Annotated in this window: 214 protein-coding genes, 4 tRNA genes, 20 pseudogenes and 1 riboswitch; of the genes and pseudogenes, 158 read left to right on the top strand and 80 right to left on the bottom strand. The window is 64.7% G+C overall.

Annotated features, from left to right (window positions below; all coding sequences use genetic code 11):
- Positions 1-72: 72 nt before the first annotated feature.
- The 16 genes and pseudogenes from LRS09_RS21645 to LRS09_RS21715 all read left to right on the top strand — a co-directional run bounded on the left by LRS09_RS21645 (position 73) and on the right by LRS09_RS21715 (position 17632).
- Positions 73-1116, top strand: coding sequence for an enoyl-CoA hydratase/isomerase family protein (locus LRS09_RS21645; RefSeq protein ID WP_257808966.1), 1044 nt, complete (start codon positions 73-75; stop codon positions 1114-1116).
- A 99-nt stretch (positions 1117-1215) separates the two neighbouring features.
- Positions 1216-1635 (top strand): DUF6163 family protein, encoded by a 420-nt coding sequence (locus tag LRS09_RS21650; RefSeq protein ID WP_257808967.1) that lies wholly within the window; start codon positions 1216-1218, stop codon positions 1633-1635.
- 201 nt (positions 1636-1836) lie between these two features.
- On the top strand, positions 1837-2352 hold the full coding sequence (gene ldtR, locus LRS09_RS21655; protein ID WP_257808968.1) for a transcriptional regulator LdtR: 516 nt from the start codon (positions 1837-1839) through the stop codon (positions 2350-2352).
- A gap of 562 nt (positions 2353-2914) precedes the next feature.
- Positions 2915-4519, top strand: coding sequence for an NAD(P)/FAD-dependent oxidoreductase (locus tag LRS09_RS21660; RefSeq protein WP_257808970.1), 1605 nt, complete (start codon positions 2915-2917; stop codon positions 4517-4519).
- 282 nt (positions 4520-4801) lie between these two features.
- Positions 4802-6052, top strand: a complete 1251-nt coding sequence (locus tag LRS09_RS21665) for a murein L,D-transpeptidase (RefSeq protein WP_257810284.1) — start codon at positions 4802-4804, stop codon at positions 6050-6052.
- 369 nt (positions 6053-6421) lie between these two features.
- Positions 6422-7207: pseudogene (locus tag LRS09_RS30415) on the top strand (tetratricopeptide repeat protein); the annotation flags it as partial.
- A 106-nt stretch (positions 7208-7313) separates the two neighbouring features.
- Complete coding sequence (locus tag LRS09_RS21670; protein ID WP_257808972.1) at positions 7314-7895, top strand: hypothetical protein; 582 nt, start codon at positions 7314-7316, stop codon at positions 7893-7895.
- A complete protein-coding gene (locus tag LRS09_RS21675; protein ID WP_257808973.1) occupies positions 7837-9177 on the top strand; it encodes a CHAT domain-containing protein in 1341 nt (446 codons plus the stop codon). The genes LRS09_RS21670 and LRS09_RS21675 overlap by 59 nt, the downstream gene beginning before the upstream one ends.
- A gap of 105 nt (positions 9178-9282) precedes the next feature.
- Positions 9283-10578, top strand: coding sequence for a serine hydroxymethyltransferase (gene glyA / locus LRS09_RS21680; protein WP_257808974.1), 1296 nt, complete (start codon positions 9283-9285; stop codon positions 10576-10578).
- Between the two features lie 53 nt (positions 10579-10631).
- Positions 10632-11093: a transcriptional regulator NrdR gene (gene nrdR / locus LRS09_RS21685; RefSeq protein WP_085464951.1), complete on the top strand. Its 462-nt coding sequence runs from the start codon at positions 10632-10634 to the stop codon at positions 11091-11093.
- Positions 11090-12391 (top strand): bifunctional diaminohydroxyphosphoribosylaminopyrimidine deaminase/5-amino-6-(5-phosphoribosylamino)uracil reductase RibD, encoded by a 1302-nt coding sequence (gene ribD / locus LRS09_RS21690; protein WP_257808975.1) that lies wholly within the window; start codon positions 11090-11092, stop codon positions 12389-12391. Before nrdR ends, ribD begins: the two co-directional genes overlap by 4 nt.
- Positions 12391-13008: a riboflavin synthase gene (locus LRS09_RS21695; protein WP_257808976.1), complete on the top strand. Its 618-nt coding sequence runs from the start codon at positions 12391-12393 to the stop codon at positions 13006-13008. The genes ribD and LRS09_RS21695 overlap by 1 nt, the downstream gene beginning before the upstream one ends.
- A gap of 105 nt (positions 13009-13113) precedes the next feature.
- Entirely contained in the window at positions 13114-13599 is a 486-nt protein-coding gene (gene ribH, locus LRS09_RS21700; protein WP_257808977.1) for a 6,7-dimethyl-8-ribityllumazine synthase, read from the top strand.
- A gap of 2 nt (positions 13600-13601) precedes the next feature.
- Complete coding sequence (gene nusB, locus LRS09_RS21705; protein ID WP_257808978.1) at positions 13602-14099, top strand: transcription antitermination factor NusB; 498 nt, start codon at positions 13602-13604, stop codon at positions 14097-14099.
- A gap of 1 nt (position 14100) precedes the next feature.
- Positions 14101-15303 carry an MFS transporter gene (locus LRS09_RS21710; protein WP_257808980.1) on the top strand — a complete coding sequence of 401 codons (1203 nt, stop codon included), beginning with the start codon at positions 14101-14103 and terminating at the stop codon, positions 15301-15303.
- 190 nt (positions 15304-15493) lie between these two features.
- Positions 15494-17632: a sodium-translocating pyrophosphatase gene (locus tag LRS09_RS21715; RefSeq protein ID WP_257808981.1), complete on the top strand. Its 2139-nt coding sequence runs from the start codon at positions 15494-15496 to the stop codon at positions 17630-17632.
- A 99-nt stretch (positions 17633-17731) separates the two neighbouring features.
- Here the strand turns inward: LRS09_RS21715 and LRS09_RS21720 are convergent, their stop codons facing one another.
- On the bottom strand, positions 17732-18256 hold the full coding sequence (locus LRS09_RS21720) for an outer membrane protein assembly factor BamE (protein WP_374684929.1): 525 nt from the start codon (positions 18254-18256) through the stop codon (positions 17732-17734).
- A gap of 102 nt (positions 18257-18358) precedes the next feature.
- On the opposite strand from LRS09_RS21720, the gene LRS09_RS21725 reads away from it, so the two are divergent.
- From LRS09_RS21725 to LRS09_RS21750, 6 genes are all read left to right on the top strand, one after another.
- Positions 18359-18910, top strand: a complete 552-nt coding sequence (locus tag LRS09_RS21725; RefSeq protein WP_257808982.1) for a ubiquinol-cytochrome C chaperone family protein — start codon at positions 18359-18361, stop codon at positions 18908-18910.
- A complete protein-coding gene (locus LRS09_RS21730) occupies positions 18907-19452 on the top strand; it encodes a DUF177 domain-containing protein (protein WP_374684870.1) in 546 nt (181 codons plus the stop codon). The genes LRS09_RS21725 and LRS09_RS21730 overlap by 4 nt, the downstream gene beginning before the upstream one ends.
- A 109-nt stretch (positions 19453-19561) precedes the next feature.
- The gene (gene plsX / locus LRS09_RS21735; RefSeq protein ID WP_257808984.1) at positions 19562-20632 is read left to right on the top strand and encodes a phosphate acyltransferase PlsX; all 1071 of its coding nucleotides are present in this window, start codon (positions 19562-19564) and stop codon (positions 20630-20632) included.
- Complete coding sequence (locus tag LRS09_RS21740) at positions 20632-21603, top strand: beta-ketoacyl-ACP synthase III (RefSeq protein WP_257808985.1); 972 nt, start codon at positions 20632-20634, stop codon at positions 21601-21603. Before plsX ends, LRS09_RS21740 begins: the two co-directional genes overlap by 1 nt.
- 127 nt (positions 21604-21730) lie before the next feature.
- Complete coding sequence (locus LRS09_RS21745; RefSeq protein WP_085464962.1) at positions 21731-22054, top strand: integration host factor subunit alpha; 324 nt, start codon at positions 21731-21733, stop codon at positions 22052-22054.
- Positions 22055-22152: 98 nt separating this feature from the next.
- A complete protein-coding gene (locus LRS09_RS21750; protein ID WP_257808986.1) occupies positions 22153-22698 on the top strand; it encodes a MerR family transcriptional regulator in 546 nt (181 codons plus the stop codon).
- Positions 22699-22741: 43 nt separating this feature from the next.
- Here the strand turns inward: LRS09_RS21750 and LRS09_RS21755 are convergent, their stop codons facing one another.
- Both LRS09_RS21755 and LRS09_RS21760 read right to left on the bottom strand, forming a co-directional pair.
- Positions 22742-23416, bottom strand: a complete 675-nt coding sequence (locus tag LRS09_RS21755) for a TerC family protein (RefSeq protein ID WP_257808987.1) — start codon at positions 23414-23416, stop codon at positions 22742-22744.
- Positions 23417-23500: 84 nt separating this feature from the next.
- Positions 23501-23577: transfer RNA gene (locus LRS09_RS21760), tRNA-Pro, on the bottom strand.
- 190 nt (positions 23578-23767) lie between these two features.
- Between LRS09_RS21760 and LRS09_RS21765 the strand changes: the two genes are divergently transcribed.
- Positions 23768-25486 carry a caspase family protein gene (locus LRS09_RS21765; RefSeq protein WP_257808988.1) on the top strand — a complete coding sequence of 573 codons (1719 nt, stop codon included), beginning with the start codon at positions 23768-23770 and terminating at the stop codon, positions 25484-25486.
- A 5-nt stretch (positions 25487-25491) separates the two neighbouring features.
- Here the strand turns inward: LRS09_RS21765 and LRS09_RS21770 are convergent, their stop codons facing one another.
- The 4 genes and pseudogenes from LRS09_RS21770 to LRS09_RS21785 all read right to left on the bottom strand — a co-directional run bounded on the left by LRS09_RS21770 (position 25492) and on the right by LRS09_RS21785 (position 30086).
- On the bottom strand, positions 25492-26721 hold the full coding sequence (locus LRS09_RS21770) for an O-antigen ligase (protein ID WP_257808990.1): 1230 nt from the start codon (positions 26719-26721) through the stop codon (positions 25492-25494).
- The gene (locus LRS09_RS21775) at positions 26721-28256 is read right to left on the bottom strand and encodes an undecaprenyl-phosphate glucose phosphotransferase (protein WP_257808992.1); all 1536 of its coding nucleotides are present in this window, start codon (positions 28254-28256) and stop codon (positions 26721-26723) included. The genes LRS09_RS21770 and LRS09_RS21775 overlap by 1 nt, the downstream gene beginning before the upstream one ends.
- Positions 28257-28376: 120 nt before the next feature.
- On the bottom strand, positions 28377-29507 hold the full coding sequence (locus tag LRS09_RS21780) for a glycosyltransferase family 4 protein (protein WP_257808994.1): 1131 nt from the start codon (positions 29505-29507) through the stop codon (positions 28377-28379).
- Positions 29508-29524: 17 nt separating this feature from the next.
- Positions 29525-30086 (bottom strand): annotated as a pseudogene (locus LRS09_RS21785) (polysaccharide biosynthesis/export family protein).
- Positions 30087-30282: 196 nt separating this feature from the next.
- Here LRS09_RS21785 and LRS09_RS21790 point away from each other — a divergent pair.
- Positions 30283-32472 carry a GumC family protein gene (locus tag LRS09_RS21790; RefSeq protein WP_257808995.1) on the top strand — a complete coding sequence of 730 codons (2190 nt, stop codon included), beginning with the start codon at positions 30283-30285 and terminating at the stop codon, positions 32470-32472.
- Positions 32473-32478: 6 nt separating this feature from the next.
- On the opposite strand, the gene LRS09_RS21795 is transcribed toward LRS09_RS21790, so the two are convergent.
- Both LRS09_RS21795 and LRS09_RS30100 read right to left on the bottom strand, forming a co-directional pair.
- Complete coding sequence (locus LRS09_RS21795) at positions 32479-33309, bottom strand: GNAT family N-acetyltransferase (RefSeq protein WP_308240327.1); 831 nt, start codon at positions 33307-33309, stop codon at positions 32479-32481.
- A 5-nt stretch (positions 33310-33314) separates the two neighbouring features.
- Positions 33315-33596: a hypothetical protein gene (locus LRS09_RS30100; RefSeq protein ID WP_308240328.1), complete on the bottom strand. Its 282-nt coding sequence runs from the start codon at positions 33594-33596 to the stop codon at positions 33315-33317.
- Between the two features lie 143 nt (positions 33597-33739).
- Between LRS09_RS30100 and LRS09_RS21800 the strand changes: the two genes are divergently transcribed.
- Entirely contained in the window at positions 33740-34798 is a 1059-nt protein-coding gene (locus LRS09_RS21800) for a polysaccharide deacetylase family protein (RefSeq protein ID WP_257808996.1), read from the top strand.
- Between the two features lie 3 nt (positions 34799-34801).
- Here LRS09_RS21800 and LRS09_RS21805 read toward each other — a convergent pair whose 3' ends face one another.
- Positions 34802-35011, bottom strand: coding sequence for a DUF2842 domain-containing protein (locus LRS09_RS21805; RefSeq protein WP_085464972.1), 210 nt, complete (start codon positions 35009-35011; stop codon positions 34802-34804).
- Between the two features lie 134 nt (positions 35012-35145).
- On the opposite strand from LRS09_RS21805, the gene LRS09_RS21810 reads away from it, so the two are divergent.
- Positions 35146-36231: a COX15/CtaA family protein gene (locus tag LRS09_RS21810; RefSeq protein WP_257808997.1), complete on the top strand. Its 1086-nt coding sequence runs from the start codon at positions 35146-35148 to the stop codon at positions 36229-36231.
- Here LRS09_RS21810 and argC read toward each other — a convergent pair.
- Positions 36228-37160 carry an N-acetyl-gamma-glutamyl-phosphate reductase gene (gene argC / locus LRS09_RS21815; protein WP_257808998.1) on the bottom strand — a complete coding sequence of 311 codons (933 nt, stop codon included), beginning with the start codon at positions 37158-37160 and terminating at the stop codon, positions 36228-36230. The genes LRS09_RS21810 and argC overlap by 4 nt on opposite strands.
- 80 nt (positions 37161-37240) lie before the next feature.
- Positions 37241-38191, bottom strand: coding sequence for an agmatinase (gene speB, locus LRS09_RS21820; protein ID WP_257808999.1), 951 nt, complete (start codon positions 38189-38191; stop codon positions 37241-37243).
- 143 nt (positions 38192-38334) lie between these two features.
- Here speB and LRS09_RS21825 point away from each other — a divergent pair, with 143 nt between their 5' ends.
- The 3 genes from LRS09_RS21825 (at position 38335) to LRS09_RS21835 (ending at position 40728) form a co-directional block, all read left to right on the top strand.
- Entirely contained in the window at positions 38335-39369 is a 1035-nt protein-coding gene (locus LRS09_RS21825) for a glycerophosphodiester phosphodiesterase family protein (RefSeq protein WP_257809000.1), read from the top strand.
- A gap of 118 nt (positions 39370-39487) precedes the next feature.
- Positions 39488-40243: an acyltransferase gene (locus LRS09_RS21830; RefSeq protein ID WP_257809001.1), complete on the top strand. Its 756-nt coding sequence runs from the start codon at positions 39488-39490 to the stop codon at positions 40241-40243.
- Positions 40240-40728, top strand: coding sequence for an acyltransferase (locus LRS09_RS21835; RefSeq protein ID WP_257809002.1), 489 nt, complete (start codon positions 40240-40242; stop codon positions 40726-40728). Before LRS09_RS21830 ends, LRS09_RS21835 begins: the two co-directional genes overlap by 4 nt.
- A gap of 69 nt (positions 40729-40797) precedes the next feature.
- On the opposite strand, the gene rpsI is transcribed toward LRS09_RS21835, so the two are convergent.
- The 3 genes from rpsI to LRS09_RS21850 form a co-directional block, all read right to left on the bottom strand.
- Positions 40798-41274, bottom strand: coding sequence for a 30S ribosomal protein S9 (gene rpsI, locus LRS09_RS21840; protein ID WP_257809003.1), 477 nt, complete (start codon positions 41272-41274; stop codon positions 40798-40800).
- A gap of 2 nt (positions 41275-41276) precedes the next feature.
- Positions 41277-41738: a 50S ribosomal protein L13 gene (rplM, locus tag LRS09_RS21845; RefSeq protein ID WP_257809004.1), complete on the bottom strand. Its 462-nt coding sequence runs from the start codon at positions 41736-41738 to the stop codon at positions 41277-41279.
- 245 nt (positions 41739-41983) lie between these two features.
- On the bottom strand, positions 41984-42442 hold the full coding sequence (locus LRS09_RS21850; protein ID WP_257809006.1) for a carboxymuconolactone decarboxylase family protein: 459 nt from the start codon (positions 42440-42442) through the stop codon (positions 41984-41986).
- A 139-nt stretch (positions 42443-42581) separates the two neighbouring features.
- On the opposite strand from LRS09_RS21850, the gene LRS09_RS21855 reads away from it, so the two are divergent.
- Positions 42582-43469: a sigma-70 family RNA polymerase sigma factor gene (locus tag LRS09_RS21855; protein WP_257809007.1), complete on the top strand. Its 888-nt coding sequence runs from the start codon at positions 42582-42584 to the stop codon at positions 43467-43469.
- A 4-nt stretch (positions 43470-43473) separates the two neighbouring features.
- On the opposite strand, the gene LRS09_RS21860 is transcribed toward LRS09_RS21855, so the two are convergent.
- Together LRS09_RS21860 and LRS09_RS21865 are read right to left on the bottom strand one after the other, a co-directional pair.
- Positions 43474-43917 carry a PaaI family thioesterase gene (locus tag LRS09_RS21860; protein WP_257809008.1) on the bottom strand — a complete coding sequence of 148 codons (444 nt, stop codon included), beginning with the start codon at positions 43915-43917 and terminating at the stop codon, positions 43474-43476.
- An 11-nt stretch (positions 43918-43928) separates the two neighbouring features.
- Positions 43929-44837: a crotonase/enoyl-CoA hydratase family protein gene (locus LRS09_RS21865; protein ID WP_257810286.1), complete on the bottom strand. Its 909-nt coding sequence runs from the start codon at positions 44835-44837 to the stop codon at positions 43929-43931.
- 62 nt (positions 44838-44899) lie between these two features.
- Between LRS09_RS21865 and LRS09_RS21870 the strand changes: the two are divergent.
- The 6 genes and pseudogenes from LRS09_RS21870 to LRS09_RS21895 all read left to right on the top strand — a co-directional run bounded on the left by LRS09_RS21870 (position 44900) and on the right by LRS09_RS21895 (position 48716).
- A pseudogene (locus tag LRS09_RS21870) lies at positions 44900-45723 on the top strand (enoyl-CoA hydratase).
- Between the two features lies 1 nt (position 45724).
- Positions 45725-45958: a methionyl-tRNA formyltransferase gene (locus tag LRS09_RS21875; RefSeq protein ID WP_257809009.1), complete on the top strand. Its 234-nt coding sequence runs from the start codon at positions 45725-45727 to the stop codon at positions 45956-45958.
- Positions 45958-46386 (top strand): VOC family protein, encoded by a 429-nt coding sequence (locus LRS09_RS21880; protein ID WP_257809010.1) that lies wholly within the window; start codon positions 45958-45960, stop codon positions 46384-46386. The genes LRS09_RS21875 and LRS09_RS21880 overlap by 1 nt, the downstream gene beginning before the upstream one ends.
- Before the next feature lie 44 nt (positions 46387-46430).
- On the top strand, positions 46431-46952 hold the full coding sequence (locus LRS09_RS21885) for a CoA-binding protein (RefSeq protein ID WP_257809011.1): 522 nt from the start codon (positions 46431-46433) through the stop codon (positions 46950-46952).
- 141 nt (positions 46953-47093) lie between these two features.
- Positions 47094-48369: pseudogene (locus LRS09_RS21890) on the top strand (O-acetylhomoserine aminocarboxypropyltransferase).
- A gap of 2 nt (positions 48370-48371) precedes the next feature.
- Positions 48372-48716, top strand: a complete 345-nt coding sequence (locus tag LRS09_RS21895) for a cupin domain-containing protein (RefSeq protein WP_257809012.1) — start codon at positions 48372-48374, stop codon at positions 48714-48716.
- Here the strand turns inward: LRS09_RS21895 and LRS09_RS21900 are convergent.
- Complete coding sequence (locus LRS09_RS21900; RefSeq protein ID WP_257809013.1) at positions 48706-50025, bottom strand: cytochrome P450; 1320 nt, start codon at positions 50023-50025, stop codon at positions 48706-48708. The genes LRS09_RS21895 and LRS09_RS21900 overlap by 11 nt on opposite strands.
- Positions 50026-50152: 127 nt before the next feature.
- On the opposite strand from LRS09_RS21900, the gene LRS09_RS21905 reads away from it, so the two are divergent.
- The 6 genes from LRS09_RS21905 to LRS09_RS21930 all read left to right on the top strand — a co-directional run bounded on the left by LRS09_RS21905 (position 50153) and on the right by LRS09_RS21930 (position 58105).
- Positions 50153-51256, top strand: coding sequence for an FAD-binding oxidoreductase (locus LRS09_RS21905; protein ID WP_257809014.1), 1104 nt, complete (start codon positions 50153-50155; stop codon positions 51254-51256).
- A gap of 135 nt (positions 51257-51391) precedes the next feature.
- The gene (locus LRS09_RS21910; RefSeq protein ID WP_085467680.1) at positions 51392-52024 is read left to right on the top strand and encodes an ATP-dependent Clp protease proteolytic subunit; all 633 of its coding nucleotides are present in this window, start codon (positions 51392-51394) and stop codon (positions 52022-52024) included.
- Positions 52025-52318: 294 nt separating this feature from the next.
- Positions 52319-53584 (top strand): ATP-dependent Clp protease ATP-binding subunit ClpX, encoded by a 1266-nt coding sequence (clpX, locus tag LRS09_RS21915; RefSeq protein ID WP_257809015.1) that lies wholly within the window; start codon positions 52319-52321, stop codon positions 53582-53584.
- Positions 53585-53858: 274 nt separating this feature from the next.
- Complete coding sequence (gene lon / locus LRS09_RS21920; RefSeq protein WP_257809016.1) at positions 53859-56273, top strand: endopeptidase La; 2415 nt, start codon at positions 53859-53861, stop codon at positions 56271-56273.
- Positions 56274-56483: 210 nt separating this feature from the next.
- Complete coding sequence (locus tag LRS09_RS21925; RefSeq protein ID WP_085464992.1) at positions 56484-56756, top strand: HU family DNA-binding protein; 273 nt, start codon at positions 56484-56486, stop codon at positions 56754-56756.
- Positions 56757-56974: 218 nt separating this feature from the next.
- Complete coding sequence (locus tag LRS09_RS21930) at positions 56975-58105, top strand: acyltransferase (protein ID WP_257809017.1); 1131 nt, start codon at positions 56975-56977, stop codon at positions 58103-58105.
- A 79-nt stretch (positions 58106-58184) separates the two neighbouring features.
- Here the strand turns inward: LRS09_RS21930 and LRS09_RS21935 are convergent.
- Both LRS09_RS21935 and LRS09_RS21940 read right to left on the bottom strand, forming a co-directional pair.
- Positions 58185-58259: transfer RNA gene (locus tag LRS09_RS21935), tRNA-Val, on the bottom strand.
- Positions 58260-58346: 87 nt separating this feature from the next.
- A pseudogene (locus LRS09_RS21940) lies at positions 58347-59031 on the bottom strand (phosphoglycolate phosphatase).
- A 102-nt stretch (positions 59032-59133) separates the two neighbouring features.
- Between LRS09_RS21940 and rpiA the strand changes: the two are divergent.
- From rpiA to gor, 3 genes and pseudogenes are all read left to right on the top strand, one after another.
- The gene (gene rpiA / locus LRS09_RS21945; protein ID WP_257809018.1) at positions 59134-59832 is read left to right on the top strand and encodes a ribose-5-phosphate isomerase RpiA; all 699 of its coding nucleotides are present in this window, start codon (positions 59134-59136) and stop codon (positions 59830-59832) included.
- 20 nt (positions 59833-59852) lie between these two features.
- Positions 59853-60440 (top strand): DUF2059 domain-containing protein, encoded by a 588-nt coding sequence (locus LRS09_RS21950; RefSeq protein WP_257809019.1) that lies wholly within the window; start codon positions 59853-59855, stop codon positions 60438-60440.
- Between the two features lie 104 nt (positions 60441-60544).
- Positions 60545-61935, top strand: a pseudogene (gene gor, locus LRS09_RS21955) (glutathione-disulfide reductase).
- Between the two features lie 6 nt (positions 61936-61941).
- Here the strand turns inward: gor and LRS09_RS21960 are convergent.
- Entirely contained in the window at positions 61942-62847 is a 906-nt protein-coding gene (locus tag LRS09_RS21960; RefSeq protein WP_257809021.1) for an esterase, read from the bottom strand.
- Between the two features lie 82 nt (positions 62848-62929).
- Positions 62930-64804, bottom strand: a complete 1875-nt coding sequence (locus tag LRS09_RS21965) for an ABC transporter ATP-binding protein/permease (RefSeq protein ID WP_257809022.1) — start codon at positions 64802-64804, stop codon at positions 62930-62932.
- 359 nt (positions 64805-65163) lie between these two features.
- On the opposite strand from LRS09_RS21965, the gene LRS09_RS21970 reads away from it, so the two are divergent.
- On the top strand, positions 65164-66537 hold the full coding sequence (locus LRS09_RS21970; RefSeq protein WP_257809025.1) for a class II 3-deoxy-7-phosphoheptulonate synthase: 1374 nt from the start codon (positions 65164-65166) through the stop codon (positions 66535-66537).
- A 51-nt stretch (positions 66538-66588) separates the two neighbouring features.
- On the opposite strand, the gene LRS09_RS21975 is transcribed toward LRS09_RS21970, so the two are convergent.
- A complete protein-coding gene (locus LRS09_RS21975; RefSeq protein WP_257809026.1) occupies positions 66589-67479 on the bottom strand; it encodes a lipid kinase in 891 nt (296 codons plus the stop codon).
- 100 nt (positions 67480-67579) lie between these two features.
- Complete coding sequence (locus tag LRS09_RS21980; RefSeq protein WP_257809027.1) at positions 67580-68926, bottom strand: glutamine synthetase family protein; 1347 nt, start codon at positions 68924-68926, stop codon at positions 67580-67582.
- A 209-nt stretch (positions 68927-69135) separates the two neighbouring features.
- Here LRS09_RS21980 and LRS09_RS21985 point away from each other — a divergent pair, with 209 nt between their 5' ends.
- Entirely contained in the window at positions 69136-69933 is a 798-nt protein-coding gene (locus LRS09_RS21985; protein WP_257809028.1) for a class III extradiol ring-cleavage dioxygenase, read from the top strand.
- Between the two features lie 52 nt (positions 69934-69985).
- A complete protein-coding gene (locus LRS09_RS21990) occupies positions 69986-70345 on the top strand; it encodes a diacylglycerol kinase (RefSeq protein WP_257809029.1) in 360 nt (119 codons plus the stop codon).
- Between the two features lie 4 nt (positions 70346-70349).
- Here the strand turns inward: LRS09_RS21990 and LRS09_RS21995 are convergent, their stop codons facing one another.
- Positions 70350-70925, bottom strand: a complete 576-nt coding sequence (locus LRS09_RS21995) for a DedA family protein (protein WP_257809030.1) — start codon at positions 70923-70925, stop codon at positions 70350-70352.
- Positions 70922-71479, bottom strand: coding sequence for a DUF1003 domain-containing protein (locus LRS09_RS22000; protein ID WP_257809031.1), 558 nt, complete (start codon positions 71477-71479; stop codon positions 70922-70924). The genes LRS09_RS21995 and LRS09_RS22000 overlap by 4 nt, the downstream gene beginning before the upstream one ends.
- A gap of 94 nt (positions 71480-71573) precedes the next feature.
- Here LRS09_RS22000 and LRS09_RS22005 point away from each other — a divergent pair, with 94 nt between their 5' ends.
- Genes LRS09_RS22005 through LRS09_RS22025 form a run of 6 tightly spaced genes read left to right on the top strand, consistent with a single transcriptional unit; the run spans position 71574 to position 77037 of the window.
- Positions 71574-72287 (top strand): DNA-3-methyladenine glycosylase I, encoded by a 714-nt coding sequence (locus LRS09_RS22005; protein WP_257809032.1) that lies wholly within the window; start codon positions 71574-71576, stop codon positions 72285-72287.
- 46 nt (positions 72288-72333) lie between these two features.
- Positions 72334-74013 carry an NAD+ synthase gene (locus LRS09_RS22010; protein WP_257809033.1) on the top strand — a complete coding sequence of 560 codons (1680 nt, stop codon included), beginning with the start codon at positions 72334-72336 and terminating at the stop codon, positions 74011-74013.
- Between the two features lie 6 nt (positions 74014-74019).
- The gene (locus LRS09_RS22015) at positions 74020-74424 is read left to right on the top strand and encodes a GNAT family N-acetyltransferase (RefSeq protein WP_257809035.1); all 405 of its coding nucleotides are present in this window, start codon (positions 74020-74022) and stop codon (positions 74422-74424) included.
- Positions 74421-74669 carry a hypothetical protein gene (locus LRS09_RS30105; RefSeq protein ID WP_308240329.1) on the top strand — a complete coding sequence of 83 codons (249 nt, stop codon included), beginning with the start codon at positions 74421-74423 and terminating at the stop codon, positions 74667-74669. The genes LRS09_RS22015 and LRS09_RS30105 overlap by 4 nt, the downstream gene beginning before the upstream one ends.
- 11 nt (positions 74670-74680) lie before the next feature.
- Positions 74681-75667, top strand: coding sequence for an MFS transporter (locus tag LRS09_RS22020; RefSeq protein ID WP_308240330.1), 987 nt, complete (start codon positions 74681-74683; stop codon positions 75665-75667).
- Positions 75664-77037 (top strand): glutamate--tRNA ligase, encoded by a 1374-nt coding sequence (locus LRS09_RS22025; RefSeq protein WP_257809037.1) that lies wholly within the window; start codon positions 75664-75666, stop codon positions 77035-77037. Before LRS09_RS22020 ends, LRS09_RS22025 begins: the two co-directional genes overlap by 4 nt.
- Here the strand turns inward: LRS09_RS22025 and LRS09_RS22030 are convergent.
- The 4 genes from LRS09_RS22030 to LRS09_RS22045 all read right to left on the bottom strand — a co-directional run bounded on the left by LRS09_RS22030 (position 76955) and on the right by LRS09_RS22045 (position 82369).
- Entirely contained in the window at positions 76955-78157 is a 1203-nt protein-coding gene (locus LRS09_RS22030) for a DUF2865 domain-containing protein (protein WP_257809038.1), read from the bottom strand. The genes LRS09_RS22025 and LRS09_RS22030 overlap by 83 nt on opposite strands.
- A 123-nt stretch (positions 78158-78280) precedes the next feature.
- Entirely contained in the window at positions 78281-80605 is a 2325-nt protein-coding gene (locus tag LRS09_RS22035) for an NADP-dependent malic enzyme (RefSeq protein ID WP_257809039.1), read from the bottom strand.
- A gap of 89 nt (positions 80606-80694) precedes the next feature.
- On the bottom strand, positions 80695-81537 hold the full coding sequence (locus tag LRS09_RS22040; protein ID WP_257809040.1) for a fumarylacetoacetate hydrolase family protein: 843 nt from the start codon (positions 81535-81537) through the stop codon (positions 80695-80697).
- A gap of 52 nt (positions 81538-81589) precedes the next feature.
- On the bottom strand, positions 81590-82369 hold the full coding sequence (locus LRS09_RS22045) for an SDR family oxidoreductase (protein WP_257809041.1): 780 nt from the start codon (positions 82367-82369) through the stop codon (positions 81590-81592).
- A gap of 120 nt (positions 82370-82489) precedes the next feature.
- On the opposite strand from LRS09_RS22045, the gene LRS09_RS22050 reads away from it, so the two are divergent.
- From LRS09_RS22050 to LRS09_RS22060, 3 genes and pseudogenes are all read left to right on the top strand, one after another.
- The gene (locus tag LRS09_RS22050; RefSeq protein WP_257809042.1) at positions 82490-83299 is read left to right on the top strand and encodes a UDP-2,3-diacylglucosamine diphosphatase; all 810 of its coding nucleotides are present in this window, start codon (positions 82490-82492) and stop codon (positions 83297-83299) included.
- Positions 83300-83463: 164 nt separating this feature from the next.
- A pseudogene (locus tag LRS09_RS22055) lies at positions 83464-83700 on the top strand (MFS transporter); the annotation flags it as partial.
- 76 nt (positions 83701-83776) lie between these two features.
- The gene (locus LRS09_RS22060) at positions 83777-84619 is read left to right on the top strand and encodes an MFS transporter (RefSeq protein ID WP_257809043.1); all 843 of its coding nucleotides are present in this window, start codon (positions 83777-83779) and stop codon (positions 84617-84619) included.
- Here LRS09_RS22060 and dgcA read toward each other — a convergent pair.
- Positions 84589-85572, bottom strand: coding sequence for an N-acetyl-D-Glu racemase DgcA (dgcA, locus tag LRS09_RS22065; protein WP_257809044.1), 984 nt, complete (start codon positions 85570-85572; stop codon positions 84589-84591). The two genes, LRS09_RS22060 and dgcA, sit on opposite strands and share 31 nt — an antisense overlap.
- Positions 85573-85639: 67 nt before the next feature.
- On the opposite strand from dgcA, the gene LRS09_RS22070 reads away from it, so the two are divergent.
- The 5 genes from LRS09_RS22070 (at position 85640) to LRS09_RS22090 (ending at position 89956) form a co-directional block, all read left to right on the top strand.
- Positions 85640-86815, top strand: a complete 1176-nt coding sequence (locus tag LRS09_RS22070; RefSeq protein WP_257809045.1) for an MlaE family lipid ABC transporter permease subunit — start codon at positions 85640-85642, stop codon at positions 86813-86815.
- Complete coding sequence (locus tag LRS09_RS22075) at positions 86815-87645, top strand: ABC transporter ATP-binding protein (RefSeq protein WP_257809046.1); 831 nt, start codon at positions 86815-86817, stop codon at positions 87643-87645. Before LRS09_RS22070 ends, LRS09_RS22075 begins: the two co-directional genes overlap by 1 nt.
- A 4-nt stretch (positions 87646-87649) precedes the next feature.
- The gene (locus LRS09_RS22080; protein WP_257809047.1) at positions 87650-89020 is read left to right on the top strand and encodes an MlaD family protein; all 1371 of its coding nucleotides are present in this window, start codon (positions 87650-87652) and stop codon (positions 89018-89020) included.
- A gap of 86 nt (positions 89021-89106) precedes the next feature.
- Positions 89107-89706, top strand: coding sequence for an ABC-type transport auxiliary lipoprotein family protein (locus LRS09_RS22085; RefSeq protein WP_257809048.1), 600 nt, complete (start codon positions 89107-89109; stop codon positions 89704-89706).
- A 1-nt stretch (position 89707) separates the two neighbouring features.
- Positions 89708-89956, top strand: coding sequence for a ParB N-terminal domain-containing protein (locus tag LRS09_RS22090; protein ID WP_257809049.1), 249 nt, complete (start codon positions 89708-89710; stop codon positions 89954-89956).
- Positions 89957-89977: 21 nt separating this feature from the next.
- Here the strand turns inward: LRS09_RS22090 and LRS09_RS22095 are convergent, their stop codons facing one another.
- Positions 89978-91096 carry a YcbK family protein gene (locus tag LRS09_RS22095; RefSeq protein ID WP_257809050.1) on the bottom strand — a complete coding sequence of 373 codons (1119 nt, stop codon included), beginning with the start codon at positions 91094-91096 and terminating at the stop codon, positions 89978-89980.
- A 224-nt stretch (positions 91097-91320) separates the two neighbouring features.
- Complete coding sequence (gene phaC / locus LRS09_RS22100; RefSeq protein WP_257809052.1) at positions 91321-93150, bottom strand: class I poly(R)-hydroxyalkanoic acid synthase; 1830 nt, start codon at positions 93148-93150, stop codon at positions 91321-91323.
- Positions 93151-93268: 118 nt separating this feature from the next.
- Between phaC and LRS09_RS22105 the strand changes: the two genes are divergently transcribed.
- The 6 genes from LRS09_RS22105 to recJ all read left to right on the top strand — a co-directional run bounded on the left by LRS09_RS22105 (position 93269) and on the right by recJ (position 99695).
- Entirely contained in the window at positions 93269-93604 is a 336-nt protein-coding gene (locus LRS09_RS22105) for a hypothetical protein (protein WP_257809053.1), read from the top strand.
- Positions 93605-93683: 79 nt separating this feature from the next.
- Positions 93684-94901 carry an LL-diaminopimelate aminotransferase gene (locus LRS09_RS22110; protein WP_257809054.1) on the top strand — a complete coding sequence of 406 codons (1218 nt, stop codon included), beginning with the start codon at positions 93684-93686 and terminating at the stop codon, positions 94899-94901.
- A 39-nt stretch (positions 94902-94940) separates the two neighbouring features.
- Complete coding sequence (locus LRS09_RS22115) at positions 94941-96254, top strand: homoserine dehydrogenase (protein ID WP_257809055.1); 1314 nt, start codon at positions 94941-94943, stop codon at positions 96252-96254.
- A 155-nt stretch (positions 96255-96409) separates the two neighbouring features.
- Positions 96410-97384, top strand: coding sequence for a class II fructose-bisphosphatase (gene glpX, locus LRS09_RS22120; RefSeq protein ID WP_257809056.1), 975 nt, complete (start codon positions 96410-96412; stop codon positions 97382-97384).
- Between the two features lie 26 nt (positions 97385-97410).
- A complete protein-coding gene (locus tag LRS09_RS22125; RefSeq protein ID WP_257809057.1) occupies positions 97411-97794 on the top strand; it encodes a VOC family protein in 384 nt (127 codons plus the stop codon).
- Between the two features lie 113 nt (positions 97795-97907).
- Positions 97908-99695, top strand: a complete 1788-nt coding sequence (gene recJ / locus LRS09_RS22130; RefSeq protein WP_257809058.1) for a single-stranded-DNA-specific exonuclease RecJ — start codon at positions 97908-97910, stop codon at positions 99693-99695.
- 3 nt (positions 99696-99698) lie between these two features.
- Here the strand turns inward: recJ and LRS09_RS22135 are convergent.
- The 3 genes and pseudogenes from LRS09_RS22135 to folE all read right to left on the bottom strand — a co-directional run bounded on the left by LRS09_RS22135 (position 99699) and on the right by folE (position 101900).
- Positions 99699-100639 (bottom strand): annotated as a pseudogene (locus LRS09_RS22135) (patatin family protein).
- A gap of 110 nt (positions 100640-100749) precedes the next feature.
- Positions 100750-101214, bottom strand: a complete 465-nt coding sequence (gene hisI, locus LRS09_RS22140; RefSeq protein WP_257809059.1) for a phosphoribosyl-AMP cyclohydrolase — start codon at positions 101212-101214, stop codon at positions 100750-100752.
- Positions 101215-101261: 47 nt separating this feature from the next.
- A complete protein-coding gene (folE, locus tag LRS09_RS22145) occupies positions 101262-101900 on the bottom strand; it encodes a GTP cyclohydrolase I FolE (protein WP_257809060.1) in 639 nt (212 codons plus the stop codon).
- A 242-nt stretch (positions 101901-102142) separates the two neighbouring features.
- On the opposite strand from folE, the gene LRS09_RS22150 reads away from it, so the two are divergent.
- Positions 102143-102589, top strand: coding sequence for an iron-sulfur cluster assembly scaffold protein (locus tag LRS09_RS22150; RefSeq protein ID WP_257809061.1), 447 nt, complete (start codon positions 102143-102145; stop codon positions 102587-102589).
- On the opposite strand, the gene LRS09_RS22155 is transcribed toward LRS09_RS22150, so the two are convergent.
- Both LRS09_RS22155 and LRS09_RS22160 read right to left on the bottom strand, forming a co-directional pair.
- Complete coding sequence (locus tag LRS09_RS22155) at positions 102590-103483, bottom strand: LysR substrate-binding domain-containing protein (protein WP_257809062.1); 894 nt, start codon at positions 103481-103483, stop codon at positions 102590-102592.
- A 301-nt stretch (positions 103484-103784) separates the two neighbouring features.
- A pseudogene (locus LRS09_RS22160) lies at positions 103785-104780 on the bottom strand (LLM class flavin-dependent oxidoreductase).
- 119 nt (positions 104781-104899) lie between these two features.
- On the opposite strand from LRS09_RS22160, the pseudogene yidD reads away from it, so the two are divergent.
- The 4 genes and pseudogenes from yidD (at position 104900) to LRS09_RS22180 (ending at position 109355) form a co-directional block, all read left to right on the top strand.
- Positions 104900-105251, top strand: a pseudogene (gene yidD / locus LRS09_RS22165) (membrane protein insertion efficiency factor YidD).
- Positions 105252-105435: 184 nt separating this feature from the next.
- Positions 105436-106227 carry a class D beta-lactamase gene (blaOXA, locus tag LRS09_RS22170; RefSeq protein ID WP_257809063.1) on the top strand — a complete coding sequence of 264 codons (792 nt, stop codon included), beginning with the start codon at positions 105436-105438 and terminating at the stop codon, positions 106225-106227.
- Between the two features lie 121 nt (positions 106228-106348).
- Positions 106349-108340 carry a threonine--tRNA ligase gene (thrS, locus tag LRS09_RS22175; protein WP_257809064.1) on the top strand — a complete coding sequence of 664 codons (1992 nt, stop codon included), beginning with the start codon at positions 106349-106351 and terminating at the stop codon, positions 108338-108340.
- A gap of 84 nt (positions 108341-108424) precedes the next feature.
- Positions 108425-109355 (top strand): annotated as a pseudogene (locus LRS09_RS22180) (lysophospholipid acyltransferase family protein).
- Between the two features lie 7 nt (positions 109356-109362).
- Here LRS09_RS22180 and LRS09_RS22185 read toward each other — a convergent pair.
- Complete coding sequence (locus LRS09_RS22185) at positions 109363-110406, bottom strand: hypothetical protein (RefSeq protein ID WP_257809065.1); 1044 nt, start codon at positions 110404-110406, stop codon at positions 109363-109365.
- A gap of 150 nt (positions 110407-110556) precedes the next feature.
- Here LRS09_RS22185 and LRS09_RS22190 point away from each other — a divergent pair, with 150 nt between their 5' ends.
- The 3 genes from LRS09_RS22190 (at position 110557) to LRS09_RS22200 (ending at position 112937) form a co-directional block, all read left to right on the top strand.
- Positions 110557-111084, top strand: coding sequence for a nitroreductase (locus LRS09_RS22190; RefSeq protein WP_374684930.1), 528 nt, complete (start codon positions 110557-110559; stop codon positions 111082-111084).
- A gap of 2 nt (positions 111085-111086) precedes the next feature.
- Positions 111087-111695 carry a flavin reductase family protein gene (locus LRS09_RS22195; protein WP_257809067.1) on the top strand — a complete coding sequence of 203 codons (609 nt, stop codon included), beginning with the start codon at positions 111087-111089 and terminating at the stop codon, positions 111693-111695.
- A gap of 114 nt (positions 111696-111809) precedes the next feature.
- The gene (locus LRS09_RS22200; protein WP_257809069.1) at positions 111810-112937 is read left to right on the top strand and encodes a DUF2336 domain-containing protein; all 1128 of its coding nucleotides are present in this window, start codon (positions 111810-111812) and stop codon (positions 112935-112937) included.
- A gap of 77 nt (positions 112938-113014) precedes the next feature.
- Here the strand turns inward: LRS09_RS22200 and parE are convergent, their stop codons facing one another.
- On the bottom strand, positions 113015-115042 hold the full coding sequence (parE, locus tag LRS09_RS22205; protein ID WP_374684931.1) for a DNA topoisomerase IV subunit B: 2028 nt from the start codon (positions 115040-115042) through the stop codon (positions 113015-113017).
- A 400-nt stretch (positions 115043-115442) separates the two neighbouring features.
- Here parE and LRS09_RS22210 point away from each other — a divergent pair, with 400 nt between their 5' ends.
- Positions 115443-116594 carry a diguanylate cyclase gene (locus LRS09_RS22210; protein WP_257809072.1) on the top strand — a complete coding sequence of 384 codons (1152 nt, stop codon included), beginning with the start codon at positions 115443-115445 and terminating at the stop codon, positions 116592-116594.
- Here the strand turns inward: LRS09_RS22210 and gcvP are convergent, their stop codons facing one another.
- From gcvP to LRS09_RS22265, 11 genes and pseudogenes are all read right to left on the bottom strand, one after another.
- On the bottom strand, positions 116595-119393 hold the full coding sequence (gene gcvP, locus LRS09_RS22215; protein ID WP_257809073.1) for an aminomethyl-transferring glycine dehydrogenase: 2799 nt from the start codon (positions 119391-119393) through the stop codon (positions 116595-116597).
- 10 nt (positions 119394-119403) lie between these two features.
- A complete protein-coding gene (gcvH, locus tag LRS09_RS22220) occupies positions 119404-119769 on the bottom strand; it encodes a glycine cleavage system protein GcvH (protein WP_257809074.1) in 366 nt (121 codons plus the stop codon).
- Positions 119770-119775: 6 nt separating this feature from the next.
- Positions 119776-120879, bottom strand: coding sequence for a glycine cleavage system aminomethyltransferase GcvT (gcvT, locus tag LRS09_RS22225; RefSeq protein ID WP_257809075.1), 1104 nt, complete (start codon positions 120877-120879; stop codon positions 119776-119778).
- A 149-nt stretch (positions 120880-121028) separates the two neighbouring features.
- Positions 121029-121115, bottom strand: a riboswitch (glycine riboswitch).
- Between the two features lie 90 nt (positions 121116-121205).
- On the bottom strand, positions 121206-121592 hold the full coding sequence (locus LRS09_RS22230) for a helix-turn-helix transcriptional regulator (protein ID WP_085465045.1): 387 nt from the start codon (positions 121590-121592) through the stop codon (positions 121206-121208).
- A gap of 74 nt (positions 121593-121666) precedes the next feature.
- A pseudogene (gene fghA, locus LRS09_RS22235) lies at positions 121667-122501 on the bottom strand (S-formylglutathione hydrolase).
- 11 nt (positions 122502-122512) lie between these two features.
- The gene (locus LRS09_RS22240; RefSeq protein WP_257809076.1) at positions 122513-123142 is read right to left on the bottom strand and encodes a DUF1345 domain-containing protein; all 630 of its coding nucleotides are present in this window, start codon (positions 123140-123142) and stop codon (positions 122513-122515) included.
- 37 nt (positions 123143-123179) lie between these two features.
- Complete coding sequence (locus LRS09_RS22245; protein WP_257809078.1) at positions 123180-123581, bottom strand: type II toxin-antitoxin system VapC family toxin; 402 nt, start codon at positions 123579-123581, stop codon at positions 123180-123182.
- Positions 123571-123843, bottom strand: a complete 273-nt coding sequence (locus tag LRS09_RS22250) for a hypothetical protein (RefSeq protein WP_257809079.1) — start codon at positions 123841-123843, stop codon at positions 123571-123573. The genes LRS09_RS22245 and LRS09_RS22250 overlap by 11 nt, the downstream gene beginning before the upstream one ends.
- A 46-nt stretch (positions 123844-123889) precedes the next feature.
- Positions 123890-124360 (bottom strand): YaiI/YqxD family protein, encoded by a 471-nt coding sequence (locus LRS09_RS22255; protein ID WP_257809080.1) that lies wholly within the window; start codon positions 124358-124360, stop codon positions 123890-123892.
- Positions 124357-125166 carry a hypothetical protein gene (locus tag LRS09_RS22260; RefSeq protein ID WP_257809082.1) on the bottom strand — a complete coding sequence of 270 codons (810 nt, stop codon included), beginning with the start codon at positions 125164-125166 and terminating at the stop codon, positions 124357-124359. Before LRS09_RS22260 ends, LRS09_RS22255 begins: the two co-directional genes overlap by 4 nt.
- Before the next feature lie 54 nt (positions 125167-125220).
- The gene (locus LRS09_RS22265) at positions 125221-126348 is read right to left on the bottom strand and encodes an S-(hydroxymethyl)glutathione dehydrogenase/class III alcohol dehydrogenase (RefSeq protein ID WP_257809083.1); all 1128 of its coding nucleotides are present in this window, start codon (positions 126346-126348) and stop codon (positions 125221-125223) included.
- A gap of 194 nt (positions 126349-126542) precedes the next feature.
- Between LRS09_RS22265 and LRS09_RS22270 the strand changes: the two genes are divergently transcribed.
- The 3 genes from LRS09_RS22270 to LRS09_RS22280 are packed head-to-tail and all read left to right on the top strand — an operon-like array spanning position 126543 to position 129847.
- Positions 126543-128555 (top strand): acetyl/propionyl/methylcrotonyl-CoA carboxylase subunit alpha, encoded by a 2013-nt coding sequence (locus LRS09_RS22270; protein WP_257809084.1) that lies wholly within the window; start codon positions 126543-126545, stop codon positions 128553-128555.
- Positions 128552-129073: a hypothetical protein gene (locus tag LRS09_RS22275; RefSeq protein ID WP_257809085.1), complete on the top strand. Its 522-nt coding sequence runs from the start codon at positions 128552-128554 to the stop codon at positions 129071-129073. The genes LRS09_RS22270 and LRS09_RS22275 overlap by 4 nt, the downstream gene beginning before the upstream one ends.
- An 18-nt stretch (positions 129074-129091) precedes the next feature.
- Positions 129092-129847: a Stf0 sulfotransferase family protein gene (locus LRS09_RS22280; RefSeq protein ID WP_257809086.1), complete on the top strand. Its 756-nt coding sequence runs from the start codon at positions 129092-129094 to the stop codon at positions 129845-129847.
- 110 nt (positions 129848-129957) lie between these two features.
- Here the strand turns inward: LRS09_RS22280 and LRS09_RS22285 are convergent, their stop codons facing one another.
- On the bottom strand, positions 129958-130770 hold the full coding sequence (locus LRS09_RS22285) for a hypothetical protein (RefSeq protein WP_257809088.1): 813 nt from the start codon (positions 130768-130770) through the stop codon (positions 129958-129960).
- Positions 130771-131315: 545 nt separating this feature from the next.
- Here LRS09_RS22285 and LRS09_RS22290 point away from each other — a divergent pair.
- The 3 genes and pseudogenes from LRS09_RS22290 to LRS09_RS22300 all read left to right on the top strand — a co-directional run bounded on the left by LRS09_RS22290 (position 131316) and on the right by LRS09_RS22300 (position 133890).
- On the top strand, positions 131316-132236 hold the full coding sequence (locus tag LRS09_RS22290; protein ID WP_257809089.1) for a hypothetical protein: 921 nt from the start codon (positions 131316-131318) through the stop codon (positions 132234-132236).
- Positions 132237-132263: 27 nt separating this feature from the next.
- Positions 132264-133372 (top strand): annotated as a pseudogene (locus tag LRS09_RS22295) (IS3 family transposase).
- 83 nt (positions 133373-133455) lie between these two features.
- Positions 133456-133890 (top strand): hypothetical protein, encoded by a 435-nt coding sequence (locus tag LRS09_RS22300; protein WP_257809090.1) that lies wholly within the window; start codon positions 133456-133458, stop codon positions 133888-133890.
- Between the two features lie 363 nt (positions 133891-134253).
- Here the strand turns inward: LRS09_RS22300 and dnaE are convergent, their stop codons facing one another.
- Positions 134254-137799 (bottom strand): DNA polymerase III subunit alpha, encoded by a 3546-nt coding sequence (gene dnaE / locus LRS09_RS22305; RefSeq protein WP_257809091.1) that lies wholly within the window; start codon positions 137797-137799, stop codon positions 134254-134256.
- Between the two features lie 180 nt (positions 137800-137979).
- Here dnaE and LRS09_RS22310 point away from each other — a divergent pair, with 180 nt between their 5' ends.
- On the top strand, positions 137980-138492 hold the full coding sequence (locus LRS09_RS22310) for a hypothetical protein (protein ID WP_257809092.1): 513 nt from the start codon (positions 137980-137982) through the stop codon (positions 138490-138492).
- A 7-nt stretch (positions 138493-138499) separates the two neighbouring features.
- Here the strand turns inward: LRS09_RS22310 and LRS09_RS22315 are convergent, their stop codons facing one another.
- Positions 138500-139813 (bottom strand): DNA polymerase IV, encoded by a 1314-nt coding sequence (locus LRS09_RS22315; RefSeq protein ID WP_374684871.1) that lies wholly within the window; start codon positions 139811-139813, stop codon positions 138500-138502.
- Positions 139814-139893: 80 nt separating this feature from the next.
- On the opposite strand from LRS09_RS22315, the gene LRS09_RS22320 reads away from it, so the two are divergent.
- Positions 139894-140472: a GNAT family N-acetyltransferase gene (locus LRS09_RS22320; RefSeq protein WP_257809095.1), complete on the top strand. Its 579-nt coding sequence runs from the start codon at positions 139894-139896 to the stop codon at positions 140470-140472.
- A 4-nt stretch (positions 140473-140476) separates the two neighbouring features.
- On the opposite strand, the gene LRS09_RS22325 is transcribed toward LRS09_RS22320, so the two are convergent.
- The gene (locus LRS09_RS22325) at positions 140477-141130 is read right to left on the bottom strand and encodes a hypothetical protein (protein WP_257809096.1); all 654 of its coding nucleotides are present in this window, start codon (positions 141128-141130) and stop codon (positions 140477-140479) included.
- The gene (locus LRS09_RS22330; RefSeq protein ID WP_257809097.1) at positions 141127-141426 is read right to left on the bottom strand and encodes a DUF3572 domain-containing protein; all 300 of its coding nucleotides are present in this window, start codon (positions 141424-141426) and stop codon (positions 141127-141129) included. Before LRS09_RS22330 ends, LRS09_RS22325 begins: the two co-directional genes overlap by 4 nt.
- A 206-nt stretch (positions 141427-141632) precedes the next feature.
- Here LRS09_RS22330 and LRS09_RS22335 point away from each other — a divergent pair, with 206 nt between their 5' ends.
- Positions 141633-141989, top strand: coding sequence for a response regulator (locus LRS09_RS22335; protein WP_308240364.1), 357 nt, complete (start codon positions 141633-141635; stop codon positions 141987-141989).
- A 31-nt stretch (positions 141990-142020) separates the two neighbouring features.
- Complete coding sequence (locus tag LRS09_RS22340) at positions 142021-143394, top strand: PleD family two-component system response regulator (protein WP_257809099.1); 1374 nt, start codon at positions 142021-142023, stop codon at positions 143392-143394.
- Between the two features lie 395 nt (positions 143395-143789).
- Here LRS09_RS22340 and rpmG read toward each other — a convergent pair whose 3' ends face one another.
- The 6 genes from rpmG to topA all read right to left on the bottom strand — a co-directional run bounded on the left by rpmG (position 143790) and on the right by topA (position 151438).
- Positions 143790-143957, bottom strand: coding sequence for a 50S ribosomal protein L33 (rpmG, locus tag LRS09_RS22345; protein WP_006201775.1), 168 nt, complete (start codon positions 143955-143957; stop codon positions 143790-143792).
- Positions 143958-144063: 106 nt separating this feature from the next.
- Complete coding sequence (locus LRS09_RS22350) at positions 144064-145257, bottom strand: MFS transporter (protein WP_257809158.1); 1194 nt, start codon at positions 145255-145257, stop codon at positions 144064-144066.
- Positions 145258-145281: 24 nt separating this feature from the next.
- Complete coding sequence (locus LRS09_RS22355) at positions 145282-146025, bottom strand: NUDIX hydrolase (RefSeq protein ID WP_257809159.1); 744 nt, start codon at positions 146023-146025, stop codon at positions 145282-145284.
- Positions 146026-146051: 26 nt separating this feature from the next.
- Positions 146052-146486, bottom strand: a complete 435-nt coding sequence (locus tag LRS09_RS22360; RefSeq protein WP_257809160.1) for a DUF983 domain-containing protein — start codon at positions 146484-146486, stop codon at positions 146052-146054.
- Positions 146486-148807 carry a ribonuclease R gene (gene rnr, locus LRS09_RS22365; RefSeq protein ID WP_374684872.1) on the bottom strand — a complete coding sequence of 774 codons (2322 nt, stop codon included), beginning with the start codon at positions 148805-148807 and terminating at the stop codon, positions 146486-146488. The genes LRS09_RS22360 and rnr overlap by 1 nt, the downstream gene beginning before the upstream one ends.
- The gene (gene topA, locus LRS09_RS22370; protein ID WP_257809161.1) at positions 148808-151438 is read right to left on the bottom strand and encodes a type I DNA topoisomerase; all 2631 of its coding nucleotides are present in this window, start codon (positions 151436-151438) and stop codon (positions 148808-148810) included.
- Positions 151439-151726: 288 nt separating this feature from the next.
- Between topA and LRS09_RS22375 the strand changes: the two genes are divergently transcribed.
- Positions 151727-151930 carry a hypothetical protein gene (locus LRS09_RS22375; protein ID WP_257809163.1) on the top strand — a complete coding sequence of 68 codons (204 nt, stop codon included), beginning with the start codon at positions 151727-151729 and terminating at the stop codon, positions 151928-151930.
- Here the strand turns inward: LRS09_RS22375 and dprA are convergent.
- From dprA to LRS09_RS22395, 4 genes are read right to left on the bottom strand one after another with little or no spacing between them, the layout of a single operon-like run.
- Positions 151919-153040 (bottom strand): DNA-processing protein DprA, encoded by a 1122-nt coding sequence (gene dprA, locus LRS09_RS22380; RefSeq protein WP_257809164.1) that lies wholly within the window; start codon positions 153038-153040, stop codon positions 151919-151921. The genes LRS09_RS22375 and dprA overlap by 12 nt on opposite strands.
- The gene (plsY, locus tag LRS09_RS22385; RefSeq protein WP_257809165.1) at positions 153037-153654 is read right to left on the bottom strand and encodes a glycerol-3-phosphate 1-O-acyltransferase PlsY; all 618 of its coding nucleotides are present in this window, start codon (positions 153652-153654) and stop codon (positions 153037-153039) included. Before plsY ends, dprA begins: the two co-directional genes overlap by 4 nt.
- Entirely contained in the window at positions 153654-154949 is a 1296-nt protein-coding gene (locus tag LRS09_RS22390; protein ID WP_257809166.1) for a dihydroorotase, read from the bottom strand. Before LRS09_RS22390 ends, plsY begins: the two co-directional genes overlap by 1 nt.
- Entirely contained in the window at positions 154946-155908 is a 963-nt protein-coding gene (locus tag LRS09_RS22395; RefSeq protein WP_257809167.1) for an aspartate carbamoyltransferase catalytic subunit, read from the bottom strand. The genes LRS09_RS22390 and LRS09_RS22395 overlap by 4 nt, the downstream gene beginning before the upstream one ends.
- 162 nt (positions 155909-156070) lie before the next feature.
- On the opposite strand from LRS09_RS22395, the gene LRS09_RS22400 reads away from it, so the two are divergent.
- The 3 genes from LRS09_RS22400 to LRS09_RS22410 all read left to right on the top strand — a co-directional run bounded on the left by LRS09_RS22400 (position 156071) and on the right by LRS09_RS22410 (position 158683).
- On the top strand, positions 156071-157699 hold the full coding sequence (locus LRS09_RS22400) for an acyl-CoA dehydrogenase family protein (RefSeq protein ID WP_257809168.1): 1629 nt from the start codon (positions 156071-156073) through the stop codon (positions 157697-157699).
- 95 nt (positions 157700-157794) lie between these two features.
- On the top strand, positions 157795-158349 hold the full coding sequence (locus LRS09_RS22405) for a hypothetical protein (RefSeq protein ID WP_257809169.1): 555 nt from the start codon (positions 157795-157797) through the stop codon (positions 158347-158349).
- A gap of 1 nt (position 158350) precedes the next feature.
- A complete protein-coding gene (locus LRS09_RS22410) occupies positions 158351-158683 on the top strand; it encodes a DUF6105 family protein (RefSeq protein WP_257809170.1) in 333 nt (110 codons plus the stop codon).
- Here the strand turns inward: LRS09_RS22410 and ruvX are convergent.
- The gene (ruvX, locus tag LRS09_RS22415) at positions 158631-159107 is read right to left on the bottom strand and encodes a Holliday junction resolvase RuvX (RefSeq protein ID WP_257810288.1); all 477 of its coding nucleotides are present in this window, start codon (positions 159105-159107) and stop codon (positions 158631-158633) included. The genes LRS09_RS22410 and ruvX overlap by 53 nt on opposite strands.
- A gap of 83 nt (positions 159108-159190) precedes the next feature.
- Here ruvX and LRS09_RS22420 point away from each other — a divergent pair, with 83 nt between their 5' ends.
- Positions 159191-159898, top strand: coding sequence for a metal-dependent hydrolase (locus tag LRS09_RS22420; RefSeq protein ID WP_257809171.1), 708 nt, complete (start codon positions 159191-159193; stop codon positions 159896-159898).
- Positions 159899-160173: 275 nt separating this feature from the next.
- Positions 160174-160371 (top strand): hypothetical protein, encoded by a 198-nt coding sequence (locus tag LRS09_RS30110; RefSeq protein WP_308240334.1) that lies wholly within the window; start codon positions 160174-160176, stop codon positions 160369-160371.
- Between the two features lie 33 nt (positions 160372-160404).
- Here LRS09_RS30110 and LRS09_RS22430 read toward each other — a convergent pair whose 3' ends face one another.
- Both LRS09_RS22430 and LRS09_RS22435 read right to left on the bottom strand, forming a co-directional pair.
- On the bottom strand, positions 160405-160833 hold the full coding sequence (locus tag LRS09_RS22430) for a type II toxin-antitoxin system VapC family toxin (RefSeq protein ID WP_257809172.1): 429 nt from the start codon (positions 160831-160833) through the stop codon (positions 160405-160407).
- Positions 160830-161084, bottom strand: coding sequence for a type II toxin-antitoxin system Phd/YefM family antitoxin (locus LRS09_RS22435; protein WP_257810289.1), 255 nt, complete (start codon positions 161082-161084; stop codon positions 160830-160832). Before LRS09_RS22435 ends, LRS09_RS22430 begins: the two co-directional genes overlap by 4 nt.
- 158 nt (positions 161085-161242) lie before the next feature.
- Between LRS09_RS22435 and gatC the strand changes: the two are divergent.
- The 3 genes and pseudogenes from gatC to LRS09_RS22450 all read left to right on the top strand — a co-directional run bounded on the left by gatC (position 161243) and on the right by LRS09_RS22450 (position 163889).
- Positions 161243-161529, top strand: a pseudogene (gene gatC / locus LRS09_RS22440) (Asp-tRNA(Asn)/Glu-tRNA(Gln) amidotransferase subunit GatC).
- Between the two features lie 48 nt (positions 161530-161577).
- Positions 161578-163077 carry an Asp-tRNA(Asn)/Glu-tRNA(Gln) amidotransferase subunit GatA gene (gene gatA / locus LRS09_RS22445; RefSeq protein WP_257809174.1) on the top strand — a complete coding sequence of 500 codons (1500 nt, stop codon included), beginning with the start codon at positions 161578-161580 and terminating at the stop codon, positions 163075-163077.
- Positions 163078-163097: 20 nt separating this feature from the next.
- Positions 163098-163889 carry a YdcF family protein gene (locus LRS09_RS22450; RefSeq protein ID WP_257809175.1) on the top strand — a complete coding sequence of 264 codons (792 nt, stop codon included), beginning with the start codon at positions 163098-163100 and terminating at the stop codon, positions 163887-163889.
- 3 nt (positions 163890-163892) lie between these two features.
- Here the strand turns inward: LRS09_RS22450 and LRS09_RS22455 are convergent, their stop codons facing one another.
- Positions 163893-164042, bottom strand: a complete 150-nt coding sequence (locus tag LRS09_RS22455) for a hypothetical protein (RefSeq protein ID WP_257809176.1) — start codon at positions 164040-164042, stop codon at positions 163893-163895.
- Positions 164039-164737 (bottom strand): DUF599 domain-containing protein, encoded by a 699-nt coding sequence (locus LRS09_RS22460; protein WP_257809177.1) that lies wholly within the window; start codon positions 164735-164737, stop codon positions 164039-164041. Before LRS09_RS22460 ends, LRS09_RS22455 begins: the two co-directional genes overlap by 4 nt.
- A gap of 539 nt (positions 164738-165276) precedes the next feature.
- Between LRS09_RS22460 and LRS09_RS22465 the strand changes: the two genes are divergently transcribed.
- The 6 genes and pseudogenes from LRS09_RS22465 (at position 165277) to LRS09_RS22490 (ending at position 169668) form a co-directional block, all read left to right on the top strand.
- Positions 165277-166677: an L-serine ammonia-lyase gene (locus LRS09_RS22465; protein ID WP_257809178.1), complete on the top strand. Its 1401-nt coding sequence runs from the start codon at positions 165277-165279 to the stop codon at positions 166675-166677.
- A gap of 41 nt (positions 166678-166718) precedes the next feature.
- Positions 166719-166973 carry a type II toxin-antitoxin system HicA family toxin gene (locus LRS09_RS22470; RefSeq protein WP_257809180.1) on the top strand — a complete coding sequence of 85 codons (255 nt, stop codon included), beginning with the start codon at positions 166719-166721 and terminating at the stop codon, positions 166971-166973.
- A complete protein-coding gene (locus LRS09_RS22475; RefSeq protein ID WP_257809181.1) occupies positions 166970-167308 on the top strand; it encodes a type II toxin-antitoxin system HicB family antitoxin in 339 nt (112 codons plus the stop codon). Before LRS09_RS22470 ends, LRS09_RS22475 begins: the two co-directional genes overlap by 4 nt.
- A 66-nt stretch (positions 167309-167374) precedes the next feature.
- Positions 167375-167813: pseudogene (locus tag LRS09_RS22480) on the top strand (DUF1489 family protein).
- Between the two features lie 107 nt (positions 167814-167920).
- Complete coding sequence (locus LRS09_RS22485; RefSeq protein ID WP_374684873.1) at positions 167921-168859, top strand: division plane positioning ATPase MipZ; 939 nt, start codon at positions 167921-167923, stop codon at positions 168857-168859.
- 116 nt (positions 168860-168975) lie between these two features.
- Entirely contained in the window at positions 168976-169668 is a 693-nt protein-coding gene (locus LRS09_RS22490; protein WP_257809184.1) for a molecular chaperone DnaJ, read from the top strand.
- 41 nt (positions 169669-169709) lie between these two features.
- Here the strand turns inward: LRS09_RS22490 and LRS09_RS22495 are convergent, their stop codons facing one another.
- Positions 169710-171068: a D-alanyl-D-alanine carboxypeptidase family protein gene (locus LRS09_RS22495; RefSeq protein ID WP_257809186.1), complete on the bottom strand. Its 1359-nt coding sequence runs from the start codon at positions 171066-171068 to the stop codon at positions 169710-169712.
- A gap of 322 nt (positions 171069-171390) precedes the next feature.
- On the opposite strand from LRS09_RS22495, the gene tuf (LRS09_RS22500) reads away from it, so the two are divergent.
- The 10 genes and pseudogenes from tuf (LRS09_RS22500) to rpoC all read left to right on the top strand — a co-directional run bounded on the left by tuf (LRS09_RS22500) (position 171391) and on the right by rpoC (position 185107).
- On the top strand, positions 171391-172566 hold the full coding sequence (tuf, locus tag LRS09_RS22500) for an elongation factor Tu (RefSeq protein ID WP_257809188.1): 1176 nt from the start codon (positions 171391-171393) through the stop codon (positions 172564-172566).
- A 96-nt stretch (positions 172567-172662) separates the two neighbouring features.
- Positions 172663-172738: transfer RNA gene (locus LRS09_RS22505), tRNA-Trp, on the top strand.
- 322 nt (positions 172739-173060) lie between these two features.
- The gene (gene secE / locus LRS09_RS22510) at positions 173061-173264 is read left to right on the top strand and encodes a preprotein translocase subunit SecE (protein ID WP_085465094.1); all 204 of its coding nucleotides are present in this window, start codon (positions 173061-173063) and stop codon (positions 173262-173264) included.
- Between the two features lie 32 nt (positions 173265-173296).
- Positions 173297-173824: a transcription termination/antitermination protein NusG gene (gene nusG / locus LRS09_RS22515; protein WP_257809189.1), complete on the top strand. Its 528-nt coding sequence runs from the start codon at positions 173297-173299 to the stop codon at positions 173822-173824.
- A 133-nt stretch (positions 173825-173957) separates the two neighbouring features.
- On the top strand, positions 173958-174386 hold the full coding sequence (rplK, locus tag LRS09_RS22520; RefSeq protein ID WP_257809190.1) for a 50S ribosomal protein L11: 429 nt from the start codon (positions 173958-173960) through the stop codon (positions 174384-174386).
- A 4-nt stretch (positions 174387-174390) separates the two neighbouring features.
- Entirely contained in the window at positions 174391-175089 is a 699-nt protein-coding gene (gene rplA, locus LRS09_RS22525) for a 50S ribosomal protein L1 (RefSeq protein ID WP_257809191.1), read from the top strand.
- A 375-nt stretch (positions 175090-175464) separates the two neighbouring features.
- A complete protein-coding gene (gene rplJ, locus LRS09_RS22530) occupies positions 175465-175983 on the top strand; it encodes a 50S ribosomal protein L10 (protein WP_257809192.1) in 519 nt (172 codons plus the stop codon).
- A 57-nt stretch (positions 175984-176040) separates the two neighbouring features.
- On the top strand, positions 176041-176421 hold the full coding sequence (gene rplL / locus LRS09_RS22535; protein ID WP_257809193.1) for a 50S ribosomal protein L7/L12: 381 nt from the start codon (positions 176041-176043) through the stop codon (positions 176419-176421).
- A 197-nt stretch (positions 176422-176618) separates the two neighbouring features.
- The gene (rpoB, locus tag LRS09_RS22540; protein WP_257809194.1) at positions 176619-180782 is read left to right on the top strand and encodes a DNA-directed RNA polymerase subunit beta; all 4164 of its coding nucleotides are present in this window, start codon (positions 176619-176621) and stop codon (positions 180780-180782) included.
- Between the two features lie 129 nt (positions 180783-180911).
- Positions 180912-185107: pseudogene (gene rpoC / locus LRS09_RS22545) on the top strand (DNA-directed RNA polymerase subunit beta').
- Positions 185108-185375: 268 nt separating this feature from the next.
- Here rpoC and LRS09_RS22550 read toward each other — a convergent pair.
- Entirely contained in the window at positions 185376-185654 is a 279-nt protein-coding gene (locus LRS09_RS22550) for a transcriptional regulator (RefSeq protein WP_257809195.1), read from the bottom strand.
- A 456-nt stretch (positions 185655-186110) separates the two neighbouring features.
- Between LRS09_RS22550 and rpsL the strand changes: the two genes are divergently transcribed.
- The 31 genes and pseudogenes from rpsL (at position 186111) to rplQ (ending at position 204849) form a co-directional block, all read left to right on the top strand.
- A complete protein-coding gene (gene rpsL / locus LRS09_RS22555; RefSeq protein WP_024585419.1) occupies positions 186111-186482 on the top strand; it encodes a 30S ribosomal protein S12 in 372 nt (123 codons plus the stop codon).
- 41 nt (positions 186483-186523) lie between these two features.
- Complete coding sequence (gene rpsG / locus LRS09_RS22560) at positions 186524-186994, top strand: 30S ribosomal protein S7 (protein WP_085465104.1); 471 nt, start codon at positions 186524-186526, stop codon at positions 186992-186994.
- Between the two features lie 27 nt (positions 186995-187021).
- Entirely contained in the window at positions 187022-189112 is a 2091-nt protein-coding gene (fusA, locus tag LRS09_RS22565; RefSeq protein WP_257809197.1) for an elongation factor G, read from the top strand.
- A 66-nt stretch (positions 189113-189178) separates the two neighbouring features.
- Positions 189179-190354: an elongation factor Tu gene (gene tuf / locus LRS09_RS22570; protein WP_257809188.1), complete on the top strand. Its 1176-nt coding sequence runs from the start codon at positions 189179-189181 to the stop codon at positions 190352-190354.
- A 65-nt stretch (positions 190355-190419) separates the two neighbouring features.
- The gene (gene rpsJ, locus LRS09_RS22575) at positions 190420-190728 is read left to right on the top strand and encodes a 30S ribosomal protein S10 (protein WP_006205468.1); all 309 of its coding nucleotides are present in this window, start codon (positions 190420-190422) and stop codon (positions 190726-190728) included.
- Positions 190729-190831: 103 nt separating this feature from the next.
- Positions 190832-191533: a 50S ribosomal protein L3 gene (gene rplC, locus LRS09_RS22580; RefSeq protein WP_085465106.1), complete on the top strand. Its 702-nt coding sequence runs from the start codon at positions 190832-190834 to the stop codon at positions 191531-191533.
- Entirely contained in the window at positions 191533-192153 is a 621-nt protein-coding gene (gene rplD / locus LRS09_RS22585; RefSeq protein WP_257809225.1) for a 50S ribosomal protein L4, read from the top strand. The genes rplC and rplD overlap by 1 nt, the downstream gene beginning before the upstream one ends.
- The gene (locus LRS09_RS22590) at positions 192150-192443 is read left to right on the top strand and encodes a 50S ribosomal protein L23 (protein WP_085465108.1); all 294 of its coding nucleotides are present in this window, start codon (positions 192150-192152) and stop codon (positions 192441-192443) included. Before rplD ends, LRS09_RS22590 begins: the two co-directional genes overlap by 4 nt.
- A 19-nt stretch (positions 192444-192462) precedes the next feature.
- Positions 192463-193297 (top strand): annotated as a pseudogene (rplB, locus tag LRS09_RS22595) (50S ribosomal protein L2).
- Positions 193298-193311: 14 nt separating this feature from the next.
- Entirely contained in the window at positions 193312-193590 is a 279-nt protein-coding gene (rpsS, locus tag LRS09_RS22600) for a 30S ribosomal protein S19 (RefSeq protein WP_085465110.1), read from the top strand.
- A 2-nt stretch (positions 193591-193592) separates the two neighbouring features.
- A complete protein-coding gene (gene rplV, locus LRS09_RS22605; RefSeq protein ID WP_085465111.1) occupies positions 193593-193982 on the top strand; it encodes a 50S ribosomal protein L22 in 390 nt (129 codons plus the stop codon).
- The gene (rpsC, locus tag LRS09_RS22610; protein ID WP_257809226.1) at positions 193982-194692 is read left to right on the top strand and encodes a 30S ribosomal protein S3; all 711 of its coding nucleotides are present in this window, start codon (positions 193982-193984) and stop codon (positions 194690-194692) included. The genes rplV and rpsC overlap by 1 nt, the downstream gene beginning before the upstream one ends.
- 34 nt (positions 194693-194726) lie before the next feature.
- Positions 194727-195140, top strand: coding sequence for a 50S ribosomal protein L16 (gene rplP / locus LRS09_RS22615; protein WP_257809227.1), 414 nt, complete (start codon positions 194727-194729; stop codon positions 195138-195140).
- A 14-nt stretch (positions 195141-195154) separates the two neighbouring features.
- A complete protein-coding gene (gene rpmC, locus LRS09_RS22620; protein WP_257809228.1) occupies positions 195155-195355 on the top strand; it encodes a 50S ribosomal protein L29 in 201 nt (66 codons plus the stop codon).
- A 10-nt stretch (positions 195356-195365) separates the two neighbouring features.
- Positions 195366-195608 (top strand): 30S ribosomal protein S17, encoded by a 243-nt coding sequence (gene rpsQ / locus LRS09_RS22625; protein WP_257809229.1) that lies wholly within the window; start codon positions 195366-195368, stop codon positions 195606-195608.
- Positions 195609-195673: 65 nt separating this feature from the next.
- On the top strand, positions 195674-196042 hold the full coding sequence (gene rplN / locus LRS09_RS22630) for a 50S ribosomal protein L14 (RefSeq protein ID WP_006205457.1): 369 nt from the start codon (positions 195674-195676) through the stop codon (positions 196040-196042).
- A gap of 11 nt (positions 196043-196053) precedes the next feature.
- Entirely contained in the window at positions 196054-196365 is a 312-nt protein-coding gene (gene rplX / locus LRS09_RS22635) for a 50S ribosomal protein L24 (protein ID WP_257809243.1), read from the top strand.
- On the top strand, positions 196358-196912 hold the full coding sequence (gene rplE / locus LRS09_RS22640; protein WP_257809244.1) for a 50S ribosomal protein L5: 555 nt from the start codon (positions 196358-196360) through the stop codon (positions 196910-196912). Before rplX ends, rplE begins: the two co-directional genes overlap by 8 nt.
- Positions 196913-196939: 27 nt before the next feature.
- Positions 196940-197245 carry a 30S ribosomal protein S14 gene (gene rpsN, locus LRS09_RS22645; protein WP_257809245.1) on the top strand — a complete coding sequence of 102 codons (306 nt, stop codon included), beginning with the start codon at positions 196940-196942 and terminating at the stop codon, positions 197243-197245.
- A gap of 14 nt (positions 197246-197259) precedes the next feature.
- Positions 197260-197658 (top strand): 30S ribosomal protein S8, encoded by a 399-nt coding sequence (rpsH, locus tag LRS09_RS22650; RefSeq protein ID WP_257809246.1) that lies wholly within the window; start codon positions 197260-197262, stop codon positions 197656-197658.
- 37 nt (positions 197659-197695) lie between these two features.
- Complete coding sequence (gene rplF / locus LRS09_RS22655) at positions 197696-198229, top strand: 50S ribosomal protein L6 (RefSeq protein WP_257809247.1); 534 nt, start codon at positions 197696-197698, stop codon at positions 198227-198229.
- Between the two features lie 93 nt (positions 198230-198322).
- Positions 198323-198682 carry a 50S ribosomal protein L18 gene (rplR, locus tag LRS09_RS22660; protein ID WP_257809248.1) on the top strand — a complete coding sequence of 120 codons (360 nt, stop codon included), beginning with the start codon at positions 198323-198325 and terminating at the stop codon, positions 198680-198682.
- A gap of 113 nt (positions 198683-198795) precedes the next feature.
- The gene (rpsE, locus tag LRS09_RS22665; RefSeq protein WP_085465122.1) at positions 198796-199362 is read left to right on the top strand and encodes a 30S ribosomal protein S5; all 567 of its coding nucleotides are present in this window, start codon (positions 198796-198798) and stop codon (positions 199360-199362) included.
- A gap of 11 nt (positions 199363-199373) precedes the next feature.
- The gene (gene rpmD / locus LRS09_RS22670) at positions 199374-199571 is read left to right on the top strand and encodes a 50S ribosomal protein L30 (protein WP_257809249.1); all 198 of its coding nucleotides are present in this window, start codon (positions 199374-199376) and stop codon (positions 199569-199571) included.
- A gap of 22 nt (positions 199572-199593) precedes the next feature.
- Positions 199594-200064: a 50S ribosomal protein L15 gene (gene rplO / locus LRS09_RS22675; protein ID WP_257809251.1), complete on the top strand. Its 471-nt coding sequence runs from the start codon at positions 199594-199596 to the stop codon at positions 200062-200064.
- A gap of 126 nt (positions 200065-200190) precedes the next feature.
- Positions 200191-201525: a preprotein translocase subunit SecY gene (gene secY, locus LRS09_RS22680; protein WP_257809252.1), complete on the top strand. Its 1335-nt coding sequence runs from the start codon at positions 200191-200193 to the stop codon at positions 201523-201525.
- Position 201526: 1 nt separating this feature from the next.
- Positions 201527-202114 carry an adenylate kinase gene (locus tag LRS09_RS22685; RefSeq protein ID WP_257809253.1) on the top strand — a complete coding sequence of 196 codons (588 nt, stop codon included), beginning with the start codon at positions 201527-201529 and terminating at the stop codon, positions 202112-202114.
- Positions 202115-202296: 182 nt separating this feature from the next.
- Positions 202297-202665 carry a 30S ribosomal protein S13 gene (rpsM, locus tag LRS09_RS22690; RefSeq protein WP_257809254.1) on the top strand — a complete coding sequence of 123 codons (369 nt, stop codon included), beginning with the start codon at positions 202297-202299 and terminating at the stop codon, positions 202663-202665.
- A gap of 155 nt (positions 202666-202820) precedes the next feature.
- Entirely contained in the window at positions 202821-203210 is a 390-nt protein-coding gene (gene rpsK, locus LRS09_RS22695; RefSeq protein WP_257809255.1) for a 30S ribosomal protein S11, read from the top strand.
- 100 nt (positions 203211-203310) lie between these two features.
- Positions 203311-204315 (top strand): annotated as a pseudogene (locus LRS09_RS22700) (DNA-directed RNA polymerase subunit alpha); the annotation flags it as partial.
- Between the two features lie 105 nt (positions 204316-204420).
- Positions 204421-204849: a 50S ribosomal protein L17 gene (rplQ, locus tag LRS09_RS22705; RefSeq protein WP_085465129.1), complete on the top strand. Its 429-nt coding sequence runs from the start codon at positions 204421-204423 to the stop codon at positions 204847-204849.
- A 112-nt stretch (positions 204850-204961) separates the two neighbouring features.
- Here rplQ and LRS09_RS22710 read toward each other — a convergent pair whose 3' ends face one another.
- Together LRS09_RS22710 and tyrS are read right to left on the bottom strand one after the other, a co-directional pair.
- Positions 204962-205465, bottom strand: a complete 504-nt coding sequence (locus tag LRS09_RS22710; protein WP_257809256.1) for a DUF805 domain-containing protein — start codon at positions 205463-205465, stop codon at positions 204962-204964.
- Positions 205466-205839: 374 nt separating this feature from the next.
- A complete protein-coding gene (gene tyrS / locus LRS09_RS22715) occupies positions 205840-207093 on the bottom strand; it encodes a tyrosine--tRNA ligase (RefSeq protein WP_257809257.1) in 1254 nt (417 codons plus the stop codon).
- 96 nt (positions 207094-207189) lie between these two features.
- On the opposite strand from tyrS, the gene LRS09_RS22720 reads away from it, so the two are divergent.
- Positions 207190-208341, top strand: coding sequence for an anhydro-N-acetylmuramic acid kinase (locus LRS09_RS22720; RefSeq protein WP_257809258.1), 1152 nt, complete (start codon positions 207190-207192; stop codon positions 208339-208341).
- On the opposite strand, the gene LRS09_RS22725 is transcribed toward LRS09_RS22720, so the two are convergent.
- Together LRS09_RS22725 and LRS09_RS22730 are read right to left on the bottom strand one after the other, a co-directional pair.
- Positions 208342-208713, bottom strand: coding sequence for a DUF1508 domain-containing protein (locus tag LRS09_RS22725; RefSeq protein WP_257809259.1), 372 nt, complete (start codon positions 208711-208713; stop codon positions 208342-208344).
- A 162-nt stretch (positions 208714-208875) separates the two neighbouring features.
- The gene (locus LRS09_RS22730; protein ID WP_085465134.1) at positions 208876-209550 is read right to left on the bottom strand and encodes an alpha/beta hydrolase; all 675 of its coding nucleotides are present in this window, start codon (positions 209548-209550) and stop codon (positions 208876-208878) included.
- Positions 209551-209765: 215 nt separating this feature from the next.
- Here LRS09_RS22730 and LRS09_RS22735 point away from each other — a divergent pair, with 215 nt between their 5' ends.
- The 11 genes and pseudogenes from LRS09_RS22735 (at position 209766) to LRS09_RS22785 (ending at position 218918) form a co-directional block, all read left to right on the top strand.
- Positions 209766-210923 carry a cysteine desulfurase family protein gene (locus LRS09_RS22735; protein ID WP_257809260.1) on the top strand — a complete coding sequence of 386 codons (1158 nt, stop codon included), beginning with the start codon at positions 209766-209768 and terminating at the stop codon, positions 210921-210923.
- A gap of 137 nt (positions 210924-211060) precedes the next feature.
- Positions 211061-212571 (top strand): annotated as a pseudogene (gene sufB, locus LRS09_RS22740) (Fe-S cluster assembly protein SufB).
- Between the two features lie 2 nt (positions 212572-212573).
- Positions 212574-212885, top strand: coding sequence for a hypothetical protein (locus tag LRS09_RS22745; RefSeq protein WP_257809261.1), 312 nt, complete (start codon positions 212574-212576; stop codon positions 212883-212885).
- On the top strand, positions 212878-213633 hold the full coding sequence (sufC, locus tag LRS09_RS22750; RefSeq protein WP_257809262.1) for a Fe-S cluster assembly ATPase SufC: 756 nt from the start codon (positions 212878-212880) through the stop codon (positions 213631-213633). Before LRS09_RS22745 ends, sufC begins: the two co-directional genes overlap by 8 nt.
- Before the next feature lie 7 nt (positions 213634-213640).
- Positions 213641-214906 carry a Fe-S cluster assembly protein SufD gene (gene sufD, locus LRS09_RS22755; RefSeq protein WP_257809263.1) on the top strand — a complete coding sequence of 422 codons (1266 nt, stop codon included), beginning with the start codon at positions 213641-213643 and terminating at the stop codon, positions 214904-214906.
- Positions 214907-216148: a cysteine desulfurase gene (locus LRS09_RS22760; RefSeq protein ID WP_257809264.1), complete on the top strand. Its 1242-nt coding sequence runs from the start codon at positions 214907-214909 to the stop codon at positions 216146-216148.
- 4 nt (positions 216149-216152) lie between these two features.
- Positions 216153-216518, top strand: a complete 366-nt coding sequence (locus LRS09_RS22765) for an SUF system Fe-S cluster assembly protein (protein ID WP_085465140.1) — start codon at positions 216153-216155, stop codon at positions 216516-216518.
- A gap of 61 nt (positions 216519-216579) precedes the next feature.
- Positions 216580-217230: a methyltransferase gene (locus LRS09_RS22770; RefSeq protein WP_257809265.1), complete on the top strand. Its 651-nt coding sequence runs from the start codon at positions 216580-216582 to the stop codon at positions 217228-217230.
- A gap of 154 nt (positions 217231-217384) precedes the next feature.
- Positions 217385-218083 carry a DUF930 domain-containing protein gene (locus tag LRS09_RS22775; RefSeq protein WP_257809266.1) on the top strand — a complete coding sequence of 233 codons (699 nt, stop codon included), beginning with the start codon at positions 217385-217387 and terminating at the stop codon, positions 218081-218083.
- Between the two features lie 122 nt (positions 218084-218205).
- Positions 218206-218589: a Fe-S cluster assembly scaffold SufA gene (gene sufA, locus LRS09_RS22780; RefSeq protein WP_085465144.1), complete on the top strand. Its 384-nt coding sequence runs from the start codon at positions 218206-218208 to the stop codon at positions 218587-218589.
- Between the two features lie 67 nt (positions 218590-218656).
- Positions 218657-218918 (top strand): annotated as a pseudogene (locus tag LRS09_RS22785) (DUF2171 domain-containing protein).
- Positions 218919-218963: 45 nt separating this feature from the next.
- Here the strand turns inward: LRS09_RS22785 and LRS09_RS22790 are convergent.
- Positions 218964-219461 carry a GFA family protein gene (locus LRS09_RS22790; protein WP_257809267.1) on the bottom strand — a complete coding sequence of 166 codons (498 nt, stop codon included), beginning with the start codon at positions 219459-219461 and terminating at the stop codon, positions 218964-218966.
- A gap of 55 nt (positions 219462-219516) precedes the next feature.
- Between LRS09_RS22790 and LRS09_RS22795 the strand changes: the two genes are divergently transcribed.
- Positions 219517-219876, top strand: a complete 360-nt coding sequence (locus tag LRS09_RS22795; protein WP_374684874.1) for a TfoX/Sxy family protein — start codon at positions 219517-219519, stop codon at positions 219874-219876.
- Between the two features lie 161 nt (positions 219877-220037).
- Here LRS09_RS22795 and LRS09_RS22800 read toward each other — a convergent pair whose 3' ends face one another.
- Together LRS09_RS22800 and LRS09_RS22805 are read right to left on the bottom strand one after the other, a co-directional pair.
- Complete coding sequence (locus LRS09_RS22800; protein WP_374684875.1) at positions 220038-221561, bottom strand: DEAD/DEAH box helicase; 1524 nt, start codon at positions 221559-221561, stop codon at positions 220038-220040.
- A 198-nt stretch (positions 221562-221759) separates the two neighbouring features.
- Entirely contained in the window at positions 221760-222536 is a 777-nt protein-coding gene (locus LRS09_RS22805) for an NAD kinase (RefSeq protein WP_257809268.1), read from the bottom strand.
- Between the two features lie 87 nt (positions 222537-222623).
- Here LRS09_RS22805 and LRS09_RS22810 point away from each other — a divergent pair, with 87 nt between their 5' ends.
- Complete coding sequence (locus LRS09_RS22810; protein ID WP_257810291.1) at positions 222624-223028, top strand: GFA family protein; 405 nt, start codon at positions 222624-222626, stop codon at positions 223026-223028.
- 45 nt (positions 223029-223073) lie between these two features.
- Positions 223074-223148: transfer RNA gene (locus LRS09_RS22815), tRNA-Thr, on the top strand.
- Positions 223149-223274: the final 126 nt, after the last annotated feature.

A 223274-nucleotide genomic window follows, 5' to 3' on the forward strand; every position in this document is an offset into this window, starting at 1 on the left:
GGCAAACGTGACCGACGTAGTGGACCAAAGCGGCGGCCTCATAGCCGGCGGCATCGCAAGGGAGAGAGCAGAATGGACGCAGCTTCCGAGGACGAAATCCGCTTCGAGCGGCGCGGCCGCGCCGCGATCGTCACGCTCAACCGGCCCAAGGCGCTCAACGCGGTCACGCATGGCATGGTGCTAGCGCTGGCTGCCAAGCTGCCGGAGTGGGATGCCGACCCGACGGTCGATGCGGTGGTCGTCAAGGCCGAGGGCAGGGCCTTCTCAGCCGGCGGCGATATCATGGACATCTACCAGGCCGGCAGGGCCGGCAAGCCCGCGGTGCAGTTCTTCGCCGACGAATACCGGCTTAACGCGGCGATCCACAATTTCCGCAAGCCCTATGTCGCGCTGATCGACGGCATCGTCATGGGCGGCGGCGTCGGCGTGTCCTTCCACGGCTCGCATCGCGTGCTGGGGGAAAAGGCGCAGTTCGCCATGCCCGAGGTCGGCATCGGCTTCTTCCCGGACGTCGGCGGCAGCTATCTCCTGTCACGCGTCAAAGGCGGCTACGGCCTCTATCTCGGTCTGACCGGTGCTCGCATCGGCGCAGGCGATGCGCTCCATGCCGGCCTTGCCACCCATGCCGTCGCCTCGGCGGACCTGGCTGCGGTGGAGGCGGGGATCGTCGAAACGGGCGACCCCGACCGCGCGCTGAGGGATCTGTGCATCACGCCTGAGCGCAAGCTTGACGAGGGCGATGCGGTTTCCGTCGGGCTTCATTTCTCCCTTGGCTCGCTGAACGACATGATCGAGAGCCTCACACAGGCCGCCGGCCGTGACGAGTTCGCGGCAACGACCCTCGACACGCTCTCCAAGCGATCCCCGACAAGCCTCCACGTCGCCTTCCGCCAGATCACCGATGGCGCGGCGCTGAGCATGGAGGAATGCATGAAGATGGAGTTCCGCATCCTGAACCGTATGCTTGTCGGCCATGACTTCTATGAGGGTATTCGCGCTGCGATCATCGACAAGGGAGACACGCCGAATTGGAAGCCGGCGACACTGGCGGAGATCGACCCCAAGGCGATCGACGCCTACTTTGCCCCTCTTCCCGGAGGCGAGCTGGTTATCTAGAACGTCTCCGGGAACGGAGTCGTCCACGATGCCCTCTCTCTTTGTTTCGACGCAATTCCGGCCTCAGAAGCGCTGTTCACGTTTGCCGGGATTGCTCTGATGCCCTATCGCGAAAGCCCCGCAGTGCTGCGGCCGACCGCGGTGCAGCAGGCATTCTGGTGGTTCCATCGGATCATCGCCGCGTACTGCATCATGTTCGGCACGCTCTATTGGGTGCGGCTGATCGGTTTCTATGACGGGGCGCTTTGGCGGTTCGATCTCATGCCGGTGCATTGGCAGATCGCAGCGACCGCGCTCGCGGCGCTTTATCCCTTTGCCGGCATCGGCCTGTGGATGATCACGTCGTGGGGACCGGTCATCTGGGTTCTCTGCGCCGGCACCGAGATTGTGATGTATGCCGGCTTCCCTGAGCTCTTTGGCGCGAAATACTCCGTCGTCGCCTCCCATCTTCTGGTCGCCTGCATCTATCTGGCGTTCCGGGTGATCCTGCATTTCCGGCAGCGTCGGCCTGCGACCTGAGCGCGCCTGCCGCAACGATTAAATTTTTCATAATCGGGCATCTTAACCAATTCATTTACCACAAATTAGGCTTCGTTCGGATTCGCGGCTGGTAAGCAGCGGTTAAGGCTGGCGTTTAAGTCGAATTTTATGGGTCAATGCTACGGTTGGGCCAAGGTGAGAAAACAAGAAGTCACCGGGCGACAAACGAGAGGCAAGACCATGATCAACGCGCGACCCACGCAGAAGGCCGCCCCGGTTCAGGACGACCGGAAGGACGCCATCCGCACCCTCTACATGGAATCCCTCCAGCTCGTTGAGCGGCTTCACCGCCGTCTCCTCGACGTGATCAAGGACGAGTTCGACCGTAACGGCCGTTCCGACATCAACGCGATCCAGGCGCTGCTGCTGTTCAACATCGGCAATGCCGAGCTGACCGCCGGCGAGCTGCGCTCGCGCGGCTACTATCTCGGCTCGAACGTGTCGTACAACCTGAAGAAGCTGGTCGATCTCGGCTTCATCAACCACCAGCGCTCGCGCATCGACCGCCGTTCGGTCCGCGTCAGCCTGACCCCGAAGGGAGCGGCCGTGGCGGATGTCGTCGGCAAGCTCTACGAGCGCCACGTCGGATCGATCGAGCAGGTCGGCGGCATCAATTCGGAAGAGTTCAAGCAGATGAACCGTGCCCTGCAGCGCCTCGATCGCTTCTGGAACGACACGATCGCCTATCGGATGTGATCGGACAGGACCCGGAAATCCGCCTTTGATGGGGCTTTTCCCGAAGGCGGCTGCGCGGCCAGACAGGCCGCCGCGCAACTACGTTGTTCGCCCGTGGTGCCGCTCGCTCTATTGCGAGGGCACCAACGGCGGGAGCTTAACGATATCTCTGAGCGACAGTGGCGACTGCAGAATACGGCGTGCCGCCGGATGACGCATTCCGCCGACATCTCCCGGCTTCTTCCTGTGGCTGATACTCCGGCTCTCCGGCGGTCTGCGTCCGGTGCCGAAAAGTTCACAGCTGTGAAAGTTTCTATCTCATCCGCGAAATCGTTGACTTGATCCGGCGCGGGCCGGATGCTTCCCGAAAGATTGGCTGAAGCCAGTCCTTGGGAGGATGCGTGACGCTTCGGCATCGCTGGAGGCCCGTTCGCTGAATGCGCCGGGAGCCTAGAGCGGCATGTGTCGCGCGACGGTTCGTGAGGCCCCGTCATCTCTCCCAACGACCGGCCGTTCGTTTAGGGAAGGTAATGACATGATTGACCGGAACCGGAGTGGAAATGGCGCTTCGCAGGCGAGGCGCGTGGACGTCATCGTCGTGGGTGCAGGCTTTGGCGGCATGTACGCCACCTACAAGTTCCGCGAGATGGGCAAGAACGTTGTCTCGATCGAGGCCGGCGGCGACGTGGGAGGCGTCTGGTACTGGAACCGCTATCCGGGCGCGCGCTGCGACCTGATGAGCGTCGACTACAGCTACGGCTTTTCCCCCGAGATCGAGCAGGAATGGACCTGGAGCGAGCAGTTCGCGGGCCAGCCCGAAATCCTCGCCTATGCCAACTTCGTCGCCGACAAGCTCGACCTGCGCAAGCACTACCTGTTCAACACACGCGTCGTGAGCGCGGTCTGGAACGAGGCGACCAAGGTCTGGCGCGCCACGACGGACAAAGGCGAAGTCCTGGAAGCCCCGTACTGCATCATGACGACGGGCCCGCTCTCGATCCCGAAGGATCCCGATATCCCGGGTATCGACAAGTTCAAGGGTCTGCTTCTGCGTGCGCAAACATGGCCGCACGAGCCGGTCAGCTTCGAAGGCAAGCGCGTCGGCCTGATCGGGACAGGCTCTACCGGCATCCAGGTGGTGCAGGAGGTCGGGCGCAAGGCGGGGGAACTGTTCGTCTTCCAGCGCACGCCGAGCTTTACGCTCCCGATGCGCAACCACGTCATCGACGCGGACTATGCGGCCGAGATGAAGCGCAACTATCGCGCCATGCGCGAGGCGATGCGCAACAATCCGACCGGCGGCACACGCCCGGCGACGACGCGGCCCTATTTCAGCCTGCCGCCGCAGCAGCGCCAACAGGTGATGGAACACGCCTGGATCAATGGCGGCCACACCTTCCTCGGCTCTTTCTCGGACCTGATGACCAATGAGGAGGCGAACGAGCAGGTCGCCGATTTCGTCCGCGACAAGATCGGCCAGATCGTCAAGGATCCGAAGACGGCGGAAGCGCTGAAGCCGCGCGGCTATCCGATCTTCGCCCGGCGCCCTTGCCTCGATACCGAATACTACGAGACCTACAATCTGCCGAACGTGCGTCTGGTCAACGTCAAGGAAGACCCGATCGTCGAGATCACCGAGAAGGGTATTCGCACAAAGAGCGGCGAGACCGAACTCGACATCCTGATCTTCGCCACCGGCTACGACGCGCTCACCGGCGCGCTTTTGGCCTTCGACGTCGTCGGCCGCGACGGCCGCACCCTAAAGGACAAGTGGAAGAGCGGTCCGCGTTCCTATCTCGGCTTCATGCTGGAAGGCTTCCCGAACCTGTTCGCGCCGAGCGGACCCAACGGTCCTGCCGCGCTGGCCAACCTGATCACCATCGCCGAGCACGACGTCGACTGGATAGCGGACATGATCTCCTGGATGGAGACGAACGGTGTGAGCACGGTCGAGCCGACGGTGGAGGCAGAGGAAGGCTGGATGAGGATGGTGCTGGCGATGGCTGAGAAATCTCTCATCCGCAAGGCGAACACCTGGTGGGTCGGCGCCAACGTCAAGGGAAAGCCTCAGGGCCTGACCATGTTCATCGGCGGTTTCGCCAAGTATCGCGAACTATGCGAAGCCGCCGCGCAGAACCGCAAGGCGAATTTCGTTTTCGACCGCCCGGCGGTGACGGCTGCGGCCTGACGCAGAAGTCCGCGACCGACGAGTCTCTCGGGCCGGCGCGCGCGCCGGCATTTCCGTGTTCCGTCGCGCCGGCGAATAACGCCATCGTGAGTTGGCTGGGCCACCGTAACGCCATATTTGCGTGAAATCGCAGAAGACGAAGAGGGTCTCCGTATGCATCGCCCGCGACAGGTTTCCGGGCGGACGCCTGATCGGTCGTCGTCATGGTTGGCGATATGTTAACCGCGCCGACCTAGCCTCAGGCCGATTGCCGCACGGACAGACGGGATAGCTGGAATGAAGATGAAGACGAGCCGCCGGACGTTTCTCCTGAGCGCAGGCGCACTGGCCGCCACCGCCTATGGCGCGCAGGCCCAGGACGTGATCCAGGACATCCTCAACGCCAACCGCCGCGGCTCGTGGGACGACCAGTTCGATGCCCGCGCGAGCTCCAAGGCGGCCAAGGTTTCCTCGCATCTGCCTATCTTTAGTCCCGAGACGATCGCCTATGTGGAGCAGGCCATCGGCCAGTATTCCAACATCGTGGCGCAGGGCGGCTGGCCGAATGTGCCGGCAACCAAGAAGCTCAAGCTCGGCGTGGTCGATCCAGACGTCGAGGTGTTGCGCCGCCGGCTGATGATCAGCGGCGACCTCGCCTCATCCGCAGGCATGTCGAGCTCTTTCGATTCCTACGTCGATTCCGCGCTCAAGCGCTTCCAGGCCCGCCATGGCTTGCCGGCCGACGGCGTGACCGGCAAGTATACCTATGCCGCGCTGAACGTGACGGCGCAGGTGCGCCTCGGCCAGCTCGAGACCAACCTGGTGCGCCTACGCTCCATGTCGGGCTTCCTCGGCGACCGCTATGTGATGGTGAACATCCCGGCCGCGCAGATCGAGGCTGTCGAGGGCAACCGCGTCGTCCAGCGCCACACCGCGATCGTCGGCAAGATCGACCGCCAGACGCCGATCCTCAACTCGAAGATCAATGAGGTCATCGTCAATCCGTTCTGGAACGCTCCGGAATCGATCGTGATCAAGGACATCATTCCGCACATGCGGAAGAACCCGACCTATCTCACCGACAATGCGATCCGCCTGATCGCGCCGGATGGGACCGAGGTCGATCCGGCTTCGGTCGACTGGAACACCAACGACGCGGTGAAATATCGCTTCCGCCAGGATCCGGGCAAGATCAACGCGATGGCCTCGGTAAAGATCAATTTCCCGAACCCGCATGCGGTTTACATGCACGACACGCCGCAGCAGAGCCTGTTCTCCAAGCTGATGCGCTTCGATTCGTCGGGCTGCGTGCGCGTGCAGAACGTGCGCGACCTGGTGACCTGGTTGCTGCGCGACACACCCGGCTGGAACCGGCAGCGCTTCGAAGAGACGATCCGCTCCGGCGAGAACACGCCGGTGGCGCTGACCAACCCGGTGCCGGTTTACTTCACCTACGTCACCGCCTGGTCGACCGGCGACGGCGTCGTTCACTTCCGTGACGACATCTACGCCCGCGATGGCGTGGACGAGCTGCAGCTCTCCACCGCCCTCTGAGACGTTCGAACGTGCCTGTTGAAAGGGCGGGTCCGTAGGGCCCGCCTTTTTGCATGGGGTTCTGGGCGTTGCCGACTTAGTGGCGCCATAATTGTGAACGGCAATCGGCTGTAGTTGGGATGGGCCGGGTGCGCGCCGATGCGGTTCTGGAACAGGAAGGACGCAGCAGCCGACGCCACCCATCGCCTGATGCCTTGTCTGGCGGTGGTCGCTGCCGCCATGATCGCGCCCCTGCCGGCGTGGCCGGCAAGCGCCGAGGAGCCTCTGCATCCCCCATCGCGTGCGGACGCTGGTCAACCCGCCGGACCTTCGTCGCAGCCGTCGCGCGACGCTGGCGCCTTCGCGCGGGCGAACGACCGGATCCTTCTGATGGTCAACCGGGGGGAATTCGAGGTGGCCGAGCGACGCGCAAGTCGAATGCTCGCAAGGGCCGAGACGGCCTTCGGCGCGGACGATCCGGCTATCATTCCGGGCCTGAACACTCTCGCTATGATCTACCAGCAGACCGGACGTCTTGCGGATGCCGAGCGGACCCTGAACAGGGCGCTCGGCCTCGCCCGCCGTCCCGATGCCGGTGCCGAAACCCTCGCCGATGTTCTCAACCGAATGGCCAACGTCCTTTCCGACGACGGCCGCTTGGACCAGGCCGAAAAGGCAACACGGGAAGCCATCGAGATCGGGGAGCGGATCGAGGGGTCGTCGACGCTGGCGATCTCGCTCAACAATCTGGGTCATATTCTGACCGCCCTGCGACGGTTCGATGAGGCCGACGCCGTCTATCGCCGGGCGGAGAGCCTGACTGTCGCCAATACTGCCCTCGCGGCCGCGATGCCTGCCAACCTTGCCGTCCAGATGATGGGACAAGGACGTTTCGCGGAGGCGGAACAGCTGCTGCTGCGGTCGGTTGCGTCGTGGGAAAAGATGACGGAACCTGTCGTCATTGCCTGGGCGACGGCTCTGCTCAATCTCGGCCGCCTCTATTATGAGACCGGACGCCCGGACGCAGCCTCAGCCACGTTCGGCAGGACGCTGGACGCGCTCCAGCAGAACGTTCCGGACAACCATCCCCTGCGCGCCTATGCGCTGCAGAACCTGTCGCAGATCTCTTTCGACCGGAGAGACTTTGCGGAAGCGGAGAGACTGGCGCGCGAAGCCCTCACGATTGCCGGCCAGTCGCTTCCCGCGACGAAGTTCGAGGTCGCCGACTGGGCACGAGGCACTCGCTCAAGCTACCCTTCTGCAGGGCGAATGGAACGACGCCGTGGCTGCTGCCCGACAGGCGGCCGCCATCCTTTCGGCCGACATCAACAGCGGCAAGGGCGACAAGAACGACTGGGAAGTGCTCACGATCGTCGAGATCGTCGCTTCGGAGGCGATGGTGACCGTGGATCCGGCGGGTCTGATCGCCAATGCGGTCGCAGCGCGGCGCAGCGCCTTTCTCAATCTCCAGCGGCATGCCGCTACAGATACCGGCGCCGTGGCCGTGGCTGCTGCCGCGCGCGCTGCGGTCGGCGGCACGGATCTGTCGAACCTCGTGCGCGAGAAGGATCATGCGCTGGCCCGACTTCGCGAGGTCGACGCAGCCTTCGTGCGCGCCGCCGGCGCGACGTTGGACCCTGATGCGCGCCGGGTCGCGCTCGGCGACCTACGGTCCCGGCTTGAGGCACTCCAATCCCGCCTTTCCGCGATAGACGCGCGGCTCCTCGCCAATTTTCCGCAATATTTAGAGCTCGCAGGCGGTCCGCCCGTTCCGGCCGACCGGGTCATTGGCATGCTGGCCGACGATGAAGCTACTGGTTCTGCCGGTGGTCATGCAGAACAGCCTGGTCACATTCGCCTATGACAAGGACGGCGGGGTCTATTCCTGGGGCCGCAACCCGGACGAGGCGGCGGAGCTTCCGCGCATCGCGGCGACGCTGTTGTGCCAGGCATCCCGACGCCTCAACCCGTCCTGCGCCCGCACAACGGAAACGACGTCGAGCCAGGTATCCGACGCCGCGAGGGGTGTGGTCGCATTCGGCCGAACCCAGGATACGGACGAGTTCGATCTCGGGGCGGCACACAGGGCTTATTCGCTCCTCTTCCCCGGTGATGTTCCGGAGCTGATGGCGGGGAAGAAGCTGATCATCGCCCCGTCGCCTGAACTTCTCGGCTTTCCTTGGCACTTGCTTGTCACCCAACCGCCGCCCGAGGGATGGGCCGCTCCCGGCAAGGACCGTGCCGAAGCCTATCGCGAGGCTGCCTGGCTGTTCCAAGCGCATCCTTCGATTGCCGTCGTGCCGAGCGTCGCCGCGCTCGATGCCGCGCGGCGCTCCCGCAACGAGGCGGGCCGTAGACAGCCGCGCTATCTCGGCATCGCCGATCCGGTGATTGGGGCGACCGTGGCCGAGCGCGACGCCGCACCGCTCGACTGCGCTTCGCCGGAGACAGTTGCCCTCACGCGCGGAAAGCCCGTCGCTGTCGGAGCCAGGGCGGGCGCAGAGGCGGGGATACTGGCCGATGTGGACGCCCTGCGCCGGCAGCCTCGGCTGGCCGATAGCCGTTGCGAGGTGGAGGCGACGTCGAAATCGCTCACCGGACCGTCCGACCTCCTGCTGGGCGGGGAGGCGACGGAGGCCCGCATTAAGGCAATTGCCGCGACGGGTGGTCTCAAGGCCTACGACATCCTGCATTTCGCCACACACGGCTTGGTCGGAGGCGAACTCGGCCAGGCGGAGCCGGGCCTGCTGCTGACTCCGCCCGCGGCCGCCAGCGAAGACGACGACGGCGTGCTGACGGCGCAAGAGATTGCAGCACTCGATATAGATGCAGACTGGGTAATCCTGTCGGCCTGCAATACTGCGGCTGGTTCCCGGTCGGACGCCGAGGCGCTGGCCGGCCTGGCACGCTCCTTCTTCTATGCCGGCGCCCGCAGCCTGCTGGTCTCGTCCTGGCCGGTCTATTCGCAGGCGGCGACTCGCTTCACCACGAGCATGTTTGCGCTGCTGTCGGATCAGCCGTCCCTGACGAGAGGCGAGGCTGTGACCCTGACCATGCGGAAAATGCTGGCCCAATCCCATTCGCCCGAGACGGCGCATCCTGCCTATTGGGCGCCTTTCCTGCTGGTCGGCGACGCCGGCGGCTAGCCATGTCGCAAACGGTGCGTCGGCATGCCGCCGCAAGCTGGCAGCCAGGCACGAAACGTGTTAACGCCGCGGCCTGTCTCACCAAGGCACCAGGGGATTTTCTACATGGCGACTGTCACGACCGCTTTCTTTTCCGAGCCGCTGGAAGAGCGCGATCCGGAGATCTTCGGCGCGATTCGCAACGAGCTCGGTCGCCAGCGCCACGAGATCGAACTGATCGCTTCGGAGAACATCGTCAGCCGCGCCGTGCTGGAGGCGCAGGGCTCGGTGATGACGAACAAGTATGCGGAGGGATATCCGGGCAAGCGCTACTATGGCGGCTGCCAGTTCGTGGACGTCGCCGAGGAACTCGCGATCGAGCGGGCGAAAAAGCTGTTCGGCGCGAAGTTCGCTAATGTCCAGCCGAACTCCGGCAGCCAGATGAACCAGGCCGTGTTCCTTGGCTTGCTCCAACCGGGCGACACCTTCATGGGTCTCGACCTCAATTCGGGTGGCCATCTGACGCACGGCTCGCCGGTGAACATGTCGGGCAAGTGGTTCAACGTCGTCTCGTATGGCGTGCGCCGCGACGACCATCTGATCGACCTCGACGAGGTGGCGGAGATCGCCCGCAAGGCCAAGCCGAAGCTGATCATCGGCGGCGGCACGGCCTATTCCCGCATCTGGGACTGGAAGCGCTTCCGTGACATCGCCGACGAGGTGGGCGCCTATCTGATGGTTGACATGGCGCATATTGCCGGCCTCGTCGCCGGCGGCGTCCATCCGTCGCCGATTCCGCACGCCCATGTCGTGACGACCACCACGCACAAGTCGCTGCGCGGCCCGCGCGGCGGTATGATCCTGACCAATGACGAGGACATCGCCAAGAAGATGAACTCGGCCGTCTTCCCCGGCCTGCAGGGCGGCCCGCTGATGCATGTCATCGCCGCCAAGGCCGTTGCGCTGGGCGAGGCTCTGCAGCCGGAATTCAAGACCTATGCGGCCAACGTGGTGGCCAATGCCAGGGCGCTCGCTGCGAGCCTGAAGGAAAGTGGCCTCGACATCGTGTCCGGCGGCACGGACAACCATCTCATGCTGGTGGATCTCAGGCCTAAGAACGCCACCGGCAAGCGCGCGGAGGCGGCGCTCGGCCGTGCCAACATCACCTGCAACAAGAACGGCATCCCCTTTGATCCGGAAAAGCCCTTCGTCACCTCTGGTGTGCGTCTCGGCACGCCGGCGGGCACGACGCGCGGTTTCGGCGAGGCCGAGTTCCGCGAGATCGGTGCGCTGATCACGGAGGTGCTCGACGGGCTGAAGATGGCGAATTCCGACGAAGGCAACGCCAAGGTCGAGGAGGCGGTGAAGCAGAAGGTCGTTGCGCTCACGGACCGCTTCCCGATGTATCCCTATATGGGGTGACGCAAAAATCGGCTAAGGGTCGCGCACGAGTCGCCGGTTTTCCGAGGTCCTGAATGCGCTGCCCCTATTGCCAATCGATGGACACGCAGGTGAAGGACTCCCGTCCTGCGGAGGAGGGGGCCGCCATCCGTCGCCGGCGCGTCTGCCCGGACTGCGGCGGCCGCTTCACCACCTTCGAGCGGGTGCAGCTGCGCGATCTCGTGGTGGTCAAGAAGACCGGGCGCAAGGTTCCCTTCGACCGCGACAAGCTGCAGCGGTCGATCGACATTGCGCTGCGCAAGCGCAACGTCGATCCTGATCGCATCGATCGAGCGGTGAGCGGCATCGTGCGCCAGCTCGAAAGCTCCGGCGAGACCGAGATCCCGTCGGAGGAGATCGGCAGGCTCGTCATGGAGGCGCTGAAGTCGCTCGACGATGTCGCCTATGTCCGCTTCGCTTCGGTCTACCGCAACTTCCGTGAAGCAAAGGACTTCCACGAACTGCTCGGCGAGCTGAAGGGTGACGAGAACGGATGACGGAGCGGCCCGATCCCGACGACACGCCGAAGCCCGGCGAACCAGCCGAGGCGCAGAACGATCAGGTGTCCGCGGCTGCGGACGAGCCGGCTTTACGTGCCTCGGCTGAAGACATCGTTGACGTCGCAGAGGCTCCGGGCGCATCCGACGATCCGCTTTTGGCTGAGGAGCAAGAGGGAACCGTCGACTCGGCGGAAGGAGACGGTTTTGCGATTTCTGACACCGACCGCCGTTTCATGGCCGCTGCGATCCGCATGTCGCGTCGGCATCTGGGCCTCACCTCGACAAATCCGTCGGTTGGAACCCTGATCGTCAAGGACGGCGTGATTGTCGGCCGCGGCGTTACTGCGGTTGGCGGCCGGCCTCATGCGGAGACGCAGGCGCTTGCGGAGGCCGGCGAAGCCGCGCGCGGCGCGACTGCCTATGTGACGCTGGAGCCATGCGCACATCACGGCCGCACACCGCCCTGTGCCGAGGCGCTGGTTACGGCTGGCGTGGTGCGCGTCGTCGGTGCCGCGGCTGACCCGGATGACCGTGTCTCCGGCCGCGGCTATGCCATTCTGCGTGCAGCCGGTATCGAGGTGGTCGAAGGCGTGCTGGCGGACGAGGCTGCCGACGAACTCGCCGGCTACCTTACGCGATCCTCGAAAAAACGCCCTGAAGTGACTCTCAAGCTTGCCATTTCGTCAGACGGGATGATCGGCAGGCGCGATGCTGGCCAGGTGCAGATCACCGGCGGCATCTCGCGTGCGCAGGTCCACCTGATGCGCGCCGAATCCGATGTGATTATGGTCGGGATCGGCACGGTGCTGGCCGACGATCCGGAACTGAACAGCCGCCTGCCGGGGCTTGAGGAGCGGTCGCCCGTCCGCGTGGTGCTTGATCCTTCGGCCAAGCTGCCGATGATGTCGAAGCTGGCTTTGTCTGCGCGTTCGTTGCCGCTCTATCTAGCGGTGGGGCCAGAGGCGAGCGCTGTCCGGCGCTCGTCGCTGGAGATGCTGGGCGTGCGCTTCCTCGCGACCGAGACGCATGACGGCCGCATCGCGCTGCCCGAACTGCTGGAGGATCTGTCCGGACAAGGCTTCTCTACCGTGTTCGTGGAAGGCGGGGCCGCGACGGCGCGAACCTTCCTGGAAGACGACATGGTGGATCGCATCGCACTCTTCCGCGGTCCGAATCCGATCGGCGAGGACGGTATCCGCTCGCCGGTGACGCCGGAGACGATACCGGATGGCTTCAGGCTCGTCCGCGAGGCGCGCTACGGCCTCGACCAGTATTCCGAATGGGTGAGGGACTGATGTTTACGGGTATAGTCACGGATGTCGGCCGCGTGGCCAAGGTCGAGCCGCTGCCGAAAGGGAAGCGCTTCCGCATCGAGATGAACTACGACCCGGCCTCGATCGAGATCGGCGCCTCGATCGCATGTTCCGGCCCTTGCCTGACCGTGGTCGCGCTGCCGGACACCGGCTCCAACGCCCGCTGGTTTGAGGTGGAGGCTTGGGAAGAGGCGCTGAGGCTGACCACGGCCGATGCCTGGCGGGAGGGGACGCGGCTCAACCTCGAGCGGGCGCTGAAGATCGGCGACGAACTCGGCGGGCATATCGTCTCCGGCCATGTTGACGGAATGGCTGAAATCATCGCGCGCGAGGACGAAGGCGAAGCGGTCCGCTTTCGGCTCCGCGCGCCCGCGCCTTTGGCGCGCTTCATCGCGCCGAAAGGATCGGTCTGCCTCGACGGCACATCGCTCACCGTCAACCAGGTCAATCGCGACGAGTTCGACGTGCTCCTGATCCACCATTCGCTGACCGTCACGACCTGGGGCGAGAGGAAGGTGGGCGACAGCGTCAATCTGGAGATCGACACGATGGCCCGCTACGCTGCGCGGCTCGCGGAGGCTGCGACGGAAGGGCTGTAGCTGCAGAGCCGATCGTCGAACGGGCGCGTTCTGCCGCACTGCGCCAAGTGGCGCTTGCGGACATCTCCGGTTCAGCCTAAGTCAGCCGCCAATCCGGAGATAGACATGGCAGGCATATCCGACCACGGCAAGGCGTTCGCCAAACCCGAGCGTGCTCACGTTCTCATTGTCGAGGCGAGGTTCCACGATGACCTTGCCGACGCGCTGCTCGAGGGCGCAACGTCGGCGCTGGAAGAGGCAGGCGCCACCTGGGACGTGATCACCGTTCCCGGCGCGCTCGAAATCCCTGCGGTTATTTCCATGGCGCTGGACGCGGCCGACGACGATGGCACCGATTATGACGGCTTTGTCGCGCTGGGCACCGTGATCCGCGGTGACACCTATCACTTCGACATCGTCGCCAACGAATCGAGCCGGGCGCTGATGGACCTGTCGGTCGAGGAATCGCTTGCAATCGGCAACGGCATCCTCACCACCGAGAACGAGGAGCAGGCCTGGACGCGCGCGAAGAAGAGCGAAGGCGACAAGGGCGGCTTCGCGGCGCGGGCAGCGCTCACCATGATCGCCATCCGCGAGCGGCTCGGAGCCTGACGATGAGCAGCGACGCCCGATCCCAGCCCAGCGCGCCGCGCGCCGCCAACAAGCGCGGCGCGGCGCGGCTTGCCGCCGTCCAGGCGCTCTACCAGATGGACGTTGCTGGCACCGGCCTGCTCGAGATCGCGTCGGAATATGAGGCCTTTCGTCTCGGCAAGGAGATCGACGGCCAGGTCTACCGCGAGGCGGACGCGCAATGGTTCCGCGCGATCCTCGCGGGCGTCGTGGAAAACCAGAAGGTCGTCGATCCGGTCATCCGTCAGTCGCTCACGGAGGATTGGCCGCTCTCGCGTCTCGATTCGACGCTGCGCGCCATCTTGCGCGCCGGCGCGTACGAGCTGATGCAGCGCGAGGACGTGCCGGTGGCCGTCATCGTCTCCGAATATGTCGACATCGCCAAGGCGTTCTATTCGGAGGATGAACCGAAGCTGGTCAACGCCGTTCTCGACCGCGTGGCGCGGCGGGTGCGCGGAGAAGGCAGGGGCAAGGACGCCTGACATGGCTGTGGCCGAAGCGGAAGCCCGCCGCACGGCGCTGATATACGCGACGGCGATGGCGATCGTTGGATCGGTCGCTCCGATCGCGATCTCCATGGGAGCGCTCACGGGATACTACCTGCTCGACGCGGACAAGTCGCTTGCGAGTGCCCCGGTCACGAGCTTCAATCTCGGCGTGGCCTTAGGGGCGTTGCCGGCGGCGGCGGTGCTCCGCAAGATTGGCACGCGCGGCGGTTTCATGTTCGGAACCGTCGTTACCGCGCTCGGTGGCGCGATCGCGACGGCGGCAATCTTCGCCGGCAATTTCTGGCTGTTCGCGCTTGGCCTGCTCGTGGTGGGCGGCGGTGGCGCCTTCGTCCAGCAGCTTCGTTTCGCGGCCGCCGATGACGCGCCGGCCGCTTTCAAGGCGCGTGCGATTTCCTTCGTGATGGCGGGCGGCATCGTGACAGCCATCCTCGGTCCGCAAATCGTGATCTTCACTCGAGAACTCTTTGCGCCGGTGATGTTCGCTGGCTCCTTTGCTTCGATGATCGTGCTGGCGGCGGTCGGGGCGGTCGTCCTGTCGTTCCTCCGTCCGGGAGTTCATTCCGGCCAGTCGGTGCAGGTTCATGCGGAGCCGGCGCGGCCCTTGGCGGAGATCGTGCGGCAGCCGCAATTCGCCGTGGCGTTGCTGTGCGCGGTCTCCACCTATGCGCTGATGACCTTCGTCATGACCGGCGCTCCGCTTGCGATGGTCGGCTGCGGCTTTTCGCCGGACGAGGCGACGCTCGGCATTTCCTGGCACGTCATGGCGATGTTCGCCCCAAGCTTCTTCACCGGCCGCCTGATCATGCGCTATGGTGCGGAGAAGATCGTTGCGACCGGCCTCGTGCTGCTGATCGCTTGTGGCGTTGTCGCCCTCTCGGGAATCGCGCTCTGGCAGTTCTGGACGGCACTGATCCTGCTGGGTCTCGGCTGGAACTTCGGTTTCATCGGCGCGACCGCGATGGTGACGAACGCCTACCGGCCGTCGGAGAAAGGCCGAGCGCAGGGGTTCCACGACTTCGTGCTGTTCTCGTCCGTTGCCGTCGGCTCGCTGATGTCCGGCGTCACCTACAACACCTATGGTTGGGACATGCTGAACTGGGTGATTTTCCCGGTGGCGACGCTGTGTCTGGTGGCCTTGGGGATGCTGATCCTGCGTAGGAACCGCGTCGCGGCGTGACAGGTAAAACTGCACAGCCGCTGCGTGTGGCTTTGCAGCGAAACCGGGGCAAAACCGTAACAAATCCTTGACGCTAGCGTTTCGCTACCCGCATATGCCGCAGCGGAGGACCGATTTCCGTGTAGCGGCGAAACGGTCTGGTCAAACGGCCCGGGGAGGGGTTCGCCGGGCCAAACCAAGGGAAATCGGCATGACAATGCTTTACGTCGTCATTGCCTGCGGTCTGCTTTCCGTCGTCTACGCCATCTGGGCAACGCAGTCGGTCCTCGCGGCCGACCAGGGAAATGCACGCATGCAGGAAATCGCCGGCGCCATCCGTGAGGGTGCGCAGGCCTATCTCGCACGTCAGTACACCACCATCGCCATCGTTGGCGTGGTCGTCTTCCTCCTCGCACTCTGGCTCCTCTCCTGGCAGGCCGCGATCGGCTTCCTGATCGGTGCGGTGCTGTCGGGTGCCGCCGGTTTCATCGGCATGCACGTCTCCGTCCGCGCCAACGTCCGGACGGCGCAGGCCGCTTCGAACAGCCTTGCCGCCGGTCTCGACATCGCCTTCAAGTCAGGCGCCATCACCGGCATGCTTGTGGCCGGCCTCGCACTGCTCGGCGTCTCGGTTTACTACTGGATCCTGATCGGCCCGATGGGCTACGCGCCCGCCGACCGTACGGTCATCGATTCCCTCGTGGCGCTGGGCTTCGGCGCCTCGCTGATCTCCATCTTCGCCCGTCTCGGCGGCGGCATCTTCACCAAGGGTGCGGACGTCGGCGGCGACCTCGTCGGCAAGGTCGAGGCCGGCATTCCGGAGGACGATCCGCGCAACCCCGCGACCATCGCAGACAACGTCGGCGACAATGTCGGCGACTGCGCCGGCATGGCCGCGGATCTGTTCGAGACCTACGCGGTGACCGTGGTCGCCACGATGGTCCTCGCCGCGATCTTCTTCGCCGGCAGCGCAATACTGTCCAGCGTCATGCTCTATCCGCTGGCGATCTGCGGCGCCTGCATCCTCACCTCGATCGTCGGCACCTTCTTCGTCAAGTTGGGCGCCAATGGCTCGATCATGGGCGCTCTTTACAAGGGCCTCATCGTCACCGGCGCGCTCTCGATCGTCGGCCTCGGCGCGGCAACGTCCCTGACCATCGGCTGGGGCGAGGTAGGCACGGCCAACGGCATGCCGATCACCGGCACCAACCTGTTCATCTGCGGCCTGATCGGCCTCTTGGTGACGGGGTTGATCGTCGTGATCACGGAATACTACACCGGCACCAACAAGCGCCCGGTGAACTCGATCGCCCAGGCATCGGTCACCGGTCACGGGACCAACGTCATCCAGGGCCTTGCCGTCTCGCTTGAATCGACGGCCCTGCCGGCGATCGTCATCGTCGGTGGCATCATCGCGACCTATCAGCTCGCCGGCCTGTTCGGAACGGGCATCGCGGTGACGACCATGCTCGGCCTCGCCGGCATGATCGTGGCGCTCGACGCCTTTGGACCGGTCACTGACAATGCTGGCGGCATCGCCGAAATGTCGGGTCTGCCGAAGGAAGTGCGTCAATCCACCGATGCGCTGGACGCGGTGGGCAACACGACCAAGGCGGTCACCAAAGGCTATGCGATCGGTTCCGCCGGTCTCGGCGCGCTGGTGCTGTTCGCGGCCTACAGCTACGATCTGCAGTATTTCGCGGCGAACGCCACCCAGTATCCATACTTCTCGGATATCGGCACAGTGTCGTTCGACCTGTCGAACCCGTATGTCGTGGCTGGCCTGATCTTCGGCGGCCTGATCCCTTACCTCTTCGGTGGTATCGCGATGACGGCCGTCGGGCGTGCGGCGGGCTCGATCGTCGAGGAGGTGCGCAAGCAGTTCCGCGAGAACCCGGGTATCATGCAGGGCACGACCAAGCCGAACTATGCACGCGCGGTCGACATCCTGACGCGGGCTGCGATCAAGGAAATGATCATCCCGTCGCTTCTGCCCGTGCTGGCGCCGCTGGTGGTCTATTTTGGCGTACTGCTGATCTCAGGCTCCAAGGCCTCGGCCTTCGCCGCGCTCGGAGCCTCGCTGCTTGGCGTCATCGTCAATGGCCTGTTTGTCGCCATCTCGATGACCTCCGGCGGCGGTGCCTGGGACAACGCCAAGAAATCCTTCGAGGACGGCTTCGTCGACAAGGACGGCGTCAAGCACTTGAAGGGCTCGGAGGCGCACAAGGCCTCGGTCACGGGCGACACTGTGGGCGATCCCTACAAGGACACCGCCGGCCCGGCGGTGAACCCCGCGATCAAGATCACCAACATCGTGGCGCTGCTGCTGCTCGCCGTCCTCGCGCATTGAGCAGGTAAACAGCCAAAAGAAAGAACCCCGCGGAAGCAATTCCGCGGGGTTCTTGATTCTGAGATAAGATCGGCGGCCTACCGCCGTCCATGGGCGTAATCAGCCGCCGGGATTGCCGAACAGGTTCGGCGCCTGGCCCTTCTTGCCGCCGAAGCCGGACAGGATCTGACCGAGGAAGTTCTGGTCCTTGCCGCCCGTCGGCGTGGTCCGGGAGATGAAGTCGAACACCTTTCCGTCCTGCATGCCGTAGTTGGCGATGTTTACGACGCGGTCGTCGGGACCAAAATAAACAGCGAGCACGCGCTGATCCACGACATGGGGATTCTGCCATGCCATCGAGCGATGGCGCTTCTGCGAGATGTAGTAGAACACCTCGTTGTCGAAGGTTGCGCGTGTCGAGGGTGAACCGAGCGCGAGCAGCACCTGTTCGCGGCTCGACCCGGGTGGCACAAGGTCGATCGCCTGCGGATCTATCACGTAGCCCTGGGTCAGGGTCTCGCTGCTCGACAGAGCCGAACCGGCATTGCAGCCCGACAGCCCAGCCACCGCGGCCACGGCCAGCATCACGGAGCCCAACCGGGCGGTTCCCGCCTTGATTTTCAATGCACGCAACGACATCTCCATGTCACTCTGCTCCCGCGGCGGCTTGCACGAAGCGGGAGACTCGGTAAACCAGCTTTCGGGCCGATGCAACCGAAGCTGCGCAATCGGCGGGAGTCTCCCGGCATGTTCAAGCAATTCTTCAACCCGGCGCGACGGCGAAACCGCGCCATAGCGGATGCCGTATACGTTCGAATCGTGGCGGCGGCGCGGCAGCCGGCTCCTTATTCGGACTGGGCCGTTCCCGACACGCCGCTCGGCCGCTTCGAGATGGTGGGGTTGCACATCTATCTGTTCCTGCATCGGATACGAGGCGAGGGCGAGGCAGCCGATGCGCTCGGGCAGGAGCTTGCCGATACCTTCTTCCTCGATGTCGACCAATCGCTGCGGGAACTCGGCATCGGCGACATGGGCATTCCGAAACGTATGAAGACGCTGGCGAGGATGTTCTACGGCCGCACGAAGAGCTATGACGAGGCGCTCGATGCTCGCGACCTTGGTGCGCTGACGGCAGCGCTTCGCCGCAACGTGCGACCGGACGCAACAGACTGGCCGCAGGCGGCGCAGCTCGCTGCCTATGTCGTGCAAGCGTCGGATGAGCTCGCGGCCCAGCATCTCAACGTGCTGCTTTCGGGCGAAGTGCATTTCCCGCAGGCGGGAGAAGGGGAGGGGCAATGATGGACAAGAGCCCGATTTCATATCCGATCGACGTTCGGCGCCTGCCGCAGAAGGGTTTCCCGGTCGTTATCGAGCCCAACGCGAAGGAACTGGGCGAACTTGCCCGCGCGCAAAACCTGGTTTCGGTGAGCTCGTTCCGTGCCGAGCTTCTCCTGAAAGACTGGAAGAGCGGCGGCGTGAGCGTCACCGGGCGTGTCCGTGCCTCGATCGTCCAGGAATGCGTTGTCACGCTCGAGCCGATGGAGGCGCAGATCGACGAGGAGGTCGACATCGTCTTTGTACCGGAGGGTTCGCCGCTGGCACGCGATACGATCGACGAAGGAGAGCTGGTGCTCTCGGCCGACGCGTCCGACCCGCCCGAAACCTTCGATGGCGTGACGATCGACGCCGGCGCGGTGGCCGAGGAGTTTTTCGCGCTCGGAATCGATCCCTACCCGCGCAAGCCCGGGGCGGAACTGCCGACGGCCACCTCGGCAGGCGACGACGATTCGCCGTTCGCGGCCCTTCGCTACCCGCGTTCGCAAAGTTCGAAAAGGCGGTAACGGGCTCCAAATGGAGGTTGTGTGGCGACGCAAAACCGCTATTTTCGCCGCTGGCTTGGCCTGTCCCGCATCCCGCGGATAGAAACGTCAAAAAAGAGACTAGGCGCGCGTGATCAGGATTTCGATTGATGCGATGGGGGGCGACCACGGGCCCGAAATCGTCATGCCCGGCCTGCTGCGGGTCGCTGAGCGCCGCCCCGACGTGCGTTTCCTCATCTACGGCCGCGAAGACGTGGTCTCGCCGCACTTCATCAAGCATCCGCGCCTGCGCGCGATCAGCCAGTTCGTCCATTGCGAAGTGGCAGTGCGGATGGAGGACAAGCCGAGCCAGGCGCTGCGTCACGGCCGGTGGAAATCCTCGATGTGGAAGGCGATCGAGGCGGTGAAGTCCGGCGATGCCGACGTCTGCGTCTCCGCCGGCAATACTGGCGCGCTGATGGCCATGTCGAAGTTCTGCCTGCGCACGATGGCGCAGATCGACCGTCCCGCGATCGCTGCGATCTGGCCGACGACCCGCGGCGAGAGCGTGGTGCTGGATGTCGGTGCTACGATCGGCGCAGACGCGCATCAGCTGATCGATTTCGCCATTCTGGGCTCTGCGATGGCGCGCGCCGTCTTTGGCATCGCGAAGCCGTCGGTCGGCCTGCTCAATGTCGGTGTTGAGGAGATCAAGGGCCAGGAGGACGTTCGCGAGGCGGGCTCGCTGCTGCGCGCAGCCGAACTTACTTCGATGGACTATCGCGGTTTTGTCGAAGGCGACGACCTGGGCAAAGGAACCACCGACGTGGTCGTGACCGAAGGATTCTCCGGCAACATCGCGCTCAAGACCGCGGAAGGCACGGCCAAGCAGATCTCCGGCTACCTGCGCGCGGCGATGAGCCGGACGCTGATGGCCCGGATCGGCTACCTCTTCGCCAAGGGGGCGTTTGACAGGCTGCGCGAAAAGATGGACGTCCGCAAGATCAATGGCGGCGTTTTCCTGGGCTTGAACGGCATCGTGGTGAAGAGCCACGGTGGCACCGACGACGAGGGGTTTGCCGCTGCTGTCGAACTCGGCTACGACATGGCGCGCAACGGGCTAATCGAGAAGATCCGCGCCGACCTCGATCAGTTCCATGCCCGCGCGCCGGAACTGTCGCGCCGCAAGGCCGCCGAACCCACCGAGGAAGGGCAAGACTGATGATCCGCTCGCAAGTGAAGGGGGTGGGGTCCGCCCTGCCTCGGCGCGTACTCACCAACGCCGAACTCTCGCAGATGGTGGACACGTCCGACGAGTGGATCGTGCAGCGCACCGGCATCCGCCAGCGCCATATCGCCTCGGACGACGAGACCACGGCATCGCTCGGCGAAGCCGCCGCCCGCGCCGCTCTCGCCAACGCCGGTCTCACGCCGGCCGACATCGACCTGATCGTGCTTGCCACCTCGACGCCGAACAACACCTTTCCGGCGACGTCGGTGGAGATCCAGAACCGGCTCGGCATGCACCACGGCTTCGCCTTCGACCTCCAGGCCGTGTGCAGCGGCTTCGTTTATGCCGTCTCGGTCGCCGATCTGCATATCCGCGGCGGCATGGCAAAGCGGGTCCTGGTCATCGGCGCGGAAACCTTTTCACGCATCCTCGACTGGTCGGATCGTACGACCTGCGTCCTGTTCGGCGACGGCGCCGGCGCGATCGTCTTGGAAGCGGCGGAGACGGACGGAACAAGCGCCGACACGGGCATCCTCTCCTCCGCGCTGCGCTCCGATGGCGCCCATAAGGACAAGCTCTATGTCGACGGCGGGCCATCGACCACCGGCACGGTGGGCCATCTGCGCATGGAAGGGAAGGAAGTCTTCAAGCACGCTGTCGGCATGATTACCGATGTGGTGACGTCGGCGCTCGCAACGGGCGGTGCGACGGCGGAGGAGCTGGACTGGTTTGTTCCTCATCAGGCCAATCTGCGCATTATCGACGCGTCGGCGAAGAAGATGGGCATCGCTCCATCCAAGGTTGTCGCAACCGTGAGCGAGCACGGCAACACATCTGCCGCCTCCGTTCCTCTCGCGCTTTCCGTCGCGGTCGCCGACGGCCGGATCAAGAAGGGCGATCTGGTCCTGATCGAGGCGATGGGTGGAGGCTTTACGTGGGGAGCCGTTCTGCTACGTTGGTAAGGTCGGGGTTCGGACAGATCTTGCGGCGCCGGGGGGCGCATGCCGTAGGTTCTTGACCGGGGCCGGTTGATTTTTTACGTTGCTTTATCGCTGTTTAGTCGGATTTGTTGGTTTGCAGGAAGGTCGCATGGGGGGAAACACACTTACGCGCGCCGACCTCGCTGAGGCAGTCTACCGCAAGGTGGGATTGTCTCGAACCGAATCCGCACAACTTGTCGAGATGGTGCTCGACGAGATTTGCGACGCGATCGTGCGCGGCGAGACTGTCAAACTGTCCTCCTTCGCGACCTTCCAGGTGCGCTCGAAGAACGAGAGAATCGGGCGCAACCCGAAGACCGGCGAGGAAGTGCCGATCCTTCCGCGCAAGGTCATGACCTTCAAGGCATCGAACGTCCTGAAGAGCAAGATCCTCCGGAATCACCAGCAGGCGAAGCCGAAAGGCGGAAAATAGCTGGGGGCGGTTTCGCCCGCGTCTCCACATCGCCTTGAATATCGCCGCGCAAACCGCTGGAATGTGTGACGAATCACGATTGGGGGAGGCGTAGCCGCATGGACAAGAGCCCCGACGCATTCCGCACCATCAGCGAGGTCGCCGAAGACCTCGACCTGCCTCAGCACGTGCTGCGCTTCTGGGAGACGCGATTCACCCAGATCAAGCCGATGAAGCGAGGCGGCGGCCGCCGCTATTACCGGCCGCAGGACGTGGACCTGATCAAGGGCATCCGCCACCTGCTCTACGACCAGGGCTACACGATCAAGGGCGTCCAGAAGCTGCTGCGCGAGAACGGCAACCAGTTCATTGCTGCCGTCGGCACCGGCGACATGGCTGCAGTCGCGGCGATCGCTGCGCGCAAGCAGGAGGTTGCGCAAGCGGCTACCGCGAGCACGGCCCCGCGTGGCGGCGTGGACGACGAGATGCTGGTGGGCGAGCCGAAGGTGAAGCCCAGCCGGCGTTTCTTTGGCTTGGGCAAGGCCGACGACGACGGTCCGGTGGCGCCTGGCCAGTCGCGGTTGTCGAAAGACAATCGCGCGTTGCTGCAGGAGGCGCTGTTCGATCTGCTCGAATGCAAGCGCCTGCTCGATCAGGTGCGCTGACCGACCTACCCGAAAAGAAGAGGTGAAAGGCCGGCGGCGGCGCTTATGCGCCGCCGAAGAGGGCCGTGAATGAATATTCCGGCCAGATGCCGACCGCGCCGTCGTACATCATCTTCAGCGCGACGTAGAGGATGATGATCAGGCCGACATAGGCGATCCAGCGGTGACGGTGCAGAAGCTGCGCGATGAAGGACGCAGCAAAGCCCATCAGGGCAATGGACATTGCAAGGCCGATGATGAGGACTGTCGGGTGCTCGCGCGCCGCGCCCGCGACCGCCAGCACGTTGTCGAGCGACATCGACACGTCGGCGATGACGATCTGCCACGCGGCCTGCGCGAAGGTCTTGCGCGGCGCGCCTTTGGCGATTGTGCCGTCCTCGTTGGTGTCTCGGTTGAGAAGCGCTTCCTCCGCGGCATGCTCTTCCTCGTGACTGACCGTCATCTCGCGGTACATCTTCCAGCAGACCCAGAGCAGCAGAAGTCCGCCTGCGACCAGCAGGCCCGGGCCGAGCGCGAGCAACTGGGTAGTGATCAGCGCGAAACAGATGCGCAGCACGGTAGCCGCGAGGATACCGATGAGGATCGCCTTGCTGCGCTGCTCTTTCGGCAGGCCGGCCGCGGCGAGGCCGATGACAATGGCATTGTCGCCTGCCAGGACGAGGTCGATCGCGAGGACCTGCAGAAGCGCGGTGAACCCTTCGGCGGTGAAGATTTCCATGGACGACCTTGCCGATATTTTGAGACGCCCGCGCAGGGCAAAGAAGACGCACCCGAAATGGGACGCGCATGCCGGTAATTTCAATGGTCGGAGCGGCGGGATTCGAACCCACGACCCCTTGACCCCCAGTCAAGTGCGCTACCGGGCTGCGCTACGCTCCGAACCGCGGCAAGCCCTATAGAACACGGGCTTGCGAGGCAAGGGGGTAAATCGGCCTTGGCAATGAAAGCCCAAGACTACCAGGTGTTGTTCCGCCTTGTTGATAGCGCGGCACGCCGGGATTATTCTGTGGTCGCACGTGGAGGTTCGGGCGGCGTGGACGCGCGCGGAAGGGCGAGATTCGGAGCGACGGTGCTGGCGCGCCTGGGGATCGTCTGTGGCTGCCTGCTTGCGGCGCCGGCACAGGCGGGCCTGGCACTCGACGGCGAGATAAGGGCGGACCTAGCTCGCCGCGCCGACGACATCGCCGCGGTAGTCGAGGACCTTCGGGCGATGCCCTCGCTGAAGGAGGCTGTCTCCAAGGGCCAGCGACGGCTTGCGCTGGTAATCGGCAACAACGACTACAATGAACTGACCGACCTCAACAAGGCCGAAGGGGACGCCGTTTCCCTGAAGTCGACGCTGGAGGAACTTGGCTTCTCCGTCACGCTGAAGCTGAACGTATCTGCGAGAGATTTCGACGATGCGGTGGACGATTTCGTCGACAGTCTGAAGCGGGGCGACGTCGCCTTCTTCTTTTTCGCTGGCCACGGCGTGAGCTACGAGCAACGCAACTTCTTGTTGCCGGCCGACATGCCCGCGCTCGACGCGGTCCGCGAATCGCGTCTCGAGCGATACTCAGTCGACGCGCAGGAGCTGGTTGACCGGATCTACGAGCGTGGTGTCGAGATCGCCTTCGTCGTGCTCGACGCCTGTCGCGACAATCCTTTCCCGCCTGACGCCGATACGCGAGCAGTGCGCGCCTATGGCGGCCTGGCGCGGATGACGCCGCAGAAGGGCGCCTTCGTCCTTTATTCCGCCGGCATCGGCCAGAAGGCGCTGGACCGGCTCGGGCCAGACGATACCGATCCGAACTCGGTCTTCACGCGCACGTTCAAGCCGATCCTCTCGACGCCGGGGATGCCCGCGGTCGAGATCGCCAAGCGCACGCAGGTCGAGGTGCATGCTCTCGCCGCGACCGTGCCGCACGACCAGGACCCGGCTTATTACGACCAGGTGGTCGGTCAGTTCTATCTCAAGGCACCGCGTCCCAAGCTCTACGGCCTGGTGATCGGCATCGACGATTATGGTGGACGACACAACCTGCGCGGCGCGGTCAATGATGCAAGGCATATGTCGGACGCGCTCGCCGCCGTCGGGGCTGAGAAGGTCGTCACACTCCTCGACCAGGACGCCCGCCTCAAATTCATTGACTACGTCTGGAACGATTTGCTCGAAGATGCCGATCCCGGCGACACGATTGTCTTCACCTATTCGGGGCAGGGGACGCAGGAGCCGGCGCCGGACAAGCCGAACGAGAAGGATGGACTGCGCGACTTCCTCATTCTTCCCGGACCTCAGCCGCTCGACAAATATTCCGACCTCGCCGACTTCAGCGCTGACAGGAAGCTGACCGACGACATCTTCACCGAGTGGATGGCGGCTGCTGCACGCAAGAATGTCAACGTCATCGTGCTGATCGACGGCTGTCATGCCGGTGGCATTCTCGATCGCGAATTTGCCAACGTGACGTTCTTCGGCGCCTCGCAGGAGGAGGAGTTCGCGATGGAGCAGGATTTTGAGGGCGAGCGGCAGGGGCTGGCGAGCTACGTCTTCGCGCGCGCGATCACCGGCAGTGCCGATCTGAATAGCGACAGCTACATCACGCAGCGCGAATTGTTCGCCTATGGGGACCAGAACGTGTTTCACATGTCGGCCGGCCGGCAGAACCCGCAATTCTATCCTGTGATCGAGGCAAGCAGCCCGGGTCTCGTACTGCTTCATTCCGCCAAGCAGGATGTAGCGGCCGATCTTACGGCGCACTGGCTGCCGCTGCCGAAGGCGGCCAAGGACGACGGCGGCACGCGATAGGGCGCTCAGACCGTAGTGCTTGCGCCGTATCGCCGTTCCAGTGCGATCGCGCCCCAGACCATGCCGATCAGGATGTAGAAGTGACGCCAGTGGTCGGTGTCGATGACCGAGCCGAGCGCAACATGGCCTATCAGGGTCACCCAGGCGCACAGCAGGAAAGGTTGCCACGGCCGCTCGCGAAACAGGATCCGGAAGCCTGCCGCGATCGTCCAGACGATCATGGTGAGCCAGGAGGCGAAGCCGAGCCAGCCGTAGTCCATCAGCGCCTTCAGCCAGATATTGTGCGTGTCTTCGCCATAGAGTTGGCCGAAGACGAGCGGGCCGATGCCTAAGGGATGTTCCGTCGCCAGCTGGAAGCCGATCACGTAGCGGGCGAAGCGGCCGAGACGCGCGCCGTCATACTCCTGCACCAGCTGGGCACGGGTGGTGAAGAGTTCGGCGACGGACGGGATCTGCAGCGCCACCAGGATCGCCACCACGAGCAGCGCGAAGGCGGCGACCGTCATCATCGCCAGCCGCAGCCGGAACATGCCGCTCTGGCTTCTCAGGAACAGTGTGCCCGTCACGAGGATCGCGCTGACGCCGAACAGGCCCCACGCGCCGCGCGAGAACGACAGGAAGATCGCGATGATGATGACGAGCAGCGGCGGCACGCAGCGCAGCCATTCCGACGGTCCGCCTGTAAGGATGCGGTAGAGCAGCCAGATGCCGGGCAGCGCCAGGAACGGTCCGAACACGTTCGGATCCTGGAACACGCCGGCCGCCCGCTCGTATTTCGTGAACATTTCAAAGCCAGGCAGGGCATGGAAATAGCCGAGGATGCCCGCCAGCCCGGTGATGACGGCGGACGCGACCCAGGCGCGGAACATCAGTGCATAGAGATCTGGCCGCGATTCGATAACAGCCGCGAAGAACACCGCCGTGAAGGCGAGGAACAGCGACACGGCGATGTAGAGCGGCGTGTCCTTCAGGTCTGCCATCTGCGTCATGGAGATCATGCCGCCGATGTTGAAAGCGATCAGAAGCACAAGGAGCGGTGTGATGCCCTTCGAAATACGCAGGCCGAACAGCGCCCAGACTGCAATGAGCCCGGCCATGTAGAGTTCGTAGGGGGCGGGCTCGCGGATGACGAAGCCGGCGAGGAAGACGCCGAGAGAGACCGCGCAGGAGACGATGATCGCGATCGCCTTGTCGTTGACCGCCGCGCGCGGAAGCTGGCCGGCGACCGCGTCCATCAGTAGGCGTTTTCCGTGTTGAGCAGCCGGACCGGCGTCATGAACAGGATCTTGAGATCGAACCAGAGCGACCAGTTCTCGATGTAGTAGAGGTCGTATTCGGTGCGCATCTTGATCTTCTCGTCGGTATCCATCTCGCCGCGCCAGCCATTGATCTGCGCCCAGCCGGTCACGCCGGGCTTGACGCGGTGGCGGGCGAAGTAGCCATCGACGACCTCGTTGTAGAGGAGGTTGTGTGTCTGCGCCGCGACTGCGTGCGGCCGCGGACCGACCAAGGACAGCGACCCGAAAAGCGCATTGAAGAACTGCGGCAGTTCGTCGATCGATGTCTTGCGGATAATCCGTCCGACGCGCGTGACGCGCGGATCGCCCTTGATAACAGCCTGCTTCGCGCTTGGGTCGGACCGGTCGGCATACATCGACCGGAACTTGTAGACCTCGATCACCTCGTTGTTGAAGCCGTGTCGCTTCTGCTTGAAGAGCACTGGCCCTTTGGAATCGAGCTTGATGGCGATGGCGGTCGCCAGCATGACCGGCGATAGAACGATGATGCCCAGCAGGCTGAAAACGATATCAAAGGCGCGCTTGGCGACGGAGTCCCAGTCGTTGATCGGCCTGTCGAAGATGTCGAGCATCGGCACGGCGCCGATGTAGGAATAGGAGCGCGGCCGGAAGCGAAGCTGGTTCGAATGCGCCGACAGCCGGATGTCGACCGGCAGCACCCACAGCTTCTTGAGCAGCGACAGCACCCGTGTCTCGGCAGTGATCGGCAGCGAGACGATCAGCATGTCGATGCGCGCGATGCGGGCGAACTCGATCAGTTCGGCGACATTGCCGAGTTTCGGATAGCCGGCCACGACGGGCGGCGAGCGCGAATCGTCACGATCGTCGAAGATGCCGCAGATGCGGATGTCGTTGTAGGGCTGCGCCTCGATCGAGCGGATGAGCGCCTCGGCATTCTTGCCGCCGCCGACGATCACGGCGCGCCGCTCCATGCGCCCGTTGCGGGCCCAGCGGCGGATCTGCGTTGCCATCACGAAACGCAAGCCGAACATCAGCGCCAGGCCGGTGGCGTACCATGTGCCGAACCAAAGGCGCGAAAAGTCCGAGGACACTTTGAACAGGAAGCCGGCGATGGCGAGGATCGCAAATGTGCCTGACCAGACGAGCAGAATCTTGCCGGCATTCGAAAGCGGGCTGCGCAGCGACGTAATCTGATAGCAGTCGGTGAATTCGAGCAGGATCACCGTCAGGAGCGAGGCGGCGATGGCGATCGTCGGATAGTGCCAGACCAGATGGGTGTTGTAGCCGATCAGCCAGCCATGCAGCACCAGGCCGCTAAGCACCAGCAACGAAAACTCGACGATACGTAGCAGGCCGGAGACCATCACCGGCGACATCGTATCGCGCCGGTATTGGCTGGCGACCTGCTCGGCGAGTGGGTTCAGAGCCTTCGACGGCGAGGCCGCGCCTTCGCCTTGATGGCTGCGCACCGCGTTCAGCGAGAAACGGTTTGTCGGATCGATCTCGTTCATGACGCCATGCCGCGGAAAACAATGCCAGTATATACCACCTCTCTGCTAAGAAAGGCTTATGTCGTGCATTCGTGTTTAAGCGGCGCGGCACGCGAGCCGCGGAACAGCCCTTGTCCGGCGTCAGCTTTCCAGCACGCGGAAATATTCGCGCTCTATGGCGCGGGCCATGACGTCGACGCCGAATTTGGCCTTGAGCGCACCTGTGGTTGGCATCAAGGCCTGCCAGGCAGCAGGATCGGCGACGAGCTTCTCCATGCGCGCGGCGATCTCGCCTGCGTCCGGGCGGGCAAGGGCAGAGGAGCCGACCGAAAATATCTCGGGAATGCCGCCAACCGAGGTCGCGATCATCGGTAGCCCGGCCGCCAGCGCCTCCAGCACGATGTAAGGCATTGCTTCAGCGCGCGACGGCACGACGATGGCGCGGGCGAGCGCGAATGCCTGGCGCGCCGGCATCGGCGGACGGAATGACACGCGGGCGCCAAGGCCGAGCCGCGCCACCTGTTCCCGGTAGGCCGGCAGGTCATCGCCGTCTCCCACCATCACCGCGGTGAGTTCACGCCCCGTCGACTTTTCCGCCTGGGCGAGCGCATCGATGAAAATGTCGGGGCCTTTGAGGTCGCGCATCATGCCGATGTAGAGGAAATCGGCCGCGCCGGGCGCCGGCGTGACCGGAATGAACTCGGCCTCGCCGAGCCCGTTGTAGACGAGGCTCGACGGCGCGCGGGGCGGGCCGATCTTCTCGCGGAAGACGCGTTCCTCGTAGCCGGAGACGAAGAACAGATGATCGGTGAGGCGGTCCATCACGCGCTCGGCAGCGAAGATCAGCTTCCCCGTCATCGTATTGGCGTCGTAGTGGAGGCTGCCGCCATGCGGCGAATAGAGGCGGGCTACGCGAGACCTGGATACCCGCAGAAGCGAGCCGAACAGACGGGAGTAGACGCCACCCTTGGCGCCGTGCCCATGCAGAATGTCCGGCTGCAATTGCTTGATGAGACGATAGGTTCTGTAAGCGGCGGTCACATCGCCCGGTCCGACATGGCGCTGCATCGGTGTGCGGTGCGCGCCCAGCGCCAGCGTGTCCGCGATCTGTTCGAACAGTCGGTCCTCGTAGTCGCCGCCGGTCGAGGAATCGCAGATGATACCGACGAGATGGCCCTCCGCCGACTGTGCCTGCGCGAGGTCGCGCACATGGCGGAAGATACCGCCGACCGGCGATCGAAAGCAGTGTACGATGCGCAGAGTTCTCCCCACCTCGACCACGGCCGCCGTCAGAACAGGCGTTCGCGGACGTAGATCGTGTCGCCCGGAAGCAGCGGGTCGGAGGTATGCGCGACCGGTCATGACCTTGCCGTTGACGGTGCGGGTGATGTCGACTGTCGATTGGTTGCCGCGCGGCGAGAAGCCGCCGGCCACCGCGATCGCTTTCTGCACTGTCATGCCGGGCACGTAGGAATACTGGCCGGAAGCCCCGACCTCGCCCATGACGAAGATCGGACGGTAGCGGTCGATCTCGACTGACACGTCGGGATCGCGCAGGTAGCCGTTGCGCAGCTTTGCGGCGATCGCGCCCTCGAGCTGCGCCGCTGACTGACCGCGTGCGGCCACCGCGCCGACGAGCGGGAAGGCGATATAGCCGGCCTGGTCGACGCTGTAGGTGTTGGTGAGGCCTTCCTGTTCGAAGACCGTGACGCGGATCCTGTCTCCCGAGTCGAGCACATACGGCGCCTGGAGCGACTTGCTGAACGCGGCGGGCGCGGGCCTGTAGCTGCTGCAGCCGGCGGCGAGCGCCGCGGCGAGCAAGGCAAGAAGAAGCGGAGCGGGGCGTTTCATCTGCGGACACGAACCCTTTGCATGGACGGGCCGGCGAACCGGCGCGATACCGGGACGTTATCCTCCCGTTAGGGTTAATGGCCGGTAAAGGCTGGCAACGCCGCTGTGGTCCCGCTCCGTCCTTGCAGCGCAATTTCTTAACCCGACGGAAACCATAGACGTTTACTTTTCGCTATGTTTGGTTCGGAGTGACGCCATGTCGGGCAGTGCAGTCAGGGGCAGCGATGTCGATGTCGACCTCGGCACCCTCTTTGCCAGCATAGTCAGGGACTGGAAGCTGATCCTGGCGGTGACGATCGCGGTCACCGGCCTGGCTTTTCTTATCGCCTGGCTGTCCACGCCGCACTACCGGGCTGAGACGCGTATCCTGATCGAGACGACGGAATCCGTCTTCACGCGCCCGACGCCGGCCGGCGAGAGCGACAGGCCCATCCTCGACGAAGAGGGCGTCACCAGCCAGGTCGAGGTGATCACGTCCTCGGATCTGCTGAAGCAAGTTGCTGCCAAACTGGAACTCGGCAAGCTGAAGGAGTTCGACGAGCAGGCGAACATGGGCCTGGTCGGCCGCCTGATGGTGCTGGTCGGCCTCAAGAGTGACCCGGGTGGCATTGCCGCGGAGGACCGCGTTCTGAAGACCATGCGTGAAAAGCTGCGCGTCTACCGCGTCGAGCGCTCGCGTGTCATCGTGGTGGATTTCTCCTCCGAGGACCCCAAACTCGCGGCTGCAGTGCCCAATGCGATCGCCGATGCCTATCTCGCCATGCAGCAGGAGGCGAAGCTCAAGTCGAACGCGTCGGCGACGGACTGGCTCGAACCCGAGATCGAGGACTTGCGTGAGAGGGTGAAGCAGGCGGAAACCAAGGTCGCAGAGTTTCGCTCGCAGTCCGACCTGCTGATCGGACAGAACAATTCGGCGCTTGCCACGCAGCAACTGTCGGAGATGTCGACCGAACTCTCCCGAATTCGCGCCGCGCGGGCCACCGCCGAAGCGAACGCCCAAAGCTTGCGCGACGCGATCAGCGGCGGCGGCTCGCTGGATGCAATGCCGGATGTGATCTCTTCGCCTTTGATCCAGCGGCTGCGCGAGCGCCAGGTGCAGCTCAACACAGACATCGCTGATTTGTCGACGACGCTGCTCGGCAATCATCCGCGCATCAAATCGCTGCGCTCGCAGTTGGCCGATCTCGACGGCCAGATAAAGAACGAGGCACGCAACATCCTGCGCGGGCTGGAAACCGAGGCCGAGACCGCTAAGCTGCGTGAAGCCAAGCTCGTCGCCAACCTGAACAATGTGAAGGCCGAGTCCGCCCGTGTCGGCGACAAGGAGGTCGAGCTGCGCGCGCTCGAACGCGAGGCTGCCGCCCAGCGGGAACTGCTGGAATCCTATCTCACGCGCTACCGCGAGGCAGCGTCGCGCCGCGATCGCTCCTACCTGCCGGCGGATGCGCGCATCTTCTCGCGCGCGACCGTGCCATTCGACCCCTATTTCCCCAAGATCGTGCCGATCGTCGGCGCGGCGTTCGTAGGGTCGTTGCTCGTAATGGCCATCATCACCCTGCTGCGGGAACTCTTTTCCGGTCGCGCCATGCGTCCAGCCGGTGGAGGCAGAATGGAAACGGTCGAGCATGTGTCCATGCCAGCAGCCACCGCGACCGAACCTGAGGCGCCCGTTCAGCCCGAACCGGCCGTCCAGCCCGCGTCTCTGCCGCCGGAGCCTCAGCCTGTGATTCCCGCGCCAGTCGTGGCTGAGAAGCCGGCTCCGGCGCGGGTGCGCATAGCGCCGAACGACAATCGCCTCAGCGTGTCGGCTGCGGCCGAGCGGCTGATCTCCAGCGGGGCTGTGCGTGCGATCTTCGTCTCGCCGGAGGGTGACGAAGGGGCTGCGAGCGCCGTGCTGGTGGCGCGCGAAGTAGCGGATTCAGGACTGCGCGTTGCGCTGGTAGACCTCACTTCGTCGGGGGCGGCGTCATTGCCGACGCTGGAAACGACGGCTGTGCCGGGCATCACGAACCTCCTCACCGCCGAATCGCAGTTCTCGCATGTCATCCACGCCGATATCTATTCCGACTGCCATGTGATCCCGGTCGGGACGGCCAATCCGGCGCGTGCCATGCGCGCCGCCGATCGGCTGCCGATCATCCTCAATTCGCTGGGCTCGGCCTACGACCTCGTGGTTGTCGAATGCGGTCCCGCCGACGCCGCCGGCATCCGCAGGCTGGTGGGCGAGGGGACGCGGGTTTTCGTCAGCGCGCTTGAGCTGGGCGACAGCGCGGTGGACGCGACGGCTGCCGACCTCAGGTCCGGCGGCTATGGCGACATAGAGCTCGTGAAGCCCGAGGCGTTCGAGAATCCGACGCCCACCGTGCCGAATCGCTCTGCGGCCTGATCGATCTCAATCGTCCTCGGCCGGCGGCGTTGCCGTCTGCCGGCGCAGCCGCTTCACCAGCGCCCAGGCCACGCGGTTCTGCTTGATGGCGCGCTTGATCGCCGTAACGCTGGACAGACCCGCAGCAAGGATACGGCCCTTGGCGGAGACGGGAACGACGATATCAAGGTGACGCGTTTCGATGTTGCACCAAAGCCTTTTGTAAGGCTCGTCCCCAACCGAGAAGTCATAAATGTCGAAGCCCTGTTCGCAGGCTTCGTGGATGTTTTGGTAGAACAGGAATTCCCCTGGACTGACGAAGGCCAGTTCGTCCTCGGCAATCCCTCCGAATTCGCAGACAAGGCGATCGCCCGACCGGCTCGACCCGGTGATCGCTCGCAATGTCCCGCCGACTTCGAGCCCGTGCAACACGAAGGGCGGTGGCGATATGGACAGCGCGTCGGTAAACAGCTTGCGAAAGAAAGCCTGCACGCCGGGTGGCGCGAAAACGTCGGCGATCCCCATCTTGCGGAAACGTTTGGCCTTCATCTCGTAGAAGCGCTCCAGAAGCATGTCGATTTCTTCGGGCGTGCGTGCTTCGATGCGACGGAAACCACCCGCCGCTTCGAACTTGCGCGTCTGGGAGCGATGCTTCTTGCGTTTACGCTTGCCGCTCGCGCGATCGAGCAGCGCCTCGAACCCGCCGTCGAGACAGACGGCGAGCGCGACGTTGGGGCTTTCGCTGCTTGGAAGCGCGGCAAGCGGAGACGTTACGCCGCCGAGCTCTTTCAGCGTCCGCTCGAGATAAATGAGATCGACGTCGGGACGAATTGCTTTCACCGCAGCGGCCAGATGCATGCGGGTCAGAGTCCCGAGCCCTCGCGGAAGGCGGGGAAATTACCAGCAGCGTGGCTTCCGCCCATGAAGCGGGCGATCCGGAACGGGCCTTTCCGCACCACTTCAAGCGGCAGTGTCACGATCGGGCCGGTGTCGGGACCGGCCGAGACGACGAACGTATCCTCGCCCGAGACCTCCCTCCACGCCGTGACCCAACTGGCTGTCTGCGCCGGGGCTACGACCCGCCCATCAACCAGTGCAGAATAGTCAGCGGGCGCGACAGTCATGTTCATCGTTGGGCCGTCCATGGCTCTGCTTCTGTCGCGTCCGGCTAAATTCGGTTGCATGCGCGAGAGTTGCGTGGACGCGTCAACCATACTTCAATCCTTGCCCGATACGGTGCCTCGGCGCGTCTTCCGGCGCGATGAAACTACGCTGCAAAGGTGAATCAATGATCGACAGGGGGGAGTTGCTGCGAAAGCTCGCCCTCAACATGGCGAGATTCAGCGGTCTCGGTGCGTTGGCAGCGCGGTTCACTGCGGGTTCCGGCGCGATCCTGATGTTGCACCGTGTCACGCGCGATCCGGCTTTGCCGTCGGGCATCAACCGGCACCTGGCGATCACGCCCGAGTTCCTCGACGCAGTGCTGTGCGAAATGAAGACGCTCGGCTTCCGCTTCGTGTCGATGGACGAGGTGCCCGACCTTCTGTCCGCGCCGGCCAGCCCGGAACGTTTTCTCGCCATCACCGCCGACGACGGCTATCGTGATAATGTGACATGCGCTCTGCCCGTGCTCGAGAGGCACGCCGCGCCGATGACGATCTATGTCGCGCCGGCCTTGATCGAAGGAACGATCGACCTCTGGTGGGACGTGCTGGAGGAGATCGTCTATCGCAGCGACCGGCTCTATATCGACACCGCCAGGGGGCTTATGGCTGTCGATGCATCGACACCGGCCGACAAGATACGTGCCAATATCGCGATCCATGATTATCTGACGACGGAGTTGCCGGAAGAGGAGCAGCGCCGCGTCATCCGTGCGCTCGCGTCGGCGACGGGAGTGGATCATGCGCGGCCTTCGCGCGAGACGCTGATGACCTGGGACGAGGTGAGGCAGGCCTCCCGGCATCCGTTGCTGACCATCGGCGCCCACACGCTCCATCATTTCAATCTCAAGCGCCTGTCGGAGGAACAGGTCCGCCGCGAAATGCGCGACGGCGTTAAATATCTCGAGATCGAGCTCGGCCAGACGCCGCGCCACCTTGCCTATCCCTATGGCTACGAGTCCGCGGTGGGAGCGCGCGAGGCACGGATTGCGGCCGAACTCGGCTTTGCGACCGCCGTCACCACCCGGCACGGCGTGCTCTATCCCGCTCATGCCGGTCATCTCCACGCCTTGCCGCGCATTTCCCTGAACGGCCGATACCAGCAGGTTGGCCACATCAAGACGATGGTCAACGGCGTGACGGCCCCGCTCGCCAATCGGGGCAGGGCATTCGTGACGGTGTGAGGTTCAGGCCTTCGGCTGCTTCACCATCCACTTGATGATGCCCATCGCCGGCAGGATCCACAAAAGCCCCGTCAGCAGGAAATAGGTCAGGTGCACCAGCGGCCCGGACTCGCCAAGCCGGGCGACGGCGACCGTCGTGGCGATCCAGGCATAGAGGATGACGAGCACGATCAGCAGCACGGTTCCGATCAGCTTGCGGATGCGGACGGGCATGGGGTTTCCTTTCGCGCTCCCTATAGTCTCGGTAGCCGGTCGTCGTAAAGCGCGACCGCGCGACCGCTTGTCACGCGACAGGGCGGCCCAAAGAGGGTATCGGCTGCGACATGGCTGCCGTCGGGACGACAGGAATGGCAACGTCTGCTGCGATCGATACATCTGCCGCGCGCCGTCGTGAGGCGAGTTCGCGCCGCGCTGTGCGGATATGGCTCTATGTCGTGCTCGTCGTGCTGTTCGCGCTGTTTATCGTTGGCGGCGCAACGCGCCTGACCGATTCCGGCCTGTCCATCACGGAATGGAAGCCGATCCACGGCGTCATCCCGCCGCTCAGCGAGGCGGAATGGCAGGAAGAGTTCGATCTCTACAGGCAGATTCCGCAATACCAGCAGATCAACAAGGGCATGAGTCTCGACGAATTCAAGTCGATCTTCTGGTGGGAGTGGGCGCACCGGCTCATCGCACGGCTTGTCGGCGTGGTGATGGCTTTGCCGCTCGCCTTCTTCTGGCTCACCGGGCGGCTGGAAAGCCAGTTGAAACCGCGTTTACTTGGCCTTTTCGCGCTGGGCGGCTTCCAAGGGTTTATCGGCTGGTGGATGGTGGCCTCGGGCCTCAGCGAGCGCGTCAGCGTCTCGCAGTACCGGCTGGCGGTGCACCTCACGCTTGCCTGCATTATCTTCGCCGCCGTGATGTGGGTCGCGCGAGGGCTCGCACCGCATTCCGAAGAACCGGCGTCGTCCGGCACGCGCCGCTTGGCCGGCGCTATGGCGATGCTCGTCCTCTTCCAGATCTATCTCGGCGCGCTGGTCGCCGGTCTCGATGCTGGCATGGCCTACAACACCTGGCCACTGATGGACGGAAGCGTGGTGCCGGGCGACCTGTTCGTACAGCAGCCGTGGTGGATCAACCTGTTCGAGAACCCGAAAACCGTGCAGTTCGTGCATAGGCTTGGCGCCTATCTTGTGCTGGCGGTTGCAATTGTCCATGCGGTCGCGTCGTGGCGCGCCGATCCCGGCACCACGCATGCGCGCCGCGCGGTTCTGTTGCTCCTGATGATCGTGGCGCAGGCTGCGCTGGGCATCACGGCGCTGGTGCTCGTAGTGCCCTTTGGCTGGGCGCTGCTGCACCACGCCTTCGCGATCGTGGTGCTCGGCTTCGCGGTGGCCCATTGGCGCGGCACGGTGGGAGAATACCCGCGTCCCGCGCTGCGTGGAGCTTAGGCGCGCAGCATCAAGTCCATGTTCTGCACCGCCGCGCCCGAGGCACCCTTGCCGAGATTGTCGAGCGATGCGACCAGATTCGCCTGGCCCTTGCCCTCGGTGCCGAGGACGAAGAGCTTCATGCGGTCGGTGCCGGCAAGCTCGGTCGGGTCGAGGCGCGCAAGCTTCGCGCTTTCCTCCAGCGGGACGACCTCGACGATAGACTGGCCCGCATAGTGCGACGCCAACGCGTCATGCAGCCTGGAAAGCGTCGGCGCACCGTTCAACTCGTCGAGGAACAGCGGCACCTGCACCAGCATGCCCTGCGCGAAGCGGCCGACACTTGGCGAGAAAAGCGGACGACGTTCGACCAGCCCGTGCAACTTCATCTCGGCGACGTGCTTGTGCTGCAGTGGCAGGCCGTAGAGGAAATGCGGTGCGGCGATGTGATCCGGGTTCGACGGGTCCTCCATCTGTGCGATCATCTGCTTGCCGCCGCCGGTGTAGCCGGACACTGCATTGACCGTGATCGGATAGTCCGCCGGCAGGAGTCCAGCCGCAACGAGCGGGCGGATCAGTCCGATCGCACCGGTTGGGTAGCAGCCGGGATTGGCGACTAGCCGCGCGGACGCGATCCGCTCGGCCTGCGCCTTGTCCATTTCCGCGAAGCCGTAGGCCCAATCGGGATGGACCCGGTGTGCAGTCGACGTGTCGATAATGCGGGTCGAGTTCTGCCCTTCGAGGATGGCGACGGATTCCTTCGCGGCGTCGTCCGGCAGGCAGAGGATCGCGATGTCTGCGCTCTTGAGGAAATCCTCCCGCGCGGCGCGGTTGCGCCGTTCGGCTTCCGGGATCGACAGCACGTCGAGATCGTGGCGCGCGGCTAGGCGTTGCCTGATCTGAAGGCCGGTTGTGCCGTGTTCGCCGTCGATGAAGATTTTCGGTTTCATGCCGTGGTCCGGAAAGTGAGGTCGTTCAGATGGTTACGCCAACTGCCGGAATCAATCCGGCAGGCCGTTGAATCGATGCCTTAGCCGCGCGCCCTTCGCGCCGAAAGCAGACCGAGATAATACATCGCGATGTTGGACGCCGCGATCGAGGTGATGTCGGCATGGTCGTAGGCAGGCGCAACCTCGACGACGTCGGCACCGACCATGTCGAGCCGGTCGAGCAGCCGCAGCACCGACAGCATTTTGGCTGATGACGGGCCGCCCGCAACCGGAGTGCCGGTGCCGGGTGCGAAGGCCGGGTCCAGACAGTCGATGTCAAAGGTGACATAGGTCTTGCGGCCAGCCGTCCGTTCGAGGATCGCATAGGCGATGTCCGCGGCGCGCAGTTCCTCAACCTCGTAGCCGTAGAGTATTTTTATCCCGCAATCCGTCGGCGCATGGGTGCGGATGCCGATCTGGATCGAGGTTTCCGGATCGATCACGCCTTCGCGTACAGCGCGCAGGACAAAGGAACCGTGGTCGATACGCCTGCCGTCGTCGTCCCAGGTGTCCTGGTGGGCGTCGAACTGCACGACAGAAAGCGGGCCGTATTTCGCCGCATGCGCTTTGAGGATCGGCCAGGTGATAAAATGGTCGCCGCCGAGCGAGAGCAGGAACGCGCCGTTGCGGATCAGCTTCGCCGCCTCACGCTCGATGATGCCGGGCGTCTTCTGGTGGTTACCCGAATCGAGCAGGCAGTCGCCGTAGTCGACCACGGCGAGCCGGTCGATGAACTCGTCGTTGAACGGATATTGCGCGTCGTTGTCCATGATCGCCGAGGCGCGCCGGATCCCTTGCGGTCCGAAGCGCGCCCCCGGGCGGTTCGTTACAGCTGCGTCGAACGGGATGCCCCAGACGATCGCGTCGGCGCCCTTCACGTTCTTCGAGTATTTGCGCCGCATGAAGGACAGCGCGCCGGCATAGGTCGGCTCGTAGGACGCGCCGGCAAAGCCGCGCGCGACGAAGGCATTGTCGATCGAGTTCGCGGCCATGGGCGTCCTTCCTCTGTCGCGGCGGAACCTATCCCGCGTCCACGACGGTATCGCAACAGGAAAAAGCGTCATCTTCGCTTCATGCGCCTGTCACCCGGCGCCGGTACGAGCCGCTCCAGATAGCGGCGGAGCGATTCGAACGCATGCGCGCAATAGTCGGCGGCATCCTCCTGTCAGTCCTGTTCGGAAGCGGGCTCGCCCTTGCGGAGACCGGGCGTATTGGCGAAATCCGCGAGCGCCTGACAAGCGCCAACCATTGGCGCGATCATGTGATGGTCGTAGCGCACCGCGCCGGCGGGTTGCAGGCGCGAAAGTCGCGCTTTCCGGAGAATTCGCGCGCTGCGCTCGCCGACGCGATCTCGGTGGGCGTCGAGATGGTCGAAATCGACGTGCAGAAATCCTCGGACGGGACCTATGTCGTGATGCACGACACGTGGCTCGACCGCACCACCGATTGCCGCGGCCAGGTCGCGGAACGCAAGCTGGCCGAACTGCGAGCCTGTCGGCTGGTTGTCGAAGCGAGCGGCATTCCCGCAGACGAAACCATTCCGACCCTCGCCGAATATCTCGAAGCCGCGCGAGGCCGCATCATGGTGAACATCGACAACAAGCTCGCGCCCGGCGAACTCGTCGGCATGACGCAACTCGCCGAACGGCTCGGTCTCGCCGACCATGTCGTGGTGAAGCTCAACCTCTGGAACGAGGAGCGTATCGCCGAAGCGCACCGGCTGATCGGCTTGATGCCGCGTGGTATCACGTTCATGCCGATCGTGGCGGACGACGCCGTTCGCGATCCGGCGCTGCTGGAGCGCGTGGCGAGTGCGGTGTCGGCTGATGCGGTGGAACTGATCGCCTGGCACGGCGACGGTCAGCCGATGACGCCCGACGGTGGTCCGCTCTTCGGCGCCAGGGCACGTGCCGTGGCAGTCCGGGGCGGCTGGCATCTCTGGGTCAACACCTACGCCATCGTCAACAAGAGCGCCGGCATGCTTGCCGGCGGCCGTGGCGATCAGCTTGCCGTTGAAGCCGACCTGCCTGACGAAGCATTCGGATTCTGGGTCGACCGGGGCGCGACCATCATCCAGACCGACGAGCCCAGCGCAGCGATCCGCTGGCTCGACGCCAACGGCTATCGGCGGCCCTATGCCTCCGGCGCGCGACAGGCTGCAGCGAGGTAGCGCTCCCCCGACTTGTCACTGCAGTTGGCCCCTCTCTTGCAACGGGCGGGAGACGGAAGCGACGACACGTCTACCTGTCTCCCTATGCGACAGACGTGATCGAAGGCAGGGGAAAGCGGTGGCGAAGGAAGTCAATACGGCACAGCAAGCGCCTGTCGCCCACGCCGATGGCCCGGTCCGGTTCGAGGCTCTGGACAGCTGGCGCGGCCTGGCGGCCGTCTTCGTGATCCTCTTCCACGCGCAGGTCGCGAGCCACATCCGGGATGCCTCGTTGGTGCGCGCCGGCGAGATGTTCGTCGATTTCTTCTTCGTGCTGTCCGGCTTCGTGATCGCCCATGCCTATTCGGGGCGCTTGGCGACGGGGGCAGATTTCGGCCGATTCATTGTGCTGCGTATCGGGCGCGTGTTCCCGTTGCACCTGGCGATGCTGGTGATGTTCATCGTGATGGAGACGGGCAAATCTCTTGCTCCCGGTCTTGGCGCGGCTGGGGATGCGCCGTTCACAGGCACGAATGACCTCCTGGCGATTCCGACCAACATTCTCCTCCTGCAGGTCGGCACGCATGACCAACTTACCTGGAACACGCCAGCCTGGAGCATCGCGGCCGAGATGGTCGCCTATGTCTCCTTCGGGCTGGCCGCTCTATTGCTGGGGCGCTTCCTGTGGGCGGCGGCGATTGCCGGAGCTCTCCTGTCGGGGTGGGCACTTTGGACATTCGCGCCACACGGCATGGAGTCCACCTACGACTTCGGTCATCTGCGCGCGATTTACGGCCTTTCGATCGGAGCTTTGCCTATAGGCTCGTGGCCGACGGCTCCACTCGTTCCTATTCGCGGACGTCGGTCGACCAGGGGATCGTCAATCCGACGTTGATCGAGATCGCGGTGGTCGTCCTGGCACTCGTATTCGTGAACTATGCCTACCGCACTCCCGCGGCCTTCGCCGCACCATTCGTCTTCGCACTCGTGGTGCTGGTCTTCGCCTCGGAGAAGGGAGCGGTCAGTTCGGTCCTTCGCAGGCGGCCATTCGTCGCTGTAGGCGTCGCCTCCTTCTCGATCTACATGGTTCACATGTTCCTCGTCATGCGGGTGATCAATGTCGCGCGTCTTGCGGACAAGCTGACCGGTACCGGCACGGTTGCACCGATGGGACCGGGGGGCGAGGGGGTCGATCTTGGCAATCCATTTGCCGGCGATCTGCTTGTGCTGGGGATCGTGGGCATGACGATAGCCGTCAGCTTCGTCACCTATCGGATGATCGAACGGCCGGGGCGCGACTGGTTCCGCCAGCAGGCGGATCGGCTCTTCAGCAGGAAGAGCGAGTCGATCGAACGTGTCGCGCCGTCGAGTTCGGCCTGACGGGAAGGCGGAAATCCAAAACAAAAGGCCGCCCGAAGGCGGCCTTTCCATCTGGTATATCGAAGAGGCTTAGCGCTTCGAGAACTGGAACGAACGACGGGCCTTCGCCTTGCCGGTCTTCTTGCGTTCCACCGTGCGCGAGTCGCGGGTGAGGAACCCGCCCTTCTTGAGCACCGAGCGCAGGGCCGGCTCGTAATAGGTCAGCGCCTTCGAGATGCCGTGGCGCACCGCGCCCGCCTGACCGGAGAGGCCGCCGCCCTGGACCGTGGCGACGATGTCATACTGGCCGTTGCGGTTCGAAGCGACGATCGGCTGCTGCAGGATCATCTGGAGCACCGGCCGCGCGAAGTAGGCCTTGAACTCCTTGTCGTTGATGATGATCTTGCCCGAGCCGGGCTTGACCCAGACGCGAGCGATCGCGTCCTTACGCTTGCCGGTCGCGTAGGCGCGGCCCTGCTTGTCGAGCTTCTGGACGTGGACCGGAGCGGCCGGCTGGACCGAAGCCGCGACCGTGCCGAGCTGGGAGAGAGAGCTGAGATCAGCCATCGTTAGGCCCTCTTGTTCTTGCGGTTCATTGCCGCGACGTCGAGGACGACCGGCTGCTGGGCCTCATGCGGGTGTTCTGCACCGGCATAGACCTTGAGATTCTTCATCTGGCGACGGCCGAGCGGGCCGCGCGGGATCATGCGTTCGACGGCCTTCTCGACCACGCGCTCGGGGAAACGACCCTCGAGCAGGTCGCGCGCGGTGCGCTCCTTGATGCCGCCCGGATGGCCGGTGTGCCAATAGTACATCTTGTCGGTGTACTTCTTGCCGGTGAGCGCCACCTTGGCTGCATTGACGATGATGACGTTGTCGCCGTCGTCGACGTGGGGGGTGAAGGTCGGCTTGTTCTTGCCGCGCAGGATGTTGGCGACGATTGAAGCAAGGCGGCCGACGACGAGACCTTCGGCGTCGATGAGCACCCACTTCTTCGTCACATCCGCAGGCTTCTGCGTGAATGTGGACATGGTGTCTGCTTTCGGTTCGGACCCGGACGGCCGAGGCCGGAACGGGCGTTTCTTGTTGCTTGCGTTGGCGGTTTGACGCCAACAACGAAACGGCGGCCCGGAGGCCGCTGTTCCGGACAGGCTTATAGGCGAGGGAACCGATGCCGTCAACAATCGGATCGGAACCGAGCCGAAAAGAAAGTCAACAAAAACAGTGGATTACGGTAGAGGTAATATAATACCCCATGTGTGCTGCTCTTACGCTGCTAGTTCCACCTTTGCCCGGCGACCTGCTTAACGGCGGCATTGAGACGGTTCCAGACATTGATCTGCGCGATCTGCAAGACGAGAGCGGCCAGCGCGGCTTCATCGTAATGGCTGGCAGCCTCGGCCCAGACAGCATCGGAAACCGCCTCGGCCCGGTCGGCTAGTCGCGTCATCTCCTCCGTCAGCGCGAGCGCCGCCCGCTCCGCATCCGTGAAGTACGGCGTGTCGCGCCAAGCGGCAACGGCGAAGATCCGCTTGAAGTCCTGTCCGGCCTGCTGGAGCTCGTGCGCATGCATGTCCACGCAGACGCTGCATCCGTTGATCTGGCTCGCGCGCAGGTGGACGAGCTTGCGCGTGACATCGGGCAGGCCCTCGACGGAGGTCGCCTTGTCCAGGGCGTGAAGGGCCTTCATGGCCTCCGGAAGAACGAAGACGGGGTGCCTCATTCGAGCTTGCATGATCATGTTCCTCTTTCCGTTTTAGTGGGTCCAGGCAACATTGCCGGGATTCGCGACGCGGGCGTCTGCCGTGCGTTTGTCACATCGGCTGCGATCCGTTCGTCATGACCATGACGGAACGCGAAGAGGGAATGTGACCATGACGGCGAAAAATCTTCTGGCGGCACGGTTCGCCGCCGATCGGGCCCGCCTTGAATCGGTGGCCTACCGAATGCTTGGTTCCCGGAGCGAGGCGGAGGATGCCGTCCAGGAAGTCTGGCTGCGGCTCGACCGTGCAGATCCGGACACGATCGGCAACATAAGCGGCTGGCTCACCACCGTGGTTGCGCGGATCTGTCTCGACATGCTGCGGGCGCGCAGGTCACGCCGCGAAGAGTCTTTCGAAGTCCTGCCCGGAGAAGCAATCGAGATCGACCGATCCCTCTCCGTTCCGCCTGCCTCACCTGAAGATGAAATTGCCATGGCGGATTCGGTCGGACTGGCCATGCTGGCGGTTTTGGAGGCGCTCGATCCGGCGGAACGGGTCGCCTTTGTCCTGCACGACATGTTTGCGGTGCCGTTCGAAGACATTGCGTCAGTGATCGGGCGTTCGCACGATGCCACCAGGCAGTTGGCCAGTCGCGCGCGCCGTCGGGTCCAGGGGACGAAACCGGACGGGGAGATCGACCGTGCGCGCCGCCGTGAGATCGTCGATGCCTTCATCGCCGCCTCGCGTGGCGGCGACTTCTCGGCCCTGCTGTCCCTCCTTGCCCCCGACGTGGTGCTGCGGGGCGACGATGCCGCGATCAGGCTGGGTGGCCGCCCGGAAGTCCGTGGTGCCACTGCGGTGGCGGAATTCTTCAATGGTCGCGCAGCGACGGCGCGCCCCGCCCTTGTCGATGGAACGGTCGAGGTGGCCGTCGTCCCCGGCGGACGGCTCCTGTTCGTGCTGCGGCTCGATATCGCCGATGGGCAGATCGCCGGCATAGAAGCTATTGCGGAGGCAAACAGTCTCGCCGGGCTCGAAGTGGAAATCCTGGAGGATTGACGGGTCAGCCTTTCTTCGGCGGGATCGCATAGGTTCCCGTCGCATGCGCCACGGTGGCGCCGTCGGCGACGATGTCGATGTCGAACACCATCAGGTTCTTCCCGAGCTTGAGGATACGGCAATGTCCGTCGATGGGTCCGGGACCGGCCTTGCGCATGAAGTTGATGTTCAGGCTGGTAGTGACGGCCAGCGCCTCGCGGCCTATGTGGCTCAGCACGCAGGCATAGCCGCCGATGTCGGCGAGCGTGAAAAGGCATGGGCCCGACACCGTGTCCCCGGGGCGCAGGTGCCGCTGGTTGGCGTTGAGCCGGACGGTGCATTCGCCCGGCTTCACGTCGATCGCGACATAGTCGGAATACTGGTCGTTGAGCTGCGGATAGACGACGTTCAGATAATCGTTGATCTCGTCTGCGGTCATAACCGGGGTAAGCGCGGTCTGCTTCGGCATGAATCGTCCAGCTATTTCGTGTGGTTGATCGGGCGGTTGGTCGTCCAGTCGAAGGTGCCGAGGTCGCGTTCGCGCACGGCCTGCTTCCAGCCGACCTCCTCGGCGCGGTGCTTGAAGTTGATGCCCTCGGGTGAGTGGCGTGTGATGCCGTCAAAGATGGTCGCGAACATCTGTGTCTGCTTCAGCCCCATCGCCTCGATCGCCTGGTTGACGACCAGCTTCTGCATCATCAGCTGGTTGACCGGCACCGTCGCCATCCGCTCCGCCAATCGCTCGACTTCGGCGTCGAGGCTCGCGCCCGGCACGGATTTGAGCACGAGGCCGATTCGCTCCGCTTCCGTGCCCTTGATCCGGTCGCCGGTGAACAGCATTCGCTTGGCGCGCTCCGGTCCGAGGCGATAGACCCACATTGCCGTCGTCGGGCAGCCCCAGACGCGCACAGGCATGTAGCCGATCTCCGCTTCGTCCTCGATCACGATCATGTCGCAACAGAGCGCGATGTCGGAGCCCCCGGCCACCGCGAAGCCGTGCACCTTGGCGATCACCGGCCGATGGGAGCGCCAAAGCGACATGAACAGCTCGGTGTTGCGCATCATGAAGGCATAGTCCTTCATCGGATCCCACGGCATGTCCTGTGTCGCCGCGTGGCCGGCGCCCCCGGTCGCCTGCGCGTAGTAGGCGAGGTCGTAGCCGGCGCAGAAGGCGCGTCCCGCGCCCGAGAGGATGATGACGTGGATACCCGAATCGGCATTGGCCCGTTCCACGCAGTCGGCCAGTTCCACCGGCAACAAATCGTCGATCGCGTTCATCGCGTCGGGGCGGTTGAGCGTGATCCGGCCGATCCGACCGTCCTTTTCAAAGAGAACCCTGGACACGCGCTCCTCCCGTTGCGGCTTCCGTTTTCGTAAACGTAAGAGAATTCAGCGGTGGCCATCAAGCCGGGCCGTGCTATTTCTCCCTTCGTTGTTCGAAGGAGGTGGCGATGGCCGAAGTCGTGGCGATCAGGCGCGAGGAGCCGGAGGGGTTGGTGTGGCAGTCGCGCGAGGGCAAGGTGCTGCGCTTGACGCTCGCCAACAGGCCCGCCAACGCGCTGTCGCTGGAGATGATGGCCGCCATGCAGCAGGCGCTCGACGAGGCGCGCGATGACAAGGGCGTGCGCGTTGTTGTGATCGCCGCGGCGCCCGGCAAGGTGTTCTGCGCCGGCCACGATTTGAAACAGATGACCGCCGGACGCAACGCGCCGGACAAGGGCGAAGCCTTCTTCGAAGAGACCTTCGCGGCCTGCTCGGTGCTGATGCAGTCGATCGTGCGCCATCCCAAGCCAATCATCGCCGAGGTGGACGGCATAGCGACGGCCGCCGGCTGCCAGCTCGTCGCTTCGTGCGACTTGGCGATCGCGTCCCAGCGCTCCACCTTCGGCGTCAACGGCATCGATGTCGGCCTGTTCTTACTACGCCGGGCGTAGCTCTGGCTCGCGGTATGAAACGCAAGCACGCGATGGAGATGCTGCTCACTGGAGAGATGGTCGACGCCGCCACTGCGCGTGAGTTCGGCATCGTCAACCGTGTCGTGCCGGAGGAGTATCTGACTCAGGTCGTGAACAAATACGCCCAAGTCATTGCCGCCAAATCACCCCAGGCAGTCGCGTTCGGCAAAAAGGCCTTCTACGATCAGGTCGAGATGGGGCTGGAGGACGCCTATGCTTATGCCGGACGGGTGATGGTCGACAACCTGCTCGCTCGCGACGCCGAGGAGGGGATCGACGCTTTCATCTCAAAGCGCAAGCCGATCTGGACGGAGGAATGAGATGGCCCGCATCGATGCGTTTGGACGGGCAGAGTTGCAACGCATGCAACTGCATGATCCGGTTGAGGCAAAATTTTACGTGAGTGAGGTTGACGGCAGGAAGCTGCTTCAAATCTCAACATTTGGGCGGCCAACTCGCGATATGCCTGGGAAGGTCAGTCAGACGATCCAGCTAGACGAGGCGGGCGGGCGCGAGCTTTTTGCGATCCTGAAGTCGACGTTCGGATTCAAGTGATGGACCCCCGCATCTCCATCGTCACGATCGCAGTGGACGATCTCGACCGCTGCGCTGCCTTCTACGAAGCGATGGGCCCGAAGCGCCACAGGGGCATCACCGACGGCGTCGCCTTCTTCCAGATGGGCGGGGTGATCCTCGGACTGTTCTCCCGCCCCGCCGCCGAGGAAGACAGCAGCGTAACCTTTGGCGACGGTGTTTCGCGCGTCTATCTCGCCTACAATACCCGTTCGCGCGAAGAGGTCGCGGAGGTGCTGGACAGGGCGCAGACGGCCGGCGGCCGCGTCGTCAAGCCGGCGCAGAAGGCGTTCTGGGGCGGCTGGTACGGTTACTTCGCCGATCCGGAGAACAATCTCTGGGAGGTCGCCCATAATCCCGATTTTCCGATCGCTCTCGACGGAACGATATCGCTTCCGCCGGAGGCCTAATCCCTCCATGAAGCGCGTCAGCGCCATTCACTTGAAGAACCCGCATGCATCACGACGCTTATGAGAATTCCTACATTTCCGGCATCCTGAACTCGGTGAAGACGATCGCCATCGTCGGCGCCTCGGCCAACGACGTGCGGCCGAGCTTCTTCGTCACGAAGTATCTCGTCGACAAGGGCTACGACGTCTACCCGATCAATCCGGGCCATGCCGGCAAGGAGATCCTCGGCCGCATGACCTATGCGAAGCTGTCGGACGTGCCGGTGCCGATCGATATGGTCGACATCTTCCGCGCCTCGAGCGCAGTGCCGCCGATCGTCGACGAGGCGCTTGCGCTTTCTCCGCTGCCGAAGGTCATCTGGATGCAGTTGACCGTCCGCCATGATGAGGCGGCCACGAGGGCTGAGGCGCATGGAATCAAGGTGGTAATGAACCGTTGCCCGAAGATCGAATACGGCCGACTTTCGGGCGAGATCGGCTGGAACGGCGTCAATTCCGGTACCATCAGTTCCAAGAAGCCGATCCTGCGCCAGGGCTTCCAGAGTTTCGGCATCCGCCAGAAATAGCACGGCGTTTCGCGCCGCCGTCCGGAACGGGCCTTTTCCGGCCGTTCGGCGGCCAAAAGCGGAAAAAACGACTTTGCTTTCGTGCCCCGCCTTTGCGAAGACTGGCGCGGATTTCAGACACGCATCCGAGGGAGGATCCCCATGCCAGGTTTCGACACGCTTGCCATCCACGCCGGCGCCAAGCCGGATCCCGCCACCGGCGCGCGGGCCACGCCGATTTATCAGACCACCTCCTTCGTCTTCGATGATGTCGACCACGCCGCCTCGCTGTTCGGGCTAAAGGCGTTCGGCAACATCTACACGCGAATCATGAACCCGACCCAGGCTGTGCTGGAGGAGCGCATCGCCGCGCTCGAAGGTGGCACTGCTGCTCTCGCCACGTCCTCCGGACATGGCGCGCAACTGCTCGTTTTTCACACCATCATGCGACCGGGCGAGAACTTCATCGCCGGCAAGCGCCCTTTACGGCGGCTCGATCAACCAGTTCGGTCACGCCTTCAAGAATTTCGGTTGGGAAGCACGCTTCGCCGACACGGACGATCTCGCCGGCCTCGAAGCGCTGATCGACGACAAGACCCGCGCGATCTTCGTCGAGAGCCTCGCCAATCCGGGCGGCACCTTCGTCGACATCGAGGCGATCGCGAAGATAGCCCACAAGCACGGCCTGCCGTTCATCGTCGACAACACCATGGCCTCGCCCTATCTCGTGCGGCCCATCGAATACGGCGCCGATATCGTCGTCCACTCGCTGACCAAGTTCATCGGCGGCCACGGCAATTCGATGGGCGGCATCATCGTCGACGCGGGCACGTTTGACTGGTCGAAGAGCGGCAATTATCCGATGCTCTCCGAACCGCGTCCGGAATATGCCGGCCTTGTCCTGCACGAGACCTTCGGCAACTTCGCCTTCGCCATCGCCTGCCGCGTGCTCGGCCTGCGCGACTTCGGCCCGACCATCTCGCCCTTCAACGCCTTCCTCATCCTGCAGGGCGTCGAGACGCTCTCGCTGCGCATGGAGCGTCATTGCGAGAACGCGCTGAAGGTCGCCGAATGGCTGTCGACGCAGCCGCAGGTCGCCTGGGTCTCCTATCCGGGGCTACCGTCCGACCCGAACAACAAGCTGAAGCAGAAATACTCGCCGAAGGGCGCAGGCGCGGTGTTCACCTTCGGCTTGAAGGGCGGGTTCGACGCGGGCGTGAAGGTGGTCGAGGGTGTCGAACTGTTCTCGCACCTCGCCAACATCGGCGACGTGCGCTCGCTCATCATCCACCCTGCTTCGACCACGCACCGCCAGCTTTCGGACGAGCAGAAGATCGCCGCCGGCGCTGGTCCCGACGTCATCCGCCTGTCCGTGGGCCTGGAAAACGTCGACGACATCATCGCCGACCTCAAGCAGGCGCTGGCCAAGGCCGGCTGACGATGCCGGCCCTCTTCCTGAAGGTAGACACGAGCGGCGTGCCCGAAGAGGGCGCGCCGCCGGCCGACCGGATCATTGCGGGCAACCCGCGCACCCGCACCTGGAACGTCGAGGAGGCCGAAGGCGGCCTCTATGCCGGCATCTGGGAGGCGACGCCGGGTAAGTGGCGGATCTCCTACGACGAGTGGGAGTTCTGCCACATCCTGACGGGCATATCGGTCGTCTCGGAAGATGGCGGCGCGGCGGTGACCGTGAAGGCCGGCGACAGCTTTGTCCTCAGGCCTGGCTTCAAGGGAACATGGGAAGTCCTTGAAACGACTCGCAAGGAATATGTGATCAGGCTGTAGGGGCGGTCGGATTAGGCTCGGTCTCGCCTCGAAGTCTTGATCGGGCAGAATGGTCAGTCCGATGCCGCTTCCTCCTCGCTTCGACTGAGCGGTTGATACCGCGGTACCTCCACCATTCGACCTTCAGGCGCTCAAGGCCGTGGAAATGGTAGCTGTCGCGATAGGCCGGCTCGTAGGCGAGCCGCAGCGTCGGCAAGCGGTCGAACAGCACCTTGAGCGCCACCTGCAGCTCGAGCCGCGCGAGCGGCGCGCCGATGCAGAAATGGATGCCCGCGCCGAAGGAGACATTCTTCTGGTCCGGCCGGCCCGGCAAGAAATGCCGCGGCGCATCGAAGGCGGCAGGATCGTTGTTCGCAGCGCCGAGCAGGAGGCCGATCTGCTGCCCCGGCTCGATGATCGCTTCCGGCGTCAGTTCGACACGTTCGGACGCGTAGCGCGTGAACATGTGTAGCGGCGGGTCGATGCGCAGGCATTCCTCGACCGTCGCTCCCGTTGCCTCCGGCGTCTCGAAGAAGCGCCTGGGATCGCCGCCTTCGGCGAGAATCGTCCGCACCGCATTGCCGATCTGGTGCACGGTCGCCTCGTGCCCCGCATTGAGCAGCAGCACCGCCGACGAGACGAGTTCTGCATCGGAGAGGCGGTCGCCGCCATCGCGCGCAGCAACCAGAAGGCCGAGCAGGTCGTCGACCATGCCGTTTCGCCGCCGTTCGACCTCGCTGCGGATGAAAGACGCGAAGTCCCGCGCTGCTGCGTTGGCCGCAAGTTCAGTCGCCCGAGTCGGTGCGTGCATGTACATCTCCACCATCCGGTTTGACCATTCCACCAACTGCCCCGCCATGTCGGTGGGTGCGCCGAGCATTTCCGCAATCACGATGCTGGGCAAGGGCGTTGCGAAGGCAGGCAGCAGGTCGATCTCCGCCTCGTCTTCGAACCTGTCGATCAACTGGTTGGCGAGCTGTTCGATCCGCGGCCGCAGCCGCTCGACCTGGCGCGAGACGAAGGCACGATTGACCAGCGTCCTCAGCCGCGTATGGACCGGCGGCTCCAGTTCAAGCATCGAGCCGGCCTCGAGCGCATCGAAATCGGCAAGGTGGGCGCGGTCCTTTTCCGCGGTCACCGACGCCATGTATCCGCCGGGACGCTCGCGTCCGAACCGCTTGTCGCGCAGCGCGCGGTTTACCTCGTCATAGCCGGCCAGGCACCAGAACCCGTATTCCTCCCAGAAAAAGACGGGGGCGGTGCCCTGCAGGAAGGCATAGGCGGCATAGGGATCCTGGATGAACCGGCCGTCGTGCGGATCGATGCGCACTTGCCGTGTGGCGGGAGTGGGATGGAGATAAGGGGGGGCAGATCATCGGGGTGTTGTAACCTGCCTTGTAAAGGACGGGCCAGCCCGTATTCTCCCGCGGTCAGTGGGTTAGTGAAGGGGGAGGCGGATGGAGGTCGTTGTCGTCGGCGCCGGCATCGCGGGCCTCTCCAGCGCCTGGTCGCTCGCCAAGCGCGGGCATCGAGTCACGCTCTTGGAGCAGGGGGCGATCCCCAATCCGCTCGCCGCTTCCGGCGACCATCACCGCATCATCCGCCGCGCCTATCCATCCGGCAGCGGCTACGGCCGAGCGATCACAGAAGCCTACGCTGCCTGGGATGAGATGTGGGCGGATCTCGGCCAGCGCCACTACGATCCGCGCGGCTTTGTCTGCGTCTCGCGCGAGCCGGGCGACGAAGCGGAGGACTATCTCGAAGGATTGAAGGAAGGGGGCTTCCCGTTCGAATTGATGACGGCGCAGGAGGCATCGTCGCGCTGGCCCTTCTTCGATCCGGAGACTATCCGCTATGCCTACTTCTCCGAGGAAGGCGGCGCGCTGCATTGCCGGCGCATCGCGCTCGGCCTCGTCGAATGGCTGCGCGCCAATGATGTGGACGTGCGCGAAAACGCGAAAGTCGCTTCGGTGGACGTCGAGGCCGGCCGCGTGACCCTCGCCGGCGGCGAGGCGGTTACCGCCGATCAGGTTGTGGTCACGGCTGGTGCCTGGGTGACGAAACTGTTTCCTGATCTCGCATGGACCCTTTCGACCCAACGCACCGCGCTTGCGTATCTGGAGCCGCCGTCAGACCTGAAAGAAGCTTGGGAGAAGGCGCCGGTGATCCTCGACGTCGGCGGCAAGGTCGACGGTTACATCATCCCACCCTCGGGTGGGGGCGGACTCAAGTTCGGCACCGGGTTGCACAAGCGGGTGAATCCGGACGCCGATGCCGACCGTGTCCCACGACCGGGAGAGGGCGCCGAGATCCTGTCCCATTTCTCGCCGCCTATCGCACGGCTGGACGAGTACGGGGTGCTTGAGGTCGTCACTTGCGCCTACACTTTCACCGCCGACGAACGCTTCTTTGCAACGCGCAAGGGCAGGGCGCTGGTCGTCTCGGCCTGCTCCGGCCATGGCTATAAGTTCGGCGCGGCGGTTGGCCGTCGCGTTGCCGATGCGGTCGAGGACGGTGACATCGACAGGCTCGTGCGCTGGCTGAGGGCGGAAACGGTGTAAACCATGCCTGCGCTTTCGGGCAGGATGGGGCCGCGCACCCTTGCGCTCGGTCAAGCGCCGGACATATCTAGGACAAACCACCCGCCGCGATTCCGCCGCAACGGCGCCGAAATCGCCCTCGCAAAGGGACAGTCGATGAGAGACCCGGTCGAAACCTACATGAACCTCGTTCCGATGGTCGTCGAACAGACCAATCGCGGCGAGCGGGCCTATGATATCTTCTCGCGGCTGTTGAAGGAACGCATCATCTTCATCACCGGCCCGGTCGAGGACGGCATGGCGACGCTGGTCTGCGCGCAGCTCCTCTTCCTCGAGGCCGAGAACCCGAAGAAGGAAATCAACCTCTACATCAACTCGCCGGGCGGCGTGGTGACCTCGGGCATGGCGATCTACGACACCATGCAATTCATCAAGCCGGCCGTGTCGACGCTGTGCATCGGTCAGGCGGCTTCGATGGGCTCGTTGCTGCTGTGTGCCGGACACAAGGACATGCGCTTTGCGACGCCAAACGCGCGCATCATGGTGCATCAGCCCTCCGGCGGCTTCTCCGGCCAGGCTTCGGATATCGAGCGGCACGCGCAGGACATCATCAAGCTGAAGCGCCGCCTGAATGAAGTCTACGTCAAACACACCGGCAAGGACTACGACATGATCGAGCGGACGCTCGACCGCGACCACTTCATGACGGCCGACGAAGCGAAGGATTTCGGCTTGATCGACCGCGTCATCTCCTCTCGCGAGGCGGTCGACGCGGCCCCCTCCGCATGAAGTGATTGGATGTGCGGCAGGCAGAAGACGGATTTTCACGAAGCTGCGTCAATTCTGTCACATTTTGCTGTTCCCACCTTCGACGCGAAGCCCTACGTTAATGCTCTGTAGAGTTTCGACGCCTTAGCCTTGGCATGGGGAGCTGCGAATCGTTGCCGCATTTTCTGATTTGTGTTTCGTTCGGAAATGTCGTGAATCGCGCCGACCCGCTGTGGAGAACGGCGATGCCAGACGCGATGGCAAGCCGTTTCGGATCGGCGATCGCGGATACGCGGCAGTGAAAGGACTTGGACGATGAGCAAGGTCAGCAACAGCGGCGATTCGAAGAATACGCTCTACTGCTCCTTCTGTGGGAAGAGCCAGCACGAGGTCCGCAAACTGATCGCCGGACCGACCGTATTCATCTGCGATGAATGCGTCGAGCTGTGCATGGACATCATCCGCGAGGAGAACAAGACCTCGACGCTGAAGTCGCGCGAGGGCGTTCCGACTCCGCAGGAGATCCTCAAGGTCCTCGACGACTATGTCATCGGCCAGCCCTACGCCAAGCGCGTGCTGTCGGTGGCTGTTCACAACCACTACAAGCGTCTGGCGCATGCTTCGAAGTCGAACGACGTCGAGTTGGCCAAGTCGAATATCCTGCTGATCGGCCCGACCGGCTGTGGCAAGACGCTGCTCGCCCAGACGCTCGCCCGCATCATCGACGTGCCCTTCACGATGGCCGATGCAACGACGCTGACCGAGGCTGGCTATGTCGGCGAGGACGTCGAGAACATCATCCTGAAGCTGCTCCAGGCCGCCGACTACAATGTCGAGCGCGCCCAGCGCGGCATCGTCTACATCGACGAGATCGACAAGATCAGCCGCAAGTCAGATAACCCTTCGATCACCCGCGACGTGTCGGGCGAGGGCGTCCAGCAGGCGCTGCTCAAGATCATGGAAGGCACGGTCGCTTCCGTGCCGCCGCAGGGTGGCCGCAAGCACCCGCAGCAGGAGTTCCTGCAGGTCGACACCGCCAATATCCTGTTCATCTGCGGTGGCGCGTTCGCCGGCCTCGACCGCATCATCTCGGATCGTGGCCGCAAGACCTCGATTGGTTTCGGTGCGCTCGTCGCCTCGCCGGAGGATCGCCGCACCGGCGAGCTCTTCCGCATGGTCGAGCCGGAGGATCTGCTCAAGTTCGGCCTCATCCCGGAGTTCGTCGGCCGCTTGCCGGTGTTGGCGACGCTCGAAGACCTCGATGAGCCGGCGCTGATCCAGATTCTGACCGAGCCGAAGAACGCTCTGGTCAAGCAGTATCAGCGCCTGTTCGAGATGGAGAACGTCGAGTTGACCTTCCACGAGAGCGCGCTGACGGCTATCGCCAAGCGCGCCATCGAGCGCAAGACCGGTGCGCGCGGCCTGCGCTCCATCATGGAGGCGATCCTGCTCGATACGATGTTCGAGCTGCCCGCCCTCGACGGCGTTCAGGAGGTTGTGATCTCCGATGAGGTCGTGAACGGCAATGCGAGGCCGCTCTACATCTACTCCGAGAAGGAGCAGAAGAGCGCGAGCGCGTGATCGCTTCGCTCCTGGAATGCTTGCAGACGGCGCCTACGGGCGCCGTTTCTGTCTGCCGGGGCAGGGCGACCTGCCCGGATGGCTGGTTCGGCCACGGGACGGGCCGGCCACTTGATATTGCACTGCGATGCATCCACTTAAGCCGGGTAAGGACGCTCGTCCGGTTCCGTGCTGAAAATCCCTTGTGAGATACAAAGGTAGGCGGATCGGCCAGCGGCCGCTAATATGAGATTCGTGGTTGGCTGAAGGCGGCCGCGAAAGAAAGGCAAGAACCATGGCAAGGCAATCCAGCTCTTCGGGAAGCGGCGTGTTCGCGGTCCTTCCGCTGCGCGATATCGTGGTCTTCCCACACATGATCGTGCCCCTCTTCGTGGGCCGCGAGAAGTCCATCCGCGCGCTGGAAGAGGTCATGGGATCCGACAAGCAGATCCTGCTTGCGACGCAGATGAATGCTGCCGACGACGATCCGGAACCCGACGCGATCTACGACGTCGGCACGCTCGCCAATGTGCTTCAGCTCCTCAAGTTGCCCGACGGCACCGTCAAGGTCCTGGTCGAAGGCGTGTCGCGCGCAAAGGTGATCGCGTTTACCGATCGCGAAGACTATCATGAGGCCCGCGCCGAGGTTCTGAACGAGCCGGCGGAGGAAGAGGTCGAGATCGAGGCGCTGGCGCGCTCCGTTGTCTCCGACTTCGAGAACTATGTGAAGCTGAACAAGAAGATCTCGCCCGAGGTCATCGCTGCGGTCGGCCAGATCGAGGATTACTCCAAGCTCGCCGACACAATCGCCTCGCATCTCGCGATCAAGATCCCCGAGAAGCAGGAGATGCTCTCGACTCTGTCCGTGAAGGACCGGCTCGAGAAGGCCATGGGCCACATGGAGTCCGAAATCTCTGTCCTGCAGGTGGAGAAGCGCATCCGCTCGCGCGTCAAGCGCCAGATGGAGAAGACCCAGCGCGAATACTACCTCAACGAGCAGATGAAGGCGATCCAGAAGGAGCTCGGCGAGGGCGAAGACGGCCGTGACGAGGCGACGGAGATCGAGGAGCGTATAAAGAAGACCAAGCTTTCGAAGGAGGCCCGCGAGAAGGCGGAGGCCGAGCTGAAGAAGCTCCGGTCCATGTCGCCGATGTCGGCGGAGGCCACCGTCGTGCGCAACTATCTCGACTGGCTGCTGTCGATCCCGTGGGGAAAGCGGACGAAGGTCAAGTATGACCTCGACCTGGCTCAGAACGTGCTCGACACCGATCACTTCGGTCTCGACAAGGTCAAGGACCGCATCGTCGAATATCTCGCGGTGCAGAGCCGCCAGAACAAGATGAAGGGCCCGATCCTGTGCCTCGTCGGACCTCCCGGCGTCGGCAAGACCTCGCTCGCCAAGTCGATCGCCAAGGCGACCGGCCGTGAGTATGTCCGCATGGCGCTCGGCGGCGTGCGTGACGAGGCGGAGATCCGCGGTCACCGCCGCACCTATATCGGCTCGATGCCCGGCAAGGTCATCCAGTCGATGAAGAAGGCGAAGAAGTCCAACCCGCTCTTCCTGCTTGACGAGATCGACAAGATGGGCATGGACTTCCGTGGCGACCCGTCATCGGCCTTGCTGGAGGTTCTCGATCCTGAGCAGAACTCGACGTTCATGGACCACTACCTCGAGGTCGAATACGACCTGTCGAGCGTGATGTTCGTGACGACGGCGAATACGCTGAACATTCCGCCGGCCCTGATGGACCGCATGGAGATCATCCGTATCGCCGGCTACACCGAGGACGAGAAGGTCGAGATCGCCAAGCGGCACCTGCTGCCGAAGGCAATCCGGGATCACGCGCTGCAGCCGAACGAGTTCTCGGTCTCCGAGGACGCGATCCGGGCGATCATCCAGACCTACACCCGCGAGGCCGGCGTGCGCTCGCTTGAGCGGGAACTGATGAAGCTCGGCCGCAAGGCGGTGACGGAGATCCTGCGCAAGAAGACCGAAAAGGTCGAGGTCACGGCAGCGAATATCGCCGACTATCTCGGCGTGCCGCGCTTCCGCTACGGCCAGGCCGAGGCTGACGATCAGGTCGGCGTGGTGACGGGTCTTGCCTGGACTGAGGTCGGCGGTGAACTGCTCACGATCGAAGGCGTCATGATGCCCGGCAAGGGCCGTATGACGGTGACCGGCAACCTGAAGGACGTGATGAAGGAATCGATCTCGGCGGCGGCGTCCTACGTCCGTTCGCGGGCGCTCGATTTCGGGCTGGAGCCGCCGCTTTTCGACAAGCGCGACATCCACGTCCACGTGCCGGAAGGCGCGACGCCGAAGGACGGTCCGTCCGCCGGCATCGCGATGGTGACGGCGATCGTCTCGGTGCTGACCGGTATCCCGGTCAAGGCCGATGTGGCGATGACCGGCGAGGTCACGTTGCGCGGACGCGTCCTGCCGATCGGTGGCCTTAAGGAAAAGCTGCTCGCTGCTCTGAGAGGTGGCATCAAGAAGGTGCTGATCCCCGAGGAGAACGCCAAGGACTTGGCCGATATCCCGGACAACGTGAAGAGCGGGATGGAGATCATTCCGGTCAGCCGGGTGGGCGAGGTTCTGCGCCATGCGCTCGTGCGCATGCCTGAGCCGATCGAGTGGACCGAGCCGGTAGAGACCGCCGTCAAGGCGCCGATCGCCGAGGATGTGGCCGGCATTGGCGTGGCGCACTAGGGCGCTCTGCCTCGATAGACACACAGTATGGACGGGCCGGAATCACATTCCGGCCCGTTTGTCATGAGGCAGGTCGAAAAAACGCTGGAAAACCGCCGCCCTTCTCGGTTTTGCCTCACTTTCCTTGTTGGTCGGGGCGGTCCGAAAAACTAATGTTTCGCTTCGCCGGATGAGTCGTTAGTTCCGGTCTTCACGAGGAAGGGATACTTCATGAACAAGAATGAGTTGGTCGCCGCCGTCGCCGAACAGGCGAAGGTTTCGAAGGCGGACGCCGCCACTGCCGTCGATGCGGTGTTCGACGTGATCACCCGCGAGCTCAAGTCGGGCGGCGACGTGCGTCTCGTCGGTTTCGGCAATTTCGCCGTGACCAAGCGCGAGGCATCCACGGGCCGTAACATCCGCACGGGCGAACCGGTGCAGATCGCGGCGCGCAACGTGCCGAAGTTTACGGCCGGCAAGGGCCTCAAGGACGCCGTCAACTAAGACGGCCGGTTCTTTGAAGGATCGATCAAAGCCGGGCTTGCCCGGCTTTTTTCTTGTGCGATGAAATAGGATCTTCCGATCTTCCGTCGTCATATGTAGACGCGCATTTTTCAGCTGGGTAGAAGTCTGATCTCCCATTTGGATTGTCAGAAGCTATTGATTCGTGTCGCTGGTTTCAATGTGACTGCGCCGTCTCGCGAATTGGAGTTGTTGATCGGATGTCAGCGAAGGTCAGAGATCACAGCATTGACCACATGCGGGCCCTCGCAGCCGCTCTGGTCTTTTACTGGCATGGCATCCATCAGCGAGGTGTGAAGTTCACTACTGTTCCGGATAATTGGGTTCTTAGCGTATTTGAAGAGGGGTGGATCGGCGTCACGCTGTTCATAACAATAACTGGATTCATATTTACTACCATAACTGCAGGAAGTGATGTCGACTATCTAAGATTCATGCGTAATCGTATTCTACGTATTCTCCCTTTGATGTTCATCATAATGCTATTTTATGTAACTTTCAGAAATATGGAAACTAACAGCTTGTTTTTATTTTTCAATTTGTTAGGAGGAGGGCTGATTCCCGGTGCGTGGACACTCGCCGTCGAATTTCAGTTCTATATAGCTTACCCTTATCTGAGAAATCGCCTTGTATATGAAAGATTTAGGCAAACTGTTTTCGCTTGCATAGGATTGTCGCTCTTCTTTTTCTTCTTTAGGTATTGTTTTTTTGTGTCCAGAGGCCATGTTCAAGCATTAAGTTATTGGACGATATTTGGGCAGATAGATGCATTTTTGTCCGGTATTTTGGGTGGCCTGATATATCTCCGCGCTAAGAAGACCCCCGTCGCTCATCAGCGAAAAATAGCTGGGCTGGTGTTCGCGATCTCGGGTTTCGTCTTCTTGTTCGCTATGTCGTGGTTCAATGCGCGCGGGGGATTCTATGGAACTTCCAAGTCGCCGATCTGGCTAGTCTGGCTAACATTTATGTCTGTCCTGTGTGGTGCAATAATTACGTCATATGTGATCCTCATGAAGGGGATAAAGAACCGACTTTCCAGATGGGTCGGGTATGTTGGGGAAATTTCATACAGCACCTATCTTCTGCATTTCCTTACCCTCGGTGTTATAAGTAATGTATACGCAAGATATATCGACTATCAGTTCTCTGAGGATTTATTATTGAATCAGACGATTATAATATTTACGTTTCATTATCCCTTGACCTTATTATTAAGCGCAATTTCATATGAGGTTGTAGAAAAGGCGTTCCATCATAAGACGGATTATCTTCGGCCACGGATAAGTCTTGGCGCAGACCCGAAGCAGCTTCTCTTGGCGGCATCGCGCTAAGCGATGCCGATGGCTGTCGTGCAATAGGCTCAAGCAAGTTTGGCTCTATCAACTCGCTGTTGAAAGAAGACCAAGGAAATGGTGGGCGATGTAGGGATTGAACCTACGACCCCACCCGTGTGAAGGGTGTGCTCTCCCGCTGAGCTAATCGCCCGCCGCAGGACCAGGTCCCGGACTGGCGGCGATATAGTTCGGCTGCGGGCCGTTCGTCAACACCGGAATGCAATAGCGGCTCCGCGGATCATCCGCCTGTGGACGAGATCAGCCGCTTGGCCAGGTCGACGGTCAACTCGTCGAAATGCGAAATCACCACGCTCGGCTCAAATTCGCGCACGTGGCGGTCCGTATAGCCGAAGTCCACCGCCACGACCGGGATACCCGCCGCCTTGGCGGTGTCGATGTCGGTGCGGGAATCGCCGACCATGACGGCGCGATCGTGGTCTGCGCCCGCGAGCCGGATCGTCTCGATGAGGTGACGCGGGTCGGGTTTCCGGAAATCGAACGTATCCTGACCGCAGATCGCACCGAAATAGCCGGCCACGCCCGTGCCCGCCAGTAAGCGCCGTGAAAGGGCTTCGGTCTTGTTGGTACACACCGCCAGTAGGAACCCGGCAGCAACAAAGCGGTCCAGTGCCTCTACCGCGCCCGGATAGGGCTTAGACCGGCCAGGCATGCTGGCGCCGTAGTGCTCGAGGAACAGCGCGAACAGGCGGTCGTGCTCGTCGACCGGCAGGGGTACGCCGGTTCGCCTGGTAGGCCCGCTCGATCATCACGCGCGCTCCGAGGCCTGCATTGTTACGGTGGGCGGCCGGGTCGACGACCGGGACGCCGGCCGAGGTCAGCGCGTGGTTGAGGCTATCGACAAGGTCAGGCGCGGTGTCGATCAGGGTGCCGTCGAGATCGAAGACGATGATGGGCTGGCTCATGCTGCGGGGATAGACGCAGCCGCGACCTCACGCAATATGCGGCAAGCCTTGCGCCTGCCGCGAGACGTGCTAGAGCGGCCGCGGATGGCCGTCGGAGGGCAGATGGACGCGAAGGCGATGAAGATCGAGGCGGCGAGGGCTGCGCTCGAACATGTGACGTCCGGCATGAGGCTCGGCATAGGCACGGGCTCGACCGCGGAGGAGTTCGTCCGTCTCCTCGCCGTCAAAGTCGCTGAAGGTATGAAGATTATCGGCGTGCCCACTTCGGAGCGCACGGCAGCCTTGTGCGTGCAATTGGGTGTGCCGCTCTCCACGCTCGAGGAGACTCCGGAACTCGACATTACGATCGACGGCGCCGACGAGATCGACGCTGATCTGTCGCTTATCAAGGGTGGTGGCGGGGCCCTGTTGCGGGAGAAGATCGTCGCTTCCGCTTCTGCGAAGATGATCGTCATCGCCGACGAGTCGAAGATCGTCGACACGCTCGGCCGCTTTCCTTTGCCGGTCGAAGTGAACCGCTTCGGTCTGAAGGCGACTGAGATCGCCGTGCGAAAGGCTGCTGCGTCGCTGGGCCTGTCGGGCCCGCTGACATTGCGGATGACGGGCGGCGAACCATTTGTTACAGATGGCGGCCATTTGATCCTCGATGCATCTTTTGGCCGCATTCCGGACGCAAGAGCGCTGTCCGATGCGTTGCACGCCATCCCCGGCGTGGTCGAGCATGGTCTATTTCTGGGTCTAGCGGACCTGGCCGTCATAGCGGGTTCCACCGGAATCCGGACGCTTGTTCCCGCCCGCTGAACAGGGAGTCTGAGGTTATCATGGTGCCATTCAATCGTTCCCGCCGCGTCGTTGCCGCGCTGGCCGCCGTGGCGATTCTGGCAGGAGGCTCCTTTGCATCCGCGCAGGAGATTTCGGAGGCCCACCTGAAGGCCGCGCGCGCGGCGATCACCTCGATCAGGGCGACGGATTCGATGGATTCGATCCTGCCGCAGGCTAACCAGATGCTAAAGATCGAGCTGATCCAGAAGAACCCGAATCTGGAAGAGGACATCGTCCGCATCGTTGATGAGGAGACGTTGGCGATCGCACCGCGTCGCGGCGACCTCGAGAAGGAAGTGGCGACTGCCTTCGCCAAGGCGTTCACCGAGCAGGAACTCACTGAGATCGCGGCGTTCCACAATTCGCCGACCGGCAAGAAGTTCCTGTCCGACAGCCCGATCGTCGGCCGTGAGGTGAGCAAGGCCGTCGACATCTGGCAGCTCGGCATCGCCCGCGACCTGTCGCAGGCCGTTGCCAAGAAACTGGCCGAGGTTGCGCCGGCTGCTCAGCCGCCGGCCCCGGTCGAAGCTCCGCCGGCCAACGGCCAGGCACCGGCGTCGCCGACCCTGACGCCGCCGGCCCAGTAAGCCGGATCATCCGCTTTCGTGAAAGCCCGGGCGTCGCCCGGGCTTTTCTTTGGCGCCGCAGGGACTACCTGCCACAGAGCGCAGAAGGCGGAACGAGGCATTTCATGGCAGCTTACGACTACGATCTTTTCGTCATCGGCGGAGGCTCTGGCGGTGTGCGCGCCGCGCGTGTAACGGCGAGCCTCGGCAAGCGTGTCGGCGTCGCGGAGGATGCCGGTTTGGCGGCACCTGCGTGATCAGGGGCTGCGTGCCGAAGAAGCTGTTCGTCTATGCCTCGCAGCACCCCGAACATTTCGAGGATGCAGTTGGCTATGGCTGGAGCGTCGGCGAAACGTCGTTCAACTGGCCGACGTTGATCGCCAACAAGGATCGCGAGATCGCGCGGCTGGAAGCGATCTACAAGGGTGGCATCGACCGTGCCGGCGGCGACACATTCCAGAGCCGGGCTACGCTGGTCGATGCGCATACGGTGCGTATCGAGGCGGAGAACCGCACGGTGACGGCCGAGCATATCCTGATCGCCACCGGCGGCCGCCCCAATCCGCATGCCGCCCTGCCTGGGCACGAGCACTGCATCCTGTCGGACGACGCATTCCATCTCGCCGAGCTGCCCAAGTCGATCATCATCGCGGGCGGCGGCTACATCGCCGTCGAATTCGCCAACATCTTTCACGGGCTCGGCGTCGAGACGACGCTGGTCTATCGCGGCAAGGAGATCCTTGGTCGCTTCGATCACGATCTGCGCCACATGTTGCATGAGACGATGGAAGGGAAGGGCATTCGCATTCTCTGCCAGACGCTGTTCGAAAAGATTGAGAAGCGGGATGACGGCAAGCTCGTGGCCTATCTCAACGAGGGCGAGCCGATCGTCGCCGATCAGGTGATGCTGGCCCTGGGCCGTATGCCCAACACCGAAAACCTCGGCCTCGAAGCGGCGGGCGTCGAACTCGGCAAGCTGGGCGAGATCGTCGTCGACGACTATTCGCGCACGACCGTCCCCAACATTTTTGCCGTGGGCGACGTCACCAACCGCGTCCAGCTCACGCCGGTAGCGATCCACGAGGCGATGTGCTTCGTGGACACCGTGTTCAAGGGTAAGCCGACCCGTCCGGATTTCGAGGCGGTCGCGACGGCGGTCTTCTCACAGCCGGAGATCGGCACGGTGGGCCTTTCTGAAGAGGATGCGGCGAAGGAATATGACGAGGTCGAAGTCTATCGCGCTGTCTTCCGCCCGATGCGTAACATCCTGCCGGGCCGGCAGGAGAAGATGCTGACCAAGCTCGTGGTCGACGCCAAGAGCCGCGTCGTGCTGGGTGCGCATATCCTTGGTCCGGACGCCGGCGAGATGGCGCAACTGCTCGGCATCGTCGTCAAGGGCAGGCTCACAAAGGACGTGGTCGACGCGACTATGGCGGTGCACCCGACCGCTGCCGAGGAACTAGTGACGATGTACCAGCCGACCTACCGCCTGAAGGGCGGCGAGCGCGTTGGCTGAAAGTTCCTAGGCCGGCTTGCCGATCCGGGTGGGCCGGCCGTCAAGCAGCCATCCGATCAGATCGGGCCACAACGTCGTGGCGAACCGCGAGCGGAAGTAGCCGAGGTGCCCGATCGGCTGGCCGGTATCTTCCGGCGATATCCAGCGTTGCTCGATCGGGGCGTTCGCATAATGGGCCATCAGCGCCGCGACCGCCCGTCGTGTTCCCCAGACATCATCCTCCATGCCGAGCGACAGGATCGGCGTGCGCACGTCCTTGAAACGCGCAGTCTCAACCAAGGTGGGATCGTCGAAGAAATAGTCCGGCTTCGAGCACCAGCGCGCCCAGTCGCGAAACACGGTGCCTGGGATCGGTTCGCCGATGCCGAGCCATTTTGGCGTATGGCCGAAGGCCAGCGACACCGGCACGCCAACGCCAAGCATGCGCCATTTGGCGGCGCGATCATCGAGCCCGCCGAAATAACCTGACATGGTCGCGACCATCCCATAGCGCTCGAAGCGTTCCGAAATGCCACACAGGCCCAGAGCCTGGCCGCCGTAGGATTGTCCGACGCCCACCATCGCATGGCCAGGCATTACCCTTTCCAGTGCCGCCGCGGCGGCCGGCAGGTCGAGCAGGGCCCAGTCCTTCATGCCGATCCGCGTCTTCCACCCGGGCGGTGGGTTGGAGCCACCCGTGCCGCGGTAGTCGTAGATCAAGGCGGCACGGGCACCGGCCGCAACGATGGCCGAGGCAAAGCCGGCATACAGGCCGCGCGGCACGGCTGTTGCCGAGGAGATCAGCACAAGCGGTCCGCTGCCGGTGCCCTCGAACAGGGTTCCGGACAGCGAGAAGTTGTCAGTTGCACCGAAGCGGATGTCCGTCTTCGAGACCGAGTGAGGCGCGGCAGGAGGCTGGCTGTGAGCGGTCATGATCCCCTCCTCGAAAACAGGATGAGGCTACCATTGACGTTAACGTCAAAGTCAAGAAGATTGTTTCGCTTTGAACAAAGGCCTATTCAGCAGGGATGCTGACCGCATCGAGCCGTCGGCGGCGCCGACGCTTCTCGGGAAAGGGGATTGTGACCTCCGCCAGGAGAGAGCCAAACGGACGCTTGGACGCGACGCCGCCGGCCACCGTCAGGATCGAATCATAGAAGCTCTCGCCCGAGAGCGCGCGTGGCGGCACCGCCTCGTGCATCACGCTGATGACGGTCACTTCCGGACAATGGTCCTTGATCGCCTGGTGGAAGGCGATCTTGGCGGGACCGTCGAGTGCCGCCGTCGCTTCGTCGAGGAAGAGCAGGCCGGGCTTGTGCAACAGGATCCGCGCCACGAACAGTTTCTGCCTCTGGCCGCCCGACAGCACCGTGTCCCACGGCTGGCCGTCGCGCGATTCTTCCTCGATATGCGCGATGAGATGCCCGAGCCCGGCGTCGTGCAGGGCAGCCGCGACCTGCAGGTCATGGAAGGCATCCGGCGCGTCAGGCAGGCAGACGAGGCGCTTCAGCGTGATCGGAGGCAGCCTGATGTCCTGCGAGGCGTAGAACGTGCGCACCCCGGCCGGAAGTGCGATGCTGCCCGCCCCGTACGGCCACAATCCGTTTATCGCCTTGATCAGCGAGGTCTTGCCGCAGCCCGACTCACCGGACACGAAGGTCCATTCGCCGCGACGGAAGTTGAGGAAGGGCGCCGACAGGAACGCCTTGGCGTCGAGCCCCTGGTGCATCAGTTCCAGGTTGGCGATGGTCAGGCCGAACTCGCTGTCCTGCGTGGTGCGCACGAATTCGCTGCGGCCGGTGCGGCGGTAATAGTCGACGGGCGCCTGCACGTTCTCGATCGCCTCAACCAGTTCGGTGAGACGCCGCGAATTGGCCTTCAGCGTCGCGATGGCTGGCATCACCTGGATGAACCACGAGCACTGCTGGATCATCGAATTGATCAGCTCGGCGCCCGTCACGTAGTTTTTCAGGCTCACCTGCTGGTTCATGTAAGGCAGCAGCCCAGGCCCGTAAGCGACGATACGCGCGGCGACGAAGTTGTAGATCAACTCGAACGACATGTAGCCCGCATGCACGCGATTGAGGCTGCCCCAGGTGCCGTCGATGTCCTTGTAGATGCGCCTGTGGATGTCGTTCTGAACGCCTTCTCCGCCCGCTGCGGCGACGTGGAAGCTTCGGCGCAGCAATGTGTTGAGCGCGCCGCGATAGCTGCCCTCGGCCTGGCTCATCCGGATCGTCAGACGCTCGAGCAGCCCGCCGAGCTTCAGCGCGATCCAGGTGTTGACCGGCACGTAGACGAGCACGGCCGCGAAGGCGAGGGCGGCGCTGCCATATTCGCCGAAGAAGTCGAGGCCCGTCACCGACGTGGAGGTCTCGAGCAGCTTCTGTCCGACGAAGAAGACCGACATGATGACGCCGACAATGCCCATTGCCAGGCCGATCGCGCCGCCGGTCATGCCCTTGATCGCCTCCTGCACGCGCTGGTCGATATTGTCGAGCGCCGCACCCGCGTCGCCGTTTTGCAGGTGATAATGGGTGTGGTTGGCGTCGAGCAGCGCGTCGTTGAAGCGCCGGTCGAGCCAGGCGCGCCACTTGCGGTGCAGCGTCGTCGAGAACAGGTGCCTGACGCCGGTGAAGCCAGCGTCTTTCAGGATCACGATCAGCACCAGCGTGCCCGCGGCGACCAGCAGCGAGCGCAGCGGCGTGAGATTGTCCTCACTATGGAAGAAGGCGATCGAGTTGATCAGTTCGCCGGAGGCCTCGGCCATCCAGACGCTGGCCTTGCTGGCCAGGGCCGTGAGGGCCGCGATGACGATCGTCAGGGCCCAGGCTTCCTTCCAAGATTCCGAGAACCAGTAGGCGCGCAAGAGGCCCCAAAAGCCGCGCATGCCTGACACGGATGTCTTGGTCGCGGTTGCTTCACGCTTGGCGAAGAGCGACCGCAGAGAATCTGGCACCCATCGTGGCCCGAAGACCCGATTCACAACATCCCCACCCTTGTCCGCCCCAGAGGTGATTTGCTTTTTCTTTTGAGGCTAGCACGGTTCGCCGATTGTCCTAGTGAAATGTTCCCGCAAGGTTTACGCAGGCGGGAGACGGTGGCGGATCGGCCACACTGACCTTGCGACAGGCGGGCAGGGCGAATCGCTCTGGAAGTAAACCCTTGGTTACTGTATAGGACCGCCTTTCCCGGAAAGGCGGGAGTCTTGGCGCGGGCAGTGATCCCGCAGCGTGATTAGGTGCTAACATGGCGAAATGGTCTCCGAATTCCTGGCGCGGCAAGCCGATCCAGCAGGTTCCGGCCTATCCGGACCTCGCGGCTCTCGAAGCAGTGGAAAAGAACCTCGCCAGCTATCCGCCGCTCGTTTTTGCAGGTGAGGCGCGCAAGCTGAAGAAGCAGCTCGGCCAGGTCGCGGAAGGCCAGGCTTTCCTGCTTCAGGGCGGCGATTGCGCCGAGAGCTTCGCCGAGCACGGTGCCGACAACATCCGCGACTTCTTCCGCGTTTTCCTGCAGATGTCGGTGGTGCTCACCTTCGCCGGCTCGCAGCCGGTGGTGAAGGTCGGCCGCATCGCCGGTCAGTTCGCCAAGCCCCGGTCGTCCGATGTCGAGAAGAAGGGCGACGTGGTGCTGCCGAGCTACCGCGGTGACATCATCAACGGCATCGAGTTCGACGAGAAGTCGCGCATCCCGGATCCGGCGCGCCAGGAGATGGCCTACCGCCAGTCCGCCGCGACGCTGAACCTGTTGCGCGCTTTCGCACAGGGCGGCTACGCCTCGCTAGAGAACGTGCATCGCTGGATGCTGGGCTTCGTCTCCGACAGCCCGCAGTCGGAAAAGTATGAGGCGCTCGCCAACCGCATCACCGAGACGATGGACTTCATGCGCGCGGTAGGAATCACCTCCGAGACCAACTACGCGCTGCGCGAGACCGACTTCTACACCAGCCACGAGGCGCTGCTGCTCGGCTACGAGGAGGCGCTGACCCGCGTCGATTCGACCTCGGGCGACTGGTGCGCCACCTCCGGCCACATGATCTGGATCGGCGATCGCACGCGCCAGCCCGACCATGCCCATATCGAGTACTGTCGCGGCATCAAGAATCCGCTCGGCCTGAAGTGTGGTCCTTCGCTGACGCCGGACGGGTTGATCCAGCTCATCGACCTGCTCAATCCCGAGAACGAGCCGGGCCGGCTGACGCTGATCGCCCGTTTCGGCTACGATAAGGTCGGCGAGCACCTGCCGAAGCTTGTCCGTGCCGTGGAGAAGGAAGGCCGCAAGGTCGTCTGGTCGTGCGACCCGATGCACGGCAACACGATCACCGCCGCAGGCTACAAGACCCGCCCCTTCGACCGCATCTTGAAGGAGGTGCAGACCTTCTTCGACGTGCACCACGCCGAGGGCACGCATCCTGGCGGCATTCATATCGAGATGACCGGCAAGAACGTCACCGAATGCACCGGCGGTGCGCGCGCCGTCCGTGACGAGGATCTGCAGGACCGCTACCACACCCATTGCGATCCGCGCCTCAACGCGGATCAGGCGGTGGAACTCGCTTTCCTGGTCAGCGAACTGCTCAAGAAGGGCAAGCAGGCGCCGGCCAAGAAGGCCGTGAACGGCTGATTGTTTCGGTTTTGACAACGTCGACGGGCGCCTTCGGGCGCCCGTTGTCGTTTAGGTCCCGTCGCGCGGCGCGAATACTGCGATCGCCTTCGGCAGAACCTTGAAATGCGCCGGCGTCGAGGTGACGATCTCGCCGTCGAGATTCACCGACATCTCCTCGTCCGTCTCGATGTCGAATTCGATGCAGCGCGCGGTGCGCACCTCGCTCCAGGCACCATGGGTGCCGGCCCGGAAAGAGCGTAGCATCAAGGCCAGCTTCCATACGTTCTTCATTTCGAGGCTGTAGAGATCCAGATGCCCGTCGTCGATCGAGGCCGAGGCCTCGACAATGTTGCCGCCGCCGTAATGGCGGCCGTTGCCTATGGCGATCTGGTAGGTCGAAGCGTCGATCTGCAATCCCTTCTCGGTGATCCGCGCCTTGAACCTGTTCGCCTTCGACAGCACCTTCGCGGCCGCCAGCGCATAACCGAAACGGCCGAACCGCCGCTTGAGGCCCGGATCGAGACTGCGGGCGAGTTCGGTGGAAAGCCCGATGCTGGCGACGTTGAAGAAGGCATGGCCGTTCACCGTCCCGACGTCGATGCTCCGCGTTCTACCGGCCACGATCATGTCCGTCGCCTTGCCGAGGTCGGCCGGAATGCCCAGCGTGCGGGCGAGGTCGTTGGCAGTGCCCATCGGGATGATGCCGAGCGGCAGCCCACTCTCGATCGCCGCCATAGCCGCCGAAGACACCGATCCGTCGCCGCCGCACACGATCACCAGATCCGCCGTGTCGCGCAGCCGCACGATGTCGCGGGAAATCTCGGGCAGGGCATCGAAGGGCTCGATGGTGACGGCAACGCCGCCGGCCTCTAGGCGCTTGACCAACGGCGTGATCGCCTCGCCGCCGCGGCGCGCCTTCGGGTTCACGAGCAGCAGCCCACGTCGTTTCTCTGGAAGCATGATGGACCCGGATTGTCGTCGCCACGCAGATAGGACGCAGGATGGGCGATTGCGACGCACGCCGCGCCCGCAACCCCGTTAAATCTTGGTAATGTGCCCTCTAGAGATACCACTCGTATTCGCGGCGAGAGGCCGAGCCCATGAAGGCGGCGAACTCCGCCTCCTTCACGCTCGCATAGATCGCTGGATAGTCTGCGCCCAGCCAGCGCGGCAGGATGGTCGCGGCGCGCAATGCCCTGAGCGAGTTCCACGGCGTCAGCGGCAAGTCGGCATCGATCTCGGCGCCGGCATTGCCCGTATGCATCGGACCCGGGTCCAGCCGATTTTCCATACCGTGATGCATGCCGGCAAGCACTGCCGCGATCACCAGATAGGGATTGGCCTCCGCGCCGGATGCTCGGTGCTCAATGCGTCGTGATGCGCCCGACGAGACGGGCACGCGGAAGGCGACGGAACGGTTGTTCTCGCCCCAGTCCCTCGTCACCGGCGTGAAGTTGTTGGCGGCGAAGCGGCGGAAGACATTTAGGTTCGGGGCGAAGATCGCCATCGCCTCGGCCATCGTGGCCTGGAGGCCCGCCACGGCATGACCGAGCGTCGCCTGGCCGTCGGCCCGGCGGTCGTCGAACAGGTTCTGCCCGTCGGCACCGAGCAGGCTCGCATGGACGTGCAGTCCGCTGCCCGCCATGTCGGGAAAAGGCTTCGACATGAAGGTTGCCTCCATGCCGAACTGTCGTGCGACCGACTGGATGACCCGACGCAGCAGGCAGGCGTCGTCGGCGGCCTTCACCGGATCGTCGCGATGCTCCAGGTTCACCTCGAACTGGCCGGCGCCGTATTCGCTGATGATCGTCGAGGAGGGGATGCCCTGCGCTGTGCAGGCGGCCTCCACCGCCGAGATGAAGGGCTGATACTCGTCGAGCTTGGCCAGCGACAGAACCTTGCCGGCCGTCTCCGCAATCCCGGTCTTTGGCGATTTCACTGGCAGCGGCGCGCCATCGTCGCCGCGCACTTGGTCGATTAGGTAGAATTCAAGCTCCGCCGCGACCACGGGGCGCAGCCCGGCCCCGTGGAGGATAGAGACGGTCTGCGACAGCACGCTGCGTGGATCGTACCAGAACGGTTCGCCGCTCGACGCGCTGGCCGGCGCGCACAGCACCTGCGCGACGCCGGCGTTCCACGGCACCGGCACCAGCGTTCCGGCGACGGGCATCACCGTCGCGTCCGGATCGCCGTCCGAAAAGCCGTAGCCCATCGGATCGGCGGTGTTGCCCTGCACGTCGACCAACGACATCGCCGCGCAGATCGGCGAACCGGCGGCGAAGAACTTCGCCATATGCGCTCGCGGCATGCGCTTGCCATAGGCATTGCCGCACAGGTCGAACAGCACGGCGTCGAGATGCGTAGTCTGCGGATGCGCTTCAAGGAAGCGGGCGAGTTCGTCCGGCACGTGTCGTCCCCCTATTTCGGGCAAGGCTAGCCGTCCGCGTTCCGTCCGTCATCGTGCAAGAACGAGATTTTGCAGCGGATACGAACTTCGTCGCCGCTCGTTGGACAGATCGGGAGCGTCTGTTCGCAATTCATGAACGCTCAGTCGAAGCGGCACGATCTGTGCACGGCCCAAGCTCAAGCGTATCTATCCGCCAAGGAGATCGTTCCATGACCACAATGCCATCGCTTTTCATTTCCCACGGCGGGCCCAACATCGTCACCTCCGATTCCGAGGCTCGCCACTTCCTCGAGAAACTATCGGAATACGTGTCCCGTCCGAAGGCGATCGTGCTCGTATCGGCGCACTTCGAGACCGATGGTGTTGTTGTCGTCACCGATCCCGTGCCCGAAATGATCTATGATTTCAGGGGATTCGCGCCGGAGCTTTACAAGATCGTCTATCCCGCGCCCGGTGAACCCGGTCTCGCGGCGAAGGTTGTGTCTCTGCTCGAGAAAGCCGGTCTCTCGCCCTGCACCATCGGCAAGCGCGGCTACGATCATGGCGCGTGGACGCCGATGCTGCTGGCCTTTCCGGATGCCGGCATTCCGATCGTGCAGGTCTCGATCGATCCCAACCGCGACGCGGCGTGGCATTACCGGCTCGGCCAGGCGCTTGCACCCCTGCGTGAAGACGGCGTACTGCTGGTCGGCTCCGGCCACATCACCCACAACCTGCGCGCCTTCTTCCCTGTAATGCGCGAGGGAAGGACGCCCGATCCGGATCTGGTGCGTAAGGTTGATGCCTTCACCACCTGGTTCGCGGACGAGATCGCGGCCGGCGACACGCAGGCGCTGCTCGACTGGAAGAACCGCGCGCCGTTCACGGCCGAGAACCACCCGACGGACGAGCACCTGATGCCGATCTTCTTCGCGCTCGGTGCGGCGGGCAAGGAGATACATGGTGAGCGGATCCATGCGTCCAAGGAATACGGCTTCTTCGCCTACGATTCCTACCTGTTCCATTGAGCCGGAAATCGGCTAAACGGTCTCCGCCCGGCCCTTCGGGCGGAGATCTCCGATGAAACGCCTCCTCAACGCCTTCCGGAACTCGCTGCGCGCCTTCGGGCGCCTGATCCGCACCGAGAAGGCCTTCCAGCAGGAGGTCGTCCTGCTCCTCGCCGCGCTGCCGGCCGCGTGGTTCCTGTCGCAGAGCTGGTGGGGCTTCGCGCTGCTTATCGGCGCGATCCTGCTGCTGATCATCGTGGAAGTGCTGAACACCGGCATCGAGGCGGCCTGCGACGCGTTCAGCCGCGAGTTCAACACCGACATCCAGCTCGCCAAGGACTGCGGCTCGCTGGCTGTGTTGATCTCGATCGTCATGGCCGGCGGCGTCTGGCTGCTCGCAGTGGCCGAGAAGATTGCAGGCGTGGCGCTTTAGCGATTCAGCGGCGCGTCCGCAGGTAGCGGTGCCCGAGCCACAGTCCCATCGCCATGACGGCGACCGCCAGCCCGGCGCCGATCAGAAGCCGCTGATGCTTCACCAGCGCATCGCCGATAAGATGCTCCGCGCCGGCGCCGAAGAAGTAGCCCAGACTGACGAAGACGCAGGCCCAGACGAGCGCGGATGCCGCATTCAGGGCAAGGAAGCGAGGCACGGGCACGGACGACAGCCCTGCCGCCACGCCGCCTACCATGCGCAGGCCGTAGATGAACCTGTTGGTCAGAATGAAGATGTTGGGGTGCCGCTCGACCAATGCGTGCGCGTGGCTGAAACCCGGCCGCTCTCTGAGTGCCAATACCCTCGGATGGTCAGCGAACCGCCGCCCGGCGAGGAACAGTGCCGTGTCGCCGAGGAACGCGCCGGCAAAGGCGACGGCAACGGTGTGCCAAACCGCGAACACCTGCTGATGCGCGAAGAAACCGCCGAAGATGGCTGCACTCTCGCCCTCCGCCAGGCAGCCGGCAAAGACGGCGACGAGCCCGAACCGCTCGACCAGATAGTGCAGGAGATCGATCACGATGCCACGCCGCCCAGCCGCGCGTCTATGCGCTTGAGATGCGCTGCCAGTTCCGTGATCTCTGACTGCATGTTGAGGATCTCGCGCTGCCGTAGTGCATCCAGTTTATCGTGCAGTGCCATGATCTCGATCTCGGCCTTCAGGTTCACCTCATAATCATGCGTCGCGTCGAGCCGGTCGCGGGCGGCTTGGCGGTTCTGCGACATCATGATGATCGGCGCCTGGACCGCGGCCAGCATCGACAGGATCAGATTGAGGAAGATGAACGGGTAGGGGTCGAACGCGTCCCTCGTCAGCAGGAACGCGTTGCCGATTGTCCAGACCACAAGGAACAGCAGGAAGCTGACGATGAAGGCCCACGAACCGCCGATCCGCGCCATCGCATCCGCAACCCTGTCGCCGAACCGTCCTGGCCCCGAGAGGCTCTCGTTCGGGTCCCGCGAGATCGGCCGGCGGTCGATCGCGCTCTGCAACACGCGCAACTCGTCTTCGGTCAGGCTGTCGAGATTGCGTTGCAGCCAGCGGGTGGAGAGCTCGTCTATCGTCTTATGCATCAAGGCATCCTCGCGCCGCCGCCTTGGCAAGTGCCGCGTCATTGGCGAAAATACGGTCAGCGCCGCCACAAAGCGCCGATCGGGAGAGAAATCAATGGACAGTTTTGCCGCGATCCGGGACCGCGCGGCCCTACGCAAGGGGGGCGAGGTGGGCATTTCGCGCCTGCTCGGCACGCCGCCGGACAATGCGCAGCTTGCCGCGCTCGGTGACGACCGCATCCTGTCGCAGATGTCGGCGCGCATTTTTTCGGCCGGTTTCGTCTGGAGCGTGATCGAGGCCAAGTGGCCGGGCTTCGAGGAGGCGTTTCTTGGCTTCCAGCCGAAGGCGCTCCTGTTCCAGCCCGACGAGTTCTGGCACGACCTCGCCGCCGACAAGCGCATCGTGCGCAATCCGCAGAAGATCAGGTCGGTGCGCGACAACGCCGCCTTCGTCGACAAGGTCTCGCGCGAGCATGGCGGCTTCGGGCGTTTCCTTGCCACCTGGCCTGCGGACGACCAGATCGGCCTCACCGCCTACTTGGCAAAGCACGGCTCGCGGCTGGGCGGTAATTCGGGACAGTATTTCCTGCGCTTTATCGGTTGGGACGCCTTCATCATCTCGCGCGACATGGCGGCCGCGCTCCGCGACGCCGGGCTCGACATAGCCGAACAGCCGACGTCGAAGGGCGATCTCGCGAAGATTCAGAAGCAGGTGAACGAATGGGCGGGCGAGACCGGCCTCAGCCGCACCCACATCTCCCGCGTACTCGCCATGTCCACAGGTATAAATCACGCGCCGCAAGAACTGGCGGCCTATATGGGGGAGTAGGTAAGCGCAGATTGTCAGCCGACGCGCGTCACGCTAAGCCTCTCGCATGACACAGTCCGCGCCTTCCGTCCTTCGCATCGCCGTCGCCCAGCTCAACCCGACCGTGGGCGATATTGCCGGTAACCTCGCCAAGGCGCGTGAGGCGAGGGCGGAGGCGGCGCGGTACGGCGCGGACCTGGTGTTTTTCACCGAGCTCTTCCTTGCCGGCTATCCGCCGGAGGATCTGGTGCTGAAGCCGGCCTTCCTCGCTGCCTGCGAGAAGGCAGCGAACGACATCGCGGCGGATACGGCCGATGGCGGCCCCGGCCTCGTCATCGGCACACCGCTGAGGCGCAAGAGCGGCATCCACAACGCGATCATCGTGGCCGACGGGGGCAAGGTCCTGGCCGAGCGCCTAAAGGTTGATTTGCCCAATTATGGCGAGTTCGACGAGAAACGTGTCTTCAAGGCGGGACCCGACATGCCGGGGCCGGTGTCGTTCCGCGGCGTCCGCCTCGGCATCCCGATCTGCGAGGATATCTGGGGCGAGCTTGGCGTCTGCGAGACACTGGCCGAGAGCGGCGCCGAAATCCTGCTCGTGCCGAACGGCTCGCCCTACTATCGCGGCAAGGTCGACGTGCGGCACCAGGTCGTCATCAGGCAGGTGATCGAGACCGGCCTGCCGATGCTTTATGCCAACCAGATGGGGGGACAGGACGAACTGATCTTCGACGGCGCATCCTTCGCCATCAACGCCGACAAGTCGCTCGCCTTCCAGATGAGCCAGTTCGAGGAGACCGTCGTCGTCACCACCTGGAAGAGGCAGGGCGACGGTTGGCGCTGCACGGACGGACCGATGTCGCGCATTCCCGAAGCCGAGGAGGCCGATTACCGCGCCTGCATGCTAGGCCTGCGCGACTACGTCAACAAAAACGGCTTCAAGGACGTCGTGCTCGGCCTCTCCGGCGGCATCGACTCGGCGATCTGCGCCGCACTCGCGGTTGACGCGCTGGGTGAGGAGCGGCTGCGGGCGGTGATGATGCCCTATCGCTACACGTCGAAGGATTCGCTGGCGGACGCCGAGGCCTGTGCGAGGGCGCTCGGCTGCCGTTATGACATCGTTCCGATCTTCGAGCCGGTGGAAGGCTTCAGCCACGCGCTCACGCAGATCTTTGAGGGCACCAAGGAAGGCATCACCGAGGAGAACCTGCAGAGCCGCGCGCGCGGCACGATCCTGATGGCGATCTCCAACAAGTTCGGCTCGATGGTGGTGACCACGGGCAACAAAAGCGAGATGTCGGTCGGCTACGCCACGCTCTATGGCGACATGAACGGCGGCTTCAACCCGATCAAGGACCTCTACAAGATGCAGGTCTACGCCCTGTCGCGCTGGCGCAACGGCACGGTGCCGCCCGGCGCGCTCGGTCCGTCGGGCGAGGTGATCCCGAAGAACATTATAGACAAGGCGCCATCAGCGGAGCTGCGGCCGAACCAGACCGACCAGGATTCGCTGCCGCCCTATCCTGTGCTCGACGACATCCTTGAGTGCCTGGTCGAGAATGAGATGGGCGTCGACGACATCGTCGCGCGCGGGCACGACCGCGACACGGTGCATCGCGTGGAGCACCTGCTCTACATCGCCGAATACAAGCGCCGGCAAGCGGCGCCGGGCGTGAAGATCACGAAGAAGAACTTCGGTCGAGACCGCCGCTACCCGATCACCAACCGGTTCAGGGATCGGGGATAGCGCCAGGTGGAGATCGTCTTCGACCTCTCGCGGCTCGATTTCGCATCCACTTCGAGATTGCTGGAGACCGCGTGCTGGACCACCGGACGCACCGATGAGATCAACCTCCGCGCATTCGCAAACTCGATCTGCGCGGTCGCATTGATTGACGGGCAGCAGGTCGGCTTCGCGCGCGCCTCGGGCGACCGCACGCTCTTCGCTCGCATTTCCGACGTGATCGTTCAGCCGGAGCATCGCGGCAAGGGCATCGGCAAGGCGCTGGTTCGCGCGCTGCTGGACCATCCGGAACTGCGCACGGTCTCGATCTGGACGCTGAACACCTCAGATGCACACGGACTCTACGAGGCGTTCGGATTCCGCAGATGCACCGACGGAACCGAGATGCGGCTCGATCGGACCGTCGCTGGGTGAACGCCTTCCTGATATTTCTGCGCGGCAATGCACGCTGGGTCGCGGCCGCCTTTGTCCTGACCTTCTTCTCCACGATCGGCCAGACGTCGTTCATCGGCGGTTCGGCGGGACACATCCGCTCGGACTACGGTCTCAGCAACGGTCAGTGGGGCATGGTCTACATGATCGGCACGCTCGCGAGCGCACTGACATTGCCATATCTCGGCGCGATCGTGGATCGGCTGACTTACGCCGGGTCGCGCTGATCATAGCTCCGATGCTGGCCGCCGCGACAGCGCTGATGGCGTTCTCCGCGCATGTGGCCGGCTTAATGCTCACCATCTACCTGCTGCGTCTCTTTGGGCAGGGCATGTTCCCGCATACCGCCTACACCGCCACCGCGCGCTGGTTCACGGCCCAACGCGGCAAGGCGCTGTCGCTTGTGATCCTCGGTCACAATGCCGGCGAGGCGGTCCTGATCGCCGGTTTTGTTGCGCTGTCGGCGGCGATCGGCTGGCGCTTGGGCTGGCTGGTTCTCGGCGTTGCGGTGCTGGTTATCGCGCTTCCCCTGGTCTTGTGGCTGGCGGCCGTCGAACGGGTTCCCGCATCGACCGAGATCAATCCCCGGGTGGTCGACGCGCGCGATTGGACGCGAGGCGAGGTGCTGCGCGATCCGCTCTTTTACCTGTCCATGCTCGGGTTCATGGCGCCGGGCTTCATTGTCACGGTCATCTTCTTCCACCAGGTCTATCTGGTGGAGCTGCGCGGCTGGTCGCTCGGCGTCTTTGCCTCGGCATTCGTCGTCTGGGCAGGCGTCAACAGCCTGTCGACGTTGATGACGGGCTACCTGATTGATCGCTTTTCCGGCCTATCGGCCCTTCCTTTCGTCCTCTTGCCGCTCGGCGTCGCGAGCATCCTGCTCGGAACGATGACCGCGGATTGGACTCCATTCCTCGTCATGGCGCTTCTCGGAGCGTCCAGTGGCGCGGCGACGACGACACTGGGCTCCGTGCTGCCCGAGGTTTACGGCCTCAGGCACCTGGGCGCGATCAGGGCGTTGATTGTGGCGACGACCGTGTTCGCAACGGCAGCAGGCCCGGGCATCACCGGCTATCTGATCGACATAGGCGTCGGCTATCCGGCTCAGCTCATTGCGATGGGCGTCTATTGTTTCCCCGTCTCGGTGCTGATGGCGTTTGTCGCGCGGCGCGTCAGGGCGCGCAACTTGCCAAGCAAAGCCGTGTCCGATACGCCGCGCGCATGACTGTCACCGTCCGTTTCGCGCCGTCGCCCACCGGCAACATCCATATCGGCAATGCCCGCACGGCGCTGTTCAACTGGCTGTTCGCGCTGCAGCGCGGCGGCCGCTTTATGCAGCGTTTCGACGACACCGACGTCGAACGTTCCAGGCAGGAATATGCCGACAACATCCTCACCGACATCGCTTGGCTCGGCATCGAGCCATCCGCGGTCGAATACCAGTCGAAGCGCTTCGTAGTCTACGAGGCGGCGGTCGCGAAACTCAAGGCGGCCGATCTGCTCTATCCCTGCTACGAGACCGCGGAAGAGCTCGACCTCAAGCGCAAGGTCCGCCTTACGCGCCGCCTGCCGCCCGTCTACGGACGCGAGGCGCTGAAGCTGACGGCGGACGAGCGTGCAGGACTGGAGGCCGAGGGCAGGCGGCCGCACTGGCGTTTCCTGCTGCCGAATTTCGATGCCGATCCGTTCTCGACGCGGCGCACGGAAGTCACCTGGACAGACCTTGTGCGCGGCGAAGAGACGGTCGATCTGGCCTCGCTGTCCGACCCTGTCCTGGTGCGCGAGGACGGCACCTATCTCTACACGCTTCCCTCAGTCGCCGACGACATCGACCTCGGCATCACCCATGTCATCCGCGGTGACGACCATGTCACCAATACCGGTGTGCAGATCGCCCTCTTCAGGGCGCTCGGCGCTGAGCCGCCCGCCTTCGGCCACCACAACCTGCTTACCGCCGCGACCGGGGAGGGACTCTCCAAGCGCAGCGGCGCGCTGTCGATCGCCAGCCTGCGCGCCGACGGCATCGAACCCATGGCGGTCGCGTCGCTCGCCGTGCTGACCGGCACCTCGCAAAACGTCGTCGCAGCGCGCGACATGGCCGAGCTGGCCGGCCGCTTCGACATGGCGTCCACCTCGCGCTCGGCATCGAAGTTCGATCCGGCAGATCTCCTTGTCCTCAACCGCACGCTGCTGCATGGCATGGAATTCGCGGCTGTGGCGGAGCGGCTCGCCGCTCTGGGCATTTCCGGCGTCCGGGCGGAACCGTTCTGGCTCGCTGTGCGCGGCAATCTCGACCGGCTGGCCGATGCGGCAGGCTGGTGGCGGATCGTAACCGAAGGGCCGGCGGAGGAGCCGGACCTTTCTGACGAAGACCGAGCCTTCCTTCGCGCAGCTTTCGATCTGCTGCCTCCCGCGCCGTGGGACGGGACGACCTTCAAGGCGTGGATGGATCAGGTGAAGTCAGCATCCGGCCGCAAGGGCAAGGCGCTGTTCATGCCGGTTCGCTTGGTGCTTACTGGACTGCCGTCCGGGCCGGAGCTCGCAGATCTATTGCCCCTTCTGGGTCCGGAAGGTACGCAGGCCCGACGACCCTGACCTTGCGCCCGCCATCGATGGCGAATTCGCCCGTAGCGGCTTCGGACAGGCGTTTCATGTCGTCGGTATTGAACGATCCTTCCCGGTTCGCCAGCGTTTCAGGATCCGCCGCCGGATCTGGCCGCGACGAAGGCAGGGCGATGGAGGAGGTCTCGGCAGGCGCACTTGTCGCGCCGTCGCCGGCGACGACGGAAAAGCTCTTCTTCACCGCTGTGCAGGAGCAGCCCTGCGGCCGGGTGAAGGCGACGTCCCTGTATTTGAATGCCGTCACGAGGTCCGTGTAGGGGCTGCCGTAGGAATCGACCATGTTTTCCGATTCTTCGTCCGGAACCCGGTGCGAATAGAGCTTGACCTCAGTGCCCGGGCACATGGTCTGGCAGTTCTGCTCGTCGCGCTGGAAGTCGGAGCTGGAGGAGGAATAGGAGATCGGCCAGTAATAGCCGTCGCAGGTGCGCACACACAGGGTGCGGTAGTTTCCGCCGCCGCGCATCACCTCGAAGCTGTTACCGTTGCCGATGGTGGTGCGCACGCGCGCCGAGCCGCCATAGGCTTGGAACTCCCCGTCCTCGCGTGGATCGACCCGCTGGATGCCGCCACCGAAGAGCCGTTCGAAGAGGTTGCCGCCGCGCGATTGTTCTCTCGACGCCATGTCCGGCGTGCGATTCCGCCGAGTTCCGCGGCAGTCATTGGCGTCAATCGCAGCGAGTATCCTGTGGCGCTCGCGGCGGGTGTCTCCCCCGCTTCCACCCATGCGGGCGCGCGTGCGTTCGAGCTGTGCGAGGTTGCGCTCCATGCGGTCAAGACCGCGGCCGATGGCATCGCAGGCGGACCCGCCGCTGTCTCGCGAGAAGAAGCCGCCGCCGCATCCGGCGCGGCGATACTGCTGTTCTCCCCTGCGGATCTGGGTGCGTTGCTGTTGGATCGCCTGGTCGTAACGGCGCGCCTGGGCCGAACTGCCGGAGCCGCCTGGCGAAAGGCTCGCGAGCTGCGCCTCGAGTTGCCGGCAGGTCCGCGACTGGGCGTAGGCCTCGGTGGCGGAAACGGCGAGGCCCGCCACAAGGGCGAGCGCCAACACCCGCAGGGCGGCTCGCCACTTCACCGTCTGGAGCTCCCCGTGCATTGCCAGCCTGCCATCCCTCGATGGACGTCGGCGCGATCATGCGCACCGAACATGAATGCCGCCTGAATATGGAACGACGCTTCCTCGAACGGAAGGCACAGGGTTAACCGCGCCTTACCATCCTCAGCCGCCAGCGATCAGTGTCGGCGCGTCCTGTGAGGCCTCGACGACCGCCAGGGCGGTCATGTTGACGATACCCCGCGAGGTAACAGACGGTGTGAGGATGTGCGCAGGCAGACGGGTGCCGAGCAGGATTGGTCCGACATGCAGCGCATCCGTCATCGTCTTCACGGTCGTCAGCGCGATGTTCGCCGCATCGAGGTTGGGGAACACGAGCAGGTTTGCCTGATCCTTCAAAACAGAATGCGGATAGACCCGGCGTCGCAGTTCCTCCGACAGCGCGGAATCGCCATGCATCTCGCCGTCGCTTTCGAGCTCCGGCGCGATCCGTTTCAGAATCGCCGCGGCCTCTCGCATCTTCAGCGCGCTGGCGCTGTCGCGTGAGCCGAAGTTGGAATGCGACAGTAGCGCTGCCTTCGGCACAATCCCGAATCGGCTGATCGCTTCCGCGGCCAGCAGGGTCATTTCCGCGATCTCGTCGGCGCTCGGGTCGAGCGTGACATAGGTGTCGGTCAGGAAGGTCACACCGCGCTGCGAGATCAGCATAGAGAGCGCCGACAGGTCGCGGTAGCGCACGTCGGCTCGCGCGCCGATGATCAGGTTGACATTGCGCAGGTGGCGCTCGAAGCGGCCTTCCAGGCCGCAAATCATCGCGTCGGCGTCGCCCCTGTGGAGCGCAAGCGCCGCAATGACGGTGGCGTCCGTGCGCACCATGGTTCGCGCGGCCTCTTGCGTCACGCCGCGCCGCCCGGCGAGGCGGATCAAGAGGTCGACATAGTCGCGGTAGCGCGGATCGTCTTCCGGATTGACGATTGCGAAATCCGTGCCCGGCCGGATCCTGAGGCCGTAACGTCTGAGCCGCACGTCGATCACGTGGGGGCGACCGATCAGCGTCGGTTCGGCAGTGCCTTCCTCCAGCACCACCTGTGCGGCGCGCAATACGCGTTCGTCCTCGCCGTCGGCATAGATTACCCGCTTTCTCGTCGCCGTGCGGGCGGCGGCGAAAACCGGCTTCATCACTAGGCCGGAGCGGAACACGAACCGGTTCAGCCGGTCGACATAGGCCTCCATATCAGCGATAGGCCGCGTCGCGACGCCACTGTCCATCGCGGCCTTCGCCACTGCCGGCGCAATGCGCAGGATCAGCCGCGGGTCGAAGGGCGAGGGAATCAGATAGTTAGGTCCGAAGGTCGGCGTCTCGCCCGAATAGGCGCGCGCAGCTACGTCCGACGGCTCCTCGCGGGCGAGGGCGGCGATGGCGCGCACGGCGGCCATCTTCATCTCCTCGTTGATCGCGGTCGCTCCCGCGTCCAGCGCGCCACGGAAGATGTAGGGGAAGCACAGCACGTTGTTGACCTGGTTCGGGAAGTCCGAACGGCCGGTGCAGATCATCGCATCCGGGCGTGCGGCCCGCGCGAGCTCCGGCATGATCTCCGGCGTCGGATTGGCCAGCGCCATGATGAGGGGGCGGTCCGCCATTTCCTTGAGCAGTTCGGGCTTCAGGACCCCCGCGGCCGAGAGGCCCAGGAACACGTCCGCGCCGCCGATCACGTCGGCAAGTGAACGGGCATTGGTGTCCTTGACGTAGGGATCCTTCCAGCGGTCCATCTCATCGACGCGGCCCTTGTAGGCGACGCCGAAACGGTCGGTGACCCAGACGTTCTCGCGGCTGGCGCCGAGGGAAACGAGGAGATTGAGGCAGGCGAGGGCGGCGGCACCGGCGCCCGACGTGACGATCTTGACGTCCGGCAGCGACTTTCCGGCGACTTCCAGGCCGTTCAGGACGGCCGCCGCGACGATGATCGCCGTGCCGTGCTGGTCGTCGTGAAAAACCGGAATTCCCATCCGCGCCTTGAGCTGCTCCTCGACCTCGAAGCATTCCGGTGCCTTGATGTCCTCCAGATTGATGCCGCCGAAAGTCGGCTCCAGCGCCGAGATCGCCTCGACCATGCGCTCGATGCCCGGCGCATCGATCTCGATGTCGAACACGTCGATGCCGGCAAACTTCTTGAAGAGGACGGCCTTGCCCTCCATGACCGGCTTCGACGCCAAGGGGCCGATATTGCCCAGTCCGAGCACGGCAGTGCCGTTCGAGACGACGCCGACGAGGTTGGCCCGGCCGGTGTAGAGCGCGGCCGCTCCCGGATCGTCCTTGATCGCGAGGCAGGGTGCGGCAACGCCCGGCGAATAGGCGAGCGCGAGGTCGCGCTGGTTGCCGAGCGGCTTCGTCGCCTGGATCTCCAGCTTTCCCGCCACCGGATAGCGGTGGAAGAACAGCGCCGCCTCGTCGAGGTCGGACGATCGCGCCTTGTCGGCTTCGCTGGTCATGGCGATTCCCCCTGCTTCATGCGAAACGATTAGCATGGGCGGCAGAGAAGCGAACGCGCGAAAAAGCGAAAGCTGTTTCGCGCCGGCGGTTACCTGGCGATGACCTTCTGCCTCTGCTCTCCGAGACCGGCGATGCCGAGCCGCATCTCGTCGCCGTCCTTGAGGAAGACCGGCGGCTTCATGCCGAGGCCCACGCCGGGCGGAGTGCCGGTCGTGATCACGTCGCCGGGTTCGAGAATCATGAACCGCGAGAGGTAGGAGACGATCTGCCTGACCGTGAAGATCATGGTCGACGTGTTGCCCGTCTGCATGCGCTTGCCGTTGACATCAAGGAACATGTCGAGGTTCTGCGGGTCGGCGATCTCGTCCGGGGTCACGATCCAGGGACCGAGCGGTCCGAAGGTCGGCGCGCTCTTGCCCTTGATCCACTGGCCACCGCGCTCTGCCTGGTACTCGCGCTCCGACACATCGTTGCAGACTGCATAGCCGAAGACATGCTTCAGCGCGTCCTTCTCCTCGACATAATCGCACTCCTTGCCGATCACGATCGCGAGCTCGACCTCCCAGTCGGACTTCATCGAGCCTTTCGGCAGCATCACGTCGTCGTTCGGGCCGGACAGGCAGCTCGGCGCCTTCGAGAACACGATTGGTTCCTTCGGGATCGGCGCTCCCGTTTCGGCGGCGTGGTCGGCATAGTTGAGGCCGATCGCGATGAAATGGCCGATGCGCGACACCGGCGCGCCGATCCATGCGCCCTTGGGCGCGGCAGGCAGGATAGCCGGATCGATGTTCGTGAGGATCGACAGCAGGTCGAGCGAGATCGTCCCGGGCGAATACTCAGTGACGACGGAAGATGCGTCCCTGATGACCCCGTCCTTGTCGAGGATGCCGGGCTTCTCTAGGCCCAACTCGCCGAAACGCAGCAGTTTCATGTGTTTCCCCTCCCGAATTCAGATGTCAGGCGAACGATGCGACAATGCAGGCTCAAAATGCGCTGGGGTAAAGACCGCCGTCAATGCGCAGGTTCTGCCCGGTTATGTAGCCAGCATGCGCCGAGCAGAGGAAGGCGCACGCGTTGCCGAATTCCTCGGGCGTGCCGAGACGGCCGGCGGGAATCTGTTTGTCCTGCTGTGCTGCATAATCCTCGAGCGACATGCCGGCCTTCTCCGCACCGAACCTGGTCGTTACGCGGATGCGGTCGGTGTCAAGCTTACCGGGCAGCAGGTTGTTGATCGTGACATTGCGGCTGGCGACGGTCTTGGCGATGCCGGACATGAAGGAGGTGAGGCCGGCTCGCGCGCCGGACGAGAGGTCGAGCCCCGGGATCGACGTGTAGACCGACAAGGAGGTGATGTTGACGATGCGCCCGAAGCCACGTTCCATCATGCCGTCGATCACGCCCTGCATCAGCTCGATCGGCGTCACCATGTTCTGCGTCACGCCATCGAGAATCGCCTTCCGGTCGAGCTGGCGGAAATTGCGAGGGGGTGGGCCGCCATTGTTGTTCACCAGGATGTCCGGGTCAGGGCAGGCGGCGAGCAGCGTCTTCTGCACCTCCGGCAGCGACACGTCGCCCTCGATCTCCGTCACGCGGACGCCGTAAGTGTCGCGGATGTCCTGCGCCGCCGCGGCCAGCACCGCAGGGTCGCGGCCGTTCAGCACAAGGTCGACACCCGCCTCCGCGAGCGCATCGGCGCAGCCGCGCCCGAGCCCGCGGCTCGACGCGCAGATGATTGCCTTCCGGCCCTTGATCCCCAAATCCATGTCGCAACCTCCTTCAAACCGGCGACAGACCTATCCGTAGCTGCGCCAAACCACAACCGTCACACGTCTGTGATGTGAATCGTGTCAGGGCATTGCGGGAAGGAAAGTCTGGTAATCGCAATGTCCGACGTCGAAACCCGAAGCTTTCGCACCCTGTTCATTTCCGACATCCATCTCGGGTCGAAGCCGGCCAAAGCCGAGTTTCTCATCGATTTCCTGCGCCAGCACCAAGCCGAAACGATCTATCTGGTCGGCGATATCGTCGACGGCTGGCGGCTGCGTCGATCATGGCACTGGCCGCAGTCCCACAACGATGTCGTGCAGAAGCTGCTGCGCCAGGCGCGCAAGGGCGTGAAGGTCATCTACATCGCCGGCAACCACGACGAGTTCCTGCGCTCCTTCCAGGGCGAGCACTTCGGCGGCGTGGTTGTCGCGGACCGCGCAATCCACGAAGGCTGCGACGGCCGGCGATATCTGGTCATCCACGGCGACCAGTTCGACGGCATCGTCCACAACATTCGCTGGCTCGCCTACCTTGGCGACAAGGCTTACGACACGGCGATAGTGGTCAATCGCGTCGTCGCCTTCATTCGCCACAGGTTCGGGCTGTCCTACTGGTCGTTCTCGTCCTGGGCGAAGGTCAAGGTAAAACGCGCAGTGAACTTCATCAGCGCCTTTCAGGACATCGTCGCTGAAGAGGCGCGGCGTCACGAGGTCGACGGCATCATCTGCGGCCACATCCATCATGCCGCGATCGAGACCATCAACGGCGTGCGCTACATCAATACCGGTGACTGGGTGGAAAGCTGCACGGCGGTGGCGGAGCATTTCGACGGACGCTTCGAAATCCTCACCTGGGCCAAGGTCACGCCGGCGCGGCAGGAAGACGAGGCCAAGATCGCGGTACTGAGGCCGGCCGCCGCTGCCTGACCGGCGGCTGGAGCAAAGCTCCTCCGCTGCTGGCGCGCCGTCACATGTAGGCGCGGCACGGAGGACGTGTTACGGCGCATGGGACAGTCGCTCGGACTCCTTCCCGAATGCTCCCGCCTCTTTCTCAAGAACAGCAGATCAAGCCGCGCCGTTTCGAGCTGCGGATGTCCGTTCTTTACGCCTGCCTCTTCCTGCCGAATGGCATCCATCTGCCGTATTTTCCGCTCTGGCTCGAGTATCACCGGTTCACGCCGTCCGAAATCGCGTCGATCATTGCCATTCCGTATTTCGTTCGCATCTTCGCCGGCCCGGTGGTTTCAGCCTGGGCCGACCGAGCGCGTGACCGCGTACCCGTTCTGCTTGCCTGCGCGATCCTCTCCCTGGCCGCATGTGCCGGTTACTTGCTGCCGGCCACCTATCTGGTCGTGCTGGCCGTTTCGATCATTCTGGCCATTGCCTGGGCCCCCCCAGACGCCCTTGTCGGATTCCATCGCGCTGTCCGGAGTCCGCCGCTACGGCGTCAACTATGCGTCGATGCGGGTCTGGGGGTCGATCTCTTTCCTGATCGTCAACATTGTCGGCGGTTACATCCTCGCGGCGGCGGGGGCTGGCGTCGTCCCGTTGCTGATGCTGGCCGGGTTCGTCGCGATAGTCGCCGCCACGTTTATCGTCCCGCGCCTCGGCAAGCCGCGTCTCGCTGCCCCGACCCCGGCGCAGACCATCCCGCAAGCCTCCTTCGCGCTGCGCCAACCCTATTTCGTCCTGATCATCGCCGCTTGGGCCTTGGCGCAGTCGAGCCATGCCTTCGCATATGCCTTTTCATCGATCTATTGGAAGACGCTCGGCATCGATGACGGCACGATCGGGCTCTTCTGGGCATTTTCGGTTCTGGCCGAGGTGGTCATGTTCTTCCTGTGCGACCGGCTTTTTCCGCGTGCGCGCCCCGGCGTACTGCTCGCAGTCGGAACCGGGCTCGGTGTTCTACGCTGGATACTCTTTCCTCTTATCTGGCCGGCGGGCCTGGGCGTCGCCGGCTTCTACGCGGTCCAGGGCATGCACGCCTTCTCGTTCTCGCTCGCCTTCCTCGGTGGACAGAAGATGTTTTCCGAGACTGTTCCGGAGGAGCGCATGGGGGCTGCGCAGGGTGTTGCGTTTTTCCTGATCATGGGCACGCTGGCGCTATTCACTCTGGCGAGCGGCCCGCTCTACGAGGCGTTCGGCGTCGACGGTTTCTATGCGATGGCGCTGGTCTCGGGCATTGGCGCGAGCCTTGCCCTTTGGGCGCTTGCTTATCCCCAGAGCGCCCGTTCAGGCGGGTAGACCAGCGAACCATCATAGCGGAGGCCGGGCTCGCGGTCGCGGGCGAGAAGCAGCGGGCCGTCGAGGTCGACGAACTGCGCGCCCTGCGCGAGCAGGACTGCCGGCGCCATGGCCAGCGACGTGCCGACCATGCAGCCGACCATGATCTGGAAGCCGAGCTTCTGCGCCTCAGCCTTGAGCAGGATCGCTTCGGAAAGGCCGCCAGTCTTGTCGAGTTTGATGTTGATCGCGTCGTAGCGGCTGCGCAACCGGGCGAGGTCCTCGCGGGTGTGCAGGCTCTCGTCGGCGCAAACGGGCATGGGCCGTGCGATATCTGCCAGCATCCCGTCATTGCCGGCGGGCAATGGTTGCTCGATCAGCGAGACGCCGCATTCCGCCGCGATAGACATATGGCGGACAAGATTATCTTCACTCCAGCCCTCATTTGCGTCGAGGATAATTCGGCTCTCGGGCGCGCCGGCCCTCACAGCGCGGATACGCGCCTCGTCGTCGGCGCTGCCGACCTTGACCTTCAGCACGGGCCGCGCTGCCTGCGCCCTGGCCTGCGCGCCCATCTCTTCGGCGTCGCCGAGGGAGAGCGTGTAGGCGGTGGTGAGCGGGGAGGGCGCGTTATCGCCTATTATCGTCCAAGCAGGCACCTGGGTCGCTTTCGCCTCAAGATCCCAGAGTGCGCAGTCGACGGCGTTGCGGGCCGCGCCTGCTGGCAGCAGCTTCGCGAGTTCATCCTTGGATATGCCCGCCTCGATCGCCTCGCGGGCTGATTCGATCTGTAGGATCACGCTATCGATCGTCTCGCCATAGCGCCCGTACGGCACGCATTCTCCGCGCCCGATTTGGTCGCCCTCGCGGATCGCGCAGGTGACCACGAGCGCCTCGGTCTTCGACCCGCGTGAAATCGTGAAGCTGCCGGCGATCGGGAAGGATTCGGCTGTGATCGAAAGGACACGTGACATCGATGCTCCGTCGCCACAGGCGGCGGTCCAAGTGACAGGCCGGCTCAGCCGGGATAAGACGGCATGCATGTTGACCAAAGCTTCCCCGGACGCAAGCGGGGCGCGTTCGAACGCTCCCCGCGTCGATGCGCAGGTCGACGGCGCGCGTCTGGCCTGCAGCCTGTCCGGCGCATGGAACACCCAGACCGTAGCCGGGGTAGACGCCGAAATGCGGGCGCTCGAGACGTCACCGGGCGTGCGGGAAGCCGTGATCGATCTCTCTGCCATATCGGTGATGGACACGGCCGGCGCCTGGTTGGTGAAGCGGCTGTCGACCAGGCTGGAGGCGCAGGGCACCCGCGTCGAGGTGCAGGGCGCCTCTTCTTCGTCGGGCCAACTTCTGGTGGCCGTGAATGACGCCGCGCATCAGGAGATTCCCAAGCCCGTGGCCGGTCGCCCGACAGGCGTCATCGGCCTCCTCGATTCGCTCGGCCGGAACGTCTTCACCTTCCGTGACGATTTCCTGATGAGCATGCACATCCTCGGGGCGACGATCCGCGGCGCGCAGATGAAGCTCGGGCGTGGCCATGCGGTGAATCCGGCCGCGATCGTCAGTCAGATGGATAAGATGGGCATTGGCGCGATCCCGGTCGTGCTTTTGATGTCCTCCATTATCGGCGCGATCATCGCCCAGCAGGGCGCCTTCCAGCTGCGCTATTTCGGCGCCGAGATCTTCGTGGTCGACCTGGTCGGCATCCTTGTCCTGCGCGAGATTGGCGTGCTGCTGACTGCGATCATGATCGCCGGCCGCTCCGGCAGCGCTATTACCGCCGAGATCGGCTCGATGAAGATGCGCGAGGAGATCGACGCGCTGACCGTCATCGGCCTCAATCCGGTCGGCGTGCTGGTTTTTCCGCGGCTGGTGGCGCTGGTGGTGGTCCTGCCCTGCCTCACGATCGCAGCGAATTTCGCCGCCATCATCGGCGCGATCGTCGTCAGCCAGGTCTATTCCGGCATCTCGCCCACCACTTTCATCGACCGTATGCGCGACGCGATCGATCTGTCGACGGTCTTCGCCGGCCTGATCAAGGCGCCGTTCATGGCGCTCATCATCGGCATTATCGCCTCGGTCGAGGGCCTGAAGGTCGGCGGTAGCGCCGAATCGCTCGGCACCCACGTCACCTCTTCGGTGGTGAAGTCGATCTTCGTCGTCATCGTCGTCGATGGACTGTTTGCGATGTTCTACGCAGCGATCGACTTCTGATGCGAACCAACGGCGCAGCACATTCGAACGGGCCAGAACGGGAAGGTGAGCCGGAGGTCGTCATCTCCGCCGAGGACGTCACCGTCGCTTTCGGCGACAAGGTGGTGCTCGACAAGCTCTCGCTGGATGTTCGACGCGGCGAGATCCTCGGATTCGTCGGCGCTTCGGGCGCGGGCAAGTCGGTCTTGCTGCGCACGATCCTCGGCCTGACGCGCAAGCGCTCCGGCAAGATACGGATCTTCGGCATCGACCTCGACACGGTAAGCGAGCGTGACCGGGTCGCGATCGACATGCGGCTGGGCGTCCTGTTCCAGCACGGCGCGCTGTTCTCGTCGCTGACGGTGATGGAGAACGTCCAGGTGCCGATGCGCGAATATCTCGATCTACCGCGGAAGCTGATGGACGAGCTCGCGCGCCTCAAGATCGAGCTCGTCGGCCTGCCACCGGACGCGGCAACGAAATTCCCGTCCGAACTCTCCGGGGGCATGATCAAGCGCGCGGCCCTTGCGCGCGCTCTGGCACTCGATCCGGACATCGTCTTCCTCGACGAGCCGACCTCCGGCCTCGACCCGATCGGCGCGGCCGCCTTTGACGAGTTGGTCCAGAAGTTGCGCGACACGATGGGGCTGACAGTCTACATGGTCACCCACGACCTCGACAGCCTGTTCTCCGTCTGCGACCGCATCGCCGTCCTTGGCGAGAAGAAGGTGATGGTCCAGGGCACGGTCGAGGACATGCTCGCCAGCGAGAACGCTTGGGTAAAGTCATATTTTCGCGGCAAACGCGCACGACAGCTTGATCTGACGACGCGGCAGGAACACGGAGCCTGACGGCATGGAGACCAAGGCCAATTACGTCGCGGTCGGCATATTCACGCTGGTGATGCTGCTGGCCGCCTTCGGCTTCGTCTACTGGACGGCCGGAACGGGCGGCGGCGATTTCGCCACGCTTCGCGTCAAGATCCCGGGCTCCGCCTCGGGTCTGGGCCGGGGCAGCGCCGTGCTGTTCAACGGCGTCAAGGTCGGCGATGTCACCCGCATCTTCATCGACGTCAACGATCCGACGGTCGCGCTGGCCGACACTAAGATCGATCGCCTGACCCCGATCACCAAATCGACGATCGCCGATGTCGGGCTCGCCGGCCTGACCGGCCAGGCCTCGATCGAGCTCAAGGGCGGTGTGGTCGGAGAGGAAAACCTCCTCGCGGTCGCCGAGGCGAACGGTACCGTCGCCGAGATCACGGCCAATCCCTCCGCGCTCGGCAATATCCTGCAGCTCGCGCAGAACTTCCTCACCCGCGCCGACGGCGTTCTGAGCGGGGTCGAGGACTTCGTTAACGACGTGAAGACGCCATTGGTCGCCACAGTCGAGAATGCGCAGAAATTCTCCGAGGCGCTTGGTCGCAACTCCGACAACATCGACCAGTTCCTGGCAAGCGTCGGCGATCTCTCCAAGACGCTCAGCGGTGTGTCCGGCCGGCTCGACAGCACGCTTGCCGCCGCCGAAGACCTGCTCAAGGCAGTTGACCGGGAGAAGGTCACGACGATCGTCAACAATGTCGAGACCTTCACCAACGACCTCAAGGGCGCGTCCGACAATCTCGAGACGGTGATGTCCGGCGTTGACAAGGCCGTGACGTCGATCACGACCCTGTCGCAGAACGCGACCGGCACGCTTTCCAAGGTCGACGAGATTGTCGCGAGCGTCGATCCTGCGACCGTCCGCTCCGCCATCGACGGCATCAAGCAGACCACCGAGACCGCGAGAAAGGCGGCGGACGACATCTCGAAGGTGACGACGAAGTTCGGCAACCGCTCCGAGGAGATCGACAAGATGATCAGCGACGCGAGCCAGCTTGCCGAACGGCTCAACGCCGCCTCGGTGCGTGTCGACGGGATTCTGGTGAAGGTCGACACGCTGCTCGGTTCCGACAATGCCGACGGCCTGATGGTGCAGGCGCGCGAGACGCTGTTGTCGTTCCGCCAGGTCGCAGACACGCTCAACGCCCGTATGGGAACGATCACTGACGGGCTTGCCCGCTTCAGTGGCCAGGGTCTGCGAGACGTCGAAGCTCTCGTGCGCGACAGCCGCCGCTCGGTGAACCGGATCGAGGAAGTGATCAGCGATCTCGGCCGCAATCCGCAGCGTATCATCGCGGGGGGAGAAGGCGAGGTACGCCAATACGACGGCCGTGTGCGGCGTTGACATTGGTCGTTCCGCGCCCCACACAGGTCGCGCTATTCAAGCATCCGACGCTTCCTGGGCAGGGGGCGTCCGCCGGAGACGTGGGTTTGAAGTCTGGACGGTTGCTCATCGCTGCGGCGCTCATCAGCTCTGCCTTGTCGGGCTGCGCCGTGCTCGGCGGCGGCACGCCTGCGCTCGACACCTATGAGCTGTCGGCCGCGCAGACCTCCGAATCCGGTCCACGCCGCTCCCGCGCGCAGATCCTGATCGCCGAGCCGTCGGCGCTGAAGTCGCTCGACGGTCAGAACATCGTCATCAAGCCGAGCCCCGGCGAGATCCAGTATCTGAAGGGGGCGCAGTGGGCTGATCGCCTGCCGAAGGTCGTGCAGGCGAAGCTCGCCGAGGCGTTTCAGTCGACAGGCCGCGTCGGCGGCGTCGGCAAGCCTGGTGAAGGACTTGCCATCGACTACCAGGTCATCACCGAGATCCGTGCGTTCGAAATCAGGCTCGGCGGCAGCGATCAGGCCTATGTCGAGCTGTTTGTGCGCATCCTCAACGATCGCAACGGCACGGTGCGAGCCTCCCGCACCTTCACCGCGCAGTCCTCCGTCAGCGGTGCGGGCAATCCGGCCTACGCGGCCGCGCTGGACAGGGCCTTCCACGCCGCCACCGACGAGATCGTCGACTGGTCGCTGGGAAGGATCTAGCGTGCTCCGCATTCACCGCGTCAAGGTCGACTCGATCTACATTCCCACCGAGCGCCGCAAGACCTTGCATCCCGAGACGGCTCGCGCCTTGGCGGAAGACATTCTCGAAAACGGGATGAAGATGCCGATCCAGGTCCGGTTCGACGGCAAGCGCTATATCCTGATCGAGGGGCTACACCGTCTGGAAGCTGCCAAGTTTCTCGGCGAGACCGAGATCGACGCCTATCTGGTCCAGGCACGAAAACATTGACGATCTAGAACGCGGGCTTCGTCAGCCCTTGCGACGGCGGCAGCGCCAGTTCCAGTCCCGCTCCGGTCCAACGTCCACATGCACCGAGTTGGTGTGGCAGTAGGTGCCGACGCCGCCGCGTCCCGGCATTGTCCGGACATAGGTGGCGAGATCCCATTTGCTGACGCCGTCGAGCTGGATGTCGGCGGCTGCGCAATACATGTGCATTGAGCGGCGGGCGCCGCGCACGCGCTTGTTGTATTCCGGGCTGCGATAGCCCGACGTGACCACGACGCGCTTGCCGAACCGTTGCTCGATCTGCTTCAGCATCCGCACCAGCGAGGGCTTCAGGCAGGCCACGTCGACGCTTTCGCGTTGCTTCAGCAGGCCGTTGGGAGCGAGACGCGCCATGCCCGCCGCGGACGCATATTGAACCGGGCTCTCCTCATCCTCGTGGATGTCTACGTCGCTGTCGTCGTCCAGGCTGTCGCGGCGCTTGATCTCGAACAGGGACGACTGGCGCACGCCGGGCAGCGAATCCATCCGCTCGACACCGAGCGAGGCCTTCGATGCGGACTTTTCCTCCGGATCGACCGAGGCGAGTTGGATCACGGGCTTGGGCTTTTGCGGCGCCGGCGCCGACATCACCGGGGCCTCCTGAGGTGTCTGCGAAAAGAACCCCGCAAGGAAGCCCTTCTTCTTTGGCTCCTGTTGCGGCGCAAAGCTGTTCGCGGCCGCTGCAGGGGGCGGTTCAGCCTGCGCTGCCTGGGCCGGAGCAGGGCTTGCCACTGAGGCTTCCTGGGCGGCCGGCTGAGCCTGGCTTGCATCGACAGCCTGCTTCTCGGCCGGCTTGCTTGCAAGATCGATCAGCGGCTTGGTTGGCTCTTCTGTCGCTTTGGTCGGCTGCTCGGCAGATGCTTCCTGATTGGCGGCGGCGGCCGCCGCGTCGGCCGGTTTGGATGCCGGCACGAAATTAGCGGCGTCGATATCGGCGGCCTGTTCAACCGTCAGCGGGGTGATGCCGGGCTCGGCAGCGGTATCTGTGCTGTCGGCCGTTGTCGGCGAGGCATAGGCAGGATTGGTGACTTCGAGGCTTTCGAGGCCGCCGGCGGTGCAGCCGGCGAGTGAAAGAGCCAGAACGGCCGCGCCCGCGGCAAGCATCCGTCTCATCGCTGGGCGCGATACGTCAGCTGTCAAAACAGTCCCCTTGTCCGGTCGCGTCCCTTGCGGGTTCAACCTCGATCCGTCGCGCAAATCACCCGCTCGGCGTGGCCGAAAAGACGCGATGGCGCATTAAAATGCAAGCCCACCTTGCTCCGGGGCTAGGGTGCAATTGGGGCGACAACGTGATCGTGGCCCTTGGTCTTGGCCATGGTCCACACCCGTCAGGCCTTTGCCCTCACATATTCTCCGGGCGCGTCGCCGAGCGGTTCGAGCTTCGTCGCGGCCCCTCGCGCCGCAACGCGCTGGTTGTCCAGCCGCTCGACCCATCGCTGCCAGTGCGGCCACCAGGAGCCGGGGTTCTCCTTGGCCTTGGCCACCCAGGCATCGAAGTCTCCGACGGGCTTTCCGTCGGTCCAGTGCTGGTACTTGTTGGCCAGCGGAGGGTTCACGACGCCCGCGATATGGCCGGAGCCGGCCATGACATATTCGACCTCGCCGCCGAAATAGGCGCAGCCCGTAAACACCGAGCGCGCCGGGGCGATATGGTCCTCCTTGGCGGCGAGGTTGTAGATTGGGATCTTTATGTCGGAGAGTGACAATTTGTGACCGCCGAGATTCATGCGGCCTGTCGCGAGTGCGTTCTCCAGATAGCAGTTGCGCAAGTAGTAGGAGTGGTTGGCGGCGCTCATCCGGGTCGAATCCGCGTTCCAGTAGAGTAGGTCGAATGGCATCGGCTCCTTGCCGCGCATGTAGTTGTTGACGACATAGGGCCAGATCAGGTCGCCCGAGCGCAGCATGTTGAAGGCCGTCGCCATCCGGTTGCCTTCGAGATAGCCCTTCTCGCCCATGGCTTTCTCCAGGGTCGAGATCTGCTCCTCGTCGACGAAGACCTTGAGGTCGCCGGCATAGGTGAAGTCGACCTGGGTCGTGAACAACGTCGCGGACCGGATGCGGGTGTCGCCTTTCTTCGCCATCAGGGCGAGTGCGGCCGCGAGCAGCGTGCCGCCGACGCAGTAGCCGATCGCGTTGACGGAGGTTTCGCCCGTTTCTTTCGCGACCGTGTCGAGGCCGAACTCCAGGCCGTCGCGGATATAATCCTCCCACGACATGCGCGCATGCCGCTCGTCCGGGTTGACCCAGGAGATGACGAACACCGTATGGCCCTGCGACACCGCCCAGCGGATGAATGACTTCTCCGGATTGAGGTCGAGGATGTAGAACTTGTTGATCCAGGGCGGGCAGATGAGCAGCGGCCGTTTCAGCACCGTGTCGGTCGCAGGCTCGTATTGGACGATCTCGGCAACGGCGCTGCGCGCCACCACCTTTCCCGGTGTCGTGGCGATATTGCGCCCGACCTCAAATGCCGAATAGTCGGCCTGCCTGAGCTTCAGATCGCCACCGCCGGCTGCGATGTCCTCCGCCAGCATCTTCATGCCGCGCACCAGGTTTTCTCCGTTCGAAGCAACAGTCTCGCGGAAGAGCTCGGGATTGGTGAGGATGAAATTCGATGGCGAGATCGCGTTGGTGATCTGCTTGACGTAGAACGTCGCCTTGTGGCGCGTGTGCGGGTCGAGCCCCTCGGCGTGGGTGACGAGATCCGACGCCCAGCGCGAGGTGACGATGTAGACCTGCTTGAGGAAGTCGAAGAAGGCGTTCTTGGCCCATTCGGGATCCTGGAAGCGCTTGTCGCCGCGGTCCGGCTGGACAGCGTCCTCCACCGGCTCCTCGCTCGACAGCTTGCGGATCGAATTCGCCCAGATGTTCATGTAGCCGGAGAACAACCGCGTCTGGGCTTCAAGCGCGCGCGATGGCTCCGACAGCCAGTATTCCGTGACCTTGGAAAAGGTCTTGACCAGGTCGGCCATCGGCTCGCCGACGGTGTCCTTGACCTCGCCCCGTTCGCGCGGCGCCGTCCACGCGGCTGCAGCTTGGCCAGCCGCCTCCACCATGCGCGCGAGGTTGAGGGCGAACTTATCCGGATCTTTCACGAGATACTGAGCGACATCGGGCTTATCCTGATTGGATTCGCCGCTGTGCTTTTTATCGGCCATATCTCGCTGCCTCCCAAGGCCTTTTATTGACACATTATCATGTCACGCGCATCAGCGTCCAACAGCGGACGCGATGCGACGACTTGTCATGCGTCTAGCGTGATGGCAGGTGGGGATTATGACGAGATCATTCGCCGCGAGAATTTTCTTTCTGTCGACCGCTATGAGCGCCGCTCTGGCGGCGTCGGCATGCCAGACGGCGAGCCTGGAGGATCTTGCCCCGCTTCCCGGCGTGCGCAACACTGGCACGACACCCAATCTCAACGTGGCTCCTAAGGCCGAGACAACCCAGTTCAGCGAGGCGGATAAGAACGCCAAGACCGCCGAGCTCAAGGCGGCGCTGAGCAATCAGGGCGTCAAGGGGCAGGGCGGCGGCGCCGATGCGTCCCCTGCACAGCTTCGCAAGGCGGCGCAGGCGCAGACCCAGACACTGAAGGAAATCGAGGGCGAATAGTCGGCCGCCGCTCTATTCCCCGCCCGGGCGAATGCGTGTATATCGCCGCGCAACCTTCTCCATACCGTCGGACACCGTCATGGAAGACTTCCACAAGACCCGCAGGCTCCCCCCTTATGTCTTCGAGCAGGTCAACCGGCTGAAGGCCTCCGCCCGTTCGCGCGGCGCCGACATCATCGACCTGGGCATGGGCAATCCGGACCTCCCGACGCCGAAGGCCATCGTCGACAAGCTGGTCGAGGTCGTGCGCGATCCGCGCACCCATCGCTACTCTTCCTCGCGCGGCATTCCGGGCCTGCGCCGCGCACAGGCCGCCTACTATGCCCGCCGCTTCGGCGTGAAGCTCAATCCTGAGACCCAGATCGTCGCCACCCTTGGTTCGAAGGAAGGCTTCGCCAATATGGCGCAGGCCATCACCGCCCCCGGCGATGTGGTGATCTGCCCGAACCCTACTTATCCGATCCATGCCTTCGGCTTCATCATGTCCGGCGGTGTGATCCGCTCGATCCAGGCCGAGCCCGACGACGGTTTTCTGCCGGCGCTCGAGCGCGCGATCCGCCATTCGATCCCGAAGCCGCTGGCCCTGATCCTCAATTACCCGTCGAATCCGACGGCCCATGTGGCTTCGCTCGATTTCTACAAGGATGTCGTCGCCTTCGCCCGCAAGCATGAGCTCATCATCCTGTCGGACCTCGCCTATTCCGAGATTTACTTCGACGGCAATCCGCCGCCATCGGTGCTGCAGGTGCCGGGCGCGATCGACGTGACTGTGGAGTTCACCTCGATGTCGAAGACCTTCTCCATGCCTGGCTGGCGCATGGGCTTCGCGGTCGGCAACGAGCGCCTCATCTCGGCGCTGACGCGGGTGAAATCCTATCTCGACTACGGCGCGTTCACCCCGATCCAGGTCGCCGCTACCGCCGCGCTCAACGGCGAGGGCAGCGACATCGCCGAGGTGCGCGAGATCTATCATCGCCGCCGCGACGTCATGGTCGATGCGTTCGGCAAGGCAGGGTGGAAGATCCCGGCGCCGGCTGCGACCATGTTTGCCTGGGCACCGATCCCGGAGCCGTTCCGGCACATGGGCTCGCTCGAATTCTCCAAGCTTCTCATCGAGAAGGCGGAAGTGGCTGTCGCCCCCGGCGTCGGCTTCGGCGAGCACGGCGACGACTACGTCCGCCTTGCTCTGGTGGAGAACGAGCACCGCATCCGCCAGGCCGCGCGCTCGATCAAGCGCTTCCTGGCGTCCAGCGGCGTGCCGGCCGACAACGTGATACCGCTCAGCGCCCGCCGCTGAGCCTATTTTCATCCGGATGACCTGAAGGGCGCGGAGACGATGGCCGAAGCTTTGCGTATTGGAATTGCCGGTCTCGGCACGGTCGGCGCATCCGTGGCGCGTGTCATTCAGGCGAAGGCCGCCGAGCTGACTCGCCAGTGCGGCCGCGATCTCGTCGTCACCGCCGTCTCCGCCCGCGATCGTTCGCGCGAACGCGGCGTCGACCTGTCGGGCGCCGCCTGGTTCGAGGATCCGGTCGCGCTGGCGAAATCGGCCGACATCGACGTCTTTGTCGAACTGATCGGCGGGGACGAAGGTCCCGCGCGCACGGCGGTCAAGACGGCGCTCGAATCGGGCCATCATGTCGTCACCGCCAACAAGGCGCTTCTGTCCAAACATGGTATCTCGCTGGCTGAGATCGCCGAGAAGAAGGGCGTGCTCCTCAACTACGAGGCGGCCGTCGCAGGCGGCATTCCCGTCATCAAGACGCTGCGCGAGGCGCTCGCCGGCAATTCGGTCAGCCGCGTCTTCGGCATCCTCAACGGCACCTGCAACTACATCCTGACGCGCATGGAGGCCGAAGGCATCTCCTTTGAGGAATGCTTGAAGGATGCGCAGCGTCTGGGCTACGCTGAGGCCGACCCGACCTTCGACATCGAAGGCAACGACACCGCGCACAAGCTGTCGATCCTGACCAGCCTCGCCTTCGGCACGCGGATTGCACCGAACGACATCTATCTTGAGGGCATCTCCAACATTACCCAGGCGGACATCCGCGCCGCGGCCGAACTCGGTTACCGCATCAAGCTGCTCGGCGTCGCCCAGAAGACCGACAGCGGCATCGAGCAGCGCGTGCATCCGACCATGGTGCCCACCGCCTCCGTCATCGCGCAGGTTCACGGCGTCACCAATGCGGTAGCGATCGAGACCGATATCCTCGGCGAACTGCTGCTTTCCGGCCCCGGCGCCGGCGGCAACGCCACCGCCTCGGCCGTGATCGGCGATATCGCGGACATCGCCAAGAGCCGGCCCGGTTTCCAGCACGGTCCGGTCTTCGGCCGTCCGGTGAAAGAACTGAAGCCTTACAAGAAGGCGCAGATGCGCAGCCATGCCGGCGGCTATTTCATCCGGCTTACCGTGCACGACCGCACCGGCGTCTTCGCCGGTATTGCGCGTCGCATGGCCGATAGCGAGATCTCGCTCGAATCGATCGTCCAGCAGTCGGCTGGCAGCGAAAAGCCCAGCGAAAAGACTGTGGTACTTGTCACGCACGAGACGACCGAAGCCGCCGTGCGCAAGGCTGTCGACGGGATCACGCGCGACGGCCTGCTGACCGACAAGCCGCAGGTCATCCGCATCGAGCGCGCCGGCTGACAAAAGCCGCGCGAATTCAATCGATTCTTCTCTGGAATGCCGCGACTTTCGGCATCCCCGGGTCTTGCCGTTGTCATGTGCGTTTGACAAAAGAAGCCGCCGGAAACGGCAGGCAACAATAATTCTCCAGCAGACTGCCCGAGGGAACATCGCTCATGTCCACAACCACGTCCGGCCTTGACCGCATCCTGACGCTCGAGCTCGTGCGTGTGTCGGAGCGCGCCGCCGTCGCCGCAGCAAGGCTCCGCGGCCGCGGCGACGAGAAGGCGGCAGACCAGGTCGCCGTCGACGCGATGCGTTCCGAGCTGAACCGGCTGGACATCAAGGGGACGGTCGTCATCGGCGAAGGCGAGCGCGACGAGGCGCCGATGCTCTATATTGGCGAAGAGGTCGGGACTGGAGATGGCCCGGTTGTCGACATCGCGCTGGATCCGCTGGAAGGCACCACGATCTGCGCCAAGAACCTGCCGAACTCGCTGGCTGTCATCGCTATTGCCGAGAAGGGCACGCTTCTTAACGCCCCCGACGTCTACATGGACAAGATCGCGATCGGCCCCGGCTACCCGGACGGCACGATCAATATCGACCTGTCGCCGGCTGAGAACATTGCCCGCGTCGCCCGCGCCAAGGGCGTGCCGGTGAGCGAAGTCACCGCCTGCATCCTCGACCGGCCGCGCCACCAGAAGCTGATCGACGAGGTCCGCGCAACGGGTGCCGCGATCCGGCTGATCGGCGACGGCGACGTGGCGGCGGTGATCCACACCACCGACCCGGAGGAGACCGGCATCGACATCTACATGGGGACCGGCGGCGCGCCCGAAGGCGTCCTGGCCGCGGCGGCGCTTCGCTGCACCGGCGGCCAGATGCAGGGCCGCCTGATCCTCGACACGCCCGAGAAGGTCGCTCGCGCTGCCAAGATGGGTGTCAGCGATCCCAAGCGCGTGTACAGCGTCTACGACATGGCGAGCGGCGACGTGCTGTTCGCGGCGACCGGCGTCACGGACGGCAACATGCTGGCTGGGGTGAAGTTTACCAAGAACTACATCGAGACGCAGACGATCGTCATGCGCTCCTCCTCGCGCACGGTTCGCGAGATCATCGCCCGGCATCAGGACCTCGACAAGTTCTGAGCTTTGCAGGGCAGGGAGGACGCATAATGTTCACGCACATAATGGTCGGATCGAACGATCTGGAGCGTTCGCGCCGGTTCTACGATGCCGTTTTCAAGGTTGCGGGCGGCGAGGCGGGAACGATCGATGCGAAAGGGCGGGTAGTCTATCCGAAGGACGGCTTTCGATTCATGGTGACGAAGCCGATCAACGGACAGTCCGCGACATTCGCCAACGGAGGCACGATCGGCCTGTTGATGGCCGATCCGGCAATGGTCGATGCCTGGCATGCGGCGGGGATCGCCAATGGCGGAACGACTGCGGAGGAACCGCCTGGCATTCGCCAGACCGGAGCCCGCAAAGCCTACATCGCTTATCTGCGCGATCCGGACGGCAACAAGCTCTGCGCCAGCTGCCGGGTGCCCGACTAGGCCGTTGTCCACGACCGGTCGGCGTCCTCCTGCGCCCGTGACTTGGAGCGCTCTCCGCGGTGCTCCCTTTCCGGCGCGCTTGACAGGGCGACTCGGATACGGACGTTAGCGTGGTGCCACAGTCCCCCCGCCTCTTCCTCGGTGTCCGCAACTCGGCCACGGGCATCGCCTGGGAGCATCGCCTATCCGAGCGCCAGGAGAACATCGCGCTCGCCATCGCCCAGGGCCACGGCATTTCCGATATCGTCGCGCGCGTGCTGGCCGGCCGCAATGTCGGACCCGACACGGCCGAGCGCTTCATGGATCCGACGATCCGTGACCTGATGCCGGATCCGTTGACCGTCACCGACATGGACAGGGCGGGCGAGCGCATCGCGCAGGCGATCCGTCGTCGCGAGCGTGTCGCAATCTTCGGCGATTACGACGTCGACGGCGCGTGTTCCGCGGCGCTGATGAAGCGCTATCTCGATCATTTCGGCATTCAGTCCGAGATCTACATTCCTGACCGGATCTTCGAGGGCTATGGGCCGAACCCGGAGGCGATGCGCGAGCTTGCCGCGCGCGGCGCCTCGCTCATCGTCACCGTCGACTGCGGCACCAACAGCGCTCCGTCGATCGAGGCCGCCAATGCGGCCGGTGCCGACGTGGTGGTGCTGGACCATCACCAAGTCGGCGGCCCCCTGCCGGCCGCCCGCGCGGTCGTCAATCCCAACCGCGAGGACGATCTCTCCGGCCTCGGCTATCTTTGTGCGGCGGGCGTCGTGTTCATGACGCTGGTGCAGGTATCGCGCGTCCTGAGGCAGGCAGGCGGTCCGCAGCCTCCCGATCTTCTCGCCATGCTCGACCTCGTCGCGCTCGCGACGGTTTGCGACGTAGTTCCGCTCGTCGGCCTCAACCGCGCCTTCGTGGTCAAGGGTCTGCTCGCTGCGCGGCGCATGACCAATCCCGGCATCGCCACGCTGGCGCGCGCCTCGCGTATTGGCGAGCCGCTCAATCCCTATCATTTCGGCTTCATGATCGGCCCGCGCATAAACGCCGGCGGCCGCATCGGCGACGCCGCCCTGGGCAGCCGGCTGCTGACCCTGGACGATCCGGTCGAGGCGGCGAAGATCGCCGAGACGCTGGATCGTCTGAACTCGGAGCGCCAGGCGATGGAACAGGTGATGCTGGCCGAGGCGAAGGCTGAGGCCGACGCCGAGTTGCTGGGCGGGCAGGGGCCTGCGGTGCTCGTGACCGCGAATGACGGCTGGCATCCCGGCATTGTCGGCTTGCTCGCCTCGCGGCTGAAGGACCATGCGCGGCGCCCGGCCTTCGCGATCTCGTTCAACTCCACCGGCATCGGCTCCGGCTCGGGCCGCTCGATCGTCGGTTTCGATCTCGGCCGCATGGTGCGGGAAGCTGTCGACCGCGGCCTCCTGATCAAGGGTGGCGGGCATGCGATGGCGGCCGGCATCACGGTCGAGCGCTCTCGGCTCGGCGAGTTGCGGGCCTTCTTCGAGGAGCATGCCGGCGAGACCGTGTTCGAGCTGCGCAATGCCGAGAGCCTCAAGATCGACGCAGCCGTCTCAGCCGATGGAGCCACTTTGTCGCTGGCGGAGGAACTGGAGCGCGCCGGCCCCTTCGGCCCTGGCCACCCTCAGCCGATGCTGGCCCTGCCGCGCCATCGCATCGTGAATGTGAGGGAGGTCGGCAATGGCGGCCATCTGCGCGTCGAACTGCGCTCGGAAGCAGGCGGGCGCATTCCGGCCATGGCCTTCCGCGCTGTCGAGAGCGATCTGGGCGCTTTTTTGATGTCCAGCCGCGACAGACCGGTGCACATCGCCGGCACATTGTCGATCAACTATTGGAACGGCAGCTCGGGCGCGCAGTTGCGCATCGTGGACGCTGCGCTGGCCGAATAGGCGTCAGGCCAATACGCCCTGGAGACGCTCCAGTTCGCTGAGCTGCGCGCGGGTCGCATCGTAGCCAAGTCGTATCAACTCGTCGGCGCGATGGAACTCGGTCAAGCCGACATGACCGAGCTTCGGCTGCAGCGACAGGTCCGGCGGGTCGCCGGCAAGGCGCGCGCGCGAGATGCGGTCCTGGATGATGTTGAAGGCCTCGACCATGACGCCGGTGATGCCGAGGCGCGACTCGCGCCCGCCTGCGCCCGGAACAGGGGGCATGCCGGTTCGTCGATGGCGCTGTGCTTCACCACCGCCGCCCGGCCGAACAGGTCGTAGTGCAGGTTGACTGCGACCACGAGCGGCTGTTCGTAGGCACGGCACACCGATACGGGCACCGGATTGACCAGCGCGCCGTCAACCAGCAGCCGTTTGTTGCAGGACACCGGCTCGAATACGCCCGGCAGCGCATAGGACGCGCGCATGGCGGTGATAAGCGATCCGCTCGACAGCCAGATCTCGTGCCCGGTCCTGATTTCGGTGGCGACGCAGACAAAGGGCCGGTCGAGATCCTCGAAGGAGACGCCGCGCATATGCTCCTGCATCCGCGCCGTCAGCTTCATGCCGCCCAGAAGGCCGCTGCCCCCGATATGGAAATCAAGCAGGCCGAAGACGCGCCGCTTGGTCAGCCCGCGCGCGAACTCCTCCAGTTCGTCGAGTTTCCCGGCAAGATAGCACCCGCCGACCAGTGCGCCGATCGAGGTGCCTGCGATCATGTTGATACGGATGCCGGCCTCGTCGAGCGCCCTCAGGACGCCGATATGCGCCCAGCCGCGCGCCGCACCTCCGCCGAGCGCAAGGGCGATGCCTTGCTTCTTGAGCGGCCTGGTGAGTTCGTCCGGCAAGGGTGGATATTGATCCTGCCCGGTCGTCTTGCCGCGAAGAGATGCCCAGTCGAGCATCGACATTTCACACTCCCTCTCCCTTCACGCTTTATACGCGAGGGGATGTTTCGGAAGCGTGAATCGCTTCGCACAAGGCGCAGAAGCAGCGGCGCGCCCTGTGGCACGGGTCACTTCTTGTGCTTGTAGATGTGCTCCACGTCGAACAACGCTTCGCTTCCGTCCTGACTTAAATGGGCGGAAGAACCATTGGTTTCAACCACGCGATAGAAGCAGGAGCGCCTGCCCGTATGGCATGTCGCATCGTGCCCGGAGACCACGACCTTGAGCCAGATCGCGTCCTGGTCGCAGTCGGTGCGCACCTCTTTCACATGCTGGAAATTGCCCGAGGTCTCGCCCTTCTTCCACAGCGAACCGCGGGAGCGCGACCAGTAGTGCGCGATGCCCGTCGCAAGCGTCAGCGCCAGCGCCTCGGCGTTCATGTGCGCCACCATCAGCAGCGCCCCGTCACCGGCATCGGTGACCACGACAGTCACCAGGCCGTTCGCATCGAAACGGGGTGTGAAGGCGGAACCTTCCTCAAGCTCGACCTTGTCGGCAGGGGGGGAGGCGAAGGTGAGGGCGGGTGTCGTCATGGCCGGTCCTATCGCACGGGGCCGGCCGGATTGTCAGCCCCTCGGTTTCATCTTGCGCCGGCCGCGCCGCGCACCATGGTAACGAAGCGCACTTGCTCCTCCGGGCTGTCCTTGAACGAGCCGGTGAAAGTGGAGGTCATGGTGGTCGAGCCCTGCTTGCGGATCCCGCGCATGGCCATGCACATGTGCTCGGCCTCGATGATGACAGCCACGCCGCGCGGGTTGAGCACGTCCTGGATGACGCTCGCGATCTGTGCCGTCATCGCCTCCTGGGTCTGGAGCCGATGGGCGAAGATGTCGACTACGCGCGCGATTTTCGACAGGCCGACCACCTTGCCGTCCGGCAGGTAGCCGACATGGGCGCGGCCGACGATCGGCACCATGTGATGCTCGCAATGCGAATGGAACTGAATGTCGCGGACGATGACGAGGTCGTCGTAGCCGGCAACTTCCTCGAAGGTGCGGCCGAGCTCTTCCGCGGGCGAGAGGTCATAGCCGTTGAACATCTCGCGATAGGCCTTCATCACGCGGTGCGGCGTGTCGACCAGACCTTCGCGATCGGGATTGTCGCCCGTCCAGCGCAGCAGCACGCGCACGGCGGCCTCGACCTCCGCCTCGGTCGGTCGATCCGAGGGGCGGCTGTCATTGCCGGCGTCGGGCAGGAATTTTTTGATCGCGGCGTCCATCGGAGGCGTCTCCCGTAGTTTCCCTCTCATATGGGGAAACGAGTTGAACGGGTCACTGTCTTTTTCCGGCCTCCGGAACGATCCCGGCCGAAATCGGCGTTTCCCTGCGTTCGGCGATGGCATGCCCAAAGGGTGAGCTTGCCGTCGCCGAACCACAGCCACTATATATGGTCAGCCGCCGTAAGGAAAAGACGGCGTCGGGAGACGCTCCGTTTCGAAATGCGGTGCCGGACCGGAAAACGATGATCGACGACGTCTATAACGCGAAAATTCTCGGTTTTGCCGGCAATATCAGCCGGCTGGGTCGGCTGAGCGACGCTGACGCCACCGCCAAGGCCCATTCCAAGCTCTGCGGTTCGACGGTGGTCGTCGATCTCAAGATGCAGGACGGCGTGGTGACGGATTTCGCGCACGACGTGAAGGCATGCGCGCTGGGTCAGGCGTCCTCGGCGATCATGGCCGAACACGTGGTCGGCGCGACCGCGCAGGAACTGCGCGAGGTGCGCGAGACCATGCAGAAGATGCTGAAGGAGAATGGCCCGCCGCCCGAGGGCCGATTCACGGATCTGAAATATCTGGAGCCCGTGCGCGACTACAAGGCACGCCACGCCTCGACTATGCTGACCTTCGACGCAGTGGTGGACGCGATCGGCCAGATCGAGGCAAAGCGGGCCGCGGAAGCGGCCTGATTAAAGGGTCCCCAGATCAAGCGTTGCGAGAAGCCATTCCGCGAACCAGTGGGCTGAAGGGCTGAGTCGGTCGAAATCGGGCGCGACCAGGAAATAAGCGCCGCAGGCGACGTCGAGGTCGACGGGCCGCACCAGCGTGCCGTCGTCCAGGTCGGCGGCGTCCAGCACCATGTCCCCGAGCGCGACGCCGTGCCCGAGGCGCGCTGCCTGCATAACCACGGCCCCGTCCGGAAACAGTGGTCCGCGCTGATGCGCCAGCTCCGGCAGGCCGGCCGCCGTGAACCATCTCGCCCACGCGTCCCTGCTTGTCTCGTGCAGCAGTGTGAACCGGCCGAGATCGGCCGGAGAATTCAGCGGCGTGGATGCGGCGAGGGCGGGGATCATCACGGGGCTCATCGTCACGTCGAAGAGATGGCGTGACTGGGTCTTCGGCCAGGACGTCGTGACGGAGCTGTGGCGAATCGCGATCTCGACCTCGCCGCTGCGGAATTCCGCCAGACCCGTGCTGGCGTCGACCACGACGTCGATGTCCGGGTGTAGAGTCCTGAACGCGTTCAGCCGTGGTACGAGAAGGGCGGCGGCGAAGGTGGGCTCGACGCTGATACGCAGCAGCGTCTCGGGCGGGCTGCCGATCACCTCAGCCATGCGGCGCTCGATGTCGTCAAAACTGGCAGTGAGCTGCCCGAGCAGCAGGCGGCCCGCCTCCGTCAGTTCGACGCGCCGATGCAGCCGTTCGAACAGCGGGCGCCCGACCGACTGCTCCAGTTCCCGCACCTGCCGGCTGATGGCGGCCTGCGAGACGAAGAGCTCCTCTGCGGCCCGGCTGAAGCTGAGCAGACGCCCGGCCGCCTCGAAGCTCCGCAAGGCCGTTAGCGGCAGTCGCCCGCGTCCCATCGCATAACCTCAGATTATCCGAAGGCAAAAATATACTCGTTTGAGTGGTCTGACGAGAGGGCGTCTACTCACCGGCAAGGAGAGATGCCGAGGAGGCAACGCCATGTGGGAGTTCATGACCATTCTCGGCGATGCGCTACGCATCGCGACGTTCCAGCCTAGGGAACCCGTCCGGCACAGTCCGCACTGGCGGCCGGCCGAGCCCGACCGGTCGCCGTTTGCGCGGAACGAGCGTTCCGCGCTTCCGCAGCGCGGCCGTTGACGCTCAGGCCAGGAGATCCTTCACTATTGGAATGACCTTCTATCCGTAGAGCTCGATCGACCTCATCATGTGCTCGTGCGGCAGGGTGCCCCGACGAATATTTCATGTCGAAGCGGCTGGCGCCGAGCGCCTTGACCGTGCTGGCAATCTTCTTCGCCACCGTCTCCGGCGAGCCGACATAGAGCGAGCCCATGTCAGCCTCGGCGTTGAAGCGGGCGATCGAGGTCGGCCCCCAGCCGCGTTCTGTGCCGATCCTGTCGTGGATCGCCTTATAGCCCGGCCAGAGCTGCGTCCGCGCCTCTTCGTCCGTGTCCGCGACATGGCCCGGCGAGTGCACGCCGATCGGCAGAGCGGGCTTCTGAAGCTGTTCCGAGGCACGATGATAGAGATCGACGAACTGGCGGAAACGGCGCGGCTCGCCGCCGATGATGGCGAGCATCAGCGGCAGTTCGTACTGCACCGCACGCACGACGGATTCTGGGCTTCCGCCGACGCCGATCCATGTCTTGAGCTTGCCGTTCTCGACCGGCGGATAGATGAGTTGGCCGCGCAGTTCGGGTCTGACCGAGCCTTTCCAGTTCACGGGCTCCTGCTTGAGGATTTCGGCGAAAAGGTCGAGCTTTTCAGAGAACAACCGCTCGTAATCGCTAAGCGGGAAGCCGAACAACGGGAAGGATTCCGTGAACGACCCGCGCCCGAGGATCACTTCGGCGCGCCCGTTCGAGATCGCGTCGATGGTCGAGAAGCGCTGGAAGACGCGGATCGGGTCGTCGGAGCTCATGCCGTCACCGCCGAGCCGAGATGGATGCGGCTGGTGCGCGCGGCAATCGCCGACAGGACCACTTCGGGCGCAGAGACGGCGAAGTCGTCGCGGTGATGCTCGCCCACGCCGATGAAGTCGATGCCGACCTGGTCGGCCAGAACGCCTTCGTCGACCACGTCGCGCAACACCTGCGCCTGTGATTTCAGCTTGCCCTCGAGGTCGACGGTGACGTCACCGAATGTGTCAAGGCCGAGTTCGATCTGTTCAGACATGGCTTTTTCCGAAATTCGATTGGAGGAAATGTCGACGGACACATAAGTAGAGGTTCGGGACGAAGCACGCGGGCGCTAGTGAACAGACTGTCCGCGAAACGAAAAGAGGGCACGCCGAGGTGACCGGCCACGATCACGTCCATGCGCCGCGCGGACGCAACTATGCAGGCCCTTGGCGCAGGACGCCGGGTCGGCTCTTCGGCACGTCGGTGGTGCGGCTCTATCAGCTCACCTTGTCCGGCTTCTTGGGCAATACCTGCCGCCATCTGCCGACCTGTTCGGAATATACCTACGAGGCGATCGCGCGGCACGGGCTGTGGTCCGGCGGCTGGATGGGGTTATTCCGCGTGATGCGCTGCGGCCCGGGCGGCACACACGGCATCGACAATGTTCCCGAGCGATTGGACGAGCGTTATGCTTGGTACGCCCTGGCGATATTGGAAGATTGGGAGGAAAGTGACGTCTCGCTGAGATCGAGTATTCTCGCGTCCGGGCCTTGTGCCGGCTTTCTCCACCGGCGCGGACACATTTTTTGACCCGACGTTTCCGGGCCGTTAAGAGATCGTTGAGGTTAATTGCTCGTTTCCGGTTTGAGACAAATTCGAGACAATGCGGACTGTTAGGCAGCGCAGCCTAAACGCAGGAACACCGCAACATGTCTCGCAACTTTGCCTACCTCGTCTCGACGCTGCTGCTCTGTGTGGCGGCAATTCAGCCTTCCGCCCGCGCGGCCGACGACGTCCAGTGCACGATCATCGTCGATGCCAAAAGCGGCGAGACAGTCCATCGGGATGGCGTGTGCGATAGACGCTACAGTCCGGCGTCGACGTTCAAGGTTCCGCTCGCCGTGATGGGATACGATGCCGGGATCCTGGACGACCAAGACACGCCTGCATGGGACTATAAGGCCGAATACGATGCGCCGGAGCGCGACCGGAAAACCGTCGATCCGACCGTCTGGGAACGGGATTCGGTCCTGTGGTTCTCCCGCGAGATCACCCGCCGGCTCCGAGCGGAGAAGTTCGCCGCTTACGTCGCAAGTTTCGACTACGGCAACGCCGATGTGTCCGGCGACCGGGGCAAGAAGAACGGCCTGACGCGGTCCTGGGTCGACTCTTCCCTGAAGATCACGCCAGTCGAGCAGGTCGAATTCCTGCGCCGCCTGCTCGATCGCAAACTGCCTGTGTCCGCCAAGGCGCACGACATGACGGTGGCGATCCTCCCCGCCTTCGAGGCCGGCGGATGGGTGGTGAAGGGCAAGACCGGCAGCACAAGGGTCCGCGCAGAGGGTGAGGGCCGCGCGCTCGGATGGTTCGTCGGCTGGGCGGAACGCGACGGCCGCCGCGTCGTGTTTGCGCGGCTTGCCGTCAACGACAGAAAGGAGGGCCCCAAGGGACTCGCCACCCGCGCCGCGTTCCTGGCAGATCTCCCGGCGCTGCTGAAATAACGCCGGCGAAAGCGACGCCTTTACCTCGGCGGAAACTGCTCATAAAAGACGGCCCGCCGCCGGAATTGCCCGGCATCAAACCCACCCGCGCTCGTTGGCGGGACTGGATAAGGAAGAAGACATGTCTCGATCCGTTTCCCTTACATTCCCTGATGGCTCCGTCCGCGACTACCCCGCGGCGCTGACCGGTCTCGAACTTGCCGAGTCGATTTCCAAGTCGCTGGCCAAGAAGGCGGTCGCCTATGCGATCGACGGCACCGCGCGCGACCTGTCCGACCCGCTGGAGACTTCCGGCGCAGTCGAAATCCTGACGCGCGACCACCCGTTGGCGCTCGAGATGATCCGCCACGACACGGCGCATGTGCTCGCCGAGGCGGTTCAGGAGCTGTGGCCGGACACGCAGGTCACCATCGGCCCGGTGATCGAGAACGGATTCTATTACGACTTCGCCCGTGACACGCCGTTCACGCCCGAGGATTTCCCGGTCATCGAGAAGAAGATGCGGGAGATCGTCGGTCGCAACAAGCCGTTCACCAAGGAGGTCTGGCCGCGCGAGAAGGCACGCCAGGTGTTCGGCGAGAAGGGCGAAACCTACAAGGTGCAGCTCGTCGACGCGATCCCGGAAGGCCAGGACCTCAAGATCTATTACCAGGGCGACTGGTTCGACCTCTGCCGCGGTCCGCACATGGCGTCCACCGGGCAGATTGGCACGGCCTTTAAGCTGATGAAGGTCGCTGGCGCCTACTGGCGCGGCGATTCCAACAATCCGATGCTGACGCGGATCTACGGCACGGCCTGGGCGAACCAGGAGCAGCTTGACGCCTATGTCAACATGCTGGCGGAGGCCGAGAAGCGCGACCATCGCCGCCTCGGCCGCGAGATGGACCTGTTCCACTTCCAGGAGGAGGGGCCGGGCGTCGTGTTCTGGCACTCCAAAGGCTGGCGCATGTTCCAGAACCTCGTGTCTTACATGCGCCGCCGTCTGGCCCACGAGGGCTACGAGGAGGTCAACGCCCCGCAGGTGCTCGACAAGTCGCTGTGGGAGACGTCGGGCCACTGGGGTTGGTATCGCGACAACATGTTCAAGGTTACCGTCGCCGGCGATGAGACCGAGGACGAGCGCGTCTTCGCCTTGAAGCCGATGAACTGTCCCGGCCATGTCCAGATCTTCAAGCATGGCTTGAAGTCCTACCGCGATCTGCCGATCAAGCTTGCGGAATTCGGCAACGTGCATCGCTATGAGCCGTCGGGCGCGCTGCACGGGCTGATGCGCGTGCGCGGCTTCACGCAGGACGACGCACACATCTTCTGCACCGAGGACCAGCTTCGCGCCGAGTGCCTCAGGATCAACAACCTGATCCTGACCACCTACGCCGACTTCGGCTTCGACGAGGTCTCCGTGAAGCTGTCGACACGCCCCGAGAAGCGCGTCGGATCGGACGAGGCATGGGATCTCGCCGAGAAGATCATGTCCGACGTGCTGGAGGAGATCACGCTCCAGTCGAACGGCAGGATAAAAACCTCGATCAATCCGGGCGAGGGCGCCTTCTACGGGCCTAAGTTCGAATATGTGCTCAAGGACGCGATCGGACGCGAGTGGCAGTGTGGCACGACACAGGTCGACTTCAACCTGCCGGAACGCTTCGGCGCCTTCTACATCGGCTCGGATTCCGAGAAGAAGCAGCCGGTGATGGTCCACCGCGCCATCTGCGGCTCGATGGAGCGCTTCTTGGGCATTCTGATCGAGAATTATGCCGGTCACCTGCCGCTCTGGTTCGCGCCGGTGCAGGTCGTGGTCGCTACCATCACCTCGGAGGCCGATGGCTATGCGGCCGCCGTGCTGCAGCGCCTGCGCGACGAGGGCATCCATGCCGAGCTCGATCTGCGCAACGAGAAGATCAACTACAAGGTGCGTGAGCACAGCCTCGCCAAGGTTCCGGTTATGCTCGTCTGCGGCAAGCGCGAGGCGGAGGAGGGGACGGTGAACATCCGCCGCCTCGGCTCGCGCGACCAGGTGTCGATGAGCCTGGACGAGGCCGTCGCCGCGATCGTTGACGAGGCGACGCCGCCGGATCTGAAGCGCCGGAAGCTCCAGCGGCAGGCCGCTGCCTGATCGAAGAGGCCGGGGATTTCCCCGGCCTTTTTCACGCGCCTGTCATCGACCGCGGCTATGTGGCAGGCGATCGGAGTCCGACTCATGCCGGTGCGCAGCTTTCCGGAACTGTCCTACGCAAACCCCTCGCAGCCGCGTCTGAAGCGCTGGTTCATCCGCTCCGTCGAGGGAATGTCGGGGCGCGACCGCTACGCCCGTCTCTACGAGACCTGGCGCACCGCCATCGTGCCGACGGGCGACAGCATCTTCGGCCGGATGCTGGAGCTGATTGATGTCGGCTTGATGTGCGACAGTCCTTGGCCGCCGGCCGATCTCCCTGAAGGACCCCTGGTCATCGTCGCCAACCATCCCTTTGGCATCGGCGACGGCATTGCGGCGCTTTCGTTGGCCGAGCGGATCGGGCGGCCGTTCAAGGTGATGATCAATGCGGAGCTGCTCAAGGTTCCCGAGATCGAGCCCTATTCGCTTCCGGTCGATTTCAGCGAGACCAAGGAGGCGCTGCGCAACAACATGGTCATGCGCCAAGAGGCGCTGCGGCTGCTGAAGGAGGGTGTCACGATCGTCGTCTTCCCCGGCGGCGGGGTCGCGACGGCGCCCAACGGCTTCGGCCGCGCCAGGGACCTGCCCTGGAAGATGTTCCCGGCAAAGCTGATCCAGGACGCCCGCGCCAATGTGGTCCCGATCTATTTCTCCGGCCAGAACGGTCGGCTGTTCCATCTCGTCAGCCGTCCGATGCTGATGACGGATCAGGACACGCGGCTGAGGCGCGCGCTGTACGAGATGTCCCTGACGTTGCGGACATCGCTCCTGATCCGCGAGTTCACACGGCTCTACGGCAAGACGATCGAGGCGCAGAATCGGCCGGCCGATTCCCTGGCACGAGATGCAATCGATCCGCGACCGCAGGCAATTGCTCGATTTTCTCTATGGAAGGGTCTTCGCGCTCGGCAACGAAACGGCAAACAAGCGTCATCGGCTGTTCCGGCGAAAGCCGGTCGAGCGCATCGCGGCCTGACGAGTCCTCAGTCGATCGGCTCGCCGTCGCCCGACGGCTCTTCCGGCGCCAGCGGAATCTCGTCCGTATAGGGTTCCTCGCCAGTCAGCACCGGCTTCGCCGCCGCGATGTCGTTCTCGGTCAGCACCTCGACATCCTCGTTGCGTCCGGCTTCAACCTGAAACTCGCGCTGGTAGATGCGGTCGCGGTTCTTGGCGACGATCGAATATTTGCCCTCGGCCAGCACCATCGAGGCGAAGGCGCCGACCGTTTCCTTCACGATGTCGCCCGAATCGGTCAGCACCGACCACGCCGTGTCGGCGATCGCCTCGCCGTTCTTCTCACGCACCAGCTTCATCGTCACCTGCGCGGCCTTGTGTTCGACCAGCGCCTCGGTGAGCTTGCCGGCCTCGACGCGGATGTCGGAGCGGATCACCGCGTTGACGTTTCCGTATTGCGAGACCACGTGATAGGTGCCGGCATTGAGCCGCACCACCGTGTTCGGCTTGACATCCGGAACGATCAGCGCGCGATCGCCTTCGTCGTTCTCGTCCGCCTCGTAGATCGAGAATTTCAACTTGCCCGGCGGAATTCTGATCCCGTTCCCCAGCATCGCATCCAGCTTGAGGCCTCCGGCGTCGAGGACGAGGGTTTCGCGCTTGTTGTCGGACCCGACTGTGATGCGTTTCGTCGCGCCAGCACGCCCGAAGGCCGCATGGATCAGATAGCTGCCCGGCTCGAGGTCGAAGGTTGCCGTGCCGCCCTGCGCTGAGCCTTTCAAAGGCAGCTTGCCGTCCTGGCCCGGCGTCGGGCTGAAAATCCGCCATGTCAGCCCGCGCGTGATCTCCGGGCCGTCGGCGGTCAATTGGGCTGCAAGCGTGAGCGTGCCAGAGGAAATGCCCGGCATGTTGCCCAACGTGGGAGCCGGCGCATATGTGTTCAGTCCGTCGAGGGAAAGGCCGGGCGTTGGATTGCCGAGTTCCTGGCCGTGGACAATCGCGGGCGCAATCGCGAACAGGATCGCCGCGACGGCGGTCGTGAACAGTCTGGCGACGATCTTCATGCTTGCCATCAAACGCATGCCGGTGGCATTTTCAAGACGCAAACGGCACGGCATCTCCCCACCCGCCGCATTGCTCGTCTCCCCGCCGTGAAAGGATTGCCGTTGAACGCCGCCGTGATCGATTTCCTGTCGAGCCGCACCTCCGCGCCGATCGACCTCATGACCGGGCCAGGACCGTCCGACGCGGAGATCGAGACGATGATCCGGATCGCCTCGCGCGTGCCCGACCATGGCCGCCTCGCCCCCTGGCGCTTCATCCTCTATCGTGGCGATGTCCGCTATGAGATCGGCGAAAAGCTGGCAGCACTCGCCGACAGGATCGAGGGTCCGCTGCCCGAGGCTCGGCTGGCAAAGGAGCGCACGCGGTTCTCGCGCGCCCCGCTGGTGATCGGCGTCGTGTCGGTGGCGCGCCCCAACGCGAAGATCCCCCAGTGGGAGATGCTCCTGTCGGGCGGCGCTGCTGCGATGAACCTCGTGCTCGCGGCCAACGCGCTGGGCTACGGCGCCAACTGGATCACCAATTGGTATTCGGACGTTCCGGAAGGCAGGGCGATCCTCGGCCTGAAGGAAGACGAGCGCGTCGTCGGCTTCGTCCATGTCGGCAGTTTCGCGGGCGAGGCGCCGGAACGCGCGCGCCCGGATGTTGCCGGCCTCGTTTCCGACTATTCGGGTCCCGTCGAGGGCTGACCATGTTCTACGAAACCGCCAAGGGCCACGGTCTTCCGCATGATCCCTCGAAGGCGATCGTCTCGCCGCGCCCTGTCGGCTGGATCTCGACGGTGAGCGCGTCCGGCGCGCTCAATCTCGCGCCCTATTCCTTCTTCAACATGTTCGAATCGGACCCGTTCCTGGTCTGGTTCTCCTCATCGGGCGAGAAGGACAGCGCGACCTTTGCTCGCGAGACGGGCGAGTTCGTGGTCAATCTCGCGGGCCGCGACCTCCTCTCGAAGATGGTCGCGAGCTCGGTCGACGCGCCGCGCGGCGTGAGCGAGTTCGGCTATGCCGACCTGACGCCGGAACCTTCGCGGCTGGTCAGGCCGCCGCGCGTCAAAGAGGCGCTCGCCGCGCTCGAATGCAAGGTCACCGACATCATGACGCCGAAGACGTGGAGCGGCGCCGAATGCGACGCGGTGGTGGTGTCGGGTGAGGTGATCGGCGTGTTTATCGACGATTCCGTCCTGACCGACGGCCTGTTCGACGTCGTGAAGGCGGGCAACGTCGCGCGGCTCGGCTATTTCGATTACCTGACGGTCGACAAGGTCTTCCAGATGCGCCGCCCCCGCTGGAAAGCGGACTGATCCCAGGTTCACCGGAAAACCGCGGGTTTCGGGCCGGTTAACGGATATGGTGAACCGTTCGTAAACCATTTCTCCCTAGCGTCGCAGCGGGGCATAGGGGAAGCGGCCGAATTCATGATCGTCCAGCACTTTCTGAAGTGGATCGACACGGCGAAGGTCGCCGAACGCGCGGCCGCGGCGAGCGCGCTCGCCCGCGCCTACGTCTTCTCCGACCTCACCTTCGAGGATCGCTGTGCTGCCGAAGCGGCGCTGACGCTCCTCCTCGACGATCCGTCGCCGAAAGTCCGGCTGGCGATGGCGGAATCGCTCTCGCTCTGCCATCACGCGCCCGCCCAGATCATCGCCGCGCTCGCCTCCGACCAGCCCGAGATCGCCGCGCTCATCTTGCTGCGCTCGCCGCTGCTGGCCGATAGCGACCTCGTCGACCGCGTTGCGGGCGGCAGTGCGGCGGCTCAGCGGCTGATCGCGATGCGGCCGCGCGTGTCGCATGCTGTATCCGCCGCGCTCGCCGAGACCGGCGACCGGGATGCCTGCCTCACTTTACTGCGTAACGACGGCGCCGACATCGCCGCGATCAGCCTGCGCCGGATCGCCGAGCGCCACGGCGCGGATGCGGCGCTGCGCGAGGCGATGCTTTCGGACCGCCGGCTGCCGGCGGACGTGCATCACATGCTGATGGTTATGCTGGGGGAGGCTTTGCGCTGTGCGCCGCTTGTGCAGGCACTGATCGGTCCCGCACGCGCCGAGCGCATCACGCGCGACGCCTGCCTCTCCGCCTCGGTCCGGTTGATCGAGACCACGCCCGCCGAGGAGTGCGCCGCCTTGGTCGAGCATCTGCGCCTGCGTGGCGAGATGACCTCGTCCTTCCTGGTCCGCATCGTCGCCTATGGAAAGATCGATTTCTTCGGTGCAGCGCTCGTGGCGCTTTCGGGTCAGAAAGAGAGCCGCATCCGTTCGCTCTTGGCCGACGGCCGGGACGTGGCGCTGGAGGCGCTGTTCCGCACCGCCGGCCTCGCGGAGGCGACGCACCGTGTCATCCTTCGCGCGATCAAGGCCTGGCGCGAGGTCGCCCGCGGCCAGCGCGTCGCCGGGCCGCAGGAAGTGAGCTGGCTGATGCTCAAGGAACTGGAAACAGACAGGACCGGCAAGGACGGAAGGCTCGCCTCGCTGCTCTCCTCGATTCACCTCAGCGCGCTGCGTGAAAACGCGCGCGACCACGCGGTCGCGATCCAGGCGGCGTGATCTAGTCGGATTTCGCTTCCGCAACTGGACGATCTTGCGCAAGGAAGACGACGCATGTGCGCCGCCCTCCGAATGCCTCAGATATCCAGCTCCTCGACGAACTCGGCATTCTCCTGGATGAACTTGAAGCGCAGTTCCGGCTTCGTGCCCATCAGCGAATCCACCGCAGACTTCGTCGCTTCCACGCCGTCGATCACCTCGACGCGCAGCAGCGTGCGCTTGCGGCGGTCCATGGTGGTTTCCTTCAACTGCGCCGCCATCATCTCGCCGAGGCCCTTGAAGCGGCCAATCTCGACCTTGCCGCGGCCGGTGAACTCGGTCTTCAGCAACTCGTCCTTGTGCGCGTCGTCGCGGGCATACATCACCTTGCCGCCCTGCCGGATCGAATAGAGCGGCGGCACGGCGAGGAAGAGATGCCCGCCGCGGATCAGGTCGGGCATTTCCTGGTAGAAGAAGGTGATCAGCAGCGAGGCGATGTGTGCGCCGTCCACATCCGCGTCGGTCATGATGATCACGCGCTCGTAGCGCAAGTCGTCCTCGCGATATTTCGACCGGGTGCCGCAGCCGAGCGCCTGGATGAGGTCGGCGATCAACTGGTTGGCGGTCAGTTTGTCGTGACCGGCCGATGCCACGTTGAGGATCTTGCCGCGCAGCGGAAGGATCGCCTGCGTCTGCCGGTCGCGCGCCTGCTTGGCCGAGCCGCCTGCGGAATCGCCTTCGACGATGAACAGTTCCGCGCCCGCGGCGCCGCTCTGCGTGCAGTCGGCGAGCTTGCCGGGCAGCCTCAGCTTGCGCACCGCGCTCTTGCGCGAGACTTCCTTCTCCTGCCGTCGGCGAATGCGCTCGTCGGCGCGGGCGATCACCCAGTCGAGCAGCTTGGTCGCTTCCTGCGGGTTGTCGGCAAGCCAGTGGTCGAACGGGTCGCGTAGTGCGTTCTCGACGATCCTCATCGCCTCGACGGTCGCCAGCCGATCCTTGGTCTGGCCGACGAATTCCGGCTCGCGGATGAAGACCGACAGCATGCCGGCCGCCGAGATCATCACGTCCTCGGAGGTCACGACCGCGGCCCGCTTGTTGCCGGTCAGCTCCGCATAAGCGCGCAGGCCCCGCGTCAGCACATTGCGGAAACCGGCCTCGTGCGTGCCGCCCTCGGCGGTAGGGATCGTGTTGCAGTAGGAGTTGACGAAGCCGTCGCCGCCGAACCAGGTTACGGCCCACTCGATCGAGCCGTGGCCGCCCTGCCTCTCGCTCTTGCCCGCGAACACCTCGCGCGTCACCTGCATCTCGCCGTCGAGCGAGGCGAGCAGATAGTCCTTCAGGCCGCCAGGGAAATGGAACACCGCCTTGGCCGGCGTCTGGTCCTTACCCTCGATCAAGGCGGGATCGCACGACCAGCGGATCTCGACACCGCCGAACAGATAGGCCTTGGAGCGCGCCATCTTGTAGAGCCGCGCCGGCTCGAACTTCGCGCCCTTGCCGAAGATGTCCGCATCCGGGTGGAAGCGTGTGCGCGTGCCGCGTCGGTTGTGCACCTCGCCGAGGCTTTCCAACGGCCCTTGCGGGATGCCGCGCGAAAACCGCTGGCGGTAGAGCTGACGACCGCGCGCGACCTCGACCTCAAGGTCGTCGGACAGCGCATTGACCACCGACACGCCGACGCCGTGCAGGCCGCCGGAGGTCTCGTAGACCTTGGAATCGAACTTTCCGCCGGCATGCAGCGTCGTCATGATGACTTCGAGCGCCGACTTGTTCTTGAACTTGGGATGCGGGTCGACCGGGATGCCGCGGCCGTTGTCGGTAACGGTGATGTATCCGGCGGCGTCCAGCTCCACCTCGATGAAGGTCGCATGGCCTGCGACCGCCTCGTCCATCGAATTGTCGATGACCTCGGCGAAGAGATGATGCAGAGCCTTCTCGTCGGTGCCGCCGATATACATGCCCGGGCGCCGACGTACCGGCTCCAGCCCTTCCAGCACCTCGATCGCGCTCGCGTCATAGGCCTCGGAAGCGTCCTTCGGCGCGACGGCACGCTTCTGCGCCGCCTGCAGGATCGGGTCGAGCGGCCGCGCAGGCTTCTCGGCCGGCTTCAGCGGCTGCGAGGCCATCGAGAACAGGTCGTCTTTGGGGCGTTCGTTCATGAGGTCCTGGCGACGATGCGAATCAGCGGGAGAATGCCACAGAACGCGGCTGCTAGGCGACAACGTTCGCGGTCCGTTCATAGGTGCCCGTAAGCTATCCCTGCGCGGGTTGCGAAACCGTTTCATAACCAAAGATGGCGGATTGTCGGCATCTGAAACCTCAGGCTGTTTGCGGACGGGTAAGACGTTCACGTCAGGCGTGTCTGCCTGACTAGGCTAGAGGATGGCTCGATCCTGTTTCGGGTTGTTGACGACATTCTAACCATGCCGCTTGCCCGGGAGGGTCGAGTGATATGCGTGGCATGGCCTGATAGAGTATCGGTTATGGCACGCTTCCGATCGGCAGCAGTTCGCACGGTGAATGCGCATGTTTGACATGACCTCCTTGCTGTTGGGCGCGGCCATTTCCGGCATTGGTCTCTGCCTGACGATGCTCGCGCTCGTGCGCGGTGACGAGACGTCGCGCTACAAGATCACCTGGGCGATCGGCGCCGGACTGTTCGTGTGCCACGTCTTCGCCTACTACGCGTTTGCCCATGGCGCGTCGCTTTTGGTGGGCGCGCTCGCATGTGCGGTGCAGTCGGTCGCTGCCCTCTGTCTCTATGTGTCTGTCAGGCAATTCGTTACCCAGCGCTTCAAGCCGCTTGCGACCTTCCTGTGGATCGCCGTTCCCTATCTCCTGACTGCGCCGCCCTTGTTTGCGGCGGGCTACGACGGAATCGCGCTCGTGATACAGAATGCCGCCACCGGCACGCTGTTGCTGATGGGGGCCGCCGTCTATCTGGGCATCAGGCATGAGGCCCCGACGGTCATAGGAGTGATCGCGGTGCTCTATGCGCTCACGGGCCTGAGCTTCCTTGCGTGCGGGCTGGTGATCTTCCTCGAAGGACAGTGGAGCATAGGCTATCCGCCGGACAACTGGGCCGAGAGGGTAAACGTCGTCATCTCGGTTCTGGCGATCAGTGGGGCCGGGGCGTTGACCCTGTCCCTGGATCAGACGCGCGTTGCGCGAAAGAACCAGCTGAGTGCGATGAGCGATCCGCTGACCGGGCTGCTGAACCGCCGCGGTTTCGCGTTCGGCCAGAGCGATGTGTTCTTCACCGACACGGCGATCGTGCTCTTCGACCTGGACCATTTCAAGCAGATCAATGACCGGCATGGCCACGCAGTCGGCGACCTTGTCATCCGCACGTTCGCCGACACCTTGCGCCTGGCTGGGCGGCCGACGGACCGGAAGGCTCGTCTGGGCGGCGAGGAGTTCGCGATGGTCATGCACGGCGTCTCGCCGCCGGAAGCACGCGGGCTCGCCGAACACGTATCCGCCGTCTTTGCAAGAAGCGACATCAGCAACGAGCAAGGCGAGACGTTCCGCTGCACCGTCAGCGCCGGCATCGCATTCGGTGACGTCGGCGGAGCGGAGATGGAAGAGATCATGGCTCGCGCCGACCAGGCGCTTTATGCGGCCAAACGCGATGGCCGCAATCGTGTCGTCATCGGCAAGCTCCGCATTGCCAGCTAGCTACTCCGCAGCGTCGACATATTCCGTCAGCGGCGGGCAGGAGCAGACGAGGTTGCGGTCGCCCGCGACGTTGTCGATGCGCGAGACCGGCGGCCAGTATTTCGATGCCGGGTCGGCGCGCCCGTCGGGAAAGGCGGCGACAGAGCGCGGATAGGCATGCGCCCAGTCGTCGGCCAGCGCATCCGCTGCCGGATGCGGCGCGTTGACGAGCGGATTGTCGTCCTTCGGCCACTCGCCCGCCGCGACCCTTGCGGCCTCCTTCGCGATCGAGATCATCGCGTCGCAGAAGCGGTCGATCTCGCTTTTCGGCTCGGATTCCGTCGGCTCGACCATCAGCGTGCCGGCCACCGGCCACGACATGGTTGGCGCATGGAACCCGTAGTCGATCAGCCGTTTGGCGACGTCCTCGACGCCCACGCCCGCGCTGTCCTTGAGCACCCGCGTGTCGAGGATGCATTCGTGCGCGACGCGGCCGCTGCGGCCGCGGTAGAGCACCGGATAGTAATCCTTGAGCCGTTCGGCGATGTAGTTGGCATTGAGGATGGCGCTCTCGGTCGCCTTCTTCAGCCCGTCCGGCCCCATCATGCGGATATACATCCACACGATCGGCAGGATCGAGGCCGAGCCGAAGGGGGCGGCCGCCACCGCATGGGCGGAGCCTGAGGCGACATGGCCGGGGAGGAAGGCGGCCAGGTGCGACTTGACGCCGATCGGTCCGACGCCGGGGCCGCCGCCACCATGCGGGATGCAGAACGTCTTGTGCAGGTTCATGTGGCAGACGTCGGCGCCGATGTCGCCCGGCCGGGCGAGGCCGACCAGCGCATTGAGGTTGGCGCCGTCGAGATAGACCTGCCCGCCATGCTTGTGGATCGTCGCGCAGATGTCCTTCACGCCCTCCTCGAACACGCCGTGCGTGGAAGGGTAGGTGATCATCAGCGCGGCGAGCTCGCCGGCATGCTGCTCGGCCTTCGCCGTCAGGTCGGCGAGGTCGATGTCGCCATCGTCGGTGCATTTCACCACGACGACTTTCATGCCCGCCATTGCCGCACTCGCCGGATTGGTGCCATGCGCGGAAGACGGGATCAGGCAGACGGTGCGATGCATGTCGCCGCGGCTCTCGTGATAGCGCCGGATCGCCAGCAGCCCGGCATATTCGCCCTGGCTGCCGGCATTGGGCTGCAGCGACACGGCGTCGAAGCCGGTGATCTCGCCGAGCCAGTTCTCCAGGTCCGAGATCATCTTGAGATAGCCGGCCGCCTGCGCACGCGGCGCGAACGGGTGCAGCGCTGCCACCGTCGGCCAACTCACCGGCGCCATCTCGGCCGCCGCGTTGAGCTTCATCGTGCACGAGCCGAGCGGTATCATCGCCCGGTCGAGCGCGAGGTCCTTGTCGGATAGACGCCGCAGCAGGCGCATCATCTCGGTCTCGGAACGATGGTCGTGGAAGACGGGCTGGGTCATGAAACCCTCGAGTGCGCGGCGCGCGGGCAGGGTTCCATCTGCCGCAGCCGGAACATTGCCGCCGAGGATCGCGGTGAGGGCGGCGAGATCCGCCTCCGTCGATGTTTCGTCGAAGACGACGCTGATGCGGTCGTTGTCGAGTACGCGCACCAGCCTGCCACCGTCTTCTGCCGCCGCTGCGAAAGCCTTCGCACGGGCTGGCGTTTCGAGTGTGACCGCGTCGAAGATCCGCTCGCCGACAGTTACAAAGCCCGCCGCCGCTGCCGCCGCCGCGAAGCGCGCAGCGAGGGAGTGCACCCGCTCGGCGATGGCGCGCAGGCCGTCCGGCCCGTGCCAGATCGCGTAGGCCGCCGCCATGTTGGCCAGAAGCGCCTGGGCAGTGCAGATGTTCGACGTCGCCTTATCGCGGCGGATATGCTGCTCGCGTGTCTGCAAGGCGAGACGGTAGCCAGGACGTCCCTTGCTGTCGACCGACTGGCCGACGATGCGGCCCGGCATCAGTCGCGTCAACGGCTCGGCCACGGCGCAATAGGCGGCATGCGGCCCGCCATAACCCATTGGCACACCGAAGCGCTGCATCGAGCCGACGGCTATGTCCGCGCCCCAGGAGGCCGGTGCTTCGAGCAACACCAGCGCCAACGGGTCGGCCACCGCGATCACCAGCGCCCCCGCCGCCTTGGCGGCAGCGATCGCCTGCGCATGATCGCCGTAGACGCCGCGCGTGTCCGGCCAAGGCACGATGAGCGCCGCGGTCTCCGTGTCGACCGGCGCGTGACCGATCTCGATGCCGAGCGGCGTCGCCCGTGTCTGCACCACATCAAGCGTCTGCGGATGCAGCGCGCCTGCGATCGAGATCTTGTGGCGCTTCTCCTTGTGGTGCCTGACCGCAATGCCCACTGCCTCCGCGACCGCCGTCGCTTCGTCCAGCAGCGATGCCGATGCCACCGGCAGGCCCGTCAGTTCGGCCACCAGCGTCTGGAAGTTGAACAGCATCTCTAGTCGGCCCTGGCTGATCTCGGCCTGATACGGTGTGTACGCCGTACAAGCCGGATTTTCGAACATGTTCCGCTGGATGACGGGGGGCGTGAACGTGCCGTGGTAGCCCTGGCCGAGGAAGCTCTTCAGCACCTTGTTCCCGGCCATGATGGCCGATAGCTCGCCGAGCGCCTCCGCCTCGCTCGCAGCGGCCGGTAGGTTCAGCGGGCGGTCGAGCCGGATCGAGCGCGGCACCGCCTGGCTGATAAGGGTCTCGACGGAGGTGACGCCGAGGATTTTGAGCATGTCGCGCTCGTCCCGCGTGCGCGGGCCGATGTGGCGGGAAACGAAGGCTGCAGTCATCGGAAAATCCTCAGGCAATCATCGCGGCGTAGGCGTTGGCGTCCATCAGTCCGTCGAGCTGGGACGGATCGGCGAGCTTCATCTTCCACAGCCAGCCATCGCCCTCCGCGCCGGAATTGACGAGTGCCGGATCGCTCCCGACCGCGTCGTTGACTTGCGTGATCTCGCCGTCGACCGGGGCGTAGACGTCGGAGGCCGCCTTGACGGACTCGACCACCACCGCCGCGTCGCCCTTGGCGACGGTCCGCCCGACCTCGGGCAGCTCAACGAAGACGAGGTCGCCGAGCTGTTCCTGCGCGTGGTTGGTGATGCCGACGGTCGCGATGTTTCCGTCGACGCGGATCCATTCGTGATCTTGGGTAAACCAGGTTGTCATGTGAGATCAGCCCTTGAAATAGCGGTGGGGAACGAAGGGGAGGGAGTGGACGGATACCGGCAGCCGGTTGCCGCGGACTTCGGCGAAGAGAGCGGTGCCCGGCGCCGCCAGCGCCGCCGGAACGTAACCCATCGCGACGGGAGCCTCGGCAGAGGGACCGAAGCCGCCCGAGGTGACGCGCCCGGCCGGGTTGCCGGCAGCATCGAACAGCGCTGCGCCGGCGCGCACCGGTTGGCGGCCTTCGGGCCTGAGCCCGACGCGCTTCGAGCGCGGGCCTTGCGCGATCAGAGACGCCAGCGCTTCGGCTCCGATGAAACCACCCGCCTCGCGCACCGGTTTGGCGATCGCCCACATCAGGCCGGCGTCGACGGGATTCGTCTGCGGCGTGATGTCCTGCCCGTGCAGGCACAGGCCCGCTTCCAGCCGCAGGCTGTCGCGCGCGGCAAGCCCGATCCACATCGCCTCGCCGCTGGCCAGCAGGGCGCTGGCGAGCGCTGCGCCATCCTGCGGCGGCACGCCGATCTCGAACCCGTCCTCGCCGGTATAGCCGGAGCGCGACATGAACCAGCCGGGCTTCGGCTCTATGCCGTGCATGAAGGTGAGGCCGGAGATGTCGAGGCCAGCCTTCGCTGCTATCGAAGCCGCCGCCGGGCCCTGGAGGGCCAGGAACACCCGGTCGAGCGGCGTGACGGTTACCTTGAAGCCAGATGCCAGCGCCTTCAGATGCGCTTCGTCGGTTGCGGCATTGCCGGCATTGGCCACGACCATGAACCGCTCGGGCGCGAGCCGCGTGACGATCAGGTCGTCGATGATGCCGGCGTCCTCGTTGAGGAAGAAGCTCAGTTTCGACTGGCTGATCTCAAGCGCTTCGGGGTCGAGCGGACAGGCGCGGGCGAGCAGCGCCGCAGCATCCGGCCCTTCGACCAGGAACAGCTTCATGTGGGAAATGTCGAAGAGACCGGCGGCCGAGCGCGTGTGAAGGTGCTCCTTCATCACGCCCGCCGGATAGGTGAGCGGCATCGACCAGCCGGCAAAGCCGCCGAAGCGTGCGCCGGCTGCGACATGCAGCTCCTCGAGGGGAAGGCGTTTGAGGTCGCCCGTATCGGTCATGGACACTCCAGAGTCGCGCGTTATCCGCCGCTTTCGCGGCATTCTCGCGCCCCTCTGTCTGATGCCTGAGAGACTCGCGCAGCCGGAACTCTGTCAGCGGCGCTTACACCTTCGGCGCGGGGGCATACCCCGACTTTCCAGAGCGTCTTGACCGGTTGGCGGTTCTTTTGCCTGAGAGATTTCGGGCGATTTCCCCTTCGGCGGCAGCTCTCGCTGCTCTCTCCCGCGAACCGGTGGAGTCTTGCGACTCCCGACGGCCGGAAGCTAACCGATCACGATCGGCTTGTCACGCGGCGACAAGGAATATTCCAAAGGCGGCTTTGCGCCTATTCCCGCTCCTCCGCTAGCCGGCGCAATTCGCGCTGCAGGCGTAGGATGATCTGGCCGGTGTCAGCATGCATGCGCTGCAGCTTCTCGAGCTGGGCGGCGATGGCCAAAAGCGGATCCGGTCCGATATCGTCCGACGGCGCCTCACCGACACCGTGCAGGAGCCAGACCAGGTTCACGTCCAGCACGCCCTCGATCAGCTTCAGGTGCTCGACGCTCGGTTCCGAACGGTCGCTTTCCCATTCCTGGATCGTCTTCGGCTTCACGCCGACGCGGCGCGCGACATGCGCGGTCGACAGGCCTTTCGATTCGCGCGTGCGCGACAGGCGTCCGCCGAGCGTATCGGCGTCCGGCGGCTCGTTACGCAGGGTCCTGATGATGGCCATGGCGCACTCCCGACGATCATTTTACCGCTGAATACACCCATTTTGCCCGGCAAAGGATGGCCATCGAGCGACGGTCATTGCGCCAGACGCGCCGCATGCCAGCGAAGATGATCGTCCATGAAGGTCGAGATGAAGAAATAGGAGTGGTCGTAGCCCGGCTGCATCCTGAGCGTCAGCGCAATGCCGGCATCCTTGCAGGCCGCTTCGAGAAGCCAAGGCCTGAGCCCGTCGCGCAGGAAACCGTCCGCCTCGCCCTGGTCGACCAGCAGTTCCGGAAACCGTGCTCCGTCCTCGATGAGCGCGCAAGCGTCGTAGGTTCGCCAGGAGTGTTCGTCTGCGCCCAGATATCTGGCGAAGGCCTTCTTCGACCAGTCGGCGGTCGAGGGCTGCACGATCGGCGCGAAGGCCGAGCAGCTGCGGAAACGGTCGGGGTTCTTGAGCGCAATGGTCAGTGCGCCATGCCCGCCCATCGAGTGGCCGAAGATCGATTGCCGCGTCATGTCGGCCGGGAAATTCGCCGCGACCAGCGCCGGCAATTCCCGCGTCACATAGGAATACATCCGGTAGTTGGTCGCATACGGTGCCTCGGTCGCATCGACATAGAAGCCCGCGCCCGAGCCGAACTGCCAGTCGTCCTTGTCGTCCGGGACGTGCACGCCGCGCGGGCTGGTGTCCGGGCAGACGACGATGAGGCCGAGCTCGGCAGCCATGCGCCGGTATTCGCCTTTGTCCATGACGTTCCGGTGGGTGCAGGTCAGCCCCGACAGATACCAGAGCAGGGCAGGGACCGGCCGCGGCCTGCGGCGGCACGAACACCGCGAAGGTCATGTCGCAGCCGCAGGTCTCGGAGGCATGGGAATAGACGCCCTGCACGCCGCCGTGGGATTTCGAGGTCGATATTGTCTTCATGCCATTTCCCATCAGCGGAGGCTGACCACCAGATTGACCGCGGCCGCCACCAGCACGGTGTTGAAGAAGAAGGAGACGATGCCGTGGACGATGTTGGTCGCCCGCATTCTCTGCGTCGTCACCGCCACGTCGGACGTCTGTGCCGTCATGCCCGTGACGAAGGCGAAATACACGAAATCGATGCCGGCGGGATTTTCCGTTCCGGGAAATTCGAGGCCGCGGCGATGACTGCGCTTTTCCGCCGGTCCGTCCGGCTGCCAGTAGACATGGGCGTAGTGCATTGCGGCCATCATGTGGATGGTGAACCAGCCGAGCGGCACCGCCGAGAGCGCCAGCGCGAGGTTGAGCGCATGCGGCTCACCGTTCTGGTTGATCAGCACGAATAGCGCCGCGATCGCCGCGACCACTGCGCCGAATGTCACCAGGAAGATGATCCAGACCGGCTCGTCGTCAGCCGAGGCTTGCGTCCTCAGATGATCCGCCGTCAGACGCGTCAGGCTCGCGAACGTGAGAACCAGATAGACGGCGAAAAAGGCACTCGCTGCGATGACCGTTGTCTTCGTGATGGGGAGCCAGAACGCCAGAAGCGCGCCGGCGGCACCCGCGACGAGCGCGCAGTAGAAGGGGAGGTGACGCCGCATCGGAAGCTTCATGACGGACGCTGGGTCGAGTGCGCGATCATGCGGGCTCGATCAGCTCCGTCTCGATGGAGAGCTGACGGGCAAGCGCGGCCAGGCGTCTGTCCGCCGTCGCCAGCGGCTCGCGGCGCTGGAGCGCCAGCGCGAGATAGAGGCAGTCGTAGACCTTGTGGTTGTGCGTGGCTGACAGGCGCGCGGCGTTCGGAGTGAGAGACGAGTCGTCTATGAGAGTCGTGATGACCTTTGGAATACGACCTACCGCCGTGAAAACATCATCGGCGGATATCTGTCCTGCTCGCATATATTTCAGCAATGCGTTGGCCGCCTCGGGCAGCACGATTTGCGGGGCTGCAAGGTCGCTCCGCGCCATATATGTCGAGGCAGCTGCGCTGAATGGTGACGGAACGTACCAATACGTCGCCAGGTTGGCGTCAACGATCATCGTCGACATCCGGCAGGTAAGGTCGCGCATCCCGTTCGTCGCGGGCCTCCTGCATGATCCGTAGCGTCGTTTCGAGGTCGACCGGCTTGGATCGCGCGCGGATCTTCTCCGCCTCGCGGATCAACTCGGTGCGCGACACCGCGCCCTTCTCCGCAATCGCCTCGCGCGCCAGTTGCTCGGCGGATTTGCCGGCCGCGCGGGCGCGCTCCTTGAAGCGCTCCATCACGTCGTCGGGGATGTTCCTGATTACCATGCTGGCCATGATGCCACCTCGTCTGATATCGCGATGATATCACACCCATGGCCAATCATAAACCGCTTGCCGCTTTCTTCGCCCGTCGCACCGCCTGGTCGAGCGCGCCGAGGAAGGCGGAGCGGTCGCGCGGGGTGAAGGCCGCGTTGTAGCCCTTGCTTTCGCCGGTCTCGCGCAGGTGCTGGCCGAGATTGCGCATCGCCACCGCCATGCCGATCGTGTCGGGCGTGAATGGCCGGCCGGTCGGCCCGAGGACATGCACGCCCACCGGCACCAGCCGCGCCGCCAGCGGCACGTCGGCGGTCACCGCCACGTCGTTCGGTTTGGCATTTTCCGCGATCCAGTCGTCCGCGGCGTCGAACTTGCCGGAGACGACGACATTGCGGATCATCGGGTCGCGCGAGGGCCGCAGGCCACCGTTGGCGACGAACACGACCGGCAAGCCGTGCCGTTCCGCCACCCGCACCACCTCGTCCTTCACCGGGCAGGCGTCGGCGTCGACATAGACGGTAGGGCCTTCGCTCATCCCGGAAGGTGGCAGCGCACGAGGTTCACGCCCGCTCCCTCCGATCCCGAGATCGTCAGGTTGTCGGGCGAGGGGAGTGAGAACAGGAGTGTCTGCATCCCGACGTCGCCCTCTGCAACGCACTCAGCGTCTACCGTCGCGCCGCCATTCGTCAGTGGCGTCTCGGTCATATTGCACATGCTCTCGTATCGCCGGATCGTCGTCGGGGTGATCACCGCGAAGATCTCCAGCGCTTCCTGGTCCACCTTGGCGCAGTCGCTCGCCTGGACCGCCCAGACGCCGACATAAGCCGGGCCGACACCCGCCGCCGCAGCTTTCGCCGCTGCTCGCGTGTCGGTGCGCAGCTTTTCGGGCGCCGAAAGGGCCGCGGCCGGATCGCCGGTCACGACGGGACGGCCGCCCTGCAGCTCGTTCAGGCGCTTCTCCAGTTGCTCGGTCGCCTGCTTGAAATCGTCCTGCGCATTCTTGACGATCTCGCCGACGGACGCTCCCAGCTGCTCGGCCGCCTTGCGCGCCTCATCGATGGCGGGCTGCGCGTCCTTCAATGCCTGGTTGGCGGCGTCGCGTGCCTTGTCGAGGGTCGGCTGCAGGTCCTTCGCGGCCTTCTCCGCCGCCTCGCGCAGCTTGTCCAAGCCTTCCTTCGCGGTCTCGGCGGCCGGCTTCTCCGGCGGCACCGGTTGGGCCGGGGCCTCGGGAGCCGGCGGCGGAGGCGAGGGCGCCTGGGCCGTCTTTTCGTCCTCGCAGGCGCCGAGCGCGAATGCCGGCACGAGCGCGCCTGCGATGAGAAGGCTTCGGATCTTGTTCATGCGTCAGCTCCCGATATCAGGACGAGCGAAACCCGCGTTCGGGATGTTTGGTTCCTAGTAGACCACCACGCTGCGGATCGACTCGCCGGCATGCATCAGGTCGAATCCCCTGTTGATGTCGTCGAGCTTCAGCGTGTGGGTGATCATCGGGTCGATCTGGATCTTGCCCTCCATATACCAGTCGACGATCTTCGGCACATCGGTGCGGCCGCGCGCGCCGCCGAAGGCAGTGCCCTTCCAGACGCGGCCGGTGACGAGCTGGAACGGACGGGTGGAGATTTCCTGACCCGCACCCGCCACGCCGATGACGATCGATTCGCCCCAGCCGCGGTGAGCGCATTCGAGCGCCTGGCGCATCACCTTGACGTTGCCGGTGCAGTCAAACGTGTAGTCCGCGCCGCCGATCTGGTCCGCGCCGCGCTTGGTCAGGTTGACGATGTAAGGGACGATGTCGCCGTCGATTTCGGTCGGGTTGACGAAATGCGTCATGCCGAAGCGCTCGCCCCATGCCTTCTTGTCGTTGTTCAGGTCGACGCCGATGATCATGTCGGCGCCGGCGAGCTTGAGGCCCTGGATGACGTTGAGGCCGATGCCGCCCAGGCCGAACACCGCAGCCGTCGCGCCGATCTCGACCTTGGCCGTGTTGATGACCGCGCCGATGCCGGTGGTGACGCCGCAGCCGATGTAGCAGATCTTGTCGAAGGGAGCCGCTGGATTGACCTTCGCCACTGCGATCTCGGGCAGCACGGTGAAGTTCGAGAAGGTCGAGCAGCCCATGTAGTGGAAGATCTTGTCCTTGCCGATCGAGAAGCGCGAGGAGCCGTCCGGCATAAGGCCCTGGCCCTGCGTGGCGCGGATCGCCGTGCACAGATTCGTCTTGCGCGACAGGCAGGAGGGGCACTGGCGGCATTCGGGCGTATAGAGCGGGATGACGTGGTCGCCCTTCTTCAGGGTGGTCACGCCCTTGCCGACGTCGACCACCACGCCCGCGCCCTCGTGGCCGAGGATAGCCGGGAAGATGCCTTCCGGGTCGGCGCCCGACAGGGTGAACTCGTCGGTGTGGCAGATGCCGGTCGCCTTGATCTCGATCAGAACCTCGCCCTCGCGCGGGCCCTCAAGGTCCACTTCCATGATTTCGAGCGGCTTTCCGGCGGCGACGGCCACGGCGGCGCGGGTCTTCATCAGGCATTCTCCCTAGGCATTGCGCGGGCAAACTTTCAGGTTTCGCCTAGCCGATCAACCCCGCCCAAGGGAAGCGGAAGTGCTCGTCCTCGCGAGATCAATCGATTCGCACAGCCGGCTTGACCAATCCTCGGCTTGACCGCGGCTGCGCAGTCCATAAAAGGAAGCCGCATCGTGGGGGAAGAAGCGCCGACATGTTCAAGAAGATCCTGATCGCCAACCGCGGTGAAATCGCCTGCCGGGTCATCAAGACGGCGCGCAAGATGGGCATCGCCACGGTGGCGGTCTATTCCGACGCCGACCGCGACGCGCTGCATGTCGAGATGGCCGACGAGGCGGTGCATATCGGCCCCGCGCCCGCCGCGCAGAGCTACCTCATCGCCGACAGGATCATCGAGGCCTGCAAGCGGACCGGGGCGGAAGCGGTCCATCCTGGCTACGGCTTCCTCTCCGAGCGCGCCTCGTTCTGCGCGGCGCTGGAGAAGGAAGGCAATATCTTCATCGGCCCGAAGCCCAAGGCGATCGAGGCGATGGGCGACAAGATCGAATCGAAGAAGTTTGCCAACGCAGCCAAGGTATCGACCGTGCCGGGCTATCTCGGCGTGATCGACGACGCCGACCATGCGGTGAAGATCGCCAACGACATCGGCTATCCGGTGATGCTGAAGGCGTCCGCCGGCGGCGGCGGCAAGGGCATGCGTATCGCCTGGAACGACGCCGAGTGCCGCGAAGGCTTCCAGTCGTCCAAGAACGAGGCCAAGTCCTCCTTCGGCGACGACCGGGTGTTCGTCGAGAAATTCGTCGTCGATCCGCGCCATATCGAGATCCAGGTGCTGGGCGATGGCCACGGCAACGTGATCTATCTCGGCGAGCGCGAATGTTCGATCCAGCGCCGCAACCAAAAGGTCGTGGAAGAGGCTCCGTCGCCCTTCCTCGACGAGGCGACCCGCAGGGCGATGGGCGAGCAGTCCGTCGCGCTCGCCAAGGCCGTCGACTACCAGAGCGCCGGCACGGTCGAGTTCATCGTCGACAAGGACAAGAACTTCTACTTCCTCGAGATGAACACCCGTCTGCAGGTCGAGCATCCGGTGACGGAGCTGGTGACCGGCATCGACCTCGTCGAGCAGATGATCCGCGTCGCGGCGGGCGAGAAGCTTGCGATCAAGCAGTCGGACGTGCGGCTGAACGGCTGGGCGGTGGAAAGCCGCCTCTATGCCGAGGACCCGTATCGCAACTTCCTGCCGTCGATCGGTAGGCTGACCCGCTACCGCCCGCCGGCGGAAGGCAAGACCGGCGACATCGTCGTGCGCAACGACACGGGCGTGGTCGAGGGCGCCGAGATCTCGATGTATTACGACCCGATGATCGCAAAGCTGTGCACATGGGCGCCGGACCGGCTGGAGGCGATCGACGCGATGTCGGAAGCGCTCGACCAGTTCGTGGTCGACGGCATCGAGCACAATATCCCGTTCCTCGCCGCCCTGATGCAGCATCCACGCTGGCGCGAGGGCCGGTTGTCGACCGGCTTCATCGCCGAGGAGTTCCCGGACGGCTTTGCCCCACTCGCGCCGAGCGACGAGGACAAGCGCACGCTCGCCGCCGTGGCGCTCGCAGCCGAACTGCTGCGACGCGACCGGCTCGACAGGCTCGGCGGACGGCTTGCCCCGCATTCGGGCGCGATCAAGCCGGACTGGGAGATCAGGGTCGGCGACGACTATGTGAAGGCCTCCATCATCGAGGGCATGGCGACCGTGCCGATGGAACTCGACCTGACGCTCGACGGCGGCAAGCCGGTCACCGTCGTGTCGAACTGGCGGCCGGGCGAGCCGGTGTGGAACGGTACGATCGGCAGCCGCAAGGTCTCGGCGCAGGTGCGCCCCGTGCCGAACGGATACAGGCTCGCCTGGAAGGGCATGTCGGTCACGGCGCGCGCCATGCTGCCGCGCACGGCCGAGCTCGAGAAGCTGATGCCGGTCAAGCTGCCGCCGGACACGTCGAAGCTGCTGCTCTGCCCCATGCCCGGCATGCTGGTCTCGCTCGCTGTGGCGGAAGGCCAGGAGGTCAAGGCCGGCGAGACGCTGGCGGTGGTCGAGGCGATGAAGATGGAGAACGTGCTTCGCGCCGAGCGCGACCTCACCGTCTCCAAGATCAACGCCAAGGCCGGCGACAGCCTGGCGGTCGACGCGGTGATCATGGAGTTCGCGTGAGCGAACGCGAGGAGCTTGGACCGGCACCGAGCCTCGAATCCCTGGTCGGGCTTCGACTGTCGATCATCCGTCGTGTCGTCGACATGCTCATCCTGCACTTCGGGGCGACCCGGGAGACGCGCACCCGAAAGGGAAAGCTCGCTTACGTTGGAGAACTCTCGGTGCACATCTCCGGGTCCTGGCGGATCGACGGACCTGAGAAGACGATCGTCGGGCAGGAAGACCTCCACGCGTTCGCAGGTGCAGAAAAGCCGGACAACTGGACCTACAAGAACGGGAATACGCGTCTGGATGCCAAACTGGACGCGACCTTCCCATTCGACGCGCAAGGGTGGCGACCATCCGACGATGGCTTCACGGTCGCGTCGGTCGACATGTCTCGCTACGGCGACCTCAGTATCGGTTTCGTCAATGATGTCGCGATCAGGGCGTTCCCCTCTTATACCGAACATGAATGCTGGCGTTTGTTCGAGCCGGGTGGCAAGAGCGATCACCTGGTGGTTCCCGACTACAACTGAAGTCAGCGGCAGGGCTCTATGTATTCCGCCTACATCATCTGCGCCACGCCGCGCACGGGGAGCACGCTTTTGTGTCGGCTGCTGAAATCCACCGGCAGAGCAGGCGATCCCGATTCCTTCATCAGCCGGTTCATTCCCGAATGGGCGGAGGCCTGGGGCGTGCCTCCGGCCGAAAGCCTCTCGCAGGAGGAGTTCGCCCGCGTCTATCTCGACGCGGCGATCAAGGCGGGGAAGGGCGGAACGGACATGTTCGGGCTGAGGCTGATGCGCGAGAATGTCGCCGATCTCGATCGCTTCATCGATTTCGTTCATCCTGGCCTCACCCCAGGTAGCGCCCGTTTCGAGCGTGCATTCGGGCGGTTGCTCTACATCCACCTGTCGCGCCGCGACAAGGTCGGGCAGGCCATCTCGCTGGTGAAGGCGGAGCAGTCCGGCCTCTGGCATGTCGCGCCGGACGGCAGCGAGATCGAACGTCTCGCGCCGCCGGCGGAGCCGTATTACGACTTCGCCCGCCTGCATCGTGAGGTTCTGGAGCTCGAGGGTTTTGATGCCGAGTGGAACACATGGTTCGCGGAGCAGGGGATCGAACCGCATCGTATCGTCTACGAGGATCTGTCAGCCGATCCCGCCGGGGAGCTTGCGCGGCTGTGCGTGGCGCTCGGAATCGAAGCTCCCGATGCCGTCGACGTGAAGCCCGCCGTGGCGAAGCTCGCCGATGCGACGAGCCGGGAGTGGGCGCAGCGATATCGGCGTGAGGTCGCTTCGGCGGGGTGAGTGCCCGGCACAGGCCCTGCTTCACACAATGATGCGATAGGGCCGCGCGAAGGCGTCGTCCGTGCGAGGGTTCGCGCGGGCGGAAAGACACAAGCCATCCCATCCCTGCATCAGGACGTATCGTGCTGCTCCTGCGCCTCGTAGGCGAAGTAGTGCAGGTCGCGCAGAACGTCGTCGACTTCGTGGGGGCGGCGCGGCGAGCCGGGGCGGTGCAGGCCGTAGGCGCGACCCGGACGCAGCGTCGTCAGCCGGTGGAGCCGCCCGGCCTTGCGGAAGGCGTCGCGGCGCGCACGCCAGCGGGCGAGGCGCCTGGCCTGCCCCGGCAGGTCCTCGAGCGCGCGGCTGAGTGCTGCGACGCGCCGGCGCAGATATCCGGCCTCGAGCGCATCGTTGCGCGACGGCTCGTGCCTCGGCGCGACGGCAAAGGGTGTGGTCCAGCCGGGAATGAAGACGCGCGGCACGCCCGAGGCGCGGATGCGGAACGGCGGCGCGGTCAAGTCCGGCAAAGGGTCGAGGAGCGGGAAGGAGAGCCGGCCGGGTGCTGCCGGCGCGGCGGCAGGCGCGTCGGCCGCGGCGGGCGCCAGAGCGAGGCCCAGGCTGACGGGAATGTGCGCGACCAGCGGCCCGCCCTTGCGCATGATCGCAGGCAGGGCCGGCGCAGGGGCGACCATGTCGCGGGCGGCGACGATCACCAGCCGCCGCAGGGCGGCCTCGGCCGGACGTAGCAGGCGGAACACGGTGCGGTGGGCCCAGCGCGGCAGGGTCGGACAGGGCAGATGGCCCACACCGGGTCCGGCCAGTGCCGCAGCCGAGCCATTCCCTGCCGCAAGGGACAGGTCGAGCCCGGCCATGGCGGCGAGCGTGGCGACGATCTCCCGCAAAAGCCTGACATTCCGTTCGATCACCCCTTCCCAATCGATCACTGCCGACTCCTTTCGCGGGAGACAGTGTCGCCGCGATGCGCGGGTGGTGGATGGAAAATCGAATGGCGGATGGCGAATGCCGAGCGGGGCAACGGGTTGGTGGGAGAGCGGGCGGAAATCGATGCACAGGGTGCGCGCATCTTCCCCCTTGCGGGGGAGATACGGAGCGCGATCGCCGCGATTGCGGAAGGGTGCGTCCGAGTGGGTAGGGCGTGGATGGCGGTAGTGGGGTGGGAAGCGGACTGGCAGCTCTTGGCGGCGCCATAGGGAAAGCAGACGTCAAAAGCCGGGCGAATTTTTCCCAGCCGAAGCCGGCGAACTAAGAACCTGAATTCTGCACCGTGCAAGCTACTGACGTTGAAAGCCGTGAAAGTGGTGCAGAAATCTTGATTTATGCAACGGCGTCTAACAGTTTGCCAGTAATGGAGATAGCTCGCCGAGTTCATGCCAGCGACGAAAGTGTCTGGTCGCTGGCTTCCAGATCGGGGTTTTGAGAAGAACAGCCTGTTTGACTAAGAGTAGCGCTTCGCGCGGGCGGGGGAAATATGAAGTCCATTGTGACAATTAACGCATCGTTGCCCACCGTCGAGGATCGGTTCGAGCATTTCTCGGGGGCATCGCTCCGGGATTATGACATCGCGCTATTCGATCCCACTTTGCCATACCTTACCCGGATCGAATTTAGTGGCGGCGGTTCGTGCATTGATATCGAAAGCACAAAGCGACTTGCTTCCGCAATGAAGCATTGGGCGACGGAGATCAGCGTCGCCCTCTCGGCTGGCAAAACGATCTTTGTGCCTCTCGCTGAGTATGAGGAAGACTCCGGCGCCACCGGCTACGAACTAGGCACCCGAAACCGAAGGACATACAAAACGTACGCGCTACACAATTACCAGGCCGTGCCGTTTCCGCTTTCGGTGAAGAACGCAAAAGGGCGCCAGATAACAGTCGCGGACGGAATGTTCAGAGGCCTCTTGGAAACTCTGAAGGAGGTTGCCTCCTATCGAGTCATTTTAGATGAGAGTGCCGGCAAACCGATATTTGCCGCGAAGGATGGAGCGGCAGTTGGTTCGGTGCTGAAACCAAAAGGCATGCCGGGCCACCTCGTGCTGCTGCCATACTTCAACATGATCGAGCACGACACCGCCGATCCCGAAATGTGGTCTGATGAAGCCGTGCGTCTGTCGCACGGGATAGTTGCGCAACTCCTCGCCGTGGATAAAGCCCTTAAGGCCGAGGGAGCCGTAACACCGCCGCCCAAGTGGTTGGCCAGCGCACCTGTACCTAAGCAAGTGGAGGTGGTGTCCAAGGAGGTCGCGCGGATCGATGCCGAGATCGATCTGCTCGTAAGCAACAAAGCAGAAAAGCTGGCAGAATCCGAGGCCTTGATGGCTCATTCGCGTTTGCTATTTGAGACCGGCAAGCCCTTAGAGGTGACGTTGCCCCCTGGAATGCCCTCGGTTTGAACTGGACTCCGTCGAAAGGAGACGGAGATGAAGAGAAGCCGGTTCACGGAAGACCAGATCATCGGCGTGCTGAAGGAGCACCAGGCGGGAATCCCGACGGCAGAGCTGTGCCGCAAACACGGGATCTCGGAGGCGACCTTCTACAACTGGCGTAATCGCTATGGCGGCATGGAAGTGTCGGACGCCCGGCGGCTGAGGAGCCTCGAGGACGAGAACCGGCGGCTGAAGAAGCTACTAGCGGAATCTATGCTGGACGTCGCGACGCTGAAGGAAGCACTGGGAAAGTTCTGACGCCCAGGACAAGGAAGCGCTTCGTGGCCTGGGCGATCGAAGAGAAGTGCTACTCGCAGCGGCGTGCCTGCAGTCTGGTCGGGCTCGACCCGAAGACCTATCGCTATGCGTCGCGGCGACCGGACGATGCCGCGGTGCGGGCGCGGCTGAAAGAGCTGGCGCTTGAGCGGCGTCGGTTCGGCTATCGGCGGCTGCTCATCCTTCTGCGGCGCGAGGGCATCGAACTGAACCACAAGAAGCTGTTCCGGCTATACCGGGAGGAGCGGCTGACGGTGAAGAAGCGCGGCGGCCGCAAGCGGGCGCTGGGCACGCGGGCGCCGATGACGCTGCCGCAGGGAGCAAACCAACGATGGAGCCTGGACTTCGTATCCGACATGCTCGCCGATGGCAGACGCTTCCGCGTCCTGGTGGTGGTCGACGACTTCACTCGGGAGTGCCTGGCACTCGTGGTCGACACGTCACTGTCGGGCATGCGGGTGGCGCGGGAACTGGACGCCATCGTCGAGACGCGCGGCCGACCGCTGATGATCGTCTCCGACAACGGCACCGAGCTGACGTCGCGGGCGATCCTGCAGTGGCAGGAGGACAACCGCGTCGAGTGGCACTACATCGCGCCGGGCAAGCCGACCCAGAACGGCTTCGTCGAAAGCCTGAACGGCCGCTTGCGCGACGAATGCCTCAACGAGCACCTGTTCCGCGGCATGGCAGCGGCACGCCGCATCATTGAAGAGTGGAGGATCGACTACAACGAGCACCGGCCACACACGAGCCTGCGTGGCCTCACCCCGAACGAGTTTGCAAACCGGTCCAGATCGGACCACAAGGAGAACAGAGTCCAGTTATGAATGAGGGCTGATCGGGGGCAACGTCAGAGGCTGCAATAGAGGCCGCCCTCCGACTGCTTGGCTTCACGGTGGAGAACTACCGCGTGGGCGACGTCGAAATTGATCATATCTTCGTCGGGCCGTCAGGAGTCCGGATGATTGGTGAGTCAGAGGGCAAGGAAAATTCGTCAGTAGACATCACCAAGTTTAGACAGCTCGAGTCCAACATTAACGAGGATTTTCAGCGAGAGGAGGTAAACACACCCGCCAAGGGAGTGCTCTTCGGCAATGCCTACAGATTTACTGAGCCCGCGTTGAGGGCAGATCATTTTACGGCCAAGTGTCTGACCAATGCAAAGCGATTGGGAACAGCGCTCGTGCGCACATCAGACCTGTACGATGCGATCGTTCACGTCCTTGATCACCCCGACGACCATCGTTTTGTCGAGCACTGTAGAATGGCAATCGAGGAGACAAGCGGCGGCATTGTGGTGTTCCCCGCACCTGTTAAAAACTTACCCGCTAGCCAAAGCGAGTAGTTTGCGCTCCAGATGGCGACCGAAGGCAGCTTTTGGGAAGATTGTGACTAGCCCTCGAACGGCCGCAATTGGGTCGTAAGCAGACACGGTTCCGTTCAGGCGACGGTCCGCCGCCGCTGCCGGGCGTGGCCCAGTGCACTCGGCAGTTCCCGCCCCCTCCACCACGCTTTGCGTGGTCGTCCTGCGGATCCCCCGTAAACGGGGGAGGATCAGCGCGCTCGACCGTCGCGTTTTTCTAACCCTTGATGAAGGCCACTTTCGGGAGGTCGGCGTGGCACCGGATCCTCCCCCGTTTACGGGGGATCCGCAGGACGACCGCCGAAGGCGGTGGAGGGGGCGATTCCGCGAAAGCGAGTAGGCGCTCTACACCAGCTCCACCTCGACCACCCCGTTAACCGCGCGCATGGCGGCGGCGATGCGGGGGTCGATGCGGTAGCGGCCGGGGAGTTCGATCTCGATCTCGCCCTGGCCCTCGCCCTTCAGCACCACGAAGGAGACCTGGCTTTCGCCGCGCTGCTGGAGCTGGCTCGACAGGGTGTTGAGGGGCGCGGGGTCGCGCAGGAAGATGCGCAGCGCCTTCTGGTGCTTGGCGGCCTCGTTGTCGAGCGACTGTACCGAGTTGACGCGCAGGTTGACGCCCTCCGGCCGGTCTTCCGCCGCGACGGTGATGACGACCGATTTTCCTTCTTCCAGCAGGTCGCGAAACTGCGTCAGCGTCTCGGAGAACAGCACGGCCTCGTATTGCCCGCTCATGTCGGAGAGCTGGACGACGCACATCTTGTTGCCGGTCTTGGTCTTGCGCTCCTTGGCCGAGGTGATCGTGCCCGCCAGCCGCCCCGCCGAGGCGCCGCGCTTCACGGCGGCCTGAAAGTCGGACCAGCCTTGCACGCGCATGCGCTCCAGCACCGTGCGGTATTCGTCGAGCGGGTGCGCCGAGAGGTAGAAGCCGACGGCGGCGAACTCGCGCTGCAGGCGCTCCGCCGTCAGCCATGGCTCGGCCGCGGGCAGGTGCAGCTTCTGCTGCCGCGCGGCCGAGCTCGATCCGAACATGTCGGACATGCCGAGCGCCGCATCCTCCGAGGCGCGCGAGGCGAGGCCCATCATGCGTTCGATGCCCGCCATCATCGCCGCGCGGTCGTGGCCGAAGCAGTCAAAGGCGCCGGCCTGGATCAGGCTCTCGAAGACGCGCTTGCCGACGATCTTCGGGTCGACGCGCTCGCAGAAATCCTCAAGGTCGGAAAACTGCTTCTCCTTGCGCTTCTCGACGATGTGGCGCACGGCCGCGTCGCCGACGCCCTTGATGGCGGCGAGCGAATAGAAGATGCGGTTGCCCTCGACCTCGAAGTCGCGGTCCGACGTCCTGACCGACGGCGGCACCACCTCGATGCCGAGCCGCATCGCGTCCTGGCGGAAGTCAGACAGCTTGTCGGTGTTGCCCATGTCGAGCGTCATCGATGCGGCGAGGAATTCGACCGGATAGTGCGCCTTGAGGAACGCGGTCTGGTAGGAGACGATCGCGTAGGCGGCGGCGTGGCTCTTGTTGAAGCCGTAGTCGGCGAACTTGGCCAGGAGGTCGAAGATGAAGTCGGCCTGCGGCTTGGCCACGCCGCGCTCGACGGCGCCGGTGACGAAGCGCTCGCGCTGCTTGTCCATTTCGGCGCGGATCTTCTTGCCCATGGCGCGGCGCAGCAGATCGGCTTCGCCGAGCGAGTAGCCGGCGAGCTCCTGCGCGATCTGCATCACCTGTTCCTGGTAGACGATGACGCCCTGCGTCTCCTTCACCAGATGGTCGATCTTGGGGTGGATCGAGGCGATCTCCTCCTCGCCGTGCTTGCGGGCATTGTAGGTGGGGATGTTCTCCATCGGGCCGGGGCGGTAGAGCGCCACCAGCGCGATGATGTCCTCGATGCAGTCCGGCTTCATGCCGATCAGCGCCTTGCGCATGCCGGCCGATTCCACCTGGAAGATGCCGACCGTCTCGCCGCGCGACAGCATCTCGTAGGTGGGCTTGTCGTCCAGAGGCAGCGTCGCGAGGTCGATCTCGATACCGCGGCGGCGGATCAGTTTCACCGCCGTCTCCAGGACGGTGAGCGTCTTGAGGCCGAGGAAGTCGAACTTGACGAGGCCGGCGTCCTCGACCTTCTTCATGTTGAACTGCGTCACCGGCATGTCGGAGCGCGGGTCGCGATACATCGGCACCAGCTCGGAGAGCGGCCGGTCGCCGATGACGATGCCGGCGGCGTGCGTCGAGGCGTGGCGGTAGAGGCCTTCGAGCTTCTGGGCGATGTCGAGCAAGGTCTGGACGACGGGCTCCTTCTCGACTTCCTCGGCGAAGCGCGGCTCGGCCTCGATCGCCTCGGCGAGCTTGACGGGATTGGCCGGGTTCTGCGGCACCATCTTGCAGAGCCGGTCGACCTGGCCGTAAGGCATCTGCAGCACGCGGCCGACGTCGCGCAGCACGGCGCGGGCCTGCAGCGTGCCGAAGGTGATGATCTGCCCGACCTGGTCGCGGCCGTATTTGCTCTGGACGTAGCGGATCACCTCCTCGCGACGGTCCTGGCAGAAGTCGATGTCGAAGTCGGGCATCGACACGCGGTCGGGATTGAGGAAGCGCTCGAACAGCAGCGAAAAGCGCAGCGGGTCGACGTCGGTGATGGTGAGCGCATAGGCGACCAGCGAGCCGGCGCCGGAGCCGCGGCCCGGGCCGACGGGGATGTCGTGCGCCTTGGCCCATTTGATGAAGTCCGACACGATGAGGAAGTAGCCCGGAAACTTCATCTTCTGGATGACGCCGATCTCGTATTCGAGCCGCTCGGCATATTGCTCCTGGGTGTACCCCGCGGTCAGCCCGCGGGTCGCGATGCGCATGGCAAGGCCCTCGCGGGCCTGGCGGGCGAGCTCCTCTGCCTCGGCGCGCTCGGCGGCTTCGGCGTCGTCCACATCCGCGCCCGCGAAGCGCGGCAGGATCGGCTTGCGGTTCTTCGGATAGTAGGAGCAGCGCATGGCGATCTCGATCGTGTTGTCGAGCGCCTCGGGCAGGTCGAAGAAGAGTTCGGACATCTCCTTCTGACTGCGCAGGTGATGGTCGGGCGTCAGCCGGCGGCGGTCGTCGACGGCGACGACGGACCCTTCGGCGATCGCCATCAGCGCATCGTGGGCATCGAAGTCTTCCCGCGCGAGGAAGAAGGCCTCGTTGGTCGCCACCAGCGGCAGCCGCTTGTCGTAGGCAAGCGCGATCATCGCCGCCTCGACGGCGCGGTCGTGGCCCTGCGGGCGCTGCAGCTCGACATAGAGCCGGTCGCCGAAGATGCGCGACAGCATGTCCAGCCGCTCGGCCGCGACCGCCTGGTGGTCATGCTTCAGCGCAGTGCCGATCGGGCCGCCTTCGCCGCCGGTGAGGCAGATCACCCCCTCGGCGAGTTCCTCCAGCCAGCCGGTGTTCGCCTGCACGCCGAGTTCGGCCGGGTTGTCGAGATAGGCGCGGCTGACCAGCCGCACGAGATTGGCATAACCCGTCTCGGTCGCGGCGATGAGGACCAGCGGAAAGACGCTGCGCGGCTTGCGGTGCCCGGTATTGGCCTCAGGTGCGGGGTCGGCGAAGGCGATGTCGAGCTGGCAGCCGATGATCGGCTGGACGCCGTCCTTCGAGGCGTATTGCGCGAATTCGAGCGCGCCGAACAGGTTGTTGGTGTCGGTGACGGCGATGGCCGGCTGCTCGTCCTTGATCGCGTGGGCAACGATCTTCTTGAGCGGCAGGGCGCCCTCAAGCAGCGAATAGGACGAGTGGACGCGCAGGTGGACGAAGGGGCGGACGGCGACCGGCGCGCGGGCCGCGGGCTGACCGCCGGCGCCGGACAGGCCCGCGAGTTCCCGCTTCAGGGGATCCCTGATCCGCCGCTCTTCCGTCATTTCAATCCGCCCGTCGTTGCCGCTTCGACTCGCGGCCTATTGTCCGCATGCAGCCGTCCGCGTCCAGCACAGATCGGGGCTTGCGCACATGTCCGGCAACTCCGGGCGTTCAACGAGGCCGGGAACCGCCGGGCTTCGGCGCAGTTGTTGGACCAGCGAAACGAATTGGATGGCAGGATCATGACCGGATTGACGAAGCTGATGCTGATTGCCGCTGTCGTTGCACCCATGGGCGGATTTGCAGCCCACGCCAACGATGGCGACTTCCTTACCAGCTTGGAAGGCAGCTGGGCCGGCAAGGGCACGGTGAAGGTGCGCACGAACGCCTCGCCGGTGAACGTCAACTGCACGTTCAAGACCGACGCGACCGACACGTCGCTGTCTCTCGACGGCAAGTGCCGCGGCCTTGTCGTCGTGTCCCGCGCCATCTCGGCGGACCTCACGGCCAACGGCACCAGCTACAAGGGCACCTATACCGGCGCGGGCACCGGTGTGGCCGGCCTGAACGGACAGAGATCGGGCGACGCGATCAATCTCGGCATTCGCTGGGCGAAGGAGGTCAACGGCGACCGCAGCGCCCGCATGACCGTCGAGAAGGTCGGCAGCAACGGGTTGCGGCTGACCACGGTCGACGAGGACCCGGAGACCGGCGCGCGCGTGGTGACCAGCCAGATCGACCTGGCGCGCCTGTAACGGCACGCTATTCGTCCACCGCCTCCGGCGGGTGCGCGTTGCGGCCCTTGCCGAAGGTGTAGCCGGTCTCGACGGCAGCGCGGCCGAACTTGCCGCGCAGGATGTCGATCGCACCCTCCGCCTTCGCCCGCTTTTCGGCCTGCCGGTCGACCAAGTCCGGTGGGTCGGCGCGGGCGTCGTCGGTAAGGTCGGACACGCCGATGCCGATGAGACGGTAGAGCGTGCCGTCGGTTTCGCGCGACAGGAGCTCGCGGCCAGTGGCGAAGATGCGATCGGCGAGCCGGGTGGGGTCGGCGAGCTGGCGGTTGCGGGTGCGCAGCTTGAAATCCTTGGTCTTGAGCTTCAGCACCACGGTGCGCCCGGCGATGCCAGATTTCTTCAGCCGCGACGACACCTTTTCGGACAAAGCGCGCAGGATCGGCACGAGGTCGGCGGCGGAGGACAGGTCCTCGTTGAAGGTGGTCTCGGCCGAGACGCTCTTGGCCTCGCGGTCGATGTCGACGGCGCGGTCGTCCTCGCCGCGGGCGAGGTGGTAGAGCCGGTCGCCCATTGTGCCGTAGCGGCGCATGAGCTCGGCCCGCTCCATGCGCTGGAGCTGGCCGATGCTGCGCACTCCGTCGCGCTCCAGCACCGCGGCGAAGGCCTTGCCGACGCCCCAAATCATGGTCACCGGCTTGTCGGCGAGGAAGGACAGCGCTTCGGCCTCGCCAATGACGGAGAAGCCGCGCGGCTTGTTGAGGTCGGACGCCACCTTGGCGAGGAACTTGCAGTAGGACAGGCCGACGGAGACGGTGATGCCGATCTCCTTCTCGACCTGGCGGGCGAAGCGCGCCAGCACCAGGGCGGGCGGCATGCCGTGCAGCCGCTCGGTGCCCGCGAGGTCGAGGAAGGCCTCGTCGATCGAGATCGGCTGCACCAGCGGCGTCAGCGCCTGCATCATCTGGCGCACCTCGCGGCCGACCCGGGCATATTTCTCCATGTCGGGCGGGATCACCACCGCGTGCGGGCAGGCCTCCAGCGCCTTGAACATCGGCATGGCCGAGCGCACGCCGTTGATGCGGGCGATATAGCAGGCGGTGGAAACGACGCCGCGCTTGCCGCCGCCGATGATGACGGGCTTGTCGGCCAGCTCCGGACTGTCGCGCTTCTCGACCGCTGCGTAGAAGGCGTCGCAGTCGATATGGGCGAGGCTGAGCGTGTAGAGCTCGGGATGCGCGGCCAGACGCGGACTGCCGCAGCGCTCGCAGCGCCGCGCGGCCTTCGACTGCCGGGTCAGGCAATCGCGGCAGAAACCATGCGCAGGGTCATTGACAGACAGCATCGTGCCTGAGAACATAGAGTGAACAAGCGCGATGATAGAAGAGCCTGGGCCCACCCGCAAGGCCAGTCGGAGGCGTGACGATGACTGCTGACGAGATCCTGCCGCTCACGCCGGAGCGCTGGCCCGATTTCGAGGATCTCTTCGGCAAGCAGGGCGCCTGCTATGGCTGCTGGTGCACCTATTTCCGCCTGCCGCCCGCCACGCGGCGGCAGAACGACGGGCAGCGCAACAAGGACCATATCCACGACAGGATCATGGCCGGACCGCCGCCCGGCCTGCTTGCCTATGAGGAGGGCCGCGCGGTGGGCTGGATGCAGATCGGCCCGCGCGCGGACGTGCCTGAATGGAACAATGCGAGACGCGTCTCGGCGCCGCTCGAGCCGTCCGATGTGGCCGATCCGGCCGTCTGGGCGATCTCCTGCTTCTTCCTGCGCGCGTCAGCGCGGGGCAGGGGGCTGAGCCACCGCCTGGTGGAGGCCGGCCTGCGCCATGCCGCAGCGCAGGGCGCGCGGGTCGTCGAGGCCTGTCCGATCGATCACTCGAAGGATTCACGCTCGGTCGGGCTCTTCGTCGGCTCGACGCGGGTGTTCGAGAAGGCGGGCTTCGCCTGCGTGGCGACCCGCAAGGCGGGGCGGCCGTTGATGCGGTTAGTACTTTGAAAGATCAGAGCCCGAGCGCCGAGGCGATCTTGGGCGCGGCCTCGCGCCAGTCGTCGACGATGTGCACGCCGGCGGGCGGCGGCGGGATTAGGGCGCGGAGCGAATTGTCCGCCATCAGGTGAAACAGATGCGCGTCGGGCACCCGCTCCATCGCGGAGGCGAGGTTGCGCGGCTGGTCGTCGACGAAGGCGACGGGCCGCATCGACGGTCCGCGCAGCCGCTCGATGGCGGGTCCCTTCGCCATTTCGGTGGTGAGCAGGGGATAGCTGAAGCCGAGTGCATCGAGATGCGCGATTCGCGACGCGCGATGGCGATGCGGCATGGCGGTGAGCAGGATGATCTCGGCGCGGGCGCCGATGAACTCGAGCGCCTCGGCCGCCCCCTCCGTCAGGGTCTGCCAGTCGGACTGCGCGACGAAGAAGGCGTCGATGAGTTCGGCGACCTGCGCCGTGTCGGCGGGCGCGCCGGAAGCGAGCTCGACGATGTTGCCGTTGAGCCGGAAGTTGTCGAGGTTGAGCTTGTAGCCGCGACCTTCCAGATAGCGCGGGAACGGGCGGATGAAGTCGAGCAGGACGTCGTCGACGTCGAGCACGAGCAGCGGCCTGTCGTCGTGCGACAGTTCCTCGATCTGGCGCAGTGTCTCGGGATCGTCGCTCAACTGGACCTCTCATGCATGTCGTCGCCGAAGGGCAGCGCCCGGCAGGCACGGGCGACCTCGGCCGCATCGATGCCGGCGGCCTCGGCGAACTGCAGCAGCGTCGGCTCGTGCGCGAGCAGGAACTGCAGCACGCCGGCCAGGAAGCCGGGCTGGGTGGCCGCAGCGCGGATGTCCTTCGCCTCGATGCCGGTGATCGCGAGGAAGCGCGGCAGGAGCACAGCGTCGGACGCGATGAAGCCGAGCGCGCGGATCGCGAGCGCTTCGGCCGCCTCGCGGTCGTGTCCCGTCTTCGACATCTGCACTGGTTCGGCGTTCCGCATCGTGGCAGACGAATATGGCGAGCCGGCCGCGACTGCAAGCGCCTCCGGCCGATTACCGTTTCGTCAATCAAATCACCATATGGTGTGCTCCGGAAAGTCGCGTCGCTGGCGGGGCGCGCAGACCGGGGTTCAGGATCACGGCCACGGTCGAGAGGGACGATAGCGCGATGCCAAAGAAGGTGATGATCGTCGAGGACAACGAGCTCAACATGAAGCTCTTCCGCGACCTGATCGAGGCGACAGGCTACGAGACCGTTCGCACGCGCAACGGCCTGGAGGCGCTCGATCTCGCCCGCACCCATCGTCCCGACCTGATCCTGATGGACATCCAGCTGCCCGAGGTCTCCGGCCTCGAAGTGACGAAGTGGCTCAAGCAGGACGACGAACTCCATTCGATCCCCGTGATCGCGGTGACGGCCTTCGCGATGAAGGGCGACGAGGAGCGCATCCGCCAGGGCGGCTGCGAGGCCTACATCTCCAAGCCGATCTCGGTCCCGAAATTCATCGAGACCATCAAGTCCTATCTCGGGGACGCCTGATGGTCGTCCGTTCTCCTGGAGCTTCCGGCCGATGACCGCCCGTATCCTCGTCGTCGACGACGTGCCGGCCAATGTGAAGCTCCTCGAGGCGCGGCTGCTGGCCGAGTATTTCGAGGTCCTGTCCGCCTTCAGCGGCCCGGAGGCCATCGAGATCTGCGAGAACGGCAAGGTCGACGTCGTGCTGCTCGACGTGATGATGCCCGAGATGGACGGGTTCGAGGTCTGCCGCCGCCTGAAATCGGACCGGAACACCTCGCACATCCCGATCGTCATGGTGACCGCACTCGACCACCCGTCGGATCGCATCCTCGGGCTCGAAGTCGGCGCGGACGATTTCCTGACCAAGCCGGTCAACGACCTGCAGCTTCTGACGCGGGTGCGCAGCCTCGTGCGCCTGAAGATGCTGAGCGACGAATTGAGGCTGCGTGCCTCCACCACACGCAACATCGGCATCGAGGAACTTCTCGGCCGGAAGGACCCGATGGGGGAGGCGCGGGCGCGGCTGCTGCTCGTAGACCAGCGCGCCTCCTCGCAGGAGCGAATGACCGACATGCTGCGGCCGTTCGCGGATGTCGACGTGGTTCCCGATCCGCAGAAGGCGCTCTTCCAGGCGGCGGAAGGCCGCTACGAGGCCGTGCTGGTCACGACGGGTCTCGCCGGGTTCGACCCGCTGCGGCTGTGCTCGCAGCTGCGCTCGCTCGACCGCACCCGCTTCCTGCCGATCGTGCTGGTGGCCGAGTCCGGCGAGGACAATCTGGTGATGCGCGGCCTCGATCTCGGCGTGAACGATTACGTGACGCGCCCGGTCGACGAGCTCGAACTGACGGCACGGCTTCGCACCCAGATCCGACGCAAGCGCTATAATGAGGAACTGCGCTCCAGCGTCGCCCAGACGATCGAGATGGCGGTGACCGACGCTCTCACCGGCCTGCACAACCGGCGCTATCTCGACAGCCACCTGGCGACGCTGTTCGAGCGCGCCGGCTCGCGCGGCAGGCCGCTGTCGCTGCTGATCAGCGACATCGACCGGTTCAAGCCGATCAACGATACGCACGGCCACGCCGCCGGCGACGAGGTGCTGCGCGACTTCGCGCGGCGGCTGCGCAAGAACGTCAGGGGCATCGACCTCGCCTGCCGCTTCGGCGGCGAGGAGTTCGTCGTCGTCATGCCGGACACCGACCAGGAGGTGGCGGAGAACGTGGCCGAGCGCATCCGCCACGAGATCGAAAGCCAGCCGTTCGCGATCGGCGGCGGAACACAGGCGGTGCAGGTGACCGTCAGCATCGGCGTGGCGTCGATGATCCCGGGCAAGGACAGCGTCAACACACTGATCGGCCGCGCGGATGCGGCCCTCTACGAGGCCAAGAACACCGGCCGCAACCGCGTGGTCGCCAAGGCCGCCTGATCGCGGAAGAGAACGTTTGCCGGCTGCCCCGGGGCAAGGCAATCGCGGGCGGCATTTACCCTGTTTCGGGTGATTCGCTCTCAAACCTTAAGAAAGTATTGATTTTCAAGCGATCTTGCGCGATTGTTTCGCTGGGTGGGACGGCACAGCGACGAGGGACATTCGGCGTCCGTCCAGATATACCCCATGATGCTCAGGTCCGCCGCATCTCCTGGGTTACGTGGGGTTGGCCGGTCGACGCTGGCGCATAGTGGATTCCTCGTACCGCTGCCAGAGAGTCGGCCGGCCCCCTTTATCTTTCTCCATCAGATTCAAATGCGCCTGCAAGGGATTGCGTGCGCAAAAGAAAACGCCGCCCGGAGGCGGCGTCGGATCTGCGAGACGGCATTTCTGCCTTACTTGATCTTGGTTTCCTTGAACTCGACGTGCTTCTTCGCGACCGGATCGTACTTCCGGAACGAGAGCTTGTCGGTCTTGGTGCGGCTGTTCTTGCTCGTCACGTAGAAGAAGCCGGTGTCGGCGGTCGAGAGGAGCTTGATCTTGATGTTGGCGGCTTTTGCCATGGGTCTTGTCCGTAATTCTCGTGTGGGTCACTTCGCGCGCAAGCGCCAAGCGTCGAGCCCGGCCGCGGAAAACTGAGCCGGACACATACGGATTGGCCGCGGAAAGTCAAGAGCGGGAAGGGCTGCGCATCATCCGAACGGCGATCAGCAGCAGGTAGGCCGCGAAGAAAGCGCCGATCGTCCAGCCGAAGCCGGGCGGACCGAAAGCGTCGAGGCCGAGACCGATCATCTGCGGGCCGGCGAGCATGCCGATGCCGTAGCAGAAGACGAAGGCGGCGTTGGCCGAGGCGAGGTCCCGCCCGTGCAGTTGCGAGCCGAGGTGCGCGAGACCGACCGTGTAGAGTGCTGCGACCGCACCGCCCCACACCAGCAGCAGGGCCGCCATCAGCGTCCAGTTCTGCGCGACGAGCGGCATCAGCGCCATGCCGGCGAGCCCCGCCACTGCGCAGGCGACCAGGACACGGCGGCGGTCGCCGATCCGGTCGCTGAGCATGCCGAGCGGCACCTGGAACAGCACGTTGCCCAGTCCGATCATCGACAGAAGCAGCGCCGCGTCGGCCTCCGGGTAGCCGATCTTCGACGCATAGAGCGGGAAGAGGGCGAAGCCGCCGGTCTCGACCGCGCCGAAGACGAACACCGCCGCCGTCGCGGTCGGCACCAGCCAGATGTAGCGCAGGAAGCGGTTGCCGTCGCCGCTGCCGCCGCGCGGGATCCGCGGGCTCTGCCGCCATGCGATCAGAACCGGCAGCATGCCGGCCAGCACGAGGCCGAAGGCAACCGCGAAGGGACGCACCCCCTGGCTGCCGATCTGGGCGAAGATCCACGGACCGAGCGCGAAGCCGAGCGACAGCATGGTCGCATAGATGCCGAGGACCATGCCGCGCCGGCGCGGCGGGGCCGAGACGTTGATCCAGTATTCCGACAGGATGAACACGATCGTCAGCGCGATGTGCAGCACCGCGCGCAGCGGAAACCACATCCAGAACTCGGTCGCGTAGTGGAAGCCCATGAACGACAGCGCGCCGACGAACATGCTGACTGCGAGCATCGGCACGACGCCGAAGCGGGCGCCGAGCGGCGTCGCGATCGGCGCCGCCGCGATGGAGGCGAGGCCGGCCGCGGCCGTGTTGAGCCCGATCATCGACGCGGAATGGCCGCGCTGTTCGAGCACGACACTGAGCAGGGGAACGCCGAGCCCGATCGCGATGCCGACGACGCTGATCGAGCCGATCGCGGCCGCGAGCGACAGCAGCCGAAGCGGCAGGTGTTCCTCCCCATCGGGATTGGACGGCGCATGCATTGTGTTGATCGGACTGTTGGCGGATCAGATCAGGTCGCGCAGGAACCGCTGGTGCCGCATGTAGTAGAACGGAACCGGATGGTCCGCGTCGAGGGACGGGTCTTCGGCGAGCCGATTCGCCAGATCGCCCAGGACCGTCCGCGTGATCATCGGTATTTCCTCCGACACGGCATTGCCGATGGGCAGCCAGACGAGTTCTTCGAGTTCCTCCGTCGGACCGCCGCCAGGCAGTTCCACCGCGACGTCGTCGCGCCACGCGGCGATGAAGCGCGTGTCGAAGCGGCGCACGCGGCCGGGCGGAGTGATGGCGCGGGCGATCATGCGCAGGTTGGAGAGCGTCGGCTGGACGCCGTTCTCGGCGAAGCCGTGCCAGCCCTCGCGCTTCGTCTTGTAGCCGCCGCTGCGGCCGATCAGCAGCCCGGCCTCCTCATAGGTCTCGCGCAGCGCCGAAAGGGCGATCGCACGCGCCCGCGCCGACGAGATCGAGCGCTTGCCCTTGACCACCAGCTTGGCCTCGACGGCCGGATGCAGCGTGTCGGCGACCGCGACACGGCTGTCGGAGGGATCGGTGCGCCCGCCGGGGAAGACCAGGCGGCCGGGCATGAAGGCGTGCTTGCGCGAGCGGCGGCCCATCAGGACGCGGAACTCGCCGCCGCTGCGGTCGATGAGCATCAGCGTGGCCGCGTCGCGCGGGCGCATCGGCTTGCCGCCCAGCGCGAAATCCTTGGACTCGGCGTTGTCGACCTGCGCCCGCGTCATGCCTTCCATGGTGCCTCCTCCCGACATTGTCCCGCTCATGCTTCCGGATGGGTCTCGATCTCGTCCTCGGCGCCGCCGAAGCCGTGCATATAGAGCGCCCATTGCAGTCCCACGACGGCGCCCTTGACCGGCTGCAGCAGGGCGATCGAGCCCAAAACGGTGATCGGCGCCCAGATGGCGAGATGGGTCCAGGTCGAAAGCTCGACCGCGGCCTCGACGCCCATGAAGGCGCCGACGACGATGTGGCCGACGATGAAGATGACCAGATAGGCGGGCAGGTCGTCGGCGCGGTGGTGGCCGATATGCTCGCCGCACACCGCGCAGTCGTCGACCGTCTTGGCGTAGCCCTGGAACAGCTTGCCCTCGCCGCAATGCGGGCAGCGCCCCATGAAGCCGCGCATCATCGCCTGCTTCAGGTCGCGCGCGGGCCGGCCGCTATGTGCCTCGCTGCCGAATTGGACCGTTTCCATCATCTTCTCCTCGACCGGCCACCCAGCCGGTTGCCGCCCGCGCGCGCCGTGCGCCGGCCACGCGCCTTGTGGAACGACTGCCGCATGCCCTGCAATGCGACCGGATCGCTCAGCATCTCGAAGCGCATCGAGCCTGCCAGCGGCGCCACTTCGACCAGCTTGACCTCGACGGCGTCGCCAAGGCGGTAGCCGCGCCCACTGCGGTCGCCGAACAGGGTGTGGGCGGTTTCGTCATAGATATAGTAATCGTCATGCAGCGTTGACACCGGCACGAAGCCGTCCGCGCCGTAAGTGGGCAACTGGACAAAAAGTCCGGACTTGGTCACACCCGTTATGCGTCCTTCGAAGGTCTCGCCCTTGCGCCCCGACAGATGCGCGGCGATCAGCCGGTCGACCGTGTCGCGCTCCGCCGCCATGGCGCGCCGTTCCGACGCCGAGATGAGCGCCGAAATCTCTTCCAGCCGCGCTTCCTCGTCGCGCGTCAGTCCGCCGGCGCCGAGGCCGAGCGAACCGATCAGCGCCCGGTGCACGATCAGGTCCGCATAGCGGCGGATCGGCGAGGTGAAGTGGGCGTAGCGGCGCAAGTTGAGGCCGAAATGGCCGATATTGTCGGGCGAGTAGACCGCCTGGCTCTGCGAGCGCAGCACCACCTCGTTGACGAGGCTTTCGTGCTCGGTGTCACGCACCTGGGCCAGGATGCCGTTGAACTGGGCCGGCCGAAGCTGCGCGCCCCGCGCGAGGCTGATCGACAGCGTGCGCAGGAACTCGCGCAGCGCCTCCTGCTTGGCGAGAGAAGGCGCGTCGTGGATGCGGTAGATCAGCGCCTGGCGCTTGTTTTCCAGCGTCTCCGCGGCCGCGACATTGGCCTGGATCATGAACTCCTCGATCAGCTTGTGCGCATCGAGGCGTTCCGGGACCGTCACACGGTCGACCGTGCCGTCTGGCTTGAGGAGGATTTTTCGCTCCGGCAGGTCGAGTTCGAGCGGATGGCGCGACTCGCGGCCGCGCTTGAGCACCGCATAGGCGTCCCAGAGCGGGCGAAGCACCGTGTCGAGCAGCGGGCCGGTCTTGTCATCCGGCCTGCCGTCGATCGCCGCCTGCGCCTGCGGATAGGCGAGTTTTGCCGCGGACTTCATCATGACGCGATGGAAGCTGTGACGGATTTTCCGTCCGTCGGCGGCAAAGGTCATGCGCACGGCGAGCGCCGGGCGGTCCTCGCCCTCGCGCAGCGAGCACAGGTCGTTGGAGATGCGCTCGGGCAGCATCGGCACGACGCGGTCGGGGAAATAGACCGAGTTGCCGCGCTTCAACGCCTCGCGGTCGAGCGGCGAGCCGGCGCGGATATAGGTCGCGACGTCGGCGATGGCGACGGTGGCGATGACGCCGCCGGTGTTGGCCGGGTCGGTGTCGGGCTCGGCGTGGACGGCATCGTCGTGGTCCTTGGCGTCGGCCGGGTCGATGGTGACGAGCGGCAGTCGGCGCCAGTCCTCGCGGTGCTCCATGCCGGCCGGCTTCATCGCGTCGGCCTCGGCCAGCACCTGCGGCGGGAAGACGTGCGGGATGTCGTGGGCGTGGATGGCGATCATCGAGACCGCCTTCTCGCTGTCGAGCGAGCCGAGCACGGCGACGACCTTGCCGCGCGGCAGGCCGTAGCGGCCGGAGGAGACCTGCTCGGCCTCGACCAGGTCGCCCGGCTTGGCGTCGCCGAGCGCGTCGGCGTCGATCATGAGTTCGGGCTGGCGGCGCTCGACCGGTTCGAGGCGGAAGGACCCGTCGGCGAGCTTGCGCAGGACGCCGAGCGCGAGGTCCTTGCGGTGGTCGATCAGGCGGATGACGCGGCCGGTATAGGCAGGACCCGGCCGCTCCTTCGCGGGAAAAACCTTGGCCAGAACGCGGTCGCCGACGCCGGCCGTCGGCGCCCTCGCGCCCCGCGGGCTGCGGATCGAGACGAGGACGGGATCGGCGTCTTCCGGCTGCTCGACCGGGCGGGCGAGCAGACCGCCCTCGCGGTCGCGGCCGAAGATTTCGAGCGCCACGACCGGGGGCAGGGCGCCGGGCCTGGAATAGGATTTGCGTTCGACGTCGAGCAGGCCTTCGCTGGCGAGCTCGGCGAGCGTCTGCTTCAGCCAGATGCGGCCTTCACCCTTCAGGCCGAAGGCCTTGGCGATGTCGCGCTTCGAGGCCAGGTCGGGGTTGGACTGGATGTAGTCGAGCAGGGCCTGACGGGTCGGGAAGCCGTCTTCGCCGACCTCCGCCGAGGCCGAATCCTGCCCGCCGCGGCGCTTGCCGGCCTTTCCGGATCCGGGCAGGCGCCGGGCCAACTATTTCGCCGCCTTCTTCTTGGCCGGCTTCGCCGCGGCCTTTTTGGGGGCCGCAGACTTCGCGGCCGCCTTGGCCGGGGATTTGCGGGCCGTCGATTTCGACTTGCCGCCGCCGGCCGCCTCGCGCGCCGCGATCAGCGCCAGGGCCTCTTCCATCGTGACGGAGGCCGGGTCCTTGCCCTTCGGGATGGTCGCGTTGACCTTGCCGAAGTTGACATAGGCGCCGTATTTGCCGTCGCGCACGGTGACGCTGCCGCCGCCGTCGGGATGCTCGCCGAGATCCTTCAGCGCCGCCGGCGTGCCGCCGCGCCGTCCCGGTCCCTTGGCGGCCTTCTCGGCAAGCACCGCGACCGCGCGGTTGATGCCGACGGAGAAGACGTCCTCGATCGATTCGAGATTGGCGTAGACGCCGTCGTGCAGGAGGAACGGTCCATAGCGGCCGAGGCCGGCGGAGATCATCTTGCCGGTCTCGGGATGCTGGCCGATGTCGCGCGGCAGCGAGAGCAGCGCCAGCGCCTTCTCGTGGTCCATCGTTTCGACCGTCCAGCCCTTGGGCAGGCTGGAGCGCTTGGCCTCCTTGCCCTCGCCGCGCTGGACATAGGGGCCGAAGCGGCCGTTCTTCAGGACGATTTCCTCATCCGTGTAGGGATCGCGGCCCAGAACCTTGTCGCCGCTCTCGCCCGAGACCGGCTCGCCATTGCCGTTCACGGCCTCGCCGAGCTGGCGGGTGTAGCCGCACTCGGGATAGTTGGAGCAGCCGACGAAGGCGCCGTATTTGCCGAGCTTGAGCGACAGGTTGCCGGTGCCGCAGCGCGGGCAGATGCGCGGATCGGAACCGTCCTCGCGGGCGGGGAAAACCAGCGGCGCGAGCTGCTCGTTGAGCGCATCGAGCACGTCGGTGACGCGCAACTCCTTGATGCCGTCCACGGCAGCGGAGAAGTCGGCCCAGAAATCGCGCAGCACGTCCTTCCAGGCGAGCTTGCCGTCGGAGATCTCGTCGAGCTTCTCCTCGAGGTCCGCCGTGAAGTCGTATTCGACATATTTCTCGAAGAAGCTTTCGAGGAAGGCGGTGACGATGCGGCCCTTCGAATGCGGCGTCAGCCGGCGCTTGTCGACGACGACGTATTCGCGGTCTTCCAGCGTCTTCAGCGTCGCGGCGTAGGTCGAGGGACGGCCGATGCCGAGCTCTTCCAGCTTCTTGATGAGGGACGCTTCCGAATAGCGCGGCGGCGGCTCGGTTGTGTGCTGATCGGCGGTGATCTTCTCGCGGGCGAGGTTTTCGCCGGCGCGGATCTCCGGCAGGCGCTTGCTCTCCTCATCTTCAGAATCGTCGTCCTTTGGATCGACATAGGCGGCGAGGAAGCCGTCGAAGCGGGTGACGGAGCCGACGGCGCGAAGCTGCGCGGTCTGTGCGCCATTCTTCGCCTCGATCTCGACCGTCGTGCGCTCGATCTCGGCCGGCTGCATCTGCGAGGCGATCGCGCGCTTCCAGATCATCTCGTAGAGGCGGAACTGATCGGAATCGAGATGGGCGCGGACGGAGGCCGGGGTGCGGAAGAAGTCTGTCGGGCGGATGGCCTCGTGCGCTTCCTGCGCGTTCTTCGCCTTGGCGGAATAGAAGCGCGGCTTTTCCGGCAGGTAGCTGTCGCCAAACTCCTTGCCGATCGCGGCGCGGGCGGCCGAGATCGCCTCCGGCGCCATCTGCACGCCGTCGGTTCGCATATAAGTGATGAGGCCGACCGTCTCGCCGCCGACGTCGAGGCCTTCATAGAGCTTCTGGGCGATCTGCATCGTGCGCGAGGCCGAGAAGCCGTAGCGCGACGAGGCCGCCTGCTGCAGCGTCGAGGTGGTGAAGGGCGGGCCGGGATTGCGCTTGGCGGGCTTCGCCTCGACCGAGACGGCATTGAAGGTCGCGCCTTCGAGCATCGTCTTGATGCCGTTGGCCTGTTCCGCGGTCTTGATGTCCAGCTTCTGGAGGCGCTTGCCCTCGAAGCCGGTCAGCCGCGCCTCGAACGTGTCCTTGCGCGGCGTGGCGAGGAGTGCGGCGATGTTCCAGTATTCTTCGCGGACGAAGCGCTCGATCTCCAGCTCGCGGTCGCAGACCAGCCTAAGCGCCACCGACTGGACGCGTCCGGCCGAGCGGGCGCCCGGCAGCTTGCGCCAGAGCACGGGCGACAGGGTGAAGCCGACGAGATAGTCGAGCGCCCGGCGGGCGAGATAGGCCTCGACCAGCGGCGCATCGATGTCGCGCGGCTTGGCCATCGCGTCGAGCACGGACTGCTTGGTGATCGCGTTGAAGACGACGCGGCTGACGTGCTTGTCCTTGAGCACGCGCTTGTTGCGCAGCACCTCCAGCACGTGCCAGGAAATCGCCTCGCCCTCGCGATCCGGGTCGGTCGCGAGGATCAGCCCGTCGGCGCCCTTCACCGCGCTGGCGATGTCGGCCAGACGCTTGGACGAGGCCGAATCGACCGCCCAGGACATGGCGAAATCCTCCTCGGGACGGACCGAGCCGTCCTTGGGAGGCAGGTCGCGGACATGCCCGAACGAGGCCAGAACCTTGTAGTTCTTGCCCAGATATTTGTTGATTGTCTTCGCCTTTGCGGGCGATTCGACGACGACGACGTCCATCCGATGTCCGGCACTTTCCGATCGCGGGGAAGAGGAATTCCGCGCCGCGATCCTTGACGATTGCGCCCGTCAAATGGCCGTGCTTTCGGTCGCGGTCAAGTGGCCGGCTGATTTTGGCGGTATGCCCGACGCCCCGCGATGCGTCTTCGGATGCGTCGACATATGCAATTTTAAGTGTTATATAGGGATATATTTTATCTTAGGTTGCATTGGTGAACGCGAATGACAGCCAGTCCCACGGACCCGCCGCCAGACACTCGGGCGCGGCCGTCTCCGTCCGCGCATGACATGGCGGGCCCGGAGACGCTGCGCGATACGCTCGACTATATGCGCTCGATGCTGACGGAGCTTTCCGGCATCGCGCGGCGCCAGCGGCTCGACATGCTTGCCTACCTGATCGAGATGGCCTCGGTGGAGGCGTCGGACGCACTCGCGCGCGACAGCGTCCGGCGAAAGGGCGGTCGTGCCCGGCCCGGCGCGTCAGATCAGTGAGACCTGTCCGCCGGGATGGCGTTCGAGCCGTCCGGCGAGATCGAGCTCGAGCAGGATCATGAACACCTGCGCCGGATGAAGGCCGGTGTGGCGGATGATCTCGTCCACGCCGGTCGGCACCGGCCCGAGCGCCTCTATCACCCGCTCCCTGTCCATGTCGCCGGGGGGCGGCGTGGCGGTGAAGTCCGGCGGCTCCTCGAACGTCTCCGCCTCGCCGAGCGGGCGGCCGATCAGCGGCGAGATCGCCTCGATGACGTCGCGGGCCTCCGTCACCAGCGTCGCGCCGTCCTTGAGCAGGCCGTTGGTGCCGGCGGCGCGCGGGTCGAGCGGCGATCCCGGCACGGCGAAGACGAGCCGGCCGAGCTCTCCGGCCATCCGGGCGCTGATCAGCGAGCCGGACCTGAACGCCGCCTCGACGACGACCAGCCCGAGCGACAGCCCGGCGATGATGCGGTTGCGGCGGGGGAAGTCGCGCGCCCTCGGCTCCCAGCCGAACGGCATTTCGGACACCGCCGCGCCATTGGCCGCCAGCGCCTGCATCAGATCCGCGTTCTCGGGAGGATAGGGCCGGTCGAGGCCGCCGGCGAGCACCGCGATGCCGCCTGTCGCCAGGCTGCCCTCATGCGCGGCCGTGTCGATGCCGCGGGCGAGCCCCGAGACAATGGCGAAACCCTCGCGGCCGAGATCGGCGGCGAGCATGCGCGCCATGCGGATGCCGGCGAGCGAGGCGTTGCGGGCGCCGACGATCGCGACCGGCGGCAGCACGAAGACGTTGGCGTTGCCCCTGACGGCGATCAGGGGAGGCGGGTTCTCGACCCGCCGCAGGATCGGCGGGTAGTCGGTCTCGCCGATGGCGACGAAGCGCGCGCCGGCCTTTGCCGCCAGCACCATTTCCGCTTCCGCCTCGGCGACCGAGGGAACGCGCAGCAGCCGGCTGCCGCCGCCCAGGCGGGTAAGTTCCGGCAGCATCTCGATCGCCGTCTCGGCAGAGCCGAAACGGTTGATCAGGTCGCGGAAGGTGGCGGGACCGATATTGTCGGTGCGGATGAGGCGGAGCCAGGCGAGACGCTGGCGGTCGCTGAAGGAAGGGCCGGCGCGGCCTGTCGTCACCCGCTCGCCCCGATGCGCGTCTCGTTGCCGTCGAGGAGGCGACGAATGTTGGCGTGATGCTTGAAGAAGACGATGACGCTCATGACCGTGAACAGCCACGCCACGCTGGCCGGGCCGAACCAAAAGAAGAGAGAGAGCGGAACGGCGACGGCCGCGAGCAGCGCGGCGAGCGACGAGTAGCGCGTGAGATAGGCGATGGCGAGCCAGACGATGGCGAAGACCAGCGCCGCCTTCCAGGCAAGCGCGAGAAGCACGCCGAGATAGGTCGCCACGCCCTTGCCGCCCTTAAAGCCGAGCCAGACCGGGAAGAGATGGCCGAGGAACGCGGCGAAGCCGGCGGCGATGCCGAAGGCCGGTCCCCAGGTAGCGGCGACGAGCACGGCGACCGTGCCCTTGAGTGCGTCGAGGAGGAGGGTGAGCGCCGCGAGCTTCTTGTTGCCGGTGCGCAGCACGTTGGTCGCGCCGATATTGCCGGAGCCGATGCGCCGCACGTCGCCCAGTCCGGCGATGCGCGTGATGATCAGGCCGAACGGGATGGAGCCGAGGAGATAGCCGAAGATGATGACCGCCGCATACAGCGGCAGGTTCCCGGCCCAGTCGATCTGGTCAGACATCAGGCTCCCTCCAACGCCCGGTGCACTGTGCGTCCCGCCACCATCGTTTGCAAGACCTGGCCTTGCAGCCGCGCGCCCTCGAAGCAGGAGTTCTTGGAGCGCGACAGGATGTCGGCCTCGCGCACCACCCACGGCGCGTCGAGATCGACCACGATCAGGTCGGCCGGCATGCCGGGCGCAAGGCCTCCCCCCGACAGCCCGAACACTTTCGCAGGATTGCGTGACAGTATTTCTGCGATGCGCAGCAGCGGAAGATCGCCATTGTGGTAGAGGCGCAGCGTGACGGCGAGCAGCGTCTCCAGCCCGATCGCGCCGGCGGCCGCATCCGCGAAGGGAAGCCGCTTGGTGTCGACGTCCTGCGGGTCGTGCGAGGAGGAGACGAGGTCGATGGTCCCGTCGCGCAGCGCCTCGATCATCGCCAAGCGGTCCTCCTCCGCCCTGAGCGGCGGCGCGAGCCGGAAGAAGGTGCGATATTCGCCGATGTCGTTCTCGTTGAGCGACAGGTTGTGGATCGCCACGCCCGCGGTGACATTCGCGCCGTCGTTCTTGGCGCGCGCGATCGCGGCGGCGGACATGGCGGTCGAGATCTTGGCGGCGTGGTAGGCGCCGCCGGTGAGCCGCGCGAGCAGCAGGTCGCGTTCGAGCGGGATCGCCTCGGCCTCGCGCGGAATGCCCGATAGGCCGAGCCAGCTGGCATAGAGGCCCTCGTTCATGACGCCGCCGCCGAGGTCGCGGTCCTGGGTTTCATGCGCGATGGTGACGCCGAAGTCGCGCGCATAGCTGAGCGCCCGGCGCATGATCAGCGCGTTGGAGATGGTGTGGCGGCCCTCGGTGAAGCCAACAGCGCCGGCCTCGCGCAACAGGCCGAATTCGGTCATTTCGGAGCCGTGGAAGCCCTTGGTGATCGAGGCGGCGGGATGGACGCGCACCTTGGCCGTGTCGCGCGCGGTGCGCTGGACGAACTCCACCAACGCGACATTGTCGATGACGGGATCGGTGTCCGGCATCATCACCATCGAGGTGACGCCGCCGGCGGCAGCCGCGATGCTCGCCGAGGCGATGGTCTCGCGATGCTCGCCGCCCGGTTCGCCGATGAACACGCGGCTGTCGACGAGGCCGGGCAGGATCGCAGCGCCCCGGCAGTCGATGACGGCAGCGCCGCCCGGCGCGCCCTGGTTCCTCACGGAAGCGCCGGCGGCGACGATCCTTCCCTCCGCCACGAGCACGGAGCCCTGCTCGTCGAGGCCTCGCGCGGGGTCGACCACCCTTGCATTGATGAAAAGCGTCGGGCTCATGCGTCGCGCCCCTCGTTGCGGCGCGGGTCGAGGAGGGCTTCCATCACCGCCATGCGGACGGCGACGCCCATCTCGACCTGCTCCTGGATCACGCTCTGCGGGCCGTCGGCGATCTCCGACGCGATTTCGACGCCGCGGTTCATCGGGCCGGGATGCATGACCAGCGCGTCGTCCTTCGCCGCCTTCAGCTTCTCGGCGTCGAGGCCGAAATAGCGGAAGTATTCGCGCACCGACGGCACGAAGGCGCCCTCCATGCGCTCGCGCTGCAGGCGCAGCATCATCACGACGTCGACGTCCTTCAGGCCCTCCGCCATGGTGCGGAACACGTCCACGCCCATGTTCGCGATGCCGGAGGGCAGCAGCGTCGAGGGCGCGACGGCGCGGACGCGGGCGCCCAGCGCATTGAGGAGCAGGATGTTCGAGCGGGCGACGCGCGAATGCAGGATGTCGCCGCAGATCGCGACCGTCAGCTTGTGCAGCGGACCCTTCGCGCGGCGGATGGTGAGCGCATCGAGCAGCGCCTGGGTCGGGTGCTCGTGGGCGCCGTCGCCGGCATTGACCACGGAGCAGGCGACCTTCTGCGCCAGAAGGGCCGCGGCGCCCGCGGAGGAGTGGCGGATGATGAGGATGTCGGGCCGCATCGCGTTCAGCGTCATCGCCGTGTCGATGAGGGTCTCGCCCTTTTTCACCGAGGAACTGGCGACCGACATGTTCATGACGTCGGCGCCGAGCCGCTTGCCGGCGAGTTCGAAGGAGGACTGCGTGCGGGTCGAGGCCTCGTAGAAGAGGTTGATCTGGGTGCGCCCACGCAGGCGGCTCGATTTCTTCTCCGGCTGGCGCGACAGCGCCACCGCCGCGTCGGCCCGGTCGAGGAGAAGTTCAATGTCGGGAGGAGAAAGCCCCTGGATGCCGAGAAGGTGTCGGTGCGGGTAGAGCGGGAGGGCTTGAGCGTCTGTCATCTCAAGGCTGGTGCTATAGAAGCGGGGAACGGCTGCCGCAAGCGGCGCGGCGTTTTCCCACGGCATTTTCGACGTGCAGCCCTTGCGGACTCGGCTATATGTCGGACAGGTGGGCCGCCGGGCCCGTGGACGCACGCCCCGGATGGCCATGTGGAGCACGATGTGAACCACGACGTGACCAACCAGACGCCGCCGCTGACCGGCTCGAACGCCTGGCGCGGCGACCCGCTGCTGATGCAGCTGGCGCAGGATTTTTCCGAACCGGTGCGCAAGGATCTCGACGCGCTCGGCCGCTTCGTGCTGTCGCCCGAGGCGCAGGACCTGGCGCGGCTGGCCAACACCGAGCTGCCGAAGCTGAGGACGCACGACCGGCAGGGCAGGCGGCTCGACATCGTCGAGTTCCACCCCGCCTACCACGCGCTGATGCGCCGCTCGATCACCAACGGCCTGCATTCCTCGATCTGGGAGAACGGCGAGGCCGAGACCGGCAAGCGCCACCAGATCCGCGCCGCGCGCTTCTTCCTGACCTCCGAGCTCGAATGCGGCCATCTGTGCCCGGTCACCATGACGAGCGCGTCGCTCGCCGCGCTGATGGCGAGCCCGAAGGCGTTCCGCGAATGGGCGCCGCGCATCACCTCGCGCAAATACGACCAGTCGAACAAGGCGCCGGTCGACAAGGCCGGCCTGACGCTCGGCATGGGCATGACCGAGAAGCAGGGCGGCACGGACGTGCGCGCCAACACGACGCGGGCCGAGAAGGCCGGCAACGGCTTCTACCGCATCACCGGCCACAAATGGTTCATGTCCGCGCCGATGTCGGACGCGTTCCTGGTGCTGGCCCAGGCGAGCGAGGGTCTGTCCTGCTTCCTCGTGCCGCGCCTTCTCGGCGACGGGGCAGGCAACGGGCTCGCCTTCCAGCGGCTCAAGGACAAGCTCGGCAACAAGTCGAACGCGTCGTCCGAGGTCGAGTTCAACAATTCTCTCGGCGAGATGATCGGTGAGCCGGGCGCGGGCGTGAAGACGATCATGGACATGGTGACGCTGACGCGGCTCGACTGCGCGCTCGCCTCGTCCGGCATCATGCGCGCCGGCCTGCAGGAAGCGGTGCACCACGCCCGCCACAGGAAGGTGTTCGGCGAGACGCTGATGGAGCAGCCGCTGATGCAGCGCGTGCTGGCCGACATGGCGCTCGACGTCGCAGCTGCCACCGCGCTGTCCTTCCGACTGGCGCGCGCCTTCGACGAGGCCGCGGTCGACCGCTCCGAGGCCTCCTTCGCCCGCGCCATGACGCCGGTGGTGAAGTACTGGGTGTGCAAGACGGCGCCGCCGCTGCTCTACGAGGCGATGGAGTGCCTCGGCGGCAACGGCTATGTCGAGGAAGCGCCGCTCGCCCGCTATTACCGAGAGGCTCCGGTGAACGCGATCTGGGAAGGCTCGGGCAATGTGATGGCGCTCGACGTGCTGCGCGTGCTGCAGCGCGGCCCGGCGCTGTTCGAGGAGGTCATCGCCGGCATCGACAAGGATCTGGGCGCCAGCGGGCGGGGCACGTCCGACGTGCTGCGGGCGGCGATGCAGATCGCGGCATCGGACGACGGCTCTGCGCGCATCCTCACCGAGCAGCTCGCGCTGTCGGCGGCGGCCGCCGAGCTCAAGCGGCTGGGGGCGGGGCGCATCGCCGACGCCTTTATCGAGACGCGGCTGGCGGGCCAGTGGCGCAACACCTACGGCATGCTCGACGGCCGCCACGACCCTCGCGCGATCCTGGAGACGCTCTATCCGGAGGTCGGCTGATTTTTTCGTGGCCGGGTCCGTTAACCTTAACGAATGGTTTCCATTGCGGAGGGTCGCGAGCAGGGTAGTTTACCGGTTGTTAACCGAGAATCCCCATGCGGCCGCTTCTCACCTATCTCGTGCCGGTCTACTGGATGGCTGCCTTTGCGCTGATGGCGGCGCAGGCCGTCTCGCACCCGGTCGGGCTGGAGCTGTTTCCCGGCAGCGGCGTCGCGCCGATTGTGCTCGAGGCGGGGAAGGCGATGAATCACGGCGTTTCCACCGCCTTCTCGATCGCCTTCGGCCTGGTGGCCACGCTCTTCCTATGGACGTTCCTGACCGCCGTGCTGGCCGCGGAGGACTATCCGGGCGGATATGAGGAGGTGGCGAGCATCGCCTTCGGCGGCGCCGTGCTCATGGTCACGATCGCCCTGGTCGTCTCGGCTGCGCGCGGCGAGGGGGGCGTGCAGGGGGCCGGTGCCTTCCAGCTAGCCGCGCTGATGGCCTCCTACGTCGCCGTGATTGCGGAGCGCCGCGCCTTTGCCGCGCCGAAGGCGACCGAGGCGGACCAGTTCCGCGCCGCTGCGCGCCGCATGGCGCTGGGGGCGGCGCATTCGAGCATGCTGACCCGCCTGGTCGGCCGCAACGCACCACAGGGCGGAGCCGACTGAGATGAAATACGTCTTCTTCGCCTGGGCCGCACCGCTCGGCCTGTTCTGGGGCTGGTTCTTCCTCTCGGCCAACGACATCAATTTCGGCTCGATCTATCTGAGCCGGGCGCTGCATGAGCTCGTTTTCGAACTCTACGGCGAGATGCTCGGCGTCGCGCCCGAGACGATCCCGTGGCTGATCGCCAAGGCCTGCATCTTCGACACCCTGCTGATTCTTGCGATCTGGGCGTTCCGCCGCCGGCGCCTGATCGCCGCGCAGTGGACCGCGCTGCGCGAGCGCCTCATGCCGGCCGGCGCAGCGCCCGAAGGCGATCCAGCACGCCTTGAAGGATGAAGGCGGCCGCGGCCGAATCGATCTTCGTCTCGCGCCGCTTGCGGGAAAAATCCATCTCGATCAACGTGCGCTCGGCGGCGACCGTCGACAGCCGCTCGTCCCAGAACAACAGCGGCATCTCCGTCAGCTTCGACAGGTTGCGCGCAAACGCCCGGCTCGCCTGGGCGCGCGGCCCCTCGCTGCCGTCCATGTTGACCGGCAGGCCGATCGCCAGCGCATAAACTTCATCGCGGGCCAGCGCCGAAAGCAAGGCGGCGGCGTCGAGCGCGAATTTCTTGCGCATGATGACCGGCCGCGGGTGCGCAAATGACAGGTTGCGGTCGGACACGGCAAGCCCGATCGTGGTCGTGCCGGGATCGATGCCGGCGACCGTCTTTCCGGCGGGCAGGGTGCGCGCGAGTTCCTCTACGTCGATGATCGCCACGAGGCTTTCCGGCCCTTTCACGGTTTGACGGGACACGCGGGCGTTCTATCTTCCGTTCGACTCATTGGCGAGGACCATCTGCGATGAAACTGACCTGGCACGGGCATTCCGCCTTCACCATCGAAACCGCCGGCAAGAAGATCGTCGTCGATCCCTTCATCACCGGCAATCCAGGCGCGAAGCAGGGCTGGCAGGACGTCGCGCAGGGCGCGACGCACGTTCTCCTGACCCACGGCCACAACGACCATATCGGCGACGCGGTGGACATCTGCAAACAGTCCGGCGCCATGCTGGTGGCGAATTTCGAGATCTGCATGTTCCTGGTCGGCAAGGGCGTCGACGGCGCGAAGATCAATCCGGGCAATCACGGCGGCACGCTCGACTGCGGCGGCTTCACGACGACGTTCGTGCAGGCGCTGCATTCCTCGTCCTTCGGCGGCGAGGGCGGCACCAACACCTATCTCGGCAATCCGGCGGGACTCGTGCTGCACTTCCCCGACGCGCCGACGCTCTATCACTTCGGCGACACCGACATCTTCGGCGACATGGCGCTGATCAACGAACTGCACGAGCCCTCGATCGGCATCGTGCCGATCGGCGACAGGTTCACCATGGGCGGGGCGGTCGCCGCACTCGCCTGCCGTCGCTTCTTCAAGCTCGACGTGGCGATCCCTTGCCACTACGCTTCCTTCCCGATCATCGACCAGAACGCCGACAAGTTCGTCGCCGCGATGGAGGGATCGTCGACCAAGGTGATCGTGCCGGAGGTCGGCAAGGCGTTTTCCGTCTGAATCGTTTCGCGATGGATGAGTGACGGCCGGGCGGCCGGGGTCGAGGGGGATAGCAATGAGAAGATATGTGTTCCGCGCGGCGGGCGCGCTGATGCTGGCGGCTGCGCTGCCGGCCGCTGCGGCCGACACGTTCGTGTCCGGCGTCTACCTGCGGTCGCAGGAGCTTTGCGAGCAGGCGAAGACGAACGGGGTCGAGTCCGTGCTGGAGGAGGGCAACGTGCTGCTCACCGAACGCGGATCTCGAGAGCTACGAATACAATTGCGAGTTCCTGACCGTGACGCCGGCCACGCGGGCGCCGGGATGGGTCGTCGCGGCGCTCTGCCAGGAACCAGGCTACGCATTTCCCGACGTTCTCTCCGTGATCAAGATGAACGACACCCAGCTCGACTTCGCCTCTGTGCGGGCGACCACCGAGGACGATCCCGGCAACAGCGGCAGCTACTTCCTGTGCGAAGGCGTGGAAATGCCCTGAAGCTTGCGGCGATGGCGGGCGAGCTCGGATGCGTTACGTTGTCGGCTGCCACGGATCGATGACGACAACACCGGTTCCCTCGAAATCGCGCACGTTACGCGTTACCACGGACAGGCCATTGACCAGGGCGGTGGCTGCGATCAGCGCGTCGACCTCGTTCCGTGGGTTCGGGACATGCAGATGCGCGCACCGTGTGGCGACGACGTCGTCGACGGCGAGGATACGGCCGGCAAATTCGGGACGAACGTGGTTGTCGAGCCAGGCACGCAACCGTGCGCCCTGGGCATGATCGCGCCGCTGGACGCCGAGCACGCCGCGCTCCAGCTCGAGAATGGTGATCGCCGAGATGAAGAAGCGATCCGCATCTTCGGCTTCCACCCACGATACCACGTTGGCGTCGGCCTTGCCGTCGCCGATCTTGCGCAGTTCCGAAACCACGTTGGTGTCGAGCAGGTAGCTCACGACAGGTCTATCTGCCGCGGTTCGATCTCGATCCGGGTCGTATCGAGATCGATCTCCGACAGTCCGGGCATGGCAAGGCTTTCCGCGAGATTGCGGCGCCTGCCGGTCAGCCGCTGAAAATCGCCATATGTCATCAGAACATGCGAAGGCTTGCCGCGATCGGTGATGACCACGGGGCCTTTCTGCGCCGCTTTCTTGGCGCTGCTCACGTCATGGTTCAGTTCGCGGCTGGACAGGGTGCTGATGGTCATCGCGACCTCCATGTAGGTAAGTGCCTACATATCGCGAAGGTGCGTCGAAAGCAATTGATCGCAAAGCGGACTGTCGCGCCTTGCCGTCAAGTGTTGCGCCGCCGAAAGGCGGGCGGTATAGGCCGGTTTCCGCTTGCCCGCCCTTCCGGAGCGCATCCATGTCCGTCGATATCGCCACCGTCAAACGCGTCGCCCGCCTTGCCCGCATCGCGGTGAACGAGGAGGATGCCGAGCGCATGACCGGCGAGCTTAATGCGATCCTGGGCTTCGTCGAGCAACTGGGCGAGGTCGATGTGTCCGGCGTCGAGCCGATGACGTCGGTGACGCCGATGGTGATGAAGAAGCGGCAGGACGTGGTCAACGACGGCGGCATCGCCGACAAGATTGTTTCGAACGCGCCCGCGACGGCCGAGAATTTCTTCCTCTACCGAAGGTCGTCGAGTAAGCGACCGCCCGCCACCGCCCTGCACAAGCCCGTAGCACCGGACCACAGATGACCGACCTGACCAGACTGACGATCGCGGAAGCGCGGACCCGCCTCAAGGCGAAGGAGTTTTCCGCGCGCGAGATCACCGAAGCCTACCTGTCCGCCATCGACGCGGCCAATGAGCGCTTCAACGCCTATGTTGCGGTGACGCACGACCAGGCCCGCGAGATGGCGGCGGCGTCGGACGCGAAGCTGGCGAAGGGGGAGGGCGGTGCGCTCGAAGGCATTCCGCTCGGCATCAAGGACCTGTTCGCGACCAAGGGCGTGCACACCCAGGCCGCCAGCCACATCCTCGACGGCTTCAAGCCGGAATACGAATCGACCGTGACGGCGAACCTGTGGGCCGACGGCGCGGTCATGCTCGGTAAGCTCAACATGGACGAGTTCGCCATGGGCTCGTCGAACGAGACGTCGTACTACGGCCCGGTCGTGAACCCCTGGCGGCGCGGCGCGAACGGCGTCGGCCAGGCCGACAACAAGCTCTTGGTGCCCGGCGGCTCGTCGGGCGGTTCGGCCGCAGCGGTCGCTGCCTGGCTCTGCGCGGGCGCTACCGCCACCGACACCGGCGGTTCGATCCGCCAGCCGGCCGCCTTCACCGGAACGGTCGGCATCAAGCCGACCTACGGCCGCGTGTCGCGTTGGGGGACGGTGGCCTTCGCTTCGTCACTCGACCAGGCCGGCCCGATCGCCCGCGACGTGCGCGATGCCGCGATCCTTTTGAAGTCGATGGCCTCGGTCGATGCGAAGGACACGACCTCGGTCGACCTCGCGGTGCCGGACTACGAGGCCGCACTCGGCCAGTCGATGAAGGGCATGAAGATCGGCATCCCGCGCGAATACCGCGTCGACGGCATGCCAGACGAGATCGAGAAGCTGTGGAGAGAGGGCATCGAGTATCTGCGGGCCGCGGGCGCCGAGATCGTCGACATCTCGCTGCCGCACACGAAATACGCCCTGCCGGCCTACTACATCGTGGCGCCGGCCGAAGCCTCGTCCAACCTCGCGCGCTATGACGGAGTCCGCTACGGCCTGCGCGTGCCGGGCAAGGACATCATCGACATGGACGAGAAGACCCGCGCCGAAGGCTTCGGCCGCGAGGTCAAGCGCCGCATCATGATCGGCACCTATGTGCTGTCGGCCGGCTATTACGACGCCTATTACGTCCAGGCGCAGAAGGTGCGCACGCTGATCAAGCGCGACTTCGAGAACGCCTATCGCGACGGCATCGACGCGATCCTGACGCCAGCGACGCCGTCGGCCGCCTTCGGCATCGCCGACGAGGACATGGCCTCGGACCCGGTGAAGATGTACCTCAACGACATCTTCACCGTGACGGTGAACATGGCAGGGCTGCCGGGCATCGCCGTGCCGGCCGGCGTCGACGCGAACGGCCTGCCGCTTGGCCTGCAGCTCATCGGCCGGCCGTTCGACGAGGAAACCCTGTTCCGCGCCGCCCATGTCATCGAGCAGGCGGCCGGCCGCTTCGAACCGCAGAAGTGGTGGTGAGCCGGGGAGGGCGCTGAACCATGTTCTTCGTCCTCTCGAAACTGTTCTGGTTCCTGATCCAGCCGGTCAACCTGGCGATCATCCTGTTGATCGCCGGACTGCTGCTGGCGATGCTGCGCTGGCATCGCACCGCCTATGGCCTGTTCGGCATAGCCGCCCTCGGCCTCGCCCTGTGCGTCTGGACCTCGTTCGGCGCGCTTCTCGTAACCCCGCTGGAGGACCGGTTTCCGCGTCCGCCGCTGCCTGAGAAGGTGGCGGGCATCGTCGTCCTCGGCGGGGGATTCGAGGGCGGCATCAACCTGGTGCGAGGCGGCTACGAGCTGAATTCGGGCGGTGACCGCTATGTCGAGGCGGCCGCGCTCGCCCGACGCTATCCGGAGGCGACGATCGTCATTTCCGGTGGCACGGGTGCGCTGCTGCTTGAAGGCGAGGACGATGCCTCGACCGCCGTGCGGCTGTTCGAGGCGCTGGGCATTCCGCGGGAACGGCTGGTCCTGGAAGGGAAGTCCCGCAATACCTACGAGAATGCGGTATTCACGAAGGAACTGGTGACGCCGGCGCCGGGCGAGACCTGGCTGCTGGTGACGTCGGCCTTCCACATGCCGCGCTCGATGGCGCTTTTCCGCCAGGCGGGTTTCCCGGTGACGCCATGGCCGGTCGACTATCGCACGACCGGCCGCGAGGGCATCGGCTTCTTCGTCGACAATCCGGTCGATTCGCTCCAGACCGCCACGCTTGGCATCCGCGAATGGATCGGACTGATCGCCTACTGGCTGACCGGGCGGATCGACCAGCCCTTTCCCTCGCCCTAAACCTCAGTCGAGGAACAGCCAGAGCAGGATGATGATCGGGATCGGAATCCCGAGAAGCCAGAGCGCGATGCCGCGAAGCATGTGAACCTCCTTGCCGGTTGGAAACGATGACGTTCCCACAACGGCGCGGCGCTGCGTCCGGTTCCCGCTCAATCCGTCACGGCTGCGCGCGCGGCGGAGAAGAACTGCCTGCGCAGGAGCACGATGAAGACGAAGATCGTGGTGGCGGCGAACACAGCCGGCCCGATGAACCAGCCGAGATAGCCGATCGAGAAGAAGATGCCGCGCAGGCCCGAATTGAAATGCCCGCCCGCCAGAACGTTCATCCGCGCTGCCCGGGCGATCGCCTTGGCCGTGTCATGCCCGTCGCGGTTCTCGTCTTTCAGCACCGGAACCGCGCCGACGAGGATCGAACAGTAGTTGAACAGCCGGTAGGCCCAGCCGAACTTGAAGAAGGAGTAGGAGAGGATCACCAGCAGGCCGAGCACCTTGAGCTCGAACTCCTGGCGCGACGTCTCGGCGCCGAAGGGTAGGTCGCGCAGCACGGTCAGCACCTCTTCCGACGCGCCGAGCAGCGCCACGCAGCCGCCGATGGCGAAGATCGAGGTGGAGGCGAAGAAGGCGGTGCCCTGCTGCAGGCCCGCCATGATGCCGGTGTCGATCATGCGCAGCTCGCGCCGCGCCATGGTGCGCATCCACTCCTCGCGCTGCCGGTTCATCGCCTGGGTGAGAGTGGTGCGCCGTGAAAGCCGGCCGGAGGCGGCGAAGGCGAACAGGACCCATACCGCGACGAAAAAGACGAGCGCGGCGGCGTCGGCGAATTTGAGGTGGAACGATTCGAGCGCCATGTCCGATCAGATCATGTCCGGGCGCCCGGGGAAACCGCAAGATTCTGTCGCATCGCACAGGGCGCGCCGCAATTTCGACATCGCCGTTCACACGATGTTAACCGTCACGTTTCGCTCAACCATTTGATTGCGAAAGAGAAAAGGGGAAATGTCGAAATGCCGCTGCGGAAGCCGGCCGCGTTTTCGCCTCATTTTGCAATTGCGAAAAGAGCGTCGGCGAAGTAAAAGCCACCCGGAAAGCGGTGGGATCGCCCGCGCCTGGGATGGCGCGGTGGACGACCTGCCAGCGGTAAGGACATCATGGACGATAGCGTTCAAAAATCCTGCTGGGGCGTTGCCGCCAAAGCAGTCGTGGGTTTCGCATTCATCATTCTCCTGGCCTGGCTGATCGGTGGCGCCGAGAGCGCGGCCGTCGTAGCAGCGAGATGAGCTGTCCGGCGACGCCGATGTCGCCGCCGGGCTTGCCGAAGTCGGCTTGCGGTTAGAATTCGCAGCGTGAAGGACGCAGAAGTGCTATCTCCGTCATGGGGATTGCGCTGATGTTCCTTTCGGTTTTCGACCTGTTCAAGATCGGCATCGGGCCGTCGAGCTCCCATACGATGGGGCCGATGACGGCCGCCGTGCGCTTTCTCGACGAGATCCTCAACGGCGACTGGCCGCGGCCGCACGATGTCGCCGTTTTCCGGCTCGCCGCGAGCCTGCACGGATCGCTTGCCTATACCGGCATCGGCCACGGCACCGACCGCGCGGTGGTGCTCGGCCTGACCGGCCTCACGCCGATGACCGTCGATCCCGACAGGGTGGACGAGATCATCGCCGGGGTCGCGGCGGCGAAGGCGGTCAGTCCGCCCGGCCACCCGGCCTATCGCTTCGATCCGGCCGCCGACCTGGTGATGGACCGCAAGACGCCGCTTTCCGGCCACGCCAACGGCATGACCTTTTCCGCGCTCGACGCGGACGGTCGCGTGCTGCTCAGGCGCATCTACTATTCGATCGGCGGCGGCTTCGTCGTGTCCGACGAGGAACTGCAGCGGCTGAAGGCGAGGGGGCCTGAAGCCGCGGCGAACGATGTGCCCTATCCCTTCTCGCACGCGGCCGAGATGCTCGACATGGCGGCGACGAGCGGGCTGTCCATCGCCGAGATGAAGCGCGCCAACGAGGAGACTCGGCTGTCGCGCGAGGAGCTGGATCAAGGCCTCGATAACGTCTGGGCGGCGATGCGCGGCGCGATCGAGCGCGGCCTGACCCAGGAGGGCATCATGCCCGGCGGGCTGAAGGTGAAGCGCCGCGCCCGCCAGCTGCACGACAAGCTGCAGGAGGAATGGCGGCAGAACCGCCCGAACCCGCTGCTCGCCAACGACTGGCTGTCGGTCTACGCGATGGCCGTGAACGAGGAGAACGCCGCCGGCGGGCGCATCGTCACCGCGCCGACCAATGGCGCGGCCGGCGTCATCCCGGCGGTGATGCGCTACTGGCTGCATTTCCACCCCGAGGCCGATCAGGCCGGCATCCGCGACTTCCTGCTCACCGCGGCCGCCGTGGGCGGCATCATCAAGCACAACGCCTCGATCTCCGGCGCGGAGGTCGGCTGCCAGGGGGAGGTGGGATCGGCCTCGGCCATGGCCGCCGCCGGCCTCGCCGCCGTCATGGGCGGCACGCCGATGCAGGTGGAGAACGCCGCCGAGATCGCGCTGGAGCACCATCTCGGCATGACCTGCGATCCCGTCGGCGGCCTCGTGCAGGTGCCGTGCATCGAGCGCAACGCGCTGGGCGCGGTGAAGGCCGTCACCGCCGCTTCGCTGGCGCTCAAGGGCGACGGCACGCATTTCGTGCCGCTCGACGCCGCCATCGAGACGATGCGCCAGACCGGCCTCGACATGAACGAGAAATACAAGGAGACCAGCCTCGGCGGGCTGGCGGTCAACGTGGTGGAGTGTTGACCGGTCTTCCATATGGTACTAAATTATGATACTGGAATTGAATGAAGCGGCGCTACCGCGCGACACTTGAGGCGATCTTCGCCAGACCAACGAGCGGAACGATCCGCTGGTCGGATATCGAGGCTCTTTTCGTATCGCTCGGTGCCGAGGTTTCGGAGCGCGAAGGATCCCGCGTCGGCGTCTTTCTGTTCGGCGAGGTAAGGGTGTTTCATCGTCCGCACCCGTCGCCGGAGACGGATAAGGGCGCGGTAACCTCCATCCGGAAATGGCTCGAGGCCAACGAGATAGTGCCATGAAGAACGTGATCGATATCGAGGGCCACAAGGCGGTCGTGGCGTTCGATCCCGACATCCGCCTGTTCCGGGGCGAATTCCTCGGGCTCGCCGGCGGCGCGGATTTCTATGCCGACACGGTGGATGCGCTCTATGATGAAGGCCGCACGTCCTTGCGTGTCTTTCTGGACATGTGCCGTGAGAAGGGGATCGAACCGCGCCGCTCCTATTCGGGCCGCTTCAACGTCCGTCTCGCCCCCGAGACGCATGCCGCGGCTGCGATCGCCGCCGCTGCCAACGACCTCAGCCTAAACGAGTGGGTTGCAGAAGCGATCGAGACGGCGGCCAAGCAGGGATGACCTGCGCCCCTGTGGACAAGTCGGCTCGCCGTTGACCGGCCGGGGGCAAGCGCCTACCTCATCATCATGCCGCTCAACATGATCAAGCTCTGCGTCGGCGCCGAGAGCGTCGAGGATCTCGAGGAATGGATCGCCGAGCGCCTCGACGAGGCCCGCGCGCTCGGCCGTGCAGGTCGAACAGATGCACACCACGCGCATGGTGCCGAGCCGCGCGCCGGAGCTGATCGACGGCGGCTCGCTCTACTGGGTGATCAAGGGCTCCGTGCAGTGCCGGCAGCGGCTTCTGGAGGTGCGGCCGTTCACCGATGCCGACGGCATCTCGCGCTGCCATCTCGTGCTCGACCCGAAGGTGGTGCGCACCGAATGGCAGCCGCGCCGCGCCTTCCAGGGCTGGCGCTATCTCGTCGCGGCCGACGCGCCGGCGGACCTTTCTGACAATGCGTCCGGCTGGCAGGCCCTGCCGCCGGACCTGCGCTCGGAACTGGCAAGTCTCGGACTGCTCTGAGCCTCGGCGCTTAACCTTAAGCCGAGAAAAGGCCGCTCCGAGGCCGTTTACCGGATTGAAACCATAAGCGTCCGGACGCAAGGTGAAGCCGGGCGTGGGGTTGTGTCATGTTGTTGTCGAGTTTGGTGGGCTCGTCCGTCGGGAGCGCGAGGCGTCCGGCGCACGTGATCGTCGTCGGCAACGAGAAGGGCGGTTCCGGCAAGTCCACGACCGCGATGCATGTCGCGGTGGCGTTGCTCAAATCAGGCTACACGGTCGCCACAGTCGACCTCGACGGACGCCAGCTTTCCCTCACGCGCTATGTCGAGAACCGTGTCCGCTGGTCGCGCAATTCGGGCGTGCCGCTGCAGGTCCCGGCGCATTTCCATGTGCCGCCGGCGCGGCGCGAGAGCGTGACCGAGGCGGAGGGCGAGGAGTTCCGCAAGCTGACCGACGGTCTCGCCGAGGTCGAGAGCCGGCACGATTTCGTCGTCATCGACACGCCGGGCTCCGACACCTTCCTCAGCCGGCTGGCGCACCGCATCGCCGACACGCTCGTGACGCCGATGAACGACAGTTTCATCGATTTCGACGTGCTGGGGCGGATCGATCCGGTCAGCTACGAGATCCTCGACGTCTCCCAATATGCCACCTCCGTGCGCGACGCCCGCCGCGAGCGGCGCCAGGCAGACAACGCGATCCTCGACTGGGTGGTGGTACGCAACCGCATGGCCAGCATCACCTCGCGCAACGAGCAGCGCGTGGCCTCCAGCCTGCGCAACCTGTCCATGAAGCTCGGCTTCCGCATCGCCGACGGCATTTCGGAGCGCGTGATCTTCCGCGAATTCTTCCCCGTCGGCCTCACCGCGCTGGACGAGCTGGACGAAAGGACGCTCGGCGGCCGACCGACGCTGTCGCACCTCGCGGCCCGCCAGGAGATCCGCCAGCTCGTCGCCGCGCTGCGCCTGCCGACGGACGAGATGGGACGCAGGCGGGTCGAGGCGCGGCAGCGCTATGCCCAGACGATCGGCCAGCCGATCGCGCTGCCCGACATCTTCGTCAGCTGAAGGCGACTTGAAACGGCGCCGCCGCCCCCGCATCTTCTGTGGATGTGTGAGGTGACGATGAAGCCCGCTATGGCCAATGGACATTCGCCCGGAACGGCGCGGCGGCGAGCGGCGTCATGATCTGGCTCTCTGCCGCAGCAGTCGCCCTGCTCGCTGTGCTTTCCGCGCGGGTCTTCCTGACCTGGGATCCGGCGCGGCTCGCGGCCGTGCTCAGGATCGCCGGCCCCTTGCTGGTGGCCATCGCAGGTATGGTGCTGACGGCGCTGGGACGGCCGGTGTTCGGCTTTCCGCTCGTCGGTCTCGCGACGATGTGGGCATTGCTGGTCTTTGCCCGACCGCGCCGGACGGCGTTCCGCAGGCGGCGCTCGACGGTCCGCACGGCGGCGCTGGAGATGGTGCTGGACCACTCCACCGGCGGGCTGGAAGGACTGGTGCTGGCCGGCACGTTCGAGGGCAGGGGGCTCGACGAGCTCGACCTGCCGTCATTGCTGAAGCTCCGCGGAGAACTGTCGTCCGACGCGGAAAGCCTGCGCCTACTTGAGGCGTATTTTCAGAGCCGATTCCCCGCCCGGCGCATAGACGCAGATCCGCACGTCGGTGCGCGGCAGGCTGGCGCGCCAGTTGCGGGCGCCATGACTGAGAAGGAAGCCTACCAGATCCTTGGTCTTGAACCGGGAGCCAGCGCGGCGGACATCCGCCAGGCGCATCGCCGCCTTGTGAAGCGACTGGGCGCCGATCTCGGCAACGCGACGTTCCTTGCGGCGCGGATCGACGAAGCCAGGGATTTCCTGCTCTCTCTGCACGGCTAGTTCTCCTTCGACTCGGACTGACCGGAGATGCTTGGTACGGCCTACTGCTGCACGGCGTAGCAGGAGATCGACCGCTTCTTGAGCGCGGCGCAGGTCTTGGCGGCCGTCGCCTGGTTGCTGAAGCCACCGAAGCGGGCGCGGATATAGGTGGTGCCGCCCTTTTCGAACCGCTCCGTGAACGGCTCGGCGGATGCCAGCAGCTGCGCAGCCTTGTCGCTCGTCTTGTTGAGCAGCGCACGGGCTTCGGCCTCCGAACCGACGGAGCCGACCTGGATCACCCAGCCGGACTTCGGCGCGGCGGACGGTGTCACCGAGGCCGTCTTCACCTGGTCCACCTCGACCTTCGGCGTGGGTGCCTCGGCCTTGGCCACCGCGTCGGCGATCGGATCGGCCGGGCGCGCCAGAGGCCGCGCATAGGCGGTCTCGACAGCCTCTTCCGGACGCGCTTCGGGCGCGGGGACGTTCTTGGCGTGCAGCGGGCTCGCGACGGAGGCGACGATCGGCGCCTGCGGCTCGATGGTGCGGGCGGCGATCAGCGGGTTGGAGCCGCGGCTCGACGCCTTGGGCATATAGGCGGCAATGAGACGCTCCATCTCGGCGTCGCGGCTGCGTCCGCTCGCACCGCCCATCACGACGGCGACGATCTTGCGGTCGCCGACCTTGACCGAGGAGACGAGGTTGAAGCCGGAAGCGCGCGTATAGCCCGTCTTGATGCCGTCGACGCCCTGCACGCGGCCGAGCAGCTTGTTGTGATTGGCCATGCGCGACTTGCCGAAGGCGAAGGAGCGGGTCGAGAAGTAGGAATAGTGCTTCGGATAGTGCTCGCGCAGCGACATGCCGAGGATCGCCATGTCGCGCGCTGTGGTCTTCTGCCCGGGATCGGGCAGGCCCGACGCATTGCGGAAGGTGGTCGAGCTCATGCCGAGCTTGCGTGCCTTCGCAGTCATCATCTTCGCGAAGTTCGATTCCGACCCGCCGAGGAGTTCTCCGAGCGCGGTCGCGGCGTCGTTCGCCGATTTGGTGACGAGGCCGAGGATCGCCTGCTCGACCGTGATCGAGCCGCCGGGCCTGACGCCGAGCTTCGTCGGCGGGCGCGAGGACGCATATTTGGAGAACACGACCCGGGTGTCCTTGGAGATGCGGCCCGCCGACATCGCCTCGAAGGTGAGGTAGAGCGTCATCATCTTCGTCAGAGACGCCGGATAGCGCGGCGAATCGGCGCTCGACGAATAGAGCGTCTTGCCCGTGCTGGCGTCGATGACGACGGCGGCCTTCTTCGACTGCGCCTCAGCGGCGGCGGTCGGACCGGCGATCGCGACGGTCGTTGCGATGAAAAGGCCGATGACGGGACGGAGGGACTTGCGGACGGAGGAGAACAGGCCGGCGGACGCGAAACTCACTGCTACACCCTTTGTTTTTTCGTTGGGGCCCTGCGCGGCAAAGGTCACCGCGCTGCATGTCGCGTGAAGCTACGGCGACAGCGTTACCATTCCGTTTATGGTAACCGGATTGTTGAGCCCCTCCGGCATCTTTGAATCGAATGTTTCCGATCGCCGGCATGGCTACTTCCGGCTGGGCCGCGATCGGCACAAGGGCAGGGGCGGCGGACGGCTACCGCCCATCCGGGCAGGGTGCCCGGCGTCGAAAGGGCTTGTGTTTTGACATCATTGCCGCTAATCGCGCGGCTCCGAAACTTCGAAACAGTCGCCGAGGAAGAACACGATGGCCAAGAGCAAGTTTGAGCGGACGAAGCCGCATGTGAATGTCGGGACGATTGGTCACGTCGACCATGGCAAGACGTCGCTGACGGCTGCGATCACGAAGTATTTCGGCGAGTTCAAGGCGTATGACCAGATCGATGCGGCTCCGGAAGAGAAGGCGCGCGGCATCACGATCTCGACGGCGCATGTCGAATACGAGACGGCGAACCGCCACTATGCCCACGTCGACTGCCCCGGCCACGCCGACTATGTGAAGAACATGATCACGGGTGCGGCGCAGATGGACGGCGCGATCCTGGTTGTGTCGGCCGCCGACGGCCCGATGCCGCAGACCCGCGAGCACATCCTGCTCGCCCGCCAGGTCGGCGTTCCGGCGATCGTTGTGTTCCTGAACAAGGTCGACCAGGTCGACGACGCCGAGCTTCTCGAGCTGGTCGAGCTCGAGGTGCGCGAGCTTCTGTCGAAGTATGAGTTCCCGGGCGACGACATTCCGATCGTCAAGGGTTCGGCGCTGGCGGCACTTGAAGATTCCGACAAGAAGATCGGCGAGGACGCGATCCGCGAGCTGATGGCTGCGGTCGACGCCTACATCCCGACGCCGGAGCGTCCGATTGACAAGCCGTTCCTGATGCCGATCGAAGACGTGTTCTCGATCTCGGGCCGCGGCACGGTTGTGACGGGTCGCGTCGAGCGCGGCATCGTCAAGGTCGGCGAGGAGCTTGAGATCGTCGGCATCCGTCCGACGGCGAAGACGACCTGCACGGGCGTCGAGATGTTCCGCAAGCTGCTCGACCAGGGCCAGGCTGGCGACAACATCGGCGCGCTGCTGCGCGGCGTCGACCGTGACGGCGTCGAGCGCGGCCAGGTTCTGGCCAAGCCGGGCTCGGTGAAGCCGCACAAGAAGTTCGTGGCCGAGGCCTACATCCTGACGAAGGAGGAGGGTGGCCGTCACACGCCGTTCTTCACCAACTACCGTCCGCAGTTCTACTTCCGCACGACGGACGTGACGGGCATCGTGACGCTGCCGGCGGGCACCGAGATGGTGATGCCCGGCGACAACATCACGGTCGACGTCGAGCTGATCGTGCCGGTGGCGATGGAAGAGAAGCTCCGCTTCGCCATCCGCGAAGGCGGCCGCACCGTCGGTGCAGGCGTCGTGGCCTCGATCAAGGAATAAGCGCTCCGGCGCTTGAATGGCGGCGTCCGCGCCGCCATTTTTTCGTCCGGACCCCGCTTGCAGCTTTGGCGACAAGCGATTAGGAACGGGCGCGATACGGGCATAGCTCAGTTGGTAGAGCGACGGTCTCCAAAACCGTAGGTCGTAGGTTCGAGCCCTGCTGCCCGTGCCATCCTCCCCGGAAGGGGAGGTCGAGTTTTCCCCGAAAGGGGCGTATATGGAATGCCATAGCCGGGCCTGGGACGAATGGATGGTTCCTCGACGGCGCGAGAACATGAAGCGGATACCGGGCCTTGCGCTTGCGGCGAATCCTCTTTATGTAGACGGAACAGACACGCGGTGCGTGGAGCTGGGCAGCCGGCTTTACGCACCTAATGGCATGGAAGAAAGGCACTGATTCGCCGTCCTTCCATGAGCTTCCCCGGGAGGCATGTTCCAGCGTCGGGAACTTCAGAAAGGCGGTCCGGTCAACGGACCCGGATACAGAGCGGCAGATGGCTTCGAAGACCACCAATCCATTCGTGTTCCTTCAGCAGGTCCGGTCGGAGACCTCGAAGGTCACCTGGCCCTCGCGCCGGGAAACCATGATCTCGACCATCATGGTGCTCATTTTCGCATTCATCGCGGCGATCTTCTTCTTCGCCGCGGATCAGCTTATGGCACTGGGGGTCGAACTGATCCTCGGCCTCGGGCGCTAGTTTCGCCGGCGACCACGGAGACAGTTCAAGACATGACCGCGCGCTGGTACATCGTCCACGCCTATTCGAACTTCGAGAAGAAGGTCGCGGAGGATATCGAGCAGAAGGCCAAGCAGAAGGGCCTCTGGGAATCCTTCGAGAAGATCCTCGTGCCGACCGAGAAGGTCGTCGAGGTGCGGCGTGGCCGCAAGGTGGACGCCGAGCGCAAGTTCTTCCCCGGCTACGTGCTGGTGCGGGCGAACCTGACCGACGCGGTGTTCTCGCTGATCAAGAACACGCCGCGCGTGACCGGCTTCCTCGGCGATTCGAAGCCGGTGCCGATCACCGACGCGGAAGCCGAGCGCATCCTGCACCAGGTGCAGGAGGGCGTGGAGCGTCCGAAGCCGTCGATCACCTTCGAGATCGGCGAGCAGGTGCGCGTCTCCGACGGCCCGTTCGCCTCGTTCAACGGCTTCGTCCAGGAAGTCGACGAGGAGCGGGCGCGGCTCAAGGTGGAAGTTTCGATCTTCGGGCGCGCCGTGCCCGTGGATCTGGAATTCGGCCAGGTCGAGAAGGCCTGACCGGAAGATGCCCGGCGCGTCCGGGCGTCTCACGGGTGGGAGGTGCCGCGGCTTTAGCCGGCCGTGAGCTCCGCACCACCGAACTGCAACCGCCGGCTCATTCGGGCCGGCAAGACACAAGGGCAGATGAGAAATGGCTAAGAAAGTTGCGGGCCAGCTCAAGCTCCAGGTCAAGGCAGGATCGGCCACGCCGTCCCCGCCGATCGGCCCGGCGCTTGGTCAGCGCGGCATCAACATCATGGAGTTCTGCAAGGCGTTCAACGCGCAGACCCAGGACATGGAGAAGGGGTCGCCGGTTCCGGTGGTCATCACCTACTACGCCGACAAGTCCTTCACCTTCGTGATGAAGACGGCTCCGGTGAGCTACTTCCTCAAGAAGGCGGCGGGCCTCGATTCCGGTTCGAAGGAGCCGGGCAAGAAGATCGCCGGCCAGGTGAGCCGCGCCAAGGTGCGCGAGATCGCCGAAGCCAAGATGAAGGACCTGAACGCGAACGACGTGGAAATGGCGATGCGCATGGTCGAAGGTTCCGCCCGTTCGATGGGCCTGGAAGTGGTGGGCTGACGTCATGGCGAAGCTTTCGAAGCGAGTTGCGAAGTCCCGCGAGGGCATCGATCCGAACAAGAGCTACGCTCTGGCCGACGCCGTGAAGCTGCTCAAGGAGCGCGCGAGCGTGAAGTTCGACGAGACGATCGAGGTTGCGATGAACCTCGGCGTCGATCCGCGCCATGCCGACCAGATGGTTCGCGGCGTGGTCAACCTGCCGAACGGCACGGGCCGCACGGTCCGCGTCGCGGTGTTCGCGCGCGGCGCGAAGGCCGAGGAGGCGACTGCCGCCGGCGCCGACATTGTCGGTGCGGAGGATCTGGTCGAGATCGTGCAGAAGGGCGAGATCAATTTCGACCGCTGCATCGCCACGCCGGACATGATGCCGCTGGTCGGCCGTCTCGGTAAGGTGCTTGGGCCCCGCGGCATGATGCCGAACCCGAAGGTCGGCACGGTGACCGTCGACGTCGCCGGCGCCGTGAAGGCGTCCAAGGGCGGCGCGGTCGAGTTCCGCGTCGAGAAGGCCGGCATCGTGCATGGCGGCGTTGGCAAGGTGTCCTTCGACGTCAACGCGATCGAGGAGAACATCCGCGCCTTCGCCGACGCCGTGATCAAGGCGAAGCCGACCGGCGCCAAGGGCAACTACGTCAAGAAGGTGTCGATCACCTCGACGATGGGCCCGGGCCTGAAGATCGACGTGGCGACGCTGGCCGTCGCCTGATCGACATGAGGGTCAGCGCGTAGCGCGCTGATCCGATTCAAGAATTCCGGTCCCGGAAACGGGGCCGGATCCGAGGGGGAACCCTCGGCAGCCGGAGGGAAACCTCCGGTCTCCTGTCCGAGATTGCAGGTGGAGAGTTCCTCTCCTTAAGCCGTTTGGGCCTGCATGAGACGGGGATCGACCGAATTCGACGCCTCGGCGTCACGTTTGGTTCGAACCGCGTGTGCCTTTTGTCAGCGTGGCGGGAAACCGTCACGACGAAAAGGGGACAGGATCCTCGAGCGTCGTTCGGGAGATCCTTAACTGGATGTCCCGCGCGACAGAAGGCAACCGGCAGCCGATCCTTCGGGGGAGGCTGCCAACTGGAGAGTGGCAGTGGAAAGAGCGGAAAAGCGCGAATTCGTCACGGGCCTGAATGAGGTGTTCAAGAGCACCGGTTCAGTCGTCGTGGCCCACTATGCCGGTCTGACCGTGGCGCAAATGAACGACCTGAGGTCGAAAATGCGCGCCGCCGGCGGCACCGTCAAGGTAGCGAAGAACCGTCTCGCCATCATCGCCCTTCAGGGTACGGACTCCGAAGGCATGAAGGGACTGTTCAAGGGACAGACCCTGATCGCCTATTCGGATGATCCGGTTGCAGCGCCGAAGGTCGCTTCCGATTTCGCCAAGGGGAATGAGAAACTCATCATTCTCGGCGGCGCCATGGGATCGACCGCTCTCGACGCCGATGGAGTGAAGGCCCTGGCCACGCTTCCGTCGCTGGACGAGCTGCGCGCGAAGCTGGTTGGCATGATCGCCACCCCGGCAACCCGGATCGCCCAGGTCGTCAACGCACCGGCTGCGCAGCTGGCCCGCGTTCTCGGCGCCTATGCCCGGAAGGACGAAGCGGCATGAGGCCGTTTCTCGCTGTCATCTACAACACGCAATCGAACCAACTGAAGGAAGTGAAAAATGGCTGATCTGTCGAAGATCGTTGACGAACTGTCGAGCCTGACCGTCCTCGAGGCGGCTGAGCTCTCGAAGCTCCTCGAAGAGAAGTGGGGCGTTTCGGCCGCCGCTCCGGTCGCCGTTGCCGCCGCTGGCGGTGGCGCTGCCGCTGCTGCCGCCCCGGTCGAGGAGAAGACCGAGTTCGACGTCGTCCTGACCGACGCCGGCGCCCAGAAGATCAACGTCATCAAGGAAGTCCGTGCGATCACGGGCCTGGGCCTCAAGGAAGCCAAGGACCTGGTCGAGGGCGCTCCGAAGACCGTCAAGGAAGGCGCCAACAAGGCTGACGCCGACAAGATCAAGGCCCAGCTGGAAGCAGCCGGCGCCAAGGTCGAGCTGAAGTAACACGCGTGTCGGCGGGCGGCTTTCGCCGTCCGCCGCCTCCCTCGGGGGAGGGCCCGCGTATTGGGCAAGTTTAGGGAAACCCCTTTTCCGAGGGCCGGGAACGGCTCTCCGAAAACGGGTTTTCAACCGTTTTGAAATGCCGCAGCGCGTCTCGCGCGCGGTCGCAAGGATAGCCAGTAAGGCAGCAAGGAGCGACGATGGCCCAGACCCACACGTTCAACGGTCGCAGGCGGGTTCGCAGCTTTTTCGGAAAGATCCCGGAAGTTGCGGAGATGCCGAACCTGATCGAGGTTCAGAAGGCTTCCTACGACCAGTTTCTCATGGTCGACGAGCCGGAAGGCGGACGTCCGGACGAGGGATTGCAGGCGGTTTTCAAGTCGGTGTTCCCGATCTCCGACTTTTCCGGCGCCTCGATGCTCGAATTCGTCAAGTATGAATTCGAAGCCCCGAAATTCGACGTCGACGAGTGCCGCCAGCGCGACCTGACCTATGCCGCGCCGCTGAAGGTGACGCTGCGCCTCATCGTGTTCGATGTGGACGAGGACACCGGCGCGAAGTCGATCAAGGACATCAAGGAGCAGGACGTCTACATGGGCGACATGCCGCTCATGACGTCGAACGGCACCTTCATCGTCAACGGCACCGAGCGCGTGATCGTCTCGCAGATGCACCGTTCGCCGGGCGTCTTCTTCGACCACGACAAGGGCAAGTCGCACTCTTCGGGCAAGCTGCTCTTTGCGGCCCGCGTGATCCCGTATCGCGGCTCCTGGCTCGACATCGAGTTCGACTCGAAGGACATCGTGCACGCCCGCATCGACCGCCGCCGCAAGATTCCGGCGACGAGCCTGCTGATGGCGCTCGGCATGGACGGCGAGGAGATCCTGTCGACCTTCTACAACACGCTGACCTACGAGCGTGACGGCGACGACTGGCGCGTGCCGTTCTCGCCGGAGCGCTTCCGCGGCCGCAAGGCAGTGACGGACATGATCGACGCCGACACCGGCGAGGTCGTGGTCGAGGCCGGCAAGAAGATTACCGTCCGCCAGGCCCGCCAGCTCGCCGAGAAGGGCCTGAAGGCCATCAAGGCGACCCTCGACGACCTGATCGGCTCCTACATCGCCGAGGACATCGTCAACCCCGAGACGGGCGAGATCTATCTCGAGGCCGGCGAGGAGCTCGACCTCGTGGTCGACGCCAAGGGCCAGCGCAAGGGCAACCTGCTCGACCTGATCAATTCGGGCGTCGACGAGATCAACGTGCTCGACATCGACCACGTCAATGTCGGCGCCTACATCCGCAACACGCTGGCGATCGACAAGAACGAGAGCCGCCAGGACGCGCTGTTCGACATCTATCGCGTGATGCGCCCCGGCGAGCCGCCGACGCTGGACACGGCCGAGGCCATGTTCAAGTCGCTGTTCTTCGACGCGGAGCGCTACGACCTGTCGGCTGTCGGCCGCGTCAAGATGAACATGCGCCTGGAACTCGACTGCCCGGATACGGTGCGCGTGCTGCGCAAGGACGACATCCTGGCGGTGGTCAAGACGCTGGTGGAACTGCGCGACGGCAAGGGCGAGATCGACGACATCGACAATCTCGGCAATCGCCGCGTCCGTTCCGTCGGCGAGCTGATGGAGAACCAGTACCGCGTCGGCCTGCTGCGCATGGAGCGCGCGATCAAGGAGCGCATGTCCTCGATCGAGATCGACACGGTCATGCCGCAGGACCTGATCAACGCCAAGCCGGCGGCTGCCGCCGTGCGCGAGTTCTTCGGTTCCTCGCAGCTGTCGCAGTTCATGGACCAGACCAACCCGCTGTCGGAGATCACCCACAAGCGTCGCCTGTCGGCGCTTGGCCCGGGCGGTCTGACCCGCGAGCGCGCCGGCTTTGAGGTGCGCGACGTGCATCCGACGCATTACGGCCGCATCTGCCCGATCGAGACGCCGGAAGGCCCGAACATCGGTCTGATCAACTCGCTTGCGACCTTCGCCCGCGTCAACAAATACGGCTTCATCGAGAGCCCGTACCGCAAGATCGTCGACGGCAAGATCACCAACGACGTCGTCTATCTGTCGGCGATGGAAGAGGCCAAGCACTACGTTGCGCAGGCCAACGCCGAGCTCGACAAGGATGGCCGCTTCGTGGACGAATTCGTCATCTGCCGTAACGCCGGCGAGGTGATGATGACGCCGCGCGAGAACGTCGACCTGATGGACGTGTCGCCGAAGCAGATGGTGTCGGTCGCAGCCGCGCTGATCCCGTTCCTTGAGAACGACGACGCCAACCGCGCGCTGATGGGCTCGAACATGCAGCGTCAGGCCGTGCCGCTGGTGCGCGCCGAGGCTCCGTTCGTCGGCACCGGCATGGAGCCGATCGTGGCGCGCGACTCGGGCGCCGCCATCGGCGCACGCCGCGGCGGCATCGTCGACCAGGTGGACGCGACCCGTATCGTCATCCGTGCGACGGAGGATCTCGAATCCGGCAAGTCCGGCGTCGACATCTATCGCCTGATGAAGTTCCAGCGTTCGAACCAGAACACCTGCATCAACCAGCGTCCGCTGGTGAAGATGGGTGATCTGGTGAACAAGGGCGACATCATCGCGGACGGTCCGTCGACCGACCTCGGCGATCTGGCGCTCGGCCGCAACGTGCTCGTCGCGTTCATGCCGTGGAACGGCTACAACTACGAGGACTCGATCCTGCTGTCCGAGCGGATCGTGGCCGACGACGTCTTCACCTCGATCCACATCGAGGAGTTCGAGGTCATGGCCCGCGACACCAAGCTCGGTCCGGAGGAGATCACGCGCGACATTCCGAACGTCTCGGAAGAGGCGCTGAAGAACCTCGACGAAGCCGGCATCGTCTATATCGGCGCTGAGGTGCAGCCGGGCGACATCCTGGTCGGCAAGATCACGCCGAAGGGCGAGAGCCCGATGACGCCGGAAGAGAAGCTTCTGCGCGCCATCTTCGGCGAGAAGGCGTCCGACGTGCGCGACACGTCGATGCGCATGCCTCCGGGAACCTTCGGCACCGTCGTTGAGGTGCGCGTCTTCAACCGCCACGGCGTGGAGAAGGACGAGCGCGCCATGGCGATCGAGCGCGAGGAGATCGAGCGTCTCGCCAAGGACCGCGACGACGAGCAGGCGATCCTCGACCGCAACGTCTACGGCCGCCTGGCCGAGATGCTGGCGGGCAAGGATGCCATCGCCGGACCGAAGAGCTTCAAGAAGGGCTCCAAGATCTCCAAGGAGACTCTTGACGAGTATCCGCGTTCGCAGTGGTGGCAGTTCGCCGTCGAGGACGAGAAGGCTCAGGGCGAGATCGAGGCTCTGCGCGGCCAGCACGACGACTCCAAGAAGGCGCTCGAGCAGCGCTTCATGGACAAGGTCGAGAAGGTGCAGCGCGGCGACGAGATGCCTCCGGGCGTCATGAAGATGGTCAAGGTCTTCGTCGCGGTGAAGCGCAAGATCCAGCCCGGCGACAAGATGGCCGGCCGTCACGGCAACAAGGGTGTCGTGTCGCGCATCGTGCCGATCGAGGACATGCCGTTCCTGGAGGACGGCACCCATGTCGACGTCGTGCTCAACCCGCTCGGCGTGCCGAGCCGCATGAATGTCGGTCAGATCCTCGAGACGCATCTCGGCTGGGCTTGCGCCGGCATGGGCAGGCGGATCGGCGAGATGATCGAGGCCTACAAGCAGGCCGGCGACATCCAGCCGCTGCGCACGACGATCGAGAAGATCGTGCCCGCGGACAACCGCAACGAGCCGGTGCGCCAGTACGACGACGAGTCGGTGCTGCGTCTCGCGGACCAGATGAAGCGTGGCGTGTCGATCGCGACCCCGGTCTTCGACGGGGCCAACGAGGCCGACATCAACCGCTTCCTCAAGGAGGCGGGTCTGCAGGAGAGCGGTCAGTCGACGCTCTATGACGGCCGCACGGGCGAGGCGTTCGATCGCAAGGTGACGGTGGGCTACATCTATATCCTGAAGCTCCACCACCTCGTGGACGACAAGATCCACGCGCGTTCGATCGGTCCGTACTCGCTCGTCACCCAGCAACCGCTGGGCGGCAAGGCGCAGTTCGGCGGCCAGCGCTTCGGCGAAATGGAGGTCTGGGCGCTGGAAGCCTACGGTGCTGCCTACACGCTGCAGGAGATGCTGACGGTGAAGTCGGACGACGTGGCCGGCCGCACCAAGGTCTACGAGGCGATCGTGCGCGGCGACGACACGTTCGAGGCAGGCATTCCGGAGAGCTTCAACGTTCTCGTCAAGGAAATGCGCTCGCTGGGCCTCAACGTGGAACTCGAGGATTCACGCGTCGACGAGGTTCCGGTCCAGCTGCCGGACGCTGCCGAGTAAGAAAAAGCCGCGCCGCGGGGACCGCCCGCGGCGCGCCACAGGTTTCGATGCGGCGGTTCGTACCGCCAGACCAGGGGTCCCCCACCCCGACGCATTCAGAGGGACTTCGGTCCCCAACAGGAGAACGGCATGAACCAAGAGGTCATGAATCTCTTCAATACCCAGGCCCCGGCCCAGGTGTTCGATTCCATCCGGATTTCGCTCGCCAGCCCGGACAAGATCCTTTCCTGGTCGTTCGGCGAGATCAAGAAGCCGGAGACGATCAACTACCGCACGTTCAAGCCCGAGCGTGACGGCCTGTTCTGCGCGCGCATCTTCGGCCCGATCAAGGACTACGAGTGCCTGTGCGGCAAGTACAAGCGCATGAGCAGTACAAGGGCATCATCTGCGAGAAGTGCGGCGTCGAGGTCACGCTGTCGCGCGTGCGCCGTGAGCGCATGGGCCACATCGAGCTGGCCGCCCCGGTCGCCCACATCTGGTTCCTGAAGTCGCTGCCGTCGCGCATCGGCACGCTGCTCGACATGACGCTGAAGGACATCGAGCGCGTCCTCTACTTCGAGAACTACATCGTCACCGAGCCCGGCCTGACCGACCTCAAGCAGCACCAGCTGCTGTCCGAGGAAGAGCACATGACCGCCGTCGACAACTTCGGCGAGGACCAGTTCACGGCCATGATCGGCGCCGAGGCGATCCATGAGCTTCTGTCCTCGATGGAGCTGGAGAAGATCGCCGTCGAGCTGCGCGACGATCTCGCCACGACGACGTCCGATCTCAAGCAGAAGAAGCTGCTCAAGCGCCTCAAGGTGGTGGAGAACTTCATCGAGTCCGGCAACCGTCCGGAGTGGATGATCATGAAGATCATCCCGGTGATCCCGCCGGACCTGCGTCCGCTGGTCCCGCTGGACGGGGGCCGCTTCGCGACCTCCGACCTGAACGACCTCTACCGCCGCGTCATCAACCGCAACAACCGCCTGAAGCGGCTGATCGAGCTGCGCGCGCCTGGCATCATCATCCGCAACGAGAAGCGCATGCTTCAGGAAGCGGTGGATGCGCTGTTCGACAACGGCCGCCGCGGCCGCGTCATCACCGGCGCCAACAAGCGTCCGCTGAAGTCGCTGTCCGACATGCTGAAGGGCAAGCAGGGCCGCTTCCGCCAGAACCTGCTCGGCAAGCGCGTCGACTATTCCGGCCGTTCGGTCATCGTGACCGGTCCGGAGCTGAAGCTGCACCAGTGCGGCCTGCCGAAGAAGATGGCGCTCGAACTGTTCAAGCCGTTCATCTACGCCCGCCTCGACGCGAAGGGGTATTCCTCGACCGTCAAGCAGGCGAAGAAGCTGGTCGAGAAGGAGAAGCCGGAGGTCTGGGATATCCTCGACGAGGTGATCCGCGAGCATCCGGTGCTGCTCAACCGCGCGCCGACGCTGCACCGCCTCGGCATCCAGGCGTTCGAGCCGACCCTGATCGAAGGCAAGGCGATCCAGCTTCACCCGCTGGTCTGCACCGCCTTCAACGCGGACTTCGACGGCGACCAGATGGCCGTGCACGTCCCGCTGAGCCTCGAGGCGCAGCTGGAAGCGCGCGTGCTGATGATGTCGACCAACAACATCCTGCACCCGGCCTCGGGCGCGCCGATCATCGTGCCGTCGCAGGACATGGTTCTGGGACTCTACTACCTCTCGATCGTCAATCAGAACGAGCCGGGCGAGGGGATGGTGTTCGCCGACATGGGCGAACTGCACCATGCGCTGGAGACCCGTGCGGTCACGCTGCACACCAAGATCAAGGGCCGCTTCAAGACGGTCGACAAGGACGGCAACCTCGTGTCGAAGATCTACGACACGACGCCCGGCCGCATGATCATTGGCGAGCTGCTGCCCAAGAACGTCAACGTGCCGTTCGAGACCTGCAACCAGGAAATGACCAAGAAGAACATCTCCAAGATGATCGACACGGTCTACCGTCACTGCGGTCAGAAGGAGACGGTGATCTTCTGCGACCGCATCATGTCGCTCGGCTTCGCGCACGCCTGCCGCGCCGGCATCTCGTTCGGTAAGGACGACATGCTGATCCCGGAGACGAAGGCCAAGCTGGTCGCCGACACCGAGACGCTCGCGAAGGAATACGAGCAGCAGTACAATGACGGCCTGATCACGCAGGGCGAGAAGTACAACAAGGTGGTCGACGCCTGGGCGAAGTGCTCGGAGAAGGTCGCCGAGGAGATGATGGCCCGCATCAAGCGGGTCGAGTTCGACGACAACGGCCGCCAGAAGCCGATGAACTCGATCTACATGATGTCCCATTCGGGTGCGCGCGGTTCGCCCACGCAGATGCGTCAGCTCGCCGGCATGCGCGGCCTGATGGCCAAGCCGTCGGGCGAGATCATCGAGACGCCGATCATCTCGAACTTCAAGGAAGGCCTGACCGTTCTGGAGTATTTCAACTCCACCCACGGCGCCCGCAAGGGCCTGGCCGACACGGCGCTCAAGACGGCGAACTCGGGTTACCTGACCCGCCGTCTGGTCGACGTGGCGCAGGACTGCATCGTCAACAAGATCGACTGCGGCACCGACAAGGGCCTGACCATGCAGCCGATCGTCGATGCGGGCCAGGTCGTGGCGTCGCTCGGCCAGCGCATCCTCGGCCGCACGGCGCTCGAGGACATCACGCATCCGGTCTCCGGCGATGTGATCGTCAAGGCCGGCACGCTGATGGACGAGCGCGACATCGAGCAGATCGAGAAGGCGTCGATCCAGACGGTGCGGATCCGTTCGGCTCTCACCTGCGAGGTGAAGGTCGGTGTCTGCGCGGTCTGCTACGGTCGCGACCTGGCACGCGGCACGCCCGTCAACCAGGGCGAGGCCGTCGGCGTCATCGCGGCGCAGTCGATCGGCGAGCCGGGCACCCAGCTCACCATGCGCACCTTCCACATGGGCGGCGCGGCACAGGTTGCCGACCAGTCCTTCCTGGAAGCGTCGTATGAGGGCACGGTGCAGACCCGCAACCGCGCGGTCGTCCGCAACTCGGACGGCAACCTGGTGGTGATGGGCCGCAACATGACGATCGTCATCCTCGACGAGGCCGGCAAGGAGCGCGCAACGCACCGCGTCACCTACGGCTCGCGCCTCTATGTCGACGATGGCGACAAGGTGAAGCGCGGCCAGCGCATCTCCGAGTGGGATCCGTACACCCGTCCGATCCTCACCGAAGTCGAGGGTCGCGTCGCGTTCGAGGATCTGGTCGACGGCATCTCCGTGCAGGAGACGGCCGACGAATCGACCGGCATCACCAAGCGCGAGGTCATCGACTGGCGTTCGACCCCGCGCGGGTCGGACCTCAAGCCGGCGATCGTGGTGCAGGACTCGAAGGGCAAGATCGCCAAGCTGTCCAAGGGCGGCGACGCGCGCTTCCAGCTCTCCGTCGAGGCGATCCTCTCGGTCGAGCCGGGCGCGATGGTGCGTCCGGGCGACGTGCTGGCGCGTATCCCGATGGAAAGCGCGAAGACGAAGGACATCACGGGCGGTCTGCCGCGCGTGGCCGAACTCTTCGAAGCGCGCCGTCCGAAGGACCACGCCATCATCGCCGAGGTCGACGGCACGATCCGCCTTGGGCGCGACTACAAGAACAAGCGCCGCATCATCATCGAGCCGCACGAGGCTGGCATGGAGCCGGTCGAGTATCTCATCCCGAAGGGCAAGCCGTTCCATCTCCAGGACGGCGACGTCATCGAGAAGGGCGACTACATCCTCGACGGCAACCCGGCACCGCACGACATCCTGGCGATCAAGGGCGTGGAGGCTCTGGCTTCCTACCTCGTCAACGAGATCCAGGAGGTCTACCGGCTGCAGGGCGTGGTGATCAACGACAAGCACATCGAGGTCATCGTCCGTCAGATGCTGCAGAAGATCGAGATCACCGACCAGGGCGACTCGGTCTACATCCCGGGCGACCATGTCGACGTGATCGAGTTCGACGAGGTGAACGACAAGCTGATCGACGCCGGCAAGCGCCCGGCCTCCGGCCAGCCGGTCCTGCTCGGCATCACCAAGGCCTCGCTGCAGACGCCGTCCTTCATCTCGGCCGCCTCCTTCCAGGAGACGACCAGGGTGCTGACGGAAGCGGCGGTCGCCGGCAAGACCGACACGCTGCAGGGCCTGAAGGAGAACGTCATCGTCGGCCGCCTCATCCCGGCGGGCACCGGCGGTCAGATGAGCCAGATCCGGCGCATCGCGACCTCGCGCGACGAGCTGATTCTCGACGAGCGCCGCAAGGCGTCGGGCGCCGCCATGGCCGATCCGATGCTCGCGGACATGACCGCCGCCGAATAGGCCCGGTCGAAACGAAAACGGAAAAGGCCGCCGGTTCGCCCGGCGGCCTTTTTCATGTCCGGACGGGCAGGGATGCCGCCGGTTGTTGTTCTACGATGGTAGGGTTCCGTCGTTGAATGTGAACAAGTTCACAGACAGTCGCAGGGCTCGCAAGCCATGGGTGAGGCGCGGTTATTGATCGGGTTTCATCTCCCATTACCGCTTTTTGGCCGTCCGGAATATGCCCCTCCGGACGGCCATTTTTATGGTCGCTGGACGCGGCGGGTAGTTATAAATCGTCGAACGTGACGATTGCGACCTCTCCCTCCAGCGCGCCCTGATAGGCGGAGGCGTGCGGTTCTTCCTCCGGCATGCCGTCGATGTCGCCGATCTGGTCGAGCTCCGCCTCCGCATAGCCTTCGGTCGCGAGCGCCTGCAGCGCCATCTTCACGGCGCTGTCGTCGTCGGGCGCGACGAGGAAGACATGGATCCCTTCCGCCTTGCCTCCCTTCTTGCGGAAGACCCGGCCGGTGATGATCGTGACATGGGGTTCTTCGTTGTCGTTCATCTGCGTCGTCCTGTGGTGATTCCCCCGGCAAGGGGCCGGGGGAGGGCTCGTCCGTCGGGATCGCATGTCCCCGGGCGGATGGATAGGGCAGGATCGCGCCATTTTGTTGTGCGCGCCGCCCGGCTTGCGGTAACTTCGTTTCCGGCATGGCCGTCATGCGCCAGAAGTCGAGTTATATGCGGGGTTCGGGGTTGACGCGGCGCGACTCTGCTAGTATCAGCGCGGCAACCGAACCGATGTGAGGCTATTTCTTTCGGGGCGACACGCCCTGGATTTGGTCTCAAACAAGGCTCAAGTTACGCGAAATACACATTTCCGGCGTGCACGAAGCGGCTTCCGCTTCCTCTGCTTTTGATCGGGCAAGACCGCGGGAAGCGGTTTTTGCCCGAAATTCGTATGGAAATTGGTCTACAGGCGGCGTGCCGCTTGAAAACGGACGAACGACACGAGGTTTTGATGCCTACAGTAAACCAGTTGATCCGCAAGCCGCGCATTGCGCCGGTGAAGCGCAACAAGGTTCCGGCGATGCAGGCCAACCCGCAGAAGCGCGGCGTTTGCACTCGCGTCTACACGACGACCCCGAAGAAGCCGAACTCGGCGCTGCGCAAGGTTGCGAAGATCCGTCTGGTCAATGGCTTCGAGGTCATCGGCTACATTCCGGGTGAGGGGCACAACCTCCAGGAGCACTCGGTGGTCATGATCCGTGGCGGCCGCGTCAAGGACCTGCCGGGCGTTCGCTACCACATCATCCGCGGCGTGCTCGACACGCAGGGCGTGAAGAACCGCAAGCAGCGTCGTTCGAAATACGGCGCGAAGCGTCCGAAGTAAGTCCACGGCCTAGCCGCTGTCGCAGTTGAGAGACGAGAAACATGTCCCGACGCCATTCTGCTGAGAAACGCGAGATCAACCCGGACCCGAAGTTCGGCGATCTCGTCGTCACGAAATTCATGAACGCCGTCATGATGCACGGCAAGAAGTCGGTTGCCGAGACGATCGTCTACGGTGCGCTCGACCAGGTCCAGGCCAAGACGAAGCAGGAGCCGGTCGCGGTCTTCCATCAGGCGCTCGACAATGTCGCGCCGCATGTCGAAGTCCGTTCGCGTCGCGTCGGCGGCGCCACCTACCAGGTTCCGGTCGACGTCCGCGTCGAGCGTCGTCAGGCGCTGGCGATCCGCTGGCTGATCACGGCTGCGCGCAACCGCAACGAGACCACGATGGTCGACCGTCTTTCGGGCGAGCTGCTGGATGCCGCCAACAATCGCGGCACCGCGGTGAAGAAGCGCGAAGACACGCACAAGATGGCCGAAGCCAACCGCGCGTTCGCGCATTACCGCTGGTAACCGCGGTCAAGGACGAGAGGCACCATCATGGCCCGCGAGTATAAAATCGAAGACTACCGAAATTTCGGTATCATGGCGCATATCGACGCCGGCAAGACGACGACCACCGAGCGCGTCCTCTATTACACCGGCAAGTCGCACAAGATCGGCGAAGTCCATGACGGCGCCGCCACCATGGACTGGATGGAGCAGGAGCAGGAGCGCGGCATCACCATCACGTCGGCCGCGACCACGACCTTCTGGAAGGCGCGTGACGGCAAGCTCCGCCGCTTCAACATCATCGACACCCCCGGCCACGTCGACTTCACCATCGAGGTGGAGCGCTCGCTGCGCGTGCTCGACGGCGCCATCGCCCTGCTCGACGCCAATGCCGGCGTGGAGCCGCAGACCGAGACCGTGTGGCGCCAGGCGGACAAGTACCGCGTGCCGCGCATGATCTTCTGCAACAAGATGGACAAGATCGGTGCGGACTTCTACCGCTCGGTCGAGATGATCGGCTCGCGCCTCGGTGCGCAGGCTGTCGTCATGCAGCTGCCGATCGGCGCCGAAGCCGAATTCAAGGGCGTCGTCGACCTCATCGAGATGAATGCGCTGGTATGGCGCGACGAGTCGCTGGGCGCTGCCTGGGACGTCGTCGAGATCCCGGCCGACCTCAAGGCGAAGGCCGAGCAGTATCGCGAGAAGCTCATCGAAGCCGCCGTCGAGATGGACGACGAGGCGATGAACAACTACCTCGAGGGCAACCTGCCTTCGAACGACGAGATCCGTGCGCTGATCCGCAAGGGCACGATCGCGGTGAAGTTCTTCCCGATGTTCTGCGGCTCCGCCTTCAAGAACAAGGGCGTTCAGCCGCTGCTCGACGCCGTCGTCGACTTCCTGCCGTCGCCGATCGACGTGCCGGCCATCAAGGGCATCGACCCGAAGAGCGAGGCCGAGATCGAGCGTCACGCCGACGACAACGAGCCGCTGTCGATGCTCGCGTTCAAGATCATGAACGACCCGTTCGTCGGCTCGCTGACCTTCTGCCGCATCTATTCCGGCAAGCTCACCAAGGGCGTCTCCCTCGACAACACCGTCAAGGGCAAGAAGGAGCGCATCGGCCGCATGCTGCAGATGCACGCGAATTCGCGTGAGGACATCGAAGAGGCGTTCGCCGGCGACATCGTCGCTCTGGCCGGCCTCAAGGAAACCACCACGGGCGACACGCTCTGCGATCCGCTGAAGCCGGTCATCCTGGAGCGCATGGAATTCCCCGAGCCGGTCATCCAGATCGCGATCGAGCCGAAGACCAAGGGCGACCAGGAGAAGATGGGCCAGGCCCTCTATCGTCTGGCGGCCGAGGACCCGTCCTTCCGCGTCAAGACCGACGAGGAATCGGGCCAGACCATCATCGCCGGCATGGGCGAGCTTCACCTCGACATCATCGTCGACCGCATGCGTCGCGAGTTCAAGGTCGAGGCGACCGTGGGCGCTCCGCAGGTTGCGTATCGCGAGACCATCACGCGCCGCACCGAGGAAGACTACACCCACAAGAAGCAGACCGGCGGCACGGGCCAGTTCGCCCGCGTCAAGATCATCTTCGAGCCGAATCCGGACGGCGACGATTTCGTCTTCGAATCGAAGATCGTCGGCGGCGCGGTGCCGAAGGAATACATCCCCGGCGTCGAGAAGGGCATCCAAAGCGTCCTGTCCTCGGGTCCGGTCGCGGGCTTCCCGATGCTGGGCGTCAAGGCGACCCTCATCGACGGCGCGTTCCACGACGTCGACTCCTCGGTCCTGGCGTTCGAAATCGCCTCCCGCGCCTGCTTCAAGGAAGCGGCGAAGAAGGCCGGCGCCCAGCTGCTCGAGCCGATCATGAAGGTCGAGGTCGTGACGCCGGAAGACTATGTCGGCAACGTCATCGGCGACCTGAATGCTCGTCGCGGCCAGATCCAGGGTCAGGAGAGCCGCGGTGTGGCGGTGGTGGTCAACGCCATGGTCCCGCTCGCGAACATGTTCAAATACGTCGACAATCTGCGCTCGATGTCCCAGGGCCGCGCCCAGTACACGATGCAGTTCGACCACTACGAGCCTGTGCCGACCGCGGTCGCGCAGGAAATACAGAAGAAATACGCGTAATTCCAGCCGGTTGGCAGTGGATCTTTAGACAACGCCCTAACCGGCGAGAGAGAATGGAGGCCTCAGATGGCTAAGAGCAAGTTTGAGCGGACGAAGCCGCATGTGAATGTCGGGACGATTGGTCACGTCGACCATGGCAAGACGTCGCTGACGGCTGCGATCACGAAGTATTTCGGCGAGTTCAAGGCGTATGACCAGATCGACGCGGCTCCGGAAGAGAAGGCGCGCGGCATCACGATCTCGACGGCGCACGTCGAATACGAGACGGCGAACCGCCACTATGCCCACGTCGACTGCCCCGGCCACGCCGACTATGTGAAGAACATGATCACGGGTGCGGCGCAGATGGACGGCGCGATCCTGGTTGTGTCGGCCGCCGACGGCCCGATGCCGCAGACCCGCGAGCACATCCTGCTCGCCCGCCAGGTCGGCGTGCCGGCGATCGTGGTGTTCCTGAACAAGGTCGACCAGGTCGACGACGCCGAGCTTCTCGAGCTGGTCGAGCTCGAGGTGCGCGAGCTTCTGTCGAAATACGAGTTCCCGGGCGACGACATTCCGATCGTCAAGGGTTCGGCGCTGGCCGCACTTGAAGATTCCGACAAGAAGATCGGCGAGGACGCGATCCGCGAGCTGATGGCTGCGGTGGATGCGTATATCCCGACGCCGGAGCGTCCGATCGACAAGCCGTTCCTGATGCCGATCGAGGACGTGTTCTCGATCTCGGGCCGCGGCACGGTTGTGACGGGTCGCGTCGAGCGCGGCATCGTCAAGGTCGGCGAGGAGCTTGAGATCGTCGGCATCCGTCCGACGGCGAAGACGACCTGCACGGGCGTCGAGATGTTCCGCAAGCTGCTCGACCAGGGCCAGGCTGGCGACAACATCGGCGCGCTGCTGCGCGGCGTCGACCGTGACGGCGTCGAGCGCGGCCAGGTTCTGGCCAAGCCGGGTTCGGTGAAGCCGCACAAGAAGTTCGTGGCCGAGGCCTACATCCTGACGAAGGAGGAGGGTGGCCGTCATACGCCGTTCTTCACCAACTACCGTCCGCAGTTCTACTTCCGCACGACGGACGTGACGGGCATCGTGACGCTGCCGGCGGGCACCGAGATGGTGATGCCCGGCGACAACATCACGGTCGACGTCGAGCTGATCGTGCCGGTGGCGATGGAAGAGAAGCTCCGCTTCGCCATCCGCGAAGGCGGCCGCACCGTCGGTGCAGGCGTCGTGGCGAGCATTAAAGAGTAAGTCGGTATCAACGGGATCTGGGGGGCGCGGAATACGCTGCGCCCGCCCGGACAAGGAAGTGACGCATGAACGGACAGAATATCCGCATCCGCCTCAAGGCGTTTGACCACCGAGTACTCGACGCTTCGACGCGCGAGATCGTCTCGACCGCCAAGCGCACCGGCGCCAACGTCCGGGGTCCGATTCCGCTGCCGACGCGGATCGAGAAGTTCACGGTCAACCGCTCGCCGCACGTCGACAAGAAGTCGCGCGAGCAGTTCGAGATGCGCACCCACAAGCGCCTTCTCGACATCGTCGACCCGACCCCTCAGACCGTCGACGCTCTGATGAAGCTCGACCTGGCGGCCGGTGTGGACGTCGAGATCAAGCTCTGAGGTAACGAACATGAGCCGGGCGGGCATATGCCCCGAAGGCTCCTCTGAAGACAGAGCCGGATGGGGTTATCCCCCAGACGGGAACTCTAAGGGAAATGAACCGATGCGTTCAGGTGTGATTGCACAGAAGGTGGGTATGACCCGCATCTATAATGATGCGGGCGAGCATGTGCCGGTGACGGTCCTCCGCATGGAGAACTGCCAGGTCGTGGCGCAGCGTACCCAGGAGAAGAACGGCTACACCGCGGTGCAGCTCGGCGTTGGTCTTGCAAAGGTCAAGAATACGTCGAAGGCCGAGCGCGGCCAGTTCGCCGCCGCTTCCGTCGAGCCGAAGGCCAAGGTCGCCGAGTTCCGCGTGAGCCCCGAGAATCTTCTCGATGTCGGCTCCGAGATCACCGTCGACCACTTCGTCGCCGGCCAGAAGGTCGACGTGACGGGCACCTCGATCGGCAAGGGCTTCCAGGGCGTTATCAAGCGCCACAATTTTGGTGGCGGTCGCGCCACTCACGGTAACTCCGTCTCGCACCGCACGCACGGTTCGACCGGCCAGCGCCAGGACCCCGGCAAGGTGTTCAAGGGCAAGAAAATGGCCGGCCACATGGGCAATACCCGCGTCACGACGCAGAACGTCGAGGTTGTCTCGACCGACGTCGACCGCGGCCTGATCCTGATCCGCGGCGCGGTGCCGGGTTCGAAGGGCGCATGGATCATGGTGCGCGACGCCGTCAAGTCGGCTCTGCCCGACAATGCACCGAAGCCGGCAGCCGTCCGCAAGAACGGCGCCGCTGAGAAGGGGGCCGAGTAATGGATCTCAAGGTAACCACACTCGCCGGCAAGGACGCCGGCAAGCTGTCGCTCTCGGACGAGATCTTCGGGCTCGATCCGCGCGACGACATCCTGGCCCGCGTGGTGCGCTGGCAGCTGGCCGCGCGGCAGCAGGGCACGCACCAGGCCAAGGGCCGCGCGGACATCGCCCGCACAGGCGCGAAGATGTACAAGCAGAAGGGCACCGGTCGCGCCCGTCACCATTCGGCTCGCGCTCCGCAGTTTCGCGGCGGCGGCAAGGCCCACGGCCCGGTAGTGCGCAGCCATGCGCATGACCTGCCCAAGAAGGTGCGTGCGCTCGGCCTCAAGCATGCGCTGTCGGCCAAGGCGAAGTCGGAGAGCCTGATCGTCATCGACGACCTGGTCCTCGGCGAGGCGAAGACCAAGGCGCTGATCGAGAATTTCGCGGCGCTCGGCCTGACCAACGCGCTGATGATCGGCGGCTCGGAGCTCGACCAGAACTTCCAGCGCGCTGCCGCCAACATCCCGAACATCGACGTGCTGCCGATCCAGGGCATCAACGTCTACGACATTATGCGCCGCGGCACGCTGGTCCTCTCCAAGGCCGCCGTCCAGGCCCTCGAGGAGCGTTTCAAATGACCGACCTCCGTCACTACGACGTGCTCGTCTCGCCGGCGATCACTGAAAAGTCGACCATGGCTTCGGAGCAGAACCAGGTCGTCTTCAATGTCGCCAAGAAGGCGACGAAGCCCGAGATCAAGGCTGCGGTCGAAGCGCTGTTCGGCGTGAAGGTCGTCGGCGTCAACACGCTGGTGCGCAAGGGCAAGGTCAAGCGCTTCCGCGGCACGGTCGGCAAGCTGAGCGACGTCAAGCGGGCGATCGTCACGCTGAAGGACGGCGACTCGATCGACGTCACCACCGGCCTGTAAGCGCTGAGAGGTTAGGAACATGGCACTGAAGAGTTACAAGCCGACGACGCCGAGCCAGCGCCAGCTGGTCATCGTCGATCGCTCCGGCCTCTACAAGGGCAAGCCGGTCAAGGGCCTGACCGAGGGCCTGAAGTCCGCGGGCGGCCGCAACAACACCGGTCGCGTGACTGCACGCTTCCAGGGTGGCGGTCACAAGCGCACCTATCGCATGATCGACTTCAAGCGCCGCAAGCTTGACGTCGCGGCGACGGTCGAGCGTCTCGAATACGATCCGAACCGCACCGCCTTCATCGCGCTGGTGAAGCTACGAGGACGGCGAGCTGAGCTACATCCTGGCGCCGCAGCGCCTGGCGGTCGGCGATCAGATCATCGCCTCGGCCTCGGCCGACGTGAAGCCGGGCAATGCGATGCCGCTGCAGGCCATGCCGGTCGGCACGATCATCCACAATGTCGAGCTGAAGCCGGGGAAGGGCGGTCAGATCGCCCGTTCGGCTGGCGCCTACGCCCAGCTCGTCGGCCGCGACCAGGGCATGGCGATCCTGCGCCTGAACTCGGGCGAGCAGCGCCTGGTGTCGGGTTCGTGCTTCGCCACGGTGGGTGCCGTGTCGAACCCCGACCACGGCAACATCAACCTCGGCAAGGCCGGCCGTTCGCGCTGGCTCGGCAAGCGCCCGCACAACCGCGGCGTCACCATGAACCCGGTCGACCATCCGCACGGCGGTGGTGAAGGCCGCACCTCGGGCGGACGCCATCCGGTGACCCCGTGGGGCAAGCCGACCAAGGGCAAGAAGACCCGGTCCAACAAGTCGACCGACAAGTTCATCATGCGCTCGCGCCATGCGCGCAAGAGCTAAGAAGAGTACGCGAAGTGACCCGTTCAGTCTGGAAAGGTCCGTTCGTCGACGGCTATCTGCTGAAGAAGGCCGACAAGGCTCGCGAAGGCGGCCGTGCGGAAGTGATCAAGATGTGGTCCCGCCGGTCCACCATCCTGCCGCAGTTCGTCGGTCTCACCTTCGGCGTCTACAACGGCCAGAAGCATGTCCCGGTCTCGGTGAACGAGGACATGGTCGGTCAGAAATTCGGTGAGTTCGCCCCGACCCGTACCTATTACGGCCACGGCGCGGACAAGAAGGCGAAGAGGAAGTAACCATGGGCAAGGCCAAGGCTCCGCGCAGGCTTGCGGACAACGAGGCGCGCGCCGTGCTTCGCACGATCCGCATCAGCCCTCAGAAGCTGAACCTGGTTGCCGCGCTGATCCGCGGCAAGAAGGTCGCGGCTGCGCTCAACGATCTGGAGTTCTCGCGCAAGCGCATCGCCGAGACCGTCAAGAAGACGCTCGAGAGCGCGATCGCGAACGCCGAGAACAACCACGACCTCGACGTAGACGCCCTCGTCGTGGCCGAGGCCTATGTCGGCAAGTCGATCGTGATGAAGCGGTTCCATGCCCGCGGCCGCGGCCGCGCCTCGCGCATCGAGAAGCCGTTCTCGCACCTCACCATCGTCGTGCGCGAAGTTGAAGAGAAAGTGGAGGCCGCCTGATGGGCCAGAAAGTCAATCCGATCGGACTGCGCCTCGGCATCAACCGGACCTGGGATTTGCGCTGGTATGCGAACACCGGCGAGTACGGCAAGCTGCTGCACGAGGACATCAAGATCCGCAAGTATCTGGAGAAGGAGCTCAAGCAGGCTGCCGTCTCCAAGATCGTCATCGAGCGTCCGCACAAGAAGTGCCGCGTCACGATCCACGCCGCCCGTCCCGGTCTCATCATCGGCAAGAAGGGCGCGGACATCGAGAAGCTGCGCAAGAAGCTGACTGAGATGACCAAGTCGGACACGAGCCTGAACATCGTCGAAGTCCGCAAGCCGGAGATCGACGCCAAGCTCGTCGCCCAGTCGATCTCGCAGCAGCTGGAGCGCCGCATTGCGTTCCGCCGCGCCATGAAGCGCGCCGTTCAGTCGGCGATGCGTCTCGGTGCCGAGGGCATCCGCATCAACTGCTCCGGCCGTCTCGGCGGCGCCGAAATCGCGCGCATGGAGTGGTATCGCGAAGGCCGCGTGCCGCTGCACACGCTGCGTGCGGACGTCGACTACGGCACCTCCGAGGCCCAGACCGCCTATGGCATCTGCGGCGTCAAGGTGTGGATCTTCAAGGGTGAGATCCTCGAGCACGATCCGATGGCTTCCGAGCGTCGGGCGTCCGAGGCCGAGGCCCCGACCACCGGCGGCGCTCGTCGTCGCGAGAACGCGTAAACAAGCGCGGCATACGTAAGAAGGATAGAGAACGATGCTGCAGCCCAAGCGCACAAAGTTCCGCAAGCAGTTCAAGGGCCGCATCCATGGCGTCGCCAAGGGCGGCACCAACCTGGATTTCGGCGGCTTCGGCCTGAAGGCGCTGGAGCCCAACCGCGTCACGGCACGTGAGATCGAGGCGGCCCGCCGCGCGATCACCCGCGCCATGAAGCGTCAGGGCCGCGTCTGGATCCGCGTGTTCCCGGATGTTCCGGTGACCTCGAAGCCGACCGAAGTCCGCATGGGCAAGGGCAAGGGCGCGGTCGACTACTGGGCCTGCCGCGTCAAGCCCGGCCGCGTGATGTTCGAGCTCGACGGCGTCAACGAGGAGACCGCGCGTGAAGCGCTGCGTCTCGGCGCCGCCAAGCTGTCCGTGAAGACGCGCTTCATCCAGCGCATCGCAGAGTAGGAAGATCGAGAGCCATGAAAGCCGCCGACGCACGGGGCATGAGCCCCGATCAGATGAATGACGAACTGGCCAAGCTGAAGAAGGAGCAGTTCAACCTGCGCTTCCAGAAGGCGACCGGCCAGATGGAAAAGACCGCGCGGGTCAAGCAGGTCCGCCGCGACATCGCCCGCATCAAGACGATCGCTGCCGAAAAGGCCGCGGGCAAGAAGGGTTGAGGAAGAGATCATGCCCAAGCGCATCCTTCAGGGTACGGTCGTGAGCGACAAGAACGACAAGACGGTCGTCGTCCGCGTCGAGCGTCGCTTTACGCACCCCGTTATGAAGAAGACCGTTCGCCTGTCGAAGAAGTATAAGGCGCACGACGAGAACAATGCCTGCAAGGTGGGCGATCAGGTGTTCATCCAGGAGTCGCGTCCGATTTCGAAGGACAAGACCTGGGTCGTCGTCACCGAAGCGGCTGCGAAATAGAGAACAAGAGACAGGCCGGAGGGCGGTGCCCCGCTTTCCGGAGATGAAGAAAAAGGCGGTCAGTCATGATTCAGATGCAAACTAACCTGGACGTTGCCGACAATTCCGGCGCGCGCCGCGTCATGTGCATCAAGGTGCTGGGCGGCTCGAAGCGCAAGTATGCCTCGGTCGGCGACATCATCGTCGTCTCGATCAAGGAAGCTATTCCGCGCGGCCGCGTCAAGAAGGGCGATGTCATGAAGGCGGTCGTGGTTCGCACGGCCAAGGACATTCGCCGTCCCGACGGTTCGGTCATCCGCTTCGACAAGAACGCGGCCGTTCTGGTGGACAACAAGAAAGAGCCGATCGGCACCCGTATCTTCGGGCCGGTTCCGCGCGAGCTGCGTGCGAAGAACCACATGAAGATCATCTCGCTCGCGCCTGAAGTGCTGTAAGGAGCCGAACGATGCAGAAGATTCGCAAGGGCGACAAGGTCGTCGTGCTCGCTGGCAAGGACAAGGGCCGCACGGGCGAAGTGCTCCGCATGATGCCGAAGGACGACAAGGCTGTCGTGCGCGGCATCAACATGGTGCGCCGCCATCAGCGCCAGTCGCAGTCCCAGGAAGGCGGCATCATTTCCAAGGAAGCGCCGATCCACCTCTCGAACATTGCCGTGGCCGATCCCAAGGACGGCAAGCCGACCCGCGTCGGCTTCGAGGTGAAGGATGGCAAGAAGGTGCGCGTAGCGAAGCGCTCGGGAGCAACGATCGATGGCTAAGTCTTATCAGCCGCGTCTGCGCAAGGTCTACGACGAGCAGATCCGCAAGGCGCTTCAGGAACAGTTCAACTACGAGAACGAGATGCAGATTCCGCGTCTCGACAAGATCGTGCTCAACATGGGCGTGGGCGAGGCGACTGCCGATTCCAAGAAGCCGTCCGTGGCGGCCGAGGATCTCGGCCTGATCGCCGGCCAGAAGGCCGTCGTCACCCGCGCGCGCAACTCGATCGCCGGCTTCAAGGTTCGCGAGAACATGCCGATCGGCGCCAAGGTGACGCTCCGCAAGGAGCGCATGTACGAGTTCCTCGATCGCCTGATCAACATCGCGCTGCCGCGCGTCCGCGACTTCCGCGGCCTGAACCCGAAGAGCTTCGACGGGCGCGGCAACTATGCGATGGGCATCAAGGAGCACATCGTGTTCCCCGAGATCAACTACGACAAGGTCGACCAGATCTGGGGCATGGACATCATCGTCTGCACGACCGCCAAGACGGATGACGAAGCGCGGGCCCTTCTCAAGGCCTTCAACTTCCCGTTCCGGCAGTAACGGCAAGCGGTAGGAAAGGTATTTGAAATGGCCAAGACCAGTTCAGTCGAAAAGAACAACAAGCGCCGCAAGATGGTCGCCAACGCCGCTGCCAAGCGCAAGGCGCTGAAGGCGATCATCATGGATCAGTCGCTGCCGCTCGAGGAACGCTTCCGCGCCCAACTCAAGCTCTCGGCGATGCCCCGCAACGGCGCCCGCACCCGCATCCGCAATCGGTGCGAAGTGACCGGCCGTCCGCGTGCGTTCTATCGCAAGCTCGGCATGTCGCGTATCGCGCTGCGTGAACTCGGCTCGCTCGGGATGATCCCGGGCCTCGTGAAGTCCAGCTGGTAAGAGAGGACACGACGATGTCTTTGAGTGATCCCCTCGGCGATATGCTGACCCGCATCCGCAACGCCTATGGCCGCAGGAAGTCGAAGGTTTCGACGCCGGCCTCGACGCTGCGTGCCCGTGTTCTCGAAGTGATGAAGTCGGAAGGCTACATCCGTGACTACGCCCAGACCGATTTCGGCAACGGCAAGTCCGAGATCGAGATCGAACTGAAGTATGCCGAAGGCCAGCCGGTCATCCGCGAGATCGCTCGCGTGTCGAAGCCCGGCCGTCGCGTCTACGTTTCGGTCAAGTCGATCCCGCAGGTCGCCAACGGCCTCGGCATCTCGATCCTTTCGACCCCGAAGGGCGTGATGGCCGACCACCAGGCGCGCGAGCAGAACGTCGGCGGCGAAATCCTCTGCCAGATCTTCTGATCAGGCGGACCGAACAAACAGGAACGAGGACAAGACAATGTCTCGTATTGGCAAGAAGCCCGTCGCTCTCCCGCAGGGCGTGACCGCCTCGGTCACCGGCCAGACGGTGAGCGCGAAGGGACCGAAGGGCGAGCTCAAGTTCGTCGTCAACGACGAGGTCCTGGTCAAGCTGGAAGACGGCGAGATCGCCGTGGAGCCGCGCGACCAGTCGAAGCTCGCACGGTCGAAGTGGGGCATGTCCCGCACGATGATCGTCAACATCCTGACGGGCGTGAAGGACGGTTTCGAGAAGCGTCTCGAGATCAACGGCGTCGGCTATCGAGCGGCCATGCAGGGCAAGAACCTGCAGCTGTCGCTCGGCTTCAGCCACGAAGTCGTCTACCAGACACCCGAGGGCATCACGATCGCGACGCCGAAGCCGACCGAGATCGTCGTCAGCGGCATCGACAAGCAGCAGGTCGGCCAGGTGGCCGCCGAGATCCGCGAATATCGCGGCCCCGAGCCCTACAAGGGCAAGGGCGTGAAATACGCGGGCGAGAAGATCGTCCGTAAGGAAGGCAAGAAGAAGTAACGCCACGGCAGCGCGGTCGCGGGAGGCTAGGCCTACCGCAAGGTTCGACGGGAACCGGGCCGCCGCCGTCTTACAAGGCAAAGGAAGAAGGCCATGGCCTCGAAGCAGTCCACCCAGAAGCGCGCGCAGCGCGTCCGCCGTCAGCTGAAGAAGGTCGCCGGCGAGCGTCCGCGTCTTTCCGTGCATCGCTCGTCGAAGCACATCTACGTCCAGCTCATCGACGACGCGCAGGGCCGCACCGTCGCTGCCGCGTCGACCCTCGACAAGGAGTTGAAGGGCTCGCTGAAGACCGGCGCCGACACGGCCGCCGCCGCAGCGGTCGGCAAGCTCGTCGCCGAGCGGGCCAAGAAGGCCGGCGTGACCGAGGTCGTCTTCGACCGCGGCCCGCACATCTATCACGGCCGCGTCAAGGCGCTGGCCGATGCCGCCCGCGAGGGCGGACTGAACTTCTAGCGCATTCGCCCCGGTTTCGGGGCATTCCGCTGGTTGAAACCGGGCCGGCACTCGTGTAGAGGCCGGCCTTCACATTGAACCCGGTGCCTCCGGAAAAGAACAAGGAACAGGATATGGCACAAGAACGTCGGGAAGGCGGCCGCGATCGCGGTCGTGACCGCGAGGAAAAGGACAGCGAGTTCGTCGACAAGCTGGTCCACATCAACCGCGTCGCCAAGGTGGTGAAGGGTGGCCGTCGCTTCGGCTTCGCAGCCCTCGTCGTCGTCGGCGATCAGAAGGGCCGCGTCGGCTTCGGCCATGGCAAGGCGCGCGAAGTGCCGGAGGCGATCCGCAAGGCGACCGAGGCCGCCAAGCGCGAGCTGATCTTCGTCCCGCTGCGCTCGGGCCGCACGCTGCACCACGACGTGTCGGGCCGTCACGGCGCCGGCAAGGTTCTCCTCCGCGCGGCCAAGCCCGGCACGGGCATCATCGCGGGCGGCCCGATGCGCGCCGTCTTCGAGACGCTCGGCATGCATGACGTCGTCGCCAAGTCGATGGGTTCGTCGAACCCGTACAACATGGTGCGCGCCACCTTCGACGCCCTGAAGAACCAGGTACACCCGAAGGACATCGCTGCCCAGCGTGGCATCAAGTATTCCGCGCTCCAGGCGCGCCGCGGCGCTGCCGCCGGCGAAGAATAAGGAGACGGGTCATGGCGAAGAAAGCCACCAAGACCATCACCGTCGAGCAGGTCGGCAGCCCGATCCGTCGTCCGAAGGAACAGCGCGCGACGCTCGTGGGCCTCGGCCTGAACAAGATGCATCGCCGCCGCACGCTTGAGGACACCCCCTCGGTGCGCGGCATGATCGCCTCCGTCGGCCACCTCGTTCGCATCGTCGACGAGGCGTGAGCCGGAGCGCAGGAGAAGAGACATGAAACTCAACGAATTGCGCGACAACGAAGGCGCAACCAAGGGCCGCAAGCGGCTCGGCCGCGGCATCGGCTCCGGCAAGGGCAAGACCGGCGGACGCGGCGTGAAGGGCCAGAAGGCCCGCTCCGGCGTCGCCATTAACGGCTTCGAGGGCGGCCAGATGCCGCTCTACCGTCGCCTGCCCAAGCGCGGCTTCACGCCCGTCTCGTCGAAGTCCTTTGCGACCGTTTCGCTCGGCCGCATCCAGGCTGCGATCGACGCCAAGAAGCTCGACGCCAAGGAGACGGTGGATGCCGCCGCTCTCGTCAAGGCCGGCGTGATCCGCCGCGCCAAGGACGGCGTGCGCGTTCTCTCGGACGGCGAGCTGAAGGCGAAGGTCTCGTTCGACGTGGCCGGCGCCTCCAAGGCCGCCCTCGAGAAGATCGAAAAGGCGGGCGGCTCGATCAAGCTGCCGGAAGCCAAGTCCGAGTGACATAGGGCAGCGGTGCGACGGCGCCGCTGCTTGCATCTTTGCGGGCCGGAGCCTATTTCGAGGCTTCGGCTCAAAGCATGACTCGCCTCCCGTGAGTCAATTCGCCTGCCGAAGCGGAGATTCCCCATGGCATCAGCAGCCGAGCAGCTTGCCTCGAACCTCAATTTTGCGGCCTTCGCCAAGGCGGAGGACCTCAAGAAGCGCATCTGGTTCACGCTCGGCGCCCTGCTTGTCTATCGCCTCGGCACCTATATCCCGATCCCCGGCATCAACCCGGACGCCTTCGCACAGGCCTTCGCGGGCCAGTCGCGCGGCGTGCTCGGCATCTTCAACATGTTCGCGGGCGGCGCGGTCGAGCGCATGGCGATCTTCGCGCTCGGCATCATGCCTTACATCTCCGCCTCCATCATAATGCAGCTGATGACGTCGGTCGTCCCGACGCTCGAACAGCTGAAGAAGGAAGGCGAGCAGGGCCGCAAGGTCATCAACCAGTACACCCGCTACGGCACCGTGCTGCTGGCCACCGTGCAGGCCTACGGTATCGCGGTCGGCCTTGAAGGCGGAACGGGCATCGTCACCGACCCGGGCTGGTTCTTCAAGCTGTCCGCCGTGATCACGCTCGTCGGCGGCACGATGTTCCTGATGTGGCTCGGCGAGCAGATCACCGCTCGCGGCATCGGCAACGGCATCTCGCTGATCATCTTCGCCGGCATCGTGGCTGGCCTGCCGTCGGCGCTGTCCGGCACGCTGGAACTCGGCCGCACCGGCGCGCTGTCGACCGGCCTGATCCTGGCGATCATCGTGCTCGCGGTTGTGGTGATCGCGCTGATCGTGTTCTTCGAGCGCGCGCAGCGCAGGCTGCTGATCCAGTATCCAAAGCGCCAGGTCGGCAACCGCATGTTCCAGGGCGACACCTCGCACCTGCCGCTGAAGCTGAACACCGCCGGCGTCATCCCGCCGATCTTTGCTTCCTCGCTGCTGCTCCTGCCCGCGACCGTGGCCGGCTTCTCCGACACGACCACGATGCCGGGCTGGGCGAGCTCGATCCTGGCCGCGCTCGGCCATGGCCAGCCGCTCTACATGGCGCTCTATGCGGCGATGATCGTCTTCTTCGCCTTCTTCTACACGGCGATCGTGTTCAATCCGAAGGACACGGCCGACCAGCTGAAGAAGCATTCCGGCTTCATCCCCGGCTATCGTCCGGGCGAGCGAACGGCCGAATACATCGATTACGTGCTGACCCGCATCACGGTCGTCGGGGCGATCTATCTCGTCGTGATCTGCCTGTTACCCGAATTTCTTATTTCGGCGACCGGCGTTCCGTTCTATCTCGGAGGCACGTCGCTGCTGATCGTCGTGAGCGTCACGCTCGACACGGTGGCGCAGATCCAGGGTCATCTGATCGCCCATCAGTATGAAGGGCTGATCAAGAAGTCGAAGTTGCGGGGGGGCAAGAGATAGAATGAAGCTGATACTGCTGGGCCCGCCGGGGGCGGGCAAGGGGACGCAGGCACAGCGGCTGGTCGAGAAGCACGGAATACCGCAGCTTTCCACGGGCGACATGCTGCGCGCGGCGGTGAAGGCCGGCACCGAGGTCGGCAAGCGCGCCAAGGCGGTGATGGATGCCGGCGAACTGGTGTCGGACGAGATCGTCAATGCGATCGTCGCCGAACGCATCGACCAGCCCGACTGCAAGAAGGGCTTCATTCTCGACGGCTATCCGCGCACGCTGGTCCAGGCCGATTCGGTCGAGAAGATGCTGGCCGAGCGCGGCCTAAAGCTCGATATGGTCATCGAGCTCGTCGTCGACGACAAGGCGCTGGTCGGCCGCATCGTCAAGCGCGCGGAAGAGGCTGCCGCTGCCGGCCAGCCGGTCCGCAAGGACGACAATCCCGAGGTGTTCGAGGAGCGCCTGCGCGAATATTACAAGAAGACCGCGCCGCTGATCGGCTACTACTATGCCAAGGGCCTGCTCAAGGGCGTGGACGGCATGGCTTCGATCGACGACGTGACGACGCAGATCGAAGCGCTGCTCGCCTCGAACAAGTGACATTCAGCGGTTGACGGGGAGGGCGTGTTGCACTATAGCGGCGCGTCTCCCATCAGATCGCATGGTTGGATGGTCCGCAAGGACATGTCCGTGCTTTGATCGGAACACCCGCAAGGGCCGGCCTCCACCGGACGCGGGACACAACAACAATGCCAGCCCGACTGGCTCACATGGAGATGAAGATGGCTCGTATAGCCGGCGTCAACATTCCGACCAACAAGCGCGTGATCATCGCGCTGCAGTATATCCATGGCATCGGCCCGAAGTTCGCGGCCGAGATCATCGAGAAGGTCGGCATCCCCGCGGAGCGTCGCGTCAACCAGCTCACCGACGCTGAGGTGCTGCAGATCCGCGAAGCGATCGACCGCGACTACAAGGTCGAGGGTGACCTGCGTCGCGAAGTGTCGATGAACATCAAGCGCCTGATGGACCTCGGCTGCTACCGCGGCCTGCGCCATCGTCGTTCGCTGCCGGTCCGCGGCCAGCGCACCCACACGAACGCCCGCACCCGCAAGGGTCCGGCGAAGCCCATCGCGGGCAAGAAGAAGTAATTTAGGGGAGTATGGGAGATGCGGGAGTAAGGCAGTAGGGAAGACGGTGCGGAAATCCGCGACCAACATACTCCCTTACTGCCCTATTCCCCTGCTCCCCTCTCTTCTGGTGTAGCCGCTGGCATTACGGCGGCGTAGAGATCGAAAGGCAAGACATGGCCAAGGAAGCCGCACGCGTCCGCCGTCGCGAACGCAAGAACATTTCGACGGGCGTCGCGCACGTCAACTCGACGTTCAACAACACGATGATCACCATCACCGACGCGCAGGGCAATGCGATTGCCTGGTCGTCGGCAGGTGCCCAGGGCTTCAAGGGTTCGCGCAAGTCGACCCCGTTCGCCGCCCAGATGGCCGCCGAGGATTGCGCCAAGAAGGCGCAGGAGCACGGCATGCGCATGCTGGAGGTCGAGGTCTGCGGTCCGGGTTCGGGTCGTGAGTCCGCCCTTCGCGCGCTGCAGGCTGCGGGCTTTACCATTACGTCGATCCGCGACGTGACGCCGATCCCGCACAATGGCTGCCGCCCGCGCAAGAAGCGCCGCGTCTGAAATTTCATATTCCCGCCGGCGGCGCCCATGGGGCGCCGAAGGCATTTTCCAGATCGCTCGTCACGATTGGATAGTGACGAGGTAACGGAAGGACATACAGATGATCCAGAAAAACTGGCAGGACCTGATCAAGCCGAACAAGGTCGAGTTCTCCTCGAAGGGCAAGACCATGACGTCGCTGGTCGCCGAGCCGCTCGAGCGCGGCTTCGGCTTGACCCTCGGCAACGCGCTGCGTCGCGTTCTCCTCTCGTCGCTGCGTGGCGCGGCCGTGACCGCGGTGCAGATCGACGGCGTGTTGCATGAGTTCTCCTCGATCGCCGGCGTGCGCGAGGACGTCACCGACATCGTGCTGAACATCAAGGAAATCGCCATCAAGATGGAAGGCGATGGTCCCAAGCGCATGGTCGTGCGCAAGCAGGGCCCGGGCTATGTCACCGCCGGTGACATCCAGACCGTGGGCGACGTCGAGATCCTGAACCCCGACCACGTGATCTGCACCCTCGACGAGGGTGCCGAGATCCGCATGGAGTTCACGGTCGACACTGGCAAGGGCTATGTGCCCGCCGAGCGCAACCGCGCCGACGACGCGCCGATCGGGCTCATCCCGGTCGACTCGCTCTACTCGCCGGTCAAGAAGGTCTCTTACAAGGTCGAGAACACCCGCGAGGGCCAGGTTCTCGACTACGACAAGCTGACGCTGTCGATCGAGACCGACGGCTCGATCACGGGCGAGGACGCCGTGGCTTTCGCCGCGCGCATCCTGCAGGACCAGCTCTCGCTGTTCGTCAACTTCGACGAGCCCCAGAAGGAGCAGGCGACGGAAGCCGTCACCGAGCTCGCCTTCAACCCGGCGCTGCTTAAGAAGGTCGACGAGCTCGAACTGTCGGTCCGCTCGGCGAACTGCCTGAAGAACGACAACATCGTCTACATCGGCGACCTGATCCAGAAGACCGAGGCGGAGATGCTGCGCACCCCGAACTTCGGCCGCAAGTCGCTCAACGAGATCAAGGAAGTGCTCGCGGCAATGGGCCTGCATCTCGGCATGGAAGTGCCGGACTGGCCGCCGGAGAACATCGAAGACCTCGCCAAGCGCTACGAAGACCAGATACTGAGGCGAATGGCGAATGGCGAAATGGGGCACCCCACTCGCCACTCCCCACTCGCGGAACGAAACACCGGGCCAACGCCCAGAACCCTTAGGAGATAAGCCATGCGCCATGGACGTTCCGGCCGCCGGCTGAACCGCACCGTCAGTCACCGTAAGGCCCTGTTCTCGAACATGGCCGCATCCCTCATCGAGCACGAGCAGATCCTCACCACGCTGCCCAAGGCCAAGGAACTTCGCCCGATCGTGGAGAAGCTCGTGACGCTGGGCAAGCGCGGCGACCTGCACGCCCGCCGCCAGGTGATCTCGGCCATCGGCTCCGACACGCTGGCCAAGCGCCTGTTCGAGACGATCGCGCCCCGCTATGCCTCGCGCAACGGCGGCTACCTGCGCATCATGAAGGCGGGCTTCCGTCACGGCGACAACGCCGCGATGGCGGTGATCGAGTTCGTCGACCGCGACGTCTCGGCCAAGGGTGCGGCCGACCGCGCCCGCACCGAGGCTGAAGCCGCTGCCGAGAGCGAAGCCGCCTGATCGGCTTCGCATCGGGATGAATGACGAAGGGCCCGAAAGGGCCCTTTTGTTTGTCTGGTGCACACGCCAACGGCGAGCGTCGGACAGTGGCCAGTTCAATGATCCACACCTGCTATTCGGAGGTGCCGGCGCTTCCGGACCTGCTCCGTCCCGCAAGCAGAACGATCAGGTAGATTAGCGATATCTGCATCGTTAGGCTCGCTAGGAATATCGCAAACGTGGCCCAACCGGGCAAAGCGAGCATCCCCTGCAGATTTGTCGGGGAGGTTACAGAGGTAGCAACTGTCAACGCAACGGGCGGGAGCGCCCAGAAGGGCGATTTTGCTCGGTCTCTCAACCGCCGGACGACCGACGCTGCGAGCAGCATTGTTGCTATTGCGGTAAACAGAAGTGACCAGAGTATCATGCCCGACATGTCGATGGCGAATACGTCCTCGGGTCGGCTCGACCCGGTCACCATTCGCTCCATCTCGGGGAGCACGATTGTCATCATCGCGGCATAGAGGAGAACGCAGACGGTTATCGCGTACGGCCAGAAAAGGCTGCGCGTGTCATATCCCGAGAAGCGCCAGAGGCTTGTGAGATTGTGTGCAATGGAGGTGAAAAACGCCTTCACGTGTCCTCCGAGTTTAGCCTCGTCCCCTGAGGTGTCTCTTACCTATCAAAGGTTGTGGTGCCGTGAACGCGGTCCGCGTGACAGGGTGGAGAAATCTTTGCGCTCTATGTTCACACCTCTCTGACCCTTGAAGCAATCATCTTCCCCAGCGGCAAAGCAACTGCTCTCACCTGCCAGCACCTATCTTGCTGACAAGGATAAGCAGGCGACTCTTGTCGACTGACGCATCGCGTGTGTGCTGTTGGTAGTGATGCTGCAAAACCCGTCGGTGCGCCACCGCCCGGGCCGGTGCCGCGGATGACAGCAGATGTGTTCGCGGCGAGGGTCCGAGGCCGGCGCATCGCCAAGCCATCGGACACATCCTGAAGCCGCGCCTACGCCGCCCGCACCAGCACGTGCTTCTTCTTGCCGAGCGACAGCTTGATCGCGCCGTTGTCGGCGAGGTCGGCGGCGGTGAGCTGCAGCCGCTCGTCCGACACGGGCCTGTCGTTCACCTTGACCGCGCCGCCCTGGACGTGGCGCCGCGCCTCCCCGTTGGAGGCGGCGAGGCCGGCCGTCACGAAGAGCGACAGGATGCCGACGCCGGCGTCCAGCGTCGATTGCGGCACGGTGACGGTCGGCAGGTCGTCGGAGACGCTGCCTTCCTCGAACGTCTTGCGGGCCGTCTCCGCCGCCTGTTCGGACGCGGCGCGGCCGTGCAACATGGCGGTGATCTCGGTCGCGAGCACTTTCTTCGCCTCGTTGATCTCGGAGCCGCCAAGCGCCGCCAGCTTCGCGATCTCCGCTAGCGGCAGCGTTGTGTAGAGCTTGAGGAAGCGCTCGACGTCGGCGTCCTCGGTGTTGCGCCAGCATTGCCAGAAGTCGTAGGGGCTCAACATGTCCGGGTCGAGCCAGACCGCGCCGGAGGCCGTCTTGCCCATCTTGGCGCCGGAAGAACTCGTCAGGAGCGGCGTGGTCATGGCGTAAAGCTGCGGCGTGCCCATGCGGTGGCCGAGGTCGATGCCGTTGACGATGTTGCCCCACTGGTCCGAGCCGCCCATCTGCAGCCGCGTTCCAAAGCGCTTGTTGAGCTCCACGAAGTCGTAGGCCTGGAGAATCATGTAGTTGAATTCAAGGAATGACAGCGACTGTTCGCGGTCGAGCCTCAGCTTGACGGAGTCAAAGGACAGCATCCGGTTGACGGAGAAATGCCGGCCGACATCGCGCAGGAATTCGACATAGTTGATCGTCATCAGCCAGTCGGCATTGTTGACCATCGTCGCTTTGCCGGGGCCTTCGCCGAAGGTGAGGTAGGGCTCGAAATTGCGGCGGATTCCGACGAGATTGTCCTCGATGTCCTGCGGCGTGAGCAGCTTGCGCGCCTCGTCCTTGAACGACGGGTCGCCGATCATCGATGTGCCGCCACCCATCAGCGCGATCGGCTTGTGGCCGGTCTTCTGCATCCAATGCAGCATCATGATCTGGATCAGCGAGCCGGCATGCAGGCTCTTCGCCGTCGCATCGAAGCCGATATAGGCCGACACGCTCTCCTTAGCGAACAGCTCGTCCAGCCCGGTCTCGTCGGAGATCTGGTGGATGAAGCCGCGCTCCGACATGGTGCGCAGGAATTCGGACTTGAAGGCGGACATGACAGACTTTCCGGACAGCGTTGGTGCGCGATGGTTGGCCCTAGCGCGCCCGCGCGTTTAGCATCAGTAGGCCCGGAATCACAAGGATTGAGGGATATGACGGCAATCTGTGCGATCGGGCTGATGAGCGGCACGTCGATGGACGGCATCGACCTCGCGGTCGTGGCGAGCGACGGCGCGGATCTCGTCGAACGCGGCCCGGCGCATTTCGTGCCCTACGAGGCCGCCTTCCGGCGGCGCATCGAGGCCTCGCTGGAAGACGCGAAGTCGATCGGGGAGAGAACGGAGCGGCCCGGCGGCCTTGCCGCGCTCGAACGGGAGATCACGCTCCGCCATGCCGCGGCCGTGGAGGCGTTCCGGTCCAGCTTGGCCGGGCGATGGGCCGACGTGGCGCTGATCGGCTTCCATGGCCAGACGGTGCTGCACAGACCCGAGCGCGGACTGACGGTGCAGCTTGGCGACGGCGAGCTGCTTGCCGATCGCACCGGCCTGCCGGTCGTCCACGACATGCGCGCCAACGACATGCTGCACGGCGGGCAGGGCGCGCCGCTGGTGCCCGCCTATCACGCCGCGCTCGCCCGCTCGCTGCCGCCGGATCTCCGCGAGAAGCTGCCCGTAGCCTTTGTCAATATCGGCGGCATCTCGAACGTCACCTGGGTGCCGGGGGAGGGCGATCCAGTAGCCTTCGATTCCGGGCCGGGCAATGCGCTGATCGACCAGTGGGTCGCGAGGGAGGGCGGGCTGCCCTTCGACGAGAACGGAATGATCGCGAGCGAAGGGGGCGTCGTGCAGGCGGTGGTCGAGGCCTATCTCGCGAGCCCGTTCTTCTCGCGCCCGGCGCCGAAGTCGCTCGACCGCAACGACTTCGCGCTCGACAAGGTGCCGGGTCTGGAACTGGCCGACGGCGCGCGCACGCTCGCAGCGGTGTCGGCCGAAGCCATCCTGCGCGCGGCGGACCACATGCCAGCGGTCCCGAAACTGTGGATCATCTGCGGCGGCGGCCGAAAGAACCCGCATATCGTCGGCGACCTGCGCCGCGGCACGGAGCGTGAGGGCGGGATGGTCATCCTCGCCGAGGATGCGGGATTGAACGGCGACGCGATGGAGGCCGAGGCGTGGGCCTATCTCGCCATACGCGCAAGGCACGGCCTGCCGCTGACATTCCCGACGACCACGGGCTGCCGCTTGCCCGTGACCGGCGGTGCGCTGAGCCTGCCGTTCGAAACGTCAGGCGCTGTTAAGCGCTAGTTACTTCTTGGCGGCGGCCTTCGCCTTCGCCGGGGCCTTTGCCTTGGCCGGCGCCTTCGCCTTCACGGCGGCGGGCTTGGCAGCAGCGGCAGGCTTGGCCGCGGCCTTCGGCGCAGCGGCGGCCTTTGCCGGCTTGGCGGCAGCCTTCGGTGCCGCTGCCTTGGCCGCAGGCTTCGCCGCGGCCTTCTTGGCGGTCGCCTCTACTGTCTCGACCGGCGCGTCGCCGACGTTCTTCTTGATCGACTCGATGGTCTTCAATGCCGAGGCCTTGGCCTTGTAGCTTTCGGACGTAAAGACGATCTCGCCATTGGCCGCACGAAACCGGAAGCGCGTCTCACCTTTTTTGTCCTTGTAGACTTCGAACTTGCTCACTGTAGGGTCCCCCTCGTTTGGAGCGGTGATTCGTTCACCGGCAAAAAGTGACACTTAGTCACTCCCCTGTCGAGCAATGCCGTTGTTGCGGCGCACACAGAAGAACAGGCTGGAAGCACTTCCTCCTTCCAGCCTGTTCTTGGCGATGCTGCTGTGAGCTGCTTAGCGCAGCCGCTTCGGCCGTGGGTCGGCGAGTTCGCCCGCGAGCCGGCGGTCGAGATAGTCCGAGCATTCCTCGATCAGCACGTCGGCGTCGTTCGAGAAGAAATGGTTCGCGCCCGGGATGGTCTTCTGCGTGATCGTGATGCCCTTCTGCGTGTGCAGCTTGTCGACGAGGCCCTGCACATCCTTGGGCGGCGCGACCTTGTCGGCGTCGCCGTGGATGATCAGGCCCGACGACGGGCAGGGGGCCAGGAACGAGAAGTCGTAGATGTTCGGCTGCGGCGCGACCGAGATGAAGCCCTCGACCTCGGGCCGGCGCATCAGGAGTTGCATGCCGATCCAGGCGCCGAAGGAGTAGCCGGCGACCCAGCAGCTCTTCGAATCCGGATGCAGCGACTGCACCCAGTCGAGTGCTGCGGCCGCATCCGACAGCTCGCCGGAACCGTGGTCGAACTCGCCCTGGCTGCGGCCGATGCCTCGGAAGTTGAAGCGGAGCGTGGTGAAGCTGCGCTTCTGGAACATGTAGAACAGGTCGTAGACGATCTTGTTGTTCATCGTGCCGCCGAACTGCGGATGTGGATGCAGAACGATGGCGATCGGGGCGTTCTTTTCCGTCGAGGGCTGATAACGTCCTTCGAGGCGGCCGGCGGGGCCGTTGAAAATCACTTCAGGCATATATACTCCAACTGTCGCTCCGGCTGTACGGCTCGACCTTCACGGGTTCCGGCTTGACGCCGGGGCGGGCAGCCTAATAACCAGTTTAGAATTGTTCAAAACTGGGCTAGGATGTCCGCTCGTTCGACGGGCTAGATAGGACGTCCGCCCTTTGAAATTCAAGGAAATTGCGCGGCGGTCGGTCGATTGCCGCTGAAGGAGCGAACCGGCGCACCATGGCGGCCAGACGCAGCTATCTCGACCACAATGCAAGCGCGCCGCTCAGCGACGCCGCGCGCGCGGCGATGGTCGGAGCGCTGGAGATCGACGCCAATCCGTCCTCGGTCCATTCACAGGGCCGGGAGGCGCGGCGCCTGGTCGAGGCCGCCCGTCGCGACGTGGCGGCACTTGTCGGCGCCGATCCCGCCAATGTCGTCTTCACGTCGGGTGCGACCGAGGGCGCGTCCTGGTTGCTGACGCCCAACTGGCGCATGGGCCGCGCGCCGTTGCATGTCTCCAGGCTGATCGTCTGCGCCGCCGACCATCCGGCGACGCTGAACGGCGGCCGTTTCGCGCAGGAGGCGGTCACGCGCATCGGCGTCGATGCCGACGGCATCCTTCGCTTGGACGAGCTTGCATCGGAGCTGGAGCGGCACGACCGCGCCGCCGGCCAGGTCATGGTCGCGATCCATCTCGCCAACAACGAGACGGGCGTGGTGCAGCCGGTGGCGCAGATCGCGGCCATCGTGCGCGCGGCCGGCGGTATCCTGGTGCTGGACGCCGTGCAGGCCGCGGGCCGCATTCGGCTCGACATCTCCGACGGTTGCGCGGATTTCCTGATTCTCTCCTCCCACAAGATCGGCGGCCCAAAGGGCGCAGGCGCGGTCGTCTCGGCCGGAGGCGTGCTGATGCCGGAGCCGCTGATCAGGGGTGGCGGACAGGAACACGGCCACCGCGCCGGCACCGAGAACGTGGCGGCAATCGCCGGCTTCGGCGCGGCCACCCGGGAGGCGGCGGCTCTGCTGCCCGAGATGGACCAGGTTGCTGCCCTGCGCGACCGCTTCGAGGCCGAGATCCTGGCGCATGTGCCCGATGCGGTGATCTTCGGCCGTGCCGCGCCGCGGCTGCCGAACACGACCTTCTTCGCCATTCCCGGCCTCAAGGCCGAGACCGCGCAGATCGCCTTCGATCTCGAAGGCGTCGCCCTTTCCGCCGGCTCGGCCTGCTCGTCGGGCAAGGTCGGACCGAGCCACGTGCTTGCGGCGATGGGCCAAGGCGCGTATGGCGGCGCGCTTCGGGTGTCGATCGGCCGCGGCACGACGCAGGAGGATCTGGTCCTGTTTGCGCAGGCGCTGCGCAAGCTGGCCGCGAGGAAGGCCGTGAAGGCCGCGTAATGCGCCGCGGGCATACCGGCCTTGTCGAGATGGGCCTGTATTTTCCGCGCAAAGACACTAAATGAGGCGTGCGCCGAGAGGTGTCGCCAGGTTTGAAAACGGTCGGGCCTTGAACCCGACATGGATGGAGAACGCTGATGCCTGCTGTGCAGGAGACCATCGAGCAGGTCCGCAACATCGATGTGGACCAGTACAAATACGGATTCGAGTCCTTCATCGAGATGGACAAGGCACCCAAAGGCCTGTCCGAGGACACGATCCGGTTCATTTCCGCCAAGAAGGGCGAGCCCGAGTGGATGCTGGAATGGCGCCTCGGCGCCTATCGCCGCTGGCTGACGCTCGAGGAGCCGACCTGGGCGCGCGTCCACTATCCGAAGATCGACTTCCAGGACATCTATTACTACGCCGCGCCGAAGAACCAGTCCGGCCCGCGTTCGCTGGAGGATGTCGATCCGGAGATTCTCAAGGTCTACGAGAAGCTCGGTATCCCGCTCAAGGAGCAGGAGATTCTCGCCGGCGTCCAGAAGCCCGCCGAGGACGGCGAGGCCAGCGACAATGTCTACAAGTCCGGCCGCGTCGCGGTGGATGCGGTGTTCGATTCCGTCTCGGTGGTGACCACCTTCAAGGAAGAACTCGCCAAGGCCGGCGTGCTGTTCATGTCGATCTCCGAGGCGATCCGCGAACATCCGGAGCTGGTGAAGAAGTATCTCGGCTCGGTCGTGCCGACGACGGACAACTACTATGCGACGCTGAACTCGGCAGTGTTCACCGACGGGTCGTTCGTGTTCGTGCCCAAGGGCGTGCGCTGCCCGATGGAGCTGTCGACCTATTTCCGCATCAACGAGAAGAACACCGGCCAGTTCGAGCTGCGCTGATCATCGCCGAGGAGGGGGCCTATGTGTCCTACCTCGAAGGCTGCACGGCGCCGCAGCGCGACGAGAACCAGCTCCATGCCGCAGTGGTCGAACTGGTGGCGCTCGACGATGCCGAGATCAAGTATTCTACGGTGCAGAATTGGTTCCCCGGCGACAAGGACGGCAAGGGCGGCATCTACAACTTCGTCACCAAGCGCGGCGATTGCCGCGGCGCGCGCTCGAAGATCTCGTGGACGCAGGTCGAGACCGGCTCGGCGATCACCTGGAAGTATCCGTCCTGCATCCTGCGCGGCGACGATTCGCGCGGCGAGTTCTATTCGATCGCCGTCTCGAACGGCCACCAGCAGATCGACAGCGGCACCAAGATGATCCATCTCGGCAAGAACACGTCGAGCCGCATCATCTCGAAGGGCATCTCGGCCGGCAAGTCAAACAACACCTATCGCGGCCAGGTGTCGGTGAACCGCCGCGCCACGAACGCCCGCAACTTCACCAACTGTGACTCGCTCTTGATCGGCAACGACTGCGGCGCGCACACCGTGCCCTATATCGAGGTGAAGAACGCCAGCGCCCAGGTGGAGCACGAGGCGACGACCTCGAAGATCTCCGAGGACCAGAAGTTCTACGTGATGCAGCGCGGCATCCCCGAAGAGGAGGCGATCGCACTGATCGTCAACGGCTTCGTCAAGGACGTGATCCAGGAACTGCCGATGGAATTCGCCGTCGAGGCGCAGAAGCTGATCGGCATCAGCCTGGAGGGGAGTGTGGGATAGCCATGCCGCGCCAGCTGCCGCCCGATATCTGGTTTGTCCGTTCCAACGGTGGCTCCGGCTCTTACCCGGTAACGCCGGAGGGGTGGCGCCTTACGCGGCGGTTTCTGACGGGTCTGATCGGCTGGGGCATCGCGGCTGGATTGTTGGCAACGGTCGGAGCGGTCTGGGGACCGTCGTGGCTCGTGGTCGCTTCGGCCCTTCTTTTCGCGGCCGGAGCGGCGCTCTCGGCCTGGCAGTTCATCGACGCGGCGCGCAAGCACACCGACTACGCGCTGACCTACTCCGATTACATGAAAGACGACCGGAATGCTTGAGATCAAGAACCTTCATGCCCGTATCGCCGAGAGTGGCATCGAGATCATCCGTGGATTGAACCTCACCGTACAGGACGGCGAGGTCGCGGCCATCATGGGGCCGAACGGGTCGGGCAAGTCGACGCTGTCCTATATCATCGCCGGCCGCGACGACTACGAGGTCACCGAGGGCGACATCCTCTACAACGGCGAGTCGATCCTGGAGATGGACCCGGCCGAGCGGGCCGCGAAGGGCGTGTTCCTCGCCTTCCAGTATCCGATGGAGATACCGGGCGTCGCGACGATGGAGTTCCTCAAGGTCGCGATGAACTCGCAGCGCAAGGCGCGCGGCGAAGCGGAACTTAAGGTGCCGGAATTCATCAAGCGCGTGAAGGAAGAGGCGGCCAGCCTCGACATCGACTTCGCGATGCTCAAGCGCCCGCTCAATGTCGGTTTCTCCGGCGGTGAAAAGAAGCGTGCCGAGATCCTGCAGATGAAGCTGCTGCAGCCGTCGCTCTGCGTGCTGGACGAGACGGATTCGGGCCTCGACATCGACGCGCTGAAAATCGTCGCCGACGGCGTCAACGCGCTGCGCTCGCCCGACCGTTCCGTCGTCGTCATCACCCACTACCAGCGCCTGCTTGACCTGATCGTGCCGGACACGGTGCACGTGCTCTACAAGGGCCAGGTCATCAAGTCGGGCGAGAAGGAACTGGCGCTGGAGCTCGAGAAGAACGGCTATGCCGGCCTGATCGGCGAGGCGGCGTGAGGTCGAGATGAACATCCATTCCACCCCGAAGCTGACGGCGGCCGAGACGGCGCTGGTCGACGCCTTCGGCGAGCGTCTCTCGGACCTGCCGGGCGATGCCGCGGTCGCGGTCAAGCGCGACGACGCTGTCGAGGCGCTGAAGGCGGGCCTGCCGACGCGCCGCATCGAGGCCTGGCACTACACCGACCTACGCCGCCTGCTGACGACCGTTCCGGGCTACGATCCGACGCTCGCCGCGCGCGCCAGGCCTGCACTGCTTGCCGGCTCCACCGTGTTGCCGGTGCTCAACGGCGTCGCCGGCGCGGCCGCGAAGGCCGAAGGCGTCTCCGTGTCGAGGCTCGTCGACAAGTTGCTCGACGGCTCGTTCGCTCCGGCGCTCGGCGCGCAGGAGGACGCTGACGCGGTCGGCTCGCTGAACACCGCATTCGTCGCCGACGGCTGGTTCATCGACATCGCGGCTGGCGCGGAGGTTCCCGGTCCGATCGAGATCCAGAACGTGCAGGCCGGCGGCCAGACGCACAGCCGCTTCCCGGTGCGCGTGGGCGAGGGCGCCAAGGCGACGATCGTCGAGCGCCAGACGGGCGAGGGCGACGCGCTGGTGAGCTCCATCAGCCATCTGACGCTGGCCAAGGATGCGGAACTCATCTGGATCATCGTTCAGGACCACCCGGAAGGCGCCACGCATTTCGGCCAGTTCAATGCCGAACTGGCGGAAGGCGCGAAGCTGACATTGTTCATCATGAACGCCGGCTCGAAACTCGTCCGCCAGGAGGTGCGCGTGCGCATGCCGGGCGAGGGCAGCGACTTCCAGCTGCGCGGCATCAACCTGTTGACCGGCGACACGCATTGCGACGTGACGATGATGCTCGACCACCTGGCCGAGAACACCACCTCGACAGAGATCGTGCGCAATGTCGCCAACGGCACTGCCAAGGGCGTGTTCCAGGGCCAGATCCGCGTGGCGAAGCAAGCGCAGAAGACCGATGCGCGCATGGCCTGCAACACGCTGCTTCTGTCGGACGAGGCCGAGTTCTCGACCAAGCCGGAGCTGGAGATCTTCGCCGACGACGTCGCCTGCGGCCATGGCGCCACCGTCACCGAGATCGACCGCAACCACCTGTTCTACCTGATGGCGCGCGGCATCGAAGAGAAGACGGCGCGGGGACTGCTGGTGAAGGCCTTCGTCGCCGAGATCATCGAGGAACTGGAGGACGAGCCGACCGTCGAGGTGCTGGAAGGCCTGCTCGACGCGTGGTTCGCCGCGCACGTCTAGATGGACCAGATCGTCACGCCCGGACCCTATGACGTCGAGGCGATCCGCCGCGACTTTCCGATCCTGTCGCGCGAAGTCTACGGCAAGCCGCTTGTCTATCTCGATAACGGCGCCTCGGCGCAGAAGCCCCAGGTGGTGCTCGACGCCATCCAGCACGCCTATTCGCAGGAATATGCCAACGTCCACCGCGGCCTGCATTTCCTTTCGAATGCGGCGACCGACGCCTACGAGAAGGCGCGCGAGACGGTTCGGCGCTTCCTGAACGCGCCGTCGACGGATAATATCGTCTTCACCAAGAACACGACCGAGGCGATCAACACCGTCGCCTATGGCTGGGGCATGCCGAACATCGGCGAAGGCGACGAGATCGTCGTCTCGATCATGGAGCACCACTCCAACATCGTGCCGTGGCATTTCATCCGCGAGCGGCAGGGCGCCAAGCTGGTCTGGGCGCCGGTGGACGACGAGGGCGTGTTCCATATCGAGGATTTCGAAAAGTGCCTGACGGCGCGGACGAAGCTCGTTGCCATCACGCAGATGTCGAACGCTCTTGGCACCGTCACACCGATCAAGGAAATCGTCCGGATCGCGCATGAGCGCGGCATCCCGGTGCTGGTCGACGGCAGCCAGTCGGCCGTCCATATGCCCATCGACGTGCAGGATCTCGGCTGCGACTGGTTCGTCATGACCGGGCACAAGCTCTACGGCCCCTCCGGCATCGGCGTGCTCTACGGCAGGAAAGAGCGGCTGGAGGCGATGCGGCCCTTCCAGGGCGGCGGCGAGATGATCTTCGACGTGACCGAGGACATGGTCACCTACAACGACCCGCCGCACCGCTTCGAGGCCGGCACGCCGCCGATCGTCCAGGCGATCGGGCTGGGCGTTGCGCTCGACTATATGCAGGGTGTGGGACGCGACCGCATCGCCGCGCACGAGGCGGACCTGAAGACCTACGCCCACGAGCGCCTGTCGCGCATCAATTCACTGCGCATCTTCGGCAATGCGCCGGGCAAGGGGGCAATCGTGTCCTTCGAGCTGCAGGGCATCCATGCGCACGACGTGTCGATGGTGATCGACCGCTCTGGCGTGGCAGTGCGCGCGGGCACACATTGCGCGCAGCCGCTCTTGAAACGGTTCGGCGTCACCTCCACGTGCAGAGCGTCGTTCGGCATGTATAATACGCGTGCCGAGGTCGACGCCTTGGCGGAGGCGCTGGAAAAGGCGCGGAAATTCTTCGGGTGAAGCCATGAACGAGACAGTGGCAGCAGACGAGATCACGGCCGCCTCGGCCATACCGGCGGAGGAGCTGGCGCGGCTCACGGACGACATCGTCTCGGCGCTGAAGACCGTCTACGATCCCGAGATCCCGGCCGACATCTACGAGCTCGGCCTGGTCTACAAGATCGACATCGAGGACGACCGTTCGGTGAAGATAGACATGACGCTGACAGCACCCGGCTGTCCGGTGGCCGGTGAGATGCCGGGCTGGGTCGAAAACGCCGTCGGCGCCGTCGAAGGTGTGTCGGGCGTCGACGTCAAGATGGTGTTCGACCCGCCGTGGACGCCGGACCGCATGTCCGAAGAGGCACAGGTCGCAGTGGGCTGGTACTGAGACGGCGCCGGGCCGAGACTGTGCCGTCCCTATGCCGATGAGGTCCGCTAGGCCCGATCCCTTGCATTTCATTCGCGCGAACCTGCCGCTGACCGCGGTGCCCTCGCGACCCGACATCCGGCTTCATCTCGCGACCCCGTCGAGCGGCTTATCGCGGTTGCTCGGAGAGGTCTCCCCGTCTCCTTACTGGGCGTTCTGCTGGGGCGGCGGCCTGGCGATCGCGCGCCATCTTCTGGACCATCCCGACCTTGTCCGCGGCGAACGCGTGCTGGATTTCGGCTCCGGTTCCGGCCTTGTAGCGATCGCTGCGGCGAAGGCGGGCGCGCGCCAGGTGATTGCGGCGGAAATCGACCCGCTCGGTGCTGCGGCCATATCGCTCAACGCGGATGCGAATGGTGTGGCCCTAGATATTATCGGGGACGATCTTGTCGATGCTGCACTTCCCGACATCGACGTCGTGCTGGCCGGCGACACGTTCTACGACGCGGCATTGGGCGCACGCGCAACGGGCTTCCTCGGCCGCTGCCTCGATGCAGGGGCGCGTATCCTGGTCGGCGATCCAGGCCGGCCCCATCTGCCGCTGCAACGCCTGCGCGAACTTGCCCGCTATCCGGTCGGCGATTTCGGCGACGGCGTGTCATCGATCGCGCCGGGGGTCGTCTATGCTTTTGGGCGCCTCGAGGCGGGCGAGGGGGCTTCGCGCGACGGATAGCGGCACATGCCACAATTCGGCCGTTGTCGGTATCCGATCTGGCGGGATGAAGCAGGACAGTCGATCACGCCTCAATTGCCCGTTGGCTCTCTCGCACCTTTCCTCGGTGCCGTGTGGTGCATGTCGGCGCGACGCGCTGATTCGTCTTTGACCGATGCGGGCGGCGGTCCTGCCAGAGAGCCAGGACGGCTGGCGCAGCCCCGTCGCGTCCGTGGCGCTGCACCTGGTGGCCATCGCCCCGCTGGTCTTCGTCGCGCCCCGGCCGCAGGCTCCTCCGGACACTGAACCGTCCGTCTCGGTCGAGATCGTCGCTCCGCCGCGACGGACACTGCCAGAGGAAGCGCCGGCGCGCCCTTCGACGCCTGACAGAGCAGATGCTACGGGTCTGCCCGGCCGGAACCTCGAAGCGGCAATTCCCGACGTCCCGCCGCAGGCGCCTCGCGCGGGCTCCCAGGCACCGCCGATGGTGCGGGCCGAAAGAATGCTGTCGCAAAGTGTTCTGGCGGATCCTCGCAGTGGCGCCGCGAGACGCGAATTGCGATCGCTGGCAGTCGAGGAACGCGCGGTGCAGCTGTGCGGCATCGAGGCGATGGAACAGGTGCATGCGTGGAAGAAAGAACTCCTTCCCGAAGCGGTGGTCGCCTATGCCACGAAAGGCCTGAAGATCCGCGGCGGTTCGATCATCGCCGATGGTGCCGCGTTCTTCAGCGGAAGCGACTGGTATCGACTTCGCTTCGAGTGCGATGTCCGGGACGACAAAGTCGTCTCCTTCGCTTATTCGGCGGGTGATCCGATACCTCGATCGGAATGGGAGGCATATAGTCTCCCGGAACAGGTGCAGGACGACGACTAGAGGCTGCGCCCCAAGCGGTTTCGGGCTCGTTCGCTGTTGCACCGGGTGGGAATGTTCACCATCTTAGGCTATAGATTGATCATTCCGCAGGCCTTGAACCTGCCGAGAGTGGAGACTTTGGAATGGGCCGTTTTGCAATCATGACCATGACCGACGCTGCGGCGGAGCGGGTCAAGGAGATCGTCTCGTCGCGCGACAACGCCAGGGGTGTGCGCGTCGGGGTCAAGAAAGGCGGCTGCGCGGGCATGGAATATACGGTCGACCTCGTGACCGAGCCCAACGCCAAGGACGACCATATTGAGCGCGCAGGCGCCGATGTCTGGGTCGCGCCGGAGGCAGCACTTTATCTGCTCGGCACGGAGATGGACTTCGAGGTGACGACGCTGCGCACCGGCTTCACCTTCCGCAATCCGAACCAGAGCTCGGCCTGCGGCTGCGGCGAATCGGTGGAGCTCAAGCCCGCCGACCTCAAGGCGCTCGCCGAAGCCCGCGCCAACGCGGCCTGATCGATTTTCGGCCGCGCGCATCCAATCGCGCGCGGAGACGTTGCTGTCGACAATGAAGGAGACGGCCATGGCAGACATCAGCAGCATCAGAGAACATGCCGAGGTCATCGGCGCCGACGGGGGCACATGTCGGCACCGTCGATCATGTCGAGGGAAACCGCATCAAGCTGACGAAAGCCGACAGCGGCATGGGCTCTCATAAAGGCCATCATCACTATGTCCCGCTGGCGCTCGTCGCCGAGATCGAGGACGGCAAGGTGCGGCTGTCGGCCAATTCCGACGTCGCGGTCACCTTCGAAGAGGAGGCGGGCGGCGGCCCTGCCACCTGAGGCCTTTACGAGAATACGGGCGCGGACAGCCCGCCGTTTCCGGCCTCAATCGATCCATTCTCCGTTCCGCCGGTGCCAGTCTGCGATCGATTCCTCAGGATAGAGTTCGAAGCTCAGGTCGCCCTTGCGGATGTCCGGCTCGACCCAGCTCGCCTTGTATTTGAGCATCAGGTGGACGCTCGATTTCGGCACCGGCAGTTCGCTGTCGATGGCCGAGGCGAAGGGATGCACCAGGTCCGGCCACGTGGGGTCATAGAGCCAGAGCGCGGAGCCGCAAGCGCGACAGAAACGACGCTCGCCGGTCGAGATCTCACAATGCGGATGCTCGTCGTCATGGATCTCGGCCCTGTAGAGGCCGAGACGGCGAGCGCCCTTGACCTTCAGCGTCCGCGACAACGCGCCGAGATTGATCGCATATCCTCCGCCGCCCTGCTGCTTGCGGCAGATCGAGCAGTAGCAGCGCTGGTAGGGAACCGGCGTGTGGCTGTCGACCTCGAACGAGACGGCCCCGCATCTGCACGAGCCCTTCAACATCACCGGCATCGCTGCGCTCCTTTCAGCCTAACTCTCCCCGACAGAAGTAGCGGCTGTCCGTGACATGGCAAGCGGACTCGGCCATCATCAGCCGATGGACCAGGACCATCTGCGCGATCTCTTCGAAGGCGTCGAGCCGATCACGTTCCGACGCATGTTCGGCGGACTGGGCATCTATCGCGACGGCATCATCTTCGCCGTCGTGCTGCGCGACAAGCTGATGCTCAAAGGCGACGAGGAGGTGGCGGGCGATTACGAGGCGGCCGGGATGCAGCGCTGGCAATATGTCGGCACGCGGCACGGCAAGACGGTGGCGATGCCCTACTGGACCGCTCCCGACAGCGCCATGGATGATCCGGACGAGATGACAGGCTGGGCGCGCAAGGCGATCGAGGCGGCACGACGTGCCGCGGCGAAGGCCTAAAGCGCGTCGCGATCTTTCAGATTCGCTCCTTGCGCTTTAGGTTCTTGATTCCACGCATGTCTTTGTCCCGAAACCGGTTCCCACTTTCGGGAGACATGCTTTAGACCTTCGCCGACACCTTCATGAAGGCCGGCATGTCGTCGCCGAAGCCGATCGTGCCGTCATCGAGATCGTCGTCGCGGCGACGGGGGCGATCCTCTCCTGCGGGGCCGGTGTTCCTCCTCCCGGCGAGGGCGGTTGTCGTTGCGGGCCGGCTGCGGCTTGTGCTCCTCGCGCGGCCTGGGGGCCGGCTCGGATCTCTCGGCGCGGGGTGCCGGCATCGCTGCGCCCGGCATCTCGGCGACGGGCGCCGTCTCCATCGCTTCGTCCGGAACGTATTTCTCCATCCGCGCCGGCTCGCTCGGCAGCTTGCCGCTGCGGCCGCGCTCGCGCTTGTCGCCCGTGCGCGAACGGCTCGCCCGTTCCGGCTTGCCGCCGCGCGAGCGACGGGGCGAATCGTCTTCCGCGGATGCCACGACGGTCGACAGGTCGCCGTCGTGCCATTCGAGCTTCTGGCCGGTCAGCTTCTCGATCGCGTCGAGATATTTCTGGTCGGACTTGGTGACGATGGTGAACGCCTTGCCCGAGCGCCCGGCGCGGCCGGTGCGGCCGATACGGTGGACATAGTCTTCCGAGTGGATCGGGATGTCGTAGTTGAAGACGTGGCTGACGTCGGGGATGTCGAGGCCGCGCGCGGCGACGTCGGAGGCGACGAGCAGCTTCAGCTTGCCTTCGCGGAAGGCGGCGAGCATCGCCATGCGGGCCCGCTGGTCCATGTCGCCATGCAGTGCGCCGGCGTCGAACTCGTGGCGCGTCAGCGAGCGGTAGAGCTCGGCGACGTCGACCTTGCGATTGCAGAAGATGATCGCGTTCTTGATCTCCGGCTCTTCCTCGCGGATGATCCGGCGCAGCGTCTCCCGCTTGTCCCAGGCCTTGCTGCCGGACTTCACCAGGCGCTGAGTCACGGTCGCGGCGGTCGTGGCGGCCTTCGCGACCTCGACGCGCACCGGCGCCTGCAGGAATTTTTCCGTCAGCTTGGTGATCTCGGGCGGCATCGTGGCCGAGAAGAACAGCGTCTGCCGTGTGAACGGGATCATCTCGCAGATCTTCTCGATGTCCGGGATGAAGCCCATGTCCAGCATGCGGTCGGCCTCGTCGATGACGAGGATTTCCACGCCGGTCAGAAGCAGCTTGCCACGCTCGCGATGGTCGAGCAGGCGTCCTGGCGTCGCGATCAGCACGTCGGCGCCGCGCTCCAGCTTCTTCTCCTGCTCGTCGAATGAGACGCCGCCGATCAGCAACGCGATGTTGAGCTTGTGGTTCTTGCCGTATTTGACGAAGTTTTCCTCGACCTGCGCGGCGAGTTCGCGCGTCGGTTCGAGGATCAGCGTGCGCGGCATGCGAGCGCGAGCGCGGCCCTTTTCAAGCCGGGTGATCATCGGCAGCACGAAGGCGGCGGTCTTGCCGGTGCCGGTCTGGGCAATGCCGAGGATGTCCTTGCCCTGGAGGGCGTGGGGAATGGCGCCGGCCTGGATCGGCGTCGGCTTGGTATATCCGGCGTCGGTGACGGCGGAGAGGACCTTTGGCGAGAGACCGAGGTCTGCAAAGGTAAGCGCTTCTTGCGCGGTCTGGTTGTCTGATGACACGGTGTCGGTTGTCTTCGGCTTCGGGTGGCGAGGGCCTCTTGGCTGCTCGCGGGCCGGACTTGCGGGATGCCCGCCGTCCTTGGATCAGCAATGCGGTTACGTTGCGACGCAGCAAATGTCAACAGAATCGGCGGCTTCGACGTTCCGATTCAAGCATATGGCGGAATTTTCGGCGATTTACCCTAACGGCAGCTCTTCTCAGTAGCGAAACTGCTCCGCCAGGATGCGATCGTCCCATGAATGGCTGGCGTCGAACAGGATCGTCGCCGTCGTGTCGGGCGCCTCGCGCACGGTGACGCTTGCGACCGACTTGACCTCGACATTGTCCGCCACCGCGTTGACCGGCCGCTTGTCGATCTCGAGAATCTCGAAGCGCACCACCGACCTGTTGGGAAGTAGCGCGCCGCGCCAGCGACGCGGCCGGAACGGGCTGACGGGAGTGAGCGCGAGCAGGGGAGCGTCGAGCGGCAGGATGGGTCCGTGGGCCGACAGGTTGTAGGCGGTTGAGCCGGCGGGCGTGGCCACCATCACGCCGTCGCAGACCAGATCCTCCAGCTGCTCGCGCCCGTCGACGAGGATTCGCAGCTTCGCCGCCTGGTAGGACTGGCGGAAGAGCGAGACCTCGTTGATCGCGAGCGCTGTGCGGGTCTCGCCGTTCTCCTCCACCGCCTGCATCTCAAGCGGACGGATCGTCTCGGCGATGGCGGCGGCCACGCGTTCGCGCAGGTTGTCCTCGGCATATTCGTTCATCAGGAAGCCGACCGTGCCGCGGTTCATGCCGTAGACGCGCTTGCCGGAGTTCATCGTGTCACGCAGCGTCTGCAGCATGAAGCCGTCGCCGCCCAGCGCCACGACGACCGTCGCCTCGCTCAAATCGGTCTGGCCGTAGAGTGCGGCGAGCCGCGCGGCCGATTCCTTCGCGCCCGGCGTGTCGGCGGCAACGAAGGCGAAGCTGTCGAGTTGTGGTGTGGACATGCGGCGGCAGGCTCCTCGATTTTCGCGTAGCATGCGAGATCATCCATGCAAAGCGAGGCGGGGCGGATCGCGCCGAAGGAGGACGGGATGAAGATCGACGGTTCATGCCATTGCGGCGCGATCGCCTACGAGGCCGACATCGACCCGGCGCGGGTGCGGATCTGTCATTGCACCGACTGCCAGGTTCTCTCTGGCACGGCCTTCCGGATTACGGCTCCCGCCCGCGAGCAGGATTTCCGCCTCCTGCGCGGCGAGCCGGCGCAATATGTGAAGACGGCCGAGAGCGGGCGGGCGCGAATCCAGACCTTCTGCCGCGACTGCGGCGCGCCGCTCTACGCGACCTCGACAGGCGAGGGGCCGCGCATCTTCGGCATCAGGGCGGGCACGATCCGCCAGCGGCGAGAGCTGACGCCGCTACGCCAGTTCTGGCATCGCTCGGCGCTGCTCTGGCTGCCCGACATCGATTGTGCGGAGGCGTTCGAGACGGAGTGACTTCGTGGTTTTCTCCCGCGAGAAAATTTGCTAACGCAGCCGCGTGCCCTTGTAGCTCAGCGGTAGAGCAGCGGTTTTGTAAACCGAAGGTCGCGGGTTCAATCCCTGCCGGGGGCACCAGAAGTCCAGCAATGAAAACAGGTCGTTGACTGTTCGCTGGTGAATTTTGCCTGCCGTCGAACTGGCTTCGAAAGGGCTTACGCAGCCCTCAAGCAAACCTGCACGCGTGTAGCGCGCTGGTGGGCG

Source organism: Mesorhizobium sp. J428 (genome assembly GCF_024699925.1).
Lineage (GTDB): Bacteria > Pseudomonadota > Alphaproteobacteria > Rhizobiales > Rhizobiaceae > Mesorhizobium_A.

Bases quoted from the DNA above. Each gene is read 5' to 3' on its own strand.
- secY (WP_257809252.1), top strand. From the start codon at position 200,191: ATGGCATCAGCAGCCGAGCAGCTTGCCTCGAACCTCAATTTTGCGGCC.
- LRS09_RS22260 (WP_257809082.1), bottom strand. From the start codon at position 125,166: ATGAACAAGATCCGAAGCCTTCTCATCGCAGGCGCGCTCGTGCCGGCA.
- LRS09_RS22045 (WP_257809041.1), bottom strand. From the start codon at position 82,369: ATGGATTTGGGGATCAAGGGCCGGAAGGCAATCATCTGCGCGTCGAGC.
- lon (WP_257809016.1), top strand. From the start codon at position 53,859: ATGGCAAGGCAATCCAGCTCTTCGGGAAGCGGCGTGTTCGCGGTCCTT.
- rpsH (WP_257809246.1), top strand. From the start codon at position 197,260: ATGTCTTTGAGTGATCCCCTCGGCGATATGCTGACCCGCATCCGCAAC.
- LRS09_RS22405 (WP_257809169.1), top strand. From the start codon at position 157,795: ATGCGGCCGCTTCTCACCTATCTCGTGCCGGTCTACTGGATGGCTGCC.
- LRS09_RS21855 (WP_257809007.1), top strand. From the start codon at position 42,582: ATGACGGCGAAAAATCTTCTGGCGGCACGGTTCGCCGCCGATCGGGCC.
- speB (WP_257808999.1), bottom strand. From the start codon at position 38,191: ATGGCCGCGAACTCGATCGACAATGCCTTCGTCGCGCGCGGCTTTGCC.
- gcvT (WP_257809075.1), bottom strand. From the start codon at position 120,879: ATGACCGATACGGGCGACCTCAAACGCCTTCCCCTCGAGGAGCTGCAT.
- LRS09_RS22070 (WP_257809045.1), top strand. From the start codon at position 85,640: ATGTTGACCAAAGCTTCCCCGGACGCAAGCGGGGCGCGTTCGAACGCT.
- LRS09_RS21770 (WP_257808990.1), bottom strand. From the start codon at position 26,721: ATGGACGCGGTCGCCGGCCAGCTTCCGCGCGCGGCGGTCAACGACAAG.
- LRS09_RS22200 (WP_257809069.1), top strand. From the start codon at position 111,810: ATGATCGTCCAGCACTTTCTGAAGTGGATCGACACGGCGAAGGTCGCC.
- LRS09_RS22270 (WP_257809084.1), top strand. From the start codon at position 126,543: ATGTTCAAGAAGATCCTGATCGCCAACCGCGGTGAAATCGCCTGCCGG.
- LRS09_RS22080 (WP_257809047.1), top strand. From the start codon at position 87,650: ATGGAGACCAAGGCCAATTACGTCGCGGTCGGCATATTCACGCTGGTG.
- LRS09_RS21720 (WP_374684929.1), bottom strand. From the start codon at position 18,256: ATGGAGATGTCGTTGCGTGCATTGAAAATCAAGGCGGGAACCGCCCGG.
- LRS09_RS22490 (WP_257809184.1), top strand. From the start codon at position 168,976: ATGATCTGGCTCTCTGCCGCAGCAGTCGCCCTGCTCGCTGTGCTTTCC.
- LRS09_RS21710 (WP_257808980.1), top strand. From the start codon at position 14,101: ATGGCTGTGGCCGAAGCGGAAGCCCGCCGCACGGCGCTGATATACGCG.
- LRS09_RS21875 (WP_257809009.1), top strand. From the start codon at position 45,725: ATGGCCCGCATCGATGCGTTTGGACGGGCAGAGTTGCAACGCATGCAA.
- LRS09_RS21750 (WP_257808986.1), top strand. From the start codon at position 22,153: ATGGACAAGAGCCCCGACGCATTCCGCACCATCAGCGAGGTCGCCGAA.
- LRS09_RS22075 (WP_257809046.1), top strand. From the start codon at position 86,815: ATGCGAACCAACGGCGCAGCACATTCGAACGGGCCAGAACGGGAAGGT.
- LRS09_RS22745 (WP_257809261.1), top strand. From the start codon at position 212,574: ATGCCGCGCCAGCTGCCGCCCGATATCTGGTTTGTCCGTTCCAACGGT.
- LRS09_RS21825 (WP_257809000.1), top strand. From the start codon at position 38,335: ATGCGCGCAATAGTCGGCGGCATCCTCCTGTCAGTCCTGTTCGGAAGC.
- LRS09_RS22025 (WP_257809037.1), top strand. From the start codon at position 75,664: ATGACTGTCACCGTCCGTTTCGCGCCGTCGCCCACCGGCAACATCCAT.
- plsY (WP_257809165.1), bottom strand. From the start codon at position 153,654: ATGTCTGACCAGATCGACTGGGCCGGGAACCTGCCGCTGTATGCGGCG.
- LRS09_RS21675 (WP_257808973.1), top strand. From the start codon at position 7,837: ATGAAGCTACTGGTTCTGCCGGTGGTCATGCAGAACAGCCTGGTCACA.
- LRS09_RS22550 (WP_257809195.1), bottom strand. From the start codon at position 185,654: ATGAACGACAACGAAGAACCCCATGTCACGATCATCACCGGCCGGGTC.
- LRS09_RS22765 (WP_085465140.1), top strand. From the start codon at position 216,153: ATGAACGAGACAGTGGCAGCAGACGAGATCACGGCCGCCTCGGCCATA.
- ribD (WP_257808975.1), top strand. From the start codon at position 11,090: ATGACGGAGCGGCCCGATCCCGACGACACGCCGAAGCCCGGCGAACCA.
- LRS09_RS21990 (WP_257809029.1), top strand. From the start codon at position 69,986: ATGAAACGCCTCCTCAACGCCTTCCGGAACTCGCTGCGCGCCTTCGGG.
- rplC (WP_085465106.1), top strand. From the start codon at position 190,832: ATGCGTTCAGGTGTGATTGCACAGAAGGTGGGTATGACCCGCATCTAT.
- LRS09_RS22280 (WP_257809086.1), top strand. From the start codon at position 129,092: ATGTATTCCGCCTACATCATCTGCGCCACGCCGCGCACGGGGAGCACG.
- rpiA (WP_257809018.1), top strand. From the start codon at position 59,134: ATGGACGCGAAGGCGATGAAGATCGAGGCGGCGAGGGCTGCGCTCGAA.
- rplV (WP_085465111.1), top strand. From the start codon at position 193,593: ATGGGCAAGGCCAAGGCTCCGCGCAGGCTTGCGGACAACGAGGCGCGC.
- LRS09_RS21905 (WP_257809014.1), top strand. From the start codon at position 50,153: ATGGAGGTCGTTGTCGTCGGCGCCGGCATCGCGGGCCTCTCCAGCGCC.
- LRS09_RS22460 (WP_257809177.1), bottom strand. From the start codon at position 164,737: ATGGCGCTCGAATCGTTCCACCTCAAATTCGCCGACGCCGCCGCGCTC.
- LRS09_RS22115 (WP_257809055.1), top strand. From the start codon at position 94,941: ATGGCCGAAGCTTTGCGTATTGGAATTGCCGGTCTCGGCACGGTCGGC.
- LRS09_RS21970 (WP_257809025.1), top strand. From the start codon at position 65,164: ATGGCGAAATGGTCTCCGAATTCCTGGCGCGGCAAGCCGATCCAGCAG.
- LRS09_RS22760 (WP_257809264.1), top strand. From the start codon at position 214,907: ATGGACCAGATCGTCACGCCCGGACCCTATGACGTCGAGGCGATCCGC.
- LRS09_RS21775 (WP_257808992.1), bottom strand. From the start codon at position 28,256: ATGAACGAGATCGATCCGACAAACCGTTTCTCGCTGAACGCGGTGCGC.
- topA (WP_257809161.1), bottom strand. From the start codon at position 151,438: ATGGACGTCGTCGTCGTCGAATCGCCCGCAAAGGCGAAGACAATCAAC.
- blaOXA (WP_257809063.1), top strand. From the start codon at position 105,436: ATGTCTCGCAACTTTGCCTACCTCGTCTCGACGCTGCTGCTCTGTGTG.
- LRS09_RS22420 (WP_257809171.1), top strand. From the start codon at position 159,191: ATGAAACTGACCTGGCACGGGCATTCCGCCTTCACCATCGAAACCGCC.
- LRS09_RS21665 (WP_257810284.1), top strand. From the start codon at position 4,802: ATGAAGACGAGCCGCCGGACGTTTCTCCTGAGCGCAGGCGCACTGGCC.
- rpsJ (WP_006205468.1), top strand. From the start codon at position 190,420: ATGAACGGACAGAATATCCGCATCCGCCTCAAGGCGTTTGACCACCGA.
- sufC (WP_257809262.1), top strand. From the start codon at position 212,878: ATGCTTGAGATCAAGAACCTTCATGCCCGTATCGCCGAGAGTGGCATC.
- LRS09_RS22095 (WP_257809050.1), bottom strand. From the start codon at position 91,096: ATGCTTGCCGCGGGCGCGGCCGTTCTGGCTCTTTCACTCGCCGGCTGC.
- LRS09_RS21895 (WP_257809012.1), top strand. From the start codon at position 48,372: ATGCCGGCCCTCTTCCTGAAGGTAGACACGAGCGGCGTGCCCGAAGAG.
- rplK (WP_257809190.1), top strand. From the start codon at position 173,958: ATGGCTAAGAAAGTTGCGGGCCAGCTCAAGCTCCAGGTCAAGGCAGGA.
- rpsK (WP_257809255.1), top strand. From the start codon at position 202,821: ATGGCCAAGGAAGCCGCACGCGTCCGCCGTCGCGAACGCAAGAACATT.
- rplQ (WP_085465129.1), top strand. From the start codon at position 204,421: ATGCGCCATGGACGTTCCGGCCGCCGGCTGAACCGCACCGTCAGTCAC.
- LRS09_RS22245 (WP_257809078.1), bottom strand. From the start codon at position 123,581: ATGATCGTTGACGCCAACCTGGCGACGTATTGGTACGTTCCGTCACCA.
- LRS09_RS22210 (WP_257809072.1), top strand. From the start codon at position 115,443: ATGTTTGACATGACCTCCTTGCTGTTGGGCGCGGCCATTTCCGGCATT.
- LRS09_RS22155 (WP_257809062.1), bottom strand. From the start codon at position 103,483: ATGGGACGCGGGCGACTGCCGCTAACGGCCTTGCGGAGCTTCGAGGCG.
- LRS09_RS21850 (WP_257809006.1), bottom strand. From the start codon at position 42,442: ATGCAAGCTCGAATGAGGCACCCCGTCTTCGTTCTTCCGGAGGCCATG.
- LRS09_RS22350 (WP_257809158.1), bottom strand. From the start codon at position 145,257: ATGCATGCGCCGTCCAATCCCGATGGGGAGGAACACCTGCCGCTTCGG.
- LRS09_RS22410 (WP_257809170.1), top strand. From the start codon at position 158,351: ATGAAATACGTCTTCTTCGCCTGGGCCGCACCGCTCGGCCTGTTCTGG.
- LRS09_RS22450 (WP_257809175.1), top strand. From the start codon at position 163,098: ATGTTCTTCGTCCTCTCGAAACTGTTCTGGTTCCTGATCCAGCCGGTC.
- LRS09_RS21740 (WP_257808985.1), top strand. From the start codon at position 20,632: ATGATCCGCTCGCAAGTGAAGGGGGTGGGGTCCGCCCTGCCTCGGCGC.
- LRS09_RS21695 (WP_257808976.1), top strand. From the start codon at position 12,391: ATGTTTACGGGTATAGTCACGGATGTCGGCCGCGTGGCCAAGGTCGAG.
- fusA (WP_257809197.1), top strand. From the start codon at position 187,022: ATGGCCCGCGAGTATAAAATCGAAGACTACCGAAATTTCGGTATCATG.
- dgcA (WP_257809044.1), bottom strand. From the start codon at position 85,572: ATGTCACGTGTCCTTTCGATCACAGCCGAATCCTTCCCGATCGCCGGC.
- LRS09_RS22485 (WP_374684873.1), top strand. From the start codon at position 167,921: ATGTTGTTGTCGAGTTTGGTGGGCTCGTCCGTCGGGAGCGCGAGGCGT.
- rpsN (WP_257809245.1), top strand. From the start codon at position 196,940: ATGGCCAAGACCAGTTCAGTCGAAAAGAACAACAAGCGCCGCAAGATG.
- LRS09_RS21925 (WP_085464992.1), top strand. From the start codon at position 56,484: ATGAACAAGAATGAGTTGGTCGCCGCCGTCGCCGAACAGGCGAAGGTT.
- LRS09_RS22020 (WP_308240330.1), top strand. From the start codon at position 74,681: ATGCTGGCCGCCGCGACAGCGCTGATGGCGTTCTCCGCGCATGTGGCC.
- rplN (WP_006205457.1), top strand. From the start codon at position 195,674: ATGATTCAGATGCAAACTAACCTGGACGTTGCCGACAATTCCGGCGCG.
- LRS09_RS22390 (WP_257809166.1), bottom strand. From the start codon at position 154,949: ATGAGCCCGACGCTTTTCATCAATGCAAGGGTGGTCGACCCCGCGCGA.
- LRS09_RS21950 (WP_257809019.1), top strand. From the start codon at position 59,853: ATGGTGCCATTCAATCGTTCCCGCCGCGTCGTTGCCGCGCTGGCCGCC.
- LRS09_RS22790 (WP_257809267.1), bottom strand. From the start codon at position 219,461: ATGCCGGTGATGTTGAAGGGCTCGTGCAGATGCGGGGCCGTCTCGTTC.
- LRS09_RS21930 (WP_257809017.1), top strand. From the start codon at position 56,975: ATGTCAGCGAAGGTCAGAGATCACAGCATTGACCACATGCGGGCCCTC.
- rplR (WP_257809248.1), top strand. From the start codon at position 198,323: ATGGCCTCGAAGCAGTCCACCCAGAAGCGCGCGCAGCGCGTCCGCCGT.
- LRS09_RS21985 (WP_257809028.1), top strand. From the start codon at position 69,136: ATGACCACAATGCCATCGCTTTTCATTTCCCACGGCGGGCCCAACATC.
- rplD (WP_257809225.1), top strand. From the start codon at position 191,533: ATGGATCTCAAGGTAACCACACTCGCCGGCAAGGACGCCGGCAAGCTG.
- rplX (WP_257809243.1), top strand. From the start codon at position 196,054: ATGCAGAAGATTCGCAAGGGCGACAAGGTCGTCGTGCTCGCTGGCAAG.
- LRS09_RS22000 (WP_257809031.1), bottom strand. From the start codon at position 71,479: ATGCATAAGACGATAGACGAGCTCTCCACCCGCTGGCTGCAACGCAAT.
- LRS09_RS22320 (WP_257809095.1), top strand. From the start codon at position 139,894: ATGACTGCTGACGAGATCCTGCCGCTCACGCCGGAGCGCTGGCCCGAT.
- LRS09_RS22185 (WP_257809065.1), bottom strand. From the start codon at position 110,406: ATGGCAAGCATGAAGATCGTCGCCAGACTGTTCACGACCGCCGTCGCG.
- LRS09_RS21645 (WP_257808966.1), top strand. From the start codon at position 73: ATGGACGCAGCTTCCGAGGACGAAATCCGCTTCGAGCGGCGCGGCCGC.
- ldtR (WP_257808968.1), top strand. From the start codon at position 1,837: ATGATCAACGCGCGACCCACGCAGAAGGCCGCCCCGGTTCAGGACGAC.
- LRS09_RS22775 (WP_257809266.1), top strand. From the start codon at position 217,385: ATGCGGGCGGCGGTCCTGCCAGAGAGCCAGGACGGCTGGCGCAGCCCC.
- thrS (WP_257809064.1), top strand. From the start codon at position 106,349: ATGTCTCGATCCGTTTCCCTTACATTCCCTGATGGCTCCGTCCGCGAC.
- LRS09_RS22470 (WP_257809180.1), top strand. From the start codon at position 166,719: ATGAAGCGGCGCTACCGCGCGACACTTGAGGCGATCTTCGCCAGACCA.
- LRS09_RS22395 (WP_257809167.1), bottom strand. From the start codon at position 155,908: ATGACAGACGCTCAAGCCCTCCCGCTCTACCCGCACCGACACCTTCTC.
- LRS09_RS22355 (WP_257809159.1), bottom strand. From the start codon at position 146,025: ATGGAAGGCATGACGCGGGCGCAGGTCGACAACGCCGAGTCCAAGGAT.
- LRS09_RS22110 (WP_257809054.1), top strand. From the start codon at position 93,684: ATGGAAGACTTCCACAAGACCCGCAGGCTCCCCCCTTATGTCTTCGAG.
- LRS09_RS22005 (WP_257809032.1), top strand. From the start codon at position 71,574: ATGGACAGTTTTGCCGCGATCCGGGACCGCGCGGCCCTACGCAAGGGG.
- hisI (WP_257809059.1), bottom strand. From the start codon at position 101,214: ATGACGACACCCGCCCTCACCTTCGCCTCCCCCCCTGCCGACAAGGTC.
- LRS09_RS22310 (WP_257809092.1), top strand. From the start codon at position 137,980: ATGACCGGATTGACGAAGCTGATGCTGATTGCCGCTGTCGTTGCACCC.
- secE (WP_085465094.1), top strand. From the start codon at position 173,061: ATGGCTTCGAAGACCACCAATCCATTCGTGTTCCTTCAGCAGGTCCGG.
- LRS09_RS22040 (WP_257809040.1), bottom strand. From the start codon at position 81,537: ATGAAACTGCTGCGTTTCGGCGAGTTGGGCCTAGAGAAGCCCGGCATC.
- LRS09_RS22435 (WP_257810289.1), bottom strand. From the start codon at position 161,084: ATGACCATCAGCACCCTGTCCAGCCGCGAACTGAACCATGACGTGAGC.
- LRS09_RS22335 (WP_308240364.1), top strand. From the start codon at position 141,633: ATGATCGTCGAGGACAACGAGCTCAACATGAAGCTCTTCCGCGACCTG.
- LRS09_RS22735 (WP_257809260.1), top strand. From the start codon at position 209,766: ATGGCGGCCAGACGCAGCTATCTCGACCACAATGCAAGCGCGCCGCTC.
- nrdR (WP_085464951.1), top strand. From the start codon at position 10,632: ATGCGCTGCCCCTATTGCCAATCGATGGACACGCAGGTGAAGGACTCC.
- LRS09_RS21805 (WP_085464972.1), bottom strand. From the start codon at position 35,011: ATGCCCGTCCGCATCCGCAAGCTGATCGGAACCGTGCTGCTGATCGTG.
- LRS09_RS21885 (WP_257809011.1), top strand. From the start codon at position 46,431: ATGCATCACGACGCTTATGAGAATTCCTACATTTCCGGCATCCTGAAC.
- LRS09_RS21810 (WP_257808997.1), top strand. From the start codon at position 35,146: ATGGCAACGTCTGCTGCGATCGATACATCTGCCGCGCGCCGTCGTGAG.
- parE (WP_374684931.1), bottom strand. From the start codon at position 115,042: ATGGCCTCGCAGCCGCTGAAGCCGGCCGAGAAGCCTGCGCGGCCGCTC.
- clpX (WP_257809015.1), top strand. From the start codon at position 52,319: ATGAGCAAGGTCAGCAACAGCGGCGATTCGAAGAATACGCTCTACTGC.
- rpsQ (WP_257809229.1), top strand. From the start codon at position 195,366: ATGCCCAAGCGCATCCTTCAGGGTACGGTCGTGAGCGACAAGAACGAC.
- gcvP (WP_257809073.1), bottom strand. From the start codon at position 119,393: ATGACTGCAGCCTTCGTTTCCCGCCACATCGGCCCGCGCACGCGGGAC.
- LRS09_RS22290 (WP_257809089.1), top strand. From the start codon at position 131,316: ATGAAGTCCATTGTGACAATTAACGCATCGTTGCCCACCGTCGAGGAT.
- sufD (WP_257809263.1), top strand. From the start codon at position 213,641: ATGAACATCCATTCCACCCCGAAGCTGACGGCGGCCGAGACGGCGCTG.
- LRS09_RS30100 (WP_308240328.1), bottom strand. From the start codon at position 33,596: ATGGACGGCCCAACGATGAACATGACTGTCGCGCCCGCTGACTATTCT.
- LRS09_RS21730 (WP_374684870.1), top strand. From the start codon at position 18,907: ATGATGGACAAGAGCCCGATTTCATATCCGATCGACGTTCGGCGCCTG.
- rpsC (WP_257809226.1), top strand. From the start codon at position 193,982: ATGGGCCAGAAAGTCAATCCGATCGGACTGCGCCTCGGCATCAACCGG.
- LRS09_RS22230 (WP_085465045.1), bottom strand. From the start codon at position 121,592: ATGGCCATCATCAGGACCCTGCGTAACGAGCCGCCGGACGCCGATACG.
- argC (WP_257808998.1), bottom strand. From the start codon at position 37,160: ATGAAACCGAAAATCTTCATCGACGGCGAACACGGCACAACCGGCCTT.
- LRS09_RS22465 (WP_257809178.1), top strand. From the start codon at position 165,277: ATGTTCCTTTCGGTTTTCGACCTGTTCAAGATCGGCATCGGGCCGTCG.
- LRS09_RS21910 (WP_085467680.1), top strand. From the start codon at position 51,392: ATGAGAGACCCGGTCGAAACCTACATGAACCTCGTTCCGATGGTCGTC.
- rplP (WP_257809227.1), top strand. From the start codon at position 194,727: ATGCTGCAGCCCAAGCGCACAAAGTTCCGCAAGCAGTTCAAGGGCCGC.
- LRS09_RS21880 (WP_257809010.1), top strand. From the start codon at position 45,958: ATGGACCCCCGCATCTCCATCGTCACGATCGCAGTGGACGATCTCGAC.
- LRS09_RS22195 (WP_257809067.1), top strand. From the start codon at position 111,087: ATGTTCTACGAAACCGCCAAGGGCCACGGTCTTCCGCATGATCCCTCG.
- rplA (WP_257809191.1), top strand. From the start codon at position 174,391: ATGGCGAAGCTTTCGAAGCGAGTTGCGAAGTCCCGCGAGGGCATCGAT.
- LRS09_RS22050 (WP_257809042.1), top strand. From the start codon at position 82,490: ATGTCCGACGTCGAAACCCGAAGCTTTCGCACCCTGTTCATTTCCGAC.
- LRS09_RS22810 (WP_257810291.1), top strand. From the start codon at position 222,624: ATGAAGATCGACGGTTCATGCCATTGCGGCGCGATCGCCTACGAGGCC.
- nusG (WP_257809189.1), top strand. From the start codon at position 173,297: ATGACCGCGCGCTGGTACATCGTCCACGCCTATTCGAACTTCGAGAAG.
- LRS09_RS21960 (WP_257809021.1), bottom strand. From the start codon at position 62,847: ATGACCGCTCACAGCCAGCCTCCTGCCGCGCCTCACTCGGTCTCGAAG.
- LRS09_RS22795 (WP_374684874.1), top strand. From the start codon at position 219,517: ATGGCAAGCGGACTCGGCCATCATCAGCCGATGGACCAGGACCATCTG.
- LRS09_RS22375 (WP_257809163.1), top strand. From the start codon at position 151,727: ATGGCGGGCCCGGAGACGCTGCGCGATACGCTCGACTATATGCGCTCG.
- LRS09_RS22255 (WP_257809080.1), bottom strand. From the start codon at position 124,360: ATGAGCGAAGGCCCTACCGTCTATGTCGACGCCGACGCCTGCCCGGTG.
- phaC (WP_257809052.1), bottom strand. From the start codon at position 93,150: ATGGCCGATAAAAAGCACAGCGGCGAATCCAATCAGGATAAGCCCGAT.
- LRS09_RS22805 (WP_257809268.1), bottom strand. From the start codon at position 222,536: ATGTCCACACCACAACTCGACAGCTTCGCCTTCGTTGCCGCCGACACG.
- rpsG (WP_085465104.1), top strand. From the start codon at position 186,524: ATGTCCCGACGCCATTCTGCTGAGAAACGCGAGATCAACCCGGACCCG.
- LRS09_RS22250 (WP_257809079.1), bottom strand. From the start codon at position 123,843: ATGGCCAGCATGGTAATCAGGAACATCCCCGACGACGTGATGGAGCGC.
- LRS09_RS21790 (WP_257808995.1), top strand. From the start codon at position 30,283: ATGTCGGGCAGTGCAGTCAGGGGCAGCGATGTCGATGTCGACCTCGGC.
- rpsE (WP_085465122.1), top strand. From the start codon at position 198,796: ATGGCACAAGAACGTCGGGAAGGCGGCCGCGATCGCGGTCGTGACCGC.
- LRS09_RS22315 (WP_374684871.1), bottom strand. From the start codon at position 139,813: ATGCTGTCTGTCAATGACCCTGCGCATGGTTTCTGCCGCGATTGCCTG.
- LRS09_RS22685 (WP_257809253.1), top strand. From the start codon at position 201,527: ATGAAGCTGATACTGCTGGGCCCGCCGGGGGCGGGCAAGGGGACGCAG.
- rpsL (WP_024585419.1), top strand. From the start codon at position 186,111: ATGCCTACAGTAAACCAGTTGATCCGCAAGCCGCGCATTGCGCCGGTG.
- rplO (WP_257809251.1), top strand. From the start codon at position 199,594: ATGAAACTCAACGAATTGCGCGACAACGAAGGCGCAACCAAGGGCCGC.
- LRS09_RS22035 (WP_257809039.1), bottom strand. From the start codon at position 80,605: ATGACCAGCGAAGCCGACAAGGCGCGATCGTCCGACCTCGACGAGGCG.
- rplM (WP_257809004.1), bottom strand. From the start codon at position 41,738: ATGTCCACATTCACGCAGAAGCCTGCGGATGTGACGAAGAAGTGGGTG.
- LRS09_RS21715 (WP_257808981.1), top strand. From the start codon at position 15,494: ATGACAATGCTTTACGTCGTCATTGCCTGCGGTCTGCTTTCCGTCGTC.
- tuf (WP_257809188.1), top strand. From the start codon at position 171,391: ATGGCCAAGAGCAAGTTTGAGCGGACGAAGCCGCATGTGAATGTCGGG.
- LRS09_RS22265 (WP_257809083.1), bottom strand. From the start codon at position 126,348: ATGAAGACCCGCGCCGCCGTGGCCGTCGCCGCCGGAAAGCCGCTCGAA.
- rplL (WP_257809193.1), top strand. From the start codon at position 176,041: ATGGCTGATCTGTCGAAGATCGTTGACGAACTGTCGAGCCTGACCGTC.
- LRS09_RS22150 (WP_257809061.1), top strand. From the start codon at position 102,143: ATGATCGACGACGTCTATAACGCGAAAATTCTCGGTTTTGCCGGCAAT.
- rpmG (WP_006201775.1), bottom strand. From the start codon at position 143,957: ATGGCAAAAGCCGCCAACATCAAGATCAAGCTCCTCTCGACCGCCGAC.
- LRS09_RS21650 (WP_257808967.1), top strand. From the start codon at position 1,216: ATGCCCTATCGCGAAAGCCCCGCAGTGCTGCGGCCGACCGCGGTGCAG.
- LRS09_RS21800 (WP_257808996.1), top strand. From the start codon at position 33,740: ATGATCGACAGGGGGGAGTTGCTGCGAAAGCTCGCCCTCAACATGGCG.
- LRS09_RS22030 (WP_257809038.1), bottom strand. From the start codon at position 78,157: ATGCACGGGGAGCTCCAGACGGTGAAGTGGCGAGCCGCCCTGCGGGTG.
- rplE (WP_257809244.1), top strand. From the start codon at position 196,358: ATGGCTAAGTCTTATCAGCCGCGTCTGCGCAAGGTCTACGACGAGCAG.
- dnaE (WP_257809091.1), bottom strand. From the start codon at position 137,799: ATGACGGAAGAGCGGCGGATCAGGGATCCCCTGAAGCGGGAACTCGCG.
- LRS09_RS22720 (WP_257809258.1), top strand. From the start codon at position 207,190: ATGACGGCAATCTGTGCGATCGGGCTGATGAGCGGCACGTCGATGGAC.
- tyrS (WP_257809257.1), bottom strand. From the start codon at position 207,093: ATGTCCGCCTTCAAGTCCGAATTCCTGCGCACCATGTCGGAGCGCGGC.
- sufA (WP_085465144.1), top strand. From the start codon at position 218,206: ATGGGCCGTTTTGCAATCATGACCATGACCGACGCTGCGGCGGAGCGG.
- ribH (WP_257808977.1), top strand. From the start codon at position 13,114: ATGGCAGGCATATCCGACCACGGCAAGGCGTTCGCCAAACCCGAGCGT.
- LRS09_RS22240 (WP_257809076.1), bottom strand. From the start codon at position 123,142: ATGCGGCGTCACCTCCCCTTCTACTGCGCGCTCGTCGCGGGTGCCGCC.
- LRS09_RS21975 (WP_257809026.1), bottom strand. From the start codon at position 67,479: ATGCTTCCAGAGAAACGACGTGGGCTGCTGCTCGTGAACCCGAAGGCG.
- LRS09_RS21860 (WP_257809008.1), bottom strand. From the start codon at position 43,917: ATGCCGAAGCAGACCGCGCTTACCCCGGTTATGACCGCAGACGAGATC.
- glyA (WP_257808974.1), top strand. From the start codon at position 9,283: ATGGCGACTGTCACGACCGCTTTCTTTTCCGAGCCGCTGGAAGAGCGC.
- LRS09_RS21745 (WP_085464962.1), top strand. From the start codon at position 21,731: ATGGGGGGAAACACACTTACGCGCGCCGACCTCGCTGAGGCAGTCTAC.
- gatA (WP_257809174.1), top strand. From the start codon at position 161,578: ATGACCGACCTGACCAGACTGACGATCGCGGAAGCGCGGACCCGCCTC.
- tuf (WP_257809188.1), top strand. From the start codon at position 189,179: ATGGCTAAGAGCAAGTTTGAGCGGACGAAGCCGCATGTGAATGTCGGG.
- gcvH (WP_257809074.1), bottom strand. From the start codon at position 119,769: ATGACAACCTGGTTTACCCAAGATCACGAATGGATCCGCGTCGACGGA.
- LRS09_RS21725 (WP_257808982.1), top strand. From the start codon at position 18,359: ATGTTCAAGCAATTCTTCAACCCGGCGCGACGGCGAAACCGCGCCATA.
- glpX (WP_257809056.1), top strand. From the start codon at position 96,410: ATGTCCACAACCACGTCCGGCCTTGACCGCATCCTGACGCTCGAGCTC.
- LRS09_RS22010 (WP_257809033.1), top strand. From the start codon at position 72,334: ATGACACAGTCCGCGCCTTCCGTCCTTCGCATCGCCGTCGCCCAGCTC.
- rpsI (WP_257809003.1), bottom strand. From the start codon at position 41,274: ATGGCTGATCTCAGCTCTCTCTCCCAGCTCGGCACGGTCGCGGCTTCG.
- LRS09_RS22125 (WP_257809057.1), top strand. From the start codon at position 97,411: ATGTTCACGCACATAATGGTCGGATCGAACGATCTGGAGCGTTCGCGC.
- LRS09_RS22190 (WP_374684930.1), top strand. From the start codon at position 110,557: ATGACCGGGCCAGGACCGTCCGACGCGGAGATCGAGACGATGATCCGG.
- LRS09_RS22330 (WP_257809097.1), bottom strand. From the start codon at position 141,426: ATGTCGAAGACGGGACACGACCGCGAGGCGGCCGAAGCGCTCGCGATC.
- LRS09_RS22360 (WP_257809160.1), bottom strand. From the start codon at position 146,486: ATGGAAACGGTCCAATTCGGCAGCGAGGCACATAGCGGCCGGCCCGCG.
- LRS09_RS21795 (WP_308240327.1), bottom strand. From the start codon at position 33,309: ATGCATCTGGCCGCTGCGGTGAAAGCAATTCGTCCCGACGTCGATCTC.
- rplF (WP_257809247.1), top strand. From the start codon at position 197,696: ATGTCTCGTATTGGCAAGAAGCCCGTCGCTCTCCCGCAGGGCGTGACC.
- LRS09_RS22730 (WP_085465134.1), bottom strand. From the start codon at position 209,550: ATGCCTGAAGTGATTTTCAACGGCCCCGCCGGCCGCCTCGAAGGACGT.
- LRS09_RS22475 (WP_257809181.1), top strand. From the start codon at position 166,970: ATGAAGAACGTGATCGATATCGAGGGCCACAAGGCGGTCGTGGCGTTC.
- LRS09_RS22340 (WP_257809099.1), top strand. From the start codon at position 142,021: ATGACCGCCCGTATCCTCGTCGTCGACGACGTGCCGGCCAATGTGAAG.
- nusB (WP_257808978.1), top strand. From the start codon at position 13,602: ATGAGCAGCGACGCCCGATCCCAGCCCAGCGCGCCGCGCGCCGCCAAC.
- LRS09_RS21755 (WP_257808987.1), bottom strand. From the start codon at position 23,416: ATGGAAATCTTCACCGCCGAAGGGTTCACCGCGCTTCTGCAGGTCCTC.
- rpsM (WP_257809254.1), top strand. From the start codon at position 202,297: ATGGCTCGTATAGCCGGCGTCAACATTCCGACCAACAAGCGCGTGATC.
- LRS09_RS22105 (WP_257809053.1), top strand. From the start codon at position 93,269: ATGACGAGATCATTCGCCGCGAGAATTTTCTTTCTGTCGACCGCTATG.
- folE (WP_257809060.1), bottom strand. From the start codon at position 101,900: ATGGACGCCGCGATCAAAAAATTCCTGCCCGACGCCGGCAATGACAGC.
- LRS09_RS22590 (WP_085465108.1), top strand. From the start codon at position 192,150: ATGACCGACCTCCGTCACTACGACGTGCTCGTCTCGCCGGCGATCACT.
- rpmD (WP_257809249.1), top strand. From the start codon at position 199,374: ATGGCGAAGAAAGCCACCAAGACCATCACCGTCGAGCAGGTCGGCAGC.
- rpmC (WP_257809228.1), top strand. From the start codon at position 195,155: ATGAAAGCCGCCGACGCACGGGGCATGAGCCCCGATCAGATGAATGAC.
- LRS09_RS21965 (WP_257809022.1), bottom strand. From the start codon at position 64,804: ATGCGCGGCTTTTGGGGCCTCTTGCGCGCCTACTGGTTCTCGGAATCT.
- rpoB (WP_257809194.1), top strand. From the start codon at position 176,619: ATGGCCCAGACCCACACGTTCAACGGTCGCAGGCGGGTTCGCAGCTTT.